The organism is Variovorax sp. J2L1-78 (genome assembly GCF_030317205.1).
In the GTDB taxonomy this organism is placed as follows: Bacteria; Pseudomonadota; Gammaproteobacteria; order Burkholderiales; family Burkholderiaceae_C; genus Variovorax; species Variovorax arabinosiphilus.
On record NZ_JASZYB010000003.1, the window covers coordinates 564132 to 788559 of the forward strand.

Genomic DNA, 224428 nt, shown 5'->3' on the forward strand with positions numbered 1-224428 from the left:
GCCCTGATCGTCATCAGCTTCGTCTTTTCCGCCTTGGCCGTGCTGGTGGTCATGCGGCGCGCCCGCAAGCATGCGCGGCGCTACGCGGCGGACATGCCGCAGCGTTTCCACAAGGGCCATGTGCCGCGCCTGGGGGGCGCGGGCGTCTTCGTCGGCACCGGCTTGGCATGGCTCTCGGCCGGCTGGTTCGGTGATCCGTTCAACGTCGGCTGGCCAGCCACGGCCTCGGGCCTGGTGCTGCTGTGCATCGCGCCGGCGGTGCTCAGCGGCATCACCGAAGACGTGACCCAGCGCGTGCCGGTGCGCTACCGCCTGGCGTTGACCATCGGATCGGCGCTGCTGCTGTGCTGGGTGCTCGGCCTCGGGGTGTACCGCACCGGCTTCGCCCTGGTGGATGGCTGGATGCGCGCCGCGCCCTTCCTCGCGGTGCTGCTGGCCGTGGTCGCCATCGGCGGGCTGCCGCACGCCTTCAACATTATCGACGGGTACAACGGACTGGCCGGGACGGTGGCGGTGCTGGTCTGCCTGGCGATCTCCCACGTGGCGCTGCAGGTGGGCGACCGGCAACTGGCCGCGATGGTCATCTGCCTGTTCGGCGCCACGTTGGGCTTCCTGATGTGGAACTACCCGAGCGGCAAGATCTTCGCGGGCGATGGCGGCGCCTACGTCTGGGGCATGGTGATTGCCGTGGCCTGCGTGTCGCTGGTGCAGCGGCACCCCACCGTGTCGCCGTGGTTCCCCATGCTGCTGCTGATCTATCCGGTGTGGGAGACGGTGTTCTCCATCTACCGCAAGGTGGCGCGTGGCCAGTCGCCCGGCATGGCCGACGCGCTGCATTTCCACCAGCTGATCTTCCGGCGCATCGTGCGGGTCGCCTTCAGCGACGACGAGGCCCGCCAGCTGCTCGCGCGCAACAACCGCACCTCGCCGTATCTGTGGATGTTCGCCGCGCTGTCGGTGGTGCCTGCGGTGCTGTTCTGGAACAACACGCTGGTGCTGATGGGGTGCACGGCCCTCTTCGTGGCCACCTACGTGACGGCCTACCTCATGATCGTTCGCTTCAAGGTACCGCGCTGGCTGCGGCCTTGAGGCAGCCCCGCGTCGCCATGGCCCGTTGATGTCCCTGCGAAGCAACGTGCTCTGGAACTTGGCCGGCGCCGGGCTTCCTCTGCTGGTCGGCGCGGCGCTCATTCCCTATCTGGTCCGGAACATCGGCGTCGAGGCCTTCGGCATCCTCACGCTCATCTGGGCCCTCATCGGCTACTTCAGCCTGTTCGATCTGGGCGTGGGGCGCGCCCTGACGCAGCAGGTCGCGCAGCAACGCGTGGCCGGTCGTTCGAACGAGGTGCCGGCGCTGGTGAAGAGCGGGCTGCTCTTCGCGGGCGTGATGGGCGTGCTGGGCGGCGTCGTGCTGGCACTGGCGGTCGAGCCGCTCGCCGCGCGGGGCCTGAAGGTGTCGCCGGCGCTGCATGCGGATGTCGTGCAGGCCTTGCGCATCGCGGCTGCGGCGGTGCCGCTGGCGACCGTCACGGTCGGGCTGCGCGGCGTGCTCGAGGCCTACGAGGATTTCCGCGCGGTCAACCTCCTGCGCCTGGTGCTGGGCATCGCGACCTTCGGCTTGCCGGCCCTGAGCGTGATGCTGTTCGGGCCCTCGCTGACCTGGATCGTCGCCGCGCTCATGGGGGCGCGGCTGGTCTTCGTCGTGGCGCACTGGCTGCCCGTGCGCCGACATCTGGGCCGCGGCCTGGGCGGGGTGCGCGCAGGGCGCCGGGAACTGCGCCAGCTGCTGTCCTTCGGCGCCTGGATGACGGTGTCGAATGTCATCAGCCCGCTCATGGTCACGGCCGACCGCTTCGTCATCTCCGGCGTGCTGGGCGCCGCCGTCGTGGCGTACTACACCGTGCCGTCGGAAGTGCTGTTGCGCGTGCTCATCCTCCCGGGCGCGCTCACCGGCGCGCTGTTCCCGCGGCTGGCCTCGCTGATGGCCACCGACATGGCGGCCGCGACGCGGGTCTACCGTCGGTCGCTCCTGCTCTCGGCCGTGGTGCTGCTGCCGATCAGCGGGGTGCTGACTTTCGGTGCGCACTGGGGCCTCTCGCTGTGGCTCGGCGAGGCGTTCGCCGACCGTGCCGCGCCGGTGACGTCCCTCCTTGCCCTCGGTCTGCTGTTCAACGGCGTGGCCTTCGTGCCCTTCGCGGCCGTCCAGGCGGCGGGCCTGGCGCGCGTCACGGCGCAGTTGCATGTGGCCGAAGCCTTCGTCTACTTTCCGCTGCTGATCGTCGGGCTGCATGCCTTCGGCCTGGCCGGTGCCGCCTTCGCCTGGACCGCGCGCGTCGGCATCGATCTGGTGCTGCTGCTCGTCGTCGCGCACCGGTCGGTGTTCCGCCGACCGCCGGGCGCGGGCTTGCGGCACAATTTGCCCACCTCCGAACCGGAACGTCCATGACCGATCCCGTCCTCAATATTCCTCCCCGCGACAAGGCCGAGATCCTGGCCCAGGCGCTGCCCTACATCCGCAAGTTCCACGGCAAGACCATCGTCATCAAGTACGGCGGCAATGCCATGACCGACCCGGCCCTGCAGGCCGACTTCGCCGAAGACGTGGTGCTGCTCAAGCTCGTGGGCATGAACCCGGTCGTGGTGCACGGCGGCGGCCCGCAGATCGAGGCCGCGCTCAACCGCCTGGGCAAGAAGGGCCACTTCATCCAGGGCATGCGCGTGACCGACTCGGAGACGATGGAAGTCGTCGAATGGGTGCTGGCCGGCGAGGTGCAGCAGGACATCGTGGGCCTGATCAACCAGGCCGGCGGCAAGGCCGTGGGCCTGACCGGGCGCGACGGCGGCCTGATCCGCGCGCAGAAGCTCAAGCTGGCTGACCGCAACGACCCGGCGCTGATGCACGACGTCGGCCAGGTCGGCGACATCGTCTCGATCGACCCGAGCGTGGTCAAGGCGCTGCAGGACGATGCCTTCATCCCCGTCATCAGCCCCATCGGCTTCGGCGAGGAGAACGAGAGCTACAACATCAACGCCGACGTGGTCGCCGGCAAGCTGGCCACGGTGCTCAAGGCCGAGAAACTGATGCTGTTGACGAACACGCCCGGCGTGCTCGACAAGGCCGGCAACCTGCTGACCGACCTGAGCGCCCGCGAGATCGACGAGCTCTTCGCCGACGGCACCATCTCCGGCGGCATGCTGCCGAAGATCGAGGGCGCACTCGATGCGGCCAAGAGCGGCGTGAATGCGGTGCACATCATCGACGGCCGCGTGCCGCACGCGATGCTGCTCGAGATCCTGACCGACCAGGCCTACGGCACGATGATCCGCGCGCGCTGAGCGCGCCGGCTTATTCGTAGCCGCGGGGGTTGCCTTGCTGCCAGCGCCAGCTGTCGGCGCACATCGCGTCCAGACCGCGCCTGGCACGCCAGCCCAGCGTGGCCTCGGCCAGCGACGGGTCGCCCCAGTAGGCCGGCACGTCGCCAGGCCGGCGGGGCCCGATCTCGTAGGCGATCGTCTGGCCGCTGGCGCGCTCGAAGGCTTTCACCACGTCCAGCACCGATGCGCCCGTTCCGGTGCCCAGGTTCAGCGTGACCAGGCCCGGCGCCTTCTCGGCATGGCGCAGCGCGGCGACATGGCCTTCGGCCAGGTCCATCACGTGCACGTAGTCGCGCAGGCCGGTGCCGTCGGGCGTCGGGTAGTCGCCGCCGTGCACCGACAGCTTCTCGCGCAGGCCGACCGCCACCTGGCACACGAAGGGCATCAGGTTGTTGGGCTTGCCCTGCGGGTGTTCGCCGATGCGGCCGCTCTCGTGTGCGCCCACCGGGTTGAAGTAGCGCAGCAGCGCGATGCGCCAGTCGGGCTGCGCCAACTGCAGGTCGATCAGCGCCTCTTCCACCATGCGCTTGGAGCGGCCGTAGGGGTTGGCCGGCCGGCAGGGCGCGTCTTCGGGAATGGGCGAACGGTCGGGCTCGCCGTACACCGTGGCCGACGACGAGAAGATCAGCGTCTTCACGCCCGCGGCCTGCATGGCGGCGGCCAGCACCCAGGTGCCGTGCACGTTGTTCTCGTAGTAGGTGATGGGGTCGGCCACCGAGTCGCCGACCGCCTTGAGGCCGGCGAAGTGGATGACGCCGGCGATGTCGTGCTGGCCGAACACCGCATCGAGCAGCGCGCGGTCACGCACGTCGCCCTCGATGAAGGCGGGCCGGTGGCCGGTGATGGCGGCCAGCCGGTCGAGCACGCGCACGTCGCTGTTGCCGAGGTTGTCGAGGATGATCGGCACGTAGCCCGCTTCAACCAGGGCCACGCAGGTGTGGCTCCCGATGAAGCCCGCGCCGCCTGTCACCAGAATGTTCTTCTTGTGCATCGCATGTCCGGTCTTGCTGTCGAAATGCGTATTTTGCGCGAGCAAGTCACACCGGTCGGTGTTCGCCTTTCGCGACGGGTTGGCACGCGCTCACGTCGCTGTGCGAGAATCATTTTTTTACATATGCGCACGCCGCCCATGGAAAACGAAGAGTTCAGCGCGCCAGCCCCTGACGCCGCTTCGACGCCGGATGCGCCGGCCCCGACCGTCCGCAAACGGCCGAAGCCGGGCGAGCGGCGGGTGCAGATCCTGCAGACCCTGGCGGCCATGCTGGAGCGCCCCGGCGCCGAGCGGGTGACCACGGCGGCGCTGGCGGCGCAGCTCGATGTCAGCGAGGCCGCGCTCTACCGGCACTTCGCCAGCAAGGCGCAGATGTTCGAGGGACTCATCGACTTCATCGAGCAGAGCGTCTTCACGCTGGTCAACCAGATCCTCGAGCGCGAGGGCGCCGGCAAGGAGCAGGCCGCCCGCATCGTCACCATGCTGATGCAGTTCGCCGAGAAGAACCCCGGCATGACGCGCGTGATGGTGGGCGATGCGCTGGTCTACGAGAACGAGCGCCTGCAAAGCCGCATGAACCAGTTCTTCGACAAGATCGAATCGACGCTGCGCCAGGCGCTGCGCGACGCCGTCATCGCCGACGGGTCGGACACGCCGACGGTCGATGCGCAGGTGCGCGCGGGCGCGCTCACGGCCTTCGTCGTGGGGCGGCTGCAGCGCTTCGCGCGTTCGGGTTTCCGCCGCCTGCCGTCCGAGCACCTCGAAGCAACGATCGCATTGATCGTTTGAACGGCGGCCCGCCCTGCGCGCCCCACCGTTTCAGCGACACGCCCAAGCACTCGACTTGCTTCGTTGCCGGGCGTAGGATCGATGCCCCTTGCCGCCGAGTCGCGGCGACAAGTCCGTGTTCGTGTGGCTTCTGAACGGAGGTTCGTATGAGCTATCACCTGGAAGGTCGCCTGCTCGAGGTATGCAACTGCAACGTCCTGTGTCCCTGCTGGATCGGCGAGGACCCTGACAACGGCACCTGCGACACCATCGTCGCGTGGCGCATCGACAAGGGAACGATCGACGGCCTCGATGTCGGCGGCAACACCATCGCGGCCGTGGCGCATGTGCCCGGCAACATCCTCGAAGGCAACTGGACGGCGGCGATCTTCGTCGACGACAACGCCTCCAAGGCGCAGGAAGAGGCGCTGCTCAAGGTCTACACCGGTCAGGCCGGCGGACCGATCGCCGACCTGGCCAAGCTCATCGGCGAGGTCGTGTCGGTCGAGCGGGCGCCGATCCGATTCACCGTGAACGAAGGCAAGGGCGAACTGAAGATCGGCCAGGACTACTACGCCGAGCTCGAGCCCTACCGCGGTGCGACCGGTGGCCAGACCGTCCTTTCCGACACGGTGTTCTCCACGGTTCCGGGCGCGCCGGTGTTCGTCGGCAAGGCCCCGACCTACCGGTCGAAGAATGCTGCGCTGGGCATCGACCTCGACATCAAGAACCACAACGCCCTGCAGAGCATCTTCGTCTTCGACGCATGAGCCGCCGGGCCGCTCCCAAGGCGAATACCGCAGCGTGCAGCGCGGAGGTTATCCAATGAGCGCTGCGCCGGGCCGCCCCCAGCAAGCTCGCGCCGCAGTGCGAAGCACGAAGGCCACCCCATGACCCCGGCGGCCGGCTCGCCGCCGCGCAACGTCTCCCGCCACCGTCGCGTGTTCCGGCCGGTTCTTGCTGCACTGATCGCGCTCGCGTGGATGGCGTTGTGGGCCTGGGCGCGCAGCCCTTACGGGCGGTACCTCGAACATGGCGATTGGACCGCCTCGGGGCCGGCCGCGTTCCTGTGCCAGGTCGTGCCCGCCGGCGACGTGGTCGTGCCCATGGTGCTCTACGCCGCCGCGTGGATCCTCATGACGGCGGCCATGATGCTGCCGACCACGCTGCCGCTGTTCAATGCCTTCGACCGGTTGACCGAGGGGAGGCCGGACCATGGGCGCCTTCTCGTGCTGCTGGGGCTGGGCTACATGGCGGTGTGGGGCGCCTTCGGGCTGCTGGCACACGGGCTCCACAGCGCGGTGCTGGCCCTGCTCGCCAGCGCGCCGACCTTGGCCTGGCATGGCTGGGTGCTCGGTGCCGCGACCATCGCGCTGGCCGGAGCCTTCCAGTTCAGCCGTCTCAAGCACCGGTGCCTGGAGAAGTGCCGCACGCCGTTGAGCTTCGTCATCGAGCACTGGCGGGGGCAGGCGCAGGCTTGGCATGCGTTCGCGCTGGGCGCCCACCACGGCCTGTTCTGCGTCGGCTGCTGCTGGGCGCTGATGGTGTTGATGTTCGCGCTCGGCACCGGCAGTCTCGGCTGGATGCTTCTGCTTGCGGCCGTCATGGCGATAGAAAAGAACCTTCCCTGGGGCCATCGCCTGAGCGCGCCGCTCGGGTTCGCCTTGCTGGGCTGGGCCGTCTTCATGGTGGCGATGCATGTCTGAAGCGCGCGGCGACCCGTCCACCCTGCGGACCATCGCACTCACCGCAGCGGCCATGGTCGCGTTCGCAGCCAACTCGCTGTTGTGCAGGCTCGCGTTGCAGCATCGGGGCATCGATCCGGCCAGTTTCGGCAGCATCAGGCTGGTTTCCGGGGCGATCACGCTGGCCCTCGTCGTGCGGCTCAGGGCGCAGCCGTCTTCGCCCGGCCGTGCCGGCTGGCTCGCCGCCGTCATGCTGTTCGCCTATGTCGCGTTCTTCTCTTTCGCCTACCTCAGCCTGACTGCGGGCACGGGCGCGCTGATCCTGTTCGGTGCGGTTCAGCTCACGATGCTTGGCGCGGGCCTGGGCGCCGGCGAGCGCTTCGGGCCCGTTGCATGGTTCGGTTTCGTTCTGGCGGCAGGTGGGCTCGTGTACCTGGTGTCCCCCGGCATCGCCGCGCCGCCGCTTCTTGGCGCCGTGCTGATGGCGGTGGCGGGCGTGGCGTGGGGCGTGTACTCGTTGCGTGGGCGCGGCGTGGCCGACCCGCTGGCCGCCACCGCGCGCAACTTCACGCGGGCCGTGCCGCTCGCGCTCGCGCTGAGCCTTGTTTTCGTGGCCAGCGCCCATGCGGACGCGACCGGCGTCGCGCTCGCCGTGGCTTCCGGCGCACTGACCTCGGGCCTCGGCTATGTCGTCTGGTATGCGGCGCTGGCCCGTCTTTCGGCCATGCAGGCGGCCACCGTGCAGTTGTCGGTGCCGCTCCTGGCTGCATTCGGTGGCGTGCTGCTCCTGTCGGAGGCGATCACGCCGCGGCTGGCTGCCGCCTCGGTGGCGATTCTGGGCGGCATCGCGCTCGTGCTGAGCCAGAAGTCGCGCAACGCGCGCGGCTGACCGACGTGCGGCGCTCGCGTGCCGCGCGTGCAGCGCGCTCAGCCCGGTTGCTTGAGCGCCCGCGCCACGCCCGCGCCGTAGGCCGGGTCGGCCTTCGTGCAGTTGTCGATGTGGCGCTGCTTGATGAAGTCCGGCGCGTCGCCCATGGCCCGCGCGGTGTTCTCGAACAGCACCTGCTGCTGCGCCGGCGTCATCAGCCGGAACAGGTCGCCCGGCTGCTGGTAGTAGTCGGCATCGTCCTCGCGGAAATTCCAGAAGTCGCCGTTGCCGTTGATCTTCAGCGGCGGCTCGCGGTAGCCAGGCTGCTCCTGCCAGTGGCCGAAACTGTTGGGCTCGTAGTGCGGCGTGCCGCCGTAGTTGCCGTCCACCCGCATGGCGCCGTCGCGGTGGTTGCTGTGCACCGGGCAACGCGCGGCGTTCACCGGAATCTGGTGGTGGTTCACGCCCAGGCGGTAGCGTTGCGCGTCGGAATAGGCGAAGAGGCGCGCCTGCAGCATCTTGTCGGGCGACACGCTGATGCCGGGCACCAGGTTGTTGGGCGCGAAGGCACTCTGCTCGACGTCGGCGAAGAAGTTCTCCGCATTCTTGTTGAGCTCCACCACGCCGACCTCGATCAGCGGGTAGTCCTTCTTGGGCCAGACCTTGGTCAGGTCGAAGGGGTGGTAGGGCACCTTCTCGGCATCGGCCTCGGGCATCACCTGGATGGAGAGCGTCCACTTGGGGAAGTCCTGGCGCTCGATCGCGTCGAACAGGTCGCGTTGGTGGCTTTCGCGGTCGCTGCCCACCAGTGCGGCGGCTTCGGCGTCCGTCAGGTTCTTGATGCCCTGCTGCGTCCTGAAATGGAACTTGACCCAGAAGCGTTCGTGGTCCGCGCTGACGAAGCTGTAGGTGTGCGAGCCGAAGCCGTGCATGTGGCGGTAGCTCGCCGGAATGCCGCGGTCGCTCATCACGATGGTCACCTGGTGCAGCGCCTCGGGCAGGCTGGTCCAGAAGTCCCAGTTGTTGGTGGCGCTGCGCAGGTTCGTCCTGGGGTCGCGTTTGACCGCCTTGTTGAGGTCGGGGAACTTGCGCGGGTCGCGCAGGAAGAACACCGGCGTGTTGTTGCCCACCAGGTCCCAGTTGCCTTCCTCGGTATAGAACTTCAGCGCGAAGCCGCGGATGTCGCGCTCGGCATCGGCCGCGCCGCGCTCGCCGGCGACGGTGGTGAAGCGGGCGAACATCTCGGTCTTCTTGCCGACCGCGCTGAACAGCTTGGCGCGCGTGTACTTCGTGATGTCGTTCGTCACGGTGAAGGTGCCGAAGGCGCCCGAGCCCTTGGCGTGCATGCGCCGCTCGGGAATGATCTCGCGGTTCAGGTTGGCCAGCTTCTCGAACAGCCAGACGTCCTGCGAGAGCAGGGGGCCGCGCGGGCCGGCGGTCATGCTGTTCTGGTTGTCGACGACGGGCGCGCCGAAGGCGGTGGTGAGTTTGGACATCGCGGTTCCTTGGGAATGACGGGCTATCGAGAGCCCGTCGATTCTGGTTCGCTGCCCCACCCGCCGCCTCCCCCGACGGAGGGGGTGCCTGCGCAACAGGCAATGTGGCGGAAAGCCTTGTGGCGCCAGGCTCCGCGCACCGTGGTCCCACCGCTGCACACAGTGTTATCCACAGAAACGCGGAACAACTTCACGAAACTGTCACACCGACTTTTTGGCCGGCCTGCACGATTTCGGCCCAGGTCGCGTCATCAATTTGAATGCCGTCGCGCTCACGGGCGGCGCGGGCCCGTCGCTCGGGTTCGCCGGCGATCTGCACGGCGTCGAAACCGGCGCCCGGCGGGCTCTGGCGCAACCAGTCGACGAAAGCGTTCGCTTCCGCGTCGAAGCTGGCTTGCGTCCCCAGCCTGGCGGGGTCGATCAGCACCGTCAGCATGCCGTTGAAGACCGAACGCGCCGTGTCGGCCGGCCGGTGCCAGGTGCCGCCGCCGGTGAGGGCGCCGCCGAGCAGTTCGCAGGCCACCGCCATGCCGTAGCCCTTGTGCTCGCCGAAGGTCATGAGCGCGCCGAACAGGCCGTTCGGTTGCGGCACCACGACCACGCCGGGGTCGTCGGTGGGGCGCCCCGCTTCGTCGATCAGGTAGCCGGGCGGCACGCGCTCGCCCTTGTTGTGCGCCACGCGCATCTTGCCCTGGGCCACGCGGCTGGTGGCGAAGTCCAGCACGAAGGGCGCCGCGCCTGCCAGTGGCACGCCGATGCAGCAGGGGTTGGTGCCAAAGCGCCCGTCGCCGCCGCCCCACGGCGCGACCACCGGCCGCGACAGCACGTTGACGAAATGCATCGCCACCAGGCCCTGCGCCGTCGCCATCTCGGCGAAATGGCCGATGCGGCCGAGGTGGTGCGCATGCGCCAGCGTGAAGATGCAGCAGCCGTGCTGCTTCGCCCGCGCGATGCCCATCTCCATCGCCTCGACGCCGACAATCTGCCCGTAGCCGCCCTGGCCGTCGAGCGACAGCAGCGTGCCGATGTCCACCTGCACCTTGACGCCGGTGTTCGGCCGGAGGCCGCCCTCGGCCACGGCGTCGACATAGCGCGGCACCATGCCCACGCCATGCGAGTCGTGGCCGCTCAGGTTGGCCAGCACGAGGTTGGCGGCGACCTGCTCGGCCTCGGCGGTGGAACTGCCTGCCGCGGCGAGGACGCGGGCGACTTGGGTGCGCAGCTGCGCGGCTTGGATTTGAAGGGCCATAGGTGTTGGATGATCACATGACCGCGCCGACTTGCCACGGCACGAATTCGTTCTGGCCGTAGCCGTGTTGTTCGCTCTTGGACGGCGTTCCCGATGCGGTGGCCAGCACCCGCTCGAAGATGCGCTGCCCCATCTCCTGGATCGACACCGTGCCGTCGACGATCTCGCCGCAGTTGATGTCCATGTCCTCCTCCTGCCGCTGCCACAGCGCCGAGTTGGTCGCGAGCTTGAGCGACGGCGACGGCGCGCAGCCGTAGGCCGAGCCGCGGCCGGTGGTGAAGCAGATGACGTTGGCGCCGCCGGCCACCTGGCCCGTGGCGCTGACCGGGTCGTAGCCCGGCGTGTCCATGTAGACGAAGCCATGCGCCGTGACCGGTTCCGCGTACTCGTACACCGCCTCGAGGTTGCTGGTGCCGCCCTTGGCCACCGCGCCCAGTGACTTCTCGAGGATGGTCGTCAGACCGCCCGCCTTGTTGCCCGGCGACGGGTTGTTGTTCATCTCGCCTTCGTTGATCTCGGTGTAGTGCTCCCACCAGCGGATGCGCTCGACCAGCTTCTCGCCGACCTCGCGCCGCACCGCACGACGCGTGAGCAGATGCTCGGCGCCATAGACCTCCGGTGTCTCGCTCAGGATGGCCGTGCCGCCGTGCGCGACCAGCAGGTCGACCGCCGCGCCCAGTGCCGGGTTGGCGCTGATGCCCGAATAGCCGTCCGAACCGCCGCACTGCAGGCCGATGGTGATGTGCGCGGCACTGCAGGGTTCGCGCTTGACCGCGTTGGCGCGCGGCAGCATGCCGTTGATGAGCGCCACGCCTTTCTCGACCGTCTTGTGCGTGCCGCCCGTGTCCTGGATGTTGAAGGTCTGGAAGTTCTCGCCCTCGGCCAGGTGACCGGTCGTGAGCCAGGCATTGATCTGGTTGGCCTCGCAGCCCAGGCCGACCACCAGCACCGCCGCGAAGTTCGGGTGCGTGGCGTAGCCGGTCAGCGTGCGTTCCAGGATCTGCATGCCCATGCCCTGCGTGTCCATGCCGCAGCCGGTGCCATGCGTGAGCGCGACCACGCCGTCGACGTTCGGGTAGTCGGCCAGCGCGGCCGGGTTGGTCCGGCGCGAGAAATGGTCGGCGATGGCGCGCGCCGCGGTGGCCGAGCAGTTCACGCTGGTCAGCACGCCGATGTAGTTGCGCGTGGCCACGCGGCCGTCGGCGCGCCGGATGCCCATGAAGGTGGCTTCGCGCTTGGCTGGCGTGGGCTTGACGTCGGCGCCGAAAGCGTAGTCGCGCTCGAAGTGGCCCTTGTCGGGGCCCATGTCGAGGTTCTGCGTATGGACGTGCTCACCGGGCGCGATCGGCCGGCTGGCGAAGCCGATGATCTGGTTGTAGCGGCGCACCGGCTCGCCCGGCGCGATGGCGCGCATGGCGACCTTGTGACCGGCCGGGATCAGGCCGCGCACGGCCACGCCTTCGACCGTGGTGCCGCCCACCAGCTGGGCGCGCGCAATTACCACGTCGTCGGCGGGATGGAGGCGAATGAAGGGAGTCATCGTGGTTCTCTTTGTCGGGGCTAGAAGAACATTTTCGGCAACCACAGTACCAACGACGGCACATAGGTGATCACCGCCAGCGCCACCAGCAGCGGCACCAGCCACGGCAGGATCGCGATGGTGGTGCGCTCGAAGCTCAGGCCCGCCACGCGCGCCAGCACGAACAGCACCATGCCCATGGGGGGATGCAGCAGGCCGATCATCAGGTTCAGCACCATCACCAGGCCGAAGTGGATCGGGTCCACGCCCAGCTGCGTGGCAATGGGCAGCAGGATCGGCACGAGGATGGTGATGGCAGCCGTCGGCTCCAGGAAGCAGCCGACGAAGAGCATCAGCAGGTTGGCCAGCAGCAGGAAGACCCAGGCCTCCTTGGTGAAGCCGAGCACCCAGGCGGCGATGTCGGTGGTCACGCCGGTGGCGGTCAACATCCAGCCGAAGATGGACGCGGCGGCCACGATGAAGAGCACGGTCGACGTGGTCTCGATGGTGTCGAGGCAGACCTTGACGAACATCTTCCACGACAGGGTCTTGTACCAGGCGAAGCCGAGGATCAACGCCCACACGCAGGCCGCGATGGCGCCTTCGGTCGGCGTGAACAGCCCGGTGGTCATGCCGCCGATGAGCAGCACCGGCGTCATGATGGGCAGCAGCGCCTCGAACTTGAAGATCTTGTCCAGCACGAAGAGCGAGGCGAGCCCCGCGAACACCGTCAGCTGCGGCGGCGTGCCCAGCTTGTCGACCAGCACCCAGATCAACAGCGGCCAGCCGATGACGACCGCCAGCTCGGTCAGCGCCTTGAACAGGCGCGTGCTCGAGAACTTGACGTCGGCGCCCCACTTGTTCTTGTGCGCGAAGTAGGCGACCGTGATCATCATCAGGATCGCCAGCATCGCGCCCGGCAGGATGCCCGCGAGGAACAGCGCGCCCACCGACACGTTGGCCATCATTCCGTAGATCACGAAGGGCAGGCTCGGGGGAATGATCGGCCCCAGCGTGGCCGACGCGGCCGTCACGCCCACGGCGAATTCGGTCGAGTAGCCGTGCTCCTTCATGGCCTTGATCTCGATGGTGCCCAGGCCCGCGGCATCGGCGATGGCGGTGCCGCTCATGCCCGCGAAGATCACCGAGCCCAGCACGTTGACGTGCCCGAGGCCGCCCTTGAGCCAGCCCACCAGTGCGAGCGCGAAGTTGTAGATGCGCGTGGTGATGCCGGCGTTGTTCATCAGGTTGCCGGCCAGGATGAAGAAGGGCACGGCCAGCAGCGGGAAGCTGTCGATGCCGCTCACCATCCGGTGGATCACCACGAAGGGCGGCAGCGAGCCGCTCATGAGGATGTAGACCAGCGACGCGCCGGCCATGGCCACGGCGACGGGAATGCCGCCGGCCATGAAGATCAGGAAGAATATTTTCAGCATGTCGTGGGCTCGTTCAGGGGGCGGTCACCGGTCGTTCAGGGTGGATTCGGGGCGCTCGAGCACGCTGTAGCCGCGGCGCCAGTGTTTGAGCGCGACCTGGGCCGAGCGAAAGGTCATCGCCACGAAGCCGAACAGGCAGATGCCGTAGACGATGTTCATCGGCGCATCGACGATGGTCATGCGCGTCTGGTTGCCGATCTTTTCCATCATCTGCCAGGTCATCACCACCGCGGCGGCGAAGAAGGCGGTGCGCAGCACGTCGACCGCCCGCGACACCCATCGGCCCATCGCGGCCGGCATGTGGCGGTAGAAGAAGTCGACCTGGATCTGGCTGTTCTTGGCCACGCCCACGGCAGCGCCGACGAACACCACGCTCACTAGCATGTAGCGCGCGATTTCCTCGGTCCAGGCGGCAGAGTCGTTCAGCACGTAGCGCGTGACGAACTGGTAGAAGACCGTCAGGCCCAGGGCCCAGAAGAGGCCCAGCGAGATCCAGCCTTCGGCGATGGTGTCGGACAGGTCGACAGCTTCGTCTTCGGCGTGGAAGTGCCCCTCGTCATCAATGATTTTCTGTTCTTGCATCGGGATGTCTCGTGAGTGAGTCGGCCGAAGCTCGAGCGCACGGCTCGAAGGCAACTGGCCGGAAACACCGCGGAACCGGCTCGGTTCGGCCGGGCCGCTGGTGTTGTCCGCGGTAAAGGGCGCAGGCGACACGCGCTGCGTCGCAGGCGGCAGGCCGCGCTACTTGATGGCGATGATGCGGTCGTAGTCCGCCTGGCGGTAGCCGTGGTCCGTCGGCTTGGTGTTCTTGAGCACCGCCTCGCGGAAGGCGGCCTTGTCCACCGTGATGATGTTGTTGCCGCGCTTCTTGAACTCTTCGACCAGCCGCGCTTCCGACGCGATGATTTCGCGTCCCGTCTTGTCGGCAGCCTCTTCCATCACGGCCGTGAACATCTTCTTCTCGTCGGCGCTGAGCTTGCCCCAGAGCTGGCCCGACACCACGGTCAGCAGCGAGTCGACGATGTGGCCGGTCAGCGAGATGTTCTTCTGCACCTCGAAGAACTTCTTGGCCTCGATGGTCGGCAGCGGGTTCTCCTGCGCGTCGACGGTGCCGTTCTGCAGTGCCAGGTAGACCTCGGCGAAGGCGATCGGCGTGGCGTTGGCGCCCAGCGCCTTCGGGAAGGCCAGGTAGGCCGGCGCGTCGGGCACGCGGATCTTCAGGCCCTTCATGTCCTCGGGCTTGCTCACGGGCTTGGCGGCGCTCGATGTCACGTGGCGCGCGCCGTAGTAGTTGAGCGCGGTGATGTGGTTGCCGGTCTTGTCGTCGTAGCCCTTGGCGAGTTCCTTGAAGACGTCGCTCTTGGCGTATTTCAGCTGGTGCTCGGCGTCGCGGAAGATGAAGGGGAAGTAGGAGATCGACAGCGGCGTGTAGCTGCGACCGGCAAAGCTCGCGCCCGTCAGCACGATGTCGACGGTGCCCAGCGTCATGCCTTGGTTGATGTCGGCTTCCTTGCCCAGGCTCGACGCCGGGAACACCTGGATGTCGTACTTGCCGTTGCTGCGCTTCTTGATCTCTTCGGCGGCCCACACCGAGTACTTGTGGAAGGGCTCCGAGGTCTCGTAGACGTGGGCCCACTTGAGCTTGGTCTGTGCGTTCGCGATCCCCGTTGCGCCCAAGGTGGCTGCGGCGATGGCGCTGATCGCCAAGGTCTTCAGGGCAAGTCTTTTGCTCGTGGTCTTGTGGTTCATCGGTTTGTCTCCGTTGTGGCTGAAGGAAAAAAGAAAAGGTGCTGGCGTGTCAGGCGGTCCTTCTTGCGCGGCGCCAGCTCGCGCTGAATCGTTGGTGGGCCTTGTCCATGTGGTCGTGCATCGCGGCGCGGGCGGCCGTGGCGTCGCGCGCGGCGATCGCGTCGCGCACGGCTTCGTGCTCGACGATGGCCGCGCGCCACGAGGGCACGGTCTCGAAGTGGCCGCCGAGGCGGGAGAAGATCGGGCCCTTGCGGGAATCCCAGAAGCCCTGCACGGTCTCGGCCAGCACCGCGTTGTCGCAGGCCTCGACGATGGCCAGGTGAAAGGCGCGGTCGCCCTCCAGCGGCATGATGTTCTGGTCCGCCAGCTCGCGCATCTGTGCGATGGCCTGTGTCATCGCGTCGACGTGCTTGCGGCGGCCCAGCGTGGCGGCTAGCGCGGCGGTTTCGCCTTCGACGACGCGCCGCGCGCGGATGAGTTCGAGCGGTCCCCATTCGTGGGCCGCGACCGGCGCAGCCTTGCGGTGCGAGCGGTCCTGCACGTACACGCCCGAACCGGTGCGCACCTCGACCCAGCCTTCGACCTCGAGCGCGATCAGCGCCTCGCGCACCGAGGGCCGGCTCACGCCGAACTGGCGCGCGAGGTCGCGCTCGGCCGGCAGGCGCGCACCGGTGTCGAACTCACCCTGCGCGATGAGCGCGCGCAACTGCTCGGCGATCTGCCGGTACAGGCGTTGCGGTTCGATGGATTGCACGGGCACGGGGGAAGAGGGGACTTAAGGGTTGTCCTGAATTGGACAAGTGGTCAGGCCAATTCAGAATACGGGCCACGTTGCGCAGCCACCATCCGGCGAAACCCTCAACGCACGGCGACACCGGCCGACCCACAGGACACCCCATGAGACTTCAAGGAAAGACAGCCCTCATCACCGCGGCCGGGCAGGGCATCGGCCGCGCCACAGCGCTGGCCATGGCCGCCGAAGGCGCGCAGGTGTGGGCCACCGACGTCAATGCCGCGCTGCTCGACACCTATGCCGGCACACCCAACATCCAGACCGCGGTGCTCGACGTGCTCGACAAGCAGGCGATCCACGACCTGGTTGCCCGCATGCCGGCCGTGAACGTGCTGTTCAACTGCGCCGGCGTCGTGCACAACGGGCCGATCCTGAGCGCGACCGACGACGACCTCGACTTCGCCTTCCGCCTGAACGTGCGGGCGCAGTTCTGGGCCATCCAGGCCGTGCTGCCGCGCATGCTGGCATCGGGCGGCGGCAGCATCATCAACATGGCGAGCGTGTGCTCGAGCATCAAGGGCCTGCCCAACCGCAATGTCTACGGCACCACCAAGGCGGCCGTGCTGGGGCTGACCAAGAGCGTGGCGGCCGACTACGTGACGCAGGGTGTGCGCTGCAACGCCGTGTGTCCGGGCACGGTCGACACACCGTCGCTCGGCGAGCGCATCAACGCCAACCCGGACCCCGTCGAGGCGCGCAAGGCCTTCATCGCGCGCCAGCCCATGGGCCGGCTCGCACAGGCGCACGAGATCGCGCCGGTCGTCGTCTTCCTGGCCAGCGACGAATCGATCTTCGCCACCGGCCAGGCCTTCTCGGTCGATGGCGGGATCACGATATGAACCAGCTCGACTTCAACGGCCGACATGCGGTGATCACCGGCGGCGCGACCGGGCTCGGCTACGCCATCGCCCAGCGCCTGCTGGCGTCGGGCGGCAGCGTCACGCTGTGGGACCGCGACCTCGCCGCGGCCGAAGCGGCGGCGGGCCGCCTTGGCGCGGCCGCGACGGCGGTCGGTGTCGACGTGAGCGATGCCGCGGCCGTGGCGCAGGCAGTGCAGGCCACGCTGTCGCAGCGCGGCGCCGACGTGGGTATCGATGCATTGGTCAATTGCGCCGGCATCACCGGGCCGAACACCAAGCTGGCCGACTACCCGGTCGACGCGTGGCAGCAGGTCATGGCCGTCAACGTCAACGGCGTTTTCCACTGCTGCCGCGAATGGACGCCGCACCTGGCGACGCGGCCGTGGGCGCGCATCGTCAACATCGCGTCGGTGGCCGGCAAGGAAGGCAACCCCAATGCCAGCGCCTACAGCGCCAGCAAGGCGGCGGTCATCGCGCTGACCAAGTCGCTTGGCAAGGAGCTCGCCACCGGCCCCGTGCGCGTGAACTGCGTGACGCCGGCCGCGGTGAAGACCGCGATCTTCGACCAGATGACGCCCGAGCACATCGCCTTCATGCTGTCGAAGATCCCGATGGGGCGCTTCGGCACACCCGAGGAGATCGCGGCGATGGTCGCCTGGCTCTGCACCGAAGACTGCGCCTTCTCGACCGGCGCGGTGTTCGACCTCTCCGGCGGCCGGGCGACCTACTGACGCCCGACCCGCGAGAATCCCCCGTTCAATCGAAAGGAAGCTACCCATGAAACTTGTGCGCTACGGCAACCCCGGCAAGGAAAAGCCCGGCCTCATCGACGACAACGGCCAGCTGCGCGACCTGAGCGCGGTGGTCAAGGACCTGGGCCCCGATCAACTCGGCGATGCCGCACTGGCCAAGCTGCGCAAGATCAAGACCGACAAGCTGCCGCTGGTGCGCGGCAAGCCGCGTTTCGGCAGCCCGGTCGCCAACGTCGGCAAGTTCATCGCCATCGGCCTGAACTACGCGGACCATGCGGCCGAGTCGGGCCTGCCGGTGCCGAAGGAACCGGTGGTGTTCATGAAGGCGACCAGTTGCATTCAAGGCCCGAATGACCCCGTCATGCTGCCCAAGAACTCGGTCAAGTCCGACTGGGAAGTCGAGCTCGGCGTGGTCATCGGCACGCGCGCGCGCTACGTGTCGCAGAAAGAGGCGCTGGACTATGTGGCGGGCTACTGCGTCATCAACGACGTGAGCGAGCGCGAATACCAGATCGAGCGCGGCGGCACCTGGGACAAGGGCAAGGGTTGCGACACCTTCGGCCCGCTCGGCCCCTGGCTGGTGACGCGCGACGAGGTGCCACAACCGCAGAAGCTTGCGATGTGGCTGGATCTCAACGGCAAGCGGGTGCAGACCGGCAATACGAAGACCATGATCTTCTCGGTGGCCAAGCTGGTGAGCTACGTCAGCCAGTTCATGACGCTGATGCCCGGCGATGTGATCACCACCGGCACGCCACCCGGCGTCGGCCTGGGCATGAAGCCCCCGATGTTCCTGAAGAAGGGCGACGTGATGACCCTGGGCATCGAAGGCCTCGGCGAACAGCGCCAGGACGTGGTCGCGTTCAAGCGCTGACCCTCCACGCACGAACATCCCGCAAGGGGCACGGTGCCAAGGCGCCGTGCCCCTTTTGTCTGGCGCGTACGTTCGTCGCCCGTCCCGCTATTCCTTCGTCGCGCACGGGACTTTTCGCTTGCCACCGCACCTCGAATTCCTGCAAAATAGCACGACCGTTCGTTTTTAACGAGGCCCCTCCATGACTTCAGCTGTTTCGACCAAGCCTGCGCGCGCGCCCCAGAAGGGCCAGCAGACCAAGGCCGTGATCATCGATGCCGCCCTCAGCCTTGCCGCGCAGATCGGCCTCGAGGGCCTGTCGATCGGCGCCATCGCCGAGGTCACGCAGATGAGCAAGTCGGGCGTTTTCGCGCATTTCGGCTCGCGCGAGGAACTGCAGCTGTCGGTGGTGCGCGAATACCACCAGCGCTTCGAGCAGGAGGTGTTCTATCCGGCGCTGACGGCGCCTCGCGGCCTGCCGCGCCTGCGCGCCATGTTCGCCAACTGGATGAAGCGAACCTCCACCGAAATCGACTCGGGTTGCATCTACATCAGCGGCGCCGTCGAGTTCGACGACCGCGCCGGCCCGGTGCGCGACGCGCTGGCCGAGTCCGTGAACATCTGGCTCGCAGCGATGACGCGCGCCGTGGTCATGTCCATGAAGGAAGGCCACCTGCGCGCGGACGCCGACGAGAAGCAGATCGCCTTCGAGATCCACGCGCTCATCCTGGCGCTGCATTACGAGGCCCGCTTTCTGCGGCTGCCGGGCTCGATGGAGCGTGCGCACCACGGCTTCGAGAACATCCTGGCGCGCCATGGCGCGACGCCGCCCGCGGCCGCTCCGGCGCCGCGTCGCCTCAAGCCGGTCCGCTGACCGGCGCCTCTTTCTCTCTTCCTTCTTCTTTCCTTTCCCGGAGTCACCGATGCCGCTCTACACCCCGCCGCTGCGCGACATGCAGTTCGTCCTGCACGAAGTCCTTCGCGTCACCGACGAATTCAAGGCCATGCCAGCCCACGCCGAGACCGACGTCGACACCGTCAATGCCGTGATCGAGGAGGCCGGCAAGTTCGCGTCCGAGGTCACCTTCCCGCTGAACATCGGCGGCGATGAAGAAGGCTGTGTGCTCGACAAGGCAACGCACGAGGTCAAGACGCCGACCGGCTTCAAGGATGCCTACGCGAAGTTCGTCGAGGGCGGATGGGCCGCACTGTCGTGCAAGCCGGAGTTCGGCGGCCAGGGCCTGCCCTTCGTGCTGAACCAGTGCCTCTACGAGATGCTCAACAGCGCCAACCAGGCGTGGACGATGTACCCCGGCCTCTCGCATGGGGCCTACGAGGCGCTGGTGGCGCACGGCACGGAAGAGCAGAAGAAAACCTACCTGCCCAAGCTCGTGACAGGCGAGTGGACCGGCACCATGTGCCTGACCGAAGCGCATTGCGGCACCGACCTCGGCCTGCTGCGCACCAGGGCCGAACCGCAGGCGGACGGCAGCTACCGGCTCACCGGCAACAAGATCTTCATCTCGGCCGGCGAGCACGACATGGCCGCCAACATCGTCCACCTGGTGCTGGCCCGCCTGCCGGACGCACCGAAGGGCAGCAAGGGCATCAGCCTGTTCGCGGTGCCCAAGTACATCGTGAAGGCCGACGGATCGCTGGGCGAGCGCAACCCGATCTACTGCGGCGGCCTGGAGCACAAGATGGGCATCCACGGCAACGCCACGGCGCAGATCGTCATGGACGGCGCGGTGGGCAGCCTGGTGGGCGAGCCCAACAAGGGCCTGGCCGCGATGTTCGTGATGATGAATGCCGCGCGCCTGGGCGTGGGCAACCAGTCGCTGGGCCTGACCGAGGTGGCGTACCAGAATGCGCTGGCCTACGCCAAGGACCGCGTGCAGATGCGTTCGCTGTCGGGCGTGAAGGCCAAGGACAAGGAAGCCGACCCGATCATCGTGCACCCCGACGTGCGCAAGATGCTGCTCACGGCCAAGGCCTATGCCGAAGGCGGCCGGGCGCTGCAGATCTTCTGCACGCTGCTGCTCGACAAGGAGCACCACCACCCCGACGAGAAGGTGCGCAAGGACAGCGGCGAACTCGTCGCGCTGCTCACGCCCATCGTGAAGGCCTTCATCACCGACAACGGCCACATTGCGACCAACGCCTGCATGCAGGTCTTCGGCGGCCACGGCTTCATCAAGGAATGGGGCATGGAGCAGTTCGTGCGGGACAACCGCATCAACATGATCTACGAAGGCACCAACACCATCCAGTCGCTCGACCTGCTGGGCCGCAAGGTGCTGGGCAACAACGGCGCCACGCTCAAGAAGTTCGGCAAGCTGGTCGGCGCGCTGGTCGCCGAGGAAGGCGTGAACGAGAAGATGAGCGAGTTCATCACGCCCATCGCGGTGCTGGGCGAGCAACTCACCAAGTTCACGATGGAGATCGGCTTCAAGGGTTCGCAGAACCCCGACGAAGTGGGCGCGGCCGCGGTCGACTACCTGCGCGTGGCGGGCCACCTGGTGTTCGGCTACCTGTTCGCCCGCATGGCGCAGGTGGCGCTGCGCGAGATCGCCGCTGGCAACACGGACCCCTTCTACGTCGCCAAGCTGCAGACCGCGCGCTTCTACTTCGCCAAGCTGTTCCCCGAGACCGCGACGCTGATGCGCACCGCGCGCGCCGGCAGCAAGGCGCTCATGGACACCGACGCGGCGCTGGCCTGACGCGCGTCGACGCGATACCTACAAGAACGGAGACACCATGAAAGCCTTTGTCGCAAGCATCGTCCTGATCGTTGGCGCCACCTCGGCGCTGGCGCAGATGAGCCCGGTGGGCCTCTGGCGCACCATCGACGACAAGACCGGCGAGGCCAAGGGCGAGATCCGCATCACGGAATCGGGCGGCGCGCTGGCCGGCCGCCTCGAGCGTTCGCTCAAGAAGGACACCAAGCCGGACGCCACCTGCGACGAATGCACCGACGACCGCAAGGGCAAGCCGATCACGGGCCTGGAGATCGTCCGCGGCGGTGCCAAGGCCGAAGGCAAGGACGTCTGGGAAGGCGGAAAGATCCTCGACCCCGAGAACGGCAAGGAATACCGCGCCAGTTTCACGCCCATCGACGGCGGCCAGAAGCTGCAGGTGCGTGGCTACCTGGGCCCCTTCTGGCGCACCCAGATCTGGAATCGTGTCCAGTAACCCATTTCGAGAACAACCCATGTCCCGATTCAATGTGAAGAAAGTCGCCGTGCTCGGCGCCGGCGTGATGGGCGCGCAGATCGCTGCGCACCTGGTCAACGTGCGCGTGCCCGTCGTGCTGTTCGACCTGGCAGCGAAGGAGGGTCCGAAGAACGGCATCGTCCTGCGCGCCATCGACAACCTCAAGAAGCAGAAGCCCGCGCCGCTGGGCGACGTGGCCGACGCCGCGCTGATCGAGGTCGCGAACTACGAGGACGATCTCGCCAAGCTCGGCGACTGCGACCTGGTGATCGAGGCCATCGCCGAGCGCATGGACTGGAAGCTCGACCTCTACAAGAAGATCGCGCCGCACGTGTCGAAGAACGCCATCCTGGCGTCGAACACTTCCGGCCTGTCGATCACGAAGCTCAGCGAAGCACTGCCCGAGGAGCTCAAGCCGCGCTTCTGCGGCATCCACTTCTTCAACCCGCCACGCTACATGTTCCTGGTCGAGCTGATCGACACGCCGACCACGCAGCCGCAGGTGCTCGACCAGCTCGAGGCCTTCGTCACCAGTACGCTCGGCAAGGGCGTGGTGCGTGCGCACGACACGCCCAACTTCATCGCCAACCGCGTCGGCATCGCCGGCATGCTGGCGACGCTGAAGGAGGTCGAGAAGTTCGGCCTGACGTCGGACATCGTCGACGACCTCACGGGCAAGAAATTGGGCCGTGCGAGCTCGGGCACCTTCCGCACGGCCGACGTGGTGGGCCTCGACACGATGGCGCACGTCGTGAAGACCCTGCAGGACAACCTGAACGCAGAGACCGATCCGTTCTACGGCAATTTCGCGACGCCGCCGGTGCTCGCCAAACTGCTGGAGCTCGGCCACCTCGGGCAGAAGACCAAGGCAGGCTTCTATAAGAAGGTCGGCCGCGACATCCTGCGCTTCGACCTCAAGAGCGGCGACTACGTGGCCGGCGGCGAGAAGGCCGACGAGGTGTACGGCCGCATGCTCAAGCGCCCGGCGGCCGAGCGGCTGAAGCTGCTGCGCGAGAGCGAGGGCCCGCAAGGCCAGTTCCTCTGGGCCATCCTGCGCGACGGCTTTCACTACGCGGCGGTGCACCTGGCGACCATCGCCGAGAGCGCGCGCGACATCGATTTCGCCATGCGCTGGGGCTTCGGCATGCAGCAGGGCCCGTTCGAACTGTGGCAAGAGGCCGGCTGGGCGCAGGTCGCCAAGTGGGTGCAGGAAGACATCGATGCGGGCAAGGCGCTCAGCAGCGCGCCGCTGCCGGCATGGGTGTTCGAAGGGCCGGTGGCCGAACTGGGCGGCGTGCACACACCGGGCGGGTCCTGGAGTGCCTCGCTCGGCAAGTTCGTCCCGCAAAGAAAGCTCCCGGTGCATGCGCGCCAGCTCTTTCCCGAAAGCGTGCTGGGTGCGAACGCGCCCGATCCGACGCAAGCGGGCACCACGATCAGCGACGAAGGCGACGTGCGCGTCTGGACGCTCGACGGCGAGGTGCTGATTGCCAGCATCCACTCGAAGATGAACGCGATCAGCCCCGACGTGGCCGAGTCGCTGGCGGCTGCCGTCGAGCTTGCCGAGGCCGAGTACCAGGGTCTGGTGATCTGGTCGCCGGACGACAAGTTCTCCGTCGGCGCCGACCTGCAGGCGATGCTGCCGGCCTTCGTGGTCGCCGGCATCGGTGCGGTCGAAGGCGCGGAGGAAGAGCTCCAGAAGCTGATGCTCAGGATGCGCTACGCCAGCGTGCCGGTGGTCTCGGCCATCCGCGGGCTGGCGCTCGGCGGGGGCTGCGAGCTGGCCGTGTATTCGGCCAAGCGTGTCGCCGCGATGGAAAGCTACATCGGCCTGGTCGAGGTTGGCGTGGGCCTGGTGCCGGGCGCCGGTGGCCTGACCTACATCGCGCGCCGTGCGGCCGAGAATGCCGCGGCCTCGACTGGCACCGACCTGCTGCCCTTCCTCACCGAGGGCTTCACCGCCGCGGCGATGGCCAAGGTCGGCACCGGCGCGCTCGACTCGAAGAAGCTGGGCTACCTGCTGGAAGGCGACGTGATCGTGCCGAACAAGGACGAGCTGCTCTACGTCGCGCTGCAGCAGGCCAAGGCGATGGCCGACGCCGGCTACCGCGCCCCGCTGCGCCGCAGCTTCCGCGTCGCGGGCCGGAGCGGCGCCGCGACCATCAAGGGCCAGCTGGTCAACATGCGCGATGGCGGCTTCATCAGCGCGCACGACTTCCACATCGCCAGCCTGATCGCCGAGGTGGTGACCGGCGGCGACATCGACGCGGGCTCGCTCGTGACCGAGGAGTACCTGATGGCGCTGGAGCGCAAGGCCTTCTGCTCGCTCATCGTGCATCCGAAGACGCAGGAGCGAATCATGGGGATGCTCTCCACCGGCAAGCCGGTCCGGAACTGAAGGAAGAACACATCATGAGCAAGCAAGTTCAAGACGCCTACATCGTCTCCGCCACGCGCACGCCCATCGGCAAGTCGCACCGCGGCTACTTTCGCAATTCCCGCCCGGACGACCTGCTGGCGGCCACGCTGCGCGCGGCGCTGGCGGCCGTGCCCCGTCTCGACCCGAAGGCCATCGAGGACATCATCTGCGGCTGCGCCATTCCCGAAGGCAGCCAGGGCCTGAACATCGCGCGCATCGGCGCGGTGCTGGCGGGGCTGCCCAACAGCATCGGCGGCATCACGGTCAACCGCTTCTGCGCCTCGGGCCTGTCGGCGGTGCAGATGGCCGCCGACCGCATCCGCGTCGGCGAGGCCGACGTGATGATCGCCGCCGGCGTCGAGAGCATGAGCATGGTGCCGATGATGGGCAACTCGCCGTCGCTGTCGCCCTCGATCTTCGAGCGCGAAGGCGACGTCGGCATCGCCTACGGCATGGGCCTCACGGCCGAGAAGGTCGCGCAGCAGTGGAAGGTGAGCCGCGATGCGCAGGACGCCTTCGCGCTGGCCTCGCACCAGAAGGCGCTGGCCGCGCAGAAGGCCGGCGAATTCGCCGACGAGATCACGTCCGTCGAGGTGACCGACCGCACGCCGGACCTCGACACGGGTGAATCGATCGCGAAGACGCGCACCGTGAGCCTCGACGAAGGCGCGCGCCCCGACACCAGCCTCGAAGGCCTGGCCAAGCTGCGCACCGTGTTCGCCGCACGCGGCACCGTCACCGCGGGCAACAGCTCGCAGACCTCCGACGGCGCGGGCGCGCTGATCCTGGCGAGCGAGAAGGCCTGCCGGCAGTACGACCTGACGCCGCTGGCGCGCTTCGTGAGCTTCGCGAGCAAGGGCGTGCCGCCGCACATCATGGGCATCGGCCCGATCGAGGCGATTCCCGCCGCGCTGCGCTACGCCGGCCTGAAGCACGAGGACATCGACTGGTTCGAATTGAACGAGGCGTTCGCTGCGCAGTCCTTGGCCGTCATCAACACGTTGGGGCTCGATCCGAGCAAGGTGAACCCGATGGGTGGGGCCATTGCGCTGGGCCACCCGCTGGGGGCGACCGGCGCTATCCGCTCCGCGACAGTCGTGCATGCCTTGCGGCGCAAGAATCTGAAGTACGGCATGGTCACGATGTGCGTGGGCATGGGGCAGGGCGCAGCCGGGATCTTCGAGCGGGTCTGATCGGTCGCTGCGCCCGCATTTCGAGGAGACGAGGAAATGACGACGCAACACATCTTCGACAAGGCGCTCGCGCTGCACCACAGCGACATCCGCGTGGGCCACTTCACCGGCACGACGAGCCCGGACTACTGGAACATGGTCGGTCCCTTCGGCGGCACGACGGCGGCCGTGGTGCTGCAGTCGGTGCTGCGGCATCCTGACCTGCTCGGCGCGCCGATCGCGCTCACGGTGAACTACGCCGCGGCCATCGAGGCCGGCGCCTTCGACGTGCAGGCCACCGCCGTGCGCACCAACCGGTCGACCCAGCACTGGACGGTGCAGATCACGCAGGCCGGTGCCAGCGGTGCGCCGCAGGTGACGACCACGGCCACCGTGGTGACAGCCGCCCGCCGCGAAACCTGGAGCACCAACGACCTGCCGATGCCGCTGGTGCCCGGCCCCGAGCAGACCGAGCGCATGACCATCGGGCCCAAGGGCGTCGCGTGGATCGGCCAGTACGACATGCGGCCGGTGCGCGGCAGCATTCCCACGCAATGGGACGGCGGCGGCGAGCACAGCGAGACGATGCTCTGGTTGCGCGACGCCGATCCGCGCCCGCTGGACTTCCCGGCGCTGGCCTCAATGAGCGACATGTTCTATCCGCGCGTCTGGTTGCGGCGCGCCAAGCCGGTGCCCGCCGGCACGGTGTCGATCACCACCTACTTCCATGCCGACGCATCGCACCTGGCCGAGGTCGGATGCGGCTATCTTCTCGGGCGTGCCGTGGGGCAGCAGTTCCAGAACGGCTTCTTCGACCAGAGCGCCCAGCTCTGGAGCCAGGCCGGTGCGCTGCTCGCCACGTCCAACCAGATCGTCTATTTCAAGGAATGACCATGAGCGACATCCTCGTCCACACCGAAGCCGGTGTGATGACCCTCACCTTCAACCGCGTCGCCCGCAAGAACTCGATCACCGGCGCGATGTACGACGCGCTCTCGGCGGCGCTCGACCAGGCATCGGAAGACGCCGCCGTGCGCGCCGTGCTGATCCAGGGCGACCCGACCATCTTCAGCGCGGGCAACGACATCGCCGACTTCATGGCGGCGGCGGGCGCACCGGCCGACACGCCGATGAAGGAGTCGCCGGCGATCCGCTTCCTGCGCACCATCGCGGCCTTTCCCAAGCCGGTGATCGCCGCGGTCTGCGGCCCGGCCGTCGGCATCGGCACCACGCTGCTGTTCCACTGCGACCTGGTCTACGCGGGCGACAACGCCGCCTTCTCGATGCCCTTCGTCAACCTCGGCCTGGTGCCCGAAGCCGCGTCGAGCCTGCTGGCGCCGCGGATGTTCGGCTACCACCGCGCGGCAGAGGCGTTGATGCTGGGCGAACCCTTCATGGCCGAGGCGGCGCTCGAGGTCGGCCTGGTCAACCGGGTCGTCCCGCCGACCGAATGCAATGGCATTGCGCAAGGCCAGGCGCGCAAGCTGGCGGCCAAGCCGATGTCGGCGCTGATCGAGACCAAGCGTCTGATGAAGATGGCGCAGCAGCCGGCGGTGCTCGAGCGCATCGACGCCGAGAGCGTGAGTTTCGGTCAGGCGATGCGTTCGCCGGCGGCGAAGGAGGCGTTCAGCGCCTTCATGGAGAAGCGCAAGCCGGACTTCTCGCAGCTGTAAGTGCCTGCGAGCGCAGCCGTCAGGCTTGCGTCGCAATGGCCCGCGGCCGGCCGTTGTCGTCGATGGCGACGTAGGTGAAGGTGGCCTGGGTCACCTTGATGTACTCGCCCTGCGCCTGGAAGCGTTCGGCAAAGACTTCGACCGTCACCGTGACCGAGGTGCGCCCCAGGCGCACCAGCTTCGAATAGAAGGACAGGATGTCGCCGATGCGCACCGGCTGCTTGAAGATGAATTCGTTCACCGCCACGGTCGCCATGCGGCCCCGGGTGTAGCGCGCCGGGATCACCGAGCCGGCCAGGTCGCACTGGGCCATGACCCAGCCGCCGAAGATGTCGCCGTTGGCGTTGCAGTCGGCGGGCATCGGGATGACCTTGAGCACCAGCTCCATGTCGGTGGGCAGGCTCTTGAGGACGGCGGCCGCGTTGGCACTCGGAGAATCGGACATGGGCACAATCGAAGGCAACAACAGCCACGATTGTCTCCCATGCGCCGCAGCGGCGAAGCCCTTTCCTCTCCCCACCACGCGCCCGGCGGCGCCCCCGCGCGCAGCGATCGGTCCGACTGGGCCACCCTGCGCCGGCTCTTTCCCTACCTGTGGGACTACAAGTGGCGGGTGCTGGCCGCGCTGAGCTTCATGATCGGCGCGAAGGTCGCCAACGTGGGTGTGCCGGTGCTGCTGAAGAACCTGGTCGACACCATGACGCCGAAACCGGACATGGCGCAGGCGCTGCTCATCGTCCCCATCGGCCTGTTGCTGGCGTACGGACTGCTGCGCTTCTCGACCTCGCTCTTCAACGAACTGCGGGAACTGGTGTTCGCCAAGGCCACCGAGGGCGCGGCGCGCCGCATCTCGCTGGAGGTGTTCCGCCACCTGCATGCGCTGAGCCTGCGTTTCCACCTGGAACGCCAGACCGGCGGCATGACGCGCGACATCGAGCGCGGCACCCGCGGCGTGCATTCGCTGATCTCGATGTCGCTCTACAGCATCGTGCCGACCATCGTCGAGCTGGTGCTGGTGCTGACCATCCTGGGCGTGAAGTTCGATGCGCTCTTCGTCTGGATCACCGGCGTCGCGCTGGTGCTCTACATCACCTTCACCGTGACCGTGACCGAGTGGCGCACCCAGTTCCGCAAGACCATGAACGAGCTCGATTCGGTGGCACAGAGCCGCGCGGTCGATTCGCTCCTGAACTACGAGACGGTCAAGTACTTCAACAACGAGGAGTTCGAGGCCGGCCGCTACGACGCCAGCCTCGACCGCTACCGCAAGGCCGCCATCAAGAGCCAGCGCACGCTGTCGATGCTCAATACCGGCCAGCAGCTGCTGATCGCGGTGAGCCTGGTGCTGATGCTGTGGCGCGCCACCAGCGGCGTGGTCGAAGGGCGCATGACGCTGGGCGACCTGGTGATGGTCAACGCCTTCATGATCCAGCTCTACATCCCGCTGAATTTCCTGGGCGTGATCTACCGCGAGATCAAGCAGAGCCTGACCGACCTCGACAAGATGTTCGTGCTGATGGAGAAGGAGCGCGAGGTGCGCGATGCGCCCGGCGCGAGGCCGCTGGCCCACGCCGAGGGCGCCGTGCGTTTCGAGGACGTGAGCTTCGCCTACGAGGCCGCACGGCCCATCCTCAAGCACGTGAGCTTCGAGATCCCCGCCGGCAAGACGGTGGCGGTGGTCGGCCCGTCGGGCTCGGGCAAGTCGACGCTGGCGCGCCTCATGTACCGCTTCTACGACGTGCAGGACGGCCACATCACCATCGGCGGCGAAGACATCCGCACCGTGACCCAATCCAGCGTGCGCCAGGCCATCGGCATCGTGCCGCAAGACACGGTGCTGTTCAACGACACCGTCGAATACAACATCGCCTACGGCCGGCCGAATGCCACGCGCGAGGAAGTGGAAGGCGCGGCGAAGGCGGCACGCATCCACGACTTCATTGCCGCCACGCCCAAGGGCTACGCCACCACGGTGGGCGAGCGTGGGCTGAAGCTCTCCGGCGGCGAGAAGCAGCGGGTGGCGATCGCGCGCACGCTGCTGAAGGACCCGCCGATCGTCATCTTCGACGAGGCCACGTCGGCGCTCGACTCGGCCAACGAGCGCGCCATCCAGTCCGAATTGAAGAGCGCGGCACGCAACAAGACCACACTGGTGATCGCCCACCGGCTCTCGACCGTGATCGACGCGCACGAGATCCTCGTGATGGAGAGCGGCGTGATCGTGGAGCGCGGCACGCACGACGCGCTCCTGGCGGCCCAGGGGCGCTACGCCCAGATGTGGGCGCTGCAGGAAGTGCAAGTCACGCCCGCCGCGCTGTAGCGCACCGATTTTTTCAACGTTCTCAGGAAAGACGAATGTCCGACAAGATTCCGCTGCTGGTGATTCACCATCTCTCCAGCGAACACCAGGCCGTGCTGGCCGAGCGCTTCGACATGACCTACGCCCCCGATGACGCCGCGGCCCGTGCGGCGGCGATCGCCAGCCGGGGTTCGACGTTCCGGGCGGTGCTGACGATCGGCGTGCATGGCGTGAGCGCCGCCGAGATGGCGGCGATGCCGGCCCTGGAGCTGATCTGCTGCCTCGGTGCCGGCTACGAGATGGTCGACCTCGCGGCGGCCCGCGCGCGCGGCATCGTGGTGGCCAACGGCCAGGGCACCAACGACGATTGCGTGGCGGACCACGCCTTCGGGCTCCTGATCGCCGCGGTGCGCGGATTCCACCGGCTCGACCGGCTGTGCCGCGAGGGCGTCTGGCGCCTGTCGATTCCGCAACCGCCGAACGTCTCGGGCAAACGGCTGGGCATCCTCGGGATGGGCGCCATCGGCGAGAAGATCGCGCGGCGCGCCGCCGGCTTCGACATGCCCATCGGCTACCACAACCGGCAGCCGAAGGCGGGCTCGCCGCACCGCTACTTCGACAGCGTCGAAGCGCTGGCCACCTGGAGCGATGTGCTGCTGTGTGCCGCGCCGGGCGGCCCCGCGACCCGGCATCTGGTCAGCACCCGCGTGCTCGACGCGCTCGGGCCGCAGGGCTTTCTGGTGAACATCGGGCGCGGGAGCGTGGTCGACACCGAGGCGCTTGCGGCGGCGTTGCGCGAGGGCCGCATCGCCGGTGCAGGGCTCGACGTGTACGAAAGCGAGCCGGCGCGCCCGGAATCGCTGGTGAGCCTGGACAACCTCATCATCACGCCGCACGTCGCGGGCTGGTCGCCGGAGGCGACGCAGGCCTCCTTCGACCGCTTCCTCGCCAATGCGGACGGCCATTTCTCGGGGCGCGGCGTGGTGTCGCCGGTCCCATAATCCGGCCCCATGGAAACCAAGTGGCTCGAAGACTTCGTCAGCCTGGCTGAAACCCGCAGCTTCAGCCGCTCCGCCCAGTTGCGCCACGTCACGCAGCCGGCTTTCTCGCGCCGCATCCAGGCGCTGGAGGGGTGGGCCGGCACCGACCTGGTCGACCGATCGTCGTACCCGACGCGGCTGACGCCGGCGGGCCAGACGCTCTACAGCCAGGCCATCGAGATGCTGCAGGGCCTGCAGAGCACCCGCGCGATGCTGCGCGGCCACTCGGCGGCGGCGCACGACGTGATCGAGTTCGCGGTGCCGCACACGCTGGCCTTCACCTTCTTCCCGGCCTGGGCGACCACGCTGCGCGAACACTTCGGCCCGCTCAAGAGCCGGCTCATCGCGCTCAACGTGCACGACGCCGTGCATCGGCTGGTCGAGGGCAGCTGCGACGTGCTGATCGCCTACCAGCATCCGTCGCAGCCGCTGCAACTGGACACCAACCGCTACGAGATGGTGCTGCTGGGCCACGAGGTGGTGGCGCCGTGGGTCAAGCCCGACGCCGAGGGCGCGCCGCGCTACCGGCTGCCCGGGCGCCCCGGCCAGCCGCTGCCGTACCTGGGCTATGCGCCGGGCGCGTACCTGAGCGGCGTGGTCGACCAGCTGATCAAGGATTCGGGCACGGCGATCCACCTCGACCGCGTCTACGAAACCGACATGTCCGAAAGCCTCAAGGCGATGGCGCTCGAGGGGCACGGCATCGCCTTCCTGCCGCAGAGCGCGGTGCGCAAGGAAGTGAAGGCGCGCAGGCTGGTGAGCGCGCTGCCACCGGAAATCGACAGCCTCGAGGCCACGATGGAGATCCGCGCCTACCGCGAACGCCCCACGGCACCGGCGGCGACGGCGGCCAAGGGCACCGGGCGCGCCGGCAAGGCGAGCGGCGATGCGCTGCAGAGCAAGCGCTCGGTCGACGCGCTCTGGGCCTACCTGGTCGAGACGCAGCCTGTCGCGTGACGTGAGGTGTGAAATAAGTCACGCGCCGCGGTCGGTATGACGCGGTTGCATGAGAACCAACGTATCCGGCATCGGTTGCGAGGTCTTCGGGCACAAAGGCTGCTTAATAGATTCCGAATGACGAAAGCACGACGGCGCGCACCAGTACAAAGCGTCCGTTTCCCGAGAGAGAATCCACGTCGTGGTGCGCGATGCACCGGGTTGGCACGGGTGGTTCTTCCAACGTGAATGCCTAGAATTTCGTCATGTCCCCATCAGTCAACTCAGGAGTTTTCCGTATGAAAAAGCAAGTACTGGCACTGTCGATCCTGGCACTCGCCGCCGGCGGCGCATTCGCGCAAGCCAACGACACCCTGGCCAAGATCAAGGCCTCGGGCGTCATCACCGAAGGCGTTCGCGAGTCGTCGGGCCTGTCGTACACCCTGGGCAATGGCCAGTACACCGGCTTCCATTACGACATCTGCGCGAACATCATCAAGGACCTGGAAAAGGCGGCGGGCAAGAAGCTCGAGACCAAGTACCAGCCGGTGACCTCGCAGAACCGCATTCCGCTGGTGCAGAACGGCACCGTCGACATCGAGTGCGGCTCGACCACCAACAACGCGACCCGCCAGAAGGACGTGGCCTTCGCCGTCACGACCTACGTGGAAGAAGTGCGCATTGCAGTCAAGGCGAACTCGGGCATCACCAGCATCAAGGATCTGAACGGCAAGACCGTGGCGACGACCACCGGCACCACCTCGGTGCAGACGCTGCGCAAGAACGAACGCGCTGGCGGCATCGACTTCAAGGAGCTGTACGGCAAGGACCACTCCGACAGCTTCCTGCTGCTCGAATCGGGCCGTGCCGACGCCTTCGTGATGGACGGTTCCATCCTGGCCTCGAACATCGCCAAGTCCAAGTCGCCGGCCGACTACAAGATCGTCGGCGAAGTCCTGAGCGTCGAGCCGATCGCCATCATGATCCGCAAGGACGACCCGGCCTTCAAGAAGGCCGTGGACGACAGCATCAAGGCGCAGATCAAGTCGGGTGAACTGAACAAGCTGTGGGACAAGTGGTTCCTGCAACCGATCCCGCCAGCCAACGTGAAGATCGGCCTGGCCCTGTCGGACGCGACCAAGGACGCCTGGGCGAACCCGAACGACAAGCCGATGGAAGACTACGCGGCCAAGAAGTAATTCAACGCCGGTCATGACGCCAACGCCCGCCACTTCCGGCGGGCGTTTGTTTTCGCGATCGGCCCGACAACGGCATAACAACAGTCGACGAGAAGGAGAAACCCGATGGGATCGAACTGGGATTGGCAGGTCTTCATGCAAGACCCGGGCGGGAAATTCCCGACCTATTGGCAATGGATGCTTTCGGCCTGGGGCTGGACGCTGTCGGTGGCACTGCTGGCGCTGATCGTGGCGCTGGTGCTCGGCTCGCTGATCGGCATCATCCGCACGTTGCCCGACAGCCCATGGCTGACGCGCCTGGGCAATGCCTGGGTCGAACTGTTCCGCAACATTCCGCTGCTGGTGCAGATCTTCCTCTGGTACCACGTCATCCCGGCGCTGATTCCCGTGATGAAGGGCGTGCCGAGTTTCGTGCTGGTGGTGCTGGCACTGGGCTTCTTCACCTCGGCGCGGATCGCCGAGCAGGTGCGCTCCGGCATCCAGGCGCTGCCCAAGGGCCAGCGCTACGCCGGCATGGCGGTGGGCTTCACCACCTTCCAGTACTACCGCTACGTGATCCTGCCGATGGCCTACCGGATCATCATTCCGCCGCTCACCAGCGAGACCATGAACATCTTCAAGAACTCGTCGGTCGCCTTCGCCGTGTCGGTGAGCGAACTCACGATGTTCTTCATCCAGTCGAGCGAAGAAACGTCGCGACCCATCGAGATGTTCCTCGCGGTCACGGCGCTCTACATCGTCTCGGCCTTCGCGATCAACCGCGTGATGGCGTTCATCGAGAAGAAGACACGCGTGCCGGGCTTCATCGTCTCGGCCAGCGGTGGCGGAGGACACTGACATGACCGCTCTCGATTTTTCGTTCTACAACTGGGACGTCATCAGCAAGTTCGTCCTGAACGGCCTGTACTTCAGCGTCATCCTGACGGTGGTCGCCACGCTCGGCGGCATCGTCTTCGGCACGATCCTCGCGCTGATGCGGCTGTCGGGCAAGAAGTGGCTCGATGCGCCCGCGGCCATCTACGTCAACGGCATGCGCAGCATCCCGCTGGTGATGGTGATCCTGGGCTTCTTCCTGCTGGTGCCCTTCGTCATCGGCCGGCCGATCGGTGCCGAGGGCTCCGCGGTGATCACCTTCATCGCCTTCGAGGCGGCCTACTTCAGCGAGATCATGCGGGCGGGCATCCAGTCGATCCCGCGCGGCCAGGTCTTCGCTGGCATGGCGGTGGGCATGACCTACGGCCAGAACATGAAGCTGGTGATCCTGCCGCAGGCCTTCCGCAACATGCTGCCGGTGCTGCTCACGCAGACCATCATCCTGTTTCAGGACACCTCCCTGGTCTACGCCATCGGCGCCTACGACCTGCTGAAGGGTCTGGAAACCGCCGGCAAGAACTACGGCCGCCCGATCGAGGCCTACCTCTTGGCCGCCGTCGTCTATTTCGTGATGTGCTACACGCTGTCCTATTTCGTGAAGCGCCTGCACAAGAAGATCGCCATCATTCGCTGACCGGAGAGAAAAAATGTCCGAAAACATGATTCAAATCAAAAATGTTTCCAAGTGGTATGGCCCGGTCCAGGTGCTCAACGACTGCTCGGTGAACATCGCCAAGGGCGACGTCGTCGTGGTCTGCGGCCCCTCGGGCTCGGGCAAATCGACGCTCATCAAGACGGTGAACGCGCTCGAGCCTTTCCAGAAGGGCGAGATCACGGTCAACGGCATCCCGCTGCACGACCCGAAGACCAACCTGCCCAAGCTGCGCTCCAAGGTCGGCATGGTGTTCCAGCACTTCGAGCTGTTCCCGCACCTGTCGGTGACCGAGAACCTCACGATCGCGCAGATCAAGGTGCTGGGTCGCAGCGCGGACGAGGCCAAGACCCGTGGCCTGAAGATGCTCGACCGTGTGGGCCTGATGGCGCACAAGGACAAGTTCCCCGGTCAGCTGTCCGGCGGCCAGCAGCAGCGCGTGGCGATCGCCCGTGCGCTGTCGATGGACCCCATCGTCATGCTGTTCGACGAGCCCACCTCGGCGCTCGACCCGGAAATGGTCGGCGAAGTGCTCGACGTGATGGTGGCATTGGCCAAGGAAGGCATGACCATGATGGTCGTGACGCACGAGATGGCCTTCGCCCGCAAGGTCGCGAGCCGCGTGATCTTCATCGACGTCGGCGGCCGCATCCTGGAAGACTGCCCGAAGGACGAGTTCTTCAGCCATCCGGAAAACCGCCAGCCGCGCACCAAGGATTTCCTGAACAAGATCCTGCAGCACTGACCCGCTGCACCCCGAACCACAAGCCCCGCCCTGCGGGGCTTTGTTTTTGGCGAACCCGCATGGTCCGCAGGTGTATGCGTGCCGACGGCGCCAGACCGGCCTACCATGGTGCCATGCGCTCTTTCGCGTCCTCCCACGTCTGCGTTCTCGCGGAGCGGCTTCTCGCAAGCCGGTCTGCGATGCGCCAGCGCGCGGAGCTTCGCCGCATGCCGGGTCGACGTGCTGCTGCACGTTCCTGAGCCCGGCGATCCCTTTCCTCCTTTTCCTCGCGCCACTGGATCACCGGGCACCCGCTGTCCCGGCGCTCGTCTTTTCCAGGAGCGTTCCCCATGACCCCCGATTCCATCGCCGTGCTTGCCACGCGCACCCTCACCGAACTCGACCACGCCCGGCTCGCCAAGTACGCCGATGGCCTGCCGGCCAGTGCCATCCAGAGCGTGCTCGACAACGCCGAACTCGTCGCGCCCAGCGAGATCGGGGCCGACGTCGTTACGATGCGCTCGCGCGTGCAGGTCGTCGAGCCCGCGGGTGAGCGCCAGCGGCGCACGCTGACGCTGAGCTACCCGTCGGACGCCGATCCGGCCACCGGCTGCATCTCGGTCCTGTCGCCGGTCGGCACCGCGCTGCTCGGGCTGCGGGTGGGCGACGTCGCGAACTGGGTGGCGCCCGACGGCTCGGGCGGGCAGCTGCAGATCGCCGCCATCGCCTACCAGCCGGAAGCCAGCGGCGAACACCTGCTGTAGATCGACCCGGCGCGAGCGCCTCGAGGAAGAAGCCATGAACCCACCCACCCTCCGGCCCATGACGATGGCCGACTACGACGGCGTGATCGCCTTGATGCACCAGACGCCCGGCGTGTCGGTGCGCGAGGCCGATTCGAGGGAGGCGATCCAGCGCTACCTGCTGCGCAACCCGGGCCTGAGCTTCGTCGCCGAAGACGGCGCCGCGCTGGTCGGCTGCATCATGTCCGGCCACGACGGCCGCCGCGGCTACCTGCAGCATCTGCTGGTGGTGCCGGCCTACCGAGAGCGCGGCGTGGCCTCGGCACTCATCGAGGCCTGCCTGGCCGGACTCGAAGCGATCGGCATCCTGAAGAGCCACATCGACGTGCTCGCCACGAACGAGACAGGACAGCGCTTCTGGGCGCGACGCGGCTGGATTCTCCGCACCGACCTGCGCCGCTATTCGTTCGTGCAGTCGGGCGGCGACAACGTCTGATAGGGCGCCGGGCTACTTGCGCGCCGCGATCGCCTTCTCGGCCTTCTCGACCAGCGCGTTGCCCACCGTCGGCTTCCACTTCGCGTAGACCGCGCGCGTGGCCTTCACGAAGGCTTCGCGTTCGGCCGGCGACAGCTGCGTCACGGTCACGCCCATGCCGGCGATGTCCTTGAGCACCGGCTTGTCGGCCTCGACCAAGCCCTTGCGCGCGATGGCGATCTCCTGCTTGCCGGCGTCGATGGCGGCCTGCTTCACGATGGCCTGGTCGGCGGGCGTCCACGAGGCCCAGATCTCCTTGTTGACCACGAAGATCAGCGGGTCGGCGACGTAGCCCCAGGTGGTCACGAACTTCTGGCCGACGTTCTGCATCTTCAACACGGTGAAGAGGAACAGCGGGTTCTCCTGCCCGTCGACCGCGCCGCTCGCCAGCGCAGGCTGCGCGTCGGCCCAGCTCATCTGCGTCGGGTTGGCGCCGAGCGCGGTGAAGAGGTCGGCGAAGAGCGGCGAACCGACCACGCGGATCTTCATGCCTTTCAAGTCGTCGGGCGACTTGATGGCGCGCTTCGAATTGGTGATCTCGCGGTAGCCGTTCTCGCCCCAGGCGAGCGGCACGACGCCGGCCTTGTCGATCACGCCGAACAATTCCTTGCCGACCTCGCCCTGCGTGAGCGCATCGATGGCGGCGTAGTCGGGCATCAGGAAGGGCATCGAGAACAGGTTGAGCTGCTTGACCTGCGGCGACCAGTTGATGGTCGAACCCACGGCCATGTCGATCACGCCCTGGCGCAGCGCGCTGAACTCGCGTGTCTGGTCACCCTGGATGAGCGACACGCCCGGGTACAGCTTGATGTTGATGCGGCCCTGGGTGCGCTCCTTCACGAGGTCGGCCCAGATCTTCCCGGCCTGGCCCCAGGGCGTCGGCGGGCCGAGCACGAGGGACATCTTGTATTCGGCCTTGTAGGCGGCCTGCGCCATGGCGCCGGTGGTGAAGCCAAGGGCGGTTGCTGCCAGCGCGAGGCCGAGCAGGGTGCGGCGGAATTTCATGTAAGTCTCCTATTTGTTTTCGAACACGAACTACACGTTGAACATTTGGGGGCGCGTGCGCAGGCCACCGGGTACTCCCCTTCGCGAATGTCCCCCGCCTGCGGCTCCTCCTTTATTTCGCTGCGGGGAGCACCCGATACCCTGCGCACGTGGGCACGTTGTGGGCAGGCTGCCGCCGGCGATCACCACCGGCGCGTCCGGATCGCGTCGATGGTGTGCTCTGCGCAGCGAAATAAAGGAGGAGGCCGCAGGCCGGGGGACATTCGCGGAGCAGAGTACGCCGTCGGCGTGATCCCGCCCCAACCACTGGCTGCTCGGCTGCATCTCAATACCCCAGCTTGTTCGGCAGCCACAGCGCCAACTGCGGCCACGCGATGACGGCGACCATCACCAGGAACATCGCGAACAGCATCCACCCGACCCAGCGCACGGTCTCTTCCATGCGCACGTTGGCGATGCGGCACGACACCATCAGGTTGACGGCCAGCGGCGGCGTGAACTGGCCCAGCGCCACCTTCAGCGTGAGGATCACGCCGAACCAGACCGGATCCCATTTGTAGAACTGCACGATGGGCCAGAGCAGCGGCACGAAGATCAGGAAGATCGACACGCCGTCGAGGAACATGCCCACGGTGATCAGCATGACGATCAGCAGCGCCAGCACGCCGTATTCGCCCAGGCCCGAGTTGGTGATGGCCTTGGCCACCGGGTCGATCACGCCAAGCGTCGACAGCGAGTAGGCGAAGATGCCCGCGAGCGACACCACCAGCAGGATCACGGCCGACAGCTCGCCCGCCTCGCGCAGGATGACGAAGAGGTCGCGCACCTGGATCGTCCGGTAGATCACCATGCCCACGAAGAGCCCGTAGAACACCGCGACCACCGCCGCCTCGGTCGGCGTGAACCAGCCCGCGCGCATGCCGCCGAGGATCAGCACCGGCGCGGCCAGGCCCCAGGTGGCTTCGCGGAAGCTCTTCCAGAACGCCGGCCGCGGCATGCTGGCCTCGAGCGCGCCCATCTTGTGCTTGCGCGCCATCCATACGGCCGGAATGATGAGGGCCAAGCCGGCCAGGATGCCCGGGATCATGCCGGCGGCGAACAATGCCGGCACCGACGCGCCCGGCACCAGCACCGAGTACACGATGAAGGCGACCGAGGGCGGGATCAGGATGTCGGTGGCCGCTGCCGCGCCGACCACGCTGGCCGAGAAGGCGGGCGGGTAGCCGGCGCGGGACATCGCCGCGATCATCACGGCGCCCACCGCGGCCGCATTCGCCGGGCCCGAACCCGAGATGCCGCCGAGGAACATCGCCACCAGGATGGCGACCATCGGCAGCATGCCCGGCCCGCGGCCGACGATGGCCACCGCGAAGTTGACCAGCCGCAGCGCGACGCCGGAGCGGTCGAAGATCGAGCCGACCAGCACGAACATCGGGATCGCCAGCAGCGGGTACTTGCCCAGGCCCGCATAGAAGTTCTGCGGCACGGCCAGGAGCCCGAACCATTGCGCATCGGCGTTGGCGAGCGCGATGCAGGCCGCGCCGGCCAGGCCCAGCGCCGCGCCGATCGGCACGCCGACCAGCATCAGCACGACGAAGGCGACGAACAGCAGCGTCGCGATCATTCGGCGCCTCGGTCGTCGCGGCGGCCACGGCGGATGAAGAGCCCGACGGCCCGCAGCGCGATCGCGGTCGACACGACCGGCAGCCAGATCGAATACCACCAGGCCGGCACCCCGATGCCCGGCGAGGTCTCGTCGAAGCGGTAGTCGTCCCACACCATGCGCACGCTGAGCCCGGCGATCAGAAAGAAGAGGGCCGCCACCAGCACCGCGCCGAACTGCGACAGGCGCTTGCGCCGCGCCATCGAGCCGCTCTCGGAGAAGTACTCGATGCGGATGTGCCGGTCGCGCGCCACCGCGGCCGAGCCGGCGACCATGGCCAGCAGGATCATCAGGAAGACCGAGAACTCCTCGGTCCAGGCGAAGGACGAGTCGGTGAAGTAGCGCACCAGCACGTTGGCGAAGGTGATGCAGGCCAGCAGGCCCATGATGATCACCGTGGCCCAGTCCTCGATGGCCAGTGGCACCTGGGCCGGTTCGTCGGCGGCTTCGATCTGCGGGGGGAGGGGGCTGGCGGCGTCCAGCGTGGGGCCGGACTCGGGAGGGGTGGACATCGGTGCTGTGTGGAACGTAGGAGCGCCGCCGACGCGGATGCCGGGAGTACGCAGCCCGGCGCCCGGGGTGCGCGGATCGTAGTCAATACGGCCCCCGGCTCCATCGGGGGTTTCCTTAGCCGCGCTCCGCCGGCCGTGCTGGCCGGTCGCATCACGGCATAGATGGATCGGTTTGTGATCCGCCCCACAAAGTGCCCAAGAACGGCGATGCGTCGCGGTCGACGAGTTCCTACCATGGGCCTGCGACGACAACACCACACAAGGGATGATGTGATGCAGACCTGTTCACTCGAGACATTGACGGAGGTACCGGCGCCGCCGGCCTCGGTCGATGCCTTCCTGCGCGCCCTGGGGCGGCCGCTGCGCAGCCTGTGGCCGTGGACGGCCGCGGCGTGCGATCGGCTCCGGCGCAGCGCGGCCGCCCCGGCGCGCGCGCACCGGCGCCCGGACGGTTGGGGCCGCACGCTGTCGCGCCGGCAGACCTGCGCCTTCGTCTTCATCGGCAACCTCCCGCACCTGGACGAAGCCTTCGGCGCCGAGTTCGCCGCCGCGACCAGCCGCGAGGTGGCGCGCCGGCTGATCGCCTTCGTCGGCGCAAGGGCCGGCGACCGGGTGTTGACGCTGCGCGACGACTGCTTCCTCATCTGGTCCGAGCGCGGCACGCTGCCCCTCGCCTCCACCGATGCGTCGCCGATGAACGCGGACCTCGAGCAGTTGCTGTGTGCCGTCGCCGGCGAGGCGGTCCGCTTCCAGGCGATGGCCGCGCTGGCGCGGCTCCACGTCGGCTGGATCGACGTCCCCGATCCGCGCACCATGGACGCCGCCGAGACCGACCTGGTGCTGTGGGCGGCGCAGCCTGCCCCCGACTTCCAGGAGCTCCCGTCCAAGAACTGGCGCGCCCGCTACCGTGCGGACATGGAGACGGCGGTGGCGGTGCTCGAGGCCGCACGGGCCGGCCGCATGCAGATGCGCTGGCAGCCGGTCATCGACGCGTATGCGTCGGCCGACACGCTCTATCGCGAAGGCTGCGTGCACCTTCTTCCAGCCCCCGGCCGATCCGACGCGCCAGTCGCGCTCGGCAGCGTCCTGCCCTGCCTGGAAAGGCTCCAGCTGACGCGCGAACTCGACCGCATGGCGGCGAACCAGATTCTCGATGCCCTGCGTCGCAGCCCCGAGGCCGGCATGAGCCTGAACATCTCCGCGAACAGCGCGCGGCTGGACCATTGGTGGGCCACGGCGTTTCATGCCCTCGCGCAGGAGCCGCAGGTGGCACGCCGCCTGGTGGTCGAGGTCGGCTGGGCCGGCGCGCAGTGGCAGGACGCGGAGGCGATGCGCGACTTCTGCCGCAGGCTGGCCGTCTGCGGATGCCGGATCGCGATCGACCACTTCGCCGCGAGCGCGGCCAGCCTGGGCGTGCTGCAGGCGTGCAAGCCCGACATCGTGAAACTGGAAGCGCAGTTCATCCGGCGGGCCGGCGAAAGCCAGTTCGGCTTCGACAGCCTGAAGCACGCGCTGGCGCTCTGCGCCAACCTCGCACCCTGCACGGTCGTGGAGGGCGTGGACCGGGCCGAGGACCTGGGTGTCGCGCTGCGCGCCGGTGCACGGTGGATGCAGGGCTACTACCTGGGCGGTCCGCGGGCGGCCCTGCCGACGTCGGCACCCACGAACGCCGCCGCACCCATGACCCACGGGGGCGGCGGCTGCTACCCTCGTCGAGCGCAAGCCGAAGCGAAAGGGAGTCCGACACCAGCCTGACCGGAGAGCCCATGTACCTTCATCCCCTTTTCACGCCACTGTCGCAGGCAGATCGCGATGCACTCCGGGATGCGACCGAACTGCTCACCTACAAGCGGAACCAGTTGGTAAGGGCGGCGGGTGAACCGTGCCAGCAGGTGTATTGCGTTGCCACCGGCCTGCTTCGCGTCGCCCGGCACAGCCGCGAGAGCAGCGAGGAGGTGACGACCGACTTCATCCAGCGCAGCGATTTCTTCCTGCCGCCGTCGTGGGCCGGGGACACGTTCGAGTGTCCCGCGACCCTCGTCGCGGCGCTGCCTTGCGTCATCTATGCGGCGCCCGTGAAGCACCTGCGCGCCCTGTGCACGAAATATCCCGGGCTGGCGCTGGGCCTGCTCGAACTCGAGGCCCGGCGCATCGGCATGCTGCGCACGCAACTGCGCCGGGTGACGACCTCCTCCGCCACGAAGATCGTGGGGCGCGTGCTGCACGAACTGACGCAATGGGCGCCGGCCGAGCGCGGCGGCTACGACAAGCGCATCACCCAGACCATCATCGCGTCGTACTCGGGCATCTCGCGCGAGATGGTCAACAAGACCATGAAGGACATGGAGAGCCGCGGGCTGGTGACCAAGGACGCGCAGGGCATCCATGTGCCGGCGAGCTTCGCATCGACAGACTTCGATGCCGTGCTGCTCGACCACGATCCCGTCACCGAGGCGGCCCACCCCGGGCCAGGCGAAGCGATGCTCGACCTGCCGCCGATGAAGCAAAACTACCCGCAGAATTCCTAGCGATCGCCGATGCGTTCCGCCAGCGCGACCAGCGAGCGGTCCGATCCCGCCGGGCCGAGCAGCGAGATGCCCAGCGGCGCGCCGTCGCGATCTGCCAGCGGCATCGACAGTTGCGGGAAGCCGCTGAGCCCGGCCACGCACAGCATGCGGATCGAATCGTTGCGGTAATCCTCGAGCGTGCTCTCGGCCGCGCTGCGCAGCGGTGCGATGTCGGGCATCGTCGGCATCAGCAGCACGCCGTCGTCGCCGAGCAGCGCCGACAGCTTCTCGCGGAAGGCGATGCGGAAGGTGCGCGCGGTGTTCACCTGGGCATCGGTCACGTCGCGCGACCAGGCGAAGCGCTCGGCCACGCCGGGTCCCAGCGGCGGCGCGAAGCGCTCGATCATCGGGCCGTCGGTGAGCCACGATTCGCGGCCCTGGATGTAGCGGAAGTTCCAGTACATCGCGTCCCACGAATCGAGCGCGATCTGTGCGACCGGTGCCGCCTTGCCCAGCACCGACTGGATGCGGTCCGCCGGTGCCGCCAGCGCCTCTGTCACCGGTGCGCTGAGCATCGCCCACACGTCCTGTGGCCAGAGCAGGCGCACCGCCGTGGGCAGCGGCTTCGGGTCGGTGCCCAACAGCACGTCGGCCACGCGCGCGAAGGTGCCGACGTCGCGTGCGAACCAGCCGCAGGTGTCGAGGCTGGGCGCCAGGTCGAGCACCCGTTCGAGGCTGATGCGGCCGTGCGTCGGGCGCAGTCCGTAGAGCTTGCAGTGGTTGGCCGGTGCGCGCACCGAGCCGCCGGTGTCGCTGCCCAGCGCAAAATCGCACAGGCCGGACGACACGGCCGACGCCGAGCCCGACGACGAACCCCCGGTGATGCGGTCCTTGGCGGCGCCGTTGATCGGCGCGCCGAAGTGCGCGTTGTTGCCGGTCATCGAGAAGGCCAGCTCGTCGGTGACGGTCTTGCCGACGAAATGCGCGCCGGCGTCGAGCAGCGCCTGCACCGCGGGCGCGGTCTGCGTCTTGATGCCCGACATCGCCAGCACGAAGGGGCTGCCGCCGCCGGTCGGGTAGCCGGCCACGTCGAACAGGTCCTTCGCAGCGAAGCGCAGGTCGGCCAGCGGGCCGGTGGCGGCGCTCTTCACGGGCACGTTGGGGTAGGGGACGAAGGCGTGGGCGGGGTCGTGCAGGTGCATGGTCGGAGATCCTATGTTCAGTCGGGCGATATCAGTTTTTCATGGCGCTGCAACCCGCGCGCAGCCGACGAAACCGGCGCGGCCAAGTGCCGGGGATACCGCGGAACCGGCTTTGCCGGGCCGCTGGTATCGCCCCCTTGAGGGGGAGGCGGCGACACGCAGTGCGCCGCTTCGGGGGGGGTTCATCAGACGGGTGCGATGGCGGCCGCAGCGTCTGTGCGGATGCAGCGCGCATGATGCCCCGGCGACACCTCCACCGCCGGCGGCTGCGCCGCGCGGCAGGCCTCGGTGGCCAGCGTGCAGCGCGCGGCGAAGGCGCAGCCCGGCGGCAGCGCCGACAGGTCGGGCGGCGAGCCGCCGATGGTCTCGAGCCGCGTGCCGCGCGTCATCGCGCCGTGCGCGCGGCTCTTGAGCAGTGCGATGGTGTAGGGGTGGCGCGGCGCGAGGATCAGGTCGCGCGCCGTGCCTTCCTCGACGATGCGCCCGGCATACATCACGGCGATGCGGTCGGCCACCTCGACGGCCGCGCCGATGTCGTGCGTCACGAAGATCACCGACAGCCCGAGGTCGCGCTGCAGCTCGCGCAGCAGCAGGAGGATCTGGATCTGCACCGTGGCGTCGAGCGCGGTCGTGGGCTCGTCGGCCAGCAGCACCTTGGGGTTGCAGGCCAGCGCCAGCGCGATCATCGCGCGCTGCCGCATGCCGCCGGACATCTCGTGCGGGTAGGCCGTGAGGCGCCGCTCGGGGCTCGGGATGCGCACCTTCTCGAACAGCGCCAGGGCGCGCGCGCGGGCGTCGGCCTGGCTCACGCCCTCGTGGCGGCGGATGGCTTCGATGATCTGCGCGCCGACCGTGTAGACCGGGTCGAGCGCCAGCAGCGGCTCCTGGAAGATCATCGCGACCTCCTTGCCGCGCAGGTCCGCCAGCGTGCGCGGGTTCATGCCGAGCACGTTCTTGCCGTTGACCGCGAGCGTGCCGGTGATGCGCGTGTTGCGCTCGGGGTGCAGCCGCATCACGGTGCGCAGCGTCACGCTCTTGCCCGAGCCCGATTCGCCGATCAGTGCCACCACCTCGCCCTGGCGCAGTTGCAGGTCGACGCCGTTGACGGCCTCGATGCGCTTGCCCGGCGCGTGGAACTCGACGCGCAGGTCCTTCAGTTCGACCGCGAACTCAGACATGGGCCACCTCCGTGGGTGTGTCGGCGAGGTCCGGGAAATCGGGCGGCGGCACGTAGCCCGAGCCCGGCTGCCAGCGCAGGCAGGCCGCACCGTGGCCCGCGGCGGTCTCGATGAAGTCCGGTTGCGTCTGGCTGCACACCGCTTGCGCGAAGGCGCAGCGCGTGTGGAAGCGGCAGCCCGAGGGCGGGTCGATCGGGTTGGGCGGATCGCCCGAGAGCGGCGCCTCGGTCGTGCGCTGCATCGGGTCGCCGCTGGGCATCGAGCGCAGCAGCGCGCGCGTGTAGGGGTGGCGCGGCGCGTCGAACACCTGCGTCGCGGTGCCCACCTCGACCACCTGGCCGAGGTACATCACCAGCACGCGGTCCGACATGTACCGCACCACATGCAGGTCGTGGCTGATGAAGAGGTAGGTCAGGCCGAAGTCGCGCTTGAGGTCTTCGAGCAGGTTGAGCACCTGCGCCTCGACCGACTTGTCGAGCGCCGACACGGCTTCGTCGAGGATCACCAGGCGCGGCTCGAGCGCCAGGGCGCGCGCGATGTTCACGCGCTGGCGCTGGCCGCCCGACAGCTCGTGCGGGTAGCGCCCCGCGAAGCGCGCGGGCTCCAGGCCGACACGCGCGAGCAGGTCGTGCGCACGGTTGAGCGCATCGCGCGACGACACGCCGTGCACCGTCGGCCCGAAGGCGACCGAGTCCTCGATCGTCATGCGTGGATTGAGCGACGAATAGCTGTCCTGGAACACCATCTGCGTCTGGCGGCGGAAGTCGCGCAGCGGCAGCTCGCGTGCGCCGACGGTGGCGCCGTCGAACACCAGTTCGCCGCTGTCCTGCACGATGAGCTGCATCAGGAGGCGTGCGGTGGTCGACTTGCCGCAGCCCGATTCGCCGACCACGCCGAGCGTCTCGCCCTTGCGGATCTCGAAGCTCACGCCATCGACGGCGCGCACTGCCGACTTGGGGCCGAAGCCCAGGCCGCTGCGCTTGAGGGGGAAGTGTTTTTTCAGGGCCTGCACGCGCATCAGCGGCTGGCGGGGACCGCCGATGTCGCGCGGGTCGACGGCCGCGGTGGTGGTGGTCATGTCGTTCATTGCTTCACCTCCATCGCCGTGCGCAGGCCGTCGGCCAGCATGTTGAAGGACACGGAGGTGACGAAGATCAGCACGCCGGGCAGCGCGGCGATCAGCGGCTGGCTGTAGATGGCGGTGCGCAGCGTGTTGAGCATCAGGCCCCACTCGGGCTGCGGCGGCTTCACGCCCAGACCCAGGAAGGACAGGCCCGAGGCCAGGATCATCGACACCGAGATCAGGCTGGTCGCGTACACGAAGATCGGCCCGATCACGTTGCCGAAGACATGCCGCCGCACGATGGTGAGGGCCGGTGCGCCCGACGCGCGGGCCGCATCGACGTAGTCGCTGCGCCGCACCTGCGTGGTCACGCTCTCGGCGATGCGCGCGATCTGCGGCACGAACACCACCGTCAGCGAAATCAGTGCGTTGGTGATGCCCGCACCCAGTGCGCCCGACAGCGCGATGGCCAGCAGCACCGACGGGAAAGCGTAGAGCACGTCGATGCAACGCATGATGACCGTGTTGACCTTGCCCCCCGCGTAGCCCGCGAGGATGCCCAGCGCACTGCCGATCACGAAGGCCATGATCACCGGTGCGATGCCCATGAAGAGCGACAGCCGCCCACCGAGCATCAGGCGCGACAGCAGGTCGCGGCCCAATTCGTCGGTGCCCAGCAAATAGTCCGGCGTGCCCACCGGCCGCAGCCGCTTGAACATCGAGGTGGCGAAGGGGTCGGCCGGCATGAGCCATGGCGCGAAGATGGCCACGAGGATCAGCAGCAGGATCACGGCTGCGGCGGTCATGGCGACCGGGTTGCGCACCAGGCGGCGCATGACGTTGGCGCCGTGGCTGCGCGAGCGCACGGCCTGGAGGGGAGCCGACGGCGCCGGGCCGGCGGCAGAGGTGAGGGTGGCGGACATCGTTCAGGCCCTTTCGATGCGTGGGTCGAACATGGTTTGCAGCACGTCGACGATCAGGTTCAGCCCGACGAAGAACAGCGCCAGCACCAGGATTGTTCCCTGCAGCAGCGGCAGGTCGCGCTGGAAGATGGCCTGGTTCAGCAGGAAGCCGGTGCCCGGCCACGAGAACACGGTCTCGATCAGGATCGAGCCGCCCAGCAGGTAGCCCAGTTGCAGGCCCATCACGGCCAGGGCGGTCGGTGCGCAGTTCTTCACCACGTGCTTGAACACGCCGAAGTCGCCGAGCCCGCGGGCGCGCAGGCCGATCACGAACTCCTGCGACAGGATGTCGGCCACCAGCGCGCGCACCGTGCGCGCGACGATGCCCATGGGGATGAACGACATGGTGACCGCGGGCAGGATCAGGTACTTGACGTGTTCCGCGTCCCACTTCCACAGGCCCGAACCGTCGGGCCCGGCGCCGGTGGCAGGCAGCCACATGAGCTTGGCCGAGAAGATGATGACCAGCACCATGCCGAGCCAGTAGTGCGGCAGGCTCACGCCGATCACCGAGATGAAGGAGGCCGCACGGTCCATCCACGAGTTGCGGAAGTAGCCGGCGACGAAACCGAAAAGCGAGCCGAAGGCGAAGCCGATCAGCGTGGCCAGGGCGGCCAGCATGAAGGTGTTGCCCACGGCCTTGAAGACTTCCTGGGTCACCGGCCGCGCGGTGGCGATGGAGGTGCCCAGGTCGCCGTGCAGCGCGCGCCAGATCCACTGCGCGAACTGCACGGGCCAGGGCCGGTCGAAGCCATAGAGCTTCATCATCTGCTGCTGCAGATCGACCGAGGCATCGGCCGGCAGGATCGACACCAGCGGGTCGCCCGGCGCGATGTGCACCAGCATGAAGCACAGGAAGGACACGCCCAGCATGATGGGCAGGGCGTAGCCGATGCGGCGCAATAGATAACTGATCATGTGGGCGCGCTTTTTATTCAGAGGCCGTCTCTAAGGGACGGCCTTCATTCCAGGAACACCGCGGAACCGGCTTTGCCGGGCCGCTGGTGTTGCCCCCGGTAGGGGGTGGGAGTCGCGACACGACGTGCGCAGCGACCTGGGGGCGAGCCCCGTTCAATCCATCGACATGGTGGCCAGGTCGATGAACCAGCTTTGCGGCTGCACCACGCCCTTGATCTTCGGCGACAGCGCGCGCGGACCGACGTCGTGTGCCACGAAGAGGAACGGCGCCTCGTCGATGATGCGCGCCTGCAGCGCGGCCAGGGCCACGTCGCGTTGCTTGTCGTCGAAGGTGGTGCGGGCCTTGTCGACCAGGGCGTCGACTTCCGGGTTGCTGAAGTAGCCCCAGTTGTTCGACACCGGCGGGAAGGCCTTGGTGCTCACGAAGCGCACCATCGCGAAGAACGGGTCCATCGTCGCCGCGCTCACGTTGGTGGCGTGCGCGCCATGGGCGCCCGGGTCCTTCGCGCCGAGGCGCCAGCTGGAGAAGAGCGTGTTCCATTCGACCACGTCGAACTGCACGTCGAAGAAGCATTCCTTCAGGCTCTGCTGGATGAACTCGTTCATCGGCAGCGGCTGCATCTGGCCCGAGCCCGACGCGGAGGTCTGCACCTTCACCTTGACCGGCTTGGCGGCCGAGTAGCCGGCTTCGGTCATCAGCTTCTTGGCGGCGGCCGGGTCGTACTTGATCTGGAAGCTGGGGTTGCCGCGCCACGGGTTGCCGGGCTCGGCCACGCCGGTGGCCTCGACCATCAGGCCGCCGAGCAGTTCCTTGAGCGCCGTGCGGTTCAGGCACAGGTTGGCGGCGTAGCGCACCTTCTTGTCGGCGAAGGGCGAGTCCGGCAGCATCGAGAACTGCCACGGCCACAGGTGCGGCTGCAGGTTCTGGTAGAGCTTGAAGCCGCGGCCCTTGATGGTCTCGAGCGCGTCGGGCGACGGTGCCTCGATCCAGTCGACCTGGCCCGACAGCAGCGCGGCGGTGCGCGAGGAGGCCTCCGGCAGCGGCAGCATCACGACGCGGTCGATCTTGGGGCGGCGCTTGGCGTCCCAGTAGTCGGGGTTCTTCACGATCTCGAGGCGTTCGCGCGGCACGAACTTCGAGGCCTTGAACGGGCCGGTGCCGGAGGCGTCGGCCGCGAAGGCGGTCCAGGCGGCCTTGCTGCGCTCGGCGGTGCCGGTCACGCTCGGGGGCACGGCGGCCAGCTTCTTTTCCCAGTGCACGGGCGAGGCCATGAACAGGTTGGTGAGGTTGATCGGCAGGAACGAATCGGGTTCGGACGTGGTGAGCTCGACGGTCAGGTCGTCGATCTTGCGCGCGGTGCGCAGCGTGGGCATGCGCGAGGCGGTCACGCCGATCTGCGCCGGGTCGAATTGCGGCGCGTCCTTGCGCAGCACCTTGTCGACGTTCCAGACCACGGCATCGGCGTTGAAGGGCGAACCGTCATGGAATTTGACGCCGGGACGCAGCTTGAAGATCCACTTGGTGCGGTCCTTCTCGTCGACGGCCCACGACACGGCCAGGTCGGGGATCACCACGCTGGCCTTGGTGGCCGAGCTCAGGTCCCACTGCGTCAGGCTGTCGTACATCGGGATGCCGGTGAAGCGGTTGCCCTCGTAGCCCTGGTCGGGCTGGCCCGAGGTGCGCGGGATGTCGCCGGCCGTCATGGCGATGCGCATCACCTTTTCCTGGGCGAGCGCGGCGGTGCTCGCGAGCGACAGGGCAGCGATCAGCAAGGCGCCGGTGCGCGCGCCGAAGCGTGGGGCGGGCAGCGGCGACAAGGAATGGAACTTCATGGGAGGTCGACCTTTGAGTTGCGGGTGAGCGGTTGACGAAGCAAGTGACATGCCAAAGCTAATCGCATTGGCAAAATCGTTTATCGATATCTATCTACGCTTAAACGATAAAAAGGGGCGATTTCAGTGCGCCACGGCGCTCGAGATGGCGCGCGCGCACTCGATCACCATCGGCGCGAGCTTCCGCTGAGCTTCTTCGAGCGTCCACCGGCTGGTGGGCGGCGACACATGCACGGCGCCGAGCGCTTCGCCCTTGCGGTTGAGGATGGGTGCGCCGATGCCCATGTCGCCGAGGAACAGTTCCTCGGCATTGGTTGCGTAGCCCACGCGCCGGCATTCGACGATGCGCGCCATGATGGCCTTCACGTCGGTGAGCGTGGCCGGCGTGCGCGGTGTACGGTCCGAGGCCTGCAGCAGCGCCAGCACCTGTTCGTCGGGCAGGCTGCTGAGCCAGGCGCGGCCCGAACTGGTGCAGTACATCGGAATGCGCATGCCCACGGGCGTCTGCACGGGAATGAACTTCGAGGTCACCAGCTGTGCAACGTAGACCATCTCGGTGCCGACCGGCTCGGTCACGCTGGCCGTCTCGCCGCTGGCGTTGGCGAGCTGCGCCAGGTACGGGTTGGCCGTCTGGATGAGCGCGTTGGCCGCCATGTAGTTGTAGCCCAGCTCGATGGTGCGCGGCAGCAGCTGGAAGCGCCGCGTCTGCGGATGCTTGCCCACGTAGCCGAGCACCTGCAGCGTGTGCACGGTGCGCTGCGCCGAGCCTTTGCTCATGGCGGTGCGCTCGGCCAGCTCGGCCAGCGTCATCGTGCGGTGCGCACCGTCGAAGGCGCGCAGCACGGCGAGGCCCTTCTCGAGCGACTGGTTGAAGAGCGGGTCCGGCGACCGGGCCGACGGTGAGGGCGACGCCGTGGGGCGGCGTGCGGTGCGAGCAGGCGTCTTGCTGGCCATAGCGTATGGGTATACCGACGAATCGTTTATCGATTCCGTCGGGCGTGCACATTGCGTGCCAGCCGGTCGTGCGCCCAAGAGACAATGCCAGGCATGAAGACAAGCCCCGCCGACACCCTGACCCTCACCCGCCCCGACGACTGGCACCTGCACGTGCGCGACGGCGCCGCCCTCGAAGCCGTCGTGCCGCATTCCGCCCGCCAGGTGGGCCGCGCGCTGATCATGCCGAACCTGCGTCCGCCCGTGACCACCGCCGACCAGGCGCTGGCCTACCGCGAGCGCATCCTGGCCGCGATGCCCGCGGAGCGCGGCTTCGAGCCCGTGATGTCGCTGTACCTCACCGACAAGCTGCCCGCCGACGAGATCGCGCGCGCCGCCGATGCGGGTGTGAAGGCGCTCAAGCTGTACCCGGCCGGCGCCACTACCAACAGCGACGCCGGCGTGACCGACATCCGCAAGACCTACGCCACGCTCGAAGCCATGCAGAAGCACGGCCTGCTGCTGCTGGTGCACGGCGAGGTGACCGACCCGGCCATCGACCTGTTCGACCGCGAGGCCGTCTTCATCGACCGCGTGATGATCCCGCTGCGCCGCGACATGCCGGAGCTGAAGATCGTCTTCGAGCACCTGACCACGAAGGAAGGCGCGCATTACGTGCGCGACGCGGGCCAATTCACCACTGCCACCATCACCGCGCACCACCTGCTCTACAACCGCAACGCGATCTTCACCGGCGGCATCCGCCCACACTACTACTGCCTGCCGGTGCTCAAGCGCGAGACGCACCGCGTCGCGCTGGTCGAGGCGGCCACCAGCGGCAGCGACCGTTTCTTCATGGGCACCGACAGCGCGCCGCACGCCGCCCACCTGAAGGAACACGCGCTCGGCTGCGCCGGCTGCTACACCGCGCTGAACGCGATCGAGCTCTACGCCCAGGCCTTCGACAACGCGGGTGCGCTCGACAAGCTCGAAGGCTTCGCCAGCTTCCACGGCGCCGACTTCTACGGCCTGCCGCGCAACACCGACACCATCACGCTCAAGCGCGAGACGTGGACCGTGCCAGAGACCGTGCCCTACGGCGAGGCGACGCTCAAACCCCTGGGCGGCGGCGAGACGCTCAACTGGAAACTGCAATGAACACCACCCCCAAGGTCATGCTCCTGATCGACGCCGACAACGTCTCGGCCGACGTCATCGAGCAGGCCGTGCAGCGCACGTTGATCGAGCATGGCGCCGTGCACCTGCGCCGCGCCTACGGCAACGCCGAGACGGCGCTCAAGCACCAGGGCCTGTTCAAGCGGCTGTCGGTGCGGCCGATGGTCAACCTCTCGGCGGGCAAGAACAGCACCGACATCGCGCTGGCCGTCGACGCGATGGCGCTGGCGATCACCGAGCGGCCCGACGTGGTGGTGCTGGTGTCGTCCGACTCCGACTTCGCGCCGCTGGTGATCCGCCTGCGCGAGACCGGCTGCCGGGTCTGCGGCATCGGCCAGCAGGGCAAGACCGGCGAGGACACGATGGCGGTGTACGACGAATTCATCGACCTCGAGCACCACGGCGCCCGCGCCGCACCGGTCGCGCCTGCGCCGGCCCGCAAGACCGCTGCGGCGCCAGCCGCAGCGGCCAAGACGGCACGCGCCAAGGCCGCGCCCGCGAAGAAAACCGCCGCCGCCCCGGCCGCCAAGAAAACAGCCCGCAAGACCACCAAGGCCGTGAAGGCCCCGGCACGACGCGAGCCGGTGGTATCGGAGGCCGCCGAATTCATCCTGCAGGCGGTCCCGAACCTGCGCAAGGGCAACGACGTGGCGCTGAACGACGCGGCGCAGGCGCTGCGCGCGGCCGGCCTGCTGGGCAAGCACGGCAGCTCGCTCAAGCTGTTCGACAAGCTGACCTCGGAGTTCGCCGTGCTGCAGCAGCCCGACCGCATCCGCTGGCTGGGTGCCTCCGACGCTTGACGACGGTGCGCGTCGATTGGGCGCGCCCGTGGCTGGCGCACTGCCGGACGCTCGGCGCGGCCGCCGAGCACCACGCGCGGCACCACACCGTCGCTGCCGCACTGCAGGCGGCCACCCTGTCGCCCCCGGTGCGCTTCGTGGCGCAGGACGCGCTGCCGCCCGGCGAGCCCTACGAGGCGCACATCTTCCGCACCGGCGAGGTGCCGACGCGCGACAACCTGCACGACTTCTTCAACGGCCTGGCGTGGCTGCACTTTCCGCAGGCCAAGCGTCGCCTGAACGAACTGCAGGCTGCCGAGATCGACCAGCACGGCGTCGGCGCCCGCCGCGGCCCGTTGCGCGACGCGCTGACCCTGTTCGACGAGAACGGCGCGGTGCTCGACGCGCCGCCCGTGCTGTGGGAGGCGCTGGTCGCGCGCGACTGGCACCGCCTGTTCGTCACCGAGCGCGCACGCTGGGCCGAGGCGCACCTCCTCCTTTTCGGCCATGCGCTGCTCGAGAAGCTGGCCACGCCGCGCAAAGGCCTGACGGCGCATGTGCTCTTCGCCCCCGGCGCGAGCCAGTCGATCTACCCTCGCGACGAATGCATGGCCGACGCGCTGTCGGCGACGCACCTGGCGACCAAGCCTTTCGTGCCCTTGCCGGTGATCGGCGTGCCCGGCTGGTGGCCCGAGAACACGAGCCTTTGCTTTTATGATGACCCCGACGTCTTTCGTCCGCGCCGGCCTTCAGAACCGACAACAACGCCCTCGGGCCCGCGCCGCCAGGCCGCTTGAAGCGGGCTGCGCCGCCCCCAATTGAGCGACAGTTTCCCCACGGAGAAATCAACTTGAAACGCATTCTTCTGTTTGTCCTGACCAATGTGATGGTGGTCGCCGTGCTGGGCGTGGTCGCCAGCCTGCTCGGCGTCAACCGCTTTCTCACGGCCAACGGGCTCAACCTCACGGCGCTGCTGGGCTTCGCGCTCGTCATGGGCTTCGGCGGCGCGATCATCTCGCTGCTCATCAGCAAGCCGATGGCCAAGTGGACGGCCGGCCTGCGCATGATCGACGCGCCCCAGTCGCCCGACGAGGCCTGGATCGTCGCGACCGTGCGCAAGTTCGCCGACAAGGCGGGCATCGGCATGCCGGAGGTCGGCATCTTCGAGGGCGAGCCCAACGCCTTCGCCACCGGCGCGTTCAAGAACTCGTCGCTGGTCGCGGTGTCGACCGGCCTGCTGCAGAACATGACGCGCGAAGAGGTCGAGGCGGTGATTGGCCACGAGGTCGCCCACATCGCCAACGGCGACATGGTCACTATGACGCTGATCCAGGGCGTGATGAACACCTTCGTCGTGTTCCTGTCGCGCGTGATCGGCTATGCGGTCGATTCCTTCCTGCGCCGCGGCGACGACCGCAGCTCGGGCCCGGGCATCGGCTACATGGTCACCACCATCGTGCTGGACATCGTGCTGGGCTTCGCCGCCGCGATCGTCGTGGCCTGGTTCTCGCGCCAGCGCGAATTCCGCGCCGATGCCGGTGCCGCCCAGCTGATGGGCCGCAAGCAGCCGATGATGAACGCGCTGGCCCGGCTGGGCGGCCTGCCGGCCGGCGAACTGCCGAAGGCGGTCGAGGCGATGGGCATCACCGGCGCGGTGGGCAAGCTCTTCGCGACGCACCCACCCATCGAAGAGCGCATCGCTGCGCTGCAGAACGCGCAGGGCTGATGCAGGGCGGCGGCGGGGCCGCCGCGCGGGCATTCACCGGGTCACTCATCGCATGAACTGGAGTACCGCATGGAGACACAGGAACTGCACCGGGGCCGCCTCATCGACCACATCCAGCTGGTCGTGCGGGATCTGAAGGCGAGCCAGGATTTCTACACCGCCGTCTTCGCGACGATCGGGGTGCCGCTGGGCGGCACCGCCGACGGCTACTTCTGGGCCGACGAGCTCTTCGTCTCCACCGCCGACAGCGAGGCGGCGCAGGGCCACCTGACCGGGCGGCACCACTTGGCCTTCCAGGCCAAGGACCGCGCCACGGTCGATGCCTTCTACCGCGCCGCCCTGGCGCATGGGGGCCGCGACAACGGCGCGCCGGGCGAACGCCCCTACCACCCCGGCTACTACGCCGCCTTCGTGCTCGACCCGGACGGCAACAACATCGAGGCCGTGTTCCACGGCGAGGCGACGCGCAGCGCCGCCTCGGTGAAGGTCACTTTCTAGTTCGCTTCCGGCGAGGCTGCTGCCGGCTGGGCCGGCGCTTCGGCCGCCTGCGCGGCCTTCGTTGCCCGCTCGGCCTCCGTCGCCTGGTCCTTGCGCACGCGCTGCAGCGTGCGCGCGACCTCCTTCGGGTCCATGCCGTACATGTCGGCGAATTCGGCCTCGGTCTTGCCGCTGGCCTCGAAGGCGCGCATCAGCGCTTCGCGCTTGGCGGCCTGGCGCGCCAGTTCGGCCAGGGCGTCGTCGAGCGCAGCGTTCGACGCGTCGTCGCGGGCGCGCACGCGTTCGGCGTAGGCCTCGCGGCCCACGCCCGAGGCTTCGATCGCCGCGATGATGCGGTCGCGCAGCTGGCCGCTCAGGTCGTCCTTGGTGCGGCCCTGGCGGCGGCGGAACACTTCGAGGATCGCGTGGTGGATGTGCTCGGGCGCCACCGGCTCGACCGGGTTGCCCTGCAGGTCGTGGCGCGGATGGCCGGCGGCCACGCATTCGAGGTAGCGGGTCGAGCGGGCGTGCAGGCCCATCGCGAGCTTGAGATCTTCCGCCTTGAACTCGTCGCCGTGGGCGGCGAGCAGTTCCTGGTAGATGCCCAGCTTGAGCGGGCGGAAGCGCGCGCCGAAGAGCTGCGGGTACAGCTCGAACAGGCGTTCGAGCACCGGGTGCACCTTGCGCGGCGCGGGCGCACCGTTCTTGCGTGCGGGCTGCTGGCCAGCCGGTTGCTGTGCCTTCTGCGCTGCGGGCGCCTGGCCCGCTTCGGCCGCCGGGCGTTCGCCCTTGCCGCCACGGCGGCCGCGGCCACCGCGCGAGCGCTTCCGGGCAGGCGCGTCGGTCGATGGTGTGTCGGGCGACGGCATCTCGGTCGACGATGTATCAGCAACGGGCGCGACAGGTGCGATCGCTGCAGGTGCGTCGCTCGTCGGCGCGGTGGTGTGGTCGGGAGCTTCGGTCATCGATTCGGTTCGTGTGAGGCCGCGCGCCGGGCGCAGCGTGAAGGGCGATGGCGCCGCGCTCAGCGCGGACGGAACATCTTGAAGAGATTGTCGCGGGTGACGGTGAAGTAGTCGGCCGGGCCGCCACCGCGCAGGATGGGCTCGGCCGCCGCCGTGTCGTAGATGCCGTCGTTCAGCAGCCGGCGCGCGATGTGTACGCCCACCACCTGGCCCAGCACCAGCCAGGTGGGCACCTGCGTGCCGTCGATGGTTTCGAGCTGCACGATCTGCGTGAGCTTGCACTCGAAGGACACGGGGCTCTCGGCCACGCGCGGCACCGCGATGCAGCGCGACGCCACGGGCGTGAGGCCCGCCAGTTCGAACTCGTCGACCTCCGGCGGCACGGCCGCGCAGGATGCGTTCATCCGCTCGGCCAGCGGTCGCGTCGCCAAATTCCAGCCGAACTCGCCCGTCTCGCGGATGTTGTGCAGGCTGTCCTTGGCGCCGATGCTGGCGAAGCCGACGATCGGCGGCGTGTAGTTGAAGCCGTTGAAGAAGCTGTAGGGCGCCAGGTTGCGCACGCCCGATGCGCTCTGCGACGAGATCCAGCCGATGGGGCGCGGGCCGACCATCGCGTTGAACGGGTCGTGCGGCAGGCCGTGGCCCTGGGCGGGCTCGTAGAAGTGGAAATCGTCGGTCGTCATGGGTGTCCCTGGTGGGGTGTCAGGTCGGCACGCGCAGGGCTTGCGCGTCTTGCAGCACGGCGCGCGCCACCGCCTCGGCCACCTTGATGCCGTCCACGCCGGCCGACAGGATGCCGCCCGCGTAGCTCGCGCCTTCGCCGGCCGGGAAGAGGCCGCGCGTGTTCAGGCTCTGGAAGTCCTCTCCGCGCGTGATCTTGATGGGCGACGAGGTGCGCGTCTCGACGCCGGTCAGCACCGCGTCGGGCGTGTCGAAGCCCTTGATCTTGCGGCCGAACGCGGGAAAGGCCTCGCGCATCGCCTCGATCGCGTAGGCCGGCAGGGCCTGGTGCAGGTCGGTCGGTGTCACGCCCGGCTTGTACGAGGGTTTGATGCTGCGCAGCTCGGTCGACGGCGTGTCGGCGATGAAGTCGCCCACCAGCTGGCCCGGCGCGCGGTAGTCGCTGCCGCCGAGCACGAAGGCGTTGGATTCGAGTTGGCGCTGCAGCAGCATGCCGGCCAGCGGATGACCCGTTTTCCCGTCTTCCCAGCCGGGATAGTCCGAGGGTTCGATGCCCACCACGATGCCCGCGTTGGCGTTGCGTTCGTTGCGCGAGTACTGGCTCATGCCGTTGGTCACGACGCGCCCAGGCTCACTGGTCGCTGCGACCACCGTGCCACCCGGGCACATGCAGAAGCTGTAGACCGAGCGCCCGTTGCTCGCGTGGTGCACCAGCTTGTAGTCCGCCGCGCCCAGCAGCGGATGGCCCGCGTGGCGGCCCCAGCGCGCACGGTCGATCAGGCCCTGCGGATGCTCGACGCGGAAGCCGATCGAGAAGGGCTTGGCCTCGATGTGCACGCCGCGTGCGTGCAGCATCTCGAAGGTGTCGCGCGAGCTGTGGCCGAGCGCCAGCACGACGTGGTCGCAGCGCAGTTCGCTCGACAGGCCGGTGCGCTGGTCGAGCACGGTCAGGCCGCGCAGGTGGCCCGCTTCGATGTGCACGTCGGTCACGCGCTGCTCGAAGCGGATCTCGCCGCCCAGCGCCACGATCTGCTCGCGCATGTTCTCCACCACCTTCACCAGCTTGAAGGTGCCGATGTGCGGATGCGCGACGTAGAGGATCTCGGGCGGCGCGCCGGCCTTGACGAACTCTTCCATCACCTTGCGGCCGAGGAAGCGCGGGTCCTTGATCTGGCTCCAGAGCTTGCCGTCGGAAAAGGTGCCGGCGCCGCCTTCGCCGAACTGCACGTTCGACTCGGGGTTGAGCGTGCTCTTGCGCCACAGGCCCCAGGTGTCGCGCGTGCGCTGGCGCACGGTCTTGCCGCGCTCCAGCACGATCGGCTTGAAGCCCATCTTGGCGAGCATCAGCGCCGCGAAGATGCCGCAGGGCCCGAAGCCGACCACCACGGGACGGATCGGCAGATCGGCCGGCGCGTGCGCGGGTGGGTGGTACGACATGTCGGGCGTCACCATCACGCGTGGGTTGCCCGCCAGCTTGGCCAGCAGCTTCGGCTCTGTCGACGGGTCGGTCAGCGTCACGTCGACGATGAAGACCTGCAGCAGGTCGACCTTGCGCGCGTCGAAGCTGCGCTTGTGGACGTGGATGTTGGCGATGGCGTCGGCATCGACGCCGAGCAAGCCCTGCACCGCGCGTGGCAACGCGTCGGACGGCGGATCCAGGGGGAGCTTGATTTCGGAGAGGCGGAGCATGGCGTGCGGCCCGTGATGATCGGGCAGGTGGCGTTCGCGGAGGCGCCTATTGTAGGGAGGCCGTCCGCGCCGCGCCTGTAGGCAAAAGTCAGCCGGGAAACTACGGGTGCACCGCGCGTGCCATGGGTCTATCTTGAGTGGGTCGACCGATCACTGCAGGAGACATCCATGCTCATCGTCACGAAATCGTTGGTGGCCAGCGGCGTCGCTGCTCTGGCCATGAGCGGAACGCCCTTGCCGGACAGCACGCGTGAAGGCCAGGCCGCCGCGCCGGCCACCCCCATTGCCGCCAATGCTGCGCCGCAATACTGCCCCGGCGGCTGCAACCTCTGGGGGATGCTGGGGTCGCGCTAGGCCGGCAGAAAGCCTTCGACCGACAGGTAGCGTTCGCCCGTGTCGTAGTTGAAGCCCAGCACCACGGCGTCGTCCGCCAGCTCGGGCAGCTTCTGCGCGATGGCCGCCAGCGTGGCGCCCGACGAGATGCCCACCAACACGCCTTCTTCGCGGGCCGAGCGTCGCGCCATCTCGCGCGCTGGGTCGGCATCGACCTGGATCACGCCGTCGAGCAAGGCCATGTCGAGGATCTTCGGCACGAAGCCCGCGCCGATGCCCTGGATGGGGTGGGGCGAGGGCGCACCGCCTGACAACACGGGCGACGCGACCGGCTCGACCGCGTAGACCTTCAGCTTCGGCCATTTCGCCTTCAGCACCTTCGCCACGCCCGTGATGTGGCCGCCGGTGCCCACGCCCGTGATGATCGCGTCGAGGCCCTCGGGGAAGTCGGCTGCGATCTCCTCGGCCGTGGTGCGCACGTGCACCGCCACGTTGGCCGGGTTGTCGAACTGCTGCGGCATCCAGCTGTTGGGCGTGCTGGCGACCAGCTCTTCGGCACGCGCGATCGACGCCTTCATGCCGCCGGCGCGCGGCGTCAGGTCGAAGCTGGCGCCGTAGGCCAGCATCAGGCGGCGGCGTTCGACGGACATCGAATCGGGCATCACCAGGACCAGCTTGTAGCCTTTGACAGCCGCCACCATCGCCAGGCCGATGCCGGTGTTGCCCGAGGTCGGTTCGATGATGGTGCCGCCCGGTTTCAGCGCACCGGAGCGCTCGGCGTCTTCGACCATCGCGAGCGCGATGCGGTCCTTGATCGAGCCACCGGGGTTCGAGCGCTCCGACTTGATCCACACCTGCTGCGTGCCCTTGGCCGTGCCGGCGAAAAGCTTCTGGATGCGGATGTGCGGCGTGCGGCCGATGGTCTCGAGGATGTTCTGGGCTTTCATGATTTCGGTCTCCTGGTGTGGACGAAAACGGGAAGGAGCCATTGTCGCGAGATAATCCGTCCCGTGAAGCACGCCAGACCGCCGCTGGTGCAAGCCCGAAAGGGGTGGGGCCTTCGGGCACCGCGTCGAAAGACCGCACTGGAGGAACGTCCGGACTGCACAGGACAGCGCAGGAGTTAACGACTCTCCACCGCGAGGTGAGGATCAGAGCAACAGAGACGAGCCGATTCAGTTCGGGTGAAACGGGCAATCTCTGCGCGCAGCAACACCAAATAGGCCAGCGTTGACGTGGTTCCGCGGAGCTGGCGGGTAGGTGGCATCGAGCCGTCCGGGCGACCGGCGGCCCAGAGTAATGGCGGTCACGCCGGCATCGTCGCAAGACGGCGCCGGTGCACAGAATCCGGCTTATCGGCGGGCTTCACACTTTATTTTCAGAATTTCTCGTGCGGCAGCAGGTAGCGCCACTCCCCCGGCGCCAGACCCGCGAGCGGCACGCGGCCGACGCGCAGGCGCTTCATCGCGAGGATGCTGAGATCGACGCTGTCGCACATCTGCGCGATCTGCCCCGGCCAGGCGCCCTTCATCGCGAAGCGCAGGCCGGTCACGCCCTCGTTCTGGCGGTTGACGCTGACCTTGGCCGGCAGCATGGCGCGGCCGTCGACCACGGGCGACTGGTTCAGGCGGTGCAGCGCCTGCGGGCTCACCTCACCCCGCACGTCGACCATCACCTCGTACTCCATCAGCGCAGCGTCTTCGACCAGCTTGCGTTCGATGCGCGGGTCCTGCGTGAAGACGATGAGGCCGCTCGCGCCCTTTTCCAGCGGCGTGAAGCAGTGCTGGTTGGCGAAGTGCCGTTGCAGCGTGGGCCGCTGCGAATCGTCGGCCTCGCTGCGCTGGCCTGGTATCAGCAGCTTGGGGATCGGCGCGTCGAAGGCCATGCCGGCCGGCTTGTTCAACAGGATCGTCACGACCTGCACCGGCTCCGGCTTGGCACCCGTGGCGATCTCGACGCGCTGCTGCGGCAGGACGCGCGCCTGCGGCACCTCGACCACCGCGCCGTCGACGCGCACCGCGCCGTTCTCGATCAGCAGTTCGGCCTCGCGGCGCGAGCAGTTCATGTCGGCCGCGACGCGCTTGGCGAGGCGGATGCCCTCGTCCCGGGTCTGGAGGATGTTCATGCGAGGGCTCTTTCACGGATGCGTGCGACGTGCGCCGCCAGCGAGCGTGCGGCCATCGGCCACATGCGCTGCGGCACGTCGGCGTAGGCGATTGGCAGCCAGTCTTCGGGCGTGCCGTCGGGGTGTTCGCGCATCGCTTCGAGGATGCGCGCTTCGCGCCGGAAGCGGTGCATCTTGAGCGCGGCGATGGCATCGCGCGCCGAGGCGATCGCGTAGCCGTGCGCGGGCAGGATGAAGTCGGCGCCGCCGACGCGGCAGACGTCGTCGAGCCGGTCGAGCGAATCGAGGTAGGCGGTCATGTTGCCGTCCGGCGGATCGACCACGGTGGTGCTGCCGTTGAGGATGTGGTCGCCCGAGAACAGCAGGCCGTCTTCCTGCAGCACCAGGCACACGTGGTTGGCGGCATGGCCGGGCGTGTGCACCACGCGCAGCGTGTGGGTGGTCTCGGGCGTCGGCCCTTCGAGCACCAGGTGTTCGCCGTCGACCAGGGCGCGGTCGGGCGTGAAGCGCGCGTTCGGCCGGGCAGTGGGGGCCGAGGGCAGGCCGAGGATCGGCGGGCGCGGCTCGCACAGCGCCTGCAGCGGCCGTGCGGCGGGCGAATGGTCGGCATGCGAATGGGTGCAGACGATCATGCGGATGTCGCCGGCCGTCGCATCGTGCAGCCGCCGGATGTGGCCGGGGTCGAGCGGGCCCGGGTCGACCACGATGTAGCCCGTGGTCTCGTCGCCGACGAGGTAGCTGTTGGTGCCGGGCCCGGTCATGGCGCTGGGGTTGGGCGCGGTCAGGCGGCGCAGGTTGCGCAGCAGGGCGACCGGCGTGTCGGTCTGCCAGTCGAGCGCATGCACGATCTGGCCGTCGGGACAGACCAGCGCGAGTTCGCCGTAGGGCAGCTCGTGCTCCATGTAGCGCGCCTCCTGGCCGTCGAGCAGGCCGGCGCGTGGGCAGCTGGTGAAAAGCGGCTGCTCCTGGTCGCAGTCGGTCAGGACCGCATCGACCGTGGCATACGCGGCCAGTCGCTCGAGCGTGCGCACGGTCGGGAACATCATCCGGAAGCGCTGCGCCTTGTGGCGTTCCAGCGCCTCGGCGGGGCGCACCCAGACCGGCTCGAACTGCTCGGTTTCGTCGGCCACCGGCACCTGGCCCTCGGGCATGCGCGCGACCAGGAAGGGCACGTCAAAACGTTTGGGCAGGTCGCGGTCGGTCACCCAGTGCGCGAAGGTGAAGACCTGGTCCGTTGCCAGCAGCAGGCCGCGCCGGGCGCACTGCGCGGCGAAGGACGTGGTGCCATCCGCCGTGCTGCGGTCCATGGCCGCCACGGCCGCGGCCTGCACCGGGCGTCCGTCGTCGGCGTGGTGGGCCAGCAGCACGCCCAGTTCCTCGAAGGTCTCGCGCAGCGCCGCGATCGCCTGCGTGAGCTGCACGTCGCTCTGGGTGGCGCGGCGCTTCGCGATGGCATGGGCCTGCGCGTCGCTGTCGTCGATGCGCCCGCCCGGGAACACGTAGGCACCCGCGCCGAAGCTGGCCTTGTCGGACCGGCGCGTCATCAGCACCTGCGGCCCCGCCGGCGTGTCGCGCAGCAGGAGGAGGGTGGCGGCCGGTCGCACGGGCGCGGGCTCGCGTTGCGGGTGGAGGAATTGGGTGGGGCGGACCATCCGGGGATTATCGGCAGCATCGCGGTGCGGCATCGTCCGTCAGGCGGTTCGGGCGCCCACATGGCAAGATCCCCGGTCGTCTCACGCGAGCCAGGTTTCTGCATGCTGATCAACTGCGTTGTCTACGAGAACGGCACCAAGCTGGCCGACATCCCGGTCGACCGCATCAACGAATACGTCGCGCTGCCCAACTGCTTCGTCTGGGTGGCGCTGCACGACCCGACGCCCGAAGAGATGGACGGGGTGCAGCGGGCTTTCGACCTGCATCCGTTGGCCGTCGAGGATGCGCAGAACGGCCATCAGCGCCCGAAGGTCGAGGAATACGGCGATTCGCTCTTCGTCGTGCTCCACCTGCTGGACGGCGAGACGGCGGCGCCGCGCGCCAGCATTCCGACGGTGGGTGAGCTCGACGTCTTCGTCGGCCGCAACTACGTGGTGTCGGTGCGCAACCGCAGCACGCACGGCTTCACCGAGGTGCGGGAGCGCTGCGAGCGCGAGCCCGAACTGCTCAAGAACGGGCCCGGCTTCGTGCTGTACGCGCTGATGGACGCGGTGGTCGACCGCTACTTCCCCGCCATCGACGCCTTCGATGTCGAACTCGAAGCCATCGAGGAGCGGATCTTCACGCAGGGCGGTGCGCGCGAGAACATCCAGCGCCTCTACAGCCTGAAGCAGCGGCTGACGGTGCTCAAGCATGCGGTCGCCCCGCTGCAGGAGGGCGCGAACAAGCTGCACGGCGGGCGGGTGCCGCAGGTCTGCATCGGCACGCAGGAGTACTTCCGCGATGTGCTCGACCACCTCAACCGCATCAACGGCACCATCGACGCGATGCGCGACACCATCGGCACCGCCATCCAGGCCAACCTGTCGATGGTGACCATCAGCGACGGTGAGGTCACCAAGCGGCTGGCGGCCTGGGCCGCGATCTTCGCGGTGTGCACCGCCTTCGTCGGCATCTGGGGCATGAACTTCGAGCACATGCCCGAGCTGAAGTGGCGCTACGGCTATGCGATGGCGCTGGGGCTCATCGTGGCGGTGTGCGGCTACCTCTACTACCGCTTCCGGAAGGCCGGCTGGGTGTAGTCCCGGCCGGAGTCCGCGCGCTCAGCGGCCCCAGCGCAGCACCAGCGGGTCGAGCCGCCGGGCGATGTCCAGCAGGCCGCGACGCACCTCCGGATGCATCGACGGCCATGGATGGCGTGGCGCGTCGCAGGCGATCACGCCGCCTTCCTTCATGAGCGCCTTGGCCGCGAGGAAGCCGGCCTGCCGGTTCTCGTGGTTGATCAGCGGCAGCCAGCGCTGGTACAGCGTGAAGGCGAGGTCGGCATCGCCGCTGCGGTGCGCCTCGATGATCGGGCGGATGCCGTCGGCGAAGCCGCCGCCGGTCATGGCACCGGTGGCGCCGGCGTCCAGGTCGGCCAGCAGCGTGATGGCCTCTTCGCCGTCCCACGGGCCTTCGATGGCTTCGCCGCCCAGGCGGATCAGCTCGCGCAGCTTGCTCGCCGCGCCGGGCGTCTCGATCTTGAAGTAGCTCAGCTGCTCGATCTCGGTCGCCATCTTCGCGAGGAAGGCGGCCGACAGCACCGTGCCGCTGGCGGGTGCGTCCTGCACCATGATCGGAATCGACACCGCGTCCGACAGCTGCGCATAGAACTCGAAGATCTTTGCTTCAGGCACGCGGAAGGTGGCGCCGTGGTAGGGCGGCATCACCATCAGCATGGCCGCGCCCATGGCCTGCGCGCGGCGGCTGCGCTCGATGCACACGGTGGTGCTGAAGTGGGTGGTGGTGACGATCACCGGCACGCGGCCGGCCACGTGTTCGAGGGCGGTGCGGGTGAGCACCTCGCGCTCGTCGTCCGACAGCAGGAACTGCTCGGAGAAGTTCGCCAGGATGCAGAGGCCATCGACGCCCGAATCGATCATGAAGTCGAGGCAGCGCTTCTGGCTGGCCAGGTCGAGCGCACCCGATTCGGTGAAGGTGGTGGGCGCGACCGGGAAGATGCCGCGGTAGCGAGGGTTGGAGAGGGTGTGTGTCATGGCGTGGATCAATGCGAGTGACGGGGAACTTCGGCGCCGCGGCAGCCGACGAGGAAGTCGAAGTCGCAGCCTTCGTCGGCCTGCAGCACATGGTCGACATACAGCCGCTGGTAGCCGCCGGGCATGCCCGGTGGCTGCGCGGCCAGCGAGCGCAGGCGCTCGGCCAGCTCCTCGTCGCTGATGTCCAGGTGCAGGCGGCCACCGGCGCAGTCCAGCTCGATGAAGTCGCCGTCGCGCACCGCGGCCAGCGGGCCGCCGTCGGCCGCCTCGGGCGCGACGTGCAGCACCACCGTGCCGTAGGCGGTGCCGCTCATGCGGGCGTCCGAGATGCGCACCATGTCCTTGATGCCGCGCCGCAGCAGCTTGGGCGGCAGGCCCATGTTGCCGACCTCGGCCATGCCGGGGTAGCCCTTGGGGCCGCAGTTCTTCAGCACCATCACGCAGCTCGCGTCGATGTCGAGATCTTCGTCGACGATGCGCGCCTTGTAGTGCTCCAGGTTCTCGAACACCACCGCGCGCCCGCGGTGCTGCAGCAGCGCCGGCGTCGCGGCCGAGGGCTTGAGCACCGCGCCGCGCGGCGACAGGTTGCCGCGCAGGATGCAGATGCCGCCGTCGGCGATCAGGGGCTTGTCCAGCGGGCGGATGACCTCGTCGTTGTAGCTCGGGGCTTCCCGCACGTTGTCCCACAGCGAGCGGCCGTTGACGGTGAGCGCGCCGGGGTGCGGCAGCAGGTCGTGCTCGCCCAGGCGGCGCAGCACCGCGGGCAGGCCGCCCGCATAGTAGAACTCCTCCATCAGGAAGCGGCCCGAGGGCTGCAGGTCGACCAGCGTGGGCGTGCCGCGGCCGATGCGCGTCCAGTCTTCCAGTTCGAGGTCGACGCCGATGCGCCCGGCGATCGCCTTGAGGTGGATCACCGCGTTGGTCGAGCCGCCGATGGCCGCGTTCACGCGGATCGCGTTCTCGAAGGCCTCGCGCGTGAGGATCTTCGACAGTGTGAGGCCTTCCCTGGCCATCTCGACCGCACGCATGCCCGACATCTGCGCCAGCACGTAGCGCCGTGCATCCACCGCGGGAATGGCGGCGTTGTGCGGCAGCGAGGTGCCCAGCGCTTCGGCCATGCATGCCATGGTGGACGCGGTGCCCATGGTGTTGCAGGTACCCGCCGAGCGCGACATGCCGGCCTCGGCGGCAAAGAACTGGTGCTCGTTGATCTCTCCGGCCTTGAGCGACTCGTGCAGCTGCCATACCGCCGTGCCCGAGCCGATGTTCTTGCCGTCGAGCTTGCCGTTGAGCATCGGCCCGCCGGTCACGACGATGGCGGGGATGTCGCAGCTCGCCGCGCCCATCAGCAGCGCGGGCGTGGTCTTGTCGCAGCCGGTGAGCAGCACCACGGCGTCGATCGGGTTGCCGCGGATGGCTTCCTCCACGTCCATGCTCGCCAGGTTGCGGGTCAGCATCGCCGTCGGGCGCAGGTTCGACTCGCCGTTGGAGAACACCGGGAACTCGACCGGGAAGCCGCCGGCTTCGGAGATGCCGCGCTTCACGTGCTCGGCGATCTTGCGGAAGTGCGCGTTGCAGGGCGTGAGTTCCGACCAGGTGTTGCAGATGCCGACGATCGGGCGGCCGTCGAACTCGTGGTCGGGGATGCCCTGGTTCTTCATCCAGCTTCGGTACATGAAGCCGTTCTTGTCGGCGGTGCCGAACCATGCGGTCGAGCGCAGTTTTTTCTTGGGGGTGTCCGACATGCTGGGGTGTCCTGTGGCGCGAGAGGTAGGAGGGGTGGGTCAGCGCAGCGGGGCGCGTGACGTGAAGAAGCGTTGCAGCAGGCAGAAGACGAAGAGCAGCGCGCCGACCACGATGCGCGTCCACCACGAACTCAGCGAACCGTCGAAGGAGATCAGCGTCTGGATGATGCCGAGCATCAGCGCGCCGAACAGCGTGCCGGCCACGTAGCCGACGCCGCCGGTGAGCAGCGTGCCGCCGATCACCACGGCGGCGATCGCGTCGAGTTCCAGCCCGACGGCATGCAGGCCATAGCCCGACAGCATGTAGAAGGTGAAGATCACGCCGGCCAGCGCCGAGCAGAAGCCCGACAACGTGTACACGCCGACGATCGTGCGCCGCACCGGCAGGCCCATCAACATCGCCGAATGTTCGCTGCCACCCACCGCATACACCGCGCGGCCGAAGGCGGTGCAGTGCGCGATGAAGACGGCGGCGAGCACCACGACGATGGCGATCAGCGCGCTGATCGAGATCGACGCGTCGCCCCACACCGGAATGCGGATCTGCGCCACGTCGGTGTAGAACGCGTTGGTGATGCTGATCGAGTCGATGCTGATCAGGTAGCAGAGGCCCCGCGCCAGGAACATGCCGGCCAGCGTCACGATGAAGGGCTGCAGCCGGAAGCGTTCGATCAAAAAGCCCATGAACGCGCCGAACACCGTGCCCATCGCCAGCACCAGCGGGATCACCGCCAGCGGGCTCCAGCCGTGGCGCTCGACCAGCGCGGCCGACACCATGGTGGTGAGCGCGATCACCGCGCCCACCGACAGGTCGATGCCGCCCGACAGGATCACGAAGGTCATGCCGACCGCCACCACGATCAGGAAGGCGTTGTCGATCAGCAGGTTGAGGAAGACCTGTGCCGAGAAGAAGCTGTCGTAGGCGAAGGAGCCGAAGCTCGCCATCAGCACGAACAGCGAGATGGTCGCGGTCAGCGGCAGGTACTTGGGGTTGATGCCGCGGCGGCGTGGCGCGGGCACCGTGGCCTTGGCCGGCGCCGCGGTGGTTTCGGGCAACACGGCGCTCATCGGTGTACCTCGCCCAGGGCCGGGCGCAGCGCCCAGCCGCGCACCGTGGCGCGGAACTCGGCCGACTGCAGCAGCATCACGATGAACACCACCACCGCCTTCACGACCAGGTTGATCTCCGGCGGCACGCCGAGCGAGTAGATGGCGTAGGTCAGCGTCTGGATGATGAGCGCGCCGATCGCGCTGCCCACGAGGCTGAAGCGCCCGCCGGTGAGCGCCGTGCCACCGAGCGTGACCGCCAGGATGGCGTCGAGCTCCAGCAACTGGCCGGCGTTGTTGCCGTCGGCGCTCTTCACGTTCGAGCTGATCAAGAGGCCCGCGATGCCGGCGCACAGGCCGCAGAAGGCATAGGCGCCGACCAGCAGCCGACGCGACTGCACGCCGGCCACCCGCGCGGCCGTCGGGTTGATGCCCACCGCCTGGATGAAGAGGCCGAGCGCAGTGCGGGTGATCGCCAGGTAGAGCAGCGCGAACACCGCCGCCGCCACGAAGAGCGAGAAGGGCAGGCCCAGCAGGTAGCCGCCGCCGAGGAAGAAGTAGGGCTTGTAGTAGAGCGTGATGATCTGCCCGTTGGTGATGAGCTGCGCGATGCCGCGGCCCGCCACCATCAGGATCAGCGTCGCGATGATCGGCTGCATGCCCACGCGCGCCACCAGCAGGCCGTTCCACAGGCCGCACAGCAGGGCCACGCCCAGCGCCGCGCCGATGGCCAGGGGCATCGGGAAGCGGGCGACGTCGCCGCCCATCGCGCCGCCGATCATCCAGGCCGCGGTCGCCGCTGCGATGGCGACCACCGCGCCGACCGAGATGTCGATGCCGCGGGTGGCGATTACCAGCGTCATGCCGAGCGACACCAGCACCAGGGGCGCGGCGCGGTTGAGGATGTCGATCAGGCTGCCGTAGAGATGGCCGTCGCGCCATTCGAGGTGCAGGAAGCTCGGGTTGAAGGCGGTGTTGAGCGCGAGCAACAGCAGCAGCGTGATGAGGGGCCAGGCGAGGCGGTGGCGCATTGCGTTGGCCATGGGGCTTTGTGCCTTGTTGTCGAGTTGAGTCATGTCATTCGATACCGGACACGTTGTGCGGCGTGCGCAGGCCACCGGGTACTCCCCTCCGCGAATGTCCCCCGCCTTCGGCTCCTCCTTTATTTCGCTGCGGGGAGCACCCGATACCCTGCACACGTGGACGCGATGGGGGTGCGCAGCGGGTGATCAACCACAGCGCGTCTCGATCACGTCGATGGGGTGCCTTGCGCAGCGAAATAAAGGAGGAGGCCGCAGGCCGGGGGACATTCGCGGAGCAAGGTACCCCGTCGGCGTGATCCCGCCCCGATTCGCGTTGGATCGAAAGGAAGACGTTCATGCCGCGGCAATCATTTCGTACACCTCGTCCTCGGTCGACCCGCCCGGCAGCTCGCCCACCTTCTTCCGGTCGCGCAGCACCACGATGCGATGCGCCACGCGCACCACCTCGCTCATCTCCGACGAGATGAAGATCACCGCCATGCCGGCCGCGGCCAGCTTCAGGATCTGTTCCATGATTTCCTGCTTCGCCGCCACGTCGATGCCGCGCGTGGGCTCGTCCAGGATCAGCAGGCGCGGCGCGGTGGCGAGCCAGCGCGCGATCATGGCTTTCTGCTGGTTGCCGCCCGACAGCAGGCCGATCGGCGTCTCGATGCTCGCGGTCTTGATGCCCAGCGCAGAGACGAAGCGCTCGGCCAGCGCCGTCTGCTCGGCATGCGACAGGAACTTCGCGGTGCCCATGCGCGCCTGCAGCGCCAGTGCGATGTTCTCGCGCACCGACAGCTCGGCCACGATGCCGTCGGTCTTGCGTTCTTCCGGGCACAGCGCGAGGCCGTGGCGGATCGCATCGGCCGGGCTGGCGAAGCTCACCACCTGGCCGTCGATGCGGATCACGCCGCGGTCGGGCGTCTCCATGCCGAACAGCAGGCGCGCCAGCTCGGTGCGGCCGGCGCCCAGCAGCCCGGCCAGGCCGACGATCTCGCCGGCCCGCACGCGCAGGTCGAGCGGCTGCAGCTGCGTGGCCTGCGCCAGGCCTTCGGTCTGCAGCAGCGCCGTCGCCGTGTCGTCGAACGATGGCAGCACCTCGGGGCGCGCCGACTGGGCCGCCAGCTCGCGCCCGAGCATGGCGGCGATCAAGGCCTGCGGGCCCAGGTCCGCCGCGCGCCATTCGCCGACCCAGCGGCCGTTGCGCAGCACCGTGATGCGGTCGGACACCGCATACACCTGGTTCATGAAGTGGGTGACGAAGACGATCGCCAGGCCCTCGTCGCGCAGCCGGCGCAGCACGTCGAAGAGCTTGTGCACTTCCTCGTCGTCCAGGCTCGAGGTGGGCTCGTCGAGGATCAGCACCTTCGACGACACGCCGAGCGCTCGCGCGATGGCCACCATCTGCTGCACCGCCACCGGGTAGCTCGCGAGCAGCCGCGTCACGTCGATGTCGAGCCCGATGCGCGCCAGCAGCGCGCGGGCGTGCTCGTTGACCGTGCCCCAGTCGATGCGGAAGCCCTGCGCGATGCCGCAGCGCGGGTAGCGTCCGGCGAAGATGTTCTCGGCCACCGACAGGTTGGGGCAGAGGTTCACCTCCTGGTAGACGGTGCTGATGCCCAGCTGCTGCGCCTCCAGCGGCGAGCCGGGCCGGATGAGTTCGCCGGCCAGCCGCATCTCGCCGCCGCTGGAGGCCAGCACGCCCGTCAGCACCTTGATCAGCGTCGATTTGCCGGCGCCGTTCTGGCCCATCAGCGCATGGATCTCGCCTGGGTAGAGGCGCAGCTGCACGTCCTCCAGCACCGAGATGCCGGAGAAGGACTTGCCGATGCCGGCGAGTTCCAGCACGGGCGCGGTGGCGCGGGCGGTGCTCATCACTTGTTCTTGTTGTAGACGTCGATGAACACCGCGGCCAGCAGCACCAGGCCCTTGATGACCTGCTGGTAGTCGATGCCGATCCCGAGGATCGACATGCCGTTGTTCATCACGCCCATGATGAAGGCGCCGATGACCGCGCCCATGACCTTGCCCACGCCGCCGGACGCCGAGGCGCCACCGATGAAGCAGGCCGCGATCACGTCGAGCTCGAAACCCAGGCCGGCCTTCGGCGTGGCGGTGTTGAGCCGTGCCGCGAACACCAGCCCGGCCAGCGCCGCCAATGCGCCCATGTTCACGAAGGTCAGGAAGGCCAGCCGCTGGGTCTTGATGCCCGACAGCCGCGCCGCCTTCTCGTTGCCGCCGAGCGCATAGATGCGCCGGCCGAGCGTGGTCCGGTTGGTGACGAAGTCGTAGACGACGATCAGCACCGCCATCACCACCAGCACGTTGGGCAGGCCCTTGTACGACGCGAGCAGCCAGCTGAAGAACAGGATGACGATCGCGAAGAACACGTTCTTCACCAGGAAGAAGGCGTAGGGTTCCTGCTCCATGCCGTGCGCCGCCAGCTTGGCGCGGCCGCGCAGCTTGAAGAACACCAGGGCCGCGGCCGCCAGCGCGCCGACGATCAGCGACGTGGTGCGCATCGTGTCGCCGCCGAGCGGATCGGGGATGAAGCCGGAACTGAGCTTCTGGAAGGTCTCGGGGAACGGCCCGACCGACTGGCCCTGCAGCAGTGCGAGCGTCAGGCCCTTGAAGACCAGCATGCCTGCGAGCGTGACGATGAACGACGGGATCTTCTGGAAGGCCACGAACCAGCCCTGCGCCGCGCCGATGAGCGCACCCGCCAGGATGCTGACGATGGCCGTCGGCAGATAGCCCCAGTCGTACTGCACCATCAGCACCGCCGCCAGCGCGCCGATGAAGCCGCACACCGAGCCCACCGACAGGTCGATGTGGCCGGCGACGATCACCAGCAGCATGCCCAGCGCCATGATCACCACGTAGCTGTTCTGCAGCACCAGGTTGGTCAGGTTGAGCGGCCGCAGCAGCGTGCCGTCGGTCAGCACCTGGAACAGCACCATGATCGCGACCAGCGAGATCAGCATGCCGTATTCGCGCAGGTTGTTCTTGAGGAAACCCGCATGCAGCTTGGCGCCGGCGGCGGGTGTCAGCGGGACGGCGGGCTGTGCCGCTTCGGTGTCACTGGGGGACATGGACGGAACTCCCTGAATTCACGATCGCGCGCATGATGCGCTCCTGCGAGGCCTCGGCCACCGGGTATTCGGCGACGAAGCGGCCTTCGTTCATCACATAGATCCGGTCGCACATGCCGAGCAGCTCGGGCAGTTCCGACGAGATCATCAGGATGCCTTTGCCCTCCTGGGCGAGCTGGTCGATGATGGTGTAGATCTCGTACTTGGCGCCAACGTCGATGCCGCGCGTCGGTTCGTCGAGGATCAGCAGTTCCGGCTTGGCGAACAGCCACTTGCTGAGCACCACCTTCTGCTGGTTGCCGCCCGACAGGTTCACCACCAGCTGGTCGGTGCCGGCGCAGCGGATGCGCAGCGCCTTCCGGTACTCGCCGGCCACCTGCCATTCGCGGCCTTCGTCGATGACGGCGCCGGTCGACACCGCTTCCAGGTTCGCCAGCGTGATGTTCTTGCGGATGTCTTCCTCGAGCACCAGGCCGTAGCCCTTGCGGTCCTCGGTCACGTAGGCGATGCCGTGGTCGATGGCCTTGCGCACCGTGCTCACGTCGACCGCCTGGCCGTTCATGCGCACCGTGCCGCTGATGCGCTGGCCGTACGAACGGCCGAACACGCTCATCGCGAACTCGGTGCGCCCGGCGCCCATCAGGCCGGCGATGCCGACGATCTCGCCGCGCCGCACGTTCAACGCGACGCCCTTGATCATCTCGCGCTCGGCGTGCACCGCGTGGTGCACACGCCAGTCGTTGACCTCGAACACCGTCTCGCCGATGCGCGGTGTGCGCTGTGGGTAGCGGTGTTCCATGTCGCGCCCGACCATGCCGCGGATGATGCGGTCTTCGCTGATCGGCGCGGCGCGGCAGTCCATGGTCTCGACCGTGGTGCCGTCGCGCAGCACGGTGATCGCGTCGGCCACCTTGGCGATCTCGTTGAGCTTGTGCGAGATGAGGATCGACGCGATGCCTTGCCGCTTGAGCTCCAGCAGCAGCGCCAGCAGCGCGTCGCTGTCGCGTTCGTTCAAGCTCGCGGTCGGCTCGTCGAGGATGAGCAGTTTCACGTCCTTCGACAGCGCCTTCGCGATCTCCACCAGCTGCTGCTTGCCCACGCCCAGGTCGGTGACCAGGGTGGAGGGCAACTCGGCCAGGCCGACCTTGGCGAGCAGCGCGCGCGTCTTCGCATGCGCGGCGAACCAGTCGATCACGCCGCCACGCGCGATCTCGTTGCCCATGAAGATGTTCTCGGTGATCGAGAGCAGCGGCACCAGCGCGAGCTCCTGGTGGATGATGATGATGCCCAGCTTCTCGCTGTCGGCGATGCCGCGGAAGCGCCGCGGCTCTCCCTCGAAGCGGATCTCGCCCTCGTAGCTGTCGCAGGGGTAGACGCCGCTGAGCACCTTCATCAGCGTCGACTTGCCGGCGCCGTTCTCGCCCACCACCGCATGGATCTCGCCGGCGCGCACCGACAGCTCGACCTGGCTCAGCGCCTTCACGCCGGGGAAGGTCTTGGTGATGCCCCGCATCTCCAGCAGGGTGTCGCCGGACATGCTCACTTGAGCTGGCTTTCCTTGTAGTAGCCGCTGTCGACCAGCACCGGCTTCCAGTTCGTGATGTCCACGCTCACCGGCTTGAGCAGGTACGAGGGCACCACCTTCACGCCGTTGTTGTAGGTCTTGGTGTCGTTCACCTCGGGCGGCTTTCCGGCCATCATCGCGTCGACCATTGCGACCGTGACCTTGGCCAGCTCGCGCGTGTCCTTGAACACGGTCGAGGTCTGTTCCTTCTTCAGGATCGACTTGATCGACTGCACCTCGGCGTCCTGCCCGGTCACCACCGGCATCGGCAGCTTCGGCGTGCCGTAGCCCACGCCCTTGAGCGAGGAGATGATGCCGATCGACAGGCCGTCGTACGGCGAGAGCACCGCATCGACCTTGTCCTTGGTGTAGTAGGCGGACAGCAGGTTGTCCATGCGCGCCTGCGCCACCGCGCCGTCCCAGCGCAGGGTCGAGACCTTGTCCATGCCCATCTGTTTGCTGCGCACCACCAGTTTGCCGCTGTCGATGTAGGGCTTCAACACCGACATCGCGCCGTTGTAGAAGAAGAAGGCGTTGTTGTCGTCCGGCGAGCCGCCGAACAGCTCGATGTTGAACGGGCCCTTGCCCGCCTTCAGGTCGAGCGCCTTCTCGATGTAGGCGGCCTGCAGCACGCCGACCTGGAAGTTGTCGAAGGTCGCGTAGTAGTCGACGTTCTTCGAGCCCTTGATGAGTCGGTCGTACGCGATCACCTTCACGCCCTTGTCGGCCGCCTTCTGCAGCACGTCGGACAGCGTGGTGCCGTCGATCGCTGCGATCACCAGCACCTTCGAGCCCTTGGTCACCATGTTCTCGATCTGCGCGAGCTGGTTCGGGATGTCGTCGTCGGCGTACTGCAGGTCGGTCTTGTAGCCCTTCTCCTGGAAGTACTTGACCATGTTGGCGCCGTCGGCGATCCAGCGGGCCGACGACTTGGTCGGCATCGAGATGGCGATCGGGCCCTTGTCCTGGGCGTGCACCACCTGCACCAGCGAGGTGGCGCCGAGTGCACCGGTCATGGCGACGGCCAGCAGCGTCTTGAGGAAATGGCGTTTCATGGGTCGGTTCCTCAGTACTTGCGGTTCGGGAGTTCCTTGGCGGCCACTTCCATCGGGAAGATGCCTTCCACGGTGACGATGCGCTTGGGCAACGGCTTCCCGGCCTTGATGTCCTTCACCGCGCTCATCAGTTGCGGGCCGAGCAGCGGGCTGCACTCGACCGACACGTTCAGCTTGCCGGCGATCATGGCTTCGAAGGCCCCCTTGACGCCGTCGATCGAGATGATGGTGATGTCCTTGGCGGGCTTGAGGCCGGCTTCCTCGATCGCCTGGATGGCGCCGATCGCCATGTCGTCGTTGTGCGCGAACAGCACGTTGATCTTCTTGCCCTCGGCCTTGAGGAAGGCCTCCATCACTTCCTTGCCCTTGGCACGGGTGAAGTCGCCGGTTTGCGAGCGGATGATCTTGAACTTCGGGTCGGCCTTGACGATTTCCTCGAAGCCCTTCTTGCGGTCGATGGCCGGGGCCGAGCCGACGGTGCCCTGCAGCTCGACGATGTTGACGTCGCCCTTCTGGTCCTTCATCTTGTCGACCAGCCAGCGGCCGGCCTTGCGGCCTTCTTCGACGAAGTCCGAGCCCATGAAGGTGACGTAGAGCGTGTCGTCCTTGGCGTTGACCGCGCGGTCGGTCAGCACCACGGGGATGTTCGCGGCCTTGGCCTCGCGCAGCACCGTTTCCCAGCCGGACTCGACCACCGGCGAGAAGGCGATCACGTCGACCTTCTGCGCGATGTACGAACGGATCGCCTTGATCTGGTTCTCCTGCTTTTGCTGCGCATCCGAGAACTTGAGCTCGATGCCCGCGTCCTTGGCCGCGGACTTGATCGACTCGGTGTTGGCAGTGCGCCATTCGCTTTCGGCGCCGACCTGGGCGAAGCCCAGCACGAGTTTCTTCTGCGCCAGCGCGGTGGCGGGCAGCAGCCCGGCGAGGGTGGCGGCCGCCAGGCTGGCGGTGACGGTGCGTCGGTTCATGGTCATGGTCTGTCTCCTGTTGTTGTCGAAGGGAAAGCGCGGATGAAAAGGGGCTGGCGTCAGGCCGGCAGGTAGCCGGTGCGCGCGGTGCTGAAGAAGGGCGCCGCGCGCCGGTCGATGGCGTCGTCCGCCGCGGTGGTCGGCAGGTTCACCAGCGTCGTCGCGGCTGCGGCATGGCGGCGGAAGTGCAGCGCGTGGCGCAGCGACTGGGTGCACAGCGCGGCGCTCAGGGCGTCGGGCGTGTCGTTGGCGAGCGCGAGTGCGTCCTCGTAGTCCACCGCACGCAGCACGCAGGCGATGGGGCCGAACAGGGCTTCACGCGCGATGCGATGCGTCGGCCGCGCGAGGAAGAGCGCCGGGCTCATGTAGTGGCCGGGCGTTGCACGCGTGATCGCTTCACCGCCCCAGACGCGTTCCGCGCCTTCGCCCTGCGCCAGCTGCACCTGCTCGAGGTTGCGCGCCAGTTCGGCCGCGTCGGGCAGCGGGCCGAGCGCGGTGTCGCGTTCGAGCGCATGGCCCACCGGCAGTGTCGCCAGCCGCTCGCGCAGCCGCGCCACGAAGGCATCGTGCAACGACGCCTCGACCACGATGCGGCTCGAGGCGCTGCCGCGGTGGCCATTGACGCCGTACGCGCCCTGCACCGCGCAATCGATCGCCTGCGCGAGGTCGGCGTCGGCCAGCACCACCAGCGTGTTGAGGCCGCCGGTGTCGAGCCGCAACCGAAGGCGCCGGGCCGTGGCCGCGAGCCGCACGCGCTCGGCCCTGGCGGCGGAACCGACGAAGCTGAGCGCCTGCACCTGCGGGTTGTCGACCAGCGCCTGGCCGAGTGCGCGGCCGCTGCCCATCAGCAGGTTGAAGGTGCCGGCAGGCAGCGCCGCACGGCTGACGATGTCGGCCAGCGCCCAGCCGCAGGCCGGCACCCGTTCGGCCGGCTTGAAGACCACGCTGTTGCCGGCGGCGAGTGCCTCGGCCACCTGTGCGGCAGGGATCGCGAGCGGGTTGCTCCACGGCGTGATCACCCCGACGACGCCGACCGGCGCATGCGACACGTCGGCCTGCAGGCCGGCGCGCATAACGGCCCGCGTGCCCCAGCCGTCGCCCGCGCCGTGCCGCAGGGCCTCGCCGGCCAGGAACTTCACGCTGCGCCCGGCCTGCACCGCTTCGGCGACCGCGTCCGTCAGGGGCTTGCCCGTCTCGCGGGCGATCAGCAGGCCCAGCGCGTCGCGGCGTTCGAGGAGCTCGCTGCCGATGCGGTCGAGGACGTCGGCGCGCCGCTGTGGCGTGCTGCGGGCCCAGTGCGGGAAGGCGTCGGCGGCGGCCCGTACCGCGCGCTCGGCCTGGTGGCGGTCGGCGCGGGCGTACTCGGCCACGACCTCGCGGGTGTCGGACGGGTTCACGCTGACACCGGTCGTCGCGCTGGTTTCCCAGCGGCCGTTGATGTACTGCCGAACGTTCTGCTGAATCTCGCCGTGTCTCACCGGGGCACCTCTCGTGCGCTTGTCTCGTTGTTCTTCGTCGTTCTTGGAAGCGGCGGCCAGTCTAAAAATGATTTGGTTATCGATCCAATCATTTTTTCGTCAAAATCGATATCGATCGACGGATTCTGGAAAACCCCATGACCACCACCCACTGGTTCATCCGCGCCCGCCTCAAGACGCGCCAGCTTCTCCTGCTGGTGGCGCTGGCCGAGGAGGGCAACATCCACCGCGCGGCGCAGGTGCTGAACATGACGCAGCCGGCCGCTTCCAAGCTGCTGAAGGATCTGGAAGACGTGCTCGAAGTACCGCTCTTCGAGCGCCTGCCGCGCGGCATGCGGCCCACCTGGTACGGCGAAACCATGATCCGCCACGCGCGGGTCGCGCTGGGCAGCCTCAACCAGGCGCACGACGAACTGCAGGCGCTCAAGGCCGGCAGCTACGGCCAGGTGAATGTCGGCGCCATCACGTCACCGGCGCTCGCACTGCTGCCCCCGGCGGTGGCGACAGTCAAGCGCGAGCAGCCGAACCTGCGGGTCTCGCTCGAGATCGAGACCAGCCCGGTGCTGCTGGAGCGGCTGGAGCAGGGCAAGCTCGACATCCTCGTGGCCCGCCTGTCGGAGGAGCACGACAAGTCGCAGCTGCGCTACCAGGCGCTCACCGAGGAGCTGGTCTGCGCCGTGGTGCGGCCGGGCCATCCGCTGCTGGGGACGTCGGGACTGGCGCTGCGCGACGTGGTCAACGCCAGCTGGATCGTGCCGCCGGCGGGCAGCGTGCTGCGGCACCGCTTCGAGCTCATGTTCCAGGAAGACGGGTTGGCGCCGCCGATCAACACGGTCGAGACCGCCGCGCTGCTCTTCATCACCCGCATGCTGCAGCAGAGCGACATGCTGGCGGTGCTCGCGGCCGACGTGGCGCGCTACTACGCGGCGCACGGCATCGTGGCGCTGCTGCCGCTGGAGATGCCCTGCCACATGGACAACTTCGGCCTCATCACCCGCACCGACCGGCTGCTCTCGCCGGCCGCGAAGGTCATGCTGCGGGCGCTGCAGGCGGCCAGCCTGCCGGTCTACAACCGCAAGCTGGCGCTGGCCGACTGAGTTTTCATGGCGCTGCGCACCACCTGTATCGGATGAAACCGGCGCAGCCCAATGCCAGGGATACCGCGGAACCGGCTCTGCCGGGCCGCTGGTATCGCCCCCTTGAGGGGGCAGCGGCGACACGCAGTGCGCCGCATCGGGGGTGGGCTGCTACACCCAGCCGGCGTCGACGGTGAATTCCTGCGCGGTGCACATCGCCGCGTCGTCGGACGCGAGGAACAGCACCATGCGGGCGATGTCCTCCGGCATCAGCTTGTCGGGCAGGCACTGGTTGCGCTTGAGCGCCTGCTCGCCTTCGTCGTCCAGCCACAGCTGGACCTGCCGCTCGGTCATGACCCAGCCGGGCGACACGGTGTTGATGCGGATGCGGTCGCGCCCGAGGTCGACCGCCAGCCCGCGGGTCAGGCCGTTGACCGACGACTTGGCGATCGCGTAGCAGGGGTAGCCCGAGCCCTTGCCGCGCCAGCCGGTCGAGCCCAGGTTGACGACCGAGCCGAAGCCCAGGCGCTGCATGCCCGGCACCACCGACTGGATGGCGAAGAGCGCCGGCCGTTCGTTGATGGCCATGCGGTCGTCGTAGTACGCCGGCGTGACCGAGGCCAGCGAATGGCGGTCGTCGCTCGCCACGTTGTTGACCAGCACCGCGAAGTCGCCCAATTCGGCAGCCGCATCGGCGATGGCGCCCTGCAGCGACGCGATGTCGCGCACGTCGCAGCGGCGCCACCACGGGGCCGGGTGCCCCGCCGCGGCAATCTGCGCGGCCAGCGCGCGGCTGGCCTCTTCGGCGATGTCGACGAAGGCCACGCGCGCGCCCTGCGCCGCGAAGGCCGACACCATCGCGGCACCGATGCCGCTGCCGCCGCCGGTGATGAAGACCGCGCGGTCGCGCAGGCTGGGGAAGACGGCGCTCTTCTGAAAGGCGGGTGCGTTCACGGATGTCTCCAAATCTGATGTATTGCAATTTGCATATCAATGGATATGCGTATTCATGTTTTCCAATATCAATATGCCCTGATACGATCCGCCGCGTCAAGGACCCGCAGCGGTCCGACTGCCGAACCGGAGACATCCATGACCGCGCCTGCCCCCGTGCCCTCGACGCCCCGACCCCTGGGCGAGGCTCGCTGCCTCTGGCCCGCCCAGGCCATCCTGGGCGAAGGCACGCTGTGGTCGCCGCGCGAGCGCGCGCTCTACTGGGTCGACATCCTCGAACGCACATTGCACTGCTGGCAGGCCGACGACGGCGCGCGCCGGAGCTGGCATTTCGACGAAGAGATCTCCGCGGTGGCCGAGCGCGCGAATGCCCCGGGCCTGCTGGTCACGCTGCGCCGCGGCTTCGCCTTCTTCGACCCGGCCCAGCCGGAACGCGCGCCGGCCTACCTGCACCAGCCCGAGCCGTTGCTGCCCGGCAACCGCTTCAACGACGGCAAGTGCGACGCGCAAGGGCGCTTCTGGGGCGGCACCATGGACTTCGCCTGCGAGGCGCCGACCGGCGCGCTCTACCGCTTCGACCCTGATGGCCGGTGCACGCGCCATGCGCAGGGCTTCGCGGTCACCAACGGGCCGACCTGGTCGGCCGACGGCCGCACGCTGTACTTCAACGACACGGTGCAGGGCCGCGTGCTGGCCTACGACTTTGACCCGGATGCCGGCACGCTGGCCAACGAGCGCGAGTGGCTGCGCTTCGCGCCCGGCGACGGCGTGCCCGACGGCATGACGACCGATGCGGCCGGGCGGCTCTGGATCGCCCACTGGGGCGGCGCCTGCGTGAGCTGCCACGACCCAGCGAGCGCCGCGGAGCTGTGCCGCATCGTGCTGCCGACCTCGCACATCACCAACTGCGCCTTCGGTGGCGACGACTTCTGCACGCTGTTCATCACCAGCGCCTGCAGCGGCCTCGGCGATGCGCAACGCGTGGCCGAGCCGCTGGCCGGCGGTTTGTTCTCGGTGCGCATCGACAGCCCCGGGCTGCCGGCGCCACGGTTCGGCGGCTGAAGCGCTCGCTGCGCGTCAGCGCAGCAGGCCGAAGCAGTGCAGCGTGCGGCTGCTGAAGCGCTCACCGGGCCGTAGCACCGTCGACGGGAATCCCGGCTGGTTGGGCGAATCGGGAAAGTGCTGCGTCTCGAGGCACAGCCCGTCGCCCTGGCGCACCACCGCGCCCGCGCGGCCGACCAGCGTGCCGTCGAGGAAGTTGCCCGAATAGAACTGCACGCCGGGCTCGGTGGTGAACACTTCCATCACGCGCCCCGACCCGGCGTGCTCGAGCCGCGCGGCCAGCGCCATACCGGTGGCGGGCCGGTCGAGCACCCAGTTGTGGTCGTAGCCGCGTGCGCGCACCAGCTGCTCGTGTGGGCTGCGGATGCGCTCGCCGATGCGCGTCGGCGTGCGGAAGTCGAAGGGCGTGCCGGCCACCTGCGCCACGCCGGTGGGGATGAGCGAGGCGTCGACCGGCGTGTAGCGGCTGGCCGGCAGCGTCAGCACATGGTCGAGCACCGAGCCGCTGCCCGCGAGGTTGAAGTAGTCGTGGTGGCTCAGGTTCAGCACCGTGGGCCGGTCGGTCTCGGCGCTGTAGTCGATGCGCCAGCCCTGCTCGGCGTCGAGCGTGTAGCGCAGCTCCACCGTGAGGCGGCCGGGGTAGCCTTCTTCGCCGTCGGGGCTGACGCGGCGCAGCGCGATGGCGACTTCGCCCGGCACGCCGGTGTCGACCGGCGCGATGTCCCACCAGCGCGCGCCGAAGCCGCACAGGCCGCCGTGCAGCGAATTCGGACCGTCGTTCACCGGCAGCTGGAAGGCTTCGCCGTCGAGCGTGAAGCGGCCTGCGGCGATGCGGTTGGCATAGCGGCCGACGATGGTGCCGAAGTGCGGGTTGCGCGCGACGTAGTCGGCGAGCGTGGGCAGGCCGAGCACGACGCTGCTGCTTTCGCCGTTGCGGTCGGGCACTTCCAGCGACGTCACGATGCCGCCGACGTTGATGGCGCTCAGGCGTAGGCCGCGGCCATTGTCCAGCGTGTATTGCGTGACCGCCCGGCCGTCGGCCAGCTGGCCGAACGGTGCTTCGGTGAGGGAAGGGGTCGACATGCTGGCAGGGCGCGTGATCAGTAGTAGCGCGGGATCGGGCCGACTTGGGGCGTGGTGTCGGGCAACTCGACCATCACGCGGTCGGTGTAGCACCAGCCCCAGCCTTCGGGCGGGTCGTAGCCTTCGATGATCGGATGGCCCGTTTCCTTGTAGTGCGCCCGTGCATGCCGGTTGGGCGAGTCGTCGCAGCAGCCGACGTGGCCGCAGCTGCGGCACAGGCGCAGATGGACCCAGGTGCTGCCGGACTTCAGGCATTCCTCGCAGCCGCGCGCGCTGGGCGTGACGTGGTGGATGGTGTCGGTGTGGGTGCAGTGCTTGCTCATGCGTGATCTTCTTTCAGCGGTGAAATGTACGGCGCCAGTGGCCGGGCGGCGCGCCCTCGGCCCGCGAGAACACGCGGGTGAAATGGCTCTGGTCGGCGAAGCCGCAGGCCGTGGCCACTTCGGCCAGGGGCAGGTCCGACGCGCGCAGCAGCTCGCGGGCGCGCGCCAGGCGTTGCGCCTGCAGCCAGTCGTGCGGCGTCTGGCCGGTGGCGAGGCGGAAGGCGCGCGTGAAGTGGCTGCGCGAGAGCTGGCAGGCATCGGCGACGTCGGCGATGGCGATGCGGCCGTCGAGGTGGCTGCGCAGCATCTCCTTGGCGCGGGCTTCGTGGATCGGCGCCAGGGCCTGCGCGGGGCGCGCCGCCGCCGGCGCCGTGCCGCCGTAGCGGTCGTTCAGATGGATGCCGATGGCCAGGCAGAGTTGGTCGACGAAGAGCTGGCTGACCTCGCCCGGCCGCGTGAGCGCCGGCGTGAGCGCGCCCACCAGGTGCGCGAGCACGGGGTCGTCGGCACCGGCCGCGGCCGTCAGCCCATCGATCCGTGACCGGCCGCTGGCCTGCGCCAGCGCGGCGTGCGACATCTCCAGCAACAGGAAGTCGAAGGGGCTCTGCATGTCGGCGCGGTAGTCGTCGCCGAAGTTGCGCACGTACACCGCGTTCTGGCCGAAGCCGCAGGCCTCGGCGCGGCGGCCGTGGAGGATGCGCCGCCGATGCCCGGCGGACTGCGAGACGCCGACCAGGAAGCCGCGGTTGCTGGCGGGCGTGGCGACATGGCCCAGCCGCGCGTCGTCCGAGCGCTTCCGGTAGAAGCGGATGCCCGCGCCGGCGAACTCCAGGCTGTCGCTCAGCTGGGCCGACTGGCAGCCGAGCGTGTCGTGCGCTGTCGCGCTGGCAGAGGGCCCCGAGGCCCATTTCATATCGTTCATCCGTGATGTCCTTGCATGCGTGAGGCCATTCAAACATCGTTGCGTAACGATCGCGCAAACGGAAAAAAGGCCGCGCCTTTGTTCAAGCCAGCAGCGCCTGGCCCCCGTAGCCTTCGCACTGCTTTTTCAATGCCCGGCGGCTGTGCATGCCGCCGCCGCCGCGGGGTCTGCCCACTTATGGCACGACCCGATCCGCCTGTCATCACCCCTTTGGAAGGACCTCCCCATGCCCATCACCGCCACCCCCACGCCCGGCCCCAAGCTGCTCACCCCCAAGGACCACACGCTGGTCATGATCGACTTCCAGTCGCAGATGGCGTTCGCCACGCACTCGATCGACGCCGTCACGCTGCGCAACAACGCCTCGCTGGTCGCCCATGCGGCCGCCGGCTTCGGCGTGTCGACCATCCTCACGACCGTGGCCGAGAAGAGCTTTTCCGGCCCGATGTTCGACGAGATCAAGGCGGCCTTCCCCGGCCAAGCCATGCTCGACCGCACCTCGATGAACACCTGGGAAGATGCCGCCGTGATCAAGAAGATCAACGAGATCGGCAAGACGCGCATCGTGCTGTCGGGCCTGTGGACCGGCGTGTGCATCGTCGGGCCGGCCCTGTCGGCCATCGACCAGGGCTTCGAGGTGTACGTGATCGCCGACGCCTGCGGCGACGTGTCGACCGAAGCGCACGAGCGCGCCATGCAGCGCATGGTGCAGGCCGGCGCGCAACCCATGACCTCGCTGCAGTACCTGCTGGAGCTGCAACGCGACTGGGCCCGCACCGACAGCTACGACATGACCACCGGCATCGCCAAGAAGTTCGGCGGCGCGTACGGCCTGGGCATCACCTACGCCAAGACCATGTTCAACGCCCACGAGGGTTGAACGGAGCGCGTGATGAAGCCGTACATCGTTTCTCTCGCCCTGGGCGTGCTGGTCGGCGTCATCTACGCGCTCTTCAGCGTGCGCTCGCCGGCGCCGCCGATCATCGCGCTGGTCGGGTTGCTGGGCATCCTGGCAGGCGAGCAGTTGCCGCCGCTGGTCAAGCGCCTGTTCGACAGCACGCCGACCGCCAGCTCCTGGCTGGACCACCAGGTCAAGCCGCACATGTTCGGCGAACTGCCGCAGTGCGCCAAGCCGGCCCAGCCCGTGGCTTCCGACGTCGCCTCGACCACGGAGCGCAACGCATGACCGACAACGCCAACCCCCAGCCCCGCCGTCACTTCCTCGGCGCACTGGGGGCGGCCCTCGCCGCGCCCGCCCTGGCGCAACAACGCTCTTCAAGGACGCCCGACATGGTCGATGCCCAACCCCCCGAACTCATCCTGCACAACGGCCGTTTCACCACGCTGGACCGCGCCAACCCCACGGCGACGGCGGTCGCGATCCGCGGTGGCCGCTTCACGCACGTGGGCCGCGACGCCGACGTGCTGCCTCTCAAGCGCGACGGCACACGCGTGATCGACCTGCAGGGCCGCGCCGCGCTGCCCGGCCTGATCGACAACCACCTGCACATCATCCGCGGTGGCCTCAACTACAACCTCGAGCTGCGCTGGGACGGCGTGCGCAGCCTGGCCGACGCCATGGGCATGCTCCGGCGCCAGGTCGCCATCACGCCGGCACCGCAATGGGTGCGCGTGGTGGGCGGCTTCACCGAACACCAGTTCGTCGAGAAGCGCCTGCCGACCATCGCCGAGCTCAACGCCGTGGCGCCTGACACGCCCGTCTTCCTGCTGCACCTGTACGACCGGGCGCTGCTCAACGGCGCCGCGCTGCGCGCCGTCGGCTACACCAAGGACACGCCCGCGCCGCCCGGTGGCGAGATCGTGCGCGACGCCGCCGGCAATCCGACCGGCCTGCTGCTGGCCAAGCCCAACGCGAGCATCCTGTACGCCACGCTGGCCAAGGGCCCCAAGCTCCCCTTCGAATACCAGATCAATTCCACGCGCCACTTCATGCGCGAGCTCAACCGCCTGGGCGTGACGGGCGCGATCGACGCAGGCGGTGGCTTCCAGAACTTCCCCGAGGACTACCAGGTGATCCAGCAGCTGGCCGACGCCGGCCAGCTCACCATCCGCCTGGCCTACAACCTGTTCACGCAGAAGCCCAAGCAGGAGAAGCAGGACTTCCTGAACTGGACTGCCACGTCCAAGTACAAGCAGGGCGACGACTACTTCCGCCACAACGGCGCCGGCGAGATGCTGGTGTTCTCTGCCGCCGACTTCGAGGACTTCCGCCAGCCCCGGCCCGACATGGCGCCCGAGATGGAAGGCGAGTTGGAAGAAGTCGTGCGCGTGCTGGTGCAGAACAAGTGGCCCTGGCGCATGCACGCCACTTACGACGAGACCATCGATCGCGCGCTCGACGTCTTCGAGAAGGTGAATCGCGACACGCCGCTGGCGGGCCTGAACTGGTTCTTCGACCACTGCGAAACCATCTCCGAGAAATCCATCGACCGCATCGCGGCCTTGGGCGGCGGCATCGCGGTGCAGCACCGCATGGCCTACCAGGGCGAGTACTTCGTCGAGCGCTACGGCGCTGGTGCGGCCGAGGCCACGCCCCCGGTCAAGCGCATGCTGGAGAAGGGCGTGAAGGTGTCTGCGGGCACCGACGCCACGCGCGTCGCGTCGTACAACCCGTGGGTGTCGCTGTCGTGGCTGGTCACCGGCAAGACGGTGGGTGGCCTGCAACTCACGCCGCAGCGCAACTGCCTCGACCGCGAAGCCGCCCTGCGCATGTGGACCGAGAACGTCACCTGGTTCTCCAACGAGGTCGGCAAGAAGGGCCGCATCGAGGCCGGCCAGCTGGCCGATCTGGTCGTGCCCGACCGCGACTTCTTCGCCTGCCCCGAATCCGAGATCGCCGACACCACGGCGCTCTTGACGATGGTCGGCGGCAAGGTGGTGTATGCGGCCGGCCCGTTCCAGGCGCACGACGACGGCGCGCCGCCGCCGGCCATGCCGGACTGGTCGCCGGTGCGCAGCTTCGGCGGCTACGCCGGCTGGGGTGACAAGGAAGGCAAGCCGATGCAGGCCGCGATGCGCCGCCTAGCGGCCGACTGCGCCTGCGCCAACGACTGCAACGTGCACGGCCACCAGCACGCGACGGCCTGGAGCAGCCAGCTGCCCATCGCCGACCTCAAGAGCTTCTGGGGCGCGCTGGGCTGCGCCTGCTGGGCCGTTTGAGGATGAGCGCGATCCGCCACCTCTTCACCACGCGGGCCGTGCGCTGGCTCGCGTTGCTCTTCCTCTGCGCCGCCTACCTGCAGGGCGGCTTCAACAAGGCGACCGACTTCCCGTCGGCCATCGCCGAGATGAACCACTTCGGCATCGCGCCCGCCGGGCCGATGGCCGTGGCGGTCATCGTGTTCGAGTTCGGCGCGGCGCTGATGATCCTCACGGGCTTCTACCGCTGGCTGGGCGCGCTGGGCCTCGCCGGCTTCACGCTGATGGCCACCTTCGTGGCCAACCGCTTCTGGGAAATGGCGATGCCCGAGCGCTTCATGGTCGCGAATTCGTTCTTCGAACACTGGGGCCTGGTCGGCGGCTTCCTGCTGGTGGCCTGGCACGACCTGAAGGGACGCGATGAGCACTGAGCGCGCCTCGACGGCGGGCAGCTTCGCCCCGCTGCGCCGACCGGTCTTCGCCGTGCTGTGGGCCGCCACGGTGCTGGGCAACGTCGGCAGCTTCATGCGCGACGTGGCCAGCTCCTGGATGGTGACCGAGCTGTCGGCCAGCCCGACCGCGGTGGCGCTGATCCAGACCGCCGCCACGCTGCCGATCTTTCTGCTGGCCATTCCGGCCGGCGTGCTGTCGGACATCCTCGACCGCCGGCGCTTCCTGATCTTCATCCAGATCATGCTGGCCTGCGTGAGCGGCACGCTGCTGGTGCTGTCGCACACGAACACGCTGACGGTCGAGTACTTGGTCGCCCTGACCTTCGTCGGTGGCATCGGCGCCGCGCTGATGGGGCCGACGTGGCAGTCGATCGTGCCGGAGCTGGTGCCGCGGTCCGACCTCAAGAACGCGGTCGCGTTGAACTCGCTGGGCATCAACATCGCCCGCGCCATCGGCCCGGCCGCGGGTGGCCTGCTGCTGGCGAGCTTCGGGGCGTCGTTCGCCTACGGTGCCGACGTGCTGAGCTATGTGTTCGTCATCGCCGCGCTGCTGTGGTGGAAGCGCCCGGCCACGGTCGACACCGGCCTGTCGGAGCAGTTCTTCGGCGCCTTCCGTGCCGGCCTGCGCTATGCGAGGGCGAGCCGCGAGCTGCACGTGGTGCTGCTGCGCGCCGCGGTGTTCTTCCTGTTCGCCAGTTCGGTGTGGGCGCTGCTGCCGCTGGTGGCGCGCCAGATGCTCCAGGGCACCGCCGGCTTCTACGGCGTGATGCTCGGTGCCGTCGGCGCGGGCGCCATCCTCGGTGCGGTGCTGCTGCCGCGGATGCGCGCGAAGCTCGATGCCGACGGCCTGGTGCTGGCGGCCTCGCTCATCTCGGCGGTCGTGATGTGCGCGCTGGCCTTCGCGCCGCCGCAATGGGTTGCGGTGCTGCTCATGCTGTTGCTGGGCGTGGGCTGGATCATCGCGCTCACCACGCTCAACGGCGTGGCGCAGGCGGTGCTGCCGAACTGGGTGCGCGGCCGCGGGCTGGCGATCTACCTGACCGTCTTCAACGGCGCGATGGCGGGCGGCAGCCTGGGCTGGGGCCTGATCGCGCAGGAGCTGGGCGTGCCGACGACGCTGCTCATCGGCGCTGCAGGGCTGGCGGTGGTGGCCTTCGTCTTCCACCGCGTCCGGCTGCCGACCGGCGAGGCCGACCTGCAGGCGTCGAACCACTGGCCCGAGCCGCTGCTCAGCGCGCCGGTGGCGCACGACCGCGGGCCGGTCATGGTGCAGATCGAATACCGCATCCGCCCCGAGGACCAGCCGGCCTTCCTGCAGGCGCTCGAGAAGCTGTCGCTGGAACGCCGCCGCGATGGCGCCTATGCCTGGGGCATCACCGAGCACACCAACGACCGCGAGTGCCTCATGGAGTGGTTCCTGGTCGAATCGTGGGCCGAGCACCTGCGCCAGCACCAGCGCGTGTCGAACGCCGATGCCGACCTGCAGAACGAGGCCATCCGCTTCCACATCGGGCCGGGCAAGCCGGTGGTGCACCACTTCCTCGCGCTGGACATGAAGCACGCGCGCGCCGCGGCCCATGGCGCGCAGGCGGCAGAGGAGCCGTCGTGAACGAAGCTTCCGTCCTGGCGCCGTCGAACGAACGCCAGGCCGTGCCCGAGCAACCCTTGCTGGCGCGCCTGTCGGTCGCGATGTTCGGCATGGTGATGGGCATCGGCGGGCTGGCCAACGCCTGGGCGATGGCGCATCGCGCCTTCGGTGCGCCGCAGCTGATCGGTGAAGTGCTGCTCGGCTTGGCCGTGGCGATCTTCATCGTGCTGGCCGGCACGCACGTGCTGAAGCTGGCGCTGCATTCGGCGGCCGTGCGGGAGGAGTTCGCGCACCCGGTGCGCTCGAGCTTCTTCCCCACCATCTCGGTGGCGGCCGTGGTGCTGTCGATCGGCCTGCGCCCGTATGCGCACGGCTGGGCCGAAGGACTGTGGTGGTTCGGTGCGGTGTTGCACTTCGTGCTGGCCGTCACGCTCATCCGGCGCTGGATCCTGCATGCGCAGGACGAGGGCGTGCTGACCCCGGCCTGGTTCATCCCGGTGGTGGGCAACATCCTGATCCCCATCGGCGGCGTGCCGCTGGGCTATGTCGAGATCAGCTGGTTCTTCTTCTCGGTCGGCCTCATCCTGTGGCTCGCCTTCTTCACCATCGTGCTGCACCGCGTGCTGTTCGTGCCGGCCATGAGCCAGCGCAGCATGCCCACGCTCTTCATCCTGCTGGCGCCGCCGTCCATCGGCCTGTCGTCGTACCTGGCGTTCACCGGCGGGCACGCGGGGGCGATGGGCGACATCTTCTATTGCCTGGCGCTCTTCATCGCCATCCTGCTGGCCACGCTGATCCACCACGCGGCGCACGGCGCCTTCTTCATGAGCTGGTGGGCCATGACCTTCCCGGCCGACGGCTGGGCCGGCGCCACCCTGGCCTACTACCAGGCGCGGCCGAGCCGCTACACGGCCGGCATCGCGCTGTGCGCGCTGACGGTCGCCACGGGCGTGGTCGTGTGGATCGGCGTGCGCACGGCGCTGCACATGGCGAGCGGGGCGGCGTTCCACGAGGATTGATCGGCATGAAGCGGCTCGAGGACGGTGTGTGAATCGTTCCGTTCCTATCGCTCGGGGAGCCTTGCCGAAAGCGATGCCGATGGCGGATGGCGAAGTCGTCGGTCCCGCTCGCGCAATCGGACTCTAGGCATGCTCACTTCGATCGGTCTCTCGACGGACCGCTGTCCGAATGAGTTCACGCAACCACTGATGCTCGGTTGAGCGGTGAACTCGGTCATGCCACATCAGCGCATAGCGCACCGGTGGCAGCGAGAGTGGAGGAGCCCTGAGCTGTAGATCGCCTTGTGAGGCGAGATAGCGCGCCAGATGGGCGCTCGTGGTGAAAACCAGGTCGGTGGTGGCAAGGATCGGCTGGATCGTATTCAGGTACGGCAGCCATGCCACCACATTGCGCGCATATCCGTGCTCCTGCAGCATTCGATCGATCATCCCAGGGCTCAGGCCCGAGCCCGGGGATGCCGCAATATGGGGCAACCCCAGGTAGTCCTGGATTGTGAGCGGGTCTTTCAAGTCCGGATGGTGAGCGTTTGCCACCAGCATCACCTCGTCTTCGAACAGCGTCCTGTGGCGCACATGTGCGGCGGTGACCAATTCCGAGTCGATCAGAACGTCCACCTCGCCAGACTCCAGCAGCGAGACGCTTTCCCCGTTCCCCGGTAATGAGCGCACGACGAGCTTGCAGTCGGGCGCCTCGGTACGGACCGCCGCAAAAATGCGAGCGAGCACCGGCGCACTGAGGTAGTCGGGCAGTGCGATGTGGAACTGTCGCTTGAGATCCTTGGGGGAGAAGTCGAACGGAATCGGCGCGATGAGCGTCTGCGCGTCAGCGAGCATGCGCCGCGCAGTTTCGAGCAGCATCAACGCGTGTTCGGTCGCAATCATGCCGCGGCTCCCCCGCACGAGGATCGGGTCGTGGAAGAGGCTGCGCATCCGACGCAGCGTGGCGCTCAACTGCGGCTGCGATTGCCCGAGCTTCTCCGCCGCGCGGGAAACGCTCTGCTCGTCGACCAGAACCACGAAGGCACGGATCAAGGGGAGATCCAGACCGGAAAAAGAAAGTCGACTGGCGCCTCCAGACGGTGCAGTGGCCGCCTCGTGCTGGTGCCTTTCCCCCGTCATAAGTGCATCGGCATTTCGTTCATGCGCTGCGTGTCATTGGCCAAAGCTGCTCCAGTCGGAAGAATTGTCGTGTCACTACTGTTGCACGCTCCATGCGCAAACCGAACCTCATCTTCATTCTGGCCGACGACCTCGGCTGGGGCGATCTGTCCTGCTATGGGCGTCCCGACTACCAGACGCCGCATCTGGATCGGCTGGCGTCAGAAGGTGCGCGCCTGACCGACTGCTATTCGGGATCTGCCACCTGTTCGCCGACCCGGATCTCATTCTTCACGGGACGCTACCCTGCACGTCATCCCGCGGGTCTTGCCGAGCCCTTGCTGCACGGCATCCATGGCAGCACGCTGGGTTTGGAGCCAGGTTTTCCAGCACTGCCTCGCTTGCTGAGCCAGGCAGGCTATCGGTGCGGCCTCTTCGGAAAGTGGCACTGCGGAGAGGGCGGAGACTTCGGGCCGCTCAAGTCTGGTTTCGACGAATTCTATGGGGTCGAGAGCACGGGGGCGGCCTACTTCAGCTACCGCGACGAGAGTGGACGCTTTCTCGGCCGCGACGGAGAAGCCGAGTCGGAGCCCGGTCGATACCTCACCCATGCGCTGTCGGATCGCGCATCCGATTTCATCGCGCGGAACTGCGACCAGCCGTTCTACCTGTCTCTCCACTACACCGCACCGCATTGGCTATGGGAGGCCCCTTTCCATGACAGCGAGGATGCGGTTGAACGCTCTTCCGGCACAGGGGGCGGCTCGATCGCAATCTACGCGGAGATGATGCGTGCGCTGGACGAAGGCGTCGGCCAGGTCCTGGACACCGTTCGACGCCTGGGCCTCGATGGCGACACGCTGGTGGTGTTCACGAGCGACAACGGTGGAGAACGCTATTCGTACCACTACCCTTTGACGGGATACATCCGTCTCCTGCGCGAGGGAGGCATCAGGGTGCCCGGTATCGTGCGCTGGCCAGGCCGTATACCCGCGGCACAGGTCTGCGACCAGGTGGCCATCACGATGGACTGGACGGCCACGTTCCTTGCCGCGGCCGCAGCACGTCCGGACCCGGCCTATCCGTTGGACGGGGTTGACCTCCTTCCGGTCCTGGCGGGCGAGATGTCTTGCTTTGAACGGACGCTGTACTGGCGGACACCGACAGCGAGTGCCGTCCGCCGGGGGCCATGGAAATGGCTGAACCAGCTCGACACGGGTGCCGAGCGCCTCTTCAACCTCAAGCGCGACGTGCGGGAGTACGCGGACTTTCGAGACACCCATCCCGACATACTCGCGTCGCTGCGCGAGGCGTTCAGCGCCTGGGAGCAGGAGATGCTCCCACGTCCGTCGCCGGTCAGCCAGGCCCCCAATCCCAACATCGATTTCAAGATCTACTGAGAGCCTTCCATGAAAGAGCCAATGCCCCTTTCGACCCGACGCGCGGTGCTCGTCGCTGGCATGGGCGCCCTTGCCGCCCGCCTGGTCCATGCCCAACCCGAGAGCTTTCCCGGCAAGCCGATTCGCATCGTGGTTCCGGCTGTCGCCGGATCGTCGGCGGACATCCTGGCGCGTCTCATCGGCCAGCCCATGTCGCAACTTACCGGCCAGCCCTGGGTCGTCGACAACAAGCCCGGTGCAGGCGGGATCATCGGCTCGGATGCTGTGGCGAAAGCGCCGGCGGATGGCTACACGCTGCTTTTCACGGCGAACAATTTCGTTATTTCGCCCGCCATTTACCCGTCCGTTCCATACGACGTCGTCAAGGGGTTCGAGCCGATCGCTCTGGTCTGTGCAGCGCCGACCGTGATCTTCATCAACAGCGCGACGGGGGTGAAAACCATGGCTGATCTGGTGGCGCTGGCGCGCCGAACGCCCGAGGGCGTGAACTACGGATCGCCTTTTGTCGGGACTTCCGCGCATCTGATCATGGAGATGCTCAGCCGTGCGGCAGGCATCAACATGGTCCACGTGCCCGCCAGGGGGACGCCGCAAGCCTTCAACGAATCGCTTGCCGGCCGTGTGCCCGTGGTGATTGGAAATTATGCGGATGGCGCCCCGTTCGTCGAGACGGGTCAGCTTCGCGCGCTCGCGATCGCCGACGCACGTCGATCGCCTCTTCTGCCACAGGTACCCACGCTATCGGAGGCGGGGTATCCCAACTTTGATCTGCAGCTCTGGTTCGGCTTGGTCGCCCCGGCCAAGACGCCGCTCGCAGTGGTCCGGCGCCTCAACGATCTGGTCGCGCAGGTGCTTGCGATGCCCGACGTCGCATCGAACCTCTCTGCGCGAGGCTTTATGCCCCGACATTCCACGCCTGAAGCCTTCAGCGCCCTCATTCGCAAGGAACTGTCGATGTATGCGGCCGTGGTGAAGGAGGCCGGCGTCAAGCCCTAGGTCACGCCGTCTGTGCCGTCGGCCCGCGGAACTGCCCGGCACACGTTCCCGTCTTCCCCAGGCGTTCGTGACAGTGACCTCGACCGGCGATGGGTTGAGCCGGCACGTCGCCGCCCGGTAAGCGCGGTGGCCGTCCCGGCGTGGCCAGCGCCTCAATGCCTCACATCGATGGCCGCTCGTGCGGCCGCAGGTCGAACACCAGCACCTCGGCCTGTTCGCCCTTGGCGAAGCGCAGCTGGCGCTCGTCGCGGATGCGGACACCGTCGCCTTCGCCCAGCTTCTCGCCGTTGACCTCGACGCTGCCGCGCGCCACGTGCACGTAAGCGTAACGGTCGGGGCCGACCTCGAGGGTCGTGCTCTCCGCACCGTCGAACAGGCCGGCGTACATCCGCATGTCCTGGTGCACGCCGAGCGAGCCGTCGGTGCCTTCGGGCGAGGCGATGAGGCGCAACCGGCCGCGCTTCTCGGCGTCGCTGAAGTGCACCTGCTGGTAGCGCGGCGCGGCGCCCTTCACCGACGGCACGATCCAGATCTGCAGGAAGTGCACGCCGTCGGTCTTCGAGTGGTTGAACTCGCTGTGACGCACGCCGGTGCCGGCGCTCATCATCTGCACGTCGCCCGGCCGGATGACCGAGCCGGTGCCCATCGAGTCCTGGTGGGCCAGGGCGCCGTCGAGCACGTACGAAAAGATCTCCATGTCGCGGTGCGGGTGGGTGCCGAAACCCTGCGCCGGGTCGACCCGGTCGTCGTTGATGACCAGCAGATCGGAGAAGCCCTGCTGCTTGGGGTCGTGGTAGTGGCCGAAGGAGAAGGTGTGGCGGGAGCGGAGCCAGCCGTGGTTGGCGACGCCGCGCTGGTCGGCCTTGCGAAGTTCGAGCATGATGCGTTCCTTTGTCTTTCTCTGTCGATGAAATTCACGATCCGTCTGACGCCTGCTCTGCAGTCAATCGCAGGGAATTCAGGTGGGGAAGTTCGTGGCGTGAGGAAAGTATCGCGTCCGGTGCCCCGTCGGATGCTGAAACGTTTATGGATGATCGATCGATGTTTTCGATGATTAATTTGGAGGCATGGCGATGCTGAAGCTCACCCTGGAGGCGATCGAGCTGGTCGACGCCATCGCGCGCCACGGCTCCTTCGCGGCCGCGTCGGAGCGGCTGCACAAGGTGCCCTCGACCATCTCGTACGCCATCGGCAAGCTCGAAGAGCAACTTGGCCTGGCGCTCTTCGTGCGGCAGGGGCCGCGCGTCACGCTCACGCCGGCCGGCCAGGAGATGCTCAAGGAAGGGCGCTGGCTCATCGCCGCGGCCGGCGAGCTCGAATCGCGCATGCGGCAGATCGCCACCGGCTTCGAGTCGGAGCTGCGGCTGGTGCACGACTCGCTCATCCCCACCAGCGCCTTCAACCACGATATCCGCGCGTTCGAGGACCTGAATTGCGGCACGCGCTTGCGCATCGGCTGCGACACGATGACCGGCACGTGGGAGGCGCTGCGCGATGGCCGCGCCGACCTCATCGTGGCCGCCAGCGACGGGCCGGCCGGCGGCGGCTACAAGGCGGTGGCCGTGGGCAGCCTGTCCTTCGTCTTCTGCGTAGCGCCCACGCATCCGCTGGCCATGCTGCGCCGTCCGCTCACGCGGGCCGACCTGCTGCAGCACACGGCGGTGGTGGTGGGCGACGGCGCGCGGGCGCTGTCCGACCGCACCATCGGCCTGCTGCCGGGCCAGCGCCGGCTCACGGTGCCGTCGATGGCGGCCAAGATCGCCTGCCAGGTCGATGGCCTGGGCCACGGCTTCCTGCCGCGCGACTGCGTGCGCGAGGCGCTGGCGCGCGGCACGCTGGTCGAGCTGGCCCGCGAGGAGTCACGGCCGGAAGAAACCTTCTGGCTGGCGTGGAAGCCCACCGCCACCGGCGAGGCGCTCAAGTGGTGGCGGGCGCGGCTGCAGCGGGAACTGGTGCCGGCGATCCTGCCGGGCTGAGCGCCCTGTGCAACCGACTGGGCACTGCCGCCAGTGCGCTCAGCCCCGTGCCTGCGCGCGCGTCAGCAGGTAGTCCTGACGCACGACGTTGTCGATGTAGTACGGCGCGACCATCGCGTCGAATTCGGCACGCAGCATCGCGAGCTTCGCGGGCTCGGCGGCGTGCCGCTCAACGAGCTTCTGCATCGGGCCGATGGAGCGTTCCATGAAGAGGCGGTAGTGCTCGCTGCTGAGCGCTGGAAACGACATGGTGCCGCGCTCGAAAAAGGGCGCATCGAAGCGCGTGCCCAGGCGCTCCGCGATCACCAGGGGGTTGCCCCACTGCGCCGGCGGTGACGCGCCGGCGGGCGGTGGCGGCGAGTGGCGACCGACGAAGGTGAACATCCGGCCCACGACATGCTCGGGCGGCCAGGTGGCGAAGGCGATCCGTCCGTTGGGCTTGAGCACGCGGTGCATCTCCGCGATGGCCACATCGGGCCGGGGCGCGAACAGGTGACCGAACTGACTCAGTACGACGTCGAAGGACGCGTCGGGGTAGGGCAACTGTTCGGCGTCGCCCTCGGTCCAGGTGATGTCGTGTCGCTGCGCGATGCGCGCGTTCTCGCGCGCCTGCGCGAGGAGTTCGGGCGTCAGGTCCAGCCCCGTGACCTGTGCGCCGGCGCGCGCGGCCGTCAGGGCGACGACGCCGGTCCCGGTGCCGACGTCGAGCACGGTGTCGCCCGGACCGATGTGCGCGAACTTCACGAGGTGGCCCGCCACCGGCGTGGTGAACATCGCCATCGGCGCGAACGACGCCCACATCTCCCGCTGTCGTTGCTTCAGCTCTGCGAACGGGTCCTGGTTCATGTCGACCTCCGCGCTGCTCGCGCGTTGCGCGGGCCACCACGCACTGTAGTCCTCGCCACATCAAAGGCAAGCGTTGCCTCGGTGGCGGGGAGAAGCGCCGTACGGCGCCGCAGCAGGCGCGTGGCCGGGCGCCGCGTCCGTGATAATCCGCAGCGCGCGCCCCTCGGCGCGATCAGGTCAGCCACGTGCTTAGCCAGCCTGCTCACCGGACGTCCGTCCGTTCTGGCTTTCTACGATCCGTGGCTGCACGCTATTACCGCGAACTGCTGAATTTCCTCATCCGTCGGCTGAACGACCGCGATGCCGCGGCCGACCTGACGCAGGAGAGTTACGTGCGCCTGCTGGCGCTCCAGCGATCCGGCGAAACGGTGGACGAACCGCGCGCACTGCTGTACCGCACGGCCCGCAACCTCGTGATCGACCGACACCGCCGCCGCGAGGTGCGCGGCGTGCAAGAAGCCGACGCGAGCGGTGCGGCCGACGAGGCGCTGGCGCCGATCGAGCACCTAGCGGCGCCCGGCGCCTGGCAGCCCGACGTGGCTGCCGCGTCGGCTCAGGGCGTCGATGCGTTGCTGGCGGTCATCGGTGCGTTGCCGCTGCGCTGCCGGGAGGCTTTTCTGCTGCACCGGTTCGACGGCTTGTCCCAGGTGGAAACGGCAGCGCGCATGGGCATCTCGGTCAAGATGGTGGAGCGCCACATCAAGCAGGCACTGACGGCCTGCCGACAATGCAAGGACGCCATGGACGGCAGTTCCCCCGCGGCTGGGCGTTCGAATCCGATGGAGCGCGCATGAATCTTTACCTGCACCCTGCGAGGCCCGGCATCGGGTTTTGTGCGCCCGGTGCGTCTACATCCAGAAGCGACTGATCCGCATGCTTCACGCGCAACCCTCTCGACCTCCCTCGCCGTCCGACATCGACGGCGAAGCGCTGGACTGGTTCGTGCGCCGTGGCGCGGGGCTCGACGCCGATGAAGAGGCCCTCTTCCAGATCTGGCGGGCCCGAAGTGCCGCGCATGCGACCGCCTTTGCCCGTTGGCAGGGCGAATGGCGCGCACTGGATGCCCTGCCTGCCGAGGGCATCGCGCGGCTGCGTCGCGATCTGGCGATCGACAAGGCGCGGGAGGACGAGAAGGCGCGACCGATCCGCCAAGGCGTGCCTACCGCACGTCGGCGCTGGCGGGGCATGGCCGCCGAGGTGCCCCGTTTCGCGCTGGCGCTCGCCGTGCTCTGCGTCGGCGTCGCCGGTGTCCGTGGCTGGGCGTACTGGCAGCGGCAGCCCGTGTACGCGGCGCAATTCGAAACCCAACGTGGCCAGCAGCGCGAGATCGACTTGCCCGACGGCAGCCGCCTGCGTCTGGACACCGCCACCCGCATCGACGTGGCCCTCTACCGCCAGCGCCGTGAGGTCCGGCTGCCGGAAGGCCAGGCGTTGTTCCAGGTGCACGGCGATGCGTCGCGTCCCTTCGATGTGGTCGCCGGGTCGCTGCGCATCACCGTGGTGGGCACGCGCTTCTCGGTGCGCCACACGCCCGGGGTGCCCGGCGAGCGGGGGGTGCGGGTGGCGGTGGAAGAAGGACGGGTGCGTGTCGCGCGGAGCGGCCCCGACGCGCCCGTGAGCGGCGGGCGCACGGGCACCGGCACCATTGAGTTGCACGCCGGGCAACAGGTCGCGATCGATGCGGACGGCACGCTCGGCCCCGTCGTGCCGGTGGCCGGCGCCGGCATCGCGCCATGGCGCGATGGGCGCGTCAGCTTCGACGACGTGCCGTTGGCGCAGGCCCTGGCCGAGTTCGAGCGCTACGGGCCCACCGGTCTGGTGTTCGGCGATGCAGCGGCGGCGTCGCTGCGCCTGACCGGCACCTTCGATCCACGCCGGCTCGACAACTTCCTGCGTCTGCTGCCGACCGTGCTGCCGGTGCAACTGCAGGCACGCGGCGATGCCACGGAAATCCTCTCGCGTCGCACGCCCTGAAATAGTCGACGGCGGGGGTAGGGGCAGGGCGCCGCTGCGCGTCTTCATGAGAAGGCTTCTTATTCAAACCTTCCTGGAGATCGCTGCATGACGCGTTTTCGTTTCCGTTTTCGTTCCCTCCCACTGGCATTGGCCGTGGCACTCGCTGGCGGCGCGTTCCCGGCGCATGCCCAGTCCGCGGGCGACGCCGCTGCGACAACGCAAGAGATTCAACTGGCGGTCCAGCCGCTGGCACAGGCGCTCAATGCGCTGGCCCGGCAGGCCCGGATGGAACTGATCGTGCAGCCGGCGCTTGTCGAGGGAAAGATGGCGCCCGCGGTGTCCGGCCGGCTGACCCCGCGCCAGGCACTCGACCGCCTGCTGGTGGGCAGCGGGCTGGTGGCGACGGTCAACGGCACGGCCGTGGTCGTGACCGCCGCCGCGCCCGACGCATCGGGCAGCACGCTGCCCCAGGTGACCGTGACCGCGCAGGGCGAGCGTAGCGCCACCGAAGGCACCGGCGCCTACACCACCGGTGCGATGGGCACGGCGACCAAGCTCGATCTTTCGCCCCGCGAAACCCCGCAGTCGGTTTCGGTCATCACGCGCCAGCAGATCGACGACCAGGGCGCCACGACGCTCGACCAGGCCCTGCGCGGTGCCACTGGCATCACCGTGCAGACCGGCCAGGCCGACACCGCCATTTACACCGCACGCGGGTTCGGCGTGGCGCAGCAGTACGACGGCATCGCCGACGGCACGCCGGCCACCGATTTCGGCGCGCGCATCAGCAGCCAGCAGGACGACCTCTCGCTCTACGACCGGGTCGAGATCCTGCGCGGCGCGGCCGGCCTCACGCAGGGCAACGGCCAGCCCGGCGGCGCGATCAACCTGGTGCGCAAGAAGCCGACCCGCGAGTTCCAGGCGAGCGCGAGCATGGGCGCCGGCTCGTGGGACGCGTACCGCGTCGAGGCCGACGTCTCGGGGCCGCTGGTGGCGAGCGGCGCGCTGCGCGGCCGCCTGGTCGCAGCCTACGACGACAGCCATTCGTTCCAGAACGTCGTCAACGAGCGCAAGACCGTGCTGTACGGCGTGCTCGAGGCCGACCTCACGCGGGACACCACGGTGAGCCTGGGCGTGTCGTCGCAGAAGTCCAAGGGCGCGCAGGAGTGGTGGGGCTTGCCTTTCTACAGCGACGGCCGCGACATCGGCCTGCCGCGCTCGACCTATTTCGGCGCGGACTGGAACCTGAGCGACCGCAACCGCGCCACCGTCTATGCGGACCTCGAACAGCGCTTCGCCAACGACTGGAAGTTCAGGGTGTCGGCGCGCAGCAACCGCACCGACATGTACAAGGAAGGTGCGGCCGGCAGCGGGCCGGTGTCGCCGACGACCGACCTGATCGGCATCGGACTGTCGTCCGGCCCGTTCGACTACGACACGAAGTCCGATGGACTCGACCTCTACGCCACCGGGCCGTTCAGCCTGCTGGGCCGGCGCCACGAGCTGGTGCTGGGCGCGTCGACGCAGCGCAGCGAGATGCACATGGACAACTACGTGTTCGCGAACGACGTGAACACCCTGGTAAACGTTCTCGCCTGGGACCCGTCGACCTATGCGCGCCCGCAAGGTGGGCTGGTGCACCGGTCCCGCTTCTCCGAAGAGGGCCGCCAGCACGCTGGCTATGCCACCGCGCGCCTGAGCCTGAGCGACCCGCTCAAGCTGATCGTCGGCGCGCGGCTGAGCCGCTACGAGAACACCTACCGCGCGGCGGGCGTCGCGCCGGCGACCTGGGGCTACGACATCCGCAGCACCACCGACAACGTGCTCACGCCCTATGCGGGGCTGGTCTACGACATCGATCCGAACACCTCGGTCTACGCGAGCTACGCGGACATCTTCGAAGCCCAGAACGCCAAGGGCGCGGACCAGAAGGTGCTCGATCCGATCGTGGGGGCCAACTACGAGGCGGGCATCAAGCGCGAGTTCTTCGACAAGCGGCTCAACGCGTCGCTGGCCGTTTTCCGGATCGAGCAGAAGAACCGGCCGCTGCTCGATGCCGGCGCGCCGCCGCCCTGCGGCGCCGCCTTCAGCTGCTACGTGCCGTCGGGCAAGGTGCGCAGCCAGGGGGTCGAGACGGAGGTCGCGGGCAGCCCGATGGCGGGGTGGCAGCTGGCGGCGGGCTACACCTACAACGTCACCAAGTACCTCAACGACACCGTGTCCGAGGGCAACGTGTTCAGCAGCTTCACGCCGCGGCACCTGCTGCGCCTGAGCAGCGTGCATCGCCTGCCGGGCGCGCTCAACGCCTGGACGGTGGGCGGCGCCCTGCGCGCGCAGAGCCGGCAGCATGTGCAGAGCGGCACGGTGCGGGTGGAACAGAAGGCCTATGCGGTGGCAGACCTGATGGTGGCCTACCGCATCAGCGACAAGACCTCCGTGCAGTTCAACATCAAGAACCTGTTCGACCAGCGTTACTGGGCCGGGCTCAATTCGACGCGGTACCAGAACTTCTACGGCGAGCCGCGCAACCTCAACGTGACGCTGCGCACGACGTTCTGAGGCAGGCCGGGCGCTAGCTGCGCCGCATGCGCCGCCATGCCGCCGGCGAACTGCCCACACGTGCGCCGAAGACGCGCGTCAGGTGGCTCTGGTCCGCGAAGCCGCAGGCGATGGCGATCTCCGGGAGCGAGGCCGTGTCGTCGCGCAGCATTCTCTGCGCGGTCTCGATGCGCTGCGCCGTGCGCCAGGCGTGTGGGGTTTGGCCGGTGGTGGTCTTGAAGGCCTTGCCGAAGTGGCTGCGCGACAGGCCGCACGCGGCGGCGACCTCGGCGAGCGACATATCGTGCGCCAGGTCGGCCCCGAGCAGCTCGCGGGCGCGGCGTTCCTGCCACGGTGCCAGGCCCGCTGTGCCGCCCGCGCGGGGCGCCGCGCCGCCGTAGGCATGTGCGACGTGGGCATACAGGGCGAGCGCCATCTGGTCGAGGAACAGGGCACTGGCCTCCGCGGGCCGCCGCAGCGAAGGCAGCAGGGCGGCCGCGAGGTGTGCGAGCACCGGGTCGGCGGTGCCGGGCGCGCACCGCAGCGCGCCGACCGCCGCCACCCCCGATTCCTGGGCGAAGTCGTCCAGCGCCGCCCGCGTGATGCGGAACAGCACCGAATGGAATGGGCTGCAGACGTAGGCCGACGGGCGGGTCGCGAGGTCGGCGATGTGCACCGTGCCGGCCTCCAGCAGCCCCAGGTGCGTCTCCCCGTCCTGCTGGAAGAAGCGTCGGCTGCCGGCGCGCGACAGTTCGACGCTGACGACGAAGGCCTCATCGGCCGGCAGCGGCGGCAGCACGAAGAGATGCGGCTGCACGTACTGCATGCGCGCCATGTCCAGCGGACGCGTGCCCGCGCGCGAGGCCTCGACTTCGTCGAGTCCGTACTGCCGCGCGAGCTGGCGGGCAAAGCGGCTGGGCGAGGTGGCGACGGCGGTCATGGGGCGAATCGGTGGCGCAGCGGCATCTTAGGCAGCCGGCGGCGACCCTCCTGCCGTCTGGGAGAACGCTACCTGCCCGATCAGTTCAGCACATCGACCGGTGTGTTGAAGACGTAGCCTGCGCCGCGCTCGGTCTGGATGAAGCGGGGCGACGAGGGGTCGCCCTCGATCTTGCGGCGCAGGCGCAGGATCTGCACGTCGATGGAGCGGTCGTACACCTCGGCGCCGTGCAGGCGCGACAGCTCGAGCAGGCGGTCGCGCGACAGCACGCGCTGCGGTGCCTCGCACAGGGCTTGCAGCAGGTTGAACTCGCCGTTGCTCAGGTCGACGCGGCGGCCGTCGGGGGCGGTCAGCCGGCGGGCCAGCAGGTTCAGTTCCCAGCCGTCGAAGCGGTAAGCGCGGCGCTGCGTGTCTTGTGCGCCGGGCGCCGCGTCGCCGCGCTTCTGGTAGCGCCGCAGCACGGCGCGGATGCGCGCGAGCATCTCGCGGTTGCTGAAGGGCTTGGTCACGTAGTCGTCGGCCGCCATCTCCAGGCCCATCACCCGATCGGCCTCCTCGAGGCGGCCGGTGAGGATGATCACCGGGATCTCGCCGCTGTCGCGCAGGCCGCGGGCCAGCTGCATGCCGTCTTCGCCGTTCAGGCGCAGGTCGAGCAGCACCAGGTCGATCACGTGGTCCTCCAGCGCCTGCTTCATCTGCGCGCCGGTGGCAGCGCCGCTCACGCGGAACTCGTTGTCGGTGAGGTAGGTGCTGACGAGATCGCGGATCGCGGCGTCGTCGTCGACGACCAGGATGTGAGGTCGGTTGGCCATATGGGCCGCGAGCGTAATGTAGATTCGTTACGTGCACCAACTGCCCCATATTTCATATGAAACACGGCCGTGCGGGCCGAAATCACCCCGGCATGGGGCGGTGCGCCAATGGCATCCGAAGAAGTGGCGGCTCCTTGCCGACCGCATGCCGTGGGTGCGTTCCATGTTGAAAGTTGTGCTGATCGAAGAAGACATCGCCATGCAGGCCCTGATTGCCGAGTGGCTGACCCAGGCGGGCTACGGCGTGGAGACGGCCCGGGGCGGCGCGGCCACGCCCCTGGCCGGCGTGGCGCTGGTCATCGCCGACCTGCCCAAGCTGCGCGATGGCGATGCGCCGCACGTGCGTGCGCTGCGGGCGAGCTACCCCGGTGCGCCCATCATCGGCCTGTCGGCGCAGCTGGCGCGCAGCCTCTCGGGCGGCTCCGACCGGGCGAGGTCGCTCGGCGTGGCCGCGCTGCTGTCCAAGCCCTGCACGTCCAGCGAACTGCTCGATGCCGTGGCCGACGCCATCGGCCCCCCTCACTGACATGCGTTCATCGGCCCACCTGCGCGAGCGCGTCATCGCCGGCGGCCTGCTGCTGATCGTTGCGTTCATCGGTTCGGCCGCGTACGACGGCTGGCGGCTGCACCAGCAGGTGATGGCGGTCAACGAGCGCGAACTGGGCAACCTTGCGACCGCCCTGGCCGGCGAGGCCGACCGCAACCTGCAGTCGGTCGACGTGCTGCTGCGCGACACGGCCAGTTGGTACGAGAACTTTCCCTGGCGCGTCGAGCCCGAGGCCGTGGTGGCCGCGCTCAATTCGCGCGCGGTCGGCGTGCCCCAGGTGAGCGTGCTGACCATCGTCGATGCGAGCGGCATGCAGCGCTTCCGTTCGCGCCCCACGGGGGAACCGCTGGCCGACGTGTCCGACCGCGCGTACTTCCTCAAGCAGCGCGACACCGACACGGCCGGCCTGGTCATCAACGAGCCGATCGTCACGCGCACCGAGCGGGCGCCGGCGGTGGTGATCTCGCGCCGCCTGAGCCGGCCCGACGGCAGCTTCGACGGCGTGGTGACGGCCATCGTCACCCTGCAGGCGCTGCAGAGCGCCTATTCGGCCATCCAGTTCGGCGAAGGCAGTTCGCTGGTGCTGGCGCAGGACGACGGCAGCGTGGTGGTGCAGCAGCCGGCCGACGCGCCGCGCACCCGTTTCCCCGAGCTGTCGGCGCTCAAGGGCGGCGCGCTGATCGATCGTGCCATCAGTTCGGTCGACGGCCGTTCCAAGCTCATCGCCGTGGTGGGCGTGGGCACGCTGCCGCTGATCCTGGCGATCACGCGCGACGAGGACGAAGCCTTGCGCCCCTGGTACGACGAGATGTGGAGCGCCAGCATCCGTACCGGGGTGGTGTGCCTGCTGGTGGCGCTCACCATCGTGGCGCTGCTGCGCCAGTTGCGTCGCGACGCCGAGGCCGAGCGCGACCGCCGCCGCCTCGAGGCGCGGCTGCAGCAGACCCAGCGGCTCGAGGCGCTGGGCACGCTGGCCGGCGGCATCGCGCACGACTTCAACAACATCCTCGGCGCGATCCTCGGCTTCGGCGAACTGGCCCAGCAGCAGGCCGAGCCCGGCAGCGCGCTGCGCCGCCACATCGACCGCGTGCTGCAGGGCGGCGCACGGGCGCGGCTGCTGGTGCGGCGCATCCTCGACTTCAGCCGCAGCGGCGTGACCGACCGTGCGCCGGTGCATGTGCAGACGCTGATGGAAGAGATCGTCGCGATGCTCGCGTCCACCCTGCCGGCGGGCGTCGACCTGCAGGCGCAGCTGGACGCCGGCGACGCGGCCGTGCTGGGCGACGCCACGCAGCTCTACCAGGTGGCGATGAACATCTGCACCAACGCGATCCAGGCGATCGAGGGCGCGGGCACGGTGTCGATCCGGCTGCGGCGCGTCGACGTGCGCGCGCCGCGCGTGCTGCTGCACACCGAGCTGTCCGTCGGCCCGCACCTCTGCCTGGAGGTGCGCGACACCGGCGTGGGCATCCCGCCCGAGGCGCTGCAGCGCATCTTTGAGCCCTTCTTCACCACCAAGAAGCAGGGTGAGGGCACCGGGCTCGGGCTGGCGGTGGTGCACGGGATCGTGGCCGACCTCGGCGGCGCCATCGATGTCGCCTCGGTGCCCGGCGAAGGCACGCAGGTGTCGGTCTGGCTGCCGGTGTGCGGCGAGTGCGCACCGGCCACGGTGCCCGACACCGGCGAATGGCCGGCCGGGCAGGGCGAGGTCGTGATGGTGGTGGACGACGAGCACGCCCTGGTCGAGCTGGCGGAGGAAACGCTGGCCGGCCTGGGCTACGAGCCGGTCGGCTTCGATTCGGCCGAGCGGGCGCTGCAGGCCTTCGAGGCCGACCCCGACCGCTTCGACGCGCTGCTCAGCGACGAGATGCTGCCCGGCATGCCGGGCACCGAGCTGGCGCGCCTGCTGCGGGCGCGGCGGCCGGATCTGCCGGTGCTGCTGATGAGCGGCAAGGTGGATCAGGCCATGGTGGCGCGTGCCCAGTCCACCGGCGTGCACGCGGTGCTGCACAAGCCGCTCGCGCTGCGCGAGCTGGCCACGCGCCTGGCCGAGGCACTGCGCGGCCGCAGTGATGATGGCGGCGGCCGCTACAGCTGAAATCTGCGCGCTGCCGCATGAAACCGGGCGGCAACCGCGCCGCCGGAGCATCGGGTCTTCGCGGCCTCGGCCGTTCATCCCCGGAGCAATCACATGAGCACCCTCACCACCCAAGACGGCACCCAGATCTACTACAAGGACTGGGGCACCGGCCAACCCGTCGTCTTCTCGCATGGCTGGCCGCTGTCGGCCGACGCCTGGGACGCGCAGATGGTCTTCCTGGCCGAGCGCGGCTTCCGCGTGATCGCCCACGACCGCCGCGGCCATGGCCGCTCGAGCCAGCCGTGGAACGGCAACGACATGGACACCTACGCCGACGACCTCGCCGCGCTGATCGAGAAGCTCGACCTGCACGACGCCGTGCTGGTCGGCCATTCGACCGGTGGCGGCGAGGTGGCGCGCTACATCGGCCGCCACGGCACGACGCGCGTGGCCAAGGCCGTGCTGCTGAGCGCCGTGCCGCCGTTGATGCTCAAGACCGCCAGCAACCCGGGCGGCCTGCCGATCGAGGTGTTCGACGGCATCCGCGCCGGCGTCACCGCCGACCGCTCGCAGTTCTTCCAGGACCTCACCACGCCCTTCTACGGCGCCAACCGCGAAGGTTCCAAGGTCACGCAGGGCATGCGCGATTCGTTCTGGCTGCAGGGCATGGCCGGCTCGCACAAGGGCCTGCTCGACTGCATCAAGCAGTTCTCCGAGACCGACTTCACCGCCGACCTGAAGAAGATCGACGTGCCCACGCTGGTGGTGCACGGCGACGCCGACCAGATCGTGCCGATCGGCGCTGCGGGCCTGCTGTCCGCCAAGCTGGTGAGGGGCGCGACGCTGAAGGTCTACGCCGGCGCGCCGCACGGCATCGCGACCACCCATGCGGACAAGTTCAACGCGGACCTGCTGGCGTTCATCCAGGGTTGACGCGCCGAGCCAGGGCCGATCGGGCGGACAATCGCAGGCTTCTTCCGAAGCACACCAATGACCCTGGACTCCTTTTTCTCCCCGGCATGCGCCTGCCGGTCGGCATCCTCATGAGCGCGGGGCGTGCCCGGCGTCTGCGCGTGGAGGCCGACAAGCTCGAGGCCTTCTGCCTGCTGGTTCGCGCCGCTTCCGCGGCACCGGACCAGGCGGCCTTCGCCGACGTGAGCCGTGCCGCCGCGACCGCGCTGCGCGCCAAGTTTGGCGGTGGATCGATCACCTCGGCCTTCGCGTGGCTGAGCGGCCCCGGCGCGCAGGATGCACTGGCGAGCGTGCGGGCCGGGGATGTCGACCTGCAGGGCGCCTTGTCGCTGGTCGAACTCGAGCAGGCCGTCGCGTTGGCGAAAGAGGCGCAGACGCTCCACATTGAGCCGCGGCGCCAGCGCGCATGACGAGGTCAAGCATAGACGGCAGGTGTCGCCACGGTCGGCCGCACCGGCCGGTTGCGCAATGAATCCTTCCCAGGCACGATTGCTGCACCGCGAGAAAACGCTTGCGCACGGCCGTCGACGCAGTTCACCGCTGCCGGCGCCCTGCAGGTTCACCGACACGCGCCGCCATGTTCTTCCTCTGGCCTGGGTACCTCTGGTTCTTGCTGCTGCTGGCGCTGATGCCCGCCGCCTACCTGTGGCTGCTGCGGCGCCGGCACAAGGCGGCCCTGCGCTACAGCAGCCTGGGCGTGGTGCAGGCGGCGGTGGCCGGGCGGCAATGGCGGCGGCACCTGCCGCCGGCCCTGCTGCTCCTGGCCTGCGCGGGCCTGCTGGTGGCGGCGGCGCGGCCGGTGGCGCGTGTGCCGCTGCCCTGGGCGCGCACCACGGTCATGCTGGCCATCGACGTGTCGCTCAGCATGCGCGTGAGCGACATCAAGCCGACCCGCCTGGTGGCGGCGCAGGACGCGGCGAAGCTGTTCCTGCAGGAGGTTCCCAAGACCATCGAGGTCGGGCTCGTCACCTTCGCCGGCAGCAGCCAGGTCGCGCAGCGCGCGACGCTCGACCGCGAGGCGCTGGTCACGGCGATCGACGGCTTCCAGATGCAGATGGGCACGGCGGTGGGCAACGCCCTCGTGCTGAGCCTGGCGGAGCTGTTCCCGGAGCAGGGCATCGAGCTTGCCGACATGGGCACCGTTGGCAGCAACGGCAACCGGCGGGCGCGCAGCCTGGACGACAAGGCCAAGCCACCGCCCCGGCCCTTCACGCCGGTGGCGCCGGGTTCGTACAACTCGGCGGCGATCATCCTCCTGAGCGACGGCCGCCGCACGACGGGGGTCGACACGCTGGCCGCCGCGAAGATGGCGGCCGACCGTGGTGTCCGCGTCCACGTGATCGGGCTGGGCACCGTCGAAGGCGATGTCGCCGCGCCCGACGGCATGGCCATCTACATGAAGCTCGACGAGCCCACGCTGCGCGAAGTTGCGCGGATGACCGGCGGCGACTACCACCACGCCGGCACCGCCGAGGCTCTGCGCAGCGTCTACGAGAACCTGGGGTCGCGCGTGCAGGTGCTCACGCGCGAGACCGAGATCAGCGGACTTTTCGCGCTGGTCTCGGCGCTGGTGGCGATCACGGCCGCCGTCCTGTCGATGCTCTGGTTCGGGCGCATCGCCTGAGCGGCGGATCCGCTCGCAACGCTCAGCTCTGGCGGCCGGCTTCGAACAGGAACCAGGTGCGGCGCTCGGCTTCGTCGATCCACACCTCCAGCAGGCTGGCGGTCGCCACGTCGCCGTAGCGGTCGCACAGGGCGTGCGTCTCGCGCATGAAGGCGGCGACGCGCTGGTTGTCCTGGCTCAGCTCGGCCAGCATGTCCGCCGGCGTCACGAAGTCGGCGTCGTTGTCGCTCAGGCGCTGCAGGCGCACGGCGTGGCCGCTGGAACGCAGCGTGGTGCCGCCCAGCTTGCGCACGCGCTCGGCGATCGGGTCGACCGTGGCGAAGATCTGGTCGGACTGCTCGTCGAGCAGCAGGTGGTAGTCGCGGAACGACGGGCCCGACATGTGCCAGTGGAAGTTCTTGGTCTTGAAGTACAGCGCGAAGGTGTCGGCCAGCAGGGCGTTGAGTTCCGCGGAGATGTCGCGGGTAGCGTCCGTGCCCAGGGGCGTGGGCGTGGTCAGCGGTGCGAGGCGATGCTTCTTGGCGGCGGCGAGGTCGGTCATGGAGACTCCTGGGGTTAAATGCGGCGTGTTGGCGTCGGGGACCGCATCGGTGCGGGAGTGCCCCGGTGCAGAGCCTCCACTGTCGCAAGCCGCTGTTGCAGGGGCATTGCGCGCGCGCAAGCCTTTGCTTCAACTGAAATATGTCAGCACCCAACGGACACCGACCACTCGGCCGCGATGTCGGCCATCGCGTCCTGACCCAGCGTGGGCGCCAGCCGGCGGATGCTGCCCGGCGTGCGCGAGAAGCGGGTGGCGATGCCCAGCCCGGTGAGCGCGCCCTCGGTCGGGTGCTGATGCGACTGCACCATGCCGGCCTCGTGCAGGTGCGGGTCGGCCATCACGGCGTCCATCGACAGCACTTCCGAATGCGGGATGTCGGCCTCGGCCAGCAGCGCGAGCCACTGCGCGGTGCTGCGCTCGGCGACCAGGTCGGCGAGCATGCCGTAGAGCGTGTGGATGTTACGGCTGCGTTGCGCGGGCTCCATGTAGCGCGGGTCTTCCGCCACCTCCGGCCGGCCGGCCAGGCGGAAGAAGCGCTGCCATTGCGCCGTGGTGTAGGGCAGTAGCGCGATGAAGCCGTCCTGCGTGCGGTAGGGGCGGCGCGCGCTGGAGAGCAGGCGCTCGTAGCCCATCGGGCCTTCGGGCGGGTCGAAGGTGCGGCCGGCCAGGTGTTCCATCATCCCGAAGCCCACCAGCGTCTCGAACATCGGCACCTCGATGGCCTGGCCGAGGCCCGAGCGCTCGCGTTCGTACAGCGCCATCGCCACTGCCCAGGCGATGGTCAGGCCGGCGGTCTTGTCCGCGATGATGGTGTTGACGTAGGCCGGCTCGCCGGTCGTGGCGTTGGCCTGGATGGCGGCGATGCCGCTCATCGCCTGGATGATGTCGTCGAAGGCCGGCCGGCCCGCGTAGCGGCCCTGTTCCGAGAAGCCGTAGGCGCCGCAGTAGACGAGCCGCGGGTTGAGCGCGCGCAGCGCGGCGTCGTCCAGGCCCAGGCGTGCCATCGACTTGGGCCGCACGTTCGACACGAACACATCGGCGTCTTTCACCAGCGCGCGCAGGCTCGCCGCGTCGTCGGGCGACTTGAGGTCGAGCACCACGCTGCGCTTGTTGCGGTTGAAGTTGAGGAAGGGCGCGCCCATGCCCGCGTGGCGCGCCGGCCCGGCATGGCGGAAGACGTCGCCGTCGCGCGACTCGATCTTGACCACGTCGGCGCCCATGTCGCCCATGATCTGCGTGGCATACGGCCCCATTGCGACCGAGGTGAGGTCGATGACGCGAATGCCCTCGAGCGGCCCGCTCATGACGCGCTGCCTGCGGCCAGCACGCGCACCGCGCGCGCCACGCCGGGGCCGAAGGGAATGCCCTGCACCGTCATCGCGGCTTCGACGCCCGCGAGGCAGCCGAGCACCATCGGTGCGTTGAGGTCGCCCAGGTGGCCGATGCGGAAGAGGCGCCCGGCCAATGCGCCGAGCCCGCCGGCGATGCCGACGTGGAAGCGCTCGCGCGCCACGCGGCGCAGCGCTTCGGGGTCGATGCCTTCCGCGACCGCGATGGTGGTGACAGACACCGACCGCGCGGCGGGCACCTGCACGTGGAAGGACAGGGCGCCGCCTTCGCTCCAACCTTCGACCGCCGCATGCACCGCGTCGGCCAGCAGGCGGTGCCGCGCGATCACGGCGTCGAAGCCTTCGTGCGCCACCAGCGCGAGCGCGGCCTCGAGCCCGAACAGCATCGCCTGCGGCGGTGTGCCCGCGAACTTGCGGTAGTTCAGCTCGCTCTGTCGGCGCTGCCAGTCCCAGTAGTAGCGCGGCAGCGTGTTGGCACGCGCGACCTGCATCGCCTTGTCGTTCACCGCGACGAAGGACAGGCCGGGCGGCATCATCAGCGCCTTCTGCGACGCGCCGATGGCCACGTCGACGCCCAGCGCGTCCATCGCGAAAGGCGCTGCGCCGAGCGAGGCCACCACGTCGACCACGAACAGCGCCGGGTGGCCGGCCGCGTCGAGTGCCGCGCGGAAGGCAGCGAGGTCGCCGGTCACGCCGCTGGCCGTGTCGGTGTGCACGGCGAACAGCGCGACGATTTCACGCGCTTCATCGGCGCGCAGCGCTTCTTCCACCGCCTGCGCGCTCGCCGGGTGGCCTTCGACCCACGGCGTGCGCCGCACGCGCACGCCCAGCGCCTCGGCGTGCAGCGCCCAGGTCTCGGCGAACGGCCCGCTGCCCGCCATCAGCACGCAGGCGCCCGGCGCCGCGATGTTCGTGATGGCCGCTTCCCAGGCGCCGTGGCCGTTCGCCGCATACATGAACACGTCGTGCGCCGTGCCGAAGACCTGCTTCAGCCCGCTTTCGCAGCGCGCGATCAGCGAATCCAGCGCCGGGTCACCCAATTCCATGGGCTGCGTGCTCATCGCGTCGAGCACCGGTTTCGGCAGGTGGGTGGGGCCGGGCGCATGGAGGAAGGCGGCGCCGGGAACGCGGGGTGAAGAGGTCACGGTGGAAATCCTGGAAACGTGAAAAGTAGTGGCCCGCGAAAAAGCGCGCACGGAGTTTGCTTATGTAGATTGATTAGCAATCTTTAAGTATCGCAAAGTGATACATAAAAGGCATCTTGCACGTTTTGAAGGCGTTTGGACAGCAGGGTTAGTACGGGGCGCACCGGGATTGCCCCGCTGCACCGAATCGGCGAACATTATCTAAATACGATATTTAAGAATCGCAATGCAATACATTGAACATCGACAGGAAACGAAGGAATGAAGACACTGGATCCACAAGCGTACGAGTCGCTGGACGGCCTGGCCATGGCTGAGCTGTTGGCGCAAGGCAGGACCACCCCCGAGGCGCTCATGCGCTGCGCGATCGACGTCGCGCGCCAGCGCGCCGACCTCAATGCGCTGACCTACGAGCGCTTCGACGCCTCGATCGACCTCGCGCACGGCTGGCGGCAGCGCGGCGTGTTCGGCGGCATCCCGTTCCTTCTGAAGGATTCGGGCCTGGCGTCGACGCGCTTCCCGTCGAGCATCGGCTCGCGCCTGCTCGACGACACCACCTACACGGTCAATGCCACGCTGACCGAGCGCTTCGAAGCGGCCGGCCTGCTGGCCTTCGCGCGCAGCACCGTGTCGGAGCTGTGCATGGGCCCGTCGACCGAGGCCGTGCGCAACGGCGGCCCGACGCTCAATCCGTGGGACCGCAGCCGCTCGGTCGGCGGCTCCAGCGGCGGTGCGGCGGTGGCGATCGCCGCGGGCATCGTGCCGATCGCGCACGGCAGCGATGGGGGCGGCTCGATCCGCCTGCCGGCCGCCAGTTGCGGCGTGTACGGCCTGAAGCCCTCGCGCGGCCGCGTGCCGATGGGCCCGTTCCGCGGCGAAGGCTGGGGCGGCATGGCGGTCGACGGCGTGTTGAGCCGCACCGTGCGCGACACCGCCGCCGCGATGGACGCCATCAGCGGCTACGAACCCGGCGCCCCCTACGGCGCGCCGCCGAAGGAAGGCAGCTACCTCGAACTGGTCACGCGCGCACCGACGAAGCCGTTGCGCATCGGCGTGTGGCGCCACGCGTGGAACGACATCCCCATCGCGCCCGAATGCCTGACCGCGGTCGACCGCACGGTCGCGCTGTGCCGCGACATGGGCCACGAGATCGTCGAGGTGCCGCTGCCCGACATCGACTACGACGGCTTCATCCGCGCGCACGGCACCATGCTGGCGTCGAACATCGTGGTGGCGGTCGACAACCGCGTGAAGCTGCGCGGCCGGCCGCTCGGCGACGACGACATCGAGGAAGTCATCCGCGACGGCTATGCGGTGGGGCAGGGCCTCACGGCCGCGCAGTACGTCGAGTCGATCCAGCGGCTGCACGCCATCGGCCGCGCCTTCGACCATGCGATGCGCGACTGCGACCTGGTCGTCAGCACCACGCTCACGCAGCTGCCGATGCCGCTCGGCGAACTCGCGCTCAGGGGCGGCTTCTGGGACTTCCGCAAAAAGGTGTCGCGCTATGCGACCTTCCTGGCCGTCATCAATGCCTCGGGCCAGCCGGCTGCGACGCTGCCGATGAACTGGACCGACGCCGGCGTGCCGATCGGCACCCAGCTCATCGGCCGCTTCGGCCGCGAAGACCTGGTGCTGGCGCTGTCGGCGCAGCTCGAACAGGCCGCGCCGTGGGCGCATCGCCGTCCGGCCTTCGCCTGACCGCTTGACGCCTCCCTGTCCCTTTCATCCCACCCCTCCCCGAAGGAATCGTATGAAGAAGAACCTGCTCCTCGCTGCTGCCCTGTGCGCGGCCCTGGTCCTGCCCGCGCTGCCCACCGCCGCGCAGGCCCAGACCTCGGTCAAGGTCGTGATGCATGCGCCGCTGCGTGTGCTCGACCCCATCTTCACCAACGCCTACGTGACGCGCAACCACGGCTACTTGGTGTTCGACACGCTGTTCTCGCTCGACAACGAAGGCAAGCCGCAGCCGCAGATGGTCGACAGCTACAAGCTCTCGGCCGACAAGCTGACCTACACCTTCAAGCTGCGCAACGGCCTGAAGTTCCATGACGGCTCGCCCGTCACGTCGGACGACGTCATCGCGTCGATCACGCGATGGGCGGCGCGCGACGGGCTGGGAACCCGCCTCCTGGCCACGACGGAGAAGATGAGCGCGGTCGATGCCTCGACCTTCACGCTGCAGCTGAAGAAACCCTACGGCCTGGTGCTCGACTCGCTCGCCAAGCCCGGCTCGCCGGTGCCCTTCATCATGCCCAAGCGCCTGGCATCAACCTCGCCCAACGAGGCGATCACCGAGATGGTCGGCTCCGGACCGTACAAGTTCGTGCAGGGCGATTTCCAGCCGGGCGTGAAGGCGACGTACCTGAAGTTCGCCGACTACGTGCCGCGCAAGGAGCCGGCCGCCAACTTCTCCGGCGGCAAGGTCGTGACCATCGACCGCCTCGAAGTCGTGAACATCGCCGACGGCCAGACCGCGGTCAATGCGCTGCGCAACGGCGAGATCGACTTCATCGAGAACGTCGCGCCCGACCTGCTCGAACAGCTCGTCGGCGCGAAGAACGTCAAGGCCGAGCCCAAGAGCCGCGAGACCAACATGTACACGCTGCGCATGAACTGGCTGCAGCCGCCGTTCGACAATGTGAAGGTGCGCCGCGCCGCCATGGCCGCGCTGTATCAGCTCGATTACCTCGACGCCTCCATCGGCGACCCCAAGCGCTACCGCGTCTGCGGCGCGGTGCTCAGCTGCGGCTCGCCCTACAAGACGGACGACGGCGCCCCGCAGGTCCACAAGCCCGACCTGGCCAAGGCCAGGCAGATGCTCAAGGACAGCGGCTACAAGGGCGAGAAGGTCGTGGTGCTGCATTCCACCGACGTGCGCAGCCTGGTCAACATCGCACCCATCACGGCGCAGGCGCTGCGCAGCATCGGCATGAACGTCGACATGCAGGCGATGGACTTCACCACGCTGCTGGCCCGCCGCACCAAGAAGGACCCGGTCGACAAGGGCGGCTGGAGCATCTTCCAGTCGAGTTTGGCGACGGTCGACCTGATCAACCCGGTGGCCAACCCCAACCTCGACGGCCGCGGCGAGATCGGCTACGCCGGCTGGACCAAGGACGACACGATGGAAGCCCTGCGCGACCAGTTCGCCACCGAGACCGAGCCGGCCAAGCGGGCCGACATCGCCAAGGCGATCCAGAAGCGTTCGTACGAGGAGGTGATGTACGTGCCGCTCGGTGAAGTCATCGAATACAAGGCCTACACGCCGAAGATCGGCAAGCTGGTCGACGCGCAGCTGCCGCTGTTCTGGTCGAGCAAGTGACGCGCGAAGCCTTCTCGACAAGGAGAGCCCCGTGCTGAGCCTCGTCCTCAAACGGCTGGTGGCGGCCATCCCGGTGGTGCTCATCGTGGCCACCGTGGTGTTCCTGCTGCTACGCATGGCCCCTGGCGACCCGGCGCGCGTCATTGCGGGCGACATGGCGAGCGAAGAGACCATCGCGCAGATCCGCACCAACCTCGGGCTCGACCGACCGCTGCCCGTGCAATACGGCATCGCGATGGGTTCGCTGGTCAAGGGTGACCTCGGCACGTCGATCGTGTCGAAGCAGCCGGTGGCCTCGCTGATCGCCGCGCGCATCGGCCCGACCGCCGCGCTCGCGCTCACGTCGCTGCTGCTCACCGTGCTGATCGCCATCCCGCTGGGCGTGCTGTCGGCCTGGTGGCACCGACGCACCTTCGACCGCCTGACGATGGCGCTGACGGTGCTGGCCTTCTCGGTGCCGGCCTTCGTGGTCGGCTACGTGCTCATCCTGCTGTTCTCGGTCACGCTCAACTGGTTTCCGGTGCAGGGCTACGCGCCGCTGGCCGACGGCGTGGGGCGCTTCCTGTACCAGCTGGTGCTGCCGAGCCTGACGCTGGCGACCGTGTTCGTTGCGCTCATCACGCGCATCACGCGCGCCAGCATGCTCGACGTGCTGGGCGAGGACTTCGTGCGCACCGCGCGCGCCAAGGGCGCCCCCGAGCGCTACGTGCTGTTCCGCCATGCGCTGCGCAATGCGGCAGCGCCGATCGTCACCGTGGTCGGCGTGGCCATCACCACGCTCATCAGCGGCGTGGTCGTGACCGAGACCATCTTCAACATCCCCGGCGTCGGCAGCCTGATCGTCGACGCGGTGCTGGCGCGCGACTACCCGGTGGTGCAGGGGACGATTCTTTTCTTCTCGTTCATCTACGTGTTCGTGAACCTGGCGATCGACCTGATTTACGTGCTGCTCGATCCGCGCATTCGCTACTGAAATGTCATGACCATGACCGTTGCCCTCTCTCCGCCACCCCGCTCGCGTCTGCGTGCCGCCGCCCGCGTGGTGTTGCACGACCGCGTGATGCTGTGGTCGCTGCTTCTCCTGCTGCTGCTCATCGCCGTGTCGGTGTTCGCGCCGCTGCTCACCGCGAACGACCCGGCCATCTTGTCGCCGCGCGACCGCCTCAAGGGTGTGTCGGCCGCGCACTGGCTGGGCACCGATTCGCTCGGGCGCGACCTGTTCGCGCGCATCATCTACGGCGGTCGCCTGTCGATCACGCTGGCCGTGCTGGTGAGCGTGAGCTCGGTGATCGTCGGCCTGCTCTTCGGCCTCGTGGCTGGCTTCTTCCGCCGGCTCGACGCGCCGATCATGCGGCTGATGGACGGCATCATGGCCATCCCCGGCCTGCTGCTGGCCATCGCGATGGTGGCGCTCGGCGGCGCGCAGATCTCGACCATGGTGCTGGCCATCGCCATCCCCGAGGTGCCGCGCATCGCGCGTCTGGTGCGCAGTGTGGTGCTGTCGGTGCGCGAGGAGCCGTATGTCGAAGCGTCGTTCGGCATGGGGTCGTCGACGCTGCGCGTGCTGGTGTGGCACATCCTGCCAAGCACCATCAACCCGCTGGTGGTGCAGGCGACCTTCGTCTGCGCCGCGGCCATCCTCACCGAAGCCGTGCTGGGCTTTCTCGGCCTGGGCTTTCCGCCCGAGGTGCCGAGCCTGGGCAGCATCATTGCCGAGGGGCGGCCGTACTTCCAGCGCGCGCCGTGGATCATCCTTTTCCCCGGCACTTTCCTGGCACTCTTGATCCTGGCCATCAACATGTTCGGCGACGCGCTGCGCGACCGGCTCGACCCGCGCCTGGCGCGCAAGGGCAGGAACTGAGATGACCACTTCTACCACCCCCATCCTCGAAGTCCGCCACCTCCACGTGCGCCTGCCGGGCACCAGCGACCGCACCTACGCCGCGCAGGACATCAGCCTGACCGTCGCACCGAAGGAGATCGTCTGCATCGTCGGCGAATCCGGCTCGGGCAAGTCGGTCACGGCCGGTGCCGTCATGGGCCTGCTGCCCCCCGGCGTGCTCACGCTGGAGAGCGGGCAGATCCTGCTCGAGGGCCGGGACATCACGCACAGCACGCGCGGCCAGCTGCGCGCCTTGCGCGGCGACCGCATGGCGATGATCTTCCAGGAGCCGATGACCGCGCTGAACCCGCTGATGCGCGTGGGCGACCAGATCGCCGAGGTCTTCGAGTTCCATCAGCCCTCGCTCAACGCGGCGCAGGTGGCCGAGCGCGTGCTGGCGCTGCTGGTCGACGTGAAGCTGCCGTCGCCCGAGACGCTGCGCAGTGCCTTCCCGCACCAGCTCTCCGGCGGGCAGCGGCAGCGCGTGATGATCGCGATGGCGCTGGCGATGAAGCCGGCGCTGATCATCGCGGACGAGCCCACCACCGCGCTTGACGTCACCTCGCAGGCGCAGGTGCTGCGCCTGCTGAACGAGCTGCGCGACAAGCACGACAACGGGGTGCTCTTCATCACGCACGACTTCGACGTGGTGGCCGAGATCGCCGACCGCGTGATCGTCATGCAGCACGGGCGCATCGTCGAGAGCGGCAGCGCCGCCGAGGTGCTGCGCAACCCGCAGCAGCCCTACACGAAGAAGCTGCTGGCAGCGGTGCCGCGCGGCGACTTCGGCGCCCGGCCGCAGGACGGCACGACCGACACCGTGCTGTCGGTCAAGGACCTGCGCGTGCGCTACGAGACGGCCAGCTTCTTCGCCTCGCGCCGCCGCGTGGTGAATGCGCTGGGCGGCGTGACGCTGTCGCTGGCGCGCGGCGAAACGCTGGGCATCGTCGGCGAGTCGGGCTCCGGCAAGACCACGCTGGGCCGCTGCCTGGCGCACATGGCGGCACCGACCTCGGGCCAGATCCTGCTCGACGGCATCGACGTGACGCACCTCAATCGCTCGCAATGGCGTGCCCACTGCAAGCGCGTGCAGATGATCTTCCAGGACCCGTACCGCTCCTTCAATCCGCGCATGAAGATCGGCGGTTCGCTGGCCGAAGGGCCGATGAACTACGGCGAGTCGCGCGAAGCCGTGCAGGCACGCATGCTGCGCATGCTGGCGCTGGTGCAGCTGGACGCGAGCGCGCTGGATCGTTTTCCGCACGAGTTCTCCGGCGGCCAGCGGCAGCGCCTGTCGATCGCCCGCGCGCTGATGATGGAACCCGAGGTGCTCATCGCCGACGAGGCGGTGTCTGCCCTCGACGTGTCGGTGCAGGCGCAGATCCTCGACCTGCTCGAGGAGATCCGCGAACGCCTCGGGCTGAGCATCATCTTCATCACGCACGACCTGCGCGTCGCGGCACGGCTGTGCCACCGCATCGCGGTGATGCAGCAGGGTGTGGTGGTCGAGCTGGGCTCCGCACGCGCGGTGTTCGAGCAACCGATGGCCGGCTACACCCGTGAGCTGCTCGCCGCCATTCCCGGCAAGAAGGCCCACGCCGAGGCACTGGAGGCCGCGGCATGACGCGCGTCGCCCTCATCAGCCAGTCGGCCAACCTGGCGTACTTCGGCCCGCTGCTGCAGGCCGCCGCGCCCGAGCTCGAGGTCGTGGTCTGGCCCGACCCGGCCTTCCGCGAAGCCGAGGTCGCGATGTGCTGGAACGCGCCGCCCGGCGTGTACACCGAGATGCCGAAGCTGCAGCTGGTGCACAGCATCGCGGCCGGCGTCGACAACGTGGTCGCGGGGCAGGACCTGCGGGGCCTGCCGGTGTGCCGCGTGGTCGACCCCCAGCTGGCCGAAGGCATGGTGCAGTACGTGCTGTGGTCGGTGCTGTACTTCCACCGCAGCCTCGACGTCGCCTTTGCCAACCAGCGCAGGGCGGTGTGGAAGCGGCCGGTGCAGACGCCGGCCTTGCAGTGCCGCGTCGGCGTGATGGGCCTGGGCAAGCTCGGCGGTGCCATCGTGCGGCAACTCGTCGCGCTGGGCTACACGGTCAACGGCTGGTCGCGCAGCGCGCATGCCATCGACGGCATGGCGATGTTCACCGGGCCGGAGGCGTTCGATGCCTTCCTCGCCGAGACCGATGTGCTGATCTGCGTGCTGCCGCTGACCGACGCCACGCGCGGCATCCTCGGTCGGCGCACCTTCGACAGGCTGCCGCGCGGCGCCGCCATCGTGAACTGCGGCCGCGGCGAACACCTGGTCGCGAACGACCTGCTGGGCGCGCTCGACAGCGGCCAGCTGCGCGGCGCCGTGCTCGACGTGTTCGCGCAGGAGCCGCTGCCGGCCGATGACCCGCTGTGGCGCGCGCCCGGCGTGGTCGTCACGCCCCACATGGCGACCATGGCGTCGTCGGCCGTGGTGGCCGAGCAGGTCGCGCACAACGTGCGCCGGCTGGTCGCCGGCGAGCCGCTCGCCAACGTAGTCGACATGGGCCGCGGCTACTGATGCTTCCCTCGTACCGATTCTTCCCTGGAGACCCCATGCGTTCCGCAGACCCCGCCATTTCCGTTCCCATCCCGACCCGCTCTAAGCTGGACCCGCAGGTCGAGCAGTTCGTCCGCGCCATGGACGCCGACGCCAGCCGCTTCGGCCGGCGCGAAACGGTGTCGATCGCCGAGGCGCGCGACATCGCCGAGACGGTGCGCCGCCGCTGGGTCGAGGGCGGCCCGGTGATGGCCAATAGCGTCGAGCACACGGTGCCCACGCGCCACGGCGAGGTGCTGATCCGCGCGCACTACCCGCAGGTGCGTGCGCTGCCCGGCGTCTTCGTCTACCTGCATGGCGGCGGCTTCGTGCTGGGCAGCCTGGACACGCACGACCGCGTGATGCGCGAATATGCGCAGCGCGCCGGCATCGTCGTCATCGGCGTGCACTACACCCGCGCACCCGAGGCCAAGTTCCCGCGGCCGATGCAGGAGTGCGCCGACGTGCTGCGCTGGGTGTCCGCCCACGGCGAACTGCTGGCCGTCGACACGTCGCAGCTCTTCGTCGGCGGCGATTCGGCCGGCGCCATCTTCTCGATGGGTGCGAGCCTGGAGATGCGCGACCGCGGCGAAGCGCTGCTCAAGGGCATCGTGCTGAACTACGGCAGCATGAGCAGCAACCTGTGCCGCAACTCGGTCATCCAGTACGGTGGCGGTGACTACGGCCTGTCGCTGATGAGCATGGTGTGGTTCCGCGCCATGCACTTCACCAGCGGCGCCGACTTCACCGACCCGCGCATCGACATCCTGCGCGCCGACCTGCGCGGCCTACCGCCGACCTGGATGGTGGTGGCCGAGTGCGACCCGGTACACGACGACATGATCGAGCTCGACCGCCTGATGCGCGAGGCCGGCAACGACGTGCGGAAGAAGGTCTACCCCGGCGCGGCCCACAGCTTTCTCGAGGCGGTGTCGATCTCCGACCTGGCGGTGGAGGCCTTCGAGGACACCGCGCGCTGGCTGCGCGAGAAGTCGGCCGCCTGAGGCCCGGGGATCCGCCATGTACCAACAACCGGCCTACGCCGAATCCGACATCGCCGCACTGCATGCCGGCATGCACGCGTGGAGCTTCGCCACGCTGGTCACCCACGGCCGCAGCGGCCTCCAGTCGACGCCGCTGCCCTTCCTGTTCGATGCCGACCGGGGGCCGCAGGGCACGCTGGTCACGCACCTCGCGCGCCACAACCCGGTCTACGCCGACCTGCGCGAGGCCAACGAGGTGCTGGTGATCTTCCAGGGGCCGCACGCCTTCGTCTCGCCGAGCTGGTACGAGAACCAGATGACCTTTCCGACCTGGAACTACACGCTCATCCACGCGCGCGGCAAGCCGGTGCTCGACGAGTCGGAAGCGGCAGTGATGCGCACGCTGCGCCGCACCGTCGCGCGCTACGACACGCCGCTGGGCGGTGCGTGGAATTTCGAAGCGATCCCGATGTCGCATACCGGATCGCGCCTGAAGGTCATCGGCGTGCTGGAGATCCCGATCACGACGCTGTCGGGGAAGATGAAGCTGAACCAGGACAAGTCGGTCGAAGACCGGCGCGGCGTCGTGGCGGCGCTCGAGGCGCTGGGCGAGCCCGACGGCCTGGCCGTGGCACGGCTCATCCGCGCGCAGCCCGACATGCACGACGCCTTTCCTTCCCAACCCATCGCGAGCCCGCCATGAACCTTGCCGACCTTCCGCTTTCTCATGCTGCCGACGCCAGCGCCGCTCCGGCCGAGCCCACCGAGGCGCAGGTGCGCCACGACCTCGCCGCGCTCTACCGCCTGATCGCGCACTTCAAGATGACCGACCTGATCGACACGCACATCAGCGCGCGCGTGCCGGGGCCGGAACACCACTTCCTCATCAACCGCTACGGCGTGCTGTTCCACGAGATGCGGCCCGAAGACCTGGTGAAGATCGACACCGACGGCAACCCGGTCGACCCCGGCGACGCCGACGCCAACCGCGTGAACGCGGCCGGCTTCACGATCCACTCGGCCATCCACATGGCCCGGCATGACCTCAGCTGCGTGATCCACACGCACACGGCCGACGGCATGGCGGTGGCCTGCCGCAAGAAGGGGCTGCTGCCCATCACGCAGCATGCGCTGCGCTTCTACGACCGGCTGGGCTACCACGACTACGAAGGCATCGCGCTCGACCTGGCCGAGCGCGAGCGGCTGGTGGCCGACATGGGCACCCACAAGGCGATGATCCTGCGCAACCACGGCCTGCTGGCCGCGGGCCGCACCATCCCCGAAGCCTTCGTGAACATCTACTTCCTCGAGCGCGCCTGCCAGGCGCAGGTCAAGGCGACGATGGGCGGCGACGAGCTGGTCTACCCGTCGGCCGAGGTGTGCGAGCGCACGGCGCGGCAGTTCGAGCGGCCGACCGCGATGGCGTACTGCGAGCGCGTGTGGAAGGCGGCGCTGCGGCTGCTGTAAACCGATCAGGCGCCGATCAGGACAGCCCGGGCTTGCCGCTCAGCGCCCGGGTCGCGCCGATCAGCATCGGCGAGAAGCGCTTGGCGAATTCTTCGACCGTCCAGTCGGCGAGCGAGCCGGAGATGTCGATCGCCGCGATGGGTTGGCCTTCGTGGTCGAGCACCGCGCTGGCCAGGTTGATCTCGCCCAGCATGCTTTCTTCGGAGGCCAGCGCGTAGCCGTCCGCCCCGGCCTGTGCCACCAGTTCGCGGATGCGGGCCGGATCGGTCACGGTGCGCGAGGTGAGCGGCGTGGCGGTCGAGCGAGCGATGATGTCGTCGACCGCCTCCGCTGGCAGGTGCGACATCACGGCACGGCCGCTGGCCGTGTGGATGGTCGCCAGGCGCCGGCCGATCAGCGTCGTGGTGTAGGTCTGGCGCTTGGTCTGGCGGCGCAGCGCGAAGATGATGGTGAGGTCGTCGAACAGGCTCAGCTCGACGCGTTCGCCCGATTCCTTCTGCACGTCGACGATCAGCGGCGTGGCGCGCTCCAGCAGCGGCACGCTGCGCAGGTAGTCGAAGGTGCGCTCCAGGATCTTCTTGCCGAGCACGAAGCCGCGGCCGTTCACGCCGCGTTCCAGGTAGCCCAGGGACACCAGCGTGTACGCCATGCGCTGCGCAGCGCTGCGGTCCATGTCGCAGAAGGTGGCAATGTCGTTGAGGCTCAGCGGCGACGGATGGTCCGCGAAGCACTCGAGCACGCGCATGCCCTTGGCCAGCGATTGGATGTAGAGCGTGTCGGTGCGGGGAGCGGTTGTCATCGTGGGGGTGGGCAGCGCGACCCCAGCGGCCGCAGCGCCTGAGGATAACGCGCAAATGTATTGCGATGCGCCCACGGTCGATCGAATGTCGATCTTGTGAGGAAGGTGTATGGCGATGCAGGATGGGACTGTCGCCGGGCGTTTCGCTTGGCCTACGCCTGACAGACCGTCGACGGCCGAACCTGCTCGACGAGACGACCCAAGGAGCACGATCCAATGTCCGATGCACGCCGACCCGCGGCCGACTTGGCCGCCCATGCCAGGACGCCTTTTCCCGGCGCCTCTGCCGCCTACGACGCCGCCCGCCAGGCGCTGCTCGCCGAGGAGATCGAGTTTCGACGGCATGCCACTCGTCTGGTCGCGCAGCGCCAGGCGCTGCCGCCCGGCCCCGTCATCGAGAAGAACTACCGCTTCAAGGACGAGCAGGCCTTCGAGGTCGGGCTGCGCGATCTGTTCGGCGACAAGGACACGCTGGTCACCTACTTCTGGATGTATGGCCCGCAGCGTGAGCGGCCCTGCCCGATGTGCACCAACTGGCTCGGCGCGGTGAACGGCAACGCCGCCGACATCAAGCAGCGCGTGGCGCTCAAGATCCTCGGGCGCTCGCCGGTCGAACGGCAATACGCCTTCGCGCAGGAGCGTGGTTGGCGCGACCTGAATTTCGTGCAGACGGTCGGCGACGACTGGGCGAAGGACCTGGGCGTGCTCATGCCCGACGGCAGTGAATACCCCGCGCTCACCGTGTTCCGCCGCGATGGCGACACGGTGCGGCTGTTCTGGGCCAGCGAGATGACCGGCGAAATGGCCGACCCCGGCCAGGACCCGCGCGATTCGCCGGACATCGCGTCGCTCTGGTCCATCCTCGATCTCACGCCCGACGGTCGGGGCACCGACTGGTACCCGAAGCTCAACTACTGACGGACCGTGCCGGTCAGTCCCAGGCCGGTGCCAGGCCTTCGGGGCTGGTGAGGCGTTCGTTGCGGTCGAGTGTGGCGATCTGCGCCATGTCGGCATCGCTCAATGTGAGTTGCTGCGCCAGCAGATTGCTCGCCAGGTTCTCGCGCTTCGTCGACGACGGGATCACCGCGTAGCCCAGCTGCATGGCCCAGGCCAGCACCACCTGCGCCGGCGTCGCGCGGTGCGCTGTCGCGATGGCCTCGATCACCGGATCCTTCAGCGCCTTGCCGTAGGCCAGCGTCATGTACGAGGTGATGTGGATGCCCTGGCTCTTCGCGAAATCGACGACCTTGCGGTTCTGCAGGAAGGGCGACAGCTCGATCTGGTTCGTCGCGATATTCTCCGCGCCCACCGCTGCGATGGCCTCCTTCATCAGCGCGATGTTGAAGTTGGAGATGCCGATGCGCTTCGTCAGTCCCTGCGCCTTGGCGTCCATCAGTGCACCCATGAACTCGGCGACGGGCACCTCGTTCTTGGGCGAGGGCCAGTGGATCAGCGTCAGGTCGACGTGCGTCGTGCGCAGCTTCGAGAGGCTCTCCTTCAGGCTGGGCAGCAGCTTGTCCTTGGCGTAGTTGGCGGTCCAGATCTTGGTGGTGATGAAGATGTCGTCGCGCGGCACGCCGCTGTCGGCGATCGCCTGGCCGACCTCGGCTTCGTTGCCGTAGATCTGCGCCGTGTCGACAAGCCGGTAGCCGAGTTCGAGGCCTGTCTTGACCGAGTCGATGACGACCTGGTCCTTCAGGCGGAAGGTGCCGAGGCCGAAGGCGGGAATGGTGTTCGTGTTCATGGGGTTCCTTGTCGATGAAATGGGAGGATGGGTCGGTTGAAAACGGGCGTCAATGGCCGACTGGCACGGGGCCGCTCGAACGCACCGGGATTCCGCTGCGGCGGTCCAGCACGCCACTCCACTGCGTGATGCCCAGCGAAACCAGCACCACCAGGGCGCCGATCCACGGCGTGTGCATCAGCCCCAGGTGCGTGACGATCAGGCCGCCGGCCCAGGCCGCGCCGGCGATGCCGAGGTTGAAGGCCGCGATGTTCAGGCCCGAGGCCACGTCGACCGCCTGCGGCGTGAAGCGCTCCGCCTGCTTCACCACGTAGACCTGCAGGCCCGGCACGTTGCCGAAGGCGACGGCGCCCCAGGCCAGCACGGTGGCCAGCGCCAGCCACTTGTGCGGCGCGGTGAACTGGAAGACGAGCAGCACGGCGGCCAGCAGCGCGAAGATGATCTTCAACGCCGGGATCGGGCCCAACCGGTCGGCCAGCTTGCCGCCCCAGATGTTGCCCACGGCCACCGACACGCCGTACACCAGCATCACCCAGCCGACCGCGCCGGCGCTGAAGCCCGCCACGTCGGTGAGGATCGGCGCGAGGAAGGTGAAGGGAATGAACGAGCCGCCGTAGCCGATGGCGGTCTTGGCGTACACCAGCAAGAGGCGCGGTTCGGCCAGCACCCTGGCCTGCTGCACCAGCGAGGCCGGCGCGCTGTGGCGGATGTCGTTCGGCACGAAGATCCAGCTGCCGATGAAGGCGATCACGCCCAGCCCCGAGACGGCGAGGAAAGTCTCGCGCCAGCCGAAGTGCTGGCCGATGAAGGTGCCCAGCGGCACGCCCGTGACCAGCGCCACCGTGAGCCCGGTGAACATGATCGCGATGGCGCTCGCCGCCTTCTCCCTGGGCACCAGGCCGGTGGCGATGGTCGAGCCGATCGAGAAGAACACACCGTGCGCCAGGCCGGTGAGGATGCGCGCCGCCACCAGCGTTTCGTAGCTGGGCGCCTGCCAGGCCAGCAGGTTGCCGGCGGTGAAGAGCGCCATCAGGCCGAGCAGCAGCGCCTTGCGCGGCACCTTGCCGGTCAGCGCGGTGAGCACCGGCGCGCCGACGGCGACACCGAGCGCATACAGGCTGACCAGCAGGCCGGCCGAAGGCAGACCGATGCCGAGGTCGGCCGCCACGGTGGGCAGCAGGCCGACGATCACGAACTCGGTCGTGCCGATGGCGAAGGCGCTGAGGGTCAGCGCCAGAAGGGCAATGGGCATGGAAGCACTCCGTTGAAGAATTGCGACGGAGTGTCGGCCGATCGTCCTTGCAGAAAAACCCGCTATTCAGCCAAAGACTGTTGATGAAAGATCAAGAGTCAGGTGGGCGCGTGCCGAACCACTGCTTCAGGAACTGGACGCACGCGACCACCTTGCGCGGCGCCAGCCGGCGATCCGGATAGACCGCGTAGAGCCGCAGCGGCGGCCGTTTTGTCTCCGGGAACAGCTCCACCAGCGCGCCGGCACCGAACTCCGGCTGGGCGACGAAATCGGGCAGCACCGCGATGCCCAGGTCGGCCAGCACCAGCCGCTTGAGAAAGGGCGTGCTGTTGGCGCGCATGGCGGGCGTGACGGACACGTGCGTCTGCCCGGCGTGATGCAGCGGCCATCGCGCCCCGGCGGTAGCATAGGCATAGGAGAAGCAGGCATGGGCGCCCAGTTCATTGGGTGAGCCGGGGCGGCCGTGCCGGGCGATGTAGCCCGGCGAGGCACAGACGTGCAAGGCGAATTCGGCGATGCGTTGGGCGGTGTAGCTGGAGTCCTTCGGGTCGGTCGTTGCGCGCAGGCCCAGGTCGAAGCCTTCCTGCAACAGGTCGACATGCCGGTCGCCGAATTCGACGTCCAGCTCGACCCGCGGGTGCGCCGCGGCGAAGGCCGCCAGCGCCTCGCCCAGGTCGGCCAGACCCAGTGCCATCGGCGCGTTCAGCCGCAACCGGCCGGAGGCCGCACCGGCCGCGCCGGCGGCCTCGGCATCCGCGTCTTCCATCGCGCGCAGCACCGCGGCGGCGCGTGCGGCATAGCCCGCGCCGACCTCCGTCAGCGACACGCGGCGCGTGGTCCGGTGGAGCAGCTTCGCGCCCAGCGACTGCTCCAGTTCGGCGATCGCCTTGCTCGCGGCCGACGCCGAAATCTCCAGCTCTGCGGCCGTGGCGGAAAAGCTCTGCAGCTGCGCGAGGCGGGTGAAAAGTCGCAGGGTGCTCAGTCGATCCATCGCGTGATTCTTTCCTTGGCGTGGATTGTCCCTGCACGAGCGGCCCATTTATCCGCGGGGCTTGCGGCCCTAACTTCGCTCCTCGATTCACCACGCCTCAACGGACATTCCATGGATCTGCAACTCACAGGCAAGACCGCCCTCGTCACCGGCGCCACCGCCGGCATCGGCCTGGCCATCGCACGCACGCTGGCACGCGAAGGCGTGGCCGTCACCCTCGTCGGCCGCAGCGGCGACAAGCTCGCGGCGGCGCGCGATGCCATCATGGCGGCGGTTCCACGCGCCGAACTGACGCTGATCACGGCCGACGTCGGCACCGCCGTCGGCGTCGCCGCGCTGGCCCAGGCGCAGCCGCACGTCGACATCCTGGTCAACAACCTCGGCTTCTACGAGGCCAAGCCCTTCGCCGAGATCAGCGACGAGGACTGGCTGCGCATGCTCGACGTCAACGTGATGTCGGGTGTGCGCCTGTCGCGCCACTACTTCCCGCGCATGCTGCAGCGCAATTGGGGCCGCGTGATCTTCATGTCGAGCGAGGTCGGCGCCTTCACGCCGCCGGACATGGTGCATTACGGCGTCAGCAAGTCGGCGCAGTTGGCCGTCTCGCGCGGCATGGCCGAGCTCACCCAGGGCACTGGCGTCACGGTCAACAGCGTGCTGCCCTCGGCCACCCGTTCGGACGGCATCGTCGCTTACCTGCGGCAGACGGCGCCGCGCCCTGGCATGAGCGACGCGGAGATCGAGGCGAACTTCTTCGCCACCTACCGGCCCAGTTCGCTGATCGCCCGAATGATCGAACCGGAGGAAGTCGCCGCGATGGTGGCGTTGCTCGCCAGCCCGCTGGGTGCGGCCTCCAACGGCGCAGCGGTGCGTGTCGAAGGCGGGACCTTCCGCTCGATTCTGTGAGCGCCCCCCACCCTTCACGCGACGCGACCATGACCCGACGACACGCCCTTTCCCGACGCCTCGCCGCCGTGCTGATCCTGGCCACGCCGGCCCTCGCCTGGGCCGACACCGGCCTCGAGCGCTGGCGCAGTTACACCGGCGTCAGCTGGAGCGCCCCCGCGGCCGACGGCACCGATCCGAAGCCCTTCGCCCACTCGGTCGGCGCACCCATCGCCGGCTTGCACTTCGACGCGCGCGGCACGGCCTACGTCAGCACGCCCCGGCTGGTGTCGACCGCCGCACCCGCCACGCTGAGCCGGCTCGACACCGCGGCGCGCACCGGGCCGGCACGGCTCACGGCTTTTCCCTCGACTGCGGCCAACGCCACCGATGCGGCGCCGGCGGAACATCTGCGCAACGTGCTGGGTTTTCACGTGGACCGCAAGAACGGCTGGCTCTGGGCGCTCGACCTGGGCTTCGTCGCCGGCGAAGCCGAATCGCCGCCCGGCGCACAGAAGCTGCTGGTGATCGACCTGGCCTCGGGCCGCACCGTGAAGCGCATCGCGCTCGACGGCGTGGCCGACCGGAAGGGCAGCTTCCTCAACGACGTGGCCGTCGACGAGACACGCCGCGTGGCCTACATCGCCGACAGCGGCTTGCGCAGCGCCCCGGCCAACCAGGTGGGCCTGATCGTCGCGGACTTCGCGTCGGGCACGGCGCGGCGGGTGCTCGACCGGCATGCGGCGCTGCAGGTGGAGCCAGGTGTGAAGACCATGTCGCATGGCGGCGAGGTCTGGCCGGGCAATCCGCTGCTGCTGGGCATCAACGGCGTGGCGCTGTCGCCCGACGCCGGCACGCTGTACTGGACGGTGACGACCGGCACGCGCCTGCGCAGCCTGCCTACCGCGCTGCTGCGCGATCGGCGCAACGACGACGCCCGGCTGGCCGCTGCCATCCGCGACCTGGGCATGGTCGGCGGCAACACCGACGGCATCGTGACCGATGCGACGGGCTCGCTCTACATCACCGACGTGACGCGCAACGGCATCGTGCGCTACACGCCGCGTGATCAGGCCATGACCCTGCTGGCGCAGGACGAGCGCGTGTATTGGCCCGACACGGCGGCCATCGGCCCGGGCGGCGACCTGTTCTTCACGGCCAGCGCGCTCAATCAGCATTTCGCCGGCGCGGTGAAGGCGGGTGAGGAGCGCTACGACATCTGGCGGCTGCCGCTCCACGCCGAACCTTGAGGTCTCCTGGTGGCGGCTGCGCCAGAATCCGCCTTCCATGAAGACCACCCTCGAAGAACTGCAGGCGTTCACCGCCGTGGCCGGTGCCGGCTCGATCACGGCGGCCGCCGAGCAGCTGGGCCAGACGGTGTCGGGCGTGAGCCGTGCGCTGGGTCGGCTCGAGAAGAAGCTCGACACCACGCTGCTGCGCCGCACGACGCGCCGCATCGCGCTCACGGAAGAGGGCGCGGCCTTCCTGGCCCATGCACGCGCCATCCTCGCGTCGATCGACGAGGCCGAGGAACTGATGGCCGCGCGCCGCCAGAAGCCCGCCGGCCGGTTGCGCGTGAACGCGGCGACGCCCTTTATGCTGCACGCCGTCGTGCCGCTGGTGCCGGAATTCCGCCGCGCCTACCCGCAGATCACGCTGGAGCTCGACACCGACGAGCTCAACATCGACCTGCTGGAGCGGCGCACCGACATCGCGATCCGCATCGGCGCGCTGCGCGATTCCACCTTGCACGCGCGCCCGCTGGGCACCAGCCGCATCCGCGTGCTGGCGAGCCCGGCCTACCTGGCTGCGCAGGGCCGGCCGAAAACCGTGGCGGCCCTGGCCAGGCACACGCTGCTTGGCTTCACGCAACCGGAGTCGCTCAACCGCTGGCCGCTGCGCGGGGCGCACGGCGACGAATGGCAGATCGCGCCGGACCTCACGGCGTCGAGCGGCGAGACGTTACGTCAGCTGGCGCTGCAGGGCGCGGGCATCGTCTGCCTGTCGGACTTCATGACCGCCGGCGACCGCACGCGCGGCGATCTGGTGCAACTGCTGGCCAAGGACACGGTGGACGTGCGGCAGCCGCTCAACGCGGTGTACTACCGCAACACGCAGTTGGCGGCGCGCATCGCGTGCTTCCTGGACTTCCTGGCCGCACGGCTCGGTCATTGAGCCAGCGGGTCAGGCCTTGCTTTTCTTGTGGGGGCCGAGTTCGCCGCTCGCCGTCATGCGTTCGGCGCGGTCCAACGCGGCTTCCAGCACCTCGATGGTGTTGGTGCCGCTGCGCAAGCGCCGCGATTCGTGGCGCATCAGCTCGGCCGTTTCTTCGCCCGCGAGTTGCTGCAGCTGCGACATCAACTCCCGCCGACGGCGCACCAGCGCGACCACCGGCGTTTCACGCGGTTGACGCAGGCGCAGCACGAGCACCGCGACGAACAGCACGCCCAGGGCCATGGCGATCCATGCCCAAGCCGGAAACCACGGTAGCCAATCTGCCAAATCGATGCCCTCGTTGTACGCCGCCCAGTCGTCGGGCGGCGACACCACTCTAGGGTGGGAGGGCGAGCGCGCGAGTCGGGCATTCGGATGAAAGAGCATCGGCGTTGTCCGACGCGCCGCCCCGACCCGCCCATGGGGGCGGCGCGCGACCGATAATCCGCCGATGCGAATTCGCTTTACCAAGATGCAGGGTGCCGGCAACGACTTCGTCGTGCTCGACGAGACCGGTGCGCCGCTGGGCCTGTCGGCCGCGCAGTACCAGTTCCTGGCCGACCGTCATTTCGGCGTCGGTGCCGACCAGATCCTGTCCGTGCGGCCGTCACCAGCCGCGGGCATCGACTTCCAGTATGTGATCCACAACGCCGACGGCGGCGAGGTGGAGCAGTGCGGCAACGGCGCGCGCTGCTTCCTGCGCTTCGTGCGCGAGCACGGGCTGACCACCAAAGACGTCGTGCGCGTGCAGACGCTGTCGGGCGTGATCGAGCCGCGCATGGGCGACGACGGTCGCGTCACGGTCGACATGGGCGCGCCCATCTTCGAGCCGGCGCGCGTGCCCTTCGATGCCGCCGGCCTCGATCCACAGCCCGATGGCGGCTGGCAGACCTGGCACCTCGCGCTCTCGACCCGTGCGGAAGGCGCGATCGTGCCTTTTGCGATCCTGTCGATGGGCAATCCGCACGCGGTGCAGATCGTCGATGACATCGAGACCGCACCGGTGGCCGAGCAGGGCCCGCTGATCGAACACCACCCGCGCTTTCCGCAGCGGGTCAATGCCGGCTTCCTGCAGATCGTCGACCGCACGCATGTGCGCCTGCGCGTGTACGAGCGCGGCGCCGGCGAGACGCTGGCCTGCGGCACCGGCGCCTGCGCCGCGGTGGTGGCGGGCATCCGCCTGGGCCATCTTGATGCCCGCGTCGACGTCGAGACGCGCGGCGGCATCCTCACCATCGAATGGCACGGGGTGGACCAGCCCGTGCGCATGACCGGCCCCGCCATCACCGTCTTCGAAGGCGAGATCGACATTCCGGACGAACTATGAATTTCACGCACAACAACAACGCCGCCATGAACCCGATCACCGAGGACGACATCGCCGACTACCTGGCGAACACGCCCGACTTCTTCGAGCGCCATGCGCAGCTGCTTGCCCAGGTTCAGCTGACCAGCCCGCACGGCAACCGCGCGGTGAGCCTGCAGGAACGCCAGGCCGAGATGCTGCGCGAGAAGATCAAGGCCCTGGAGCACCGCGTGATGGACATGGTGCGCCATGGCACCGAGAACGTGGTGACCGCCGACCGGCTGCAGCGCTGGACGCGTGGCCTGCTCACCGCGCGCGATCCGCGCGGCCTGCCGCTGCAGATGGCCGGTGAGCTGCAGTCCCTCTTCATGGTGCCGCAGATCGCCATCAAGGTCTGGGACTGCGATGCGGTCTACGGCAACGAGCCCTACGCCCAATGGGTCAGCGACGACGTCAAGGCCTTCGCCACCTCGCTGACCACGCCCTACTGCGGCCTGAACGCCGGGCTGGAAGCCACCGCCTGGCTGGACGATGCCAAGGCGGCGGTGTCGATCGCGCTGATCCCCCTGCGTGCGGAGCCCTCGGCGCCGGCCTTCGGCCTCTTGGTGCTGGCGTCGCCCGATGCGCAGCGCTTCAACCCCGAGATGGGCACCGACTTCCTCGAGCGCATCGCCGACCTCGCATCGGCCGCGCTGTCGCGCCTGCGGCCTTGAGGCCGGGCGGTCGACCCGTGCGGACCGGGCTGCGCCTGCTGGCCCTGGGCCTGGGCGCGGCGGTGGTGGCTTACGGGGCGATCGCTTTCACGATCTGGCAGCGGGCGGAGGCCTTGCTTGCCGCCGGCTCGCCGCGACCCGCGGACGCCGCGTTGGTGCTCGGCAACCGGGCCTACCGCCATGGTGCCCCCAACCCCTGCCTGACCGGCCGCGTCGACACCGCCGTATCCTTGGCGCAGGCCGGGCTGGTGCCGCAGCTGGTGATGTCGGGCGGCATCGACCATGAGGATCGCCGCATCGAATCGGAAGTGATGGCCGTGCATGCGCGCGCCATCGGCTACACCGGGCCGCTGCTGCGCGAAAGTCAGTCGAACTCGACGCGCGAGAACCTCGCGATGTCCGCCGCCGTGCTGCGCGAGGCGGGCGTGCGGCGGGTCATCGTCGTGTCGGAGCCCTACCACCTGTGGCGGGTCGAGCGGCTCGCGCGTGCCAGCGGTTTCGCGCACGACTTCGACGTGCAGTACGCCGCCGCGCCCACGGCCTGCTGGCAGCGCTGGGGCATGCGTTTTCGCGGCGCGCTGCGCGAACCGCTGGCCATCGTGAACAATGCCTTCCATGGCTACTTCTGAGGACACCGGGGCCGGCGCCGCTGCAGCGCTGATCGAGCGCTACCTCGAGCACGCGCGCGTCGAGCGCCGGCTGGCCGGGCGCACCCTCGACATCTATGCCGAGCACCTGCGGGCGCTGGCCGCGAAGATGGCCGAGGCGCGCCTGCCGGTCGACCGCGTCACCGCCGCCCACGTGCGCCGCTGGATGGCGCAGATGCACAGCGCCGGGCGCGAGCCGCGCGGCATCGCGCTGGTGCTGTCGTGCTGGCGCAGCTTCTTCCGCTGGCTTGGCCAGCAGCGGCTGGTGCCCTTCAACCCGGTGCAGGATGTGCGCGCGCCGAAGGCGGCCCGTCCGCTGCCCAAGGCGCTGGCGGTCGACGACGCGGTGCAGTTGGCCGAGCTGCACGACCCCGATGCGGACCCGTGGACCGAGGCACGCGACCGTGCCATCGTCGAGCTGCTCTACGGCTGCGGGCTGCGCGTGAGCGAGCTGGTCGGGCTCGACGTGCATGCCGGCAAGGATGCGCGCGGCTGGGTCGATCTCGACGCGGGCGAGGCGCAGGTGCTGGGCAAGGGCAGCAAGCGGCGCGGCGTGCCAGTCGGCGGCAAGGCGGCCGACGCCCTGCGCACCTGGCTGGCGGTGCGCGACCAGTGCGCCGCGCTGCCGGCTGCCCGGGTGCGCGACCCGGCGAGCGCCGCGGCGCTCTTCATCGGCCGCACCGGCATGCGCTTCTCGGCGCAATCGGTGTGGAAGACGGCCAAGGCGCGCAGCCTGAAGGCCGGGCTGCCGGCGGCGGTGCATCCGCACATGCTGCGCCATTCCTTCGCCAGCCACGTGCTGCAGTCGAGCAGCGACCTGCGCGCGGTGCAGGAACTGCTCGGCCACGCCAACATCACGACCACGCAGGTCTACACCCGGCTGGATTTCCAGCACCTGGCCAAGGCCTACGATGCGGCGCATCCACGGGCCAAGGCCAAAGACGACACCGAATGAAAACACTCCGCCTCAAGCCCGGCAAAGAAAAATCGCTGTTGCGCCGCCACCCGTGGGTGTTCGAGTCCGCCATCGCACGTGGCGGGGCCGACCCCGGCGAAACGGTGCGCGTGGAGTCGCACGACGGCCAATTCCTCGCGTGGGCGGCGTTCAGCCCGAGCTCGCAGATCCGCGCACGCGCCTGGAGCTTCGTCGAGACACAGCGCATCGACGCCGCGTTCCTGGCGTCGCTGTGTGCCCGCGCCGTCGGCGCGCGCCGCTACTTCGATCTGCAGAGCGATGGCATCCGGCTCGTGCACGGCGAGGCCGACGGGTTGCCGGGCCTGATCGTCGACCGCTACGGCGACACCCTGGTCGCACAGTTCGGCTCTGCCGGCGTCGAACGCTGGAAGGACGTGCTGGCCGATGCGCTGCTGGCCGCTACGGGTTTGACCAAGCTCTACGAGCGCTCCGATGCGAGCGGTCGCGAGCGCGAAGGCCTCAAGCCCGTCACCGGCTGGCTGCGCGGGGAGGACGCCACCGCGCAGGTGATCCGCGAGCACGACTGGCGGTTGTCGCTCGATATCGCGACCGGCCACAAGACCGGCTTCTACCTCGACCAGCGCGACAGCCGGCAGCGCTTCGCCGAGATCGCGCAGCACCGGCGCTTTCGCCGCGTGCTCAACTGCTTCTGCTACACGGGCGGCTTCACCGTCGCGGCGCTGGCCGGGCTGAAGGCGGCGGGCGCGATCGACGGCGCCGAACTGACCTCGATCGACTCGTCGCTGCCGGCCTTGGAGCGCGCGCGCGCCAACCTGGCGCTCAACGGCTTCGAGGGCGCCAACGCGCAGTTCCTCGACGCCGACGTGAACGCCTCGCTGCGCCGCTTCATCGAGGAAGGCCGCAGCTTCGACGCCATCGTGCTCGACCCGCCCAAGTTCGCACCCACGGTGGCCCATGCCGAGCGCGCCGCGCGGGCCTACAAGGACATCAACCGGCTGGCGCTGAAGTTGCTCGAGCCCGGTGGCGTGCTGCTGACCTTCTCGTGCTCGGGCGGCATCAGCGCCGACCTGTTCCACAAGATCGTGGCCTCGGCCGGGCTGGACGCGGGCGTGGACGGTTACATCAGCGAACGTCTGGGGGCCGCGCCCGACCACCCGATGACCATCGAGTTTCCCGAAGGGGAGTACTTGAAAGGCCTCGTCGTGGTGCGCAAGTAGGGTTTGACCTTGCCGCGGCGCCTGCCCGGCCGCGTCGCTAAACTTTCCGCCTTTCCCGTTCTCGGAGTTCCGCTATGGCCCTCATTCCCGCCACCATCCTCACCGGCTTTCTCGGCTCCGGCAAGACCACGCTGCTCAAGCGCATCCTCTCCGAGGCGCACGGCCAGAAGATCGCCGTGATCGAGAACGAATTCGGCGAAGAGAACATCGACAGCGACATCCTGGTGACGGAGTCGAAGGAGCAGATCGTGCAGATGAGCAACGGCTGCGTCTGCTGCACCATCCGCGAAGACCTGCGCGAGGCGCTGCAGCTGCTGGCCGCCAAGAAGCGCCAGGGCCTGCTCGACTTCGACCGCGTGGTGATCGAGACCACCGGCCTGGCCGACCCCGGCCCCGTGGCCCAGACCTTCTTCATGGACGACGAGATCGCCGAGAGCTACCTGCTCGACTCGATCCTGACGCTGGTCGATGCCAAGCACGCGCCGCAGCAGCTCAACGACCGCCAGGAAGCGCGCCGCCAGGTGGGCTTCGCCGACCAGATCTTCATCAGCAAGAGCGAACTCGTCTCCGAAGCCGAAACCGAGGCGCTGATCCACCGCTTGAAGCACATGAATCCGCGCGCGCCCCAGCAGAAGGCGCATTTCGGCGATGTGCCGCTCAAGGACATCTTCGACCTGCGTGGCTTCAACCTGAACGCCAAGCTCGACATCGACCCGGACTTCCTTTCGGCCGACGAGCACGATCATCACGACCATGATCACGCGCACGGCGAGCATTGCGACCATCCCTCGCATGCGCACGACGGCCATGGCCACCATCACCACACGGACGACGACGTCAAGAGCTTCGTCTACAAGGCCGACCGCGCCTTCGACCCGGCCAAGCTCGAGGATTTTCTGGGTGCCGTCGTCAACATCTACGGCCCGAAGATGCTGCGCTACAAGGGCGTGCTGAACATGAAGGGTACCGACCGCAAGGTGATCTTCCAGGGCGTGCACCAGCTGATGGGCAGCGACCTGGGCCCGGAATGGGGCGCTGACGAGGCCCGTCAGAGCCGGATGGTGTTCATCGGCATCGAGCTGCCGCGCGACATCCTGGAACAGGGACTGGAGCAGTGCCTGGTCTGAGTGCCGGAGCGCCCGTTGTGGCGTATCGGCACGGCGAGCCGGCGCGAAAGGCCCGGCCGCTTCATATCTATATACAATCGCGCGCCTGTTCCGCAGCCGCCCCGGGTCTTCAGAAGGCCCGGGTGTGACTTCCGGCATAGGAGGGCGTGCGTTCCTGGCGTGCTTTCAAGGGTATAACCCCGAGGGCTCGCCACCGGTGGGCACCTGACAGTGTGGGTCGTGGGGTCGAAGAACCGCACGGCTTTCAGGGGGAGAGCCAGTGAAAGCGCATTCGAGTTCGTCGAAGGAGCCAGCCACCGTGAAGAAACCTGCCGCGAAGGCCAAACCTGTCTTGAAGCCGGTCGTCCCGAAGACGCCGGCGGCCAAGTCGGCAACGTCGTCGGCGAAAAAGGCTTCCACCCCGTCGGCTCCAGCCAAGAAAGTCAGCGTGGCGCCGGCAAAGACCGTCCGCGCCGTGAAAGCCGCTCCGCCCGCCCCGGCCCGCAAGGCTGTGGCGAAAAAAAGTACACCGAAGGCAGCCCCCGTGGCTGCCGCGTCGTCCAAACCCACCGGCCGCAGTGCCGAACCACCTGCTCCTTCGCTCCCCATGAAAAAAACGGCTGCCGCCTCCACTTCCGCCCCGGCGACAACTCCCGTCACCTCGATCCCCGCCGCGCCCGCTCCGGCCGCCCGCGGTGGCCGGGTGTCGCGTCTGTCGCAATTGACCGTTCCTTCGATGGCGCAGTCGGTCGCCTCGACGGCGGCCAAGTCCAGCTTCACGCAAAGCGCTCCTGCCCTGGTGCCGCCGCCCCCGCTGGCCGTCAAGAAAGATCCGAAGCTCGCGAACAACTGGAAGACCAAGTCCGCCGAGGAACTGACCGATCAGGAAGTGATCGCCATGCCCGACAGCGAGTACATGAACGAGAAGCAGATGGCCTTCTTTCGCCTGAAGCTGATCGAGCTCAAGCGCGGCATCCTGGAGAACGCCGGCGAAACCACCGAGCATCTGCGTGAAGACACCGTGGTGGTGCCCGACCCGGCCGACCGCGCCACCATCGAGGAAGAGCATGCGCTGGAACTGCGCACGCGCGACCGCGAACGCAAGCTGCTCAAGAAGATCGAGCAGTCGATCCAGCGCATCGACGCCGGCGACTACGGCTACTGCGACGAGACCGGCGAGCCCATCGGCGTCGGCCGCCTGCTGGCGCGTCCGACCGCCACGTTGTCGCTCGAGGCGCAGCAACGCCGCGAACTCAAGCAGAAGATGTTCGGAGACTAGACGGGGCCGCCCCGCCCCTGCGACATGACCTCCCCATCGATGCCCTGAGTTCCTCACCCCAGCATGTCCAAGGAAGAACCGTCCGGCCGCCTGCTTTCGAAAGTGGCGAAGTTCGTTCGCAATCCGCTCAAGGACTGGGCCGAACTGGACGCGCAGGATTCGGCCGCGAGCGAGAACGGCTACAGCCGCGAGATGCTCAAGGAGATGATCGAGCGGCGCCAGCGCAACGATTTCGTGCGTCGCCGCGAGTTCGACATGCTGCGCAAGCTGCGCCAGCGGGAAGCAGCCGGCGCACGAGACCCGGGGCAACCCTCCTCGCTGAACCTCAGCAGCACCTCGGGCAAGACCGAAGGACGCGCCCTGACGCTCAAGAAGATCGACGAGATCGAGGCGCAGATGTCCAAGCAGTGGTGGAAGGGCTCGCCCGCCACGACCCCCACCGACGACGAACCGTCGATCAACCCCGAGGTCCTGGCGGCTCAGCGGGCCCGGGCGTATGCCGACACGGCCCCCCAGGCGGCCGACAGCACCGTGCCGGCGGTCGCCGAGGCGCCGGCCAATGCCGCCGCTGCGCACAGTGCAGCGGTGCCACTGCTGGTCTACGACAGTGCGCTCGACGAGGCAGCGATCCGCTTTGCGCATGGCGACGATGCCGGCGCCGAGTCGATTTTGTTGCAGAGCCTGCTGTCCGACGCGACCCAGAACGACCACAACGACATCTGGCTGGCGCTGCTCGACCTGTACCGTGCCATCGGTGACGCCGAGAAGTTCGTGGCGGCGAGCACCCGGTATGCCCAGCGCATGAAGCGCAACGGCCCCGAGTGGGTGTCGTTGCGTGCGCTGGCGCGCGGGGTGCAGACCAGCGTCGCGGCCACGGGTCAACATGCGGCCGACTGGCGCAGCCCGGCACAGCTCAGCCGCGAGGGCCTGGTCGAGCTCACGCGTGCATTGGGGGGCGCGGGTTCGGTGTGGACGCTCGACTGGCGCCTGCTCGGCGGCATCGACCTGGCCGCGGCCGGGCCGCTGAAGTCGCTCTTCGCGCACTGGTCGGCATCGCCGGTCGACGTGCGATTCGTCGGTGCCGGGCGCCTGCTGGCTGTGCTCGAGAAGGCCACGCCTGCCAACGAGCGCAACACCGACGAGACCTGGTGGCAGTTGCGCATGGCTGCGCTGCGGCTCATGAACGAGGTCGACCTCTTCGAACTGGTCGCGCTCAACTACTGCATCACCTACGAAGTCTCGCCGCCGCCCTGGGAGGAGCCCCAGGGCCGCTATGCCGGCGTGGAGTCGACGGGGATGAGCCGGCCGGCCGGGTTGTCCATGGGCATGAGCATCGACGGGGATGCGCCGGAATCGTCGACGGGTTCACCCGAGATCCTGGGCGCGACCCTGGCCGGTGACCTGAGCGGCGAGTCGGAGTCGACCTGGCGCCGACTCGATGCCGAGATCGCCGAGGCCGAGATGACCGACCCGACGGCACCTGCGACCATTCACTGCTCGGCCCTCGTGCGCCTGGACCTCGCCGCCGCCGGCACGCTGCTGCACTGGGTGACCGAGCGCGACGCCAACGGCCAGCGCGTGCAGTTCGTCGATGCGCACCGCCTGATCGCCACCTTCTTCAAGGTGGTGGGCATCGCGGACCACGCGCTGGTCCGGGTGCGCGAAAACTAGCCGTTACCAGCGGGGGCCTGACGGTCCCTTGCATTGATCCGGGCCATCCCCAGATGGCTTCGATGGAACAGTTTCACGGCACCACCATCGTCAGCGTGCGCCGCAAGACCCCCGGAGGCGACCAGGTCGCCATCGGCGGGGACGGGCAGGTCACACTCGGCAACATCGTCATCAAGGGCACGGCGCGCAAGGTGCGGCGGCTCTATCACGGCAAGGTGCTGGCTGGCTTTGCCGGCGCCACGGCCGACGCCTTCACGCTCTTCGAGCGCTTCGAGGCCAAGCTCGAAAAGCACCAGGGGCACCTGACCCGCGCGGCGGTCGAGCTCACCAAGGACTGGCGCACCGACCGCGTGCTGCGCAAGCTGGAGGCCATGCTGGCCGTGGCCGACGCCACCACCTCGCTCATCATCACCGGCAACGGCGACGTGCTGGAACCGGAAGACGGCGTGATCGCCATCGGCTCGGGCGGCGCCTATGCGCAGTCGGCCGCCAAGGCGTTGATCGACAACACGGACCTCTCTGCCGAGCAGATCGTGCGCAAATCGCTGGCGATCGCCGGAGAAATCTGCATTTACACGAACATGAACCACACGGTGGAAGCGCTCTGACCATGTCCATGACCCCCCAGGAAATCGTCTCGGAGCTCGACAACCACATCGTGGGCCAGCCGGCGGCCAAGCGCGCGGTGGCCATCGCCCTGCGCAACCGCTGGCGCCGCCAGCAGGTCGAGGAGCCGCTGCGCCACGAGATCACGCCCAAGAACATCCTCATGATCGGCCCCACGGGCGTTGGCAAGACCGAGATCGCCCGTCGCCTGGCGCGCCTGGCCGATGCGCCCTTCATCAAGGTCGAGGCGACCAAGTTCACCGAGGTCGGCTACGTCGGCAAGGACGTGGATGCCATCATCCGCGACCTGGCCGAGATCGCGGTCAAGCAGACGCGCGAGAAGGAAAGCGCCAAGTTCCGCATGCGGGCTGAGGATGCGGCCGAGGAGCGCATCCTCGACGCGTTGCTGCCCCCGGCCCGGCTGGCCGATGGCAGTGCGTCGGACACCCAGAACGCCACGCGTCAGGCCTTCCGCAAGAAGCTGCGCGAAGGCGCGCTCGACGACAAGGAGATCGAAATCGATCTCGCCGAAGCCCGTGCGCCGATGGAGATCATGGGCCCGGCGGGCATGGAGGAGATGACCGAGCAGCTGCGCGGCATGTTCGGCCAGTTGGGCGCTGGCAAGCGCAAGACGCGCAAGCTCAAGATCGCCGAGGCGATGCGACTGGCGATCGACGAGGAGGCCGGCAAGCTGGTCAACGAGGACGACATCCGTGCGCTGGCGATCCGCAATGCCGAGGAGAACGGCATCGTCTTCATCGACGAGATCGACAAGGTCGCGACCCGCAGTGATGCCCAGGGTTCGGACATCTCGCGCCAGGGTGTGCAGCGCGACCTGCTGCCACTGGTCGAGGGCACGGCCGTCACCACCAAGTACGGCGTGGTGCGTACCGACCACATCCTGTTCATCGCGAGCGGGGCGTTCCACCTGAGCAAGCCGAGCGACCTCATTCCCGAGCTGCAGGGGCGCTTTCCGATCCGCGTCGAGCTGCAGTCGCTGTCGATCGCCGACTTCGAGGCGATCCTGATGCAGACGCGTGCCTCGCTGGTCAAGCAGTACCAGGCGCTGCTGGCCACCGAGGGCGTGACGCTCGACTTCACGCCGGAAGGCATCACGCGCCTCGCCGGCATCGCCTTCGAGGTGAACGAGCGCACCGAGAACATCGGCGCGCGCCGGCTGTCGACGGTGATGGAGCGCCTGCTCGACGAGGTGAGCTTCGACGCCGCGCGGCTCGGCGGGCAGGCGATCCACATCGACGCGGCCTATGTGGACCAGCGCCTCGCGGCACTAAGTCACGACGAAGATCTTTCGCGTTTCATCCTCTGACGCGCAAGGCGTCACGGCACTTGGCTTCACGCAGAACATTCACTGCGTGAGCTAAGTGCTTCATTTGCAACGGAATTCGCGCTTTCGGAGGGTTCGAAAAGCGCGCTAAGTCGTTGATTCCATTACAAAAAATAGACAACAGGCCTTGTTGTCGTACCTTGGTTTCCTGCTACAGTGCAAAAAAGTGCAGTTAAGTGGGAAAAAGTGTCGGATGTCGCCTCGTCGAGGTGCGCGACCGCTCCCACCACAGGGGTTTCGTGGCCGTGTTTCAAGGCGCTTCATCGCTGAGTCTGGATGCGAAGGGTCGGCTGTCCGTGCCGACCCGGCATCGTGACGTGCTGGCCGCGACGGCCGGCGGTCAACTCACGATCACGCGCCATCCCCACGGCTGCCTGATGATTTTCCCGCGTCCCGCGTGGGAACAGTTCCGCGAACGCATCGCCGCGATGCCGTTGAAGGACCAGTGGCTCAAGCGCCTGTTCCTCGGCAATGCGATGGACGTCGACATGGACGGCACCGGCCGCATCCTGGTGTCGCCGGAACTGCGTGCCGCCGCGAACATCGCGCGCGACACGCTGCTGCTCGGCATGGGCAGCCACTTCGAGCTCTGGGACAAGGCCACGCACGACGCCAAGGAAGCCGAAGCGATCCAGGCCGGCCTGCAGTCCGAAGCGCTCCAGGACCTCGCCTTTTGACGAGCGCCGCCTTGAACACGTCCTGGACCCACACCACGGTGCTGCTGCACGAAGCGGTCGATGCGCTGCTCGCCGACCGGCCGCAGCCGCTCGTCGGCACCTACGTCGACGCGACCTTCGGGCGCGGTGGCCACAGCCGGTTGCTGCTCGATAGGCTGGCGCCGGAGGCCCGCCTCATCGCGTTCGACAAGGACGCGGAAGCGGTGGCCGAAGCAGCGCGCATCACCGATGCGCGTTTTTCCATCCGGCACCAGGGCTTCAAGGATCTGGGGGAGCTGCCGCCGGGCAGTGTCGCCGGGCTCCTGATGGACCTCGGCATCAGCTCCCCGCAGATCGACAACCCCGCACGGGGTTTTTCTTTTCGTTTCGACGGCCCGCTCGACATGCGCATGGACACCACGCGCGGCGAGAGCGTGGCCGAGTGGCTGGCAACGGCCGAAATTCAGCAGATTGCAGAGGTGATCCGTGACTATGGCGAAGAACGGTTTGCTGTTCAGATTGCAAAGGCGATTGATGCTCGCCGACAAGAACGGGGCCCAATTTCAACCACCACCGAGCTGGCCGAGCTCGTGGCTGGCGCGGTCAAAACCCGCGAGCAGGGCCAGAACCCTGCAACGCGCACATTTCAGGCTCTTCGGATTTTCATCAACGCCGAGCTTGAAGAGCTGCAACAGGCGCTAGACGCCAGCCTCGCGGTGCTGCAGCCGGGCGGCCGGCTGGCGGTGATCGCCTTCCATTCGCTCGAGGACCGGATCGTCAAGCAGTTCATCGCGACGCACTCGAAGGAGGTCTACGACCGCCGTGCGCCCTTCGCCGCGCCGAAGGTGATGAAGCTGCGCGCCCTGGGCCGCATCCGCCCGTCCGAGGCCGAGGTGGCCGGCAACCCGCGCGCCCGCAGCGCGATCCTGCGCGTGGCCGAGAGGACCGACGCATGACGCGCCTGAACGTCCTGCTGCTGATCGCCGTGATGGCCACGGCGATGTTCCTCGTGCACACGCAGTACCGCTCGCGCCTGCTCTACACCGAGCTCGACCGCGCCAACACCGAGGCGCGCCGGCTCGAGGTCGATGGCGACCGCCTGCAGGTCGAGAAACGCGCCCAGGCCACGCCGCTGCGGGTCGAGAAGCTGGCCAAGGAACAGTTGAAGATGCGCACCACCACACCGGCCATCACGCAGTACGTGCGGCCGGACGGCACCGTGATTCCGCCGATCCCGGCGCCGGCGGCTTCCGCCCCGGCCAGGCCGGCCTCGACCAACCCATCCCGGAGGACCGGTTGATGGTCCGCCGCAGCCGCAGCGTGCAGTACACGACCAGCCCCTTGCTCGCGAGCAAGACGCCGGTCTGGCGCAGCAAGTTCATCGTCGCCGCGATCGCGATGGGTTTCGTGGTGCTGGCCGCCCGCGCGGCCTACGTGCAGGTGATCGACAACGAGTTCTTCCAGCGCCAGGGCGAGGTGCGCTTCGCGCGCACGCTGGAGCTGCCGGCCAACCGCGGCCGCATCCTCGACCGCAATGGCCTGCTGCTGGCGTCGAGCGTGGTGGCGCCCAGCATCTGGGCCATTCCCGAAGACATCGAGCGCAACGACCCGGATGTGAAGACCAAGCTCAAGCAGGTGGCCAAACTGCTGGGCATGGCGCAGAAGGACTTCGACAAGAAGCTCGAGGACGAGGACAAGACCTTCGTCTGGATTCAGCGCCAGGTCGACGCCCCCATCGCCAAACAGATCGCCGACCTGAACATCAAGGGCATCTACCAGCGCAAGGAATACAAGCGCCAGTACCCCGAGGGCGAGGCGGCCGCGCACGTGGTCGGCTTCACCAACGTGGAAGACCACGGCCAGGAAGGCATCGAGCTCGCCTTCGACAAGGACCTGGCCGGCAAGGCCGGCTCGCGCCGCGTCATCAAGGACCGCCTGGGCCGCGTGGTCGAGGGCGTCGGCGAGACGGTGCCGCCGGTCGACGGCAAGGACATCCAGCTGTCGGTCGACAGCAAGGTGCAGTTCTTCGCCTACCAGAAGCTGCGCGACGCGGTGATCGCACGCCGTGCCAAGGCCGGCAGTGTGGTGGTGCTCGACAGCACGACCGGCGAGATCCTCGCGCTCGCGAACTACCCGAGCTACGTGCCCGACAAGCGCCAGAACCTCACCGGCGAGCAGTTGCGCAACCGCGCGCTCACCGACACCTTCGAGCCCGGCTCGACGATGAAGCCGATCACCGTGGCGATGGCGCTCGAGGCCGGCCGCGTGAAGCCCTTGACATTGATCGAAACCGGCCCCGGTCGCTTCCAGATCGGCGGCTTCACCATCAGCGACACGCACAACTACGGCACGCTGACGGTCGAGGGCGTGATCCAGAAGTCGAGCAACGTCGGCGCGCTCAAGATCGCCCAGAAGATGACGCCCCACGAGATGTGGGACACCTACACCGCGCTCGGCTACGGCCAGAAGCCGCAGGTGCAGTTCCCCGGCGCCGTCACCGGCCGGCTGCGCCCGTGGAAGAACTGGAAGCCGGTCGAGCAGGCCACCATGGCCTACGGCTACGGCCTGTCGGCCTCGCTGTTTCAAATGGCGCATTCGTACACAGCCTTCGCGCACGACGGCAGCATCATCCCGGTGACGATGCTCAAGAGTTCCGACGCGGCGGTGGGTGTGCGCGTGTTCTCCGCCGAGAACGCCCATGCGGTCCGCAAGATGCTGCAGATGGCCGCCGGCCCCGGCGGCACCGGCCAGCTCGCGCAGACCGTGGGCTACTCGGTGGGCGGCAAGTCCGGCACGGCGCACAAGCAGGTCGGCAAGGGCTACGCCAGCAACAAGTACCGCGCCTGGTTCACCGGCATGGCGCCGATCGAGAAGCCGCGCATCATCGTCGGCGTGATGATCGACGAGCCGAGCGACGGCCAGTACTTCGGCGGCATCGCCGCGGCACCCGTCTTCAGCGAAGTCGTGCAGCAGACGCTGCGCATGATGAACGTGGCGCCCGACCTCGCGGTCAAACCGCTGGTCATCACGCAAGGCGTGGACGAGAGTTTCTGATGGACGACCTGAACCTGCGCACCCCCAACGAAGCCGCGCATTGGCTGCGCTCCTGCGTGGGCGGCGACCTGCACGCCGACAGCCGGCAGGTCGGCGACGGCGATGGCTTCATCGCCTGGCCCGGCGCCGCGACCGACGGGCGCGCGCACGTGGCATCCGCACTGGCGCAAGGGGCCTCGGTGTGCCTGGTCGAGCGCGAGGGCGTCGAGGCCTTCGGCTTCGACGAACGCCTGCCGATCGCCAGCTTCGCCGGCCTGAAGGCCGCGACCGGGCCGATCGCCGCGTCGTTCTACGGCCAGCCGTCGAGCCAGATCCCGCTCATCGCCGTGACCGGCACCAACGGCAAGACCTCGACCGCCTGGTGGCTGGCGGAAGCACTGTCCAAACGTGCCGGCCATGGCCCCTGCGCGCTGATCGGCACGCTCGGCATCGGCACGCCGCCCGAACTGCGCTACACCGGCCTCACCACGCCCGACCCCGTGATGCTGCAGCGCGAGCTGCGCCGCTTCGTCCGGCAGGGCTTCAGCGCCTGCGCCATCGAGGCCTCGTCGATCGGCATCGCCGAGCGGCGGCTCGACGGTTGCGAGATCCGTGTCGCGGTCTTCACCAACTTCACGCAGGACCACCTCGACTACCACGGCAGCATGGACGCCTACTGGGAGGCGAAGGCCGAGCTGTTCCGCTGGCCCGGCCTCGCCGCCGCGGTGGTCAACATCGACGACCTGCATGGCGCGACCCTGGTCAAGAACCTGATCGATCGTGGCGTCGGCACGCTCGACGTCTGGACCGTGTCGGCCGGCGGCGCCGCCGCGCGCCTGATGGCGCAGGACGTCCGCTATGACGCCGAGGGCCTGCGCTTCGACGTGGTCGAGCAGGGCACCGGCACGCAGACGCTGTCGACCCGGCTCATCGGCCAGTACAACGTGGCCAACCTGCTCGGCGTGATCGGCGCGTTGCGCGCCCTCGGGATGACCTTGGCCGAGGCCGTCGACGCCTGCCGTGACCTGCAGAGCGTGCCGGGCCGCATGGAGCGCGTCGCGCTGCCGGGCCAGCCGCTGGCGGTGGTCGACTACGCCCACACGCCCGACGCGCTCGACAAGGCGCTGGCCGGTCTGCGCCCGCTGGCCGCACAGCGCGGCGGCGTGCTGTGGTGCGTGTTCGGCTGCGGTGGCGACCGCGACGCGACCAAGCGCCCGCTGATGGCCGCCGTCGCCGAGACGCAGGCCGATCGCGTGGTGATCACCAGCGACAACCCCCGCAGCGAGAAGCCGGCCGCGATCATCGGCCAGATCCTGCTGGGGCTGTCGGACCCCGATGCCGCGCAGGTCGAGCCCGACCGTGCCCGCGCCATCGCCGAGACGCTGGCCCAGGCGGCACCCGCCGACGTGGTGCTGATCGCCGGCAAGGGCCACGAGGCCTGGCAGGAAGCCGGCGGCGTGCGCACCGAATTTTCAGATCGAATTCACGCGCTCGACGCGTTGCAACGCAGGAGTGCTGAATGAGTGCGCAGGTCCCCATGATGACCCTCGGCCAGGCGCTTGCCTGGGTGCCGGGTGCGCGTCTGGTCGGCGATGCCGAAACACCGCTCGTGCGGGTGCACACCGACACCCGCAGCCTGCAGCCGGGCGACCTGTTCGTGGCGCTGCGTGGCGAGCGTTTCGATGCCAACGACTTCCTGGCCGACGCACGCGCGAAGGGCGCGGTCGCGGCCATCGCGCACGGCGGCCTCGAGGCGGCGGGCCTGCCGGGCCTCGAAGTGCCCGACACGCTGGCGGCGCTCGGCGCACTGGCCGCGGGCTGGCGGGCGCAGTTCGACCTGCCGCTGGTGGCCGTCACCGGCAGCAACGGCAAGACCACGGTCACGCAGATGATCGCGACCATCCTGCATGCCGCGTGGGGCGACCGGTCGCTGGCGACCGTCGGCAACTTCAACAACGAGATCGGCCTGCCGCTCACGCTGCTGCGGCTGCGCGCCCACCACCAGCTGGCGGTGGTCGAGCTCGGCATGAACCACCCCGGCGAGATCGCGCGGCTCGCGACCATCGCACGGCCGACCATCGCACTGGTCAACAACGCCCAGCGCGAGCACCAGGAATTCATGGCGACGGTCGAGGCCGTGGCCCGCGAGAACGGCAGCGTCTTCGCGGCCTTGCCGGAAACCGGCACCGCGGTGTTTCCGTTCGGCGATGCCTTCACGCCGCTGTGGAACGAGATCGCCCATGAAGGCGCGACCCGTCGCTGCCTCACTTTCGGCGACCACCCCGACGCCGACATCGCCCTGGCCCGCGCCGAATGGCGCCAGGGCGCCTGGTCGATCGAGGTGCGCACGCCGCTCGGCCCGCTGCAGACCACGCTGGCCATCGCCGGGCACCACAACGTGATCAACGCGCTGGCGGCCACCGCCTGCGCCCTGTCCAGCGGCGTGTCGATCGAGAAGATCGCCGAGGGCCTGGCGGCCTTCGAGCCGGTCAAGGGCCGCTCGAAGGCAAGCGCCATCGCGCTGTCGGCGGGCCGCACGCTCACGCTGGTCGACGACACCTACAACGCGAATCCCGATTCGGTGCGCGCCGCCATCGACGTGCTCGCCGCCTTGCCCGGTCCGCGCCTGCTGGTGCTGGGCGACATGGGCGAAGTCGGCAACCAGGCCGAGGGCTTCCATGCCGAGGTGGGCGAATGGGCGCGCGACCGCGGCGTCGAAATGCTGTTCGCGCTGGGCGAGGAGACGGTGCACAGCGTGGCCGCCTTCGCCGACCAGCGGGTGCGCCGCCAGGGGCGCCATTTCACCGACGTCGAGGCGCTCAACGCGGCCGTGCTCGAACAGCTGCCCGAACTCGCCAGCGTGCTGGTCAAGGGCTCGCGCTTCATGCGGATGGAACGGGTGGTGCAGGCCATCGCCGCAGCCACCACGACCACCGACAACCATAACGACAAGGAGGCCGGTCATGCTGCATGAACCGCGCACCACCCCATGCTGATGAGCTTGGCCCAATGGCTGCAGACGCTCTCGCCCGAGTTCGGGTTTTTGCGCGTTTTCCAGTACCTCACCTTCCGCGCGCTGATGGCCGCGACCACGGCCCTGCTGATCGGCCTGGCGGTCGGCCCGTACGCCATCCGCCGGCTGACCGCGCTCAAGATCGGTCAGCCGGTGCGCGGCTACGGCATGGAAACGCACCTGACCAAGAGCGGCACGCCCACCATGGGCGGTGTGCTCGTGCTGTTCTCCATCGCCTTTGCCACCGTGCTGTGGTTCGACCTGAGCAACCGCTTCGTGTGGATCGTGCTGTGGGTGACACTGGGCTTCGGCGCCATCGGCTGGGTCGACGACTGGCGCAAGGTGGTGCGCAAGGACCCGGAAGGCATGCGCTCGCGCGAGAAGTATTTCTGGCAGTCGCTGGTCGGCCTGTTGGCCGGCTTCTACCTGCTGTTCAGCATTTCCGAGAGCTCCAACTGGCGCGTGCTGGAACTGTTCTTCGCCTGGGTGCGCTCGGGCTTCGCGCTCGACTTCCCGCCCAAGATCAACCTGCTGGTGCCTTTCTTCAAGGAGATCAGCTACCCGCTCGGCGGCATCGGCTTCGTCATCCTGACCTACCTGGTGATCGTGGGATCGAGCAATGCGGTGAACCTCACCGACGGTCTCGATGGCCTGGCGATCATGCCGGTGGTGATGGTCGGCTCGGCGCTGGGCGTGTTCGCCTACGTCACCGGCAGCTCGGTCTATTCGAAGTACCTGCTGTTCCCGCACATCCCCGGTTCGGGCGAACTGCTGGTGTTCTGCTCGGCCATGGCCGGCGCGGGGCTGGCCTTCCTGTGGTTCAACACGCACCCGGCGCAGGTCTTCATGGGCGACGTCGGCGCGCTGGCGCTGGGCGGCGCGCTCGGCACCATCGCGGTCATCGTGCGCCAGGAGATCGTGTTCTTCGTCATGGGCGGCATCTTCGTGGTCGAGGCGATCTCGGTGATGGCGCAGGTGATGTACTTCAAGTACACCAAGAAGCGCTTCGGCGAAGGGCGGCGCATCCTGAAGATGGCGCCGCTGCACCACCACTTCGAGAAGAGCGGCTGGCGCGAGACGCAGGTCGTCGTGCGCTTCTGGATCATCACGATGCTGCTGTGCCTCGTGGGCCTTTCCACATTGAAGCTTCGCTGAGTCCATGAAGCACCTGCACGACCTTCCCGTCCTCGTCCTCGGTCTCGGTGCGTCCGGCCTGGCGATGGCGCGCTGGTGCGCGCGGCATGGTGCCCAGGTGACGGTGGCCGACACGCGCGACACGCCGCCGGCCCTCGCGACGCTGCAGGCCGAGTGGCCCGGCGTGCGCTTCGTCGGCGGACCGCTGACCGCAGCCCTTGTCGAAGGCACGCCGATCCGCGCCGTGTACCGCTCGCCCGGCCTGACGCCAGCGACGATCGCGCCGGTGGTCGACGCGGCACGCGCCATCGGCCTGCCGGTGGGCGGCGAGCTCGATCTGTTCGCGCAGGCGTTGCGCGATCTGAAGACGGTGACGCTGCCGGAGGTGCCGGCGGTGGAACCCGTCGACCCCGAAGCCATCGCCGAGGTGGCACCCGCTGCGGTCGAGACCGCCGAGCCGACGCCGTCGGCACCATCGACGGAACCCGCCGCGGCCGAAGAAAACGCCGATGGCGCTGAGGCTGCGCCCCGCGCGCTGGCCGAAGACATGCCACGCGACGCGGCGGCGAGCGTGCCGGCGCCCGTGGAGGCGCCCATCGAAGCGCCCGTGGAGGCGCCCATCGAAGCGCCCGCCGACGACCTGCCGCTCGCCACGGACGAGGTGGTCGATTCCATCGCCGAGCCTTCGGAGCCCGCGCCCGCGGCCGTCCCCGCGGCCCCCCGTCCCGCGCTCCCCACGCCCGGCAAGCCCTACGTCGCGACCGCCGCCAAGGACGCGGCCGAGTTCGTGGCCCGCATCGCCGAACTGTCGGCCACCAACCCGGCGTCGGCCGTCGTCGAGGACGACTCGCCCCAGCTTCCGCTGGTGCCGCATGCCGAGCCCGAGCCGCCCAAGGGCTACGCGCCGGCGGTGCTCGCCATCACCGGCACCAACGGCAAGACCACCGTCACGTCGCTGACCGGCCTGCTGGTCGAGCGCGCCGGCAAGACCGTGGCCGTCGCCGGCAACATCGGCCCGACGCTGCTCGACACGCTGGCCGCACACCTCGATGCCCAGACGCTGCCCGACGTGTGGGTGCTGGAACTGTCCAGCTTCCAGCTCGACGGCGTGCAGGACTTCGAGCCCACCGCCGCGGCGGTGCTGAACCTGACGCAGGACCACCTGGACTGGCACGGCGACATGGCGTCGTATGCGGCCGCCAAGGCGCGCATCTTCGGCCAGCACGGCCTGATGATCCTGAACCGCGGCGAGGCGGGCGTCATGCAGATGCTGCCGCCACCGGTTCGCGTGAAGCTGCAGCGCCCACAGGTCCGCACGCACATCACCTTCGGCGCCGGCCTGCCGCTGCGCCCGAGCGACTTCGGCATCGAGCGTGTCAACGGCATGGCCTGGCTGGTGCGCGCGCTGGAGGCCGACGAGACGATCAAGCGCAAGCGCGGTGCTGCGGCGCAAGAGGAAGAGATCTTCCTGCAGCGCCTGATGCCGGCCGACGCGCTGCGCATCCGCGGCCAGCACAACGCGCTCAACGCCCTGGCGGCCCTGGCGTTGGCCAGTGCGGCCGGCTGCCCGTTGGGTCCGATGCTCTACGGCCTGCGCGAGTACCACGGCGAGCCGCACCGCGTCGAATCGGTGGCCATCGTCGACCAGGTCGAGTACTTCGACGACAGCAAGGGCACCAACGTGGGCGCGACAGTGGCCGCGCTCCACGGACTGGGCGCCGAGCGCCGCATCGTCGCCATCCTCGGCGGCGACGGCAAGGGCCAGGACTTCGAGCCGCTGGCCGCACCGGTGCGCCAGGTGGCGCGCGCGGTCGTGCTGATCGGGCGCGATGCGCCGGTGATCGAGGCCGCGCTGGCCTCGACCGGCGTCACGCTCGTGCACGCCGCGTCGATGGACGAAGCCGTGCAGCTCGCCGCAAAGCGCGCCCACCCCGGCGACGCCGTGCTGTTGTCGCCAGCCTGCGCCAGCTTCGACATGTTCAAGGACTACGCACACCGCGCGCAGGTCTTCTGCGATGCGGTGCAGGCCCTGGCCGACGCGCCGTCGTCGCTGCACGAGGAGGACGCTTCATGAGCGACGCCGCCGCCGCCACGCCCAACACCGCGCCGGGCCGCTTCGGCGGCTGGTTCCGCCGTGCCGCCAAGAGCGGCATGGACGCGCTGCCGATGCACCTGCCGGTGCGCCTGGGCGGCGGCAGCGTGTCGCAGACCAAGGCCGCGCCGATGCGCGTGCTGGGCTTCGACCAGTCGCTGTTATGGGTCACGCTGGCGCTGCTGGCGTGGGGCATGGTGATGGTCTATTCGGCCTCCATCGCGCTGCCGGACAACCCGCGCTTCGCGCGTGCCGGCTACGGACCCATGTTCTTCCTGCTGCGCCACGTGCTGTTCATCTCCATCGCCTTCGTCGCCGCGCTGCTGGCCTTCCAGATCCCGATGCAGACCTGGGAGCGCGTGGCGCCGTGGATCTTCGTCGTGTCGCTGCTGCTGCTGGTGCTGGTGCTCATCCCGCACGTGGGCCGCGTGGTCAACGGCGCGCGCCGCTGGCTGCCGCTGGGCATCATGAACTTCCAGCCCTCCGAGCTCGCCAAGCTGGCGATGGTGCTCTACGCCGCCAGCTACATGGTGCGCAAGATGGAGATCAAGGAACGCTTCTTCCGCGCCGTGCTGCCGATGGGCATTGCGGTGGTGGTGGTCGGCATGCTGCTGCTGGCCGAGCCCGACATGGGCGCCTTCATGGTGATCGCGATCATCGCCATGGGCATCCTCTTCCTCGGCGGCGTGAATGCGCGGATGTTCTTCGTCATCGCCGCGCTGGTGGTGGCCGCTTTCGCGCTGATCGTGATGACCAGCGAATGGCGCCGCGAGCGGATCTTTGCCTACCTCGATCCCTTCAGCGAGGCGCACGCGCTCGGCAAGGGCTACCAGCTGTCGCACGCACTCATCGCCATCGGCCGCGGCGAGATCTTCGGCGTGGGCCTGGGCGGCAGCGTCGAGAAGCTGCACTGGCTGCCCGAGGCGCACACCGACTTCCTGCTGGCCGTGCTGGGCGAAGAGTTCGGCCTCATCGGCCTGCTGCTCATCATCGGCATGTTCCTGTGGCTGACGCGCCGCATCATGCACATCGGCCGCCAGGCGATCGCGCTCGACCGCGTGTTCTCCGGTCTGGTGGCACAGGGCATCGGCATCTGGATCGGCTTCCAGTCGTTCATCAACATGGGCGTGAACCTGGGCGCGCTGCCGACCAAGGGCCTCGGCCTGCCGCTGATGAGCTTCGGCGGCTCGGCCATGCTGATGCAGCTGATCGCGCTGTCGATCGTGCTGCGGGTGGACTACGAAAACCGTGTGCTGATGCGAGGTGGTCGGATATGACGCGCACGGCATTGGTCATGGCGGGCGGTACCGGCGGGCACATCTTCCCGGGCCTGGCCGTGGCCGAAGCGCTGCGCGACCGCGGCTGGGCCGTGCACTGGCTGGGCGCGCCCGGCGGCATGGAGCAGCAGCTGGTGCCGCCGCGCGGCTTCGCCTTCGAGCCGGTGCAGTTCGGTGGCCTGCGCGGCAAGGGGCCGCTCACGCTGCTGATGCTGCCCGCGCGGCTGCTGCGCGCCTTCGTCCAGAGCATCGGCGTGTTGCGCCGGGTACGGCCCGACGTGGTCATCGGCCTGGGCGGCTACATCACCTTTCCCGGCGGCCTGATGAGCGTGCTGCTCGGCAAACCGCTGGTGCTGCACGAGCAGAACTCGGTGGCCGGGCTGGCCAACAAGGTGCTCGCGAGCGTCGCGAACCGCGTGTTCACCGCCTTCCCCAACGTGCTGAAGAACGCGCAGTGGGTGGGCAATCCGCTGCGCGAGGCTTTCGTGTCGCAGCCCGATCCGGTCACGCGCTTCACCGGCCGCAGCGGGCCGCTGAAGCTGCTGGTGGTGGGCGGCAGCCTGGGCGCGAAGGCGCTCAACAGCATCGTGCCCAAGGCCCTGGCGCGCATCGCGCCGGCGCAGCGCCCGATCGTGATGCACCAGAGCGGCGCCAAGCAGATCGACGACCTGCGCGCCAACTACGTGGCGGCCGGTGTCGAGGCCGAGCTCACCCCTTTCATCGACGACACCGCCACCGCCTACGCGACCGCCGACCTGATCGTCGCGCGCGCCGGCGCCAGCACCGTCACCGAAATCGCAGCCGTCGGCGCCGCAGCGCTGTTCGTGCCTTTCCCTTCCGCGGTCGACGACCACCAGACCACCAACGCGCGCTTCCTCGTGGACGCGGGCGGCGGCTGGCTGGTGCAGCAGACCGAACTCACGCCTGAATTGTTGGCCGACTTGCTCCAGAAACTCGAACGAACCACGCTGGTGGACAAGGCCGTGAAGGCCAAGACGATGCAGAAGACCGAGGCGGTCAGCGCCGTGGTGCTGGCCTGCGAAGAACTCGCGGCGAAGAAGCACGGAGGCGGCGCATGAAGCACGCCATTCGCCACATCCATTTCGTCGGCATCGGCGGCGCCGGCATGAGCGGCATCGCCGAGGTGCTGCTCAACCTGGGTTACCGCATCTCGGGCTCCGACCTCTCGGACAGCGTCACGCTGCGCCGCCTGGCCGGCCTGGGCATCGCGACCCACGTGGGCCACGCGGCGGCGAACATCGCGGGCGCCGACGCCGTGGTCACGTCGACCGCCGTGCAGGCCGACAACCCCGAGGTGATCGCCGCACGCGAGAAGAAGATTCCCGTGGTGCCGCGCGCCCTGATGCTGGCCGAGCTGATGCGCCTGAAGCAGGGCATCGCCATCGCCGGCACGCACGGCAAGACGACGACGACCAGCCTGGTGGCCAGCGTGCTCGCCGCGGCCGGGCTCGACCCGACCTTTGTGATCGGCGGGCGCCTCAACAGCGCCGGTGCCAATGCGCAACTCGGCAGCGGCGACTACATCGTGGTCGAGGCCGACGAATCGGACGCGTCCTTCCTGAACCTGCTGCCGGTGATGGCGGTGGTCACGAACATCGACGCCGACCACATGGAGACCTACGGGCACGACTTCGGCAACCTGAAGAAGGCCTTCGTCGATTTCCTGCACCGCATGCCCTTCTACGGTGTCGCGATCCTGTGCACCGATGACGAGGCGGTGCGCAGCATCGTGCCCGAGGTGACCTGCCCGGTGACCAGCTACGGCTTCAACGAAGACGCTCAGGTGCGCGCCGTGAACGTGCGCGCGGTCGGGGGCCAGATGCACTTCACCGCGCAGCGCCGCAACGGCATCACGCTGCCCGACCTGGACATCGTGTTGAACCTGGCCGGCGAGCACAACGTGCTGAATGCGCTGTCGGTGATCGCGGTGGCGGTCGAGCTCGGCGTGGCCGACGACGCCGTGCAGCGCGGCCTGGCTGATTTCAAGGGCGTGGGCCGGCGCTTCCAGAGCTACGGCGACGTGCCGGTGAAGGATGCCTCCGGCACGGCGGCTTTCACGCTGATCGAGGACTACGGCCATCACCCGGTCGAGATGGCGGCCACCATCGCTGCGGCCCGTGGCGCCTTCCCGGGACGCCGCCTGACGCTGGCTTTCCAGCCGCACCGCTACACCCGCACGCGCGACTGCTTCGAGGACTTCGTCAAGGTGCTGGGCACGGCCGATGCCGTGCTGCTGGGCGAGGTCTACGCGGCCGGCGAGGCGCCCATCGTGGCGGCCGACGGCCGCTCGCTGGCGCGTGCCCTGCGCGTGGCCGGCAAGGTCGAGCCGGTGTTCGTCGACGAGATCGGCGCGATGGCGCAGGCCATTCTCGACAACGCGCGCGACGGCGACGTCGTCATCTGCATGGGCGCCGGTTCCATCGGCGCCGTGCCCGGCCGCGTGGTGGAGCTGGGCGGCGCGGCCGCATCGGTGAAGCCGGGCCAGTTCACCCGCGAAGGAAGGGCGCTGTGAGCACTCCGAACATCCAGTCACTCGGTAAGGTCGCCGTCCTTTTCGGCGGCACCTCGGCCGAGCGCGAGATCTCGATCCTGTCGGGCACCGGCGTGCTCGAGGCGCTGCGCTCGCGCGGCGTCGACGCGCATGCCTTCGATCCGGCCGAGCGCGACCTGGTCGAACTCAAGCGCGAAGGCTTCGCGCGCTGCTTCATCGCGCTGCACGGGCGCCACGGCGAAGACGGCACGGTGCAGGGCGCGCTTGAACTCCTGGGCATTCCCTACACCGGCTCCGGTGTGATGGCGTCGAGCGTGGCCATGGACAAGGTCATGACCAAGCGCATCTGGCAGGCCGACGGCTTGCCGACGCCCAAGTACGTGCGCCTGGCCGCCGACCAGCAGAGCCGCGAGCAGATCCGCGCCGTGCCCGACGTGCTCGGCCTGCCGCTGATCGTCAAGCCACCGCGCGAAGGCTCGTCCATCGGCGTGACCAAGGTACAGGGCTATTCGCAGATGCAGGAGGCGGTGGCGCTCTCCGCGAAGTACGACGCCGACGTGCTGTGCGAGGAGTTCATCGAGGGCGAGGAAGTCACTTGCTCCGTGCTCGGCCACGGGCTCGACGCGCAGGCCCTGCCGGTGATTCGCATCGCCGCGCCCGAGGGCGCCTACGACTACCAGAACAAGTACTTCACCGACGACGTCAAGTACCACTGCCCGAGCGGCCTGCCCGAAGCGGAGGAAAAGGAGATCCAGCGCCTCACGCTGGCGGCCTATCGCACGCTCGGCTGCCGCGGCTGGGGCCGCTCCGACGTGATGATCCGCGCGAGCGACCGCAAGCCCTTTCTGCTGGAGTTGAACACCTCCCCCGGCATGACGACGCATTCGCTGGTGCCGATGGCGGCACGTGCGGTGGGCATCGCCTACGAGGACCTGTGCGTGCGCGTGCTGGCATCGGCGGCACTCGATTCGGAAGGCAAGGTCTGACGACATGGCCACGACCGCACCCGTCCCCTTCGACGTCAAGCTCATGAACCTCACGGCGACGCTGGTCTTCGCCGTGTTCGGTGTCGTGCTGCTGGCGGCGGGGGCGTGGTGGGTGCTGCGCCAGCCCTTCTTCCCGATCGCCGGCATCAAGGTCGACGGCGAGGTGACGCACAACAACACGGTCACGCTGCGTGCCAACGTGGCGCCGCAGCTGGCGGGCAACTTCTTCACCGTCGACCTGGCGCGCGCGCGCACGGCCTTCGAGTCGGTGCCCTGGGTGCGCAAGGCCGTGGTGCGGCGCGAGTTCCCGAACAAGCTGCGCGCCACGCTGACCGAGCATGTGCCGGTCGCGCACTGGGGCGACGAGGCGGGCTCGAAGCTGGTCAACGGCTTCGGCGAGGTCTTCGAGGCCAACGTGGCCGAGGTCGACGACCAGCTTCCGCGGCTCGACGGCCCGGTCGAGCAGGCCGGGCAGGTGCTGGGCATGTACCGCCTGCTGGCACCGCTGTTCCAGCCCTACGAGCTGAGCGTGGTCGAGCTCGGCCTGTCGAGCCGTGGCAGCTGGCATGTGCTGCTCGACAGCGGCGCGCTCGTCGAACTGGGCCGCGGCCGCAGCGAGGAAGTCGTGGCCCGCACCGAGCGTTTCCTGCGCACCGTGTCGCAGGTGGCCGCGCAGTATGGCCGCACCGTCGCCTCTGTGGAAGGCGCCGACCTGCGGCACAACGAAGGCTATGCGCTGCGAATGCGCGGCGTCACCACGGTCGTCAACGACCCCAAGAAGAAATAAGCGAACACCGAGGACATTCCATGCCCAAAGAATACAAAGACCTGGTCGTCGGACTCGACATCGGCACCGCCAAGGTGATGGTGGTGGTGGCCGAGGTGCTGCCCAACGGCGAACTCAAGCTGGCCGGCCTCGGCGTGGCGCCGAGCAACGGCCTCAAGCGCGGCGTGGTGGTCAACATCGACGCCACGGTGCAGAGCATCCAGCAGGCGCTGAAAGAAGCGGAACTGATGGCCGACTGCAAGATCGGCCGCGTCTACACCGGCATCACCGGCAGCCACATCCGCGGCATCAACTCCAGCGGCATGGTGGCGGTGAAGGACAAGGAAGTGACGCCCGCCGACGTGGCCCGCGTGGTCGAGACGGCGCGCGCCATCAACATCTCGAGCGACCAGCGGCTGCTGCTGGTGGAGCCGCAGGAGTTCGTGATCGACGGCCAGGACGTGAAGGAGCCGATCGGCATGAGCGGCATGCGGCTCGAGGCCAAGGTGCACATCGTGACCGGTGCCCAGAGCGCGGCCGAGAACATCATCAAGTGCGTGCGCCGCTGCGGCCTGGAGGTCGACCAGCTGATGCTGAATCCGCTGGCCTCGAGCCAGGCGGTGCTGACCGAGGACGAGCGTGAACTGGGCGTGTGCCTGGTCGACATCGGCGCGGGCACGACCGACGTGGCGATCTTCACCAACGGCGCGATCCGCCACACGGCCGTGATCCCGATCGCGGGCGACCTGATCACCAGCGACATCGCGATGGCGCTGCGCACGCCGACCAAGGACGCCGAGGACATCAAGGTCGAGAACGGCTACGCCAAGCAGCTGCTGGCCGACCCCGACACGCAGGTCGAGGTGCCGGGCCTGGGCGACCGCGGCCCGCGCATGCTGAGCAAGCAGGCGCTGGCCGGCGTGATCGAGCCGCGCGTCGAGGAGATCTTTTCGCTCGTCCAGCAGGTGGTGCGCGAGTCGGGCTACGAGGAAGTGCTGTCGTCCGGCATCGTGCTGACCGGCGGCAGCGCGGTCATGCCGGGCATGGTCGAACTCGGCGAGGACATCTTCCTCAAGCCGGTGCGCCGCGGCATCCCGAAGTATTCGAGCGCGTTGTCCGACATGGTGGCGCAGCCCCGTGCGGCTACCGTCATGGGGTTGCTCGAAGAAGCACGTTTTGCGCGCATGCGCGGCTACAAGGTCGCGCAGAAGAACGGTTCGGTGAAGACGGCCTTCGGCCGCTTCAAGGACTTCATCGTGGGGAACTTCTGACATGAAGTTCTACCCCCTCTGGCTGGCCCGCGGCAGTCCGCCCCGGCACTTCAACGAGCGATGGCGGCGGACCGGTCCGCCATCCCCACGAGCAACCGGTCCGCGCACAGAAAAATAGTTCAGAAACACACGGCAACTGCAAGCAATCTAGGAGTCACCAAATGGCCATCGAAATGATCGAAATGGAAGAGTTCAACCAAGGCACGCAGATCAAGGTGATCGGCGTGGGCGGCGGCGGCGGCAACGCGGTCGCGCACATGATCGAGCGCGGCGTGCAAGGCGTTCAGTTCTCCTGCGCCAACACCGACGCGCAAGCGCTGTCGCGCAGCAACGCACCCAAGCTGATCCAGCTGGGCAACAACGGCCTGGGCGCCGGTGGCAAGCCCGACAAGGGCCGCGAGGCGGCCGAACTGGCGGTGGACGAAATCCGCGCGGCCATCGACGGCGCGCACATGCTCTTCATCACCGCCGGGATGGGCGGCGGCACCGGCACCGGTGCGGCACCGGTCATCGCGCGCATCGCCAAGGAGATGGGCATCCTCACCGTCGGCGTGGTCACCAAGCCCTTCGACTGGGAAGGCGGCAAGCGCATGAACAACGCCGACAGCGGCCTGGCCGAGCTCGAAGCCAACGTCGACTCGCTGATCGTGATCCTGAACGAGAAGCTGCTCGAAGTGCTGGGCGAGGACGTGACGCAGGCCGAGGCCTTCGCGCATGCCAACGACGTGCTGAAGAACGCCGTCGGCGGCATCTCGGAAATCATCAACGAGTACGGCGGCGTGAACGTCGACTTCGAGGACGTGCGCACCGTGATGGGCGAACCCGGCAAGGCCATGATGGGCACGGCCGCGGCCAGCGGCCCCGACCGCGCGCGCATCGCCGCCGAGCAGGCCGTGGCCTGCCCGCTGCTCGAAGGCATCGACCTGTCGGGCGCCAAGGGCGTGCTGGTGCTGGTGACGGCGTCGAAGGGCTCGCTGAAGCTGTCGGAATCGAAGCTGGCGATGAACACGATCCGTGCCTATGCCTCGCCGGACGCGCACGTGATCTACGGTGCCGCCTACGACGAGAACCTGGGCGACGAGATGCGCGTGACGGTGGTCGCCACCGGCCTGTCGCGCCCTGACGCACGCCGCCAGGCTCCGACGCTGGAAGTCATCCGCACCGGCACCGACAACATCGGCTTCACCGTGCCGACGCTGGGCGGCGTGGGCCATGCCGGCGCGCACGGCCAGCCGAACTACGAAGGCATGGCGGTGCCGAGCGTGTGGCGCACCAACCGCACGATGGCCGCGGCCAAGGTCGACGCGCTGTCTTCGGGCGGCATGGACGACTTCGAGATCCCCGCGTTTTTGCGTCGGCAAGCCGACTGAGGCCGACCGTGTGACTATGGAGGCCATAGCGAGCCGCGCGTTCCGGCGTGCGTCTCGCGCTCCTAAAATCACGGCCGTGCTGCAACAACGAACGCTCAAGTCCATCACCCGCGCCGTCGGCGTGGGGCTGCACAGTGGGCAGCGGGTGGAACTCACGCTGCGGCCGGCGGCGCCGGACACGGGCATCGTGTTCCGCCGTGTCGACCTGCCCGAGCCGGTGGACATCCCGATGACGGCCGAGGCCGTCACCGACACGCGCCTGGCGTCGACCATCTCCAAGGGCGGCGCCAAGGTGCAGACCGTCGAACACCTGATGTCGGCCTGCGCCGGCCTGGGCATCGACAACCTGGTCATCGACATCACGGCGGACGAAGTGCCGATCCTCGATGGGTCGGCTTCGTCGTTCGTCTTTCTTCTTCAAAGCGCGGGCATCGTGCTGCAGCAGGCACCGCGTCGCTTCATCCGCGTGGTGAAGCCGGTCGAGGTGCGCGAAGGCGAGGGCGCCAACGCCAAGTGGGCGCGGCTGGAGCCCTATCACGGCTTCAAGCTGAGCTTCGAGATCGACTTCGACCACCGCGTGGTCGACTCGACCGGCCAGCGCGTCGAGTTCGATCTGGGAAGTGGCTCGTACAGCCGCGACATCGCACGGGCGCGCACCTTCGGCTTCACCAAGGAAGTCGAGTACATGCGCAGCAAGGGCCTGGCGCTGGGCGGCGGGCTCGACAACGCGATCGTCATGGACGACACCAAGGTGCTGAACGTCGGCGGCCTGCGCTACGACGACGAGTTCGTGAAGCACAAGATCCTCGACGCGATGGGCGACCTGTACGTGATCGGCCGCCCGCTGCTGGCGGCCTACAGCGCCTTCCGCTCGGGCCACGCCATGAACAACCAGCTGCTGCGCGAACTGCTGCGGCACGAGGACGCCTACGAGATCGTCACCTTCGACGACGAGAAGCTCGCCCCAGCGGGCTTTGCCGAAGTGGCGCGCGCCTGGTAGCGCCGGCGTACCGACCGATGCTGCTGTTCCGCTGGGCCATCCTTCTGCTGCTGCTCGTGGCCGGCGTGTCCTTCGCGTTCTATGCGGGCACGGGCCAAGTGAAGTACCGGCGCTTCGGCTGGATCGTCCTCAAGTGGACGCTGCTGGCGGCGTTCGGCTTCTTCGCCGTGCTGATCGCCGAACGCGTGGCCTGAAGCCTCAGCGCGTCCGGCCCTTGCGGTACATGCCGCTTGTGCTGCGCGACAGATCCGCCGCTTCGCCCAGCCGTGCCATCGAACTGCCGACATGCGCATGCGTGATCGCAATGCCCAGCGCATCGGCGGCGTCGCTGCCGGGCAGGCCCGGCAGGTCGAGCAGTCGCTTCACCATCTCCTGCACCTGGGCCTTCGCAGCCTGACCATGACCGGCCACGGCGCGCTTCATCTGCAGCGCGGTGTACTCGGCGACCGGGAGGCTGCGCGACACCAGTGCCGTGAGGCAGGCGCCGCGCGCCTGGCCGAGCAGCAGCGTGGACTGCGGATTGACGTTGACGAAGATGATCTCGACGGCCGACGCATCGGGCTGGTAGCGCGCCACGATCTCGCCGATGCCGTCGAACAGCACCTTGAGCCGTTCGGGCAGGTTGCCCCGGTCCAGATGCTTGGTGCTGATCGTGCCGCTGGCCACGTAGCGCAGGGCATGGCCGTCCAGGTCGACCACGCCGAAACCGGTGGTTTGCAGGCCGGGGTCGATACCGAGGATGCGCATGTCGAGGGCGGAGCAGGGCCGACGGCACAGGCCGTCGGCCGCAAGGGGGATGGGCCTTCGACTGTAGCCGACCGCCCCAGCCGTCGCGTGCGATCAGAACCGGTGGCGCACGCCGACGGTGTAGCCGTTGCGGCTCTTCGGCCCGCCTGCGGCCGTCGTGCCGTTGAGGTTGGCCTCGCCCTTCAGGCGCGTGGTGTCGAATTCCGCATAGATGTCGGTGCGGCGCGACAGCGCATAGTCGGCCGCGAACACGAAGAAGTTGGCCCGTGCGTCACCGGCAACCGTGGGCCCCGACTGCTTGGTGCGGTAGTAGTGCGCGCCGAGGTTGAGCAGCGGCATGATCTGGTAGCCCAGGCCGATGGTCGCGAGGTCGCGCTGGTTGGCCGCCAGGAAGGCCGGTCCGCCGAAGTTGCCGTTGGCGACCGAGCTGCCGCTCCACAGGCTCGACAGCACCGCGAGGTCGGTGGCTGCCGTCAGCGGGCCGCCGTCCAGCTTGTTGCGGCCGTAGCCCACATTGAGGTACCACTTGTCGATGCGGTAGGAACCGCCCAGCGTCCAGGCGTCGAGCTTGCGGCCCGATCCGAACTCGTAGTTCTGGAAGGCCCCGCCGACGGCCAGGCCACCGGAGGCATAGCGCAGGTAGGCACCGACCGTCCGGCCCCCGGTGGGCGCGTCCTCGTCGAACGAGTACTGCAGGCCGCCTCGGAAGTCGCCGTACTCGGCCACATACTTGATCATGTTGCTGGCGCGCGCCCCCAGCGAAAAGCCGATCTCCGGCTTGAACGCGTCGAAATACGGCGAGTAGGGAAACGACGCATAGGTGCTGGTCACCACGTCGAACAGGACGTTGTACTGGCGCCCGAGCATCACGCGGCCGAAGCTACTGCTCTGCAGGCCGACCCAGGACTGCTGGAAGTAGTTGGTGGTCGCCTGGGCCCCGGTGTCGGTGTTGAAGCGGTTCTCCAGGTTGGCCAGCGCGCGCAGTCCGCCGCCCATGTCCTCGGTCACGTTGATGCCCCAACGGCTCTGCGACATGCCGCCACCGATCATCTGCGTCAGGCTCCCGTCGCCTGCCGGGCCTTCGTTGGTCGTGTGCCGGACGGCGGCGTCGACGATGCCGTAGATCTGCACACTGGACTGGGACCAGGCCAGGGGGGCGGCGGCGAGCAGGGCACCGGCCATCGAAGCTTTCCTGAGCATTCTGCGTCTCCTCGTTGTGGTGCCCGCTACTCTAGGGTAGGACCACGCAGTTGCGACGAAGTGTTTCCTGCTCGATTTCCCCTATGGGTGAATCCGGCGCAAGTTGCTACCGCACGGTAGAAGCAGGGGGCCGAAGACGCGTCGGCGATGCGCACACGCTGCGCGCTTCAGAGGCCGAAGTACCAGCGCACCGAGTGGAAGAACACCGGTGCTGCAAAGCACAAAGCGTCGACACGGTCCAGGAGGCCGTTGGCACCGGTCACGCCCACCCCCTTTTGGCCCCAGTTCGGAATGCCCCGGTCACGCTTGAGCGCCTTCATCACCAGGTGGCCCATCGAGCCGGCGACGCAGGCGATGAGCGCCATGGCCAGCGCCTGGCCGAACTTGAAGGGCGTGATGAACGACATCGCCGCGCCGACCACGCTGGCGATCGCCATGCCCAGGCCCCAACTGGCCCAGTTGAAGCTGCGGCTCACGTGGGGTGCGAAAGGCTTGCGTGCCAGCCAGCGCCCGACGATGCCGCGCCGCGCGACATCCGCCTCGTCCGGCGGCAGGTAGGCGAAGCGGCGTGCGATCAGGTGCTGCACCACCATGCAGGTCTGCACCACGAAGACCAGGAAGAACACGAGGAAGGCGCTCTTGCCTTCGTAGCCGGGGAAGGACAGCAACAGCAGCGCCGGCACGTGGCTCATGCCGTAGACGCAGACCATGATGCCCCACTGCAGCTTGGCGTTGCGCTCCAGGAACTGGCTGGGGTCGTTGGCCAGCGCGCTCACCACCGGGATGGCGATGAACACGTAGACCGGGATGAAGACGGTGAAGAGGTCGAAGCGCGCGGTGGCCACCAGCATGAACTGGACCGGCAGCACCACGAAGAAGGCCAGGATCAGGCTGCGGTGGTCGCCGCGCCGCGTGGGCGACAGTGTGATGAACTCGCGCAGCGCGAAGAAGGCGATGAGGGCGAACAGCAGCGTGGCCACACCCGGACCGAGGGCCCAGCCGATCCAGAACACCACCGCCATGAACCAGGTGGTGCGCAGCAGTGCGCGGAAGTCCGCGAACTCGCGCAGCCAGGCCTCGCCGTGCGCTGCATTGCGCCGTTCGCGCAGGCCGACCAGCAGCGTGACGATGCTCACCAGCGTGAGCACGCCGAAGACGATGAAGAAGAGCGCGGCGACCTGGTGGGTCGGCGAGAGGTTGCGAAGGAAGGCGTTCATACGTGGCGCAGCGCGATCACGGCTTCGCGTGCACGGTCGAGAAAGGCGCGGCGCTCTTCGCCCGGCGCCAGGGCGATCGGCGCGCCGAAGGTCACCGAGCAGAGGATGGGCACCGGCACGATCTCGCCCTTGGGCATCACGCGCTGCACGTTGTCGATCCAGGCCGGCACCAGCACCACGTCGGGGAACATCTGCGCCAGCGTGAACAGGCCCGACTTGAACTTCTGCGGCTCGCCGGTGTGGCCGCGCGTGCCCTCGGGGAAGATGATGATCGAGTCGCCGCTCTTGAGGGCCTCGATGAGCGGCTGCAGCGGCGCCATCGGGTCGGGCGGCGGCGCGCCTGCTTCGGCCGGTGCCGGCGTGCCGCCGCGCTCCACGTAGATCGCATTGAACACCTCGGTGGTGATCCAGCGCTTCATCGGCGTGTTGGCCCAGTAGTCGCGCGCTGCGATCGGCCGGGTGATGCTGCGCAGCTCTTCGGGCAGCGCGGCCCAGATCATCACCAGGTCGAGGTGGCTCTGGTGGTTGGCGAAGTAGATGCGCTGCTCGGCCTTCGGCGGGCAGCCCCACCATCGGGCTTGTGCGCCGGTGAGCAAACGCACCAGGCCCAGCAGCACCCACCCCAGCAACTTCGCAGCAAGCATGGCGGCGATGATACGGGGCCATGACGACACCTCCCGCCCTTGCCTGGCGCTTCGATGCGCGTGCCTTCGCCATTGCGCTGGCGCTCTTTGTCCTCCTCGTGCTGCTGGCCACCCTGGGGGCGCGCGCCGGTTGGCTGCGCGGCTTCGTCGGCGACGTGCTGGCCGTGGCCTGGCTGTACTTCGTCTTCAAGACCGTGGTGCCAGTGCGGCCGATGCCGCTCGCGCTGGCCGCCTTCGGCGTGGGCTGTGCACTGGAACTGGGCCAGTACCTCGCGCGGCTGGGGCATTGGCAGATCGCGAACCCCGTGCTGCGCGTCGTCATCGGCAGCACGCCGGACTGGCTGGACGTGCTGGCCTACGGCCTTGGCGCCGTGGCGGCCGTCTCGATCGAGCAGCGCGGGAAGCACCGTAGAGTCGAAGCATGACGACGCAACGATTGCTGCCTGCCCGCGCCGAGGACATCCCGGCGCTCATCGACCTGATCCTCACGCATGGCCCGAATCCTTGGAACTGGCTGCCGCCCGATGACGTGGCGCGGCATGTCGCGCAGATCGCGACCGGGGAGGTCGGCGCGGTGGTCGCCTGGGCGGGCGACGCCGTGCAAGGCGTCGTCACCTTCTGCCAGACGCAGCACTTCGCGCGCTACCAGCCGGCCGGGCGCACCGCCCAGCCGCAGGGCTATGTCTGCGAAGCGGTCGTGCACCGCGATGCCGTCGGGCAAGGGCTGGGCGCCCGCCTGTTGCGGGCGGCGCTCGATGCGCTGAAGGCGCAGGGGCTGCACGCGGTCTACATCGACCGCCATGAAGAGAACGCCGCCTCGGCCGGGATGATGCGCAAGGCCGGGTTCACCGTGATCGACACCTTCGACGAGCCCGCGAGGCGGCCCCACGGCTCGGGCCGCACGACCGTGTGCCGCATCGTCTTCGACGACGACGCCGCGCCGTCTGTCTAGGGCAACTCGGCGGCCGACATCCGCGCCATGATGGTCGACGCGCGTCCGCTCACGTAGGGCGAGCCCGGCCGCTTCTCGAAGAATTTGGGGCTGGGCAGCATCACCGCGAGGCGCGCCGCCTCGTTGGCGCTCAGGCGCGCTGCCGGTTTGTTGAAGTAGTGCTGCGCTGCGGCCTCGGCGCCGAACACGCCTTCGCCCCATTCGACGTTGTTCAGGTAGATCTCGAGGATGCGGCGCTTGCTCAGCAGCGCCTCGAGCGCGGCGGCGAGCACCAGCTCCTGGCCCTTGCGCAGCAGCGTGCGTTCACCCGACAGCAGCAGGTTCTTCGCCAGTTGCTGCGTGATGGTCGAGCCGCCGCGGATCTTCGCGGGCGCCGGTTCCTTGCCGCGGGCGCGGGCCTGGGCGGCACGGCGCGCCGCGATCTCCTCGGCCTTGGCGTTGCGCTGGCGGGCGCGTTCGATCGCCTCCCACTCGATGCCGCCGTGGTAGATGAACTCGGCGTCCTCGCTGGCGATCACCGCGCGCTTGAGCGTGTCGGCGATGCGGTCGTAGGGCACCCATTCCTGCTGCCAGCCGGGCGAGTCGCCGCGCTTGGCGTTGGCGCGACCGTTCGTCGCGATCTGCCAGGCTTCGGAACGCTGGAAGGCGGTCGATTCCGGTGCGACCACCGTCATGAACGCGATGCGCCCGAGGAAGAAGAGCTGAAGGCCGATGCCCGCCAGCACCAGGCAGAGCAGCCAGCGCGCGATCTGTCGCATGCGCCTAGCCGTCGACCAAGGCGCGCAATTCAGCCAGCACCTGCGCCGCCGGCGGGCGAACGCCGCGCCAGATCGCAAAGGCCTCCGCCGCCTGCTCGACCAGCATGCCGAGGCCGTCGCGCGGCACCGCACGATGTGCGCGGGCCCAGTCGAGAAAGCCCGCGGCGGCCGGCCCGTACATCATGTCGATGGCCAGCGTGCCGGGCTTGAGCACCGACGCCGCCACCGGCACCGCGCCGCCCGACAGGCTGGACGCGCTGGCGTTGACCACGATGTCGAAGTTGCCGTCCACGGTGTGCAGTTCCTGCGCTTCGATGCTGGCGTGGTGTTCCAGCGCCAGCGCGGCGTGGCGCTGCACCAGCGTGATGGCCTTCGCCAGCGTCCGGTTGGCGACGACCACGCGCCGCGCGCCGGCTGCCAGCACCGGGCCGAGCACGCCCGAGGCACCGCCGCCCGCGCCGATCAGCAGCACGTCGCGCCCGGCGATCGGCACGCCGGCGTTGCGCTGGATGTCGTTGACCAGGCCCACACCGTCGGTGTTGTCGCCGTGCATGCCGTCGTCGCGAAAGCTCAGCGTGTTGACGGCTTCGGCCAGCGCGGCGCGCTCGCTCACATGCTGGGCCGCGTCACGCGCGTCGAACTTGAAAGGCACGGTGACGTTGCAGCCGCGGGCGGTGCCGACGGGGTCGGCGCGGAAGGCGGCCAGGCCTTCGGCGAAGCCACCGAGTTCGACGCGGCGCCGACCGTAATTCAGGGTCTCGCCGGTCAGCTCGGCAAAGCGGGCGTGGATCCAGGGCGAGCGGCTGTGCTCGACCGGGTTGCCCATGACGCAGTACAGGTCCATGGTGCTCAATTCTGGCGGGACGACAGCTGCGTCTCGAGCGTCTCGTCCCGCGTGAAGCGGAAACGCGAGGGCAGCACGATCTGGTCGGCCTGGCGTCGCATCGCGTCGCTGAAGCGGCCGAAGTTGCCGATGCTGCGCACGATGGCCTGCGCCCGGCGGTCGAGCGCGAGGTTGCCCGAGGTCTCGACCACTTCGGTGGCCAGCAGGCTGCCGTCGAAGTTGACGGTGACCAGCATGGTGAGCTCGCCGTAGAGCTTCTTGCCGGCGACTTCGGGAAAGTTCTCGGTGCCGCGCGATTCGATGCGCCGACGCAGTGCATCCACGTACACCGCATAGGCGGCCTCGCGTGTCGACGGGCTGATGTAGCGTTTCTTGGGGCGGGCGTTCTCTTCGTTCACCCGGCGCTCGATCTCGGCCAGCAGGTTGATGAGCTGCCGGCGCTTCTCTTCCTGTGCCTTGGCCTCGCTCGGGTTGCCCTGCTGGCGCGGGTCGGGCATCGGCATCGCGGCGAGCTGCTGCTTGATCTGGGCCAGCAGCAACTGCTGCTGCGCCTGCATCGCCTCGACCTTGCGCTCGGCCTCTTCCATCGAGTCGCCGATGGTGGTGAAGGTCGAGGGCGGCAGCGGGCTGGTGGCACGGCCGCGGTCGAGGTCGCCGCCGCCGGCCATCGACTTCTGCGCGATCGCCATCGCCTTGTCGGGTGTCTCGTTGGTCGACGCGTTGACCAGGATGATCTCGAGCGGCGTGTCCTGGAACACGCGGTTGAACGCCTGCGGATCGACGAAGCGCACCGTCAGCAGCGCGGCATGCGCGATCACCGACAGGCCGAGGGCGATCTGCAGGGTGCTCAGGTCTTTGAGGTTCATGACGCGCTCGGCGGGGTAACGTTCGACTTTTTCAGGCCGGTGTGTTCTCCGCGGCAGCCTCGCTGTCGTTGAGGTCCACGGCGATGGCGATCGGGCCGGCCACTTCTTCCTCTTCGTCGGTACCGCTGTCGTCGAGCGCCGCCGCATCGGCCGGTGCGTCGAGGCGCTCGATGACCGTGCCGTGCACGTCGAGCGCGATCTCGTCGATTTCGCCGAGCTTCACGCGCACGTGGGCGCCACGTTCCTGCTGGCCGGCCACCGGGAACACCAGCGGCAGCGTGTCGGCGCGTACCAGGGCACCGTTCGGGATGTCCTTGATCACCGTCGCCGTCAGTTCGCCGATGCCCTGCTGCTGCAGGTACTTCAGCGTCCAGAAGCGTTCCATGCCGCCCTGGTAGGCGTTGTAGGTCGCATAGGCCGCGTCGAAGCCCGAGAGGATCGAGAACAGGTCGGCATCCTTCGGCTTGAAGGGCGCGGCCAGCGCGGCGGTCTTGCCGTGGCGCGCCGCCGCGATGATCTGCCACTGGTTCACCAGGTCGGTGTAGCGGCGCAGCGGCGAGGTGCTCCAGGCATAACTCTTCACGCCCAGGCCCGCATGCGGCAGCGCCCGGGTGCCCATGCGCACCTTGATGCCGGGCGCCAGGCTGGCCTGGCTGCGGTAGAGGCCCGGCACGCCGAGCTCGCCCAGCCAGCCGCCCCAGCCGCTGTTGGCCAGGATCATGGCTTCGGAGACGATCAGGTCGAGCGGCGCACCGCGCTGGCGCGTGCTGATTTGCACCTGCTCGCTGCCTTCGGGCTCGCCTTCATTCCCCACGAGGCGGAAGTTGTAGTCGGGGCGGTTGAAGTTCTCCGGCTTGCCGCGCACGACTTCGCGCTGCGCCTTCAATTGCTTGGCTAGGCGGAACAGGAAGCTGAGCGGCGCACGCAGCGTGTTCACCACCTCGGGCGTGTCGGCGCTCTGCACCGCGGCGTCTTCCAGCCAGGCCTGCGTGATGACGCCGTCGAGCCGGTCGTGCCGCAGGTTGGCGACGATCGGTACGCGCTCGATCTTGGTTTCGGTGCCCTGCAGTTCGAGCGTGGCTTCGTCGAAGCGCGCATAGAGCGACACGGCCGGGCGGTCGCCGCCTTCGAGCAGCGTGTAGCTCTGCACCACCGCGTCGGGCAGCATGGTGATCTTGTAGCCCGGCATGTAGACGGTGGACATGCGCGCGCGCGCCACCTGGTCGAGCGGGCTGCCGGGCGCGAAGGCCAGGCCGGGCGCGGCGATGTGCACGCCGACGGTGACCGTGCCGCTGCCCAGGCCCTGCACCGACAGCGCGTCGTCGATCTCGGTGGTCTGCGAATCGTCGATCGAGAAGGCCTCGACGCCGTCGGCACGCGGCAGGTCGTCGGCGATCGCCGGGGCGCTGAGCGCGGGCGGGAAGGCCGTGCCCTTGGGGAAGTTCTCGAACAGGAAGCGCTTCCAGTGGAACTGGTAGGCCGAGTCGATGGCCCCGGCGCGTTCGAGCAGGTCGAGCGGCGCGCGCTGGGCAGTACGCGAAGCTTCGACCACCGCCTTGTACTCCGGCGCGTTCTTGTCGGGTTTGAAGAGGATCTTGTAGAGCTGCTCGCGCACGGGCGCCGGGCACTCGCCCGCCACCAGCTGGGCCGCCCACTCGGCGATCTGCGCCAGCACCTGCTTTTTCTTCTCGATCGCGGCCAGCGCCTGCTGGATGATCTCGGCCGGCGCTTTTTTGAAGCGGCCCTTGCCGGCGCGTCGGAAGTAGTGCGGCGCCTCGAACAGCGCGAACAGCGCTGCGGCCTGCTGCACCAGCGAGGGGTTGGCCTGGAAATACTCGGTCGCCAGGTCGGCGAAGGCGAATTCGCCCTCGGGCGCGAATTCCCAGGCCAGGTCGAGGTCCATGCCGGCGGCGAGCGCGCGGGCATCGGCGATCAGCTCGGCCGGGGCCGGTTTCTCGAAGCGCAGCACGATGTGTGCGCCCTTGACCTTGACCCGCTTCCCGGTGTCGAGCTCGACCTGCGCCGACGCTTCGGCCTCCGACAACACGCGGCCGCCGAGGTACTTGCCGGCTTCTTCGAACAATACAAACATGGGCGCGATTGTCCCATGGGCACCCGACACCGGCGCCGGCGGCACCGGCGTCAGACCGGATCGAGGAAGCGCAGGACGTCGACGAGGTGCTTCGTCTCGAAGTCAGACAGCGCATGGTCGCCGCCTTCGAGCAGGCGCACCCGGCTGCCCGGGTAGCGGGCCGACATTTCGCGCCAGTCCAGCACCTCGTCGCCCTTGGCGACGATGGCGAAGATGCGTTCGGGCCGGGTGACCGGGCCAACTTCCAGCGTGCGCAGCTCCTCGATGAACGCCGGCTGGAAATAGAAGTGTTGCGCCGGGTCGTGCCAGGCGGTCTGGTCGCCGATGTAGCGGGCCAGGTCGCGCGCCGGGTCGACGGCCGGGTTGAGCAGCACCGCCGGGCAGCGCGTCATGGCCGCGACGTAGGTCGCGTAGAAACCGCCCAGCGACGAGCCGATGACGGCCATGGTGTCGCGTGGCCAGGGGTCGATGCCGCGCATGACCATGTCCATCGCTTCGCGCGGCGAGGGCGGCAACTGCGGGCACCACCAGTGCACGCCCGGGTGGTGCCGCGCCACGTGCTCGGCCACCAGACGCGCCTTCATCGACTGCGGCGACGAGCGGAAACCGTGCAGGTAGAGCAGATGGGTGGTGGGCATCGTGGGCATGCTAACCGCGGCATCACCCCGTCCGACCGGCGGCGCGCAGCGCAAGGAAAAAGCCCCGCCGAGGTGGGGCCGTGGCAGGGACATCGTGCGACTACTGCAGCTTGTAGGTGCCGATCTTCTTGCTCAGTTCGACCTGCCGCGTGTTGCGGGCCCACAGTTCGAACATGTTCAGCGTCGTGCCCTGCGCGTATTGCGTCGGCGAGGTCGCATCGCAATGCGCGTCCGACTGGCTCTGCTTCGAGCAGTAGAGCTTCGCCTTGCGCGCGGTGATCGACACGCCGACCGTGTCGTTGTAGCGCGCACCCTGGACGTTGTTCACCGTCGGCGCGCGGCCGTAGGCGGACAGCGAGGTCGGGGCCAGCGCGCCGCCGGGGACCACCCAGCCGGCCGTGTCGCCGTCGGCGCTGAAGTCGATGATGTTCGGCTCGGCCGGGTCGAGCGCCCCGAAGACCAGACTGCCGGAATTCGACGCGGCGGTTTCCGCAATCAGCTCGGCGCGCAGCGCCGGCGTCGCGTCGGCGAACACCAACTGACGGATCTCGGCGATCGTCTGGGCGCGCGAGAGCGTGCGGTAGCTCTGCACGACGTTGGGCACCTGGGCGTCGACGTGGAAGAACTCCAGCTTCCAGACGCTCTGGTCCTGCAGGGCCCGCACGCCGGCTTCGTCGTACTGCGGCGTGGCGGTGAAGAAACCTTCCTTGTCCACCGGATTGCCGGCGGTCGCTGCATCGCGGTAGGCCGCGGCGAGCCGGTAGACGGGCGTCGCCGTGGGCGAGTTGTTGCTCTGGATGACGAGGTAGGACAACCCGCCGCTGGGCACGAAGGTCAGTTGCGTGCCCATCGGGGTGGTCGCCACCACCTTCGCGAAGATCGGCGCGCCGTTGCCGTCGACGCGGTTGTCGATGCTGATGTTGTAGCCCGTGGTGTACGAGCTGAACGCCGGCGTGTTGATCAGCTCGCGATCCTCCGAAAGCGGCCGAACGCTCGCGCTGTAGGCGTTGCCGTTGCCGACCAGCTTGAGCGTGCCGTTCACGTTGCGCGCGATGAGCGTGTCGTTGTCGGCGTTGCCGGTGGTGTCCACCCAGCGATAGCTCATGACCACGTCGCCGTTCGTGCGGAGGAACTCGAAGTTGCCGCGCTCCCACTTCAGGCCCGTGGCGCCGCTTCGGAACAGGCTGGCGTAGGCGCCGCGGTTGTTGGCGTCGCGGCCGACGTTGTTGCCGTTGCTGTAGAAGGTGGCCGGGTCGTCGTTCAGGAACAGGCTGCGGCAGGCCGGTGCCACCACGTTGGCGGCGGTGCCGGTGACCACGCCGCTGTCGTTGCCGTTCGCAACGCGCTGCGAGGCGGGCAGGGCGTAGCAGGCGGTCATGCGTTCGAACAGGCCGGCCACCATCGCGGGCGACGGGATCGCCTCGAGCTGGGAGGCCGTGATGGCCGGCAGCGTCGGCACGGACGTGGCGTCGCTGCGGAAGACGATGGAGATCGGTGCGGCATCGGCCGTCGCAGGCTGTGCCTTCACCGTGATCTCGATGTTGGCCGCGGTGCCGTCGGGCCGCACGCTGACCGAGATGGCGTCGAGCACCTTGTCCTGGCCGGTGCCGTCGGCGGCGAAGACACCGGACATCGGATCGATCGTCACGTTCAGTGCGCTCAGCAACGGCTGCAGCGCGGTGAGGAGTTCGCTCGCCTCCGCCTGGATCGTCGCGGCCGTGACGGTATCCGGTTTGGTGACGATCGCGCCGGCCAGGCTGGCCGGGTTGCCGTCGGGCGCCAGTTGCGAGACGACGATGGTCGTCAGCGGCGTGACGTTGGCCGTGCCGCTGCCGGCGCTGGCCGTGGTGCTGTAGAAGCTCAGCTCCTCGCGGCTGGCCTTGATGACCAGCGGTGCCTTGGTGCCCAGGGGCAGGGTGCAGCTGTAGGCGCCCTTGTCGTCGGTCTGGGTCGTGCAGACCGTGGCACCGGTCTGGTCCGTGACGGTGACCGTGGCGCCGGCGAAGGCCGCGCCGGTGGCGGCCACGCCGCTCAGTGTGGCCTGGGTCGCGACCGGCTCGGTGACCGGGGGCGTGGTGCCCGTGCCCGGTCCCGAAGCCGATCCGCCATCGCCTCCCCCACCGCACGCAGCCAGCGACAGCACAACAGCCGCCGCAAAGCCCGCACGGGCCTTCTTGTTCATCGTCATCTCGGTCCTTTGATTGATTCGTTACGAGGTCGTTACATGCGACGGGCGCCAGTGTCTGCGTCATGGCCGCGCGGCACATCCCATGAATCAGTGAGTCAGCAAAGATTTCCAAGTGTTTCGCGGCGTATGCTTCGCGCCCATGCATACCGAGGTATCAACCGGGCAAGGGAGCTCGTTCAGGGTGCTGGTCGTGGAGGACGACGTGCGGGCACGCGGCTTTTTCGAGCAGAGCGTGCGCGCGAGCGACCGTCTTCGGTGGATGGCCGGCCTCGGGACCGTGCGCGAGGCGCTGGAATGGCTGGCCGCGACGGCCGAAGCGCCGGATGTCCTGCTGGCCGATCTCGGCCTGCCCGACGGCAGCGGGCTCGAGGTGATCCGTGCGACGGTGGCCCGCTTCCCCCGGTGCGAGCCGCTCGTGATCTCGGTCTTCGGCGACGAGGACAACGTGCTGGCGAGCATCGAGGCCGGCGCCGTCGGCTACCTGCACAAGGACGCGCCGCCCGAGGACATCGCCCAGACCATTCTCGACATGAAGGCCGGTGCGTCGCCCATTTCGCCCATGATCGCGCGCCGCGTGCTGGCCAAGTACCGCCTCCTGCATTGGGCGGCCAGCGCCGGTGCACCGGCCGACGTGGCCGCCGCCGTCGCCCCGCCGCCCGTGCCGGGGGCCGACGCACCGGCGCTGCTGTCGGCACGCGAACAGGAGGTGCTGGCCCTCATCGCCCGCGGTTTCTCCTACGCGGAAATCGCGCGGCTCAAGTCGCTGAGCGTGCACACGGTGCAGACGCACATCAAGAACCTCTACGGCAAACTGGCGGTGCATTCGAAGAACGAGGCGGTGTTCGAAGCCACGCGGCTCGGGCTGCTGCGCCACCCGGGCTGATCGGCGTAGCGATGCAGGCGGCGCTGCGATTCGTCCTTCTGGCGTTTGCGGCGCTGTGGGTCGGCATCGCCGCAGCAGAAGGGCCGAGCGAGCCGATGCTCGCCTTGCGCAGCGGCAGCGTGGTGAGCGTCGTCGATGGCCGCACGCAAGAAGCCGCCGTGACGCTGCCCTACCACTGGGACCGCATGCACCAGGGCCGGCCGGGCGAGGCGCGCTTCACGCTGCCCTTCCGCATGGCGGAGACACCGGCCGAGCCGTGGGGCCTGTTCATTCCGCGCGTCGGCAGCGCCTTCGACGTCGCGCTGAACGGCCACGTGCTGCAGACCTACGGCGACCTCGCGCGTCCGCACGGCGCCGACTACGCCAAGGCACCGATCTACCTGCCGATCCCGGCGCAGCTGCTGCATCCTGGTGAGAACCTGCTGCAGATCCGCATCCGCGCCGATTCGGGCCGTCGCGCGGGGCTGGCGGTGCCCACGATCGGGCCGGCGGTGCCGGTCCGCGGCAGCGTGTTTGCGCCCGCGTACGCCTGGCGCTTCACGGGCTCCGTGCTCTTGTCGGCGTTCAGCATCGTGGTCGGCGCCATTTCCCTGGGCCTGTGGTTCACGCAGGCCGATACGGCCGGCGCGGGCCGACCGCGGCGCGAATCCTTGTACCTGTGGGCGGCGTTGGCGGAATTCTGCTGGGCGTTGCGGGTGGCCGACGGCGCCATCCGGGAGCCACCCCTGCCCTGGGTCGCCTGGGGCGTGCTGATGACGGCCTGCTATTCGGGCTGGGCCGGTTCCTGCCTCATGTTCTGCCAGCATCTGGCCGGCTGGCAGGACCGGGCCGGCATGCAGTGGCTGCGACGTGCGGTGGCTGTCGTCTTCACCGTTCCCGTCCTGGCCTGCTATGTGGCCCTGACACGGGCCGAGCCCTTCTGGCTGACCGGGTGGCTGGCGTTGGAGATCGTCGCGGTGACGGCCTATGTCCTCTTCTTCCTGGGGGCGACGCTCAGGCGGCCGACGGCCGCGCGCGTGCTCGTGGCCTCGGCGCTGGCCCTCACCCTGGTGGTGGCGGTGCGCGACTGGGTCGTCATCCGCGTCAGCGACGCCTACGGCGACACGACCTGGGTGCGCTACACCTCGCTGTTTTTCGGCATGGCCTTGCTGGGCGTCGTGCTGATGCGTTTTCGGGATGCCAGCGCCCAGTCGCGCGACCTGCTGCGCACGCTCGCCGTCCGCGTGGCCGACCGCGAGCGCGAACTGGCGTCGGTCTATGGCCACCTGGAACGCGCCGCGCGCGAACAGGAGCGCACACAGGAGCGCGAGCGCATCCTGCGCGACATGCACGACGGCGTCGGCTCGCACATCAGCTCGGCGATTCGCCAGCTGCAGTCCGGCCATGCCAGCCATCCCGAGGTGCTGCGCACGCTGCGCGATTCGCTGGACCAGTTGAAGCTGTCCATCGATGCGATCCAGTTGCCGCCGGGCGATGTGCAGGCGCTGCTGGCCGGCCTGCGCTACCGGCTCGAGCCCCGCTTCGCCAGCTCGGGCATCGCGCTCGAATGGGCCGTGGACGAACTGCCGTTGCTGCCGCGCCTGGACGCGCCGCTGATGCGGCAACTGCAATTCCTGCTCTTCGAAGCCGTGTCGAACGTGCTGCAGCACGCGCAGGCCGGTGTGCTGCGGATCGAGGCGGTGGTGGCCGGTGCCGCGGTGCGCATCCGCGTCGTCGACGACGGCGTCGGCTTCGACGCGGCGCGGGTTCCGCGCGCGCTCGCCCAACGGGCCGAGGCGATCGGCGCGACCATCGCCGTGCAAAGCCGACCCGGCCACACGGTCGTCCAGGTCGATTTCGCCTGAGGAAGCGGCGCGGGCGTCGATAATCCGCGCCCATGTCGGCCGTCTTCAACCAACCCTCGTTCGCGCGCCGCATCGCGCCCATCTTCCAGGGCTTCGACGGTTTCCTCGCGTTCGCGGTGTTCCTGCTGGCCTGCGCCGGGCTGCTGACGATGTATTCGTCGGGCTACGACCACGGCTCGCGCTTCATGGACCACGGCCGCAACATGCTGCTGGCCGGTTTCATCATGTTCGTGGTGGCGCAGGTGCCGCCGCAGCGGCTGATGCACTTCGCGGTGCCGCTCTACACGGTGGGCGTGGCGCTGCTGATCGCGGTGGCGATCTTCGGCATCACGAAGAAGGGCGCCAGGCGCTGGATCAATATCGGCATGGTGATCCAGCCCAGCGAGATCCTGAAGATCGCGATGCCGCTGATGCTGGCCTGGTGGTTCCAGCGGCGTGAGGGCCAGTTGCGGCCGCTCGACTTCGTGGTGGCCACCGTTCTGCTGGCGGTGCCGATCGGCCTCATCATGAAGCAGCCCGATCTTGGCACCGCGCTGCTGGTGCTGGCCGCGGGGATGTCGGTGATCTTCTTCGCCGGCCTGAGCTGGAAGCTGATCGTGCCGCCGGTGCTGATCGGCGTGGTGGCCGTCACGCTCATCGTCGGCTTCGAGTCGAAGCTGTGCGCCGACGGCGTCGATTGGCGGGTGCTGCACGACTACCAGAAGCAGCGCGTGTGCACGCTGCTCGACCCGACCAAGGACCCGCTGGGCAAGGGCTTCCACATCATCCAGGGAATGATCGCCATCGGCTCCGGCGGCATCGGCGGCAAGGGTTTCATGCAGGGCACGCAGACGCACCTGGAGTTCATCCCCGAGCGCACCACCGACTTCATCTTCGCGGCGTATTCCGAGGAGTTCGGCCTGGCGGGCAACCTGTTCCTGATCAGTGCCTTCATCTTCCTGATCTTCCGCGGCCTCGCGATCGCCATGGACGCGCCCACATTGTTCTCGCGCCTGCTGGCCGGGGCGGTGACCATGATCTTCTTCACCTACGCCTTCGTGAACATGGGCATGGTCAGCGGCATCCTTCCCGTGGTGGGCGTGCCGCTGCCCTTCATCAGCTACGGCGGCACGGCGATGGTCACGCTCGGGCTGGCGCTGGGCATCCTGATGTCGATCTCGCGCGCCAGGAAGCTGGCGCAGAACTGAGGCCATTGCCCCCGGCGAGGGGTAGGCGAAGCAGGCACGTCCCCGTTGCGCGGCCTGGGGCGAGCAATAATGCCTTGATGATCTCCCGCGAACCCACCATCGAACGCCTCGCCACGGCGCAGGCGTTGCTGCTCACGCCTTTCGGACTCGACGAGTCCCACCTCGGCAAGGCGCTCGCCGAGATCAAGGCCCACCAGGTCGACGACGCCGACCTCTACTTCCAGTACACGCGCAGCGAGGGCTGGAGCCTGGAAGAGGGCATCGTCAAGACCGGCAGCTTCAGCATCGACCAGGGCGTCGGCGTGCGGGCGGTGAGCGGCGAGAAGACGGCCTTCGCCTACTCCGACGACATCTCCGAGGCCTCGCTGCTCGACGCGGCGCGCACGGTGCGCGCCATCTCGTCGGCCACGCGCGGCGGCCGGGCCAAGGTGCCGACGCGCAAGATCGCCTCGAGCCGCTCGCTCTACAACGGGGTCGACCCGATCTCCACGCTCGACAGCACCGCCAAGGTCAAACTGCTGGAAAAGGTCGAGCAGCTGGCCCGCAGCCGCGACCCGCGTGTGGCGCAGGTCATGGCCGGCCTGGCCAGCGAATACGACGTGGTGCTCGTGGCGCGCGCCGACGGCACCCTGGCGGCCGACGTGCGTCCCCTGGTGCGGCTGTCGGTGACGGTCATCGCCGAGCAGAACGGTCGGCGCGAGATCGGCTCCGGCGGTGGTGGCGGGCGCTTTGGCCTGGCCTACTTCGACGACGAGCACATCGCCGAGTACGTCGACCACGCCGTGAAGGCCGCGCTGACCAACCTGGAGGCACGGCCCGCGCCGGCCGGCGAGATGACCGTCGTGCTCGGTTCCGGCTGGCCCGGCATCCTGCTGCACGAAGCCATCGGCCACGGGTTGGAGGGTGACTTCAACCGCAAGGGCTCGAGCGCGTTCTCGGGCCGCATCGGCCAGCGCGTGGCGGCCAAGGGCGTGACGGTGCTCGACGACGGCACCATCGCCGACCGCCGCGGCTCGCTCAACGTCGACGACGAGGGCAACGCCAGCCAGCGCAACGTGCTCATCGAGGACGGCATTCTCAAGGGCTACATCCAGGATTCGATGAACGCCCGCCTGATGGGCGTGAAGCCCACCGGCAACGGCCGCCGCGAGAGCTACGCGCACGTGCCGATGCCGCGCATGACCAATACCTACATGCTGGGCGGCGACAAGGACCCGAAGGAGATCGTCGCGAGCATCAAGAAGGGCTTGTACGCCACCAACTTCGGCGGCGGCCAGGTCGACATCACCAGCGGCAAGTTCGTCTTTTCGGCGAGCGAGGCCTACTGGGTCGAGAACGGCAAGATCCAGTACCCGGTCAAGGGCGCGACTATCGTCGGCAACGGCCCCGATGCACTGACCCGTGTGACCATGATCGGCAACGACATGGCGCTCGATTCCGGCGTCGGCACCTGCGGCAAGGAAGGCCAGAGCGTGCCGGTGGGTGTGGGCCAGCCGACGCTGCGCATCGACGGCCTCACCGTTGGCGGCACCGCCTGACGCCCTGGCGCAACGCGCATTTTCCGAAACCCGTGCTACATTCGCCCCTCATGTCGCAACACGCCGCTTTCTATTTTTCGTACTTTTGGTTCCGGATCTCCGGCGGCCTAGAGGCGAGCGCGTAAGACAAACTTACACCCTCCAAAGACCGCCGGCGCTCACGCCCCGGCGGTTTTTTTATGCCCTTTTGATCCCCGAACCCTAGACCCAGGAGCCGCACGATGACCCATCCCTCCGCCCCCACCAGCGACAGCTGGTATGCGCGCGTCGAAAAAACCAGCGAAACCGACGACGAACGCATCAAGGACATCAACGTGCTTCCCCCTCCTGAACATCTGATCCGCTTCTTCCCGATCCGCGGCACCGCCGTGGAGACGCTGATCACCGGCACCCGCCGCAACATCCACAACATCATGGCCGGCAGCGACGACCGGCTGCTGGTGGTGATGGGGCCGTGTTCGATCCACGACCCGGCGGCCGCGCTGGAGTACGCCCGCCGCCTCAAGGTGCAGCGCGACAAGTACGCCGATTCGCTGGAGATCGTGATGCGCGTGTACTTCGAGAAGCCGCGCACCACCGTCGGCTGGAAGGGGCTGATCAACGACCCGTACCTGGACGAGAGCTTCCGCATCGACGAAGGTCTGCGCATCGCGCGCCAGCTGCTGATCGACATCAACCGCATCGGCCTGCCGGCCGGCAGCGAGTTCCTCGACGTGATCTCGCCGCAGTACATCGGCGACCTGATCAGCTGGGGCGCGATCGGCGCGCGCACCACCGAAAGCCAGGTGCACCGCGAACTCGCCTCGGGCATCTCGGCGCCGATCGGCTTCAAGAACGGCACCGACGGCAACATCCGCATCGCCACCGATGCCATCCAGGCGGCGGCGCGCGGCCACCATTTCCTGTCGGTCCACAAGAACGGCCAGGTCGCGATCGTGCAGACCAACGGCAACAAGGACTGCCATGTGATCCTGCGTGGCGGCAAGGCGCCCAACTACGACGCCGCAAGCGTGGCGGCCGCCTGTCGCGATCTGGAGGCCGCCAAGCTGCCGCCGACCTTGATGGTCGACTGCAGCCACGCCAACAGCTCCAAGCAGCACCAGAAGCAGATCGAGGTGGCGCAGGACATCGCGGGTCAGATCGCCGGCGGCAGCCGCAACGTGTTCGGCGTGATGGTCGAAAGCCACTTGAGCGCCGGCGCCCAGAAGTTCACGCCGGGCCAGGACGCGATCGGCAATCTGGCCTACGGGCAGAGCATCACCGACGCCTGCCTGGGCTGGGACGATTCCACCGCCGTGCTCGACACGCTGTCGCAGGCGGTGAAGCGCCGCCGGGGTTGATCGCTCTCGGCGCGATGCTCGCTCAGATGAGCCGGGCGAGTTCGGGCCAGTGGTGCCGCAGGAGCGCGGCCTCGTCGCTGCCATCGGGCATCAGCGAGAAATCGGCGAAGTCGAAGCCCGGGCCGACCATGCAGGCGGCCAGCGCGTAGTCGCCGCTGGTGTGCGTGGCGATCGGCTCGGCCGCCTGCCACTGGCCGGCCGGCACCACATGCTGGGGGCGTGTGCCATGCGCATCGACCGGCCCGAGCCGCGTGTGCGCCGGCGCGGTGCGCCATGCCGCGTCGGCGGTCCACAGGGTCAGGGGCGCGCCTTCCAGATACACCCACACCTCGTCGGACACGACGCGGTGCCAGCGCGAATGCTGGCCGGTTTCGAGCAGGAAATAGATGCTCGTCATCGCGGAGCGCGCGGGTCGGCCATCGGCAGGCGTGACGTGCGCGACCGAGCGGAACACCTCCCGGTACCAGCCGCCTTCCGGATGCGGCTGCAATTCGAGGGTCTCGATGAGTTGCCGCACCCGCGTCATGTTCGGTCCCGGGCGCGCAGCGCGGCCAGCAGCTTGTCGTGCACGCCGCCGAAGCCGCCGTTGCTCATGCAGACGATGTGATCGCCCGCCCGCGCTGCGGTCGCGACCTGCACCACCAGCGGTTCGATGCCGTCGACCACGCGCGCCCGGTCGCCCATCGGCGCGAGGGCCGATGCCGCATCCCAGCCCAGACCGCCGCTGTGGCAGAACGACAGGTCCGCCGCCTCCAGGCTCCACGGCAGTTGCGCGGCCATGGTGCCCAGCTTCATGGTGTTGCTGCGCGGCTCGAAGACCGCCAGGATGCGGTCGCCACGCCGTCCCTCGCCGTCCAGCTTGCGGCGCAGGCCGTCGATCGTGGTGCGGATGGCGGTGGGATGGTGCGCGAAATCGTCGTAGACGGTGACCGCGCCGCCGTCGCGCTCGACCGTGCCGCGCAGCTCCATGCGCCGGCGCACGTTGCGGAAGTTGCCGAGCGCAGCGGCGGCCTCGGCTGGCGGCACACCCACGTGGTCGGCGGCGGCGATGGCGGCCAGCGCATTCATCTGGTTGTGCTCACCCGACAGGGCCCATTCGACGCGGCCGACCACGGCGCCTCGGCGTAGCACGTCGAAAGCGTCGTGCGCGCCGTGGGCCTGCCAGTCCGCGTGGGCGCCCTCGGCACCGAAGCCGCTCACTTCGCTCCAGCAGCCCTGCGCCAGCACGCGCTGCAGGCTTTCCTCTCTGGCGTTCACGATCACGCGGCCAGTGCGGGGTACGGTCCGCACCAGGTGATGGAACTGCCGCTCGATGGCTGCGAGGTCGTCGAAGATGTCCGCGTGATCGAACTCGAGGTTGTTCAGGATCGCGGTGCGCGGCCGGTAGTGGACGAACTTGCTGCGCTTGTCGAAGAAAGCGGTGTCGTACTCGTCGGCCTCGATGACGAAGGCGGGGCCCTGGCCGAGCCGCGCCGACGCGCCGAAATCGAGCGGCACGCCGCCCACCAGGAAACCGGGCGCCCGGCCCGCGCGTTCCAGGACCCATGCCAGCATCGAGGTGGTCGTCGTCTTGCCGTGCGTGCCCGCCACGGCCAGCACATGCCGGCCCTGCAGCACGTGCTCGGCCAGCCACTGCGGCCCGCTGGTGTAGGGCGCGCCGGCGTCGAGGATGGCTTCCATCAGGGGAAACTTCGGCGCGCCGTCGGGCAACCGGGCGCGCGAGACCACGTTGCCGACGACGAACATGTCGGGCGCCAGCGCCATCTGGTCCGTACCGAAGCCTTCGATGAGGTCGATGCCGAGCGCGCGCAGCTGGTCGCTCATGGGGGGGTAGACGCCGGCGTCGCAGCCCGTCACCCGGTGGCCGGCTTCGCGCGCCAGTGCGGCGACGCCGCCCATGAAGGTGCCGCAGATGCCGAGGATGTGAATGTGCATCAGGTCGATTCTAGGGATGCTCGTCGGAGGAACTTCCATGGAATGCTGCAGTGCGGGCAGAATGCCCGGATGGACACGTCGAAGCGCGAAATCGCTGCCACAGCCGCCCGCCTCGTGGTCGAGGAGGGGCTGGAGTACGGCCCGGCCAAGCGCCGCGCCCTGCGCGACCTGGGCCTGTCGGCGCGCACGGCGTTGCCGCACAACGACGAGGTCGAGGCCGAGGTGCGCGAGTACATCGCGCTGTTCTGTGCCGACACCCAACCCAGAGAGCTGCACGCACTGCGCCAGCTTGCGCTGGAATGGATGGAGCGCATGGCCGTCTTCCGCCCGCATGTAGGGGGCTCCGTGTGGCACGGCACCGCGACCCGGCTGTCGGACGTCTACATCCAGCTGTTCTGCGACGACTGCAAGTCGGCCGAGATCGCACTGATCGACCATCACGTCGACTACGAGCCGCGCATGGTGACCGGCTTCCACGGCGAACAGGTGGAGGCCTTGAGCGTCCACGCGATGAGCCGCGCGCTCGGCGAGGAAATCGGCGTGCATCTCCTGGTGTACGACCTCGACGACCTGCGCGGCGCGCTCAAGCCCGATTCGCAAGGGCGCACGCCCCGTGGTGATCTGCAGGCACTGCGCCGGCTGATGGAAAAGGACACGGCATGACGTCGCCCTCGACACGACGCACCTGGATGCTGGGTGGCGTGGCTGCCGCGGCGGCCGTGGCTGGGGGGGGAGCGGCCTGGTGGCGCCATGCGGCACCGACGCAGGCTGCGGGTGAGCAGTTGTCCGCCAGCTTCTGGGCGTCGCGCTTCGAGCAGCCGGATGGTTCCTCTCTTCAGATGGCGTCGCTCAAGGGCAAGCCGCTGCTGCTGAACTTCTGGGCCACCTGGTGCCCGCCCTGCATCGAGGAACTGCCGATGGTCGACCGCTTCTACCGCGATCAGCGGGCCAATGGCTGGCAAGTGGTAGGCTTGGCGATCGATCGGCCCGAGGCGGTGAAGAAGTTCCTGGCACGCACGCCCGTGACTTTTCCCATCGGCATCACCGGGCTCGACGGCACCGAACTGGTTCGAGAACTGGGAAATACCGGCGGTGGCCTGCCTTTTACGTTGGTTTTAGCAGCCAATGGCAGCGTGGCCGCCCGCAAGATGGGCCAGTTGCTGCCTGCCGACCTGGATGCTTGGCAGCGCGCAGAACTTCACAGTTAGAATCTCGCCGATACAACCCGGCACTTGGCGCATGAACGCCGAAATAAGCCGATTTTCAGGTGAGTTCAATCCGGAACGACCGGCACAGCCGGCAATGGAGTCCCATGGATCTGCGCAAGTTGAAGACACTGATCGATCTGGTGTCTGAATCGAATATTTCCGAACTGGAAATCACCGAAGCCGAAGGCAAGGTCCGCATCGTCAAGGCCGGTGAAGCGGCACCGGTGCAATACGTTCAGTCGGTGGCTGCGCCTGCGGCTGCGGTCGCTGCGCCCGCGGTCGCGGCGGTGCCGGAACCTGTCGCCGCACCGGTGGCGACCGGCCACACCGTGAAGTCGCCCATGGTCGGCACCTTCTACCGCTCCTCGAGCCCCGGCGCGCCGGCCTTCGTGGAAATCGGTGCCCAGGTGAAGGAGGGCGACACGCTCTGCATCATCGAGGCGATGAAGATCCTCAACGAGATCGAGGCCGACAAGTCCGGCACCGTCACCCAGATCCTCGGCGAGAACGGCCAGGCCGTCGAATACGGCCAACCGCTGTTCATCATCGCGTGACCATGTTCAAGAAGATTCTGGTTGCCAATCGCGGCGAGATCGCACTTCGAATCCAACGGGCCTGCAGCGAACTCGGCATCAAGGCCGTGATGGTCTATTCGGAAGCCGACCGTGACGCCAAGTACGTCAAACTGGCGCAGGAGGCGGTGTGCATCGGCCCGGCACCGTCGGCGCAGAGCTACCTCAACATGCCGGCGATCATCTCGGCGGCCGAAGTGACCGATGCGGAGGCGATCCACCCCGGCTACGGCTTCCTCAGCGAGAACGCGAACTTCGCCGAACGTGTCGAGCAGAGCGGGTTCCAGTTCATCGGCCCCACGCCCGAGTCGATCCGCATCATGGGCGACAAGGTGTCGGCCAAGCAGGCGATGATCAAGGCCGGGGTGCCCTGCGTGCCGGGCTCGGAAGGCGAACTGTCGGACGACGCCGCGACCAACAAGCGTATCGCGCGTGCCATCGGCTACCCGGTCATCATCAAGGCCGCGGGCGGCGGCGGTGGCCGCGGCATGCGCGTGGTGCACACCGAGGCGGCGCTGGTCAATGCGATCCAGATGACCAAGGCGGAAGCCGGGGCCGCCTTCAACAATGCGGCCGTGTACATGGAGAAGTTCCTCCAGAACCCGCGCCACATCGAGATCCAGATTCTCGCCGACAAGCACAAGAACGCGGTGTACCTGGGCGAACGCGACTGCTCCATGCAGCGGCGCCACCAGAAGGTCATCGAGGAATCGCCGGCGCCGGGCATCGCGCGCAAGCTGATCGAGAAGATCGGCGAGCGGTGTGTCGCGGCCTGCAAGAAGATCGGCTACCGCGGCGCGGGCACCTTCGAGTTCCTCTACGAGAACGGCGAGTTCTACTTCATCGAGATGAACACGCGGGTGCAGGTCGAGCACCCGGTGACGGAATTCACCACCGGCATCGACATCGTGAAGACGCAGATCATGGTGGCCGCGGGCGAGAAGCTCCCGTTCACGCAGCGCCAGATCGAGATGCGCGGCCATTCGATCGAATGCCGCATCAACGCCGAAGACGCCTACAAGTTCACGCCGTCGCCGGGCCGCATCACGATGTGGCACCCGCCGGGCGGGCCGGGCGTGCGCGTCGATTCGCACGTGTACACCAACTACTTCGTGCCGCCGAACTACGACTCGATGATCGGCAAGATCATCGTGCACGGCGACACGCGCGAGCAGGCGATGGCGCGCATGCGCACGGCGCTCAACGAGACCGTGATCGAAGGCATCCAGACCAACATCCCGCTGCACCGTGAGCTGATGGTCGACGCCAAGTTCATGGCCGGTGGCACCAACATCCACTACCTCGAAGAGTGGCTCGCGGCGCGAGCCCGGTGATGCGCCGTGTTTGAGCTTCGCCTGCTGGCGCCGGAAGAACGCGTCGAAGACCTGAGCGATGCGCTCGATGCCCTCGAGGCCCTGAGCGTGTCCGTCGAAGACGCCGACGCGCAGACCGACGCCGAGCAGGCGCTTTTCGGCGAGCCCGGCATGCCGCCGCCGAAAGACGGCTGGCAACGTTCGCGCGTGATCGCACTGTTCCCCGATGAAGGCGCTGCGCGCGAGGCGGCCACGCTGCTGTCGGCGCAGGACTTCTTCGCCGGCTGCGAGGTGGTCGGCGTGGCCGACGTGCCGGAGCAGGACTGGGTGCGGCTTACGCAGTCGCAGTTCGCGCCGGTCGAGATCACGCCCGAGTTCTGGATCGTGCCGACCTGGCACGAACCGCCGACCCAGGCGCGGCAGACCATCCGCCTCGACCCGGGCCTGGCCTTCGGCACCGGCACGCATCCCACCACGCGCATGTGCCTGCGATGGATCGCGACGCTGCAGCCCGCCGCGCCGGCGCGCGTGCTCGACTACGGCTGCGGCTCGGGCATCCTGGCGATCGGCGCGGCGAAGTTCGGCGCGGTGGCGATCGATGCGGTCGACATCGATCCGTCGGCGGTCGAGGCCACGCGCCTCAATGCCGACGCCAACGCGGTCACGCTGAACGCGGGCCTGCCCGATGCGGCGCAGGGCCGCTACGACGTGGTGCTGGCCAACATCCTGGCCACGCCGCTCAAGGTGCTCGCGCCGCTGCTGTGCGCGCACGTCGCGCCAGGCGGTTCGCTGGTGCTGGCCGGCATCCTCGAGCGCCAGGCCGACGAACTCAAGAACGCCTACGCACCGTACGCGGCGCTCGAGGTGAGCGATGCCGAGGACGGCTGGATCCTCATGACGGCGCGCCTGTAGCCGTCGCTGGCCCGCCGACCTGGGCGAGGGCCGATCCCTACAATCGACGCCTCATGAGTCTCGCCACCCGCTGCCCCGAATGCGGCACCACGTTCAAGGTGGTGCGGGACCAGCTTCGCATCTCCGACGGTTGGGTGCGCTGCGGGCGTTGCAGCCATGTGTTCGACGGCACCGAACATCTGCACGACACCGAGGCGGTGGCACCCGATGGGGGGCCTGCCGCGACCGTCGATGATGTGTCGCGTGGACCGGCCCTGCCGTCGCCGGAGGCTTCGGCACCGTCAGCGTTCGTGGGCGACGATGCCGAGCCCGCGTCGACCGCCTCAGACGCGGCGCCGGCGCCCGAGACGCCGCGCCCCGTGGCGACGCCGACCCTGGCCGACATCGATTTCTTCAACGACGCCTTGTCGCGCCTGCAGCGCGGCGCGCCGTCGTTCGACGACGACGCGCCGGCCCCGACATCGGTGCCGACGGTCATCACCGACCACATTCCGCAACCGCCGCGCACGCAGCCCGTGACGCTCGAGGCGCCCTCCCTCGGCTGGCCGTCGTTCACCGGTTACGCGCCGACCACCCCCGTGCCGGTCATCGCGTTTCCCGCCGATGACGCGCCGACGTCGTCGTCTGCCGCGCCCCAAGCCATCGACACCTGGTCGCGGCTGCCGTCCCTGCACCTGGGCGACGTGCCACGGCGCGCAGAGGCACCGGTGCCAGCGGCCGTGCCCGACACCGACGACGCGCAGTTTCAGAAGGCGTTGCGCCGTGCGCGCGTCAAGTCCGCCAAGATCGCCCGGTCGCGCGCCAAGGCCAGGGACAGCCAGCCGGCCGCCGTCGTGATGACGGCGAGCGAACCGGTGGAGCCACCGCCGGCGGCGTCCGAGTTGCCGGTCGCGGCCGCGAGGCGACGTGTGTCGCGCGCAGGCGATGTGCCGCACCGCCGCGGTTTCCGTCCGGGCTGGCCTTGGCGCATGCTGTCGGTCGTCGCGCTGCTGGGCCTGGTGGCGCAGATGCTCTACCAGGAACGCAGTGCCATCGTGGCCCGCCAGCCGTCGTGGCGGCCCGCCTTCGCCAGCGCCTGCGAAGTGCTGGGTTGCCAGCTGGCGGCGCTGCAGCGCATCGCGGACATCACCATCGACGGGGCCTCCTTCGTGCGTGAGAAGGGCGGCGAGGGCTATCAATTGAGCTTCACGTTGCGCAATCGCGCCGATCTGCCGCTGGCCATGCCGGCGGTCGAGCTGTCGCTGATCGACCTGCAGGAGCGCACCGTCGTGCGCCGCGTGCTCAGGCCTGCCGACTACGGCGCGCCGGCGGTGATCGCCGCACGCGGAGAGCGCACCGCGCTGCTGCCGATGGCGCTCGTGGGTGGCGACGCTGCCGCGTTGCCGCGCGTGGCCGGTTTCCATCTCGATGCCTTCTATCCCTAGTCGCGTTCCGGCGCGTCTTCATCCCTACCTTCCCCACCAACGGTCCCACCTATGGCAGCCCTGATTTGCGGTTCTCTCGCGTTCGACACCATCATGAATTTCGAAGGACGGTTTGCCGACCAGATCCTTCCGGACCAGGTGCACATCCTGAACGTGTCCTTCCTCGTGCCCGGCCTGCGCCGTGACTTCGGCGGGTGCGCCGGCAACATCGCGTACAGCCTGAACGCACTGGGCGGCACGGCGCTGCCGATGGCCGCCGTCGGCAGCGACGGTGCCGACTACGTCGCGCGTCTGCAGGGCCTGGGCATCGGCACCGAATTCATTCGCGAAATCGGCGACACCTACACGGCGCAGTGCTTCATCACCACCGACCTGGCCAACAACCAGATCACGGCCTTTCACCCGGGCGCGATGCAGCAGGCACACGCCACCCGGATCACGGCGCGGGACGACATCCAGCTGGGAATCATCTCGCCCGACGGGCGCGATGCGATGCTGCAGCATGCCGAGCAGTTCAAGGTCGCCGGTATCCCCTTCGTGTTCGACCCGGGCCAGGGCCTGCCGATGTTCAACGGCGACGAACTCGCGCGCTTCATCGAGCAGGCGGACTGGGTCACGGTCAACGACTATGAAGGCAAGATGCTCAGCGACCGCACGGGCTGGGACAACGCCGAGATCTCGCGCCGCGTGCGCGGACTGGTGGTCACGCTGGGTGCCGATGGTTGTGATGTCTGGGTCGATGGCCAGTGCACGCATGTGCCGGCCGTAGCGCCGGACGCGGTGGTCGACCCGACCGGTTGCGGCGATGCATGGCGCGGTGCGCTGCTCTTCGGGCTGGAGAAGGGCTGGTCGCTGGTGGATTGCGCGGCGTTGGGCAACCGCGTCGGCGCGATCAAGATCGCGCAGCGTGGACCGCAGAATTACCAGCTCGATCGGCAGCTGCTGGGCGTTTGAGCATCTTCTTGCCGTCCTGCCCGGCGGCATGAAAAAAGCCCGGCACCTTGCGGTACCGGGCTTTTGCCTTCAAGGCCGCTGAGAAACTCAGGGCTTGCTGGCCGTCGGAAACGGCCAAGCTGCCTGGGGATTCAGCGTCGTTTGCGCAGCAGGGGCAGGCGCTACGGCGGCAGCCTTGGCGGGCGCTTTCGCGGCCTTCTTGGCAGCGGGCTTCTTCGCAGCTTTCTTGGCAGCGGGCTTCTTGGCCGCCGCCTTTTTCGCGGGGGCCTTCTTCGCAGGCGCCTTCTTGGCAGCGGCCTTCTTGGCCGGCGCCTTCTTGGCTGCAGCCTTCTTCGCAGGCGCCTTCTTGGCGGCTACCTTCTTGGCAGCGACCTTCTTGGCCGGAGCCTTCTTCGCTGCGACCTTCTTGGCCGGCGCCTTCTTGGCGGCTACCTTCTTGGCAGCGACCTTCTTAGCCGGAGCCTTCTTCGCTGCGACCTTCTTGGCCGGTGCCTTCTTGGCAGCGACCTTCTTTGCCGGAGCCTTCTTTGCTGCGGCTTTCTTCGCCGGCGCTTTCTTTGCAGTTGCCATTTCTTTCTCCTTGGTCAAGTTGAAAAATCAACCTTTTGAAGCACTTCGCGCGCGCTGTTGCGCTTGAAGCGATCCATGGCGTTGGACATCACATCCCAGCACCATGAACACCTGAGCCCTCTGCACCGCCGCGCTCTGTGGCACGGTCGATGTCGAGGGCAATTCCTGAATCCATCGATTGTTATCGTTAAAAAGCTCAATCCCAGGAGAGCGCACCACCCGACTGGTATTCGATCACGCGGGTTTCGAAGAAATTGCGCTCTTTCTTCAGGTCAATCATTTCGCTCATCCAGGGGAAGGGGTTTTCTTCGTTCGGGAAGAGCGTCTCGAGGCCGATCTGCTGTGCGCGCCGGTTGGCGATGTACCGCAGGTAGCCCTTGAACATGGAGGCGTTCATGCCGAGCACACCGCGGGGCATGGTGTCTTCGGCGTATTGGTATTCGAGCTCGACGGCTTTCAGGAAGAGGGCCTTGATCTCCGCCTTGAACTCTGCCGTCCAAAGGTTGGGATTCTCGAGCTTGAGCTGGTTGATCAGGTCGATGCCGAAATTGCAGTGCATCGACTCGTCGCGCAGGATGTACTGGTACTGCTCGGCGGCGCCGGTCATCTTGTTCTGGCGGCCGAGCGCCAGGATCTGCGTGAAACCGACGTAGAAGAACAGGCCTTCCATCAGGCAGGCGAACACGATCAGCGACTTGAGCAGGGTCTGGTCGGTTTCGTGCGTCCCGGTCTTGAAGTTCGGGTCGCTGATCGCTTCGATGAAGGGGATCAGGAACTCGTCCTTGTTGCGGATGGAGGCGACCTCGTTGTACGCGTTGAAGATCTCGCTCTCGTCCAGGCCGAGCGATTCGACGATGTACTGGTAGGCGTGCGTGTGGATCGCTTCCTCGAAGGCCTGGCGCAGCAGGAACTGGCGGCACTCGGGCGCCGTGATGTGGCGGTAGGTGCCCAGCACGATGTTGTTGGCGGCCAGCGAATCGGCGGTCACGAAGAAGCCGAGGTTGCGCTTGACGATGCGGCGCTCGTCCTCGGTCAGGCCGTTTGGGTCTTTCCACAACGCGATGTCGCGCGTCATGTTCACTTCCTGCGGCATCCAGTGGTTGGCGCAGGTGGCGAGGTACTTTTCCCAGGCCCACTTGTACTTGAACGGCACCAGCTGGTTGACGTCGGTCTGGCCGTTGATGATGCGCTTGTCCGCAGCGTTCACGCGGCGCGCGACGGGTGCTGGAGCAGCTTGGCGGACCGGTGCCGATGCGCCGTCATCGAGCGTCGTGCGAGGCGCAGGCGTGGCGGTGGAGGCTGTTTGCGGCGTCGGGAATTCCATCGAGCGGGCGACAGGTGCGCCGCTTTGCGATGGTGAGTGCTGCAATCCTTGTGGCATGTCCTTTGGCAAGGATGGCTTGACTTCTTCGTCCCAGGTCAACATAGAAAAATCCAATGCTCAAATTATGTGAGCAACGATGCGAGTTGCAAAGTGCAGCCTCACATCGCGCCCGAATTATCTCTTGCTTATGTTGTTCGCATGCATCGCATTTTGTCGGGCGATGCCGCGAATCACATTCGCATCACGCTGACATCACTGGCACGCTTCGCACGTCGGGTCGTCGACACCGCAGAACGCGATGTCGGTGGCGGGCATCGCATTGAGCTGCGCTTGCGCTGCAGCAGCAGCGGCTTCGATCGCGCTCATCTTCGGCGCGTCGTTGCTGCCGCCCGAGGACACGGCGTTGAGTCGGCCCGATTGCACGGTCGACTTCTCGGCGTGCGTCGCGCTCTGCGTGCGCAGGTAGTAGGTGGTCTTCAGACCGCGCAGCCAGGCGAGCTTGTAGGTGTCGTCCAGCTTCTTGCCCGAGGCGCCCGCCATGTAGATGTTGAGTGACTGCGCCTGGTCGATCCACTTCTGGCGACGTGCGGCCGCTTCGACCAGCCAGGTCGTCTCGACCTCGAAGGCGGTGGCGTAGAGCGCCTTCACGTCCTGCGGCACGCGGTCGATCGGACGCAGCGAGCCATCGAAGTGCTTCAGGTCCATTACCATCACGTCGTCCCACAGGCCCAGGCGCTTCAGGTCGCGCACCAGGTAGTGGTTGATCACGGTGAACTCGCCCGACAGGTTCGACTTGACCGACAGGTTGCCGAAGCAGGGTTCGATGGACGCGTCGACGCCGATGATGTTCGAGATGGTCGCGGTCGGTGCGATCGCCACGCAGTTCGAATTGCGCATGCCGTCGGCCTTGATCTTCTGGCGCAGCGCGTCCCAGTCGAGCGTGGCCGAGCGGTCGACCTCGACGTAGCCGCCCCGCGCCTTCTCGAGCAGGTCCAGCGTGTCGATCGGCAGGATGCCTTTGTCCCACAGCGAGCCCTTGTAGCTCGAGTACTTGCCACGCTCCTTGGCGAGGTCGGTCGACGCCCAGTAGGCGTGGTAGCAGATGGCTTCCATCGACTCGTCGGCGAACTGCACCGCTTCCTGCGAGGCGTAGGGAATGCGCAGTTCGTACAGCGCGTCCTGGAAGCCCATGAGGCCCAGGCCGACCGGACGGTGGCGCAGGTTCGAATCACGCGCCTTCTTGACCGCGTAGTAGTTGATGTCGATCACGTTGTCGAGCATGCGCATCGCGGTCGAGATCGTCTTCTTGAGCTTGTCCTGGTCGAGCACCTTGGCGCCGGCCACGTCTTTCAAGTGGTTGATCAGGTTGACCGAACCGAGATTGCACACCGCGGTTTCGGTGTCGCTGGTGTTCAGCGTGATCTCGGTGCACAGGTTCGACGAGTGCACGACGCCGGCGTGTTGCTGCGGCGAGCGCACGTTGCAGGCGTCCTTGAACGTGATCCACGGGTGGCCGGTCTCGAACAGCATCGTGAGCATCTTGCGCCACAGGTCGGCCGCAGGCAGCGTGCGCGAAGGCTTGATCTCGCCGCGCGAAGCCTTCTCTTCGTAGGCGACGTAGGCCTTTTCGAAGTCGGCACCGAAGAGGTCGTGCAGATCGGGCACGTTCGACGGCGAGAACAGCGTCCAGTTGCCCTTTTCCATCACGCGACGCATGAAGAGGTCGGGGATCCAGTTGGCGGTGTTCATGTCGTGCGTGCGGCGGCGGTCGTCGCCGGTGTTCTTGCGCAGTTCCAGGAACTCCTCGATGTCGAGGTGCCAGGTTTCCAGGTACGTGCAGACGGCGCCCTTGCGCTTGCCGCCCTGGTTCACGGCCACGGCCGTGTCGTTCACGACCTTCAGGAACGGCACGACGCCTTGCGATTCGCCATTGGTGCCCTTGATGTGGCTGCCCAGGGCGCGCACGCGGGTCCAGTCGTTGCCCAGGCCGCCGGCGAACTTCGACAGCAGCGCGTTTTCCTTGATCGACTCGTAGATACCGTCCAGGTCGTCGGGCACGGTCGTGAGGTAGCAGCTCGACAGCTGCGAGCGCAGTGTGCCGGCGTTGAACAGCGTGGGCGTGCTCGACATGAAGTCGAAGGACGACAGCACTTCGTAGAACTCGATGGCGCGCGCTTCGCGGTCGATCTCGCCCAGCGACAGGCCCATGGCCACGCGCATGAAAAAGGCCTGCGGCAACTCGATGCGCGTCTTGCGCACGTGCAGGAAGTAGCGGTCGTACAGGGTCTGCAGGCCGAGGTAGTCGAACTGGTTGTCACGTTCGGCCTTCAGGGCTGCGCCCAGGCGCGGCAGGTCGAACTGCAGCAGCTTCTCGTCGAGCAGGTCGTTGTCGACGCCCTTCTTGATGAATTGCGGGAAGTAGTCGGTGTAGGCCTGGGCACGTTCGGCGGGCATCACTTCGCGGCCGATGATCTCCTTGAAGATCGTGTGCAGGAGCAGGCGCGCGGTAGCGAAGGTGTAGTCCGGATCCTTTTCGATCAGCGTGCGGGCCGCCAGGATCGACGCCTTGTAGACCTCGTCGAGCGGCACGCCGTCGTACAGGTTGCGCATCGTCTCGGCCTGGATCGGGGCGGCCGTGATGCTGTCGCCGAGGCCTTCGCAGGCCGATTCGATCAGGCCCTTGAGTTCGTTCAGGTCGAGGGCGACGCGCTCGCCGCGGTCCAGCACGTGCAGCGTCGGTGCCGCGGGCGTTTCCTGCGCGACCTGCTTGGACCGCTCCTGCGTGCGGCGTTCGCGGTACAGCACATAGGCGCGGGCGATCTCGTGGTGCCCGCCGCGCATCAGGCCGAGCTCGACCTGGTCCTGCACGTCTTCGATGTGGAAGGTGCCGCCACCCGGACGCGAACGCACCATGGCACGCACCACGGCCTGCGTCAGCGTGTCGACCGTTTCGCGCACGCTGGCCGATGCCGCGCCCTGCGTGCCGTGCACCGCGAGAAAGGCCTTCATCATCGCGATGGCGATCTTGTTGGGCTCGAAGGGCACCACGGCGCCGTTGCGGCGGATGATCTGGTAGTGCGCGAGGGCGCTGCCGGCAGGCGAGCCGGCGCTGTCGCGGGCCGCCGCGCCGGCGGTGGGCGAGGGGGTCGTTGCGCGAGAGGTGGTGGACGGGGTGTTCAGAGCTGTTTGCATTCGGTCCTCGGTTGGCAAATTCTTGTTGGGGGCGCGTGGCGGAAGCGGCGTCCGGCGCGGTCGACCGGGGGATGCCGGTCGGGCAGCACACTATATCTAGTGTGTAGGGGGGTCACAATCACTAGATGTAGTGTTTTTCACGAAGATCAATGTCCGTGAAAAAAGTCACACAAGGCGCAGAGGCCGGCGCATGCCGCATGGTGACTGCATCAGTCTGAACGAAGCCAGCAGCCATGCACTTTTCCGGCGGATTTGGGCTTGAAAGCCGCATGGTTGCTGGACGGCGGCCGATGACTTGGCGCCGCGCACTGGTCGATCGGCCGGGCATCGGGTGCCGAGCCTCGATTGAAAATTTTTAGCGGTTCGCTGTCTGTGGCAAGACCGGCGGCGGAAACATCGCGCTCGGCCACCCGGTGTCGGCCTGCAGGCGCGCCCACTCGAAGCCCGCACCGGGGTCGTGCTTGCGCCCCGGCGCGATGTGTTCGTGGCCGGCGACGAAGCCGATGGGGTAGCGCTGCGCGATCGCCGGGCAGAGCGCGGCGAGGGTGGCGTACTGCGCCGCCTCGAAGGTCTGGCCTTCCAGGCCTTCGAGCTCGATGCCGACGGAGTCGTCGTTGCAGTTGCCGCGGCCGCGCCAGGCCGAGGCGCCGGCGTGCCAGGCGCGCGCGTCGCAGCTCACGAACTGCCAGAGCGCGCCGTCGCGCCGCACATAGAAGTGCGACGAGACTTCGGCGCCGCGGATCTGCTGGAAGTACGGATGCGCATCCCAGTCGAGCCGGTTGGTGAAGAGCCGCTGCACTTCGTCGCCGCCATACCGGCCGGGCGGCAGGCTGATGGAATGCAGCACGATCAGGTCGATGTGCGCGCCCGGCGGCCGCGGGCCGAAATTCGGCGAGGGCAGACGGTTTGCGCTGCGCAGCCAGCCGTCCTGCCAGAGGTCTGAAGTGGCTGGGCCAGCGTCACTCATCGCCGCCGGCGTCGTCGTTGCCGTTGGGCGTGCCGATACCCAGCCGCGCAATGCGGTAGCGGATCTGCCGCAGGCTCAGGCCGAGCCGCGCGGCCGCGGCGGTGCGGTTGAAGCCGCTCTCGCGCAGGGCACGCACGAGGATCTCGCGCTCCTGCTGGTCGAGGTAGGTCTGCAGGTCGGCGGGCACGGCCGGTGGCGCGTCCACGTGCGCGGGTATCGGCGCAACCGCCAAGGCCGCGGCCGGTGGCGGCGGTGGTGCCGGGGGCGGTGCAGCGATCGATAGCGGCGCGAGGTCGGACACGCGCTCGAGCGGTGCGATGTTGCTCGGCTCGAAGTCCAGGTGCAGTTCGTCGCCGTCGTTGAGGGCCACCGCGCGGTGCAGCAGGTTCTCGAGTTCGCGCACGTTGCCCTGCAGCGGGTGGGCGGCCAGGCTGTCGATCACCGCCGGCGACAGCACCGGCACGTCCATGCCCGCGTCGTGCGCGATGCGCGCGAGCAGCGCGGCGCACAGCGCGGGCAGGTCCTCGCGCCGGTCGCGCAGGGCCGGCACGGCGATCTCGATCACGTTGAGCCGGTAGAACAGATCCTGCCGGAAGCGGCCCGTCTGCACCTCGGCCTGCAGGTCCTTGTGGGTGGCGCTGACGATGCGCACGTCGACGGCGTCTTCCTGCGTCGAGCCGATCGGCCGCACGCTGCGCTCCTGGATGGCGCGCAGCAGCTTGGACTGCATCGCCAGTGGCAGGTCGCCGATCTCGTCGAGGAACAGCGTGCCGCCCCGGGCTGCCTGGAAGTAGCCGTCGCGGTCGGCCGCGGAGCCGGTGTACGAGCCCTTGCGCGCGCCGAAGAATTCCGCTTCGAGCAGGTTCTCGGGAATGGCGCCGCAGTTGACGGCGACGAAGGGGCCGTCGCTGCGCTGGCTGCAGGCATGCACGGCGCGTGCGACCAGTTCCTTGCCGGTGCCCGATTCGCCGCGCACCAGCACCGGCGCCATGCCGCGCGCCACCTTGGCGATGCGCGACTTGACCAGGCGCATCGGCTCGGAGTCGCCGACCAGCCGGGCCAGTGCGGCATTGCCGTTCCCGCCGACGGTCGATTCGATGCTGCGTGCGGGGTCGACGGTGCCGGTGGACGGCGCACTGGGGCGTGCCGACGCGAGCTGTGCCTGCACCGCCGACGCCACGACACCGCGGAACTGCTTCAGGTCGACCGGCTTGGTGAGGTAGTCGAAGGCGCCGGCCTTCAGCGCCTCGACCGCGTTCTCGGCAGAACCGTAGGCCGTCATCACGATGCATCGCTCGCTGCGCTGCTCGCGGTGGATGCGCTGGAGAATTTCCATGCCCAGCCCGTCCGGCAGGCGCATGTCGGTGATGACCACGTCGAAGCGCTCGGCCTGCAGGTGCTTTTCCGCCTCGGCCACGTTGCCGGCGGCTTCGACGCGGTAGCCCTCGCGCAGCAACGTCAGTTCGTACAGGGTGCGCAGGTCGGGCTCGTCGTCGACGACCAGGATCTGTGCAATGCGCGGCGCGGACGGGTTCGGAGTGCTCACGGCGTTATTGTGTCAGCCGCCCTTCGGCGGCCGCGAAGTGGACGAAGAAGGCGTTGCCTTCCGGACTGCCGCGCGCGACGAGGCAGCGCTCGTAGCCCATGGTGGCACCGTGCCGTTCGCAGAGTTCGCGGCACAGGAACAGGCCGAGGCCGCTCGACCGGCTCTCCGACGAGAAGAAGGGTTCGAACAGGTGCCGCTGCACCGCGGGGTCGAGCGGTGCGCCGTCGCTCCACACCTGCAGGCTGGCGCGCCCGGCCGTGCCGTTGCGCGTGTGGACCTGGATGGCGCCGTCGCTTGCGCTGGCGTAGCGCGCCGCGTTGTCCAGCAGGTTCACCAGGATGCGGCGCAGGTGCTCGACGTCGAATCGCACGTCGACCGCGCCGGCCTCGAGCACCACCTGCACGCCGCGGTGCGTCTGCTGCACCCACTCGTCGACCAGCGTGCGCACCGTCGGATCGAGCGACAGCTGCTCGTCCAGCGGCAGCACGCGCTGCTGGCGCGCGCGCGCCACGTCGAGCACGTCGTCGACGATGCGTGCCAGCCGCTGCGCGTTCTGCTCGACCATCGCGGTGAGCTGGCGATGCGCCGGGTCGGTCAGGTCTTCGCTGAGCAGCGCGCTGGCCTGCGTGATCGCGGCCAGCGGGTTGCGGATCTCGTGTGCCACCGCCGCGGACATGCGGCCCATCGCCGCCAGCTTCTCGGTGCGGATGCGGGCCTCGAGCTCGCGCAGATCCTGCAGGAACATCACGCACAGGCTGTCGTTGCGCCGGTCGCTCGACGGCGTGAGCCGGGTGCGCACCCGCACCTCGCGTGCCGGCCCCTGGGCCTGCGCCAGGGGCAGTTCGCGCGATTGCGCGGCTCGCCGCGAGAAGGTTCGCCCGGCCAGCGCGGCCAGTGGGCGCCAGGCCGGCTGCGACGCCAGCACGAAGGGCGGCGTCATCGACGCCAGGCCATGCCCGAGGATCACGTCGGCCGCCGGGTTGGCGGCATGCACCCGGCCGTCGGCGTCGATCACCAGTACGCCTTCGCTCAGCGTCTCGATCACCAGATCGTTCACCTGCGCATGCATCTGCGCCGCGCTGCGTCCGCGCTGCGCCAGCGCCTCTTCACGCGCCAGGCGCCGTGCGAGTTCGTGCGCCAGCAGCGCCACGACGAACAGGCCGGTGCCGGTGAGCGCCGCCTGCACGAAGCGCGCGCTGGCGTCGCCCGACGAATCGATCCAGCGCCAGCCCGCATCGGCCAGCAGGAGCAGCGTGACGGCCGCGCTGGTGCCCAGGCCCACGGTGACCGTGCCGAGCACCGCGCCCATCAGCACCGGCAGCGCGAACAGCGGCGTGTAGTTGATGCTGCCGACCTGCAGCACCTGCAGGGCGGTGAAGGTCGCCAGGTCGATGCCGATCGTCACCGCCCAGGCCGTGCCGAAGTTGCGGATCGGCGGACGGAAGGGCGCGAAGCGCGCACCCAGGAGTGCCGCGATCAGGTAGCCCGACGAGAGGCCGACCGCGATCCAGTGCACCGACTGGCCGATGGCATAGGTCACGAACTGCAGCAGCAGCAGCACGGCGGCCACGAAGCAGCGCGCCGTCATGAAACCGCGCCACAGACGCTGCAGCGCGGTGTCGCGTTCGGTGCGGGTATCGAGCGCGGCCCAGTCGGTCAGGGGGTCGCCGCGTGACCAGAGCAGGGAGGCCACAGCTTCTCAGCCTTCGGCCACGCGCCGATGTGCCGCGCTGCAGTACAGCGCACCGCCCGGTCCTGGCAGGGCGTCGGTCGCCGGCAGATGCAGGCCGCAGTGGGCGCAGCGCACCATCGCCTGCGGCGCCCCGACCGCGGGCGGCGCTGAACGCTTCGGCGCTGCGGCGCGTTCGCGTATCTCGTCTTGTCTGTTCTTGCGCCAGAGCCAGATACCGACCGCCACCACGAAGAGGACCAGCAGGTACTTCATGCGGCGCCTCGTGCCAGCAGCACTTCGAGCACGAAGCGCGAGCCGACGTAAGCCAGCAGCAGGAGCGCGGCGCCCGCGTACAGCACGCGCCGTGCGGTGCGGCCGCGCCAGCCGAAGCGGGCGCGGCCGATCAGGAGCACCGCGAAGGTCAGCCAGGCCAGCACCGAGAACAGCGTCTTGTGGTCCCACTTCCAGACCTGTCCGGCGGCGCCGTAAAGCGTCTCGCTGAAGAGCAGGCCGGCCAGCAACGTGGCCGACAGCAGCACGAAGCCGGCGCTCACGAAGCGGAAGGTCAGGCGCTCCAGGGTGAGCAGCGGCACGCTGGCTTCCGGCTCGGTCGCCAGGCGGATCTGCTTCTCGGCGCGGGTCGTGAGCCAGGCATGCACCACCGCCGCGCCGAACAGGCCGTACGACGCGATGCCCAGCGCCAGGTGCAGCGGCAGCCAGGGCGAGGCCGACACATGCAGCGGCGTGCCCGGGAACAGCACGGCCAGCAGCACGGCCAGCGCGCCCAGCCCGGCCAGGGTGCGGCGCACGGTGAGCTGCGGGAACATGCGGCTTTCAACGGCATACACCGTGAGCACGAGCCACGCCATGACCGACAGCGCCGGCGCGAAGCCAAAGCGCGGCATGGCGCTGATCAGCCCGACGCCCAGCGCCAGTGCATGAAGCAGCCAGGCCAGGCCCAGTGCGGATTGGGTGGCTTGTCGGTTCAATCGGGGGGCCGCGGCGGCCGTCAAGGCATAGGCACCGGCAGTGGCGATGCCCAGTGCCACGCCGAGTGGGGAGGGGCTCGCTAAAATCATGCGGCGATGATAAGGGCTGGCCCGCAGCGCTCGTCGCACGTCGCAACGCCGCCCCGGCGTTTCGCCCCCAATTCATAGCGCCCGCGCCTGCGGGCCACAAGGCACCTTCCATGGCCACCGCGCTCACCGAAAAATTCTCCCGGCTCGTCAAGACGATGAGCGGGCAGGCCCGCATCACCGAAGCCAACGTGCAGGACATGCTGCGCGAGGTGCGCATGGCGCTGCTCGAGGCCGACGTGGCCCTGCCCGTGGTGCGCGATTTCGTCGCGCGCGTGAAAGAGAAGGCGCTCGGCCAGGAAGTGCTCGGCTCGCTCAAGCCCGGCCAGGCGCTGGTCGGCATCGTCAACCGCGAACTCGCCGCCACCATGGGCGAGGGCATTTCCGACATCAACCTGGCAGCGCAGCCGCCGGCCGTCATCCTCATGGCCGGCCTGCAGGGCGCCGGCAAGACCACGACCACCGCCAAGCTGGCCAAGCACCTGATCGAGAAACGCAAGAAGAAGGTGCTGACCGTGTCGGGCGACGTCTACCGGCCCGCCGCCATCGAACAGTTGAAGACGGTGACCAAGCAGGCCGGCGCCGAGTGGTTCCCGAGCTCGGCCGACCAGAAGCCGATCGACATCGCGCGCGCCGCCATCGACCATGCGCGCCGGCACTTCTTCGACGTGCTGCTGGTCGACACCGCCGGCCGCCTGGCCATCGACGAAGTGCTGATGGACGAGATCAAGGCGCTGCACGCCGAGCTCAACCCGGTCGAGACGCTGTTCGTGGTCGACGCCATGCAGGGCCAGGACGCGGTGAACACCGCCAAGGCCTTCAAGGACGCACTGCCGCTCACCGGCATCATCCTGACCAAGACCGATGGCGACTCGCGCGGTGGCGCGGCACTGTCGGTGCGGCAGATCACCGGCGTGCCGATCAAGTTCGCCGGCACCAGCGAGAAGATCGACGGGCTCGAAGTGTTCGATGCCGAACGCCACGCCGGCCGCATCCTGGGCATGGGCGACATCGTTGCGCTGGTCGAGCAGGTCACGGCCGGCGTCGACGTCGCCGCGGCCCAGAAGCTTGCCGCCAAGGTCAAGAGCGGCGCCGGCTTCGACCTCAACGACTTCCTCGGCCAGCTGCAGCAGATGAAGCAGATGGGCGGCCTCTCCAGCCTGATGGACAAGCTGCCGCAGCAGATGGCCGCCAAGGCGACCGAGGCCGACATGACCCGCGCCGAACGCGACATCCGCCGCAAGGAAGGGATCATCCAGAGCATGACCCCGCTGGAGCGACGCAAGCCCGAACTGCTCAAGGCCACCCGCAAGCGCCGCATCGCCGCCGGTGCCGGCGTGCAGGTTCAGGAGGTCAACCGCATGCTCAACGAGTTCGAGCAGATGCAGACCATGATGAAGAAGATGAAGGGCGGCGGCCTGATGAAGATGATGAAGAAGATGGGCGGCATGAAGGGGATGCCGGGCATGGGCGGGCCGAAGCTGCCGTTCTGAAACAGTTGCGCCGTGGTAGCCCGCCCGATGCCGTAGCGCGCCATCCATACGGGTTGCAATGTCCAAGGATCTTCGCATCCGAGAAGTCGAACGGATCATCGAGGATCTGACCGCGCGCCATCCGCAGCGTGCGGCCATCCCTGGCTCCCTGCTCGTTCAGCTTCGCACCGTGGCACCGCAGAACTACCTGGATGTTCTCCGGCGGCTCGGGCCGTGCGAAATAGCGGGGGACTTCCAGTTCCTGGGCCTCGCCGATCTGCCGGGAGAGAACGCCCTTCGGGAGGTCCCACGCATTGCGCTGGGTGTCGATTGGTGGCTCTTCGCCGTCTCGGGTACCGGTGACGCATGGCTGACGCGCCAGGCCGATGGCGGGCGCTCGGACATCGCGTTTCTCGATCATGACGAAGGGCCGGAAGCCACCGCGAAGCCGATGCACCTTGGCTTCCACCAGTGGCTCCAACTGGCGGATCTCATGGCGCAGGTCGAAGACGACGCAGACGTGCCGGCCGAGTCGCGCAGCGCCGAGATCACGGGCCTGCTCGAGGCGCTCAGTGGCGGACTCGCGACCCGGTTCCCGTACGCCGTCAGCTGACGAGCACCATGAAAAAAGCCGGCACGATGGCCGGCTTGGTTCGAGAGGCGTGTAAGACGCTCAGGCCGTCGCGAGCGCCGGGCGCGCCAGCTTCAGCGCATGCATCCAGGCGCGGCGCAGGACGGCCGGCGAACGCGATTCCTCGGGGATCAGCAGCCAGCCGCGGTCGCGCAGCGTGGTGCCCAGCGCGATCTGGCTGGTCAGCACGGTCAGCGGGATCGCCAGCAGCAGCGGCAGGCCCACGGGCATCAGCCAGATCAGCGCGCTCGGGTCGATCAGCGCGATACCGACGGCCAGCACGGCGATGATCGCGGTCATCGGTGCCAGCTGCGAGAAGGCGATGCGCCACGGCACGGCGGCGGCTTCACGGGGAGGCGACTTCCAGTTCAGCTTGACGCCGGTGAGGGCGACGACGACGAACAGCGAGTGCGCCAGCATGCGGACCGGGGCTTGCACGATGGCCAGGGCGCTTTCCAGCACCGAGCTCTTGAGCAGGCCACCCAGGCCGCCGAACTGGCGTTGCTCGCCGCGCATCAGCACGGCGGCGATGCCCAGCACGCGCGGCAGGAACAGCAGGCTCAGCGTCCAGGCCCACAGGGCGGCCAGTTCGCCGGGCAGCACATGCCAGCTCGAAATCAGGCTCGAACCCGACAGCCACAGGGCGGTGCCCAGCGTCAGGAAGGCCAGCCACAGCGGGGCCGAAACGTAGGCCATGGTGCCGGTCACGAACATCGCACGGTGCACCGGGTGGATGCCGGGCTCGGCCATCAGGCGGGCGTTCTGCAGGTTGCCCTGGCACCAGCGGCGGTCGCGCTGCAGTTCGGACAGCAGGTCCGGCGGTTGTTGCTCGTAGCTGCCGACCAGGTCGGACACCAGCCACACGTGGTAGCCGGCGCGGCGCATCAGGGCCGCTTCGACGAAGTCGTGCGACATGATGCCGCCCGACATGCCACCGGTGCCGGCGATCGGTGCCAGCGCGCAGTGGTCCATGAAGGGCTTGACGCGGATGATGGCGTTGTGGCCCCAGTAGTGCGATTCGCCCAGTTGCCAGAACTGCATGCCCAGCGTGAACAGGCGGCCCGTCACGCGGGAAGCGAATTGTTGGGCACGGGCGTGCAGCGTGACGTGGCCGATGGCCTGCGTCGCGGTCTGGATCACGCCGGCCGTCGGGTTGGCTTCCATCAGCTTGACCATCGCGGTCAGGCAGTCGCCGCTCATCACCGAGTCGGCGTCGAGCACGACCATGTACTTGTAGTCGTTGCCCCAGCGGCGGCAGAAGTCGGCCACGTTGCCGGCCTTGCGGTGCGTGCGGCGGGTGCGCAGGCGGTAGTAGACCTCGACCTGCGGCTGGTTCGGGCTCTCGGCCAGGGCGGCGCGCAGGTCTTCCCAGGCGGCGCGTTCGGCCTTGGCGGTCTCGGCGTCATAGCTGTCCGACAGCACGAACACGTCGAACTGCTTCGAATGGCCGGTGGCGGCGACCGATTCGCAGGTGGCACGCAGGCCGGCGAACACCGTGGCCACGTCCTCGTTGCAGATCGGCATGATGATCGCGGTGCGTGCTTCCGGGTTCATCGGGTGGTCGGCCACCTGCTTGACGGACAGCGCGTGCTTGTCACCGCGCACGGAGACGTAGAAGCCCATCAGCGCGGTCACGAAGCCGGTGACGACCCAGCCGGACAGCAGGCCGTACAGGCCGATCTGGCCGTATTCGAGCCAGACGTTGTCGTAGTCGGGTTGCACGCCGGCGAACAGGATCGAGGCGATCACGGTGCTGAACAAGGCCAGCAGCATGAAGGCCAGGCGACGCTGCTTGGCGGCGCGTTGCCACGGTTGTTCCGGACCGAGTTCGACGGCTTGCTCGTGGGCGGTCTTGCCACCGGCGCCGAGCTTCACCAGCATGGCGGTGCCGATGCTGTTCCAGAAACCGCGCCAGGGGCGGGGCGCCATCGAGCCGCGGTTGATCGGCGGTGCGGTCAGGGCGTTCGGGTGGCGGTCCTCGCGAAACGCGCTGCGTGGCTGGCTGAGAGGGCCGAGGTCGGCGGGGGTCAAAACCTTCATCTGGGAGAAATCGTTTGGTTTCATGTGCGGCTCACCAACGTTGCTTTTGAAGGGAAGAGGGGGTGTCGCCAATCGCTGGAAAGCGCTTGAAGACGCAGTCGGGGGCTGCGCCGCCCAATCCGTCGGATCCAGCCGCCAGGGGGCTGGCGGCACGGGGACGCGAGAGGAGAACCTGCGTGGAACGCAAGCCATCACGCTGCGGACGCAGTGCAAAAGAAGGGTTGGAAGAGGCGGTCATGCCTCTACAAGGGCAATCGCCGTGCCAGCAGGGAAAAGCGCTTTTAAATCAAAGGCTTAGCTGGAGAATTCAGGTGAAATTCCGGGGCGGACACCCGAAGGGGCGGGAAAACCCCTGTTTTTGTCGCCGAACCCCGACAAACTCGAAGGCTCCGGCGACAAAACTCAATGAAATCAACGACTTACTTGCGTCGCTCCTCAGCGACAGCTTCGCCGGAAGGCGACGACGGCCCATCGGCCTTGAAGTGGCCGGGGGTCAATTCGTGCTTCTGCAGCAGCCGATAGAACTCGGTCCGGTTGCGGTCCGCCAAGCGCGCGGCGTCGGCCACGTTGCCGTCGGTGAGCTTGAGCAGGCCGACCAGGTAGTCGCGCTCAAAGCGCTGCTTGGCGTCGGCATAGGTCTGCACTTCGACGCTCGGCACGCGCAGCGCCCGCTGCACCAGCGCCAGCGGGATCAGCGGCGAGCTCGACAGCGCGCAGACCTGCTCGACCACGTTGAACAGCTGCCGCACGTTGCCCGGCCAGGAGGCCGTGGTGAGCGCCTTGATCGCCTCCGGCGCGAAACCCGACAGCCGCTTGCCGTACTTGGTCGACAGGCGCTGCAGGAAGTGGTTGGCCAGCAGCGGAATGTCCTCGCGCCGGGCCGACAGCGGCGGCAGCGTGAGCGTCACCACGTTGAGGCGGTAGTACAGGTCTTCTCGGAACTGGCCCGCTTCCATGGCAGCGTCCAGGTCGCGGTGGGTGGCCGAGACGATGCGCACGTCGACCGCGATCGACTGGGCAGCGCCGACCGGCCGCACCGCGCGCTCCTGCAGCACGCGCAGCAGCTTGACCTGCAGGGCGGGCGGCATGTCGCCGATCTCGTCGAGCAGCAGCGTGCCGCCGTCGGCCTGCTGGAACAGCCCCTTGTGGTTGGCATGGGCGTCGGTGAAGGCGCCCTTCATGTGGCCGAACAGCTCCGACTCGAGCAGCGCCTCGGGGATCGCCCCGCAATTGACCGCCACGAAGGGCTTTTCGGCGCGCGCGCTCGCCTTGTGGATGGCGCGGGCCAGCAGTTCCTTGCCGGCGCCGCTGTCGCCGCGCAGCAGCACGGACGCGTCCGACTTCGCGACCATGCGTGCTTCGGCTAGCAATTCGGCCATGCGGCTGCTGCGGCTGACGATCTCGGAGCGCCAGCTCTCGTCGCTGCCGGTGCTGGGTGTGGTGACGGGTGAGCCCATGGCCAGCGCCTGGCTGATCTTCTCGAGCAATTCGCGCGCGTCGTAGGGCTTGGTCAGGTAGGTGAAGACGCCGCGCGCCGTCGCCTCGACCGCATCGGGGATGGTGCCGTGCGCGGTCAGCAAGATCACCGGCAGCGTCGGGTGGTCCTTGCGGATCTCGTCGAACAGCGCGAGCCCGTCGCGGCCGGGCAGGCGCACATCGCTCAGCACCAGTTGCGGGTGCTCGATCTCGAGCTGCGTCAGTGCCGACTCCGCCGAGGTCACGGCCGTCACCTGGTAACCGGCCGAGTTCAGCCGCATCGACAGCAGGCGCAGCATGTCCGGATCGTCGTCGACCACCAACAGGCGGGCGCCGGTGGCTTTGGCGGAAGAGGGGGCTTCACTCATGGACGGTCCTTCGTGCGCCGCTCAGGGCGTGGCAGGCTTGCTGCCGTTGCTTGGTGCGGGCGCATTGGGCCGGGCGAAGCTGCGCTCGATGGCGCGCAGCGCTTCGATCCGGTCGTTCAGCTGGTCGATGCGACGCTGGGCGTCGCGCGCCTGCTGGGCCTGGCGGTCGCGGTCGTCCTCGACCTTGCGTTGCTCCAGAAAGCGCGCGGCCAGGAGGCGCGCCAGCGGCTGCAGCGGTTGCGCATCGGCCGTCGGGTTCGAAATCACCCGCTGCAGCAGCCCGAGAGAACGCGCCAGGTCGGCCGGTGCGCGCGTCTGCGCCAGCACCAGGGCCACCTGCATCTGTACCAGTGGCGCGTCGCCTGGGTCGCCCAGCCGCGCCACCTCGGCGGCCAGCTCATTGGCGTTGAGCGAGCGCAGGCGGTCGGCGTAGGTGAGGACGGCTTCGGCCGGCGTGGCGCCGCGCAACGAGAAGGCCAGCGCCGGCTGGGTCGCTAGGGCGATCGGTTCGGCTTCCACCGGGGTCACGCGCACCACGGGCGGCGGGGGTGGTGCCGGCACGGGCGCCGGAGGCGGCGGCGGCGTCGGCGCGGGCGGCGGCGTGGTGCAGGCGCCCAGCAGGGTCAGCGACGACAGGGCGAGCGCCGAGGCAAGGGCCGGACAGCGGGCGAACGAAAAAGACATGGTGCGGGACAGCGTGGGACGCGAGGTGTTCGAGGCGAGAAGGGCGAGAAGGGGCGGGGATGGCGCGGAGAGGGCGAGGCTCAGGCGGAGCGCGGGAGCTCGATGCGGAATCGCGCCCCGGGGCCGTCTGGCAGCAGCGTGACGTGGCCACCATGTGCAGCAATGTACTCCTGCACGATCGACAGGCCGATGCCTGTGCCTTTGACCGCATGCTCTGGTTGGCGTTCCCCGCGGAAGAAGGGCTCGAAGACGCGATCGCGGTCGCCCTCGGCGATGCCGGGGCCGGCGTCGGAGATGTCGATGCGCGCGGTGTCCGACGTGCCGGACACGTCGAAGCGGATGACGCCGCCCCGTTCGGAGAAGCGGATCGCATTGGACAGCAGGTTGGCCAGCGCCGTGCCCAGCTTGGCCGGGTCGACCGTGATCGACAGCGGCTCGCCCTCGACCTGCACCTGCAGCCCGTGCGCCTGCCATTGCAGGCGCTGCGCCTCGACCTGCTCCTCGATCAGCGGCAGCAGGGCCGTGCGCTGGCGGTGCAGGTCGCGCGCCTCGAAGGCGGCGGCGTTGAAGCGCAGCAGCGCCTCGATCTGGCTCTGCAGCGAGATGGCGTTCTGCTGCAGGATCTGCGCGACCTCGCGCTGCGCCGGGTTGAGCGCGCCGGTCACGCCGTCTTCCAGCAGCGAGATGCCCTCGCGCAGGGCCGCCAGCGGCGTCTTGAGTTCATGCGACACGTGACGCAGGAAGCGTGCCTTGTCGGCATCGAGTTCTGTCAGACGAAGCCGCAGCCATTCGAGCTGCTGCGACACGCGCCGCACGTCGGCCGGGCCGCGGATGTCGATCGGCACGTCGAGCCGGTTCTCGCCCAGGCCGACGATGGCGCGCTGCAGCCGCTTGAAGGGCCGTGCCAGCCACACGCCGAAGGCCAGCGCCAGCGCCACCGCCAGCGCGCTGGCGGCCAGCACCTCGCGCATCAGGCGCGTGCGGGCGTCTTCGAGGCGGGTCGAGAGCGCGGTGTTCTGCGCCTCGATCTGCGTCTGCGCCTGCTGGGCGATGTCGGTGTTCACGGCGTCGAGGTCGCGGAACTGCATCGCGAGCGTGGTCTCGCGCGCGAGGGCGGTGTCGGCGGGGCCGACCAGCAGCCGCTCCATCGCGTCCAGCTGCATGCGCCAGGCGTCGATGGACGTGCGCTGCACGCCGTTGTCGGCCAGCCGGGTCAGCACGTTCTGCGCGTCGCGGGCAGCGTCGTCGAAGCGCCGGCGCAGCACCGCGTCGTTGAGCACGAGCGACTGGCGGCCGGCCCGCTCCATCGCGGCGCTGCGCTCGGCCAGCGACTGCGCGGCGCCCGAGAGCGTGAGCGCGCGGGTGGCCGCGTCGCGGCTCTGCGTCATCAGCGCGTCGTACTGGAACACCGCGCGCAGTGCCACGCCCACCAGCAGGGCGGTGATCAGAAGAAAGGCGAAAAGCAGCAGTTGCTGGAAGGAGCCGCGCGCCGTCGTGAGCTTCGCCATCAGACGGCGATCGCGGCGGTGGCCGGCGCGACGCTGGGGGTGTCGACGTCGCGCACGGGCACTTCGCCGCGCAGCGTGTAGGCCAGCGAACGGGTGATGCGCAGGTCGATCATCTGGCCGACCAGCCGCGCGTCGCCTTCGAAGTTGACGACGCGGTTGCAGGCGGTGCGGCCCATCAGCTCGCTCGCGTTTTTGCGCGATGCGCCTTCCACCAGCACGCGTTGCGTAGTGTCGACCAGCGCCTGGCCGAATCGCTGGACGTTGACGTCGATGGCGGCCTGCACCTGCTGCAGGCGCGCCAGCTTCACCGCGTGCGGCGTGTCGTCGTGCAGCGCGGCGGCGGGCGTGCCGGGGCGCGGGCTGAAGATGAAGCTGAAGCTCGAATCGAAGCGGCAGTCCTCGATCAGCTTCATCATCTTGGCGAAGTCCTCGTCGGTCTCGCCGGGGAAGCCGACGATGAAGTCGCTGCTGAGCGCGAGCTCGGGCCGGATGGCGCGCAGCTTGCGCACCGTGCTCTTGTATTCCATCGCGGTGTAGCCGCGCTTCATCGCCATCAGGATGCGGTCGCTGCCGTGCTGCACCGGCAGGTGCAGGTGGCTCACCAGTTTCGGCACCTTGGCATAGGCCTCGATGAGGCGCGGTGTGAACTCGTTCGGGTGGCTGGTGGTGTAGCGGATGCGCTCGATGCCCGGGATCTCGGCGATGTACTCGATCAAGAGCGCAAAGTCGGCGATCTCGCTCGTGCCGCCCATCGCGCCGCGGTAGGCGTTCACGTTCTGCCCCAGCAGCGTGACCTCGCGCACGCCCTGATCGGCCAGGCCGGCGACCTCGACCAGCACGTCGTCGAGCGGGCGGTTGACTTCCTCGCCGCGGGTGTAGGGCACCACGCAGTAGCTGCAGTACTTGGAGCAGCCTTCCATGATCGAGACGAAGGCGGTCGCGCCGTCGACCCGTGCCGGCGGCAGGTGATCGAACTTCTCGATCTCGGGGAAGCTGATGTCGACCTGGGGGCGATCCTGGATGTCGCGCTGGGCCAGCATCTCGGGCAGGCGGTGCAGCGTCTGCGGGCCGAACACCACATCGACGTAGGGCGCGCGCGCGATGATGGCCGCGCCTTCCTGGCTGGCCACGCAGCCGCCCACGCCGATCTTCACGCCGCGGGCCTTCAGGTGCTTGATGCGGCCGAGGTCGCTGAAGACCTTTTCCTGTGCCTTCTCGCGCACCGAGCAGGTGTTGAAGAGGATGAGGTCGGCCTCCTCGACGTCCTGCGTGGGCTCGTAGCCCTGCGCGGCATTCAGCACGTCGGCCATCTTGTCCGAGTCGTACTCGTTCATCTGGCAGCCGAAGGTTTTGATAAAGACTTTTTTGCTCATGGCGTGGGGAAAAGAGAGGGAAACCACCGGAAGAAGCGGTGCAGGCGCTCGATGAAGCGCCGAACGAAAGAGGCGGATGCGGCAGTCGCCGCCGGCGTCACTGCCCGAAGGTGGGCAACTGGTTGAACGGCGTCTTGCCGTCGTCGGTCGCGCCGCTGGCGGCGACGAAAGGCCAGAAGTTGAGGAAGGGTCGACCGACCGAGGCGCGCTTCACGCTCGCCTCGGTGGGAGTGAGCACCCAGACCTCGCGCACCAGGCCGGCCGGGTCGCGCGTGTAATTCACCAGCAGGTTCTGCCCGGTGATGGCGCCCGTGGTCACCACCATGTTCTCGGCGCTGCGGATGCGGGCGCCGGGCGACAGGCGATCGGCCCGGCCGTCGAGCACGATCTCGGGTGCGGCAACCACCATGAACTGCCCCCGCAGCGTGCCTTCGGGGAAATTGCGGCCGCCGGCGGCGGCCTCGTTCTGCACCGGCGCCTCCAGCGTCTGGGCCGACACGGGCGGTGCCCAGGCAAAGGCCCCCACCAGGGCGACCAGGCAGAAGAAGGACCAAAGGGCGGGGGCGGCAATGCGGTGGCAGCGGTTCATGGGGTATATCCAGAGGCTGTGGAGCGACCGATTTTAGCGGCCGGCCCCCTCGGGCCTGATCGCACCCGAGCCCCTGGGCTGCGCCGTGCAGCTCAGGCCGTGACCGATGCCTGGCCGGCGGGCTGGCGGGCCGTCGCCGCGTTCGTGCCCACGCTGGCCCCGGGCAGGGATGGGCGGGTGCTGGTCCCGAAGGCGGCGATGCGGGCCCATTCCTCGACAGCGTCGAGCAGCTTGGCCTGCATGACCCGGGTGGTCGCGGTGTGGTCGATGTCGGGCCAGAAGCGGTACTTCACCCGGTCGAACAGCCGCGAGCCGCGCAGCTGGCTCAGCATGCCGTGGTTGCGGTCGGTCGAGTTGTAGGTGACCGAGTACATCAGGGACACCTCCACGCCGCGATCGGCCAGCGAGAGCAGGCGGCGTTCATACTCGGCAGCATCGACCGCCGGCGCCTCGGCGCTGCCGAAGATGCTGCCCTGCTCGACGGCCGGCGTGCGGCTCGGCCGCAGCGAGGCCAGGCGCGCCATCGTCCGTTCGCGGGCGGCAGCGTCGCCCGCGCCCATCCAGTCGGTCAGGTCGCGCCACCAGAAGTAGCTCGCGCGCACTGCAGGGTTGAAGGGAAAGGCGGCCAGCCGGCGCAGCTTGCGTTCCAGGCGCACGCCGGGCGTGAGATACATCTCGCCGTCGAAGGCCAGCATGCCGGTGATGCGCGGATCGGCCAGCGCCACCGCCATGGCGTTCTCGGCGCCCGAGCAGATGCCGAACACCAGGAAGCGGCGCACGCCGTAGCGCTCGCCCAGAAAGTCCATGGCGGCCTTCATGTCTTCCACGGCCTGCGCGCGGAAGGCATTGCGGCTCTGTGCGGCCACGCTGTCGCCGATGCCCGAGAGGTCGAAGCGCAGCGTCGGGATGCCGGCGCTGGCCAACCGGCGCGCCGTCTTCACGTTGATGCGGTGCGGCCCGATGCGGTGGTTCACGCCGGTGTTGAGCACCAGGCATGCCACGTCGGTGCGGCCGGCCTGAGGCTGGCTGAGCATGCCGAACAGACCCTCGCCGGGGCCGAACAGAACGGGTGTCTCGGTGTAGTCATTCATGGATTTCTGCCATCACGCGTTGCAACGCCTCTGCAGGCACCATCTCATTATTGGGGTGGGGATTGCTCGTCCATATCATGGTATGCGGCAATAGCACATGGCGTGCGCTGCGGTCTTGTGTCTGCGCCGTGACCCACTGGCGCGTGGTCGTGTCGTCGGGTTTGGCGATCACCACGAGTTCGGTGCCGGTGCCCAGCTGAAGGCTGTCGGGCGTGAGCGCCGCGATCTGGCGGCGCAGCAATTCGGAGATGCCGAAGCCGAAGGCCTCGCCGCTGAAGGCCTCGGGGTCCTTGCGCAGGCTGCGGCGCCATCCGGCGTCGGGAATGGAGTGGCTCAGTTCCAGTTCGGCCACGTGTTTTTCGCGCAGGTCCTGCAGGTAGCTGCGGCCTTCCAGCACCGGTTCCCACAGCACCAGCCGGGCGATGCGCGGGCTGGCGGAGGCGGCGGCCTGCAGCGCCAGCGTGGCACCGATGCGGGCGCCGAACCACACGATGCGCGCTGCGCCGGAACGGGCGATCAGTTCGCGGTGGGCCTCGCCGATGTCGCGGCGCCAGCCCTCCAGGTCGCCGTCCTCGTCGTCGCCGGGGGAGTCGCCCGTGCCGTAGGGGTCGAAGCGCAGCACCGGCACGCCGCGGCGCGACAGGCGCAGCGCGAGCAGGCGGTAGAAGCGGTGGCTGCGCAGGGCCTCATGGCCCATGGGCGGGCACAGCAGCACGGCCGTGTCGCTCGCACGCGCACCTTCCGCCGCGTGGAAAAGACCGAAGAGCCGCCGCGAGGGCAGGCCGAACATCAGGGGGGTCATGCGGTGAATTCCAGGGGCGCGGCGGCGCTCGCACTAACGTCCGTCGTGTGCGGTGCGCAGCGCGGCAGGCGCAGTGCCAGGGCGCCGATCGTGTCGTCGCCGTCCTCGAAGGACTGCAGGCGCAACTGCTCGACGCCGTCGGGCGTGGTGAGGGTGACGGTCTGGGCGACCGGCGCGACGCCGACGTCGAAGCCGTTGGTGGCCAGGTCCAGCCCGATGCCGACCGCCTTGAGGCAGGCCTCCTTGCGGGTCCAGCAGACGAAGAAGGCGCGATCGCGCTGTGCCGTCGGGCAGGCCGCGAGCGCGGCCTCCTCGGCGGGCGAGAAATAGGCGGCGGCCAACGCGAGCGCGTCGGGCATCGGCCGAAGGACCTCCACATCCACACCCAGTTCGTCGCGGGTCGACAGCGCGACCAGACCAGTGCCGTGGCTGTGGCTGAGGTTGAAGTGCAGGTCGGCCGACGCCAGCGCCGGCTTGCCGAAGCGACCGGCCACGAAACGCAGCCTTTCGCCGGCCTGGCCGCTGTGCTGCCCCAGCAACTGCCGCAGTGCGGCATGGGCGGCGATGAAGCGATGCCGGTCACGCTCGAAGACGAAGCGGCGGGCCCGCGCCGCTTCGTCGGCCGAGAGCTTGGCCAGGGCGGCGGCGGGGACGTGCTGGTCCAGGTCGATGCGCCACAGTTCGCAGTGGGGGGCATCGACGGGGAGGACGAGCGGCGAGACGATCATGCGCACCCCGATCAGCCCTTGCGGCCCCAGCCGGAAAACACCCGACCGAGCAGGCCGGGGCGCGCCGACGACGGCTCCTCAGCCGGTGTCAGCGGCGCGGGCGATGTCACCTGCGACGTCGCCAGCTGCGCCAGGCTCTCGAACATGTAGCGGCGCGCTTCGATGCGCTGGCCGAAGCTCTGCTCGGACTGCTGCACCACGCGCATCGCCAGCAGCGAGTCGCCCCCCAGATCGAAGAAGTTGTCGGTGGCGCGGATGTCGTTCACGTCAATGTTGAGCACGCTGGCCCAGATCTGCGCGAGCTGTGCCTGCTCGGGTTGCAGCAGCGAGGCAGGGTTGCCGTTGGACGTGGCGGCCTGCTCGCGCGCGGCCACCGTCTGCGGCGGCGACTCGGCGCTCGACGCCAGGCGCGTCAGGATGCGCGCGCTGGCCGAATCCGTCGGTGCCAGCAACTCGGCCACCGGCACGTCGGGCCGGTCGGCCAGCGTGCGCAGGATCTCGACGAAGCGGTCGCGGAAGGCGGTGCCGGTCTCGGGCAGGTAGATGTCGGCGTTGTAGGCGATGGGGCCTTCGAGGCCGTGCGGCTTCTCCAGCAGCCACAGCCCCAGGTCGTCGGTGGCGCCGCGCTGCAGCAGGTGCACCTGCTTGTGCGTCAGGCCGCCGAAGTCGAGCGGGCGCTCGCGCGCGTCCTGGAACGAGAAGAGGCCCTGGTACAGCCCCGCGCCCTGCGCCAGGTTGACGAACTCGGGCTCGGTCGCCATGCGTTCGAAGGGCACCTGCTGGTAGCCCATGACCGCCACCAGCTCGTTCTTCACGTAGCGGATGAAGCCGCCGAAGCCCAGCGTCCTGTCGACCTGGAAGGGCAGCGGCAGCACGTTGTTGAAGAAGCCCATCACCGACTCGAGTTCGGGCACTTCGCGGCCGCGCACCGGCGTGGCGATCACGACCGAGCGGCTGTCGATGGCGCCGCTCATCATCAGCACGTAGGCGCCCAGCGCCAGCATGCTGAGCGTGACGTCGTGCTGGCGCGCCACTTCGCGCAGGCGCTGCGTGGTGGGCTGGTCGATGTGGATCCAGTTCACGCCGCCGTTGCCGGACATGCCGGCCCGGCGCGGCATGTCGGTCTTGGCGGCGCGCGGTGCGGGCATGCGTGCGAAGCGCTGCTTCCAGAAGTCCAGCTGCCGGGTGAACTCCGGCTGCGCCATCCAGTCGGCGTACCACTGCGCGTAGTCGCCCATCGAGACCGGAGGCTCGGGCAGCGTGTGCTTCTGGCCGCGCACCAGCGCACCATAGAGGGCCGACAGCTCGGTCTGGTAGATGTCGAAGGACCAACCGTCCCACACCAGGTGGTGCGGCACGAACATGAAGGCATGGTCCTCGGGTCCCATCTTGTAGAGGGCCATGTGGAAGAGCGGCGCGCGGTGGATGTCCAGCGGCTGGTCGGCCAGTTGCTGCATGCGGCTGGCGAGTTCGGCCTCGCGCTCGTCCTCGGGCATCGTGCTCAGGTCGATCAGCGGGATGTCGAAGTCGACCCGCGGCGCGATGACCTGCACGGCCGCGCCGTGCTCGTCGGTGCCGATCGCGGTGCGCAGGGCGGCATGCCGCTGCACCATCGTCTGCAGCGCGCTGCGGAACTTGGCGACGTCCAGCGGTCCGCGGAAGCGGTGGCCGGACGGCGCGTTGTAGACCGGGCGGCCCGGGTGCAGCTCCTCGAGGAAGCGGATGCGTTCCTGCATCGGCGTGAGCGGCGCGCTGCGACGATCGGGCATGTGCACGATCGGTTGCTGCGCCACGGCCTGGCCGGTGCCGCGCAGGCGGTTCACTGTCTGCGCGATGCGCTCGACCGTGGGCGATTCGAACAGCGTCGACATCGGCAGCTTCAGCTGCAGGTCGCGGCTGAGCTGGGCCGTCAGGCGCGCGGCCAGCAGCGAATGACCGCCGAGTGCGAAGAAGTCGTCGTGGATGCCCAGGCCGGGCAGGCTCAGCGTCTGCTCCATGGCCGCCAGGATCTGGCGTTCGAGCTCGTCGCGCGGCGGCACGGCGGCGTCACGGCGCGTGACGGCGACGCTGACCGGCGGCGGCAGGGCCTTGCGGTCGATCTTGCCGTTGGGCAGCAGCGGCAGCGCGTCGAGCGCGACGAAATGCTGCGGCAGCATGTACTCGGGCAGGAAGCTGGCCAGGTGCTGGCGCAGCGCCGTCGCCTCGGGCATGGGGCCACGCGGCACCACGTAGGCCACGATGCGCACGTCGCCCGGCGCGTCCTCGCGGGTCACCACCAGCGCGCGGTCGATGGCGCCGTGGCGCGCCAGGTTGGCTTCGATCTCGCCCAATTCGATGCGGTAGCCCCGCACCTTGACCTGGTGGTCGGCGCGTCCCAGGCATTCGAGCACGCCGTCGGCGCGCCAGCGGCCCAGGTCGCCGGTGCGGTACCAGCGCGCGCCGCTGCCGTCGTGGGCGGGCACGAAGCGCTCGTCGGTCAGCTCGGGCCGGTCGAGGTAGCCGAGCGTCACGCCGGCACCGCCGATGTAGAGCTCGCCGGTCACGCCCACGGGCAGCGGCTGCCCCTGCGGGTCGAGCACGTGGAACTGGGTGTTGATCACCGGGCGGCCGATGGGAATGACGCCCTCGGCGCGCAGCACGCGGTGAAAGCTCGACCAGACGGTGGTCTCGGTCGGGCCGTAGCCGTTCCAGAGCTCGCCGACCATCGGCAGCAGCTGGCGCGCCAGGTCGGCGGGCAGCGGCTCGCCGGTGCAGATCGCCAGCAGGTCGCGGCGGCCGGGCCAGCCGGCGTCCAGCAGGATGCGCCAGGTAGACGGCGTGGCGTCGACGAAGTCGACTTCCTCGGACTCGATCAGCTCGCGCAGGCGGTCGCCCTGCATCGCCTGTGTCTTGTCGGCCACCACGATGCGCGCGCCCACCGTCAGCGGCAGGATCACTTCGGACACCGCGATGTCGAAGGACAGCGTGGTCACGGCCAGCACACGGCGCTGGGCGTCGATGCCCGGCACCGTGCGCAGGCCGGTCAGCAGGTTGACCACCGTGCGGTGCGGCACGCGCACGCCCTTGGGGCGGCCGGTCGAGCCGGAGGTGTAGATCACGTAGGCCACGTTGCCGGCATCGCCGCCGTGCGACGGCGCCGTCGGGGTCGGCTGCACGCCATCGGCACGCACGCGGGCCAGGGCCTGCAGGGGCGTGGTGGCGTCGGTGTCGGCATCGGTCACGGCGACGCGCAGTTGCGCGTCCTCGATCATGAATTCGATGCGTTCGCGCGGGAAGGCCGGGTCGAGCGGCACGTAGCCGGCGCCCGACTTCAGGATGCCGAGCAACGCCACCAGCATGTGTGCGTTGCGCGCGCAGCACAGGCCCACCAGGTCGCCCGGGCCGATGCCCTGCGCCTGCAGGGCGGCGGCGAGGCCGTTGGCACGCTGGTCGAGGTCGCGGTAGCTGAGCGACGCGCCGCCGGCGCGCACCGCCGCCGCGTCGGGCGTGGCCTGGGCCTGGCGGCCGATGAGGGTGTCGATGCGCAGCTGCGCGTCGTAGGGCGCGGCCGTGGCGTTGAAGGACTGCAGCAGGGTGAGGTCTTCGCTGCTGCAGGCCAGGGCCTGGGCGACGGTCGCCTGGGGCTGGCGCGCGAGCTGCGCCAGCGCGTCGCCGTACAGCGCGAGCCAGCGCCGCACGGTGGCTTCGTCGAACAGCGCCGTGTTGTATTGCAGCTCGAGCTGCAGGCCGTCGGCCACGGGCACCGCGTTGAGGAACAGCTCGAAGTTCTCGTAGTGGCGGGCGTTGCCCGACAGCCGGCTCTGCAGCCCGGGGAAGCTGCCGCCCTGCGCGGTCGTGGCGCGGTCGAGGTTGAACATCACGCTGACCAGCGACGGGCGGCTCGGGTCGCGCGTCACCGGCAGGTGCCGCAGCAGCGTGCCGTAGGTGAGCGTCTGGTGGTCGAAGGCGTCCAGCAGCGTGTTGGCGATCTGGCGCAGCAGCACGTCGAAGGGCTGGGCCGGATCGATCGCGACGCGCACCGGCAGCAGGTTGACGCAGTGGCCGACCAGCTTGGGCATGCCGCTGGCCGCCTGGCCTGCGGAGGGGACGCCGACCACGAGATCGTCCTGCTGCGACAGGCGATGCACCAGGGCGGCAAAGATGCTGAAGAGCGTGGCGAACAGGCTGACGCCGGCCCGCGCGCCGAGCTGGCGTGCGGCCTCGACCAGCGGCGCCGGCAGCAGCACGTCGGCACGCCGCGCATCGAAGCTGCGGCGCGCGGCGCGGGGGCGGTCCAGCGGGAGTTCGAGCGCGGGCAGCGTGTTGCCTGGGTACTGGCCGAGCCAGTACGCCAGTTGCGTCTGCGCCATCGGCGTGACGGCTTCGGCACGTTCCCATTGGGCGTAGTCGGCATAGCGGGGCGCCGGCTCGAGCGCCGTGCCCTGGCCGCGCTGCGCGGCATAGAGCAGGCCCAGGTCGTCGGCGATGACGCCCCACGACCAGCCGTCGCACACCGAGTGGTGCGCGGTCATCAGCAGCACGTGCTGCGTGGGGGCCAGCCGGTAGAGCCTGGCGCGGAACAGCGGGCCCTGCTCCAGGTCGAAGGGCGTCTCGACCGCTTCGGTGTGCGCCTTGGCCATGGCCAGGGCTTGCGCCGCGGCATCCATGCCGCTCAGGTCGTGCAGTGGAAGTGCGAATGCGCCGGGCACGGCGACGACCAGCTGCTCGCCATCGGGCGAGAAGGTCGCGCGCAGCGCCTCGTGCCGCGCCAGCAGCGCCGTCAGCGCGGCCGACAGGGCGGCGGTGTCGAGCGTGCCGTCCAGGTGCAGGTCGACCGACTCGTTGTAGGCGAGCGAGGCCTGGCTGCCGAGCCGGTGCGCCAGCCAGACTTCGCGCTGGGCCTCGGTGGTCGGGATGACGCCGGAAATCGCGCCCAGGGCGAAGGGGTCGAAGTCATCGACTTCGACGTCTTTGGCAACGTTCTGCAGGTTCACGTCGTGCTTTGCCGAATCGCGGGTGTCGGGCCAGCTGCTCACGCGTCCACCTTGCGGTACTTGCCGGGGCTGGCGGGGTCGGGCACGAACCAGGCGGGCTGGCCGTCCTTGTCACGGCCCAGGCGGGCATCGGGCACCGGCGGGTGCGCGGCGTCGAAGGCGCGGCTGGCCGGCGCGCGGCCGGGCAGGAATTCGGCTTCCTGCATCTCGGCGATCGATTCCTTGAAGGCCGACTTGATGGTCGCAATGTCGGCGCGCGTGTGCGCCGTCGTCATGAAGCAGGGGAAGTTGTCCAGGATGTGCACGCCGCGGCTGCGCATCATCGCGAACAGCAGGTCCTGCAGCGGGTGGTCTTCCAGCCAGCTCACGCGCCAGAGCGACGCGAAATAGCGGATCTCCAGCGGCGCGCCCACCTCGCGGCAGAAGGCCGTGAGCTCGTCGGCCATCGCGGCCGTGTGCAGGTTCAGCTGCGTCTGCAGCGCGTTGCCCGAGGCCTTCAGGTGGTCGAGCGAGGCCTTGGCCGCGGCCAGCGTGAGCGGGTGCCGCACGAAGGTGCCGGCGAAGTAGGTCACGCCGACGGTCGGAATGGAGTCGTCGCCGTAGTTCCAGGCGCCGCCGTCGAGCGCGTCCATGTATTCGCGCTTGCCGGCGATGGCGCCGATGGGCATGCCGCCGCCGATCACCTTGCCGTAGGTGGCGAGGTCGCCGCGGATGCCGAACAGCGCCTGGGCGCCGCCGGGGTGCGAACGGAAGCCGGTGATCACCTCGTCGAAGATCATGCAGGTGCCGCTCTGCGCCGTGATGGCGCGCACTTCTTGCAGGAATTCCTTCGGCTGGAAGTCGGGGCGGCGGCTTTGCACCGGCTCGATCAGCACGGCCGCCAGCTCGTCGGCGTTCTCGCGGATGAACGCGAGCGATTCGGGCGTGCCGTAGTCGAGCACGCGCACGTCGCCGAACATGCCGCTCATCACGCCGGGCGTGGCCGGGATGCCGCGGGCGCCGCGGCCGGCGCGCACCAGCACCTCGTCGAAGGTGCCGTGGTACGAGCCGCTGAACAGCACGATGGTGCTGCGGCCGGTGTGGGTGCGCGCGATGCGGATCGCCGCCATCACGGCCTCGGAGCCGGTGTTGCACAGCGCGGCCCGGTCGAAGCCGGTGAGCTCGCAGATGCGCTGCGTCACCTCGGCGGCCAGCGGGTGTTGCGGGCCGATCTCGTAGCCGAGGTCGAGCTGCTTGCGGATCGCGTCGTTCAGGAAGTCCGGTTGCCAGCCGAACATGTTCATGCCGAAGCCGTTGAGCGTGTCGACGTATTCGTTGCCGTCGATGTCCCACACGCGCGAGCCCTTGGAGCGGTCGACCACCAGCTGGTAGGTGATCTCCTTGGTCGCCGGGCGGAAGCCGTTGACCACGCGCGGGTCGGCCATGTGGGAGCGGTTGGCGGCGGTGAATTCCTTGCTCTTGCGGCTGCGCTCGACATAGCGCCGCACGAAGGCGTCGAGCCGGGCCTGCTGGCGCGGCGTGATCTCGCGGTTGGGCGTGGTGTGGATGCGCGCGATGGCGCCGAAGGCCTTCTTGACGTCGTAGGGGACGCCGCCGGTCGGCCTGTCTTCCGTCGTCGTCGGCGTGGCCGATGCCACCGGTGTCGCAGGCAGGCCGGCGGCGGGTTGCGCGGCGGCGACAGCGGCAGCGGCGGCCAGGGTCGGCGTGCCGGCCAGCAGCGCGAGCTGCTGCTGCATCAGCTGCATCTGCTGCGCGATCACCTGCTGCAGCAGCGGCGTGCCGGCTTGCGGCAGCGCAGGGGCGACAGCCGGGACCACCATCGACGGCAACGCGGTCGCGACGGCCAGCGGCGCGGCGACCAGGGCCGGCGTGGCGCGCACCGGCGCCGGCGCGGGCGTGACGCTCGCCGTCGGTTCGGACGGCAGGCTCTTGTCGAGGTGATCGACCAGCAGGTCGAAGCTGCGGCAGCCTTCCATCAGCTGGCGGAAGCTGATGTTGATCTTGAAGTGCTTCTTGACCTGCAGCGCGGCCTGCGTGAGTACCAGCGAATCCATGCCCTGGTCGATGAAGGTGGTCGCGCCGTCGGCGTCGGCCATCGGCGTGCCGGAGATGTCTTCGAAGAGTTCGCGCACCTTGGCGTGCAGGGTGGCGTGGCGGGCGTTCAGGACGGCGGTGGGCATGGCGTGCTCCGTGGGAGGGTCGATGACAAGGGCGGAAGCGGCAGGCGCAGGCGACAGGGGCACGGCGGCCGACAGGGCCGGTGCTGCGATGTCGACCCAGTGGCGCTTGCGCTCGAAGGGGTAGGTGGGCAGCCGGACGCGCGCCTTGCGGCTGCGCGTGTCGAGCTGCTGCAGGTCGGGCGTGGCGCCCAGCGTCCACAGCCGGCCGAGCGCCAGGCGATGGGCGACGAGTTCGTCGGCCGGCGCGGCGCCGAACACCGGCAGAGCGGCCGGCGCCGGCCTGTCGCGCGTGGCCTGCTGGCGCACCAGCGTGCTCAGCGTGTTGCGCGGGCCGAGCTCGATGAAGAGCGGCTGCGCGAACTGTGCGAGCGCCTCGGTCACGGCGGGCGCGAAGCGCACCGCCTCGCGCAGGTGGCGCGCCCAGTAGGCCGGGTCGGTGGCTTCGGCGGCGCTCAGCACGCGGCCGGTGAGCGTCGAGATGATGGTTCGCTGCGGTGCGTTCAGCGTGACCTCGCGCACCAGCGCCTCGAAGGGCGGCATGGCCGGCGCCATCATGGCCGAGTGGAAGGCGTGGGAGGTCTGGAGCAGCCGGGCGGCGACGCCGTCGGCTTCGAGCCGTGCCTGCAGTGCCGCGATGGCCTCGGCCGGACCGGCGGCGACGCAGGCGTTGGGGCCGTTCTCGGCGGCCAGCGACAGGTTGTCACCCAGGTAGGGCGCGAGCTGGGCGGCCGCGAGCCGCACCGACAGCATTTGGCCCGCCGGCAGCGCCTGCATCAGCGCGCCGCGCTGCGCCACCAGGCGCGCCGCGTCGGGCAGCGACATCACGTTGGCGATCACCGCGGCGGCGAACTCGCCCACGCTGTGGCCGATCATCGCGGCGGGGCGCAGGCCGAAGGCCAGCGTGCGGCGTGCCAGCGCGACTTCGAGCGCGAAGGTCGCCGGCTGCGTGACCGAGGTCGGCAGCAGCGCGTCGGCATCGTCCGAGAACATGCGCTCGCGCAGGCTGAAGGGCAGCACGGCGTCGAAGGCGGCGAAGCAGTCGTCGAGTGCGGCGCGGAAGATCTCGTCGTGCACGTACAGCGTGCGGCCCATGCCGGCGTACTGCGCGCCCTGGCCGGGGAAGAGCAACACCAGGTCGTGCGAGCGGGGCGCCACGGCACCGCTCACCTTGTAGGGCGTGGCGGGATCGCGCAGGAAGGCCACCGCTTCGGTGCCGCTGTCGGCCACCAGCGCCAGCCGTTGCGCGAAGGCCTTGCGGCCGACGCGCAGCGTGTGGGCCACGTCGCCGAGGTTGAGCGTGGGTTGGGCTTCGAGGTGGTCGGCCAGCTGGGCGGCCATGCGGGCCAGCGCCGTGGGCGTGCGGGCCGACAGCGTGATCAGCTGCGGCCCGGCGACCGGCTCGGACGGCGGCGCCAGCGGCGCTTCTTCGAGGATGACGTGCGCGTTGGTGCCACCCACGCCGAAGGAGCTGACGCCCGCGCGGCGCGGCGTGCCGGCGTCGCGCGGCCAGGGCGTGAGCTGCGCGTTCACCTGGAACGGCGTGCCGTCGAAATCGATCGACGGGTTGGCGCTGTCGAAATGCAGCGATGCCGGCAGGCGTTGTTCGTGCAGGGCCAGCGCGGTCTTGATGACACCGGTGGCGCCCGCAGCCATCAGCGTGTGGCCGACGTTGCTCTTGACCGAGCCGATGGCGCAGAAGCCGCTGTCGGCGGTGTGGCGTGCGTAGGCGCGCGCCAGGGCGGCCACCTCGACCGGGTCGCCCATCGGCGTGGCGGTGCCGTGCGCTTCCACATAGGAGATGCTGCGCGCGTCGACGCCGGCCGAGGCGAGCGCCATCGACACCACGGCGGCCTGGCCGTCGATGCTGGGCGCGGTGAAGCTGGCCTTGATCGCGCCGTCGTTGTTCACGCCCACGCCGCGCAGCACCGCATAGATGGAGTCGCCGTCGGCCTGCGCGTCGGACAGGCGCTTGAGCATGACCACCGCGGCGCCGTCGCTGAACACCGTGCCCTGGGCCTTGGCGTCGAAGCTGCGCGTGTGGCCGTCGGGCGAATACATCGCGCCCTCTTGATAGAGATAGCCGCTGTTCGGGGGGCAGTTGATGGCCACGCCGCCGGCCAGTGCCATGTCGCACTGGCCCGAGCGCAGCGCGTGGAAGGCCTGCGCCATGGCGACCAGCGAGGTCGAGCAGGCGGTGTTGAGGCTGATGGCCGGGCCGGTGAGGTTGAGGCGGTTCGCCACGCGGGTGGCGAGGTAGTCCTTCTCGTTGCCCAGCATCACGGCGAACTCGCCGACGGCTTCGATCAGGTCTTCGCGCGGCATCACGTGGCGCTGGAAGTAGGTCGCGTTGTGCATGCCGGCGTACACGCCGACCGGGCGCTGCTGCTGGTCGGGCGCGTAGCCGGCGCGCTCCATGCATTCCCAGCAGATCTCGAGGAAGAGGCGCTGCTGCGGGTCCATCAGCGTCGCTTCCTTGGGGTTGATGCCGAAGAAGGCGGCGTCGAACTGGTCGACATCGTCAAGCACGCCGCGGGCGCGCACATAGGCCGGGTCGGCCCGCAGCGCGGCGCTCACGCCGGCGTCGAGCGTGGCATCGTCGAAGAAGCGGATGGTGTCGCGGCCTTCGACCAGGTTGTCCCAGAACTGCTCGACGTCGGCGGCGCCGGGGAAACGGCCGGCCATGCCGACCAGGGCGATGGGTTCCTGCGCGTCGCCGCCGAGCGGCGTGGCGCGCACGGGCGCGGGCGCGGTGGCTTCGCCGTCGAGCGCACGGGCGATAGCCTGCGGCGTCGGGTTCTGGAAGAAGAGGTTGGTCGACAGGCGTTGGCGGCTGCTGGCCTGCAGGTCGGCCAGCACCTTGAGCACCCGCAACGAGTCGCCACCCAGGTCGAAGAAGTTGTCGGCGCGGCCGGCCTGGTCGATGCCCAGGGCGCGCGCGAAGGCGGCGCACACCAGGCGTTCGGTGTCGGTGCGGCCTTCTTCATAGGGCTCGGCCATCTCGGGGCGCTGGGCCAGCGGTTCGGGCAGGGCGCGGCGGTCGATCTTGCCGTTGGGTGAGCGGGGCAGCACGTCGAGCACCACGAACAGGCCCGGCACCATGTAGGGCGCGAGCGTGGCCTTGAGGTGGGCGCGGAAGTCGTCGGCGCTGGGCGCGGTGCCTGGCTGGGTGGTGACATAGGCGACCAGGCGCGCATCGCCGCCGCCGTCGTGGCGCGCCAGCACGGCGCCCTCGCGCACGGCCGGGTGCGTGAGCAGCGCGCTTTCGATCTCGCCGAGCTCGACGCGGAAGCCGCGCACCTTCACCTGGTGGTCGTTGCGGCCGATGTAGTCGATCTCGCCGTCCATGCGCCAGCGGCCGATGTCGCCAGTCTTGTAGAGGCGCGCGTCGGGGTCGTCGCTGAACGGGTCGGCGACGAAGCGCTCGGCCGTCAGCTCGGGCCGGTGCAGGTAGCCGCGCGCCACGCCGATGCCGCCGATGTGGATCTCGCCCGCCACGCCCAGCGGTGCGACGCGGCCATGGCGGTCGAGCACGTGGATGCGGTTGTTCGCCACGGGCCGGCCGATGGAGGGCAGGGCGGCCCATTCGCGCGGGTCGGTGGCCAGCTGCAGCGCGGTCACGACGTGGCTTTCGGTCGGGCCGTATTGGTTGTGCAGGCGGCAGCCGGGGTGGCGCGTGAAGAAGGTGCGCACCGCCGGGCTGGCGTGCAGTTGCTCGCCGGCGGTCATCACGTCCTGCAGGTCAGGCAGCGATTCGTCGGCGGCGACGGCGTATTCGGCGAAGTTCTGCAGCGCGATGAAGGGCAGGAACAGGCGTTCGACGCGGTGCTCGCGCAGCACGGCCACCAGCGCCTGCGGGTCGCGGCGCACGCTCTCGTCGATCAGCACCAGCGTGCCGCCGGCCACGAGCGTCGCGAAGATCTCCTGGAAGGCGACGTCGAAACCCAGCGCCGCGAACTGCAGCGTGCGCTGCGGTCGGGCGACCTCGGGGTTGGACAGCTGCCAGTGCAGCAGGTTGACCAGGCCACGGTGCGGCATGGCCACGCCCTTGGGCGTGCCGGTCGAGCCGGAGGTGTAGATGACGTAGGCCAGCTGTTCCGGCGACATCGGGGGCACGGTGGCAGGCAGCGGGGCGGCGGCGTCGGCCGATGCGTCGAGCGTCGACATCAGCGCGTCGAGCAGCAGCACCTCGGCCGTGCCGGCGGGCAGCGCGGCCTGCAGCGCGCGCTGCGAGAGGATGACGGCCGGGCGGGCGCCTTCGAGGATCACGGCGGTGCGGTCGGCCGGGTGGCTCGGGTCGAGCGGCACATAGGCGCCGCCCGCCTTGAGCACCGCCAGCAGCCCGACCACCATTTCGAGGCTGCGCTCGACATACAGCGCCACCGGCACGTCGGGGCCGACGCCGCGGGCCCGCAGCTGGCGGGCCAGGCGGTTGGCTTGGCGATCGAGCTCGGCATAGCGCAGCGTGTGCTGACCGAGGCGCACGGCCTCGGCGTCGGGCGTGCGCGCCGCCTGTGCCTCGACCAGCTCGTGGATCAGTCGATCCGACGGCCAGGCGGCGGTCGTGGCATTGAAGCTGTCGAGCAGCGCCTGTTCCTCGGCGCCGATCATGGGCAGGGCGTGCCACGGCGTGTCGGCGTGGTCGGGCAGTGCCGCCAGCACGGTTTGCACATGACCGGCCCAGCGGGCGGCGGTGGCCGCGTCGATGCTGGCCGCGTGATGCAGCACGCCGTCGAGGCCGCCGTCGGGGCGTGCGGCGAGCGCCAGCGTGACGTCGCAGGAGCTCTCGATGGCCAGGGGCGCGAGCGCGCCGAAGTGGAAGGCAGCTTGCGTTCGCAGGTCGGCGGTGCCGGGCTGCGCTGCGGCGTCACGCAGCATCGCGTCGAGGCGCGGCAGCCATGCGGCCAGCGTCGGTTCGCCGCGCAGGTCGAGATGCAGCGCGCGCACGGACGTGTCCGTGCCAGGGCGGCCCGCCAGCAGGAACTCGTCCTGGGTGCTCAGCCGTGCCAGCACCACGGCCCACGCCGCGAGCGCCAGCGTCTGGATGGACGACCCGTGCGTGCGGGCCAGGCCGTCGAGGCGGGCGGTCAAGGCCGGGGCGACCGTGAACGCGAAGGAGGCGGCGGGGCCCGCAGCGAGCGGCGACGACGGAAAGGGCACGGGGAGCTCGAGGGGGCTCGTGGCGGAGGGAAACGACGGGAGTGTCTGGTTCATCGGTGTGCCTTTCACACGACGGTTCCCAGTCTGGAAACCTCCGCGGTCATCTGTCTCGTCCTCGCCCTGCCTGACTTGTCAGATTTAATAACAAAGCGTTCTTTTTGATGCTGATCTTCCACCTTGTGGATTGCATTCGCCCATCTGCCGAAAGTCCAACACACGGCATAGGCCGTTCTGGCAGATGGTGACGTAGGACGCAATTGGTTTCGATTGACAACTTGACAGCAGTCATCGTGACAAGGCGTTACGCACAGTACATTGTGCGCCCATTCCTGTAAGAAATGAATACTAAACACCTCAAGTCAACCATGGGTCGACCCGCCTGGTGGGCGGATGTGTGATGTATTCCCGCTGAACGCCGCCAGGGCGCCAGCCTGGCGACTCAGTCGATGGTTTCGTCGAGGGCGTCGTCGACGAGGTGGCCCACGTCACCCCAGCCGACCAGGCTCAGGCCCTGCGGCGTCCAGAGGAGCCGATTGATGGCCGCGTTGCCCAGGTGCCAGGTGCGTGGCGCCTGGAGGTCTTGCCGCGTGGCGGCGCGGTACAGCACGTCCATGACGCCGCCGTGTGCCACCAGCACGATCAGTTCGCCGGCGTGCCGCGCCGCCAGCTCGTCGGCCACCCCTGTCACGCGCTCACGGAAGGTGAGCAGCGACTCGCCGTGGCCGCCGGGCCGGTAGTCGGGTTCGCGGGTGCGCCAGCGCCGCGCATCGTCCGGGGTCTCGGCATCGATCTCCGCGAAGGTGCGCCCTTCGAAGCTGCCGAAGGCGCGCTCGCGCAGCCGCGGCTCCGGCACGACCGCCAGCCCGCGGACCGCGCCGATCGCCTCGGCCGTCTGCCACGCCCGGGCGAGGTCGCTGGCGTAGATCGCCGAAATCGGCTCCTCGCCGAGCGCCCGGCCCACCTGCCGGGCCTGGCGCAGGCCGGTGTCGTTGAGGCCGATGTCCAGCTGGCCCTGGATGCGCGTGTCCACGTTCCAGGCCGTTTCCCCGTGGCGGACGGCGATGAGCCGGGTCGCCTCCATCATGCGGCGGGTGCGCCCAGGCGCTGCGTCATGGCGCGGCCTTGGGAATCTCGATGTTCACGCGGCGCTCGCCCTCGGGCGGGGTCGGGAAACCCTGCAAGGCGGCCTGGAACATCACCGGCAGGACGGCCGAATCGGCGCTGTAGGGCCCGTCGTTGCGGGCACGGGTTTCGTAGACCACCTTGTTCGACGGCAGCTCGCGCAGCACCACGCTCACTTCACGCAGGTACCAGGGGCTGGACGCCGGCGGGAAGCCCGGGCCGTACCAGCCAGGGCCGTACCAGCCCGGGCCGTACCAACCGCGCCCGTAGCGCGGCCCCGGGCCCCACGGTCCCCAGCCCGGGTAGAAGCCGGGGTCGCCCCACGGCGAATAGGTGGGCGTGACGCGGGCACCGATCTGCGCGGTGTAGCGGGCGCTGGCGTCGTCGCGCCGAAGGCCCGCGCGTTCAAATGCCGGCGCGGCCATGGCTTCGAGCGCCGCCGCACCGCGCGCGCCGTCGCCGTCCTGCTGCGAAGGCAGCCGTTCGAAGCGGTAGGTGGCGCCGGCCGCCACGTCGGCGGCCGGCAGGCTCGAGAAGCTGCGCACGTCGCTGTCGACCACCCAGCGGGTGGCGCAGCCGCTGAGCAGCGTCAGCAGCGCGGCGGCGGTCAGGATTCGGCGAAGAGGCATGGCGAAAGATCTCCAAAGGCGCGACAGCGGCAACAGCGGCGGCAGCGCCGTCGCGCCGCTCAGAGCTGGACGATGCGCAAGGGCGATGCCGCCGCAGGGAATTCGGGTGCGTCGAAGGCCTTGTCGCCTTCGGGGTCGGGCACACCCGTTGCCTTCAGACCCTTGAAGTCGAAGGATGTTCCGTCCAGAAGATGCGACGGCACGATGCTCTGCAGGGCGCCGAACATGTTCTCGATGCGGCCGGGGTGCTTCTTCTCCCACTCGCGCAGCATTTCGCCGACCTGCTTGCGCTGCAGGTTTTCCTGGCTGCCGCACAGCGTGCAGGGAATGATCGGGAATTCGCGGTGCTGCGCCCAGCGGATCAGGTCCTTCTCGGCCACGTAGGCCAGCGGGCGGATCACGACGTGGCGGCCGTCGTCGCTCACCAGCTTCGGCGGCATCGACTTGAGCTTGGCCGCGAAGAACATGTTGAGGAAGAAGGTCTGCAGCATGTCGTCGCGGTGGTGGCCCAGCGCGACCTTGGTGGCGCCCAGCTCGTCCGCCACGCGGTACAGGATGCCGCGGCGCAGCCGGCTGCACAGGCCGCAGGTCGTCTTGCCCTCGGGGATCACGCGCTTGACGATGCTGTAGGTGTCCTGTTCCTCGATGTGGAAGGGCACGCCCAGCGCCGTGAGGTAGGTCGGCAGCACGTCTTCGGGGAAGCCGGGCTGCTTCTGGTCGAGGTTGACCGCCACGATGTCGAAATGGATCGGCGCACGCGCGCGCAGCTTGAGCAGGATGTCGAGCAGCGCGTAGCTGTCCTTCCCGCCCGAGACGCACACCATGACCTTGTCGCCCTCTTCGATCATGTTGTAGTCGACGATGGCCTTGCCGACTTCGCGGCAAAGGCGCTTCTCGAGCTTGTGCGTCTCGCGCTCGATCTTCAGGACCTTGTCCTGCGACACGGCTTCTTCGTGATCTGTCCAAACAACGCTCATGACCATTGCCCCGTTTCCACGCGAATCGCGACTTCGCAGTCGTCGAAGATCTTCAGCTTGGCGATCTTCACCCGCACACCCAGCACGCCGGGCAGCTGCATCAGCCGGTGCGCCAGCTTGCCGATGAGGCTTTCCAGCAGGTTCATGTGCACCTCGGTGCACTCGTCGATGATGATGCGGCGCACCTTGCGGTAGTCCAGCACGTGCGTGATGTCGTCGTCGGCCGGCAGCAGCGGCTGGCTGCCGAGGTTGAGCTCCGCGTCGACCTGGATCTGCTGCGGCGCGTCGTGTTCCTGCGCGAGGATGCCCAGGCTCGCGTCGAAGCGCAGGCTGGTCAGCGTGAGGATCTGGGTGCCCTTGGTCAGCATCGGTGGCTCACATCAGCGAAAAATCGCGTTCGAATTTCATCAGGTGCTGGCCGCCATCCACCAGCAGCGTCGTGCCGGTGATGGACTGGTTCTCCAGCGCGAATTTCACGGTGGCCGCCACGTCGGCAGCCGACGAGGAACGGCCCAGCGGGCTGGCCGAATGCAGGCTGCGGAATTTCTCTTCGCTCAGCATGTGGCTCGTGAGCGTGAGGCCCGGCGCGACGCCCACCACGCGCAGCTGCGGTGCCAGCGCCAGCGCCAGCATGGTGTTGGCGGCTTCCAGCGCGGCCTTCGACAGCGTGTAGCTCAGGAAGTCGGGGTTCTGGTTCCAGAGCTTCTGGTCGAGCAGGTTCACCACGGCGCCCTGCGCCTCCGCCCCGCGCGACAGCAGGTGCGTGTGCAGCGCCTTTGCGAGCAGGATCGGCGCCGCGGTGTTGGTGCGCAGATGCGCCTCCAGCGATGCGAAACCGATGCTCGCCGCGTCGTCGTGCTCGAACAGCGACGCGCTGTTGACCACCGCGTCGAGCCGACCGAACTGCGCGACCACCTGCGGCAGCAGTTCGCGCACCTGGGCCTCGTCGGCCAGGTCGGCGCTGACCATGGCCGAGGCCACGCCCGAGCGCGCGGCGCAATCGGCCGCGGTCTGGCGCGCCTCGTCGGACGAGTGCCGGTAGTGCACCGCCACCTGCCAGCCGCCGTCGGCCAGCGCGAGCGCGATCTCGCGGCCGAGTCGCTTGGCGGCGCCGGTGACGAGAACGGTGCGCACGGGGCGCGCGGACGAGGTCTGGGGCATGGGGGAAGAAGTGAGGAGAGACAATCGCGGCGTGACCACGACCCCTCCAATTTTAACGACCGCGCTCGACCGGCTCATCGGTCAGGCCATTCAACGCGCCGGCGGCTGGATCGGCTTCGACCGCTTCATGGCGCTCGCGCTCTATGCGCCGGGCCTCGGCTACTACGCCAACGCGAGCCGCAAGTTCGGCCACCTGCCATCCTCCGGCAGCGACTTCGTCACCGCACCCGAGCTCACGCCGCTGTTCGGCCAGACGCTGGCGGTGCAGGTCGGCGAGGCGCTGGAGCGCAGCGGCACCGACGAGGTCTGGGAATTCGGCGCCGGCTCCGGCGCGCTGGCGCTGCAGCTGCTCGACACGCTGGGCGAACGCATCGTGCGCTACCGCATCGTCGACCTGTCGGGCACGCTGCGCGAACGTCAGCAGGCGACGCTGGCCGTCCATGCGCCCAAGGTCGAGTGGCTGAGCGCGTTGCCCGAGACGATGCAGGGCGTGGTCGTCGGCAACGAGGTGCTCGACGCCATGCCGGTGCACCTGCTGGCGCGCGTCGGCGGGCGCTGGTTCGAGCGTGGCGTGGTGCATGGCGCGAACGGCGGCTGGGCCTGGGAAGACCGCCCGACCACGCTGCGCCCGCCGATCGAGATCGACGGCGAGCACGACTACCTCACCGAGATCCACCCGCAGGCCAAGGCCTTCGTCGCCACGCTGGCGGACCGATTGAAGAAAGGTGCCGCCTTTTTCCTCGACTACGGCTTCCCGGAGTCGGAGTACTACCACCCGCAGCGCCACATGGGCACCGTGATGTGCCACCAGGCGCACCGTGCCGACGACAACCCGCTGGTCGACGTCGGCGCCAAGGACGTCACCGCGCATGTCGACTTCACCGGCATCGCCCTGGCCGCGCAGGACGCCGGGCTGCACGTGCTGGGCTACACCAGCCAGGGGCGCTTCCTCATCAACTGCGGCTTGCTCACCTTGTCCGACCAGGCCAGCGTGGCACAGCGCACGCTGGCGGGCCACCTGGTGCACGAGCACGAGATGGGCGAGCTCTTCAAGGTGATCGGCCTGGCTGCCGGCGAGCCCTGGGAGCCGATCGGCTTCGCCGCGGGCGACCGCAGCCACACCCTGTAGCGCGCCGCGCGCGCATCAAGGCGGCGGCAAGCCACGGACCGCGCGCAGCTCCTTCTTCAGAAAGGCGTTGGCCTCCACGGGCGCGGCGTCGCCCAGCTTCACCATGTACGGCTTGCCGGTCATTTCCGAGCGCGAGGCGCACATGTCGATGAAGTCCTCGGCGGTGACGATCCTGTCTTTGAAGTGCGCGTACTTGGCCTGCATGTGCTGCGCCGCTTCGGCCGCCGTGTGGGCGCCGCCGTTGCGCAGGAAGGTCATGGTCGACATCTTCTCGACGCGCTGGATCAGCGTCTGGATCACCACATGCTCTTCGGCGGAAGGCGTCGCCGCGCTCAGGGTCGCCCAGGCCAGCAGCAGTGCCGGCAACAGGTGGCGGAGCCATCGATGAAATGCCATGCCTTTGTCTTTCCGTGAGGTCTTTCCGTGAGATTTGGGCCATGCTTGCAGCCTCGGCGCAGCCTGTCAAACTGACGCCATCCGCTGGGGTCTAATGGCCCGTCCGTCCTCGATCCCGTCACCCTTCGCCGAGCCCCGCCCGATGAGCCTTCCCCCCGATCTCCTGCGCACCGCCCATGCTCTTGCCGATGCCGCGGCCGCGCAGTCGATGGCATACTTTCGCACACCGCTGGACATCATCACCAAGGCCGACGAAAGCCCCGTGACGCTGGCCGACCGCGCCGCCGAGACGGCGATGCGCGCGGTGCTCGCCGCCGAGCGGCCGGCCGATGGCATCTATGGCGAGGAGCATGGGTCGGAGCGCGTCGACGCGGCGCGCGTGTGGGTGCTCGACCCGATCGACGGCACGCGCAGCTTCATCACCGCCTCGCCGCTGTGGGGCACGCTGATCGGCGTGCTCGAAGGCGCGCGCGTGGTGCTCGGCATGGTCGACATGCCGGTGCTGGGCGAACGCTGGGTCGGGCAGGCCGGCGTCGGCGCGCACCGCAACGGCGTGGCCGTGCAGGCGAGCG

General features: G+C 68.6%; 201 protein-coding genes and 1 other RNA gene (2 of these 202 only partly in view). 113 read left to right on the plus strand and 89 right to left on the minus strand.

The window, feature by feature from the left end:
* The 3 genes in view from QTH86_RS21145 to argB are tightly spaced (at most 28 nt apart) and all read left to right on the plus strand, a layout consistent with a single transcriptional unit that may run on beyond the window.
* Positions 1–1089, plus strand: the 3' portion of a protein-coding gene (locus QTH86_RS21145) for a glycosyltransferase family 4 protein (RefSeq protein WP_286648117.1). 6 nt of this gene lie to the left of the window's left edge; 1089 of the gene's 1095 nt are visible here — the last part of the coding sequence; its start codon lies beyond the left edge, outside the window; it ends in the stop codon at positions 1087–1089.
* A gap of 28 nt (positions 1090–1117) precedes the next feature.
* On the plus strand, positions 1118–2446 hold the full coding sequence (locus QTH86_RS21150; protein ID WP_286648118.1) for a flippase: 1329 nt from the start codon (positions 1118–1120) through the stop codon (positions 2444–2446).
* Positions 2443–3336, plus strand: a complete 894-nt coding sequence (gene argB / locus QTH86_RS21155; RefSeq protein ID WP_286648119.1) for an acetylglutamate kinase — start codon at positions 2443–2445, stop codon at positions 3334–3336. Before QTH86_RS21150 ends, argB begins: the two co-directional genes overlap by 4 nt.
* A 10-nt stretch (positions 3337–3346) precedes the next feature.
* Here the strand turns inward: argB and galE are convergent, their stop codons facing one another.
* On the minus strand, positions 3347–4366 hold the full coding sequence (gene galE / locus QTH86_RS21160) for a UDP-glucose 4-epimerase GalE (RefSeq protein ID WP_286648120.1): 1020 nt from the start codon (positions 4364–4366) through the stop codon (positions 3347–3349).
* 138 nt (positions 4367–4504) lie between these two features.
* Between galE and slmA the strand changes: the two genes are divergently transcribed.
* The 4 genes from slmA (at position 4505) to QTH86_RS21180 (ending at position 7708) form a co-directional block, all read left to right on the plus strand.
* On the plus strand, positions 4505–5155 hold the full coding sequence (gene slmA, locus QTH86_RS21165; RefSeq protein WP_286648121.1) for a nucleoid occlusion factor SlmA: 651 nt from the start codon (positions 4505–4507) through the stop codon (positions 5153–5155).
* Positions 5156–5301: 146 nt separating this feature from the next.
* A complete protein-coding gene (locus QTH86_RS21170) occupies positions 5302–5904 on the plus strand; it encodes a DUF1326 domain-containing protein (protein ID WP_286648122.1) in 603 nt (200 codons plus the stop codon).
* A 120-nt stretch (positions 5905–6024) separates the two neighbouring features.
* Positions 6025–6840 carry a DUF2182 domain-containing protein gene (locus QTH86_RS21175; protein ID WP_286648123.1) on the plus strand — a complete coding sequence of 272 codons (816 nt, stop codon included), beginning with the start codon at positions 6025–6027 and terminating at the stop codon, positions 6838–6840.
* Positions 6833–7708 (plus strand): DMT family transporter, encoded by an 876-nt coding sequence (locus tag QTH86_RS21180; protein WP_286648124.1) that lies wholly within the window; start codon positions 6833–6835, stop codon positions 7706–7708. The genes QTH86_RS21175 and QTH86_RS21180 overlap by 8 nt, the downstream gene beginning before the upstream one ends.
* A 38-nt stretch (positions 7709–7746) precedes the next feature.
* Here QTH86_RS21180 and QTH86_RS21185 read toward each other — a convergent pair whose 3' ends face one another.
* From QTH86_RS21185 to QTH86_RS21215, 7 genes are all read right to left on the minus strand, one after another.
* Positions 7747–9183: a catalase gene (locus tag QTH86_RS21185; protein WP_286648125.1), complete on the minus strand. Its 1437-nt coding sequence runs from the start codon at positions 9181–9183 to the stop codon at positions 7747–7749.
* Positions 9184–9373: 190 nt separating this feature from the next.
* Positions 9374–10432 (minus strand): malate/lactate/ureidoglycolate dehydrogenase, encoded by a 1059-nt coding sequence (locus QTH86_RS21190; protein WP_286648126.1) that lies wholly within the window; start codon positions 10430–10432, stop codon positions 9374–9376.
* A gap of 13 nt (positions 10433–10445) precedes the next feature.
* Positions 10446–11972 (minus strand): UxaA family hydrolase, encoded by a 1527-nt coding sequence (locus QTH86_RS21195; protein ID WP_286648127.1) that lies wholly within the window; start codon positions 11970–11972, stop codon positions 10446–10448.
* A 20-nt stretch (positions 11973–11992) separates the two neighbouring features.
* Positions 11993–13387 carry a TRAP transporter large permease gene (locus tag QTH86_RS21200; protein WP_286648128.1) on the minus strand — a complete coding sequence of 465 codons (1395 nt, stop codon included), beginning with the start codon at positions 13385–13387 and terminating at the stop codon, positions 11993–11995.
* A gap of 24 nt (positions 13388–13411) precedes the next feature.
* Positions 13412–13969 carry a TRAP transporter small permease gene (locus tag QTH86_RS21205; protein WP_286648129.1) on the minus strand — a complete coding sequence of 186 codons (558 nt, stop codon included), beginning with the start codon at positions 13967–13969 and terminating at the stop codon, positions 13412–13414.
* 159 nt (positions 13970–14128) lie between these two features.
* Positions 14129–15136 (minus strand): sialic acid TRAP transporter substrate-binding protein SiaP, encoded by a 1008-nt coding sequence (locus QTH86_RS21210; RefSeq protein ID WP_286648130.1) that lies wholly within the window; start codon positions 15134–15136, stop codon positions 14129–14131.
* A gap of 49 nt (positions 15137–15185) precedes the next feature.
* Complete coding sequence (locus QTH86_RS21215; protein ID WP_286648131.1) at positions 15186–15896, minus strand: FadR/GntR family transcriptional regulator; 711 nt, start codon at positions 15894–15896, stop codon at positions 15186–15188.
* A gap of 137 nt (positions 15897–16033) precedes the next feature.
* Here QTH86_RS21215 and QTH86_RS21220 point away from each other — a divergent pair, with 137 nt between their 5' ends.
* From QTH86_RS21220 to QTH86_RS21265, 10 genes are all read left to right on the plus strand, one after another.
* Entirely contained in the window at positions 16034–16768 is a 735-nt protein-coding gene (locus tag QTH86_RS21220) for an SDR family oxidoreductase (protein ID WP_286648132.1), read from the plus strand.
* Positions 16765–17520 carry an SDR family NAD(P)-dependent oxidoreductase gene (locus tag QTH86_RS21225; RefSeq protein WP_286648133.1) on the plus strand — a complete coding sequence of 252 codons (756 nt, stop codon included), beginning with the start codon at positions 16765–16767 and terminating at the stop codon, positions 17518–17520. The genes QTH86_RS21220 and QTH86_RS21225 overlap by 4 nt, the downstream gene beginning before the upstream one ends.
* 46 nt (positions 17521–17566) lie before the next feature.
* The gene (locus QTH86_RS21230; RefSeq protein ID WP_286648134.1) at positions 17567–18415 is read left to right on the plus strand and encodes a fumarylacetoacetate hydrolase family protein; all 849 of its coding nucleotides are present in this window, start codon (positions 17567–17569) and stop codon (positions 18413–18415) included.
* Between the two features lie 181 nt (positions 18416–18596).
* Positions 18597–19268: a TetR/AcrR family transcriptional regulator gene (locus QTH86_RS21235; RefSeq protein WP_286648135.1), complete on the plus strand. Its 672-nt coding sequence runs from the start codon at positions 18597–18599 to the stop codon at positions 19266–19268.
* Positions 19269–19317: 49 nt separating this feature from the next.
* The gene (locus tag QTH86_RS21240; RefSeq protein WP_286648136.1) at positions 19318–21114 is read left to right on the plus strand and encodes an acyl-CoA dehydrogenase C-terminal domain-containing protein; all 1797 of its coding nucleotides are present in this window, start codon (positions 19318–19320) and stop codon (positions 21112–21114) included.
* A 37-nt stretch (positions 21115–21151) separates the two neighbouring features.
* Entirely contained in the window at positions 21152–21586 is a 435-nt protein-coding gene (locus tag QTH86_RS21245) for a DUF2147 domain-containing protein (protein WP_286648137.1), read from the plus strand.
* Between the two features lie 19 nt (positions 21587–21605).
* Positions 21606–24005, plus strand: a complete 2400-nt coding sequence (locus QTH86_RS21250) for a 3-hydroxyacyl-CoA dehydrogenase/enoyl-CoA hydratase family protein (RefSeq protein WP_286648138.1) — start codon at positions 21606–21608, stop codon at positions 24003–24005.
* Positions 24006–24019: 14 nt separating this feature from the next.
* On the plus strand, positions 24020–25219 hold the full coding sequence (locus QTH86_RS21255; protein WP_286648139.1) for an acetyl-CoA C-acyltransferase: 1200 nt from the start codon (positions 24020–24022) through the stop codon (positions 25217–25219).
* A gap of 36 nt (positions 25220–25255) precedes the next feature.
* A complete protein-coding gene (locus QTH86_RS21260; protein WP_286648140.1) occupies positions 25256–26089 on the plus strand; it encodes an acyl-CoA thioesterase in 834 nt (277 codons plus the stop codon).
* 2 nt (positions 26090–26091) lie between these two features.
* Positions 26092–26871, plus strand: coding sequence for an enoyl-CoA hydratase (locus tag QTH86_RS21265; protein ID WP_286648141.1), 780 nt, complete (start codon positions 26092–26094; stop codon positions 26869–26871).
* A gap of 19 nt (positions 26872–26890) precedes the next feature.
* On the opposite strand, the gene QTH86_RS21270 is transcribed toward QTH86_RS21265, so the two are convergent.
* On the minus strand, positions 26891–27316 hold the full coding sequence (locus QTH86_RS21270) for an acyl-CoA thioesterase (RefSeq protein WP_286648142.1): 426 nt from the start codon (positions 27314–27316) through the stop codon (positions 26891–26893).
* A gap of 39 nt (positions 27317–27355) precedes the next feature.
* Between QTH86_RS21270 and QTH86_RS21275 the strand changes: the two genes are divergently transcribed.
* The 9 genes from QTH86_RS21275 to QTH86_RS21315 all read left to right on the plus strand — a co-directional run bounded on the left by QTH86_RS21275 (position 27356) and on the right by QTH86_RS21315 (position 35833).
* Positions 27356–29191 carry an ABCB family ABC transporter ATP-binding protein/permease gene (locus QTH86_RS21275; protein WP_286648143.1) on the plus strand — a complete coding sequence of 612 codons (1836 nt, stop codon included), beginning with the start codon at positions 27356–27358 and terminating at the stop codon, positions 29189–29191.
* Between the two features lie 35 nt (positions 29192–29226).
* Positions 29227–30171, plus strand: a complete 945-nt coding sequence (locus QTH86_RS21280) for a 2-hydroxyacid dehydrogenase (RefSeq protein WP_286648144.1) — start codon at positions 29227–29229, stop codon at positions 30169–30171.
* A 9-nt stretch (positions 30172–30180) separates the two neighbouring features.
* Positions 30181–31167 (plus strand): LysR substrate-binding domain-containing protein, encoded by a 987-nt coding sequence (locus QTH86_RS21285; protein ID WP_286648145.1) that lies wholly within the window; start codon positions 30181–30183, stop codon positions 31165–31167.
* A 278-nt stretch (positions 31168–31445) separates the two neighbouring features.
* On the plus strand, positions 31446–32345 hold the full coding sequence (locus tag QTH86_RS21290; protein WP_286648146.1) for an amino acid ABC transporter substrate-binding protein: 900 nt from the start codon (positions 31446–31448) through the stop codon (positions 32343–32345).
* A 105-nt stretch (positions 32346–32450) separates the two neighbouring features.
* The gene (locus QTH86_RS21295) at positions 32451–33182 is read left to right on the plus strand and encodes an amino acid ABC transporter permease (RefSeq protein ID WP_444814013.1); all 732 of its coding nucleotides are present in this window, start codon (positions 32451–32453) and stop codon (positions 33180–33182) included.
* Position 33183: 1 nt separating this feature from the next.
* Positions 33184–33852, plus strand: a complete 669-nt coding sequence (locus QTH86_RS21300; RefSeq protein ID WP_286648147.1) for an amino acid ABC transporter permease — start codon at positions 33184–33186, stop codon at positions 33850–33852.
* A gap of 25 nt (positions 33853–33877) precedes the next feature.
* Entirely contained in the window at positions 33878–34615 is a 738-nt protein-coding gene (locus tag QTH86_RS21305; RefSeq protein ID WP_286648148.1) for an amino acid ABC transporter ATP-binding protein, read from the plus strand.
* A 329-nt stretch (positions 34616–34944) separates the two neighbouring features.
* Complete coding sequence (locus QTH86_RS21310) at positions 34945–35358, plus strand: GreA/GreB family elongation factor (RefSeq protein ID WP_286648149.1); 414 nt, start codon at positions 34945–34947, stop codon at positions 35356–35358.
* A 34-nt stretch (positions 35359–35392) separates the two neighbouring features.
* Positions 35393–35833 carry a GNAT family N-acetyltransferase gene (locus tag QTH86_RS21315; RefSeq protein WP_286648150.1) on the plus strand — a complete coding sequence of 147 codons (441 nt, stop codon included), beginning with the start codon at positions 35393–35395 and terminating at the stop codon, positions 35831–35833.
* A gap of 12 nt (positions 35834–35845) precedes the next feature.
* Here the strand turns inward: QTH86_RS21315 and QTH86_RS21320 are convergent, their stop codons facing one another.
* The 3 genes from QTH86_RS21320 to QTH86_RS21330 form a co-directional block, all read right to left on the minus strand.
* On the minus strand, positions 35846–36877 hold the full coding sequence (locus QTH86_RS21320) for a DctP family TRAP transporter solute-binding subunit (RefSeq protein WP_286648151.1): 1032 nt from the start codon (positions 36875–36877) through the stop codon (positions 35846–35848).
* A 325-nt stretch (positions 36878–37202) separates the two neighbouring features.
* Positions 37203–38501, minus strand: a complete 1299-nt coding sequence (locus QTH86_RS21325) for a TRAP transporter large permease (protein ID WP_286648152.1) — start codon at positions 38499–38501, stop codon at positions 37203–37205.
* Complete coding sequence (locus QTH86_RS21330; RefSeq protein WP_286648153.1) at positions 38498–39052, minus strand: TRAP transporter small permease; 555 nt, start codon at positions 39050–39052, stop codon at positions 38498–38500. Before QTH86_RS21330 ends, QTH86_RS21325 begins: the two co-directional genes overlap by 4 nt.
* A gap of 273 nt (positions 39053–39325) precedes the next feature.
* Between QTH86_RS21330 and QTH86_RS21335 the strand changes: the two genes are divergently transcribed.
* Together QTH86_RS21335 and QTH86_RS21340 are read left to right on the plus strand one after the other, a co-directional pair.
* Positions 39326–40807, plus strand: a complete 1482-nt coding sequence (locus QTH86_RS21335; protein ID WP_286648154.1) for an EAL domain-containing protein — start codon at positions 39326–39328, stop codon at positions 40805–40807.
* An 11-nt stretch (positions 40808–40818) separates the two neighbouring features.
* Positions 40819–41580, plus strand: coding sequence for a Crp/Fnr family transcriptional regulator (locus QTH86_RS21340; RefSeq protein WP_286648155.1), 762 nt, complete (start codon positions 40819–40821; stop codon positions 41578–41580).
* Here QTH86_RS21340 and QTH86_RS21345 read toward each other — a convergent pair.
* The 7 genes from QTH86_RS21345 to QTH86_RS21375 all read right to left on the minus strand — a co-directional run bounded on the left by QTH86_RS21345 (position 41577) and on the right by QTH86_RS21375 (position 49669).
* Positions 41577–42761, minus strand: a complete 1185-nt coding sequence (locus tag QTH86_RS21345; RefSeq protein WP_286648156.1) for an amidase — start codon at positions 42759–42761, stop codon at positions 41577–41579. The two genes, QTH86_RS21340 and QTH86_RS21345, sit on opposite strands and share 4 nt — an antisense overlap.
* A 185-nt stretch (positions 42762–42946) precedes the next feature.
* The gene (locus tag QTH86_RS21350; RefSeq protein WP_286648157.1) at positions 42947–43939 is read right to left on the minus strand and encodes an ABC transporter ATP-binding protein; all 993 of its coding nucleotides are present in this window, start codon (positions 43937–43939) and stop codon (positions 42947–42949) included.
* The gene (locus QTH86_RS21355; RefSeq protein ID WP_444814015.1) at positions 43932–45026 is read right to left on the minus strand and encodes an ABC transporter ATP-binding protein; all 1095 of its coding nucleotides are present in this window, start codon (positions 45024–45026) and stop codon (positions 43932–43934) included. The genes QTH86_RS21350 and QTH86_RS21355 overlap by 8 nt, the downstream gene beginning before the upstream one ends.
* Entirely contained in the window at positions 45023–45925 is a 903-nt protein-coding gene (locus tag QTH86_RS21360; protein WP_286648159.1) for an ABC transporter permease, read from the minus strand. Before QTH86_RS21360 ends, QTH86_RS21355 begins: the two co-directional genes overlap by 4 nt.
* A gap of 3 nt (positions 45926–45928) precedes the next feature.
* A complete protein-coding gene (locus tag QTH86_RS21365; RefSeq protein WP_286648160.1) occupies positions 45929–46882 on the minus strand; it encodes an ABC transporter permease in 954 nt (317 codons plus the stop codon).
* Positions 46883–47035: 153 nt separating this feature from the next.
* Positions 47036–48715 carry an ABC transporter substrate-binding protein gene (locus tag QTH86_RS21370; RefSeq protein ID WP_286648161.1) on the minus strand — a complete coding sequence of 560 codons (1680 nt, stop codon included), beginning with the start codon at positions 48713–48715 and terminating at the stop codon, positions 47036–47038.
* A gap of 123 nt (positions 48716–48838) precedes the next feature.
* Positions 48839–49669, minus strand: a complete 831-nt coding sequence (locus tag QTH86_RS21375) for an IclR family transcriptional regulator (protein ID WP_286648162.1) — start codon at positions 49667–49669, stop codon at positions 48839–48841.
* A 93-nt stretch (positions 49670–49762) separates the two neighbouring features.
* On the opposite strand from QTH86_RS21375, the gene pyrC reads away from it, so the two are divergent.
* The 5 genes from pyrC to QTH86_RS21400 all read left to right on the plus strand — a co-directional run bounded on the left by pyrC (position 49763) and on the right by QTH86_RS21400 (position 53827).
* Entirely contained in the window at positions 49763–50806 is a 1044-nt protein-coding gene (gene pyrC / locus QTH86_RS21380; protein WP_286648163.1) for a dihydroorotase, read from the plus strand.
* Positions 50803–51624: an NYN domain-containing protein gene (locus QTH86_RS21385; RefSeq protein WP_286648164.1), complete on the plus strand. Its 822-nt coding sequence runs from the start codon at positions 50803–50805 to the stop codon at positions 51622–51624. The genes pyrC and QTH86_RS21385 overlap by 4 nt, the downstream gene beginning before the upstream one ends.
* Positions 51621–52400 carry a DUF3025 domain-containing protein gene (locus QTH86_RS21390; RefSeq protein WP_286648165.1) on the plus strand — a complete coding sequence of 260 codons (780 nt, stop codon included), beginning with the start codon at positions 51621–51623 and terminating at the stop codon, positions 52398–52400. The genes QTH86_RS21385 and QTH86_RS21390 overlap by 4 nt, the downstream gene beginning before the upstream one ends.
* A 53-nt stretch (positions 52401–52453) precedes the next feature.
* Positions 52454–53329, plus strand: a complete 876-nt coding sequence (gene htpX, locus QTH86_RS21395; RefSeq protein WP_286648166.1) for a protease HtpX — start codon at positions 52454–52456, stop codon at positions 53327–53329.
* A 69-nt stretch (positions 53330–53398) separates the two neighbouring features.
* Positions 53399–53827, plus strand: coding sequence for a VOC family protein (locus tag QTH86_RS21400; protein ID WP_286648167.1), 429 nt, complete (start codon positions 53399–53401; stop codon positions 53825–53827).
* On the opposite strand, the gene QTH86_RS21405 is transcribed toward QTH86_RS21400, so the two are convergent.
* Genes QTH86_RS21405 through QTH86_RS21415 form a run of 3 tightly spaced genes read right to left on the minus strand, consistent with a single transcriptional unit; the run spans position 53824 to position 57141 of the window.
* Positions 53824–54771: a ProQ/FINO family protein gene (locus QTH86_RS21405; RefSeq protein WP_286648168.1), complete on the minus strand. Its 948-nt coding sequence runs from the start codon at positions 54769–54771 to the stop codon at positions 53824–53826. The two genes, QTH86_RS21400 and QTH86_RS21405, sit on opposite strands and share 4 nt — an antisense overlap.
* Before the next feature lie 59 nt (positions 54772–54830).
* The gene (locus tag QTH86_RS21410) at positions 54831–55454 is read right to left on the minus strand and encodes a flavin reductase family protein (RefSeq protein ID WP_286648169.1); all 624 of its coding nucleotides are present in this window, start codon (positions 55452–55454) and stop codon (positions 54831–54833) included.
* 19 nt (positions 55455–55473) lie between these two features.
* Positions 55474–57141: an NAD(P)/FAD-dependent oxidoreductase gene (locus QTH86_RS21415; RefSeq protein ID WP_286648170.1), complete on the minus strand. Its 1668-nt coding sequence runs from the start codon at positions 57139–57141 to the stop codon at positions 55474–55476.
* A gap of 168 nt (positions 57142–57309) precedes the next feature.
* Between QTH86_RS21415 and QTH86_RS21420 the strand changes: the two genes are divergently transcribed.
* On the plus strand, positions 57310–57495 hold the full coding sequence (locus tag QTH86_RS21420; protein ID WP_286648171.1) for a hypothetical protein: 186 nt from the start codon (positions 57310–57312) through the stop codon (positions 57493–57495).
* Here QTH86_RS21420 and cysK read toward each other — a convergent pair.
* Positions 57492–58421, minus strand: a complete 930-nt coding sequence (cysK, locus tag QTH86_RS21425) for a cysteine synthase A (RefSeq protein WP_286648172.1) — start codon at positions 58419–58421, stop codon at positions 57492–57494. The two genes, QTH86_RS21420 and cysK, sit on opposite strands and share 4 nt — an antisense overlap.
* A 121-nt stretch (positions 58422–58542) precedes the next feature.
* Here cysK and rnpB point away from each other — a divergent pair.
* Positions 58543–58841: RNase P RNA component class A (rnpB, locus tag QTH86_RS21430), an RNA gene on the plus strand.
* Positions 58842–58852: 11 nt separating this feature from the next.
* On the opposite strand, the gene QTH86_RS21435 is transcribed toward rnpB, so the two are convergent.
* Positions 58853–59599, minus strand: coding sequence for an RNA pseudouridine synthase (locus QTH86_RS21435; protein ID WP_286648173.1), 747 nt, complete (start codon positions 59597–59599; stop codon positions 58853–58855).
* Entirely contained in the window at positions 59596–61251 is a 1656-nt protein-coding gene (locus QTH86_RS21440) for an MBL fold metallo-hydrolase (protein ID WP_286648174.1), read from the minus strand. The genes QTH86_RS21435 and QTH86_RS21440 overlap by 4 nt, the downstream gene beginning before the upstream one ends.
* A gap of 102 nt (positions 61252–61353) precedes the next feature.
* On the opposite strand from QTH86_RS21440, the gene QTH86_RS21445 reads away from it, so the two are divergent.
* Positions 61354–62334 carry a magnesium and cobalt transport protein CorA gene (locus tag QTH86_RS21445; RefSeq protein ID WP_286648175.1) on the plus strand — a complete coding sequence of 327 codons (981 nt, stop codon included), beginning with the start codon at positions 61354–61356 and terminating at the stop codon, positions 62332–62334.
* 21 nt (positions 62335–62355) lie between these two features.
* Here QTH86_RS21445 and QTH86_RS21450 read toward each other — a convergent pair whose 3' ends face one another.
* The 10 genes from QTH86_RS21450 to QTH86_RS21495 form a co-directional block, all read right to left on the minus strand.
* The gene (locus QTH86_RS21450; protein WP_286648176.1) at positions 62356–63288 is read right to left on the minus strand and encodes a dihydrodipicolinate synthase family protein; all 933 of its coding nucleotides are present in this window, start codon (positions 63286–63288) and stop codon (positions 62356–62358) included.
* A gap of 8 nt (positions 63289–63296) precedes the next feature.
* Positions 63297–65033: an IlvD/Edd family dehydratase gene (locus QTH86_RS21455; protein ID WP_286648177.1), complete on the minus strand. Its 1737-nt coding sequence runs from the start codon at positions 65031–65033 to the stop codon at positions 63297–63299.
* Between the two features lie 39 nt (positions 65034–65072).
* The gene (gene yjfF, locus QTH86_RS21460) at positions 65073–66101 is read right to left on the minus strand and encodes a galactofuranose ABC transporter, permease protein YjfF (protein WP_286648178.1); all 1029 of its coding nucleotides are present in this window, start codon (positions 66099–66101) and stop codon (positions 65073–65075) included.
* Positions 66098–67123, minus strand: a complete 1026-nt coding sequence (locus tag QTH86_RS21465; RefSeq protein ID WP_286648179.1) for an ABC transporter permease — start codon at positions 67121–67123, stop codon at positions 66098–66100. The genes yjfF and QTH86_RS21465 overlap by 4 nt, the downstream gene beginning before the upstream one ends.
* 333 nt (positions 67124–67456) lie before the next feature.
* Positions 67457–68980, minus strand: a complete 1524-nt coding sequence (locus QTH86_RS21470) for a sugar ABC transporter ATP-binding protein (protein WP_286648180.1) — start codon at positions 68978–68980, stop codon at positions 67457–67459.
* A complete protein-coding gene (gene mmsB / locus QTH86_RS21475; RefSeq protein ID WP_286648181.1) occupies positions 68980–70197 on the minus strand; it encodes a multiple monosaccharide ABC transporter permease in 1218 nt (405 codons plus the stop codon). The genes QTH86_RS21470 and mmsB overlap by 1 nt, the downstream gene beginning before the upstream one ends.
* Entirely contained in the window at positions 70184–71734 is a 1551-nt protein-coding gene (gene mmsA / locus QTH86_RS21480; RefSeq protein WP_286648182.1) for a multiple monosaccharide ABC transporter ATP-binding protein, read from the minus strand. Before mmsA ends, mmsB begins: the two co-directional genes overlap by 14 nt.
* 2 nt (positions 71735–71736) lie before the next feature.
* A complete protein-coding gene (gene chvE, locus QTH86_RS21485) occupies positions 71737–72816 on the minus strand; it encodes a multiple monosaccharide ABC transporter substrate-binding protein (protein WP_286648183.1) in 1080 nt (359 codons plus the stop codon).
* An 11-nt stretch (positions 72817–72827) separates the two neighbouring features.
* Entirely contained in the window at positions 72828–73793 is a 966-nt protein-coding gene (locus QTH86_RS21490) for an ABC transporter substrate-binding protein (RefSeq protein ID WP_286648184.1), read from the minus strand.
* A 53-nt stretch (positions 73794–73846) separates the two neighbouring features.
* A complete protein-coding gene (locus QTH86_RS21495) occupies positions 73847–75265 on the minus strand; it encodes an aldehyde dehydrogenase family protein (RefSeq protein WP_286648185.1) in 1419 nt (472 codons plus the stop codon).
* A gap of 137 nt (positions 75266–75402) precedes the next feature.
* Here QTH86_RS21495 and QTH86_RS21500 point away from each other — a divergent pair, with 137 nt between their 5' ends.
* Positions 75403–76362 carry a LysR family transcriptional regulator gene (locus QTH86_RS21500; protein ID WP_286648186.1) on the plus strand — a complete coding sequence of 320 codons (960 nt, stop codon included), beginning with the start codon at positions 75403–75405 and terminating at the stop codon, positions 76360–76362.
* A 150-nt stretch (positions 76363–76512) separates the two neighbouring features.
* Here QTH86_RS21500 and QTH86_RS21505 read toward each other — a convergent pair whose 3' ends face one another.
* Complete coding sequence (locus QTH86_RS21505; RefSeq protein WP_286648187.1) at positions 76513–77295, minus strand: SDR family NAD(P)-dependent oxidoreductase; 783 nt, start codon at positions 77293–77295, stop codon at positions 76513–76515.
* A 138-nt stretch (positions 77296–77433) separates the two neighbouring features.
* Here QTH86_RS21505 and QTH86_RS21510 point away from each other — a divergent pair, with 138 nt between their 5' ends.
* Positions 77434–78357, plus strand: coding sequence for an SMP-30/gluconolactonase/LRE family protein (locus QTH86_RS21510; protein ID WP_286648188.1), 924 nt, complete (start codon positions 77434–77436; stop codon positions 78355–78357).
* A gap of 15 nt (positions 78358–78372) precedes the next feature.
* Here QTH86_RS21510 and QTH86_RS21515 read toward each other — a convergent pair whose 3' ends face one another.
* Genes QTH86_RS21515 through QTH86_RS21525 form a run of 3 tightly spaced genes read right to left on the minus strand, consistent with a single transcriptional unit; the run spans position 78373 to position 80685 of the window.
* Complete coding sequence (locus tag QTH86_RS21515) at positions 78373–79440, minus strand: aldose epimerase family protein (RefSeq protein WP_286648189.1); 1068 nt, start codon at positions 79438–79440, stop codon at positions 78373–78375.
* A 17-nt stretch (positions 79441–79457) separates the two neighbouring features.
* Positions 79458–79763: a UBP-type zinc finger domain-containing protein gene (locus QTH86_RS21520; RefSeq protein WP_286648190.1), complete on the minus strand. Its 306-nt coding sequence runs from the start codon at positions 79761–79763 to the stop codon at positions 79458–79460.
* 13 nt (positions 79764–79776) lie between these two features.
* Entirely contained in the window at positions 79777–80685 is a 909-nt protein-coding gene (locus QTH86_RS21525; protein ID WP_286648191.1) for a helix-turn-helix domain-containing protein, read from the minus strand.
* A gap of 226 nt (positions 80686–80911) precedes the next feature.
* Between QTH86_RS21525 and QTH86_RS21530 the strand changes: the two genes are divergently transcribed.
* The 6 genes from QTH86_RS21530 to QTH86_RS21555 all read left to right on the plus strand — a co-directional run bounded on the left by QTH86_RS21530 (position 80912) and on the right by QTH86_RS21555 (position 86903).
* Positions 80912–81565, plus strand: coding sequence for a hydrolase (locus QTH86_RS21530; RefSeq protein WP_286648192.1), 654 nt, complete (start codon positions 80912–80914; stop codon positions 81563–81565).
* A 12-nt stretch (positions 81566–81577) separates the two neighbouring features.
* A complete protein-coding gene (locus QTH86_RS21535; RefSeq protein ID WP_286648193.1) occupies positions 81578–81871 on the plus strand; it encodes a XapX domain-containing protein in 294 nt (97 codons plus the stop codon).
* A 104-nt stretch (positions 81872–81975) separates the two neighbouring features.
* Entirely contained in the window at positions 81976–83865 is a 1890-nt protein-coding gene (locus QTH86_RS21540) for an amidohydrolase (protein WP_286648410.1), read from the plus strand.
* Positions 83866–83867: 2 nt separating this feature from the next.
* Positions 83868–84275, plus strand: coding sequence for a DoxX family protein (locus QTH86_RS21545; protein ID WP_286648194.1), 408 nt, complete (start codon positions 83868–83870; stop codon positions 84273–84275).
* The gene (locus QTH86_RS21550; protein WP_286648195.1) at positions 84265–85905 is read left to right on the plus strand and encodes an MFS transporter; all 1641 of its coding nucleotides are present in this window, start codon (positions 84265–84267) and stop codon (positions 85903–85905) included. Before QTH86_RS21545 ends, QTH86_RS21550 begins: the two co-directional genes overlap by 11 nt.
* Positions 85902–86903, plus strand: coding sequence for an SLAC1 anion channel family protein (locus QTH86_RS21555; RefSeq protein ID WP_286648196.1), 1002 nt, complete (start codon positions 85902–85904; stop codon positions 86901–86903). The genes QTH86_RS21550 and QTH86_RS21555 overlap by 4 nt, the downstream gene beginning before the upstream one ends.
* Positions 86904–87026: 123 nt before the next feature.
* Here QTH86_RS21555 and QTH86_RS21560 read toward each other — a convergent pair whose 3' ends face one another.
* Entirely contained in the window at positions 87027–87935 is a 909-nt protein-coding gene (locus QTH86_RS21560) for a LysR family transcriptional regulator (protein ID WP_286648197.1), read from the minus strand.
* Positions 87936–88114: 179 nt separating this feature from the next.
* On the opposite strand from QTH86_RS21560, the gene QTH86_RS21565 reads away from it, so the two are divergent.
* Together QTH86_RS21565 and QTH86_RS21570 are read left to right on the plus strand one after the other, a co-directional pair.
* The gene (locus tag QTH86_RS21565) at positions 88115–89401 is read left to right on the plus strand and encodes a sulfatase-like hydrolase/transferase (RefSeq protein ID WP_286648198.1); all 1287 of its coding nucleotides are present in this window, start codon (positions 88115–88117) and stop codon (positions 89399–89401) included.
* Positions 89402–89410: 9 nt separating this feature from the next.
* Positions 89411–90397, plus strand: a complete 987-nt coding sequence (locus QTH86_RS21570) for a Bug family tripartite tricarboxylate transporter substrate binding protein (protein ID WP_286648199.1) — start codon at positions 89411–89413, stop codon at positions 90395–90397.
* A gap of 160 nt (positions 90398–90557) precedes the next feature.
* Here the strand turns inward: QTH86_RS21570 and QTH86_RS21575 are convergent, their stop codons facing one another.
* On the minus strand, positions 90558–91277 hold the full coding sequence (locus QTH86_RS21575; protein ID WP_286648200.1) for a pirin family protein: 720 nt from the start codon (positions 91275–91277) through the stop codon (positions 90558–90560).
* A gap of 193 nt (positions 91278–91470) precedes the next feature.
* On the opposite strand from QTH86_RS21575, the gene QTH86_RS21580 reads away from it, so the two are divergent.
* Positions 91471–92373: a LysR family transcriptional regulator gene (locus QTH86_RS21580; protein ID WP_286648201.1), complete on the plus strand. Its 903-nt coding sequence runs from the start codon at positions 91471–91473 to the stop codon at positions 92371–92373.
* Positions 92374–92412: 39 nt separating this feature from the next.
* Here QTH86_RS21580 and QTH86_RS21585 read toward each other — a convergent pair whose 3' ends face one another.
* On the minus strand, positions 92413–93219 hold the full coding sequence (locus tag QTH86_RS21585) for a class I SAM-dependent methyltransferase (RefSeq protein WP_286648202.1): 807 nt from the start codon (positions 93217–93219) through the stop codon (positions 92413–92415).
* A gap of 239 nt (positions 93220–93458) precedes the next feature.
* Between QTH86_RS21585 and QTH86_RS21590 the strand changes: the two genes are divergently transcribed.
* From QTH86_RS21590 to QTH86_RS21600, 3 genes are all read left to right on the plus strand, one after another.
* Positions 93459–94013 carry a sigma-70 family RNA polymerase sigma factor gene (locus tag QTH86_RS21590; RefSeq protein WP_286648203.1) on the plus strand — a complete coding sequence of 185 codons (555 nt, stop codon included), beginning with the start codon at positions 93459–93461 and terminating at the stop codon, positions 94011–94013.
* Positions 94014–94092: 79 nt separating this feature from the next.
* Positions 94093–95193: a FecR family protein gene (locus tag QTH86_RS21595; protein ID WP_286648204.1), complete on the plus strand. Its 1101-nt coding sequence runs from the start codon at positions 94093–94095 to the stop codon at positions 95191–95193.
* Between the two features lie 87 nt (positions 95194–95280).
* Entirely contained in the window at positions 95281–97734 is a 2454-nt protein-coding gene (locus tag QTH86_RS21600) for a TonB-dependent siderophore receptor (protein ID WP_286648205.1), read from the plus strand.
* Positions 97735–97747: 13 nt separating this feature from the next.
* On the opposite strand, the gene QTH86_RS21605 is transcribed toward QTH86_RS21600, so the two are convergent.
* The gene (locus tag QTH86_RS21605) at positions 97748–98653 is read right to left on the minus strand and encodes a helix-turn-helix domain-containing protein (protein ID WP_286648206.1); all 906 of its coding nucleotides are present in this window, start codon (positions 98651–98653) and stop codon (positions 97748–97750) included.
* An 80-nt stretch (positions 98654–98733) separates the two neighbouring features.
* Entirely contained in the window at positions 98734–99465 is a 732-nt protein-coding gene (locus QTH86_RS21610; RefSeq protein ID WP_286648207.1) for a response regulator, read from the minus strand.
* Positions 99466–99628: 163 nt separating this feature from the next.
* Between QTH86_RS21610 and QTH86_RS21615 the strand changes: the two genes are divergently transcribed.
* The 5 genes from QTH86_RS21615 to QTH86_RS21635 all read left to right on the plus strand — a co-directional run bounded on the left by QTH86_RS21615 (position 99629) and on the right by QTH86_RS21635 (position 104688).
* Complete coding sequence (locus QTH86_RS21615; protein ID WP_286648208.1) at positions 99629–99991, plus strand: response regulator; 363 nt, start codon at positions 99629–99631, stop codon at positions 99989–99991.
* 1 nt (position 99992) lies between these two features.
* On the plus strand, positions 99993–102110 hold the full coding sequence (locus tag QTH86_RS21620) for an ATP-binding protein (RefSeq protein ID WP_286648209.1): 2118 nt from the start codon (positions 99993–99995) through the stop codon (positions 102108–102110).
* A 93-nt stretch (positions 102111–102203) separates the two neighbouring features.
* Positions 102204–103025, plus strand: a complete 822-nt coding sequence (locus tag QTH86_RS21625) for an alpha/beta fold hydrolase (RefSeq protein WP_286648210.1) — start codon at positions 102204–102206, stop codon at positions 103023–103025.
* 86 nt (positions 103026–103111) lie between these two features.
* Positions 103112–103474 (plus strand): hypothetical protein, encoded by a 363-nt coding sequence (locus tag QTH86_RS21630; protein ID WP_286648211.1) that lies wholly within the window; start codon positions 103112–103114, stop codon positions 103472–103474.
* A 167-nt stretch (positions 103475–103641) separates the two neighbouring features.
* Positions 103642–104688, plus strand: a complete 1047-nt coding sequence (locus QTH86_RS21635) for a VWA domain-containing protein (RefSeq protein WP_286648212.1) — start codon at positions 103642–103644, stop codon at positions 104686–104688.
* Positions 104689–104710: 22 nt separating this feature from the next.
* Here QTH86_RS21635 and QTH86_RS21640 read toward each other — a convergent pair whose 3' ends face one another.
* From QTH86_RS21640 to QTH86_RS21650, 3 genes are all read right to left on the minus strand, one after another.
* On the minus strand, positions 104711–105229 hold the full coding sequence (locus tag QTH86_RS21640) for a Dps family protein (RefSeq protein WP_286648213.1): 519 nt from the start codon (positions 105227–105229) through the stop codon (positions 104711–104713).
* 143 nt (positions 105230–105372) lie between these two features.
* On the minus strand, positions 105373–106533 hold the full coding sequence (locus tag QTH86_RS21645) for a CaiB/BaiF CoA transferase family protein (RefSeq protein WP_286648214.1): 1161 nt from the start codon (positions 106531–106533) through the stop codon (positions 105373–105375).
* The gene (locus QTH86_RS21650) at positions 106530–107723 is read right to left on the minus strand and encodes a pyridoxal-phosphate-dependent aminotransferase family protein (RefSeq protein ID WP_286648215.1); all 1194 of its coding nucleotides are present in this window, start codon (positions 107721–107723) and stop codon (positions 106530–106532) included. Before QTH86_RS21650 ends, QTH86_RS21645 begins: the two co-directional genes overlap by 4 nt.
* Before the next feature lie 261 nt (positions 107724–107984).
* Between QTH86_RS21650 and QTH86_RS21655 the strand changes: the two genes are divergently transcribed.
* The 9 genes from QTH86_RS21655 to QTH86_RS21695 are packed head-to-tail and all read left to right on the plus strand — an operon-like array spanning position 107985 to position 117945.
* Positions 107985–109424, plus strand: coding sequence for an amidase (locus QTH86_RS21655; protein ID WP_286648216.1), 1440 nt, complete (start codon positions 107985–107987; stop codon positions 109422–109424).
* 52 nt (positions 109425–109476) lie between these two features.
* Positions 109477–111048 (plus strand): ABC transporter substrate-binding protein, encoded by a 1572-nt coding sequence (locus tag QTH86_RS21660; protein WP_286648217.1) that lies wholly within the window; start codon positions 109477–109479, stop codon positions 111046–111048.
* A 31-nt stretch (positions 111049–111079) separates the two neighbouring features.
* Positions 111080–112021 (plus strand): ABC transporter permease, encoded by a 942-nt coding sequence (locus QTH86_RS21665; protein ID WP_286648218.1) that lies wholly within the window; start codon positions 111080–111082, stop codon positions 112019–112021.
* Positions 112022–112027: 6 nt separating this feature from the next.
* Positions 112028–112909, plus strand: coding sequence for an ABC transporter permease (locus tag QTH86_RS21670; RefSeq protein ID WP_286648219.1), 882 nt, complete (start codon positions 112028–112030; stop codon positions 112907–112909).
* A gap of 1 nt (position 112910) precedes the next feature.
* A complete protein-coding gene (locus QTH86_RS21675; protein WP_286648220.1) occupies positions 112911–114554 on the plus strand; it encodes an ABC transporter ATP-binding protein in 1644 nt (547 codons plus the stop codon).
* Positions 114551–115477, plus strand: coding sequence for a 2-hydroxyacid dehydrogenase (locus QTH86_RS21680; RefSeq protein ID WP_286648221.1), 927 nt, complete (start codon positions 114551–114553; stop codon positions 115475–115477). The genes QTH86_RS21675 and QTH86_RS21680 overlap by 4 nt, the downstream gene beginning before the upstream one ends.
* 35 nt (positions 115478–115512) lie before the next feature.
* Complete coding sequence (locus QTH86_RS21685) at positions 115513–116499, plus strand: alpha/beta hydrolase fold domain-containing protein (RefSeq protein ID WP_286648222.1); 987 nt, start codon at positions 115513–115515, stop codon at positions 116497–116499.
* A 16-nt stretch (positions 116500–116515) separates the two neighbouring features.
* Positions 116516–117181: an FMN-binding negative transcriptional regulator gene (locus tag QTH86_RS21690; RefSeq protein ID WP_286648223.1), complete on the plus strand. Its 666-nt coding sequence runs from the start codon at positions 116516–116518 to the stop codon at positions 117179–117181.
* Positions 117178–117945, plus strand: coding sequence for a class II aldolase/adducin family protein (locus QTH86_RS21695; RefSeq protein WP_286648224.1), 768 nt, complete (start codon positions 117178–117180; stop codon positions 117943–117945). The genes QTH86_RS21690 and QTH86_RS21695 overlap by 4 nt, the downstream gene beginning before the upstream one ends.
* 16 nt (positions 117946–117961) lie before the next feature.
* Here QTH86_RS21695 and QTH86_RS21700 read toward each other — a convergent pair whose 3' ends face one another.
* Positions 117962–118744 (minus strand): IclR family transcriptional regulator, encoded by a 783-nt coding sequence (locus tag QTH86_RS21700; RefSeq protein ID WP_286648225.1) that lies wholly within the window; start codon positions 118742–118744, stop codon positions 117962–117964.
* A 216-nt stretch (positions 118745–118960) separates the two neighbouring features.
* On the opposite strand from QTH86_RS21700, the gene QTH86_RS21705 reads away from it, so the two are divergent.
* Positions 118961–119662, plus strand: a complete 702-nt coding sequence (locus QTH86_RS21705; protein ID WP_286648226.1) for a DUF899 family protein — start codon at positions 118961–118963, stop codon at positions 119660–119662.
* Positions 119663–119675: 13 nt separating this feature from the next.
* Here the strand turns inward: QTH86_RS21705 and dkgB are convergent, their stop codons facing one another.
* From dkgB to QTH86_RS21720, 3 genes are all read right to left on the minus strand, one after another.
* Positions 119676–120488: a 2,5-didehydrogluconate reductase DkgB gene (dkgB, locus tag QTH86_RS21710; RefSeq protein WP_286648227.1), complete on the minus strand. Its 813-nt coding sequence runs from the start codon at positions 120486–120488 to the stop codon at positions 119676–119678.
* Positions 120489–120537: 49 nt separating this feature from the next.
* Positions 120538–121740: an MFS transporter gene (locus tag QTH86_RS21715; protein ID WP_286648228.1), complete on the minus strand. Its 1203-nt coding sequence runs from the start codon at positions 121738–121740 to the stop codon at positions 120538–120540.
* A 91-nt stretch (positions 121741–121831) separates the two neighbouring features.
* A complete protein-coding gene (locus tag QTH86_RS21720) occupies positions 121832–122731 on the minus strand; it encodes a LysR family transcriptional regulator (protein WP_286648229.1) in 900 nt (299 codons plus the stop codon).
* 111 nt (positions 122732–122842) lie between these two features.
* Here QTH86_RS21720 and QTH86_RS21725 point away from each other — a divergent pair, with 111 nt between their 5' ends.
* Genes QTH86_RS21725 through QTH86_RS21735 form a run of 3 tightly spaced genes read left to right on the plus strand, consistent with a single transcriptional unit; the run spans position 122843 to position 125791 of the window.
* Positions 122843–123637, plus strand: coding sequence for an SDR family NAD(P)-dependent oxidoreductase (locus QTH86_RS21725; protein WP_286648230.1), 795 nt, complete (start codon positions 122843–122845; stop codon positions 123635–123637).
* Between the two features lie 29 nt (positions 123638–123666).
* Positions 123667–124866 carry an L-dopachrome tautomerase-related protein gene (locus tag QTH86_RS21730; RefSeq protein ID WP_286648231.1) on the plus strand — a complete coding sequence of 400 codons (1200 nt, stop codon included), beginning with the start codon at positions 123667–123669 and terminating at the stop codon, positions 124864–124866.
* Positions 124867–124903: 37 nt separating this feature from the next.
* Positions 124904–125791 (plus strand): LysR substrate-binding domain-containing protein, encoded by an 888-nt coding sequence (locus tag QTH86_RS21735; protein WP_286648232.1) that lies wholly within the window; start codon positions 124904–124906, stop codon positions 125789–125791.
* A 9-nt stretch (positions 125792–125800) separates the two neighbouring features.
* On the opposite strand, the gene QTH86_RS21740 is transcribed toward QTH86_RS21735, so the two are convergent.
* The gene (locus tag QTH86_RS21740) at positions 125801–126163 is read right to left on the minus strand and encodes a hypothetical protein (protein ID WP_286648233.1); all 363 of its coding nucleotides are present in this window, start codon (positions 126161–126163) and stop codon (positions 125801–125803) included.
* 118 nt (positions 126164–126281) lie between these two features.
* Between QTH86_RS21740 and dapF the strand changes: the two genes are divergently transcribed.
* The 27 genes from dapF to QTH86_RS21875 all read left to right on the plus strand — a co-directional run bounded on the left by dapF (position 126282) and on the right by QTH86_RS21875 (position 155961).
* Positions 126282–127157 (plus strand): diaminopimelate epimerase, encoded by an 876-nt coding sequence (gene dapF, locus QTH86_RS21745; RefSeq protein WP_286648234.1) that lies wholly within the window; start codon positions 126282–126284, stop codon positions 127155–127157.
* Positions 127154–127849: a DUF484 family protein gene (locus QTH86_RS21750; protein ID WP_286648235.1), complete on the plus strand. Its 696-nt coding sequence runs from the start codon at positions 127154–127156 to the stop codon at positions 127847–127849. Before dapF ends, QTH86_RS21750 begins: the two co-directional genes overlap by 4 nt.
* A gap of 17 nt (positions 127850–127866) precedes the next feature.
* Entirely contained in the window at positions 127867–128478 is a 612-nt protein-coding gene (locus QTH86_RS21755; protein WP_286648236.1) for a YdcF family protein, read from the plus strand.
* Positions 128465–129451 (plus strand): tyrosine recombinase XerC, encoded by a 987-nt coding sequence (locus QTH86_RS21760; RefSeq protein ID WP_286648237.1) that lies wholly within the window; start codon positions 128465–128467, stop codon positions 129449–129451. Before QTH86_RS21755 ends, QTH86_RS21760 begins: the two co-directional genes overlap by 14 nt.
* Positions 129448–130650: a class I SAM-dependent rRNA methyltransferase gene (locus QTH86_RS21765; protein WP_286648238.1), complete on the plus strand. Its 1203-nt coding sequence runs from the start codon at positions 129448–129450 to the stop codon at positions 130648–130650. Before QTH86_RS21760 ends, QTH86_RS21765 begins: the two co-directional genes overlap by 4 nt.
* Positions 130651–130724: 74 nt before the next feature.
* The gene (locus QTH86_RS21770; RefSeq protein ID WP_286648239.1) at positions 130725–131777 is read left to right on the plus strand and encodes a CobW family GTP-binding protein; all 1053 of its coding nucleotides are present in this window, start codon (positions 130725–130727) and stop codon (positions 131775–131777) included.
* A gap of 523 nt (positions 131778–132300) precedes the next feature.
* Entirely contained in the window at positions 132301–133035 is a 735-nt protein-coding gene (gene dksA / locus QTH86_RS21775; protein ID WP_444814022.1) for an RNA polymerase-binding protein DksA, read from the plus strand.
* Between the two features lie 63 nt (positions 133036–133098).
* A complete protein-coding gene (locus QTH86_RS21780; protein WP_286648240.1) occupies positions 133099–134706 on the plus strand; it encodes an STAS domain-containing protein in 1608 nt (535 codons plus the stop codon).
* Between the two features lie 62 nt (positions 134707–134768).
* The gene (gene hslV / locus QTH86_RS21785; protein ID WP_286648241.1) at positions 134769–135314 is read left to right on the plus strand and encodes an ATP-dependent protease subunit HslV; all 546 of its coding nucleotides are present in this window, start codon (positions 134769–134771) and stop codon (positions 135312–135314) included.
* Between the two features lie 2 nt (positions 135315–135316).
* Positions 135317–136639 carry an ATP-dependent protease ATPase subunit HslU gene (gene hslU, locus QTH86_RS21790; protein WP_286648242.1) on the plus strand — a complete coding sequence of 441 codons (1323 nt, stop codon included), beginning with the start codon at positions 135317–135319 and terminating at the stop codon, positions 136637–136639.
* Between the two features lie 263 nt (positions 136640–136902).
* Positions 136903–137334, plus strand: coding sequence for a division/cell wall cluster transcriptional repressor MraZ (gene mraZ / locus QTH86_RS21795; RefSeq protein ID WP_286648412.1), 432 nt, complete (start codon positions 136903–136905; stop codon positions 137332–137334).
* 11 nt (positions 137335–137345) lie between these two features.
* On the plus strand, positions 137346–138269 hold the full coding sequence (gene rsmH, locus QTH86_RS21800) for a 16S rRNA (cytosine(1402)-N(4))-methyltransferase RsmH (protein WP_286648413.1): 924 nt from the start codon (positions 137346–137348) through the stop codon (positions 138267–138269).
* A complete protein-coding gene (gene ftsL, locus QTH86_RS21805) occupies positions 138266–138613 on the plus strand; it encodes a cell division protein FtsL (protein WP_286648243.1) in 348 nt (115 codons plus the stop codon). Before rsmH ends, ftsL begins: the two co-directional genes overlap by 4 nt.
* Positions 138613–140367, plus strand: a complete 1755-nt coding sequence (locus QTH86_RS21810; protein ID WP_286648244.1) for a peptidoglycan D,D-transpeptidase FtsI family protein — start codon at positions 138613–138615, stop codon at positions 140365–140367. The genes ftsL and QTH86_RS21810 overlap by 1 nt, the downstream gene beginning before the upstream one ends.
* On the plus strand, positions 140367–141869 hold the full coding sequence (locus tag QTH86_RS21815) for a UDP-N-acetylmuramoyl-L-alanyl-D-glutamate--2,6-diaminopimelate ligase (protein ID WP_286648245.1): 1503 nt from the start codon (positions 140367–140369) through the stop codon (positions 141867–141869). Before QTH86_RS21810 ends, QTH86_RS21815 begins: the two co-directional genes overlap by 1 nt.
* Complete coding sequence (locus QTH86_RS21820; protein ID WP_286648246.1) at positions 141866–143320, plus strand: UDP-N-acetylmuramoyl-tripeptide--D-alanyl-D-alanine ligase; 1455 nt, start codon at positions 141866–141868, stop codon at positions 143318–143320. Before QTH86_RS21815 ends, QTH86_RS21820 begins: the two co-directional genes overlap by 4 nt.
* Before the next feature lie 15 nt (positions 143321–143335).
* Positions 143336–144514 (plus strand): phospho-N-acetylmuramoyl-pentapeptide-transferase, encoded by a 1179-nt coding sequence (mraY, locus tag QTH86_RS21825; protein ID WP_286648247.1) that lies wholly within the window; start codon positions 143336–143338, stop codon positions 144512–144514.
* A 4-nt stretch (positions 144515–144518) separates the two neighbouring features.
* The gene (murD, locus tag QTH86_RS21830) at positions 144519–146567 is read left to right on the plus strand and encodes a UDP-N-acetylmuramoyl-L-alanine--D-glutamate ligase (protein ID WP_286648248.1); all 2049 of its coding nucleotides are present in this window, start codon (positions 144519–144521) and stop codon (positions 146565–146567) included.
* Positions 146564–147862 (plus strand): putative lipid II flippase FtsW, encoded by a 1299-nt coding sequence (gene ftsW / locus QTH86_RS21835; protein ID WP_444814023.1) that lies wholly within the window; start codon positions 146564–146566, stop codon positions 147860–147862. The genes murD and ftsW overlap by 4 nt, the downstream gene beginning before the upstream one ends.
* On the plus strand, positions 147859–148941 hold the full coding sequence (murG, locus tag QTH86_RS21840; protein ID WP_286648249.1) for an undecaprenyldiphospho-muramoylpentapeptide beta-N-acetylglucosaminyltransferase: 1083 nt from the start codon (positions 147859–147861) through the stop codon (positions 148939–148941). Before ftsW ends, murG begins: the two co-directional genes overlap by 4 nt.
* On the plus strand, positions 148938–150395 hold the full coding sequence (murC, locus tag QTH86_RS21845) for a UDP-N-acetylmuramate--L-alanine ligase (protein WP_286648250.1): 1458 nt from the start codon (positions 148938–148940) through the stop codon (positions 150393–150395). The genes murG and murC overlap by 4 nt, the downstream gene beginning before the upstream one ends.
* Complete coding sequence (locus QTH86_RS21850; RefSeq protein WP_286648251.1) at positions 150392–151360, plus strand: D-alanine--D-alanine ligase; 969 nt, start codon at positions 150392–150394, stop codon at positions 151358–151360. Before murC ends, QTH86_RS21850 begins: the two co-directional genes overlap by 4 nt.
* A 4-nt stretch (positions 151361–151364) precedes the next feature.
* The gene (locus tag QTH86_RS21855) at positions 151365–152147 is read left to right on the plus strand and encodes a cell division protein FtsQ/DivIB (RefSeq protein ID WP_286648252.1); all 783 of its coding nucleotides are present in this window, start codon (positions 151365–151367) and stop codon (positions 152145–152147) included.
* 20 nt (positions 152148–152167) lie between these two features.
* Entirely contained in the window at positions 152168–153397 is a 1230-nt protein-coding gene (gene ftsA, locus QTH86_RS21860) for a cell division protein FtsA (RefSeq protein WP_262077509.1), read from the plus strand.
* A gap of 161 nt (positions 153398–153558) precedes the next feature.
* Positions 153559–154767, plus strand: a complete 1209-nt coding sequence (gene ftsZ, locus QTH86_RS21865; RefSeq protein ID WP_286648253.1) for a cell division protein FtsZ — start codon at positions 153559–153561, stop codon at positions 154765–154767.
* 76 nt (positions 154768–154843) lie between these two features.
* Positions 154844–155767 carry a UDP-3-O-acyl-N-acetylglucosamine deacetylase gene (lpxC, locus tag QTH86_RS21870; RefSeq protein ID WP_286648254.1) on the plus strand — a complete coding sequence of 308 codons (924 nt, stop codon included), beginning with the start codon at positions 154844–154846 and terminating at the stop codon, positions 155765–155767.
* Between the two features lie 17 nt (positions 155768–155784).
* Complete coding sequence (locus QTH86_RS21875; protein ID WP_172839926.1) at positions 155785–155961, plus strand: hypothetical protein; 177 nt, start codon at positions 155785–155787, stop codon at positions 155959–155961.
* A gap of 4 nt (positions 155962–155965) precedes the next feature.
* Here QTH86_RS21875 and ruvC read toward each other — a convergent pair whose 3' ends face one another.
* From ruvC to QTH86_RS21895, 4 genes are all read right to left on the minus strand, one after another.
* On the minus strand, positions 155966–156514 hold the full coding sequence (ruvC, locus tag QTH86_RS21880; RefSeq protein WP_286648255.1) for a crossover junction endodeoxyribonuclease RuvC: 549 nt from the start codon (positions 156512–156514) through the stop codon (positions 155966–155968).
* 93 nt (positions 156515–156607) lie between these two features.
* Complete coding sequence (locus QTH86_RS21885; RefSeq protein ID WP_286648256.1) at positions 156608–157714, minus strand: porin; 1107 nt, start codon at positions 157712–157714, stop codon at positions 156608–156610.
* A 167-nt stretch (positions 157715–157881) separates the two neighbouring features.
* Complete coding sequence (locus tag QTH86_RS21890) at positions 157882–158931, minus strand: phosphatidate cytidylyltransferase (RefSeq protein ID WP_286648257.1); 1050 nt, start codon at positions 158929–158931, stop codon at positions 157882–157884.
* Positions 158928–159575, minus strand: a complete 648-nt coding sequence (locus QTH86_RS21895; RefSeq protein ID WP_286648258.1) for a lysophospholipid acyltransferase family protein — start codon at positions 159573–159575, stop codon at positions 158928–158930. The genes QTH86_RS21890 and QTH86_RS21895 overlap by 4 nt, the downstream gene beginning before the upstream one ends.
* Before the next feature lie 20 nt (positions 159576–159595).
* Here QTH86_RS21895 and QTH86_RS21900 point away from each other — a divergent pair, with 20 nt between their 5' ends.
* The gene (locus QTH86_RS21900) at positions 159596–160000 is read left to right on the plus strand and encodes a ribosomal maturation YjgA family protein (protein ID WP_286648259.1); all 405 of its coding nucleotides are present in this window, start codon (positions 159596–159598) and stop codon (positions 159998–160000) included.
* Positions 159997–160527 carry a GNAT family N-acetyltransferase gene (locus QTH86_RS21905; RefSeq protein WP_286648260.1) on the plus strand — a complete coding sequence of 177 codons (531 nt, stop codon included), beginning with the start codon at positions 159997–159999 and terminating at the stop codon, positions 160525–160527. Before QTH86_RS21900 ends, QTH86_RS21905 begins: the two co-directional genes overlap by 4 nt.
* Here QTH86_RS21905 and QTH86_RS21910 read toward each other — a convergent pair.
* The 6 genes from QTH86_RS21910 to QTH86_RS21935 form a co-directional block, all read right to left on the minus strand.
* Positions 160524–161285 (minus strand): transglycosylase domain-containing protein, encoded by a 762-nt coding sequence (locus QTH86_RS21910; protein WP_286648261.1) that lies wholly within the window; start codon positions 161283–161285, stop codon positions 160524–160526. The genes QTH86_RS21905 and QTH86_RS21910 overlap by 4 nt on opposite strands.
* A 4-nt stretch (positions 161286–161289) precedes the next feature.
* Positions 161290–162129 carry a shikimate dehydrogenase gene (aroE, locus tag QTH86_RS21915; protein ID WP_286648262.1) on the minus strand — a complete coding sequence of 280 codons (840 nt, stop codon included), beginning with the start codon at positions 162127–162129 and terminating at the stop codon, positions 161290–161292.
* A 5-nt stretch (positions 162130–162134) separates the two neighbouring features.
* Positions 162135–162995, minus strand: a complete 861-nt coding sequence (locus QTH86_RS21920; protein ID WP_286648263.1) for an energy transducer TonB — start codon at positions 162993–162995, stop codon at positions 162135–162137.
* 31 nt (positions 162996–163026) lie between these two features.
* Positions 163027–165087: a ribonuclease catalytic domain-containing protein gene (locus QTH86_RS21925; RefSeq protein WP_286648264.1), complete on the minus strand. Its 2061-nt coding sequence runs from the start codon at positions 165085–165087 to the stop codon at positions 163027–163029.
* 50 nt (positions 165088–165137) lie between these two features.
* Complete coding sequence (locus QTH86_RS21930) at positions 165138–165725, minus strand: YqiA/YcfP family alpha/beta fold hydrolase (RefSeq protein WP_286648265.1); 588 nt, start codon at positions 165723–165725, stop codon at positions 165138–165140.
* Positions 165726–165825: 100 nt separating this feature from the next.
* Positions 165826–167907: a carboxypeptidase regulatory-like domain-containing protein gene (locus QTH86_RS21935; protein ID WP_286648266.1), complete on the minus strand. Its 2082-nt coding sequence runs from the start codon at positions 167905–167907 to the stop codon at positions 165826–165828.
* A 145-nt stretch (positions 167908–168052) separates the two neighbouring features.
* Between QTH86_RS21935 and QTH86_RS21940 the strand changes: the two genes are divergently transcribed.
* From QTH86_RS21940 to QTH86_RS21960, 5 genes are all read left to right on the plus strand, one after another.
* On the plus strand, positions 168053–168796 hold the full coding sequence (locus tag QTH86_RS21940; protein WP_444814024.1) for a response regulator: 744 nt from the start codon (positions 168053–168055) through the stop codon (positions 168794–168796).
* Between the two features lie 11 nt (positions 168797–168807).
* Entirely contained in the window at positions 168808–170640 is a 1833-nt protein-coding gene (locus QTH86_RS21945; protein ID WP_286648268.1) for a sensor histidine kinase, read from the plus strand.
* A gap of 32 nt (positions 170641–170672) precedes the next feature.
* On the plus strand, positions 170673–171827 hold the full coding sequence (rodA, locus tag QTH86_RS21950; protein ID WP_286648269.1) for a rod shape-determining protein RodA: 1155 nt from the start codon (positions 170673–170675) through the stop codon (positions 171825–171827).
* A gap of 77 nt (positions 171828–171904) precedes the next feature.
* Positions 171905–173365 carry a metalloprotease TldD gene (gene tldD, locus QTH86_RS21955; RefSeq protein ID WP_286648270.1) on the plus strand — a complete coding sequence of 487 codons (1461 nt, stop codon included), beginning with the start codon at positions 171905–171907 and terminating at the stop codon, positions 173363–173365.
* Between the two features lie 221 nt (positions 173366–173586).
* Entirely contained in the window at positions 173587–174705 is a 1119-nt protein-coding gene (locus QTH86_RS21960) for a 3-deoxy-7-phosphoheptulonate synthase (RefSeq protein ID WP_286648271.1), read from the plus strand.
* A gap of 22 nt (positions 174706–174727) precedes the next feature.
* On the opposite strand, the gene QTH86_RS21965 is transcribed toward QTH86_RS21960, so the two are convergent.
* Together QTH86_RS21965 and mpl are read right to left on the minus strand one after the other, a co-directional pair.
* On the minus strand, positions 174728–175231 hold the full coding sequence (locus tag QTH86_RS21965; protein ID WP_286648272.1) for a cupin domain-containing protein: 504 nt from the start codon (positions 175229–175231) through the stop codon (positions 174728–174730).
* The gene (gene mpl, locus QTH86_RS21970) at positions 175228–176640 is read right to left on the minus strand and encodes a UDP-N-acetylmuramate:L-alanyl-gamma-D-glutamyl-meso-diaminopimelate ligase (RefSeq protein ID WP_286648273.1); all 1413 of its coding nucleotides are present in this window, start codon (positions 176638–176640) and stop codon (positions 175228–175230) included. The genes QTH86_RS21965 and mpl overlap by 4 nt, the downstream gene beginning before the upstream one ends.
* Before the next feature lie 69 nt (positions 176641–176709).
* Here mpl and QTH86_RS21975 point away from each other — a divergent pair, with 69 nt between their 5' ends.
* From QTH86_RS21975 to QTH86_RS22005, 7 genes are all read left to right on the plus strand, one after another.
* Positions 176710–177303, plus strand: a complete 594-nt coding sequence (locus tag QTH86_RS21975) for a hypothetical protein (RefSeq protein ID WP_286648274.1) — start codon at positions 176710–176712, stop codon at positions 177301–177303.
* Entirely contained in the window at positions 177300–177848 is a 549-nt protein-coding gene (locus QTH86_RS21980) for a TlpA family protein disulfide reductase (protein ID WP_286648275.1), read from the plus strand. Before QTH86_RS21975 ends, QTH86_RS21980 begins: the two co-directional genes overlap by 4 nt.
* 104 nt (positions 177849–177952) lie before the next feature.
* Complete coding sequence (accB, locus tag QTH86_RS21985) at positions 177953–178402, plus strand: acetyl-CoA carboxylase biotin carboxyl carrier protein (RefSeq protein WP_286648276.1); 450 nt, start codon at positions 177953–177955, stop codon at positions 178400–178402.
* A gap of 2 nt (positions 178403–178404) precedes the next feature.
* Positions 178405–179754: an acetyl-CoA carboxylase biotin carboxylase subunit gene (gene accC, locus QTH86_RS21990; protein ID WP_286648277.1), complete on the plus strand. Its 1350-nt coding sequence runs from the start codon at positions 178405–178407 to the stop codon at positions 179752–179754.
* Between the two features lie 6 nt (positions 179755–179760).
* Positions 179761–180645: a 50S ribosomal protein L11 methyltransferase gene (gene prmA, locus QTH86_RS21995; protein WP_286648278.1), complete on the plus strand. Its 885-nt coding sequence runs from the start codon at positions 179761–179763 to the stop codon at positions 180643–180645.
* 53 nt (positions 180646–180698) lie between these two features.
* The gene (locus QTH86_RS22000; RefSeq protein WP_286648279.1) at positions 180699–182069 is read left to right on the plus strand and encodes a DUF3426 domain-containing protein; all 1371 of its coding nucleotides are present in this window, start codon (positions 180699–180701) and stop codon (positions 182067–182069) included.
* Between the two features lie 51 nt (positions 182070–182120).
* Entirely contained in the window at positions 182121–183023 is a 903-nt protein-coding gene (locus QTH86_RS22005; RefSeq protein WP_286648280.1) for a carbohydrate kinase family protein, read from the plus strand.
* 87 nt (positions 183024–183110) lie between these two features.
* On the opposite strand, the gene QTH86_RS22010 is transcribed toward QTH86_RS22005, so the two are convergent.
* The 8 genes from QTH86_RS22010 to QTH86_RS22045 form a co-directional block, all read right to left on the minus strand.
* Positions 183111–183593 carry a histone H1-like DNA-binding protein gene (locus QTH86_RS22010; RefSeq protein WP_286648415.1) on the minus strand — a complete coding sequence of 161 codons (483 nt, stop codon included), beginning with the start codon at positions 183591–183593 and terminating at the stop codon, positions 183111–183113.
* Positions 183594–183789: 196 nt separating this feature from the next.
* Positions 183790–185019 (minus strand): ribonucleotide-diphosphate reductase subunit beta, encoded by a 1230-nt coding sequence (locus tag QTH86_RS22015; protein WP_286648281.1) that lies wholly within the window; start codon positions 185017–185019, stop codon positions 183790–183792.
* A 150-nt stretch (positions 185020–185169) separates the two neighbouring features.
* On the minus strand, positions 185170–188109 hold the full coding sequence (locus QTH86_RS22020) for a ribonucleoside-diphosphate reductase subunit alpha (RefSeq protein ID WP_286648282.1): 2940 nt from the start codon (positions 188107–188109) through the stop codon (positions 185170–185172).
* 355 nt (positions 188110–188464) lie between these two features.
* Positions 188465–189076 carry a 1,6-anhydro-N-acetylmuramyl-L-alanine amidase AmpD gene (ampD, locus tag QTH86_RS22025; RefSeq protein WP_286648283.1) on the minus strand — a complete coding sequence of 204 codons (612 nt, stop codon included), beginning with the start codon at positions 189074–189076 and terminating at the stop codon, positions 188465–188467.
* Positions 189069–190622, minus strand: coding sequence for a sigma-54-dependent transcriptional regulator (locus tag QTH86_RS22030; protein WP_286648284.1), 1554 nt, complete (start codon positions 190620–190622; stop codon positions 189069–189071). The genes ampD and QTH86_RS22030 overlap by 8 nt, the downstream gene beginning before the upstream one ends.
* A gap of 4 nt (positions 190623–190626) precedes the next feature.
* Positions 190627–192315, minus strand: a complete 1689-nt coding sequence (locus QTH86_RS22035; RefSeq protein WP_286648285.1) for a two-component system sensor histidine kinase NtrB — start codon at positions 192313–192315, stop codon at positions 190627–190629.
* 6 nt (positions 192316–192321) lie between these two features.
* Positions 192322–192567, minus strand: coding sequence for a PP0621 family protein (locus QTH86_RS22040; RefSeq protein WP_286648286.1), 246 nt, complete (start codon positions 192565–192567; stop codon positions 192322–192324).
* Positions 192564–193373 carry a cytochrome C assembly family protein gene (locus QTH86_RS22045; RefSeq protein ID WP_286648287.1) on the minus strand — a complete coding sequence of 270 codons (810 nt, stop codon included), beginning with the start codon at positions 193371–193373 and terminating at the stop codon, positions 192564–192566. Before QTH86_RS22045 ends, QTH86_RS22040 begins: the two co-directional genes overlap by 4 nt.
* A 110-nt stretch (positions 193374–193483) precedes the next feature.
* Here QTH86_RS22045 and ffh point away from each other — a divergent pair, with 110 nt between their 5' ends.
* Together ffh and QTH86_RS22055 are read left to right on the plus strand one after the other, a co-directional pair.
* Positions 193484–194863 carry a signal recognition particle protein gene (gene ffh / locus QTH86_RS22050; protein WP_286648288.1) on the plus strand — a complete coding sequence of 460 codons (1380 nt, stop codon included), beginning with the start codon at positions 193484–193486 and terminating at the stop codon, positions 194861–194863.
* 58 nt (positions 194864–194921) lie between these two features.
* A complete protein-coding gene (locus QTH86_RS22055; RefSeq protein WP_286648289.1) occupies positions 194922–195455 on the plus strand; it encodes a hypothetical protein in 534 nt (177 codons plus the stop codon).
* Positions 195456–195515: 60 nt separating this feature from the next.
* On the opposite strand, the gene mdoH is transcribed toward QTH86_RS22055, so the two are convergent.
* The 16 genes from mdoH to QTH86_RS22135 form a co-directional block, all read right to left on the minus strand.
* Positions 195516–197513: a glucans biosynthesis glucosyltransferase MdoH gene (gene mdoH / locus QTH86_RS22060; RefSeq protein WP_286648290.1), complete on the minus strand. Its 1998-nt coding sequence runs from the start codon at positions 197511–197513 to the stop codon at positions 195516–195518.
* Between the two features lie 419 nt (positions 197514–197932).
* On the minus strand, positions 197933–199357 hold the full coding sequence (locus QTH86_RS22065) for a sigma 54-interacting transcriptional regulator (protein WP_286648291.1): 1425 nt from the start codon (positions 199355–199357) through the stop codon (positions 197933–197935).
* A 21-nt stretch (positions 199358–199378) separates the two neighbouring features.
* On the minus strand, positions 199379–200041 hold the full coding sequence (locus QTH86_RS22070) for a hypothetical protein (RefSeq protein WP_286648292.1): 663 nt from the start codon (positions 200039–200041) through the stop codon (positions 199379–199381).
* An 80-nt stretch (positions 200042–200121) separates the two neighbouring features.
* Positions 200122–201549: a sensor histidine kinase gene (locus QTH86_RS22075; protein WP_286648293.1), complete on the minus strand. Its 1428-nt coding sequence runs from the start codon at positions 201547–201549 to the stop codon at positions 200122–200124.
* Positions 201549–202922, minus strand: coding sequence for a tRNA (N6-isopentenyl adenosine(37)-C2)-methylthiotransferase MiaB (gene miaB / locus QTH86_RS22080; protein ID WP_286648294.1), 1374 nt, complete (start codon positions 202920–202922; stop codon positions 201549–201551). Before miaB ends, QTH86_RS22075 begins: the two co-directional genes overlap by 1 nt.
* 97 nt (positions 202923–203019) lie before the next feature.
* Complete coding sequence (locus QTH86_RS22085; protein ID WP_286648295.1) at positions 203020–203511, minus strand: hypothetical protein; 492 nt, start codon at positions 203509–203511, stop codon at positions 203020–203022.
* A gap of 92 nt (positions 203512–203603) precedes the next feature.
* Positions 203604–204602, minus strand: a complete 999-nt coding sequence (locus QTH86_RS22090; protein WP_286648296.1) for a serine aminopeptidase domain-containing protein — start codon at positions 204600–204602, stop codon at positions 203604–203606.
* Positions 204595–205404 carry an alpha/beta fold hydrolase gene (locus tag QTH86_RS22095; protein ID WP_286648297.1) on the minus strand — a complete coding sequence of 270 codons (810 nt, stop codon included), beginning with the start codon at positions 205402–205404 and terminating at the stop codon, positions 204595–204597. Before QTH86_RS22095 ends, QTH86_RS22090 begins: the two co-directional genes overlap by 8 nt.
* Positions 205401–206132 carry a 4'-phosphopantetheinyl transferase family protein gene (locus tag QTH86_RS22100; protein ID WP_286648416.1) on the minus strand — a complete coding sequence of 244 codons (732 nt, stop codon included), beginning with the start codon at positions 206130–206132 and terminating at the stop codon, positions 205401–205403. The genes QTH86_RS22095 and QTH86_RS22100 overlap by 4 nt, the downstream gene beginning before the upstream one ends.
* An 11-nt stretch (positions 206133–206143) precedes the next feature.
* A complete protein-coding gene (locus QTH86_RS22105) occupies positions 206144–211147 on the minus strand; it encodes a non-ribosomal peptide synthetase (RefSeq protein WP_286648298.1) in 5004 nt (1667 codons plus the stop codon).
* Entirely contained in the window at positions 211144–218496 is a 7353-nt protein-coding gene (locus QTH86_RS22110) for a polyketide synthase (protein WP_286648299.1), read from the minus strand. Before QTH86_RS22110 ends, QTH86_RS22105 begins: the two co-directional genes overlap by 4 nt.
* 385 nt (positions 218497–218881) lie before the next feature.
* Positions 218882–219526 carry a histidine phosphatase family protein gene (locus tag QTH86_RS22115; protein WP_286648300.1) on the minus strand — a complete coding sequence of 215 codons (645 nt, stop codon included), beginning with the start codon at positions 219524–219526 and terminating at the stop codon, positions 218882–218884.
* A 25-nt stretch (positions 219527–219551) separates the two neighbouring features.
* Positions 219552–220193 (minus strand): DUF4136 domain-containing protein, encoded by a 642-nt coding sequence (locus QTH86_RS22120; protein ID WP_286648301.1) that lies wholly within the window; start codon positions 220191–220193, stop codon positions 219552–219554.
* Between the two features lie 59 nt (positions 220194–220252).
* Complete coding sequence (gene ttcA, locus QTH86_RS22125; protein ID WP_286648302.1) at positions 220253–221170, minus strand: tRNA 2-thiocytidine(32) synthetase TtcA; 918 nt, start codon at positions 221168–221170, stop codon at positions 220253–220255.
* The gene (locus QTH86_RS22130) at positions 221167–221538 is read right to left on the minus strand and encodes a dihydroneopterin aldolase (RefSeq protein ID WP_286648303.1); all 372 of its coding nucleotides are present in this window, start codon (positions 221536–221538) and stop codon (positions 221167–221169) included. Before QTH86_RS22130 ends, ttcA begins: the two co-directional genes overlap by 4 nt.
* Positions 221539–221545: 7 nt before the next feature.
* Positions 221546–222331: an SDR family oxidoreductase gene (locus QTH86_RS22135; protein ID WP_286648304.1), complete on the minus strand. Its 786-nt coding sequence runs from the start codon at positions 222329–222331 to the stop codon at positions 221546–221548.
* Between QTH86_RS22135 and QTH86_RS22140 the strand changes: the two genes are divergently transcribed.
* Complete coding sequence (locus QTH86_RS22140) at positions 222330–223460, plus strand: class I SAM-dependent methyltransferase (protein ID WP_286648305.1); 1131 nt, start codon at positions 222330–222332, stop codon at positions 223458–223460. The two genes, QTH86_RS22135 and QTH86_RS22140, sit on opposite strands and share 2 nt — an antisense overlap.
* Before the next feature lie 15 nt (positions 223461–223475).
* On the opposite strand, the gene QTH86_RS22145 is transcribed toward QTH86_RS22140, so the two are convergent.
* Complete coding sequence (locus QTH86_RS22145) at positions 223476–223856, minus strand: DUF5329 family protein (protein ID WP_286648306.1); 381 nt, start codon at positions 223854–223856, stop codon at positions 223476–223478.
* A 142-nt stretch (positions 223857–223998) separates the two neighbouring features.
* On the opposite strand from QTH86_RS22145, the gene hisN reads away from it, so the two are divergent.
* Positions 223999–224428 carry the 5' portion of a histidinol-phosphatase gene (gene hisN / locus QTH86_RS22150; protein WP_286648307.1) on the plus strand. The gene runs 344 nt beyond the window's last position, so the window shows 430 of its 774 coding nt (coding positions 1–430); the start codon lies at positions 223999–224001; the stop codon falls past the right edge of the window.

What these genes read in the sequence shown, in the direction of transcription:
- QTH86_RS21905 (WP_286648260.1), top strand. Translation starts at nt 159,997, where the DNA reads ATGACGACGCAACGATTGCTGCCTGCCCGCGCCGAGGACATCCCGGCG.
- rodA (WP_286648269.1), top strand. Translation starts at nt 170,673, where the DNA reads ATGTCGGCCGTCTTCAACCAACCCTCGTTCGCGCGCCGCATCGCGCCC.
- QTH86_RS21980 (WP_286648275.1), top strand. Translation starts at nt 177,300, where the DNA reads ATGACGTCGCCCTCGACACGACGCACCTGGATGCTGGGTGGCGTGGCT.
- QTH86_RS22095 (WP_286648297.1), bottom strand. Translation starts at nt 205,404, where the DNA reads ATGACCCCCCTGATGTTCGGCCTGCCCTCGCGGCGGCTCTTCGGTCTT.
- QTH86_RS21595 (WP_286648204.1), top strand. Translation starts at nt 94,093, where the DNA reads ATGCTTCACGCGCAACCCTCTCGACCTCCCTCGCCGTCCGACATCGAC.
- QTH86_RS21300 (WP_286648147.1), top strand. Translation starts at nt 33,184, where the DNA reads ATGACCGCTCTCGATTTTTCGTTCTACAACTGGGACGTCATCAGCAAG.
- QTH86_RS21960 (WP_286648271.1), top strand. Translation starts at nt 173,587, where the DNA reads ATGACCCATCCCTCCGCCCCCACCAGCGACAGCTGGTATGCGCGCGTC.
- QTH86_RS21210 (WP_286648130.1), bottom strand. Translation starts at nt 15,136, where the DNA reads ATGAACCACAAGACCACGAGCAAAAGACTTGCCCTGAAGACCTTGGCG.
- QTH86_RS21695 (WP_286648224.1), top strand. Translation starts at nt 117,178, where the DNA reads ATGAACCTTGCCGACCTTCCGCTTTCTCATGCTGCCGACGCCAGCGCC.
- QTH86_RS21635 (WP_286648212.1), top strand. Translation starts at nt 103,642, where the DNA reads ATGTTCTTCCTCTGGCCTGGGTACCTCTGGTTCTTGCTGCTGCTGGCG.
- QTH86_RS21965 (WP_286648272.1), bottom strand. Translation starts at nt 175,231, where the DNA reads ATGACGCGGGTGCGGCAACTCATCGAGACCCTCGAATTGCAGCCGCAT.
- QTH86_RS21690 (WP_286648223.1), top strand. Translation starts at nt 116,516, where the DNA reads ATGTACCAACAACCGGCCTACGCCGAATCCGACATCGCCGCACTGCAT.
- QTH86_RS21310 (WP_286648149.1), top strand. Translation starts at nt 34,945, where the DNA reads ATGACCCCCGATTCCATCGCCGTGCTTGCCACGCGCACCCTCACCGAA.
- ftsZ (WP_286648253.1), top strand. Translation starts at nt 153,559, where the DNA reads ATGGCCATCGAAATGATCGAAATGGAAGAGTTCAACCAAGGCACGCAG.
- dapF (WP_286648234.1), top strand. Translation starts at nt 126,282, where the DNA reads ATGCGAATTCGCTTTACCAAGATGCAGGGTGCCGGCAACGACTTCGTC.
- ftsL (WP_286648243.1), top strand. Translation starts at nt 138,266, where the DNA reads ATGACGCGCCTGAACGTCCTGCTGCTGATCGCCGTGATGGCCACGGCG.
- QTH86_RS22045 (WP_286648287.1), bottom strand. Translation starts at nt 193,373, where the DNA reads ATGATTTTAGCGAGCCCCTCCCCACTCGGCGTGGCACTGGGCATCGCC.
- QTH86_RS21945 (WP_286648268.1), top strand. Translation starts at nt 168,808, where the DNA reads ATGCAGGCGGCGCTGCGATTCGTCCTTCTGGCGTTTGCGGCGCTGTGG.
- QTH86_RS21320 (WP_286648151.1), bottom strand. Translation starts at nt 36,877, where the DNA reads ATGAAATTCCGCCGCACCCTGCTCGGCCTCGCGCTGGCAGCAACCGCC.
- QTH86_RS22010 (WP_286648415.1), bottom strand. Translation starts at nt 183,593, where the DNA reads ATGGCAACTGCAAAGAAAGCGCCGGCGAAGAAAGCCGCAGCAAAGAAG.
- murG (WP_286648249.1), top strand. Translation starts at nt 147,859, where the DNA reads ATGACGCGCACGGCATTGGTCATGGCGGGCGGTACCGGCGGGCACATC.
- QTH86_RS21340 (WP_286648155.1), top strand. Translation starts at nt 40,819, where the DNA reads ATGTACCTTCATCCCCTTTTCACGCCACTGTCGCAGGCAGATCGCGAT.
- pyrC (WP_286648163.1), top strand. Translation starts at nt 49,763, where the DNA reads ATGAAGACAAGCCCCGCCGACACCCTGACCCTCACCCGCCCCGACGAC.
- QTH86_RS22065 (WP_286648291.1), bottom strand. Translation starts at nt 199,357, where the DNA reads ATGAGTGAAGCCCCCTCTTCCGCCAAAGCCACCGGCGCCCGCCTGTTG.
- QTH86_RS21275 (WP_286648143.1), top strand. Translation starts at nt 27,356, where the DNA reads ATGCGCCGCAGCGGCGAAGCCCTTTCCTCTCCCCACCACGCGCCCGGC.
- QTH86_RS22070 (WP_286648292.1), bottom strand. Translation starts at nt 200,041, where the DNA reads ATGTCTTTTTCGTTCGCCCGCTGTCCGGCCCTTGCCTCGGCGCTCGCC.
- QTH86_RS21605 (WP_286648206.1), bottom strand. Translation starts at nt 98,653, where the DNA reads ATGACCGCCGTCGCCACCTCGCCCAGCCGCTTTGCCCGCCAGCTCGCG.
- aroE (WP_286648262.1), bottom strand. Translation starts at nt 162,129, where the DNA reads ATGGACCTGTACTGCGTCATGGGCAACCCGGTCGAGCACAGCCGCTCG.
- QTH86_RS21440 (WP_286648174.1), bottom strand. Translation starts at nt 61,251, where the DNA reads ATGGTCCGCCCCACCCAATTCCTCCACCCGCAACGCGAGCCCGCGCCC.
- QTH86_RS22075 (WP_286648293.1), bottom strand. Translation starts at nt 201,549, where the DNA reads ATGGCGAAGCTCACGACGGCGCGCGGCTCCTTCCAGCAACTGCTGCTT.
- QTH86_RS21685 (WP_286648222.1), top strand. Translation starts at nt 115,513, where the DNA reads ATGCGTTCCGCAGACCCCGCCATTTCCGTTCCCATCCCGACCCGCTCT.
- QTH86_RS21540 (WP_286648410.1), top strand. Translation starts at nt 81,976, where the DNA reads ATGGTCGATGCCCAACCCCCCGAACTCATCCTGCACAACGGCCGTTTC.
- QTH86_RS21325 (WP_286648152.1), bottom strand. Translation starts at nt 38,501, where the DNA reads ATGATCGCGACGCTGCTGTTCGTCGCCTTCGTCGTGCTGATGCTGGTC.
- QTH86_RS21520 (WP_286648190.1), bottom strand. Translation starts at nt 79,763, where the DNA reads ATGAGCAAGCACTGCACCCACACCGACACCATCCACCACGTCACGCCC.
- QTH86_RS21375 (WP_286648162.1), bottom strand. Translation starts at nt 49,669, where the DNA reads ATGGCCAGCAAGACGCCTGCTCGCACCGCACGCCGCCCCACGGCGTCG.
- QTH86_RS21245 (WP_286648137.1), top strand. Translation starts at nt 21,152, where the DNA reads ATGAAAGCCTTTGTCGCAAGCATCGTCCTGATCGTTGGCGCCACCTCG.
- QTH86_RS22000 (WP_286648279.1), top strand. Translation starts at nt 180,699, where the DNA reads ATGAGTCTCGCCACCCGCTGCCCCGAATGCGGCACCACGTTCAAGGTG.
- QTH86_RS21150 (WP_286648118.1), top strand. Translation starts at nt 1,118, where the DNA reads ATGTCCCTGCGAAGCAACGTGCTCTGGAACTTGGCCGGCGCCGGGCTT.
- QTH86_RS21170 (WP_286648122.1), top strand. Translation starts at nt 5,302, where the DNA reads ATGAGCTATCACCTGGAAGGTCGCCTGCTCGAGGTATGCAACTGCAAC.
- QTH86_RS21365 (WP_286648160.1), bottom strand. Translation starts at nt 46,882, where the DNA reads ATGATCAGTTATCTATTGCGCCGCATCGGCTACGCCCTGCCCATCATG.
- QTH86_RS21630 (WP_286648211.1), top strand. Translation starts at nt 103,112, where the DNA reads ATGCGCCTGCCGGTCGGCATCCTCATGAGCGCGGGGCGTGCCCGGCGT.
- QTH86_RS21895 (WP_286648258.1), bottom strand. Translation starts at nt 159,575, where the DNA reads ATGCTTGCTGCGAAGTTGCTGGGGTGGGTGCTGCTGGGCCTGGTGCGT.
- ampD (WP_286648283.1), bottom strand. Translation starts at nt 189,076, where the DNA reads ATGAGTGACGCTGGCCCAGCCACTTCAGACCTCTGGCAGGACGGCTGG.
- QTH86_RS21370 (WP_286648161.1), bottom strand. Translation starts at nt 48,715, where the DNA reads ATGAAGTTCCATTCCTTGTCGCCGCTGCCCGCCCCACGCTTCGGCGCG.
- QTH86_RS21920 (WP_286648263.1), bottom strand. Translation starts at nt 162,995, where the DNA reads ATGAACCTCAAAGACCTGAGCACCCTGCAGATCGCCCTCGGCCTGTCG.
- QTH86_RS21670 (WP_286648219.1), top strand. Translation starts at nt 112,028, where the DNA reads ATGACCATGACCGTTGCCCTCTCTCCGCCACCCCGCTCGCGTCTGCGT.
- QTH86_RS21470 (WP_286648180.1), bottom strand. Translation starts at nt 68,980, where the DNA reads ATGAGCACCGCCCGCGCCACCGCGCCCGTGCTGGAACTCGCCGGCATC.
- QTH86_RS22055 (WP_286648289.1), top strand. Translation starts at nt 194,922, where the DNA reads ATGTCCAAGGATCTTCGCATCCGAGAAGTCGAACGGATCATCGAGGAT.
- QTH86_RS21900 (WP_286648259.1), top strand. Translation starts at nt 159,596, where the DNA reads ATGACGACACCTCCCGCCCTTGCCTGGCGCTTCGATGCGCGTGCCTTC.
- QTH86_RS22130 (WP_286648303.1), bottom strand. Translation starts at nt 221,538, where the DNA reads ATGCTGACCAAGGGCACCCAGATCCTCACGCTGACCAGCCTGCGCTTC.
- QTH86_RS22120 (WP_286648301.1), bottom strand. Translation starts at nt 220,193, where the DNA reads ATGCCTCTTCGCCGAATCCTGACCGCCGCCGCGCTGCTGACGCTGCTC.
- ftsA (WP_262077509.1), top strand. Translation starts at nt 152,168, where the DNA reads ATGCCCAAAGAATACAAAGACCTGGTCGTCGGACTCGACATCGGCACC.
- QTH86_RS21315 (WP_286648150.1), top strand. Translation starts at nt 35,393, where the DNA reads ATGAACCCACCCACCCTCCGGCCCATGACGATGGCCGACTACGACGGC.
- ffh (WP_286648288.1), top strand. Translation starts at nt 193,484, where the DNA reads ATGGCCACCGCGCTCACCGAAAAATTCTCCCGGCTCGTCAAGACGATG.
- QTH86_RS21525 (WP_286648191.1), bottom strand. Translation starts at nt 80,685, where the DNA reads ATGAACGATATGAAATGGGCCTCGGGGCCCTCTGCCAGCGCGACAGCG.
- hslU (WP_286648242.1), top strand. Translation starts at nt 135,317, where the DNA reads ATGTCCATGACCCCCCAGGAAATCGTCTCGGAGCTCGACAACCACATC.
- QTH86_RS21645 (WP_286648214.1), bottom strand. Translation starts at nt 106,533, where the DNA reads ATGAGCGGGCCGCTCGAGGGCATTCGCGTCATCGACCTCACCTCGGTC.
- QTH86_RS21680 (WP_286648221.1), top strand. Translation starts at nt 114,551, where the DNA reads ATGACGCGCGTCGCCCTCATCAGCCAGTCGGCCAACCTGGCGTACTTC.
- QTH86_RS21750 (WP_286648235.1), top strand. Translation starts at nt 127,154, where the DNA reads ATGAATTTCACGCACAACAACAACGCCGCCATGAACCCGATCACCGAG.
- QTH86_RS21565 (WP_286648198.1), top strand. Translation starts at nt 88,115, where the DNA reads ATGCGCAAACCGAACCTCATCTTCATTCTGGCCGACGACCTCGGCTGG.
- murC (WP_286648250.1), top strand. Translation starts at nt 148,938, where the DNA reads ATGAAGCACGCCATTCGCCACATCCATTTCGTCGGCATCGGCGGCGCC.
- QTH86_RS21295 (WP_444814013.1), top strand. Translation starts at nt 32,451, where the DNA reads ATGGGATCGAACTGGGATTGGCAGGTCTTCATGCAAGACCCGGGCGGG.
- QTH86_RS21175 (WP_286648123.1), top strand. Translation starts at nt 6,025, where the DNA reads ATGACCCCGGCGGCCGGCTCGCCGCCGCGCAACGTCTCCCGCCACCGT.
- QTH86_RS21765 (WP_286648238.1), top strand. Translation starts at nt 129,448, where the DNA reads ATGAAAACACTCCGCCTCAAGCCCGGCAAAGAAAAATCGCTGTTGCGC.
- QTH86_RS21925 (WP_286648264.1), bottom strand. Translation starts at nt 165,087, where the DNA reads ATGTTTGTATTGTTCGAAGAAGCCGGCAAGTACCTCGGCGGCCGCGTG.
- accC (WP_286648277.1), top strand. Translation starts at nt 178,405, where the DNA reads ATGTTCAAGAAGATTCTGGTTGCCAATCGCGGCGAGATCGCACTTCGA.
- QTH86_RS21810 (WP_286648244.1), top strand. Translation starts at nt 138,613, where the DNA reads ATGGTCCGCCGCAGCCGCAGCGTGCAGTACACGACCAGCCCCTTGCTC.
- mraY (WP_286648247.1), top strand. Translation starts at nt 143,336, where the DNA reads ATGCTGATGAGCTTGGCCCAATGGCTGCAGACGCTCTCGCCCGAGTTC.
- QTH86_RS21640 (WP_286648213.1), bottom strand. Translation starts at nt 105,229, where the DNA reads ATGACCGACCTCGCCGCCGCCAAGAAGCATCGCCTCGCACCGCTGACC.
- QTH86_RS21770 (WP_286648239.1), top strand. Translation starts at nt 130,725, where the DNA reads ATGGCCCTCATTCCCGCCACCATCCTCACCGGCTTTCTCGGCTCCGGC.
- QTH86_RS21735 (WP_286648232.1), top strand. Translation starts at nt 124,904, where the DNA reads ATGAAGACCACCCTCGAAGAACTGCAGGCGTTCACCGCCGTGGCCGGT.
- ttcA (WP_286648302.1), bottom strand. Translation starts at nt 221,170, where the DNA reads ATGAGCGTTGTTTGGACAGATCACGAAGAAGCCGTGTCGCAGGACAAG.
- QTH86_RS21265 (WP_286648141.1), top strand. Translation starts at nt 26,092, where the DNA reads ATGAGCGACATCCTCGTCCACACCGAAGCCGGTGTGATGACCCTCACC.
- dkgB (WP_286648227.1), bottom strand. Translation starts at nt 120,488, where the DNA reads ATGAACACGAACACCATTCCCGCCTTCGGCCTCGGCACCTTCCGCCTG.
- QTH86_RS21625 (WP_286648210.1), top strand. Translation starts at nt 102,204, where the DNA reads ATGAGCACCCTCACCACCCAAGACGGCACCCAGATCTACTACAAGGAC.
- QTH86_RS21305 (WP_286648148.1), top strand. Translation starts at nt 33,878, where the DNA reads ATGATTCAAATCAAAAATGTTTCCAAGTGGTATGGCCCGGTCCAGGTG.
- QTH86_RS21570 (WP_286648199.1), top strand. Translation starts at nt 89,411, where the DNA reads ATGAAAGAGCCAATGCCCCTTTCGACCCGACGCGCGGTGCTCGTCGCT.
- QTH86_RS21780 (WP_286648240.1), top strand. Translation starts at nt 133,099, where the DNA reads ATGTCCAAGGAAGAACCGTCCGGCCGCCTGCTTTCGAAAGTGGCGAAG.
- QTH86_RS21435 (WP_286648173.1), bottom strand. Translation starts at nt 59,599, where the DNA reads ATGAACATCCTCCAGACCCGGGACGAGGGCATCCGCCTCGCCAAGCGC.
- accB (WP_286648276.1), top strand. Translation starts at nt 177,953, where the DNA reads ATGGATCTGCGCAAGTTGAAGACACTGATCGATCTGGTGTCTGAATCG.
- QTH86_RS21935 (WP_286648266.1), bottom strand. Translation starts at nt 167,907, where the DNA reads ATGAACAAGAAGGCCCGTGCGGGCTTTGCGGCGGCTGTTGTGCTGTCG.
- QTH86_RS21675 (WP_286648220.1), top strand. Translation starts at nt 112,911, where the DNA reads ATGACCACTTCTACCACCCCCATCCTCGAAGTCCGCCACCTCCACGTG.
- QTH86_RS21285 (WP_286648145.1), top strand. Translation starts at nt 30,181, where the DNA reads ATGGAAACCAAGTGGCTCGAAGACTTCGTCAGCCTGGCTGAAACCCGC.
- QTH86_RS21190 (WP_286648126.1), bottom strand. Translation starts at nt 10,432, where the DNA reads ATGGCCCTTCAAATCCAAGCCGCGCAGCTGCGCACCCAAGTCGCCCGC.
- cysK (WP_286648172.1), bottom strand. Translation starts at nt 58,421, where the DNA reads ATGAAAGCCCAGAACATCCTCGAGACCATCGGCCGCACGCCGCACATC.
- ruvC (WP_286648255.1), bottom strand. Translation starts at nt 156,514, where the DNA reads ATGCGCATCCTCGGTATCGACCCCGGCCTGCAAACCACCGGTTTCGGC.
- QTH86_RS21855 (WP_286648252.1), top strand. Translation starts at nt 151,365, where the DNA reads ATGGCCACGACCGCACCCGTCCCCTTCGACGTCAAGCTCATGAACCTC.
- QTH86_RS21535 (WP_286648193.1), top strand. Translation starts at nt 81,578, where the DNA reads ATGAAGCCGTACATCGTTTCTCTCGCCCTGGGCGTGCTGGTCGGCGTC.
- QTH86_RS22005 (WP_286648280.1), top strand. Translation starts at nt 182,121, where the DNA reads ATGGCAGCCCTGATTTGCGGTTCTCTCGCGTTCGACACCATCATGAAT.
- QTH86_RS21255 (WP_286648139.1), top strand. Translation starts at nt 24,020, where the DNA reads ATGAGCAAGCAAGTTCAAGACGCCTACATCGTCTCCGCCACGCGCACG.
- QTH86_RS21730 (WP_286648231.1), top strand. Translation starts at nt 123,667, where the DNA reads ATGACCCGACGACACGCCCTTTCCCGACGCCTCGCCGCCGTGCTGATC.
- miaB (WP_286648294.1), bottom strand. Translation starts at nt 202,922, where the DNA reads ATGAGCAAAAAAGTCTTTATCAAAACCTTCGGCTGCCAGATGAACGAG.
- QTH86_RS21465 (WP_286648179.1), bottom strand. Translation starts at nt 67,123, where the DNA reads ATGGCCAACGCAATGCGCCACCGCCTCGCCTGGCCCCTCATCACGCTG.
- QTH86_RS22040 (WP_286648286.1), bottom strand. Translation starts at nt 192,567, where the DNA reads ATGAAGTACCTGCTGGTCCTCTTCGTGGTGGCGGTCGGTATCTGGCTC.
- mmsA (WP_286648182.1), bottom strand. Translation starts at nt 71,734, where the DNA reads ATGTCCGGCGACACCCTGCTGGAGATGCGGGGCATCACCAAGACCTTC.
- mdoH (WP_286648290.1), bottom strand. Translation starts at nt 197,513, where the DNA reads ATGAAGGTTTTGACCCCCGCCGACCTCGGCCCTCTCAGCCAGCCACGC.
- argB (WP_286648119.1), top strand. Translation starts at nt 2,443, where the DNA reads ATGACCGATCCCGTCCTCAATATTCCTCCCCGCGACAAGGCCGAGATC.
- QTH86_RS21580 (WP_286648201.1), top strand. Translation starts at nt 91,471, where the DNA reads ATGCTGAAGCTCACCCTGGAGGCGATCGAGCTGGTCGACGCCATCGCG.
- murD (WP_286648248.1), top strand. Translation starts at nt 144,519, where the DNA reads ATGAAGCACCTGCACGACCTTCCCGTCCTCGTCCTCGGTCTCGGTGCG.
- QTH86_RS21725 (WP_286648230.1), top strand. Translation starts at nt 122,843, where the DNA reads ATGGATCTGCAACTCACAGGCAAGACCGCCCTCGTCACCGGCGCCACC.
- galE (WP_286648120.1), bottom strand. Translation starts at nt 4,366, where the DNA reads ATGCACAAGAAGAACATTCTGGTGACAGGCGGCGCGGGCTTCATCGGG.
- yjfF (WP_286648178.1), bottom strand. Translation starts at nt 66,101, where the DNA reads ATGAGCGCCGTGTTGCCCGAAACCACCGCGGCGCCGGCCAAGGCCACG.
- QTH86_RS21615 (WP_286648208.1), top strand. Translation starts at nt 99,629, where the DNA reads ATGTTGAAAGTTGTGCTGATCGAAGAAGACATCGCCATGCAGGCCCTG.
- QTH86_RS21225 (WP_286648133.1), top strand. Translation starts at nt 16,765, where the DNA reads ATGAACCAGCTCGACTTCAACGGCCGACATGCGGTGATCACCGGCGGC.
- QTH86_RS21500 (WP_286648186.1), top strand. Translation starts at nt 75,403, where the DNA reads ATGACCACCACCCACTGGTTCATCCGCGCCCGCCTCAAGACGCGCCAG.
- QTH86_RS21195 (WP_286648127.1), bottom strand. Translation starts at nt 11,972, where the DNA reads ATGACTCCCTTCATTCGCCTCCATCCCGCCGACGACGTGGTAATTGCG.
- QTH86_RS21530 (WP_286648192.1), top strand. Translation starts at nt 80,912, where the DNA reads ATGCCCATCACCGCCACCCCCACGCCCGGCCCCAAGCTGCTCACCCCC.
- QTH86_RS21490 (WP_286648184.1), bottom strand. Translation starts at nt 73,793, where the DNA reads ATGACCATGAACCGACGCACCGTCACCGCCAGCCTGGCGGCCGCCACC.
- QTH86_RS21445 (WP_286648175.1), top strand. Translation starts at nt 61,354, where the DNA reads ATGCTGATCAACTGCGTTGTCTACGAGAACGGCACCAAGCTGGCCGAC.
- QTH86_RS21270 (WP_286648142.1), bottom strand. Translation starts at nt 27,316, where the DNA reads ATGTCCGATTCTCCGAGTGCCAACGCGGCCGCCGTCCTCAAGAGCCTG.
- QTH86_RS22115 (WP_286648300.1), bottom strand. Translation starts at nt 219,526, where the DNA reads ATGATGGAGGCGACCCGGCTCATCGCCGTCCGCCACGGGGAAACGGCC.
- QTH86_RS21240 (WP_286648136.1), top strand. Translation starts at nt 19,318, where the DNA reads ATGCCGCTCTACACCCCGCCGCTGCGCGACATGCAGTTCGTCCTGCAC.
- QTH86_RS21290 (WP_286648146.1), top strand. Translation starts at nt 31,446, where the DNA reads ATGAAAAAGCAAGTACTGGCACTGTCGATCCTGGCACTCGCCGCCGGC.
- QTH86_RS21205 (WP_286648129.1), bottom strand. Translation starts at nt 13,969, where the DNA reads ATGCAAGAACAGAAAATCATTGATGACGAGGGGCACTTCCACGCCGAA.
- QTH86_RS22145 (WP_286648306.1), bottom strand. Translation starts at nt 223,856, where the DNA reads ATGGCATTTCATCGATGGCTCCGCCACCTGTTGCCGGCACTGCTGCTG.
- QTH86_RS21720 (WP_286648229.1), bottom strand. Translation starts at nt 122,731, where the DNA reads ATGGATCGACTGAGCACCCTGCGACTTTTCACCCGCCTCGCGCAGCTG.
- QTH86_RS21890 (WP_286648257.1), bottom strand. Translation starts at nt 158,931, where the DNA reads ATGAACGCCTTCCTTCGCAACCTCTCGCCGACCCACCAGGTCGCCGCG.
- tldD (WP_286648270.1), top strand. Translation starts at nt 171,905, where the DNA reads ATGATCTCCCGCGAACCCACCATCGAACGCCTCGCCACGGCGCAGGCG.
- QTH86_RS21200 (WP_286648128.1), bottom strand. Translation starts at nt 13,387, where the DNA reads ATGCTGAAAATATTCTTCCTGATCTTCATGGCCGGCGGCATTCCCGTC.
- QTH86_RS22090 (WP_286648296.1), bottom strand. Translation starts at nt 204,602, where the DNA reads ATGAATGACTACACCGAGACACCCGTTCTGTTCGGCCCCGGCGAGGGT.
- QTH86_RS21355 (WP_444814015.1), bottom strand. Translation starts at nt 45,026, where the DNA reads ATGAACGACATGACCACCACCACCGCGGCCGTCGACCCGCGCGACATC.
- QTH86_RS21760 (WP_286648237.1), top strand. Translation starts at nt 128,465, where the DNA reads ATGGCTACTTCTGAGGACACCGGGGCCGGCGCCGCTGCAGCGCTGATC.
- QTH86_RS22110 (WP_286648299.1), bottom strand. Translation starts at nt 218,496, where the DNA reads ATGAACCAGACACTCCCGTCGTTTCCCTCCGCCACGAGCCCCCTCGAG.
- QTH86_RS21220 (WP_286648132.1), top strand. Translation starts at nt 16,034, where the DNA reads ATGAGACTTCAAGGAAAGACAGCCCTCATCACCGCGGCCGGGCAGGGC.
- QTH86_RS21600 (WP_286648205.1), top strand. Translation starts at nt 95,281, where the DNA reads ATGACGCGTTTTCGTTTCCGTTTTCGTTCCCTCCCACTGGCATTGGCC.
- QTH86_RS21345 (WP_286648156.1), bottom strand. Translation starts at nt 42,761, where the DNA reads ATGCACCTGCACGACCCCGCCCACGCCTTCGTCCCCTACCCCAACGTG.
- QTH86_RS21405 (WP_286648168.1), bottom strand. Translation starts at nt 54,771, where the DNA reads ATGACCGAAGCTCCCGACCACACCACCGCGCCGACGAGCGACGCACCT.
- QTH86_RS22140 (WP_286648305.1), top strand. Translation starts at nt 222,330, where the DNA reads ATGGGGGAAGAAGTGAGGAGAGACAATCGCGGCGTGACCACGACCCCT.
- slmA (WP_286648121.1), top strand. Translation starts at nt 4,505, where the DNA reads ATGGAAAACGAAGAGTTCAGCGCGCCAGCCCCTGACGCCGCTTCGACG.
- QTH86_RS21360 (WP_286648159.1), bottom strand. Translation starts at nt 45,925, where the DNA reads ATGTCCGCCACCCTCACCTCTGCCGCCGGCCCGGCGCCGTCGGCTCCC.
- QTH86_RS21910 (WP_286648261.1), bottom strand. Translation starts at nt 161,285, where the DNA reads ATGCGACAGATCGCGCGCTGGCTGCTCTGCCTGGTGCTGGCGGGCATC.
- mmsB (WP_286648181.1), bottom strand. Translation starts at nt 70,197, where the DNA reads ATGTCCCCCAGTGACACCGAAGCGGCACAGCCCGCCGTCCCGCTGACA.
- QTH86_RS21185 (WP_286648125.1), bottom strand. Translation starts at nt 9,183, where the DNA reads ATGTCCAAACTCACCACCGCCTTCGGCGCGCCCGTCGTCGACAACCAG.
- QTH86_RS21550 (WP_286648195.1), top strand. Translation starts at nt 84,265, where the DNA reads ATGAGCACTGAGCGCGCCTCGACGGCGGGCAGCTTCGCCCCGCTGCGC.
- QTH86_RS21385 (WP_286648164.1), top strand. Translation starts at nt 50,803, where the DNA reads ATGAACACCACCCCCAAGGTCATGCTCCTGATCGACGCCGACAACGTC.
- QTH86_RS21260 (WP_286648140.1), top strand. Translation starts at nt 25,256, where the DNA reads ATGACGACGCAACACATCTTCGACAAGGCGCTCGCGCTGCACCACAGC.
- QTH86_RS22015 (WP_286648281.1), bottom strand. Translation starts at nt 185,019, where the DNA reads ATGTTGACCTGGGACGAAGAAGTCAAGCCATCCTTGCCAAAGGACATG.
- QTH86_RS21180 (WP_286648124.1), top strand. Translation starts at nt 6,833, where the DNA reads ATGTCTGAAGCGCGCGGCGACCCGTCCACCCTGCGGACCATCGCACTC.
- QTH86_RS21515 (WP_286648189.1), bottom strand. Translation starts at nt 79,440, where the DNA reads ATGTCGACCCCTTCCCTCACCGAAGCACCGTTCGGCCAGCTGGCCGAC.
- QTH86_RS21820 (WP_286648246.1), top strand. Translation starts at nt 141,866, where the DNA reads ATGAGTGCGCAGGTCCCCATGATGACCCTCGGCCAGGCGCTTGCCTGG.
- QTH86_RS21230 (WP_286648134.1), top strand. Translation starts at nt 17,567, where the DNA reads ATGAAACTTGTGCGCTACGGCAACCCCGGCAAGGAAAAGCCCGGCCTC.
- QTH86_RS21415 (WP_286648170.1), bottom strand. Translation starts at nt 57,141, where the DNA reads ATGCTCCGCCTCTCCGAAATCAAGCTCCCCCTGGATCCGCCGTCCGAC.
- QTH86_RS21410 (WP_286648169.1), bottom strand. Translation starts at nt 55,454, where the DNA reads ATGACGACCGACGATTTCCACTTCTACGAGCCCGCCCAGGGCCACGGC.
- QTH86_RS21250 (WP_286648138.1), top strand. Translation starts at nt 21,606, where the DNA reads ATGTCCCGATTCAATGTGAAGAAAGTCGCCGTGCTCGGCGCCGGCGTG.
- QTH86_RS21875 (WP_172839926.1), top strand. Translation starts at nt 155,785, where the DNA reads ATGCTGCTGTTCCGCTGGGCCATCCTTCTGCTGCTGCTCGTGGCCGGC.
- QTH86_RS21400 (WP_286648167.1), top strand. Translation starts at nt 53,399, where the DNA reads ATGGAGACACAGGAACTGCACCGGGGCCGCCTCATCGACCACATCCAG.
- QTH86_RS21585 (WP_286648202.1), bottom strand. Translation starts at nt 93,219, where the DNA reads ATGAACCAGGACCCGTTCGCAGAGCTGAAGCAACGACAGCGGGAGATG.
- QTH86_RS21975 (WP_286648274.1), top strand. Translation starts at nt 176,710, where the DNA reads ATGGACACGTCGAAGCGCGAAATCGCTGCCACAGCCGCCCGCCTCGTG.
- QTH86_RS21420 (WP_286648171.1), top strand. Translation starts at nt 57,310, where the DNA reads ATGCTCATCGTCACGAAATCGTTGGTGGCCAGCGGCGTCGCTGCTCTG.
- QTH86_RS21715 (WP_286648228.1), bottom strand. Translation starts at nt 121,740, where the DNA reads ATGCCCATTGCCCTTCTGGCGCTGACCCTCAGCGCCTTCGCCATCGGC.
- chvE (WP_286648183.1), bottom strand. Translation starts at nt 72,816, where the DNA reads ATGAAACGCCATTTCCTCAAGACGCTGCTGGCCGTCGCCATGACCGGT.
- QTH86_RS21450 (WP_286648176.1), bottom strand. Translation starts at nt 63,288, where the DNA reads ATGACACACACCCTCTCCAACCCTCGCTACCGCGGCATCTTCCCGGTC.
- QTH86_RS21885 (WP_286648256.1), bottom strand. Translation starts at nt 157,714, where the DNA reads ATGCTCAGGAAAGCTTCGATGGCCGGTGCCCTGCTCGCCGCCGCCCCC.
- QTH86_RS21235 (WP_286648135.1), top strand. Translation starts at nt 18,597, where the DNA reads ATGACTTCAGCTGTTTCGACCAAGCCTGCGCGCGCGCCCCAGAAGGGC.
- QTH86_RS22135 (WP_286648304.1), bottom strand. Translation starts at nt 222,331, where the DNA reads ATGCCCCAGACCTCGTCCGCGCGCCCCGTGCGCACCGTTCTCGTCACC.
- QTH86_RS21350 (WP_286648157.1), bottom strand. Translation starts at nt 43,939, where the DNA reads ATGTCTGAGTTCGCGGTCGAACTGAAGGACCTGCGCGTCGAGTTCCAC.
- QTH86_RS21655 (WP_286648216.1), top strand. Translation starts at nt 107,985, where the DNA reads ATGAAGACACTGGATCCACAAGCGTACGAGTCGCTGGACGGCCTGGCC.
- QTH86_RS21455 (WP_286648177.1), bottom strand. Translation starts at nt 65,033, where the DNA reads ATGTCGGACACCCCCAAGAAAAAACTGCGCTCGACCGCATGGTTCGGC.
- QTH86_RS21510 (WP_286648188.1), top strand. Translation starts at nt 77,434, where the DNA reads ATGACCGCGCCTGCCCCCGTGCCCTCGACGCCCCGACCCCTGGGCGAG.
- QTH86_RS21575 (WP_286648200.1), bottom strand. Translation starts at nt 91,277, where the DNA reads ATGCTCGAACTTCGCAAGGCCGACCAGCGCGGCGTCGCCAACCACGGC.
- QTH86_RS21280 (WP_286648144.1), top strand. Translation starts at nt 29,227, where the DNA reads ATGTCCGACAAGATTCCGCTGCTGGTGATTCACCATCTCTCCAGCGAA.
- hslV (WP_286648241.1), top strand. Translation starts at nt 134,769, where the DNA reads ATGGAACAGTTTCACGGCACCACCATCGTCAGCGTGCGCCGCAAGACC.
- ftsW (WP_444814023.1), top strand. Translation starts at nt 146,564, where the DNA reads ATGAGCGACGCCGCCGCCGCCACGCCCAACACCGCGCCGGGCCGCTTC.
- QTH86_RS21700 (WP_286648225.1), bottom strand. Translation starts at nt 118,744, where the DNA reads ATGACAACCGCTCCCCGCACCGACACGCTCTACATCCAATCGCTGGCC.
- QTH86_RS21545 (WP_286648194.1), top strand. Translation starts at nt 83,868, where the DNA reads ATGAGCGCGATCCGCCACCTCTTCACCACGCGGGCCGTGCGCTGGCTC.
- QTH86_RS21660 (WP_286648217.1), top strand. Translation starts at nt 109,477, where the DNA reads ATGAAGAAGAACCTGCTCCTCGCTGCTGCCCTGTGCGCGGCCCTGGTC.
- QTH86_RS21940 (WP_444814024.1), top strand. Translation starts at nt 168,053, where the DNA reads ATGCATACCGAGGTATCAACCGGGCAAGGGAGCTCGTTCAGGGTGCTG.
- QTH86_RS21335 (WP_286648154.1), top strand. Translation starts at nt 39,326, where the DNA reads ATGCAGACCTGTTCACTCGAGACATTGACGGAGGTACCGGCGCCGCCG.
- QTH86_RS21610 (WP_286648207.1), bottom strand. Translation starts at nt 99,465, where the DNA reads ATGGCCAACCGACCTCACATCCTGGTCGTCGACGACGACGCCGCGATC.
- QTH86_RS21930 (WP_286648265.1), bottom strand. Translation starts at nt 165,725, where the DNA reads ATGCCCACCACCCATCTGCTCTACCTGCACGGTTTCCGCTCGTCGCCG.
- mpl (WP_286648273.1), bottom strand. Translation starts at nt 176,640, where the DNA reads ATGCACATTCACATCCTCGGCATCTGCGGCACCTTCATGGGCGGCGTC.
- QTH86_RS21330 (WP_286648153.1), bottom strand. Translation starts at nt 39,052, where the DNA reads ATGTCCACCCCTCCCGAGTCCGGCCCCACGCTGGACGCCGCCAGCCCC.
- QTH86_RS21705 (WP_286648226.1), top strand. Translation starts at nt 118,961, where the DNA reads ATGTCCGATGCACGCCGACCCGCGGCCGACTTGGCCGCCCATGCCAGG.
- QTH86_RS21620 (WP_286648209.1), top strand. Translation starts at nt 99,993, where the DNA reads ATGCGTTCATCGGCCCACCTGCGCGAGCGCGTCATCGCCGGCGGCCTG.
- QTH86_RS21815 (WP_286648245.1), top strand. Translation starts at nt 140,367, where the DNA reads ATGGACGACCTGAACCTGCGCACCCCCAACGAAGCCGCGCATTGGCTG.
- QTH86_RS22100 (WP_286648416.1), bottom strand. Translation starts at nt 206,132, where the DNA reads ATGATCGTCTCGCCGCTCGTCCTCCCCGTCGATGCCCCCCACTGCGAA.
- QTH86_RS22085 (WP_286648295.1), bottom strand. Translation starts at nt 203,511, where the DNA reads ATGAACCGCTGCCACCGCATTGCCGCCCCCGCCCTTTGGTCCTTCTTC.
- QTH86_RS22020 (WP_286648282.1), bottom strand. Translation starts at nt 188,109, where the DNA reads ATGCAAACAGCTCTGAACACCCCGTCCACCACCTCTCGCGCAACGACC.